The following is a 230,686-nucleotide window of genomic DNA, read 5'->3' on the forward strand; positions in this document are numbered from 1 at the left end:
GTATTCATCTTTGATTTCTTGTTTGCTCATGCGTAAATTTTTAAAATACTGATACCTTACTATAAGAACATCTAAAAAGCCAATAAGCAAAAATGCGATGATTACAACAGCAGCTAGAATAATAGCCTTATCTCTAAGCCATAAAAGCTGAGGATATATCGTATAAAGCTCTACTCTTGGTAATTCTTGCATAAATTGTAATAAAAATACAAATGCTATACCAAAAACCACTCCAACTTTAAGAGTGATTTTTAAAGCTTCAATGATTTTTTTTAGCGAAAAAAGATTTTTAAGGCCATTTAAAGGATTAATTTTATTAAAATTTGGAGTAATGGGCTTGGTAGTAAATATAAAGCCAAATTGCATTAAATTTCCAAGCACACCTGCTATCATAATCACTAAAGTAATAGGTAAAACCATAATAAACATTTCTATCATGGTTTTTATAATAATTTTTTGCAAGATTTTTAAATCAAGTTCTATGCCTATAAAGCTTTGATAAAACCTATAAAGACCACTAATTCTTTCTCCCATAAAAGGAAGAGTAAAAAGCACCACAACAACTGCTACAATCAATACAGCAACAGCCGATGCATCTTGACTTTTTGGGACATTACCCTCTTTACGCGCATCTTCTATTTTCTTGGATGTGGGTTCTTCTGTTTTTTCTTGATCATCAGCAGCCATAATAAACCTTTAAAAAGCACAATTATAGCTAAAACATCTGTAAAATTACAGATGTTTTAATTCAAATTCTAAAACCTCTTCTTCTTAGCATCCTCTAAGATATCATTGGCTATTTTATTTACATTTTCAGATATTGCAGCACTATCTTTAGCTATTTTAAGATTTTCTTGAGTTACATGATCAATTTGAGCTACAGCATCATTAATTTGAGTAATACCTGTAGTTTGTTCTTTAATACTTTCACCCATTTCATTAATAGATTGAACTAAGATATTAGTATTAGCTTCTATTTCACCTAAAGACTTTTGAGTTCTTTCAGCTAGGTTTCTAACTTCATCAGCAACAACAGCAAAGCCTCTACCATGCTCTCCAGCTCTTGCAGCTTCAATAGCAGCATTTAATGCAAGTAGATTAATTTGATCAGCTATATCTCCTATTATAGAAGTAACATTTTTAATCTCTTCACTTTGAGCTATTACTTCACTTGTTTTATGAGATACATTTTGCATAGAAGAAGTAATCTCTTCTAAAGCAGCAGCTGTTTCTTCCAAAGAAGAAGCTTGGCTTGATGAAGAATCTGTTAATTCTCTAACAGCACTTTGTAATTTACCACTTTGTGTTGCAAGTAAATTAGCAAATTCAGAAGATTGTCTTAGCATAGCTACTATTTCTTGACCTAATACATTAGTAGTTATTTCAACCCCACCTTTAGCATTAGCAACTTCTGTTGTAAAGTCTAATGCTTTATAGCTATCAAATACACGGTTAATTTCATTCATATTAGAACCAACTTTTTCTTCTAATACACTAAGCATATCATTTAATACATTTTTTAATTCTATTAATTGAGGATTAGCAGGAATAGCTGTTATTCTTGCTGTTAAATTACCAGCTTCTATTTCTTTAGCTGTTTCAACTGATTGTTCTACTGCTTTAGCATCTTGTTCTAAAGCATTTTTAGTTTTAGTGATGTTTTCATTGATAGCTTTTGCCATAGCACCTAGTTCATCATTTGTATTAACATTAATCATAGCTGAGTCTTTGGTTTTATGATTGATAAAATCAAAGAATGAGTTAAGGCCTGTTTGGATAACTTGTAAAGGTGATAATAATCTTGATGAAATAAAATAAACAATAAAACATGATAAAATCAAAATCACAATAGATGTTATAATTTGATCAAATACATCTTCAATAACTAATCTATCTAAATCATCTTGCTTTTGAATTGCACACGCTACATAGCTAACATGCGCATTTGAATTATTAATATTTGCACAAACTCCAAATCTTTTTTCTCCACTATCTACCCCAGTATATTCAAAAGTCTTATAATCACCTACTATTTTATGATGATTTTTAATCTCGTCGATGTTTGGGTATGATTTTAATATTAAAGACTTATCGTTAGATGCAAAAGGTATTGAACTAGTATTGTCAAAAACAAATACACTTCCTGGTAATTTTTCAAATGTTTTTTGTAATGATGTTAAAAGTAAATCAATACCCAAAACAGCTACAAGTTTTCCATTTTTTTCAATAGGTACAGAATAAGTAAAACTAGGAAATTTCGTTACTGAATCTTCATATACATCACTTACAAAAACACCTTTATTTTTTAATGCCCCCTTGTACCAATCTCGTGTGGTTGCATTATATTGAGGATCATCATAATGACTTATACCACCACCTCTTTTTCTAAAAGGTATTCCTTTTTTATCTGATTCTGCATCACTAACAAGCATGGTTCCATCAGGAAAACCAAGATATACTGCTAAAGTATTTGAACCATCTTTAAATACTTTCAAATCCTTAGCAAAATATTCCCCTAATTTATCAAAATTTTCTGTCTGGTATTTTGGTAATGAATCTATATATTTTTTTATAGATAGTAGAATTTCAACATAACTTTCAATATAAGTTTCCACTTGAGCAGTAGTTACTAACAAATAATCTTTATTTGCATTTTTACTATTTATAATAAGATTTTCTCTACTTGAATAAAAAGCCATTGCCGCTACTATAAACAAAGCTAAAGCAACTATAATCCCTGTAGTATAAGAAAGCTTATTCTTTACACTAATAAAACTATTTTTAAAAAACATTTATTTTCCTTAAATTTTATTATTATTATATTAATAATTCTATCAAAAAATTATAATAATAATTTTAAAAATTCATAAAAATAAAATATTTTTTTAAAAAATGTAAAATAAAGTGATAGATGTAGAAGTTTTCGAAAAAATAGCAGTGAAGTAAGATTTCACTGCTATAAAATTATAGTTTACCTTCGTTTTTACTTAGATAATCAGCAACACCTTTAGGGTCAGCTTTCATACCTTCATCGCCCTTGTTCCAACCAGCTGGGCAAACTTCACCATGTTCATTGGTAAACAACATAGTATCAACCATTCTAATCATCTCATCAATATTTCTTCCAAGTGGTAAATCATTGATTACTGCATGGCGGATTGTTCCATCAGCATCAAGTAAGAAAGAACCTCTTAAAGCAACTGCCTCTCCAAATAAAACATCAAAATTTCTAGCAATTTGTTTAGTTAAATCAGCTACTAAAGGAAATTTAACTTGGCCTATACCACCTTGATTTACTGGCATATTTTTCCATGCAAAGTGAGAAAATTCATTATCGCATGATACGCCGATTACTTCAATGCCTCTGTCTTTAAAATCTTGATATCTTTTATCAAAAGCAATGATTTCAGATGGGCAAACAAAAGTAAAGTCTTTTGGATAGAAAAATACTACAGCACCTTTTGGTCCTATATTTTTATAAAGATTAAAATCTTCAACTATTTGGTTATTTCCTAATACAGCTGGTGCTGTAAAATCAATAGCTTTTTTAGTAACTATCATTTTTTATCTCCTAATTAATAAATTTTATTTGTAACAAAATAATATCATTTGTAAATTTAAAAATTTATTAATTGTGTAAAATTATCCATAATTTAATTTTATTATCAAAATTAATAGATTTTAAGAATAAAATTAAGACAATTTTGATAATCTTGTGTTCAACATTAATATTTAAGGAGTAAAAAATGGCAGTTAAAATTACTGATATTTGTATAGCATGTGGTTCTTGTATAGATGAATGTCCAGTAGGCGCAATCGTAGATGATGCAAACAATCCTGAGGGCGAAGACAGATATTATGTTTATGCAGATAAATGTGTTGAGTGTGTAGGACACAATGATCAACCAGCCTGTGCAAGCGCTTGCCCAACTGATGGCTGTATTGTGTGGAGTGATGTAGTAGGTGGTCAACCAAGCCGCGACAACATCGGTAGTGATTTAAGAGACGGCTCAACTCCAGTATTTGCTTAATAAATTTTTTATGTAAGTATCTTGACTTCAAGTTACTTACAAACCCTTCAACAATTCTAAATTTTTATATAAATTTAAAGCATTATTTGGTATAATTAGCTCTTTTATAAATATAAAACTTAATTCAATTAAGGGGACGATTTTGGAAAAAACACTTTCTATTATTAAACCTGATGCAGTAAAAAAAGGTGTTATTGGTCAAATTTTAACACGCTTTGAAAGCAATGGTCTAAGAATAGCAGCAACAAAAAAAATACAGCTTTCAGAAAAAGAAGCGCAAGAATTTTATGCTGTACACAAAGACAGACCTTTTTTTAAAGATTTAGTTGAATTTATGATCAGCGGTCCGGTTGTGGTTTCTGTTTTAGAAGGCAAAAATGCAGTATTAAAAAACAGAGAATTAATGGGTGCTACAAATCCAAAAGAAGCAGCTGCTGGTACTATAAGAGCTGATTTTGCAGATAGTATTGATGCAAATGCGGTTCATGGAAGTGATAGCTTAGAAAATGCAAAAATTGAAATAGAATTTTTCTTTTCAAAAACTGAAATTTTATAATGAAAATTGCCTTTGCAAAACTTAGCTCTGTGGCTTATCCTTTTAAACTAGATCTTGATAATATAGTTTTTGAAGGAACTATCACAAAGCTTAATCCAAAATTAGCAAAAATAAAAGCTAATTTTAAAGGATTTGCTTATAGAAATTGCGATCGATGCGGCGATGAAATGGAGCTTGAAATCGATCAAAATATAGAGCTTTTTGCAAGCGATGGAATTTTTAAAGATGAAAATAACACTTTAAGTGATACTATGGAGTTTTTTGACTCTCATATAGATTTAATAGAACTTGCCACAAGTGAGTTACAATCTTATTTAAGTGATTATTTTTATTGTAATAAATGTTTAAATTAATAAAGGAGTAAAAAATGGCAGTACCTAAGAGAAGAGTAAGTAAAACTCGCGCAGCAAAACGCAGAACTCATTATAAAGTTACCTTACCTATGCCTATAAAAGACAAAGATGGTAGCTATAAAATGCCTCACCGCGTAAATCCGGTAACTAAGGAATATTAATAACGATGACAAGCATTGCTATTGATGCAATGGGTGGTGATTTTGGGGAAAAACCTATTATAGAAGGTGTGATTCAAGCTCTAAAAGAGCGTGAATTTAAAGCTATATTGGTAGGGGATCCTCAAAAGCTTAAAACCTTAATACCTCAAGAATTAAACTCATACATAGAATACGAAGAAGCTTTTGATGTATTTGCTATGGATGAAAATTCTACAGATGCACTAAAAAGAAAAGATAGTACTATTTACAAAGCCATAGATTTAGTAAGAAATCAAAAAGCAAAAGCCATTGTTTCTGCTGGACATAGTGGAGCTACTATGAGTTTAGCTACATTAAGGCTTGGAAGGTTAGCAAATATTGCTAGACCTGCAATTGCTACTTTAATGCCAAATATCCATTCAAGAACACTTGTGCTAGATGTTGGAGCAAATGTTGATTGTAAAAGTGAGCATTTATTTCAATTTGCTATTATGGGTGAAGCCTATGCTAAAGAGATTTTAAAAATTGCTAAACCTAGAGTTGCTTTACTATCAAATGGCGAAGAAGAATGTAAAGGAAATGAGCTTACTAAAGAAACTCATCAACTCTTAAAACAACTTCCAAATTTTGTCGGAAATGCCGAAGGTAGAGATATCTTTAATGGTACTATAGATGTATTAGTATGCGATGGATTTAATGGGAATATTTTACTTAAAACAGGTGAAGGTGTAGCAAGTGTTATTACAAAGCTTCTAAAACAAGAAATTCAAAAATCTTTTTTAGCAAAACTAGGCTATCTTTTAGCAAAACCAGCCTTTAATGAACTAAAAACTCATATTGATTATGAAGAATATGGTGGAGCTCCACTTTTGGGCGTAAAAGAATGTGTCATTATCAGTCATGGTAAAAGTGGTCCAAAAGCTATAAAAAATGCTATTTTTCAAGCATTAAATTTCACACAATCAAATATAAATCAAACTATAGAAAAAGAACTTTCTAATTATGAAATCAACTAAAGCTTCCTTAAAAAGTATAGCTTCTTATGTTCCTACAAAAACTCTGAGTAATTTTGACTTAGAAAGAATGGTTCAAACTAGCAATGAGTGGATATTAAGAAGAACTGGTATAGAACAAAGACATATAGCAAATGATGATGAAAACACAAGCGATCTTGGCACTAAAGCAGCTATTAAGGCTATACAAAGAGCTAATTTAAGTCCTCAAGATATAGATGCGATCATCGTAGCTACTTTAAGCCCTGATTATTTTACCATGCCATCAACTGCATGTAAAATCGCTCATAATTTAGGCTTAAAAAATATCACCGCTTTTGATATTTCTGCCGCATGCTCAGGATTTATTTATCTTTTAGAACTTGCAAAATCTATGGTTGAAAGTGGTGCTAAAAAAAATGTATTAATCATAGGGGCTGAAAAAATTAGCTCTATTATGGATTATACCGATAGAAGCATTTGTGTATTATTTGGTGATGGGGCTGGGGCTGGAGTTGTATCATTAGATGATAATTTTCCTATTATAGATACCCATACTGCAAGTGATGGAGAATTTGGAGATTTATTAATGACTCAAAGAGCTCAAAAAAGCAGTGTTTGTTCTCCACTTTCCATGCAAATGAAAGGGAATGAAGTATTTAAAATCGCAGTAAATACTCTAAGTAATGATGTTATTGACATTCTTGCTAAAAACAACATCAAAAGTGAAGAAATTGATCTTTTTATACCTCATCAAGCTAATTTAAGAATTATTAAGGCCGTACAAGAAAAATTAAATTTCAAAGATGAACAATGTGTAGTTACTGTTCAAAAATATGGCAATACCTCAGCCGCTTCAATCCCTATGGCAATGAATGATGCTTATGAACAAGGTCGTTTAAAACAAGGTTCATTGGTACTACTTGATGCTTTTGGTGGTGGTTTTACTTGGGGCTCAGCACTACTTCGTTTTGGTGGAGAAAATAACAAATAGGTTTTTTACTTATTTGTTATTTAAAAGTTCTAATTTGATCCAATACAGACTTTCTAGTTTGATTATCTGAAGAATCTACGCGAATATAAAATTCAACTCTATTGTTTATCTCATCTTCTTTGTTTGCACTCAAAGGATAATTTTCACCAAAACTAACCACTATAAGCTGAGCTGGATTAATCCCTCTAGCAATCAAATAATCAGCCACAACTTGAGCTCTTTTACTTGCTAAATCAAAATTTCTTTTAGGATCTTTATCACTTGCATCAGTATAACCTCTAAGCTCTATTTGAGCTTGTTTTGGCATTCTTTTTAACACTTCACTAATACGCTTTAAAAAATCTTGCACATCAGCTGAATTTATTTCTACACTAGCTCTTGCAAATTCAACTCTTGCAGGTAAATTTAAAACGATATTATTTTCTCTTTGATCTAATGCCGCTTTTAGTTTTTCTATATTTTCTTGTTGAGTGATACTCAATTTTTTAAGTTTTTCAAGCTCTTCAACATTTGCATTAGATGGTGCACTGTATTTATTATGCACTTCACTTTCTTTTTCCAAAGGATTTGAAGCGGTAAATTCAAAAATTTTAACAAATTCAGTTTTTAAAGCCTCGGTTTTAGCAGGATTACTTTCAGAAATCGCCCAAAGAGCGATAAAAAGAGCCAAAAGCAAACTTAAAAAGTCTGCATAAGGCACGGCCCATTTTTCACCCGCTGGACATTCTGGACATTTGTGTTTTTTTCCCATTTTTAACTCTTACTTATCAAATTGAGAAATTCTAGGCTCACCTTGTCCAAGATAGTTAAACAATTTAGCCTCTAAATCTCTAGGGTTAGCTCCCTCTGCAATACTCACTATAGCATGCGAGATAACTATCCTTTCTTTAATGAGCTCATGAGCATTTGCTTTGATTTTATGCCCCCAAGGACCAAATAAAGCATAAGCACCAAAAATCCCCGTTACTGTTGCAGTAAATGCCCCTGCAATACCTGCTGCCATAGCTTGAGGATCATCTAAAAGTTGCAAAGCAAGCATAAGTCCCATAACTGCACCAACAAGTCCCATAGTAGGACAAGTTTCACCAAAACGGATCCAGTATTCCGCACATTCCTTATAATACTCTTCCATTTCTTCTATTTGGATTTCCATGCTTTCTTTAATCTCTTCTACACTCTTACCATCAACCATCATCATCATGGTTTCTTTTAAAAACTCATTATCAATTTCATTAGTTTTTGACTCTAAAGCCAAAAGCCCATCTCTTCTTGCTATAACAGAGTATTCTACAAGTTCAGCTATCCTCTGGCTTAAATTTACCCCTGCACCTTTAAAGGCTAGTTTTAATTCTTTATAAGCTGCTTTGACAAATTTTTTATGAGTTGCTGTCATCGCACAAAAAGCCGCAGTTGGAACCACGATCAAAAACGAACTTAAGTGCAAAACATGCAAAGGATTACCACCCTCTAAAATATCTCCCACAGAAATACTAACAACAGCTAATACCATCCCAAGTATGGTTGAAAGATCCATTAATTATTCTCCTTATTTTAATGTGCCCCAATTTTTGGCAATACTTGATGAAGTTTTTAATTTAACTTTTAATTTTACAATATTTTCCATAATATCACTAGCATTTTTTGCAAATTCATCACAAAATTCATCTTTTACTTCAAAAATAAGCTCATCATGGATTTGCAAAATCAAGCGTTTGTTCTCATCTAAATCTTTTGCAATTTCTATCATTGCAAGTTTTATTATATCAGCAGCTGAACCTTGAAGTATAGAGTTAATGCTTTCTCTTTCATACATTGCAATTTGCATAGGCTTTGCATTTTCAAAGTCAAAATAACGCTTACGGCCTAGTAAAGTCTTTATAAAACCATTTTGCTTAGCTTCATTTTTTACTTTTTCAAAATAAGTTTTTATACTAGTAAAATTCTTAAAATATTTTTCAATATATTCTTTAGCCAACTTTGCTTCGATCTTTAAATTTTGACTTAAAGTTTTATAACCCATGCCATAAATAAGTCCAAAATTAATACTTTTTGCAATGCTTCTGGTATGATAATTACTTTCGCCAAAAATCATTATCGCGGTTTTTGCATGAATATCCTCATCGTTTGAAAACGCTTCTAATAATTTCTCATCTTCACTAAAATGCGCTAGCATTCTAAGCTCAATTTGTGAATAATCAAGCGAGATAAAGCTAAATCCTTCTTTTGCCACAAAGCAGGTTTTATAATCTTTAGCATATTGACCATGCGCAGGGATGTTTTGCAAATTTGGATCTTTTGATGAAAGGCGCCCAGTTGCAGTACCAGTTTGTAAAAAGCTTGAATAAATTCTTGAGTTTTCATCTTTTTTAGCTAATTTTAACAAAGGTTCACAATAAGTCCCAACTAATTTTGCAAGCTCTCTATAGGCTAAAATTTCTTTTATAATAAGATGTTCATCTATGAGATTGTTTAAAACTTTTTCATCAGTAGAATAACCTGTTTTGCTTTTTTTACCACTTGGTAGTTTGAGTTTTTCAAATAAAATATCCCCTACTTGTTTAGGAGAGTTAATATTAAATTTTTCACCCGCTAAATCATATATTTTTTCACTTAGTATTTTTATATCTTGATTAAAATTTTGCATTAAACTTTCAAGCTTTTGAATATCAAGTTTAATGCCATTATTTTCCATCATAATAAGCACTTTGATAAATTCAAACTCACTTTTTTGTGCAAGTTCAAGTAAAGACTTTTCTAAATTTTTTAAAAAATACAGATAAAATCTTAAAGTGATATAGGCATCTTCAGCAGCATATTTACAAGCTTTTTCTACATCAACCCCTGCAAAGCTTTCTCCTTTTTTTACTAAATCTTCAAAATGCAAAGTCTCATAATCAAATATTCTTTTTGCTAAAACATCCATATTTACACGCAAACTTGGCTCTTTAAGCCATGCAAGTATCATGGTATCAGCATAGTTTTTTGGTGGAAGTAAATTAAAATTATTTTTTATAATCTCAAAATCATATTTAAGATTATGACCTATAACCGTGCTTTGATAGATTTTTTCTATGCCCTTTTTAGCCGCTTGCATAGAAATTTGCTTACAAACTCCTAAATAATCATGTGCAAGTGGTACATAAAAGGCTTCACTTTCATGAGAACAAAAACTAAATCCTACTATCTTAGCTTCTTTAGTATCTAAGCCTGTAGTTTCAGTATCAAAAGCAACAATGCTTTGATCATCAATTTTTTCTAAAATGTCAAATAATTCTTTCTCATCTAAAATTAATCTTGCATTAAATCCTAAATTTTTATCTTTATTAGTAGGATTAGTGCGTAGTTTTTTTAATAAAGCATTTAATTCATAATGTTCTAAAACATCCATAATCTTAAGCAAAGGTTCATCTTTTGGATACTCACAATTTAAAAGCATATTTTTCACATCTAAATTTTCATACAAAGAAGCAAGTTTTTTGCTCAAAAAAGCATTTTCTTTGCCTTCAAGCAATAAATTACGACTTCTTTCATTACGCACCAGTGTTAAATTTTCATAAATTCCCTCAATGCTCTCAAACTCATCAAGTAAATTTTTAGCGCCCTTAGCGCCAATTCCTTTTACCCCTGGGATATTATCTGAGCTATCTCCACATAGAGCTAAAAAATCTCTTATTTGGCTAGGTTTTACCCCATATTTTTCTAAACACCCTGCTTCATTATAATCATTTTTTGAAATAGGACTATAAATACTAACTTTATCATCTTTTATAAGTTGATATAAATCTTTATCTTGGGTAATAATTCTTATAAAAATATCCTTATTTTCACACTCTTTAACCAAAGATGCGATAATATCATCAGCCTCATATCCTTCACAAGAAAAACTTGAAAAACCCATTTTTTCTATCATTTGAATGCAAATTGGAATTTGAGCTAATAAATCAGGTGGAGGTGGAGTGCGGTTAATTTTATAATTTGGATCAATTTCACTTCTAAAAGTTTTTCCCTTACTATCAAGAGCAAAAATAATCATATCGCTAGGATGTTCATTTTTCAAACTATAAATAAAATTAGCAAAACCACTAATCATATTACTAGGTTCGCCTTTTGAATTTTTCAAACCCTTTAAAGCATAAAAAAGTCTAAAGAAAAAACCAAAAGTATCAATTATGGTTAAAGTTTTCATTTTTTTCCTATATTAAAAAATAATAATAATTATCGCCCAAAATTATTTAAAAGTCGGTAAAAAGTATTAAATTTCCATTTTAAGCATTTTAGATAAAATTATCATTTTGAAATTTCAAATAAAGGTTTAATCTTGCAAACAAAATCAATCGCGGATGAAAATTTTCAAACTCCACAAGGAAAAAAAGCCTTCAAAAAGGCTGTGTTTTCGTGTTGGCTAGGAACTGCTATGGAATATGCAGATTTTGCACTTTATGGCCTAGCTGCAGCTACTGTTTTTTCAGAAGTTTTCTTTCCTGAGCAAACTCCTGTTATAGCATTATTGCTTAGTTTTGTTACTTATGGTATAGGTTTTATTGCTAGACCTATTGGAGCTTTATTTTTTGGATATTTAGGAGATAAATACGGAAGAAAAAATGTATTGATGAGCACCATTGCATTAATGGGTATTTCAACTACTTTAATTGGTTTTATACCAAGTTATGCAGTAATTGGAATTTGGGCTCCTATATGTTTGGTTATTTTGCGTTTTATGCAAGGCTTTGGCGCAGGTGCTGAGCTTTCAGGCGGGACTGTCATGCTTGGAGAATATGCTCCTAGTAAGCATAGAGGTTTAATCTCTTCTATCATCGCTCTTGGATCAAATAGTGGAACCTTGCTTGCAGCTTTTGTATGGCTTTTAGTTACAAGCATGGATGATGCTAGTTTCAAAGAATGGGGATGGAGAATTCCTTTTATAGGAAGTATTTTTATAGCACTTTTTGCTGTTTATATACGTTTAAATGTAAAAGAAACTCCTGTTTTTGAAAAACAAAAAGAATTAATGCTAAAAATTCGTCATGAAAATGAAGTGCATATGAAAAAAGATGAAAGAACTTTTTGGCAAAAAAGTCGCGCATTTTGGACTATGGTAGGTATAAGAATAGGAGAAAATGGGCCATCTTATCTTGCACAAGGCTTTATAGTAGGCTATGTAACTAAAATTCTACTTCTTGATAAATCAGTAGCCACAACTGCTGTTGTTATCGCTTCTTTGGTGGGATTTTTAGTTATACCTTTAGCAGGATATTTAAGTGATAAATTTGGAAGACGTATTACTTATAGAACCTTTTGCTTACTTTTAATGCTTTATGCCTTCCCTGCTTTTATGCTACTTGATAGTAAAAATGAAATTATTGTAATTTTAACTATCATCGTAGGCATGTCTTTGGCATCTTTAGGGATTTTTGGCGTGCAAGCTGCGTGGGGTGTGGAGCTTTTTGGAGCAAAAAATCGCTATACCAAAATGGCACTAGCAAAAGAATTTGGCTCTATACTTTCAGGGGGAACTGCTCCTATGATAGCTTCAGCTTTGCTTGCTTATTATGGCACTTGGTGGCCAATAGCCTTGTATTTTGTTGTCACTGCAGGAATTGGTTTTATTACAACTTTCTTTGCACCAGAAACTAGAGGCAGGGATTTAAATTTAATAGAAGATGCGATATGATACGCCTTATTTTAGATACTGATATAGGCAATGGAATAGCAGGGGCTAATACGGATGATGGTTTAGCCCTTGGACTTATTTTAGCATCCAAAGAAATCAAACTTGAAATGATTAGCACTTTAAGTGGTAATGTACAAGCTTTAACCGCTTATAGCGTTGCTAAAGATTTATTAAGTAAGCTTAATCTGGATATACCTTTGTATTTAGGCGCTCATGAAGCTTTATATGAAGATAGTAAATTTTGGCGACAAAGACTAGATGATAGTGCTAAAAAATTTAATCTTAGCCATCTTTGGGATGAGATTGAGCCTATTAAAATTTTAGAAAATATCACTCCAAATGCTTGTATAAAAATGGGTGAGCTTATTATGCAAAACCCAGGTGAAATTTCAATTTGCGCTATAGGGCCTTTAACAAATATAGCCATAGCGATGAAGCTTTTTAAAGACTTTGATAAAAATGTGAAAGAAATTTTTATCATGGGTGGAAGTTTTGACATGCCTTATCACATCAAAGATACAAATTTTGGCTTTGATCCTGAAGCTGCTAGTATAGTTTTAAACTCAAGAGCCAAAATCACACTTGTTCCTTATAATGCAACAATGCAAACTATGCTCACACATGAGGATTTAAATGCTTTAGAAAATCAAAATCCTCTTTGTGATTTTTTAGTACAGACTTTAAGAGTTTGGATTAATTATGCAAGCAAAACAAGAGGCACAAATGGTACATGGATACATGATGCATTAACTATTGCTTATATGCTTGATCCCAATTTAGCAAGTTTTGATGAGTATTTAGTAGATGTTATTTGCGATAGTACTTTTGCTAGAGGAAGCACGATAAGATGTTTTAAAGATGCAAAAATGCCTATGAAAAATCATGAATTAAAAAATACTATAAAAGTTTTAAAAGATATTGATAATGCTAGACTTTTAAATCTTTTAAAATCAAGACTTTTAAATGGAATTTGCCATGAAAATTACAAAAATATAACGGCTTAATTTACCCAAGGCTATAAAAATACTTGCTTTTAAAAAAGAATACTTAGCAAATCCAAGCCCTAGCGCAAAAAGATCTCCTACTATGGGTAAAAAAGTAAAAAAAGCATACAAAGAGCCAAATTTTTTAAAATTTGCATTGATTTTTTCTAATTTACATAAAGAGTTTTTAAAATATTTTTCTAGAATTTGACTCTCTCCAAAATAAGCTAACGCATAAGTACTTAAACTACCCAAAGTATTTCCCAAACTTGCGACAAATAAAACCATATAAACATTAAAATCTAATTTCACAAAAGCAAATACAAAAGCCTCACTTGCCATAGGCAAAAGCGTGCTAGAGAGAAAACATACTATAAAAAGTCCTATATAGCTTATGTCATTATATAAAAAATCAAACATTATAAATTTTCTTAGTATTTATTTTCTAAACTGCCATTTTAAAGAATTTTTAATAATAATTATCTTAGAATGTAAAGTCATTTGGCAATTTTTTAAAAGGAAAAACTATGGAAAGGAAAAAATTTTCTAAACTAATTTTAGAATACTCATTTAACAAAGCTTCTTTTTCTTGGCGTTAAGCCTACTACTACATTTTCAATCATTTTTATTTTACTTTTTTAGTTTTAGTTAATCATTTTTGATTTTATATTATTAATCATTTTAAGGAAATACTATGAAAAAATATTATGGAAAATTTGGTGGGCAATTTGTGCCAAATGAAGTAAAAATAGCACTAGATGAAGTAGAAAAAGCTTTTTTAAAACTCAAAAAAGATAAAGATTTTAACGCAGAATTAAAAGAACTCTTAGCTAATTATATAGGAAGACCCACACCCTTATACCATGCTAAAAATTTAAGCAAGCTTTATAATCATGAAATTTATTTAAAAAGAGAAGACTTAACTCACACAGGAGCTCATAAGATCAATAATGCCATAGCTCAAGCCTTAATGGCAAAGAAAATGAATAAGAAAAAAATTATCGCAGAAACTGGAGCAGGACAACACGGGCTTGCAACAGCTACCGCAGCAGCCCTTTTAGGACTTGAATGTGAGATATTTATGGGAGCTATTGATGTAAAAAGACAAGCCTTAAATGTCTATAAAATGGAGCTTTTAGGGGCAAAAGTTCATGCAGTAGAAAGTGGAAGTAAAACTTTAAGCGATGCAGTAGATGAGGCTTTAAAGTTTTGGGTTAAAAATACCAAAGAAGTATTTTATGTAGTAGGAAGTGCAGTGGGGCCTTATCCTTATCCACAAATTGTTACGCATTTTCAAAGCATTATAGGTAAAGAATGCAAAATACAACTTAGAAAATTAAACAAAAAAGTAGATTACATCATAGCAGCAGCTGGAGGTGGTAGCAATGCTGCTGGAATTTTTCATGCATTTTTAAAAGATGAAAAAGTTAAGCTCATAGGTGTTGAAGCAGCAGGTTTAGGAAAAGATACACCTTATCATGCAGCCACACTTACTAAAGGTAAAGAGGGTATTATCCATGGTATGAAAACTAAGGTTTTACAAGATAATAAAGGAAACATTGCTCATACTTTTAGTATCTCTGCTGGGCTTGATTACCCCGGCATAGGTCCTTTGCACGCATATTTACAAGAAAGCAAAAGAGCAAGTTATCATGCTATTAGCGATGATGAGTGTATTAATGCTTTAAAATTATTATGTAAAGAAGAAGGTATTATACCCGCTATTGAAAGCTCACATGCATTAGCTTATTTAGAAAAACTTTGTCCGACTTTAAAGAAAAAAAGTGTGATAGTTGTAAATCTTTCAGGAAGGGGTGATAAAGATATGCAAAGTATTTATGAATACAAAAGAGGTGAAATTTATGGTTAGCTTATAAATTCCAATAACTCCTTATTTTTTAAGATAATTTTTAACATTTTTTTAATAAAATTTTATCAAATATAAATAGAAAAGGAGTTAATATGGAATTTAGCATATTAGTTTTACTGGCAATTTCTATATTGTTAATTTTAATTAAACCAGAAAAGGAAAAAATGATTTTTGGCATTTTTCTTTGCGGCGCATTGCTTAATTACTTCATGTATTTAATCGCAAGTTTTGACTCTATAATCCCTAGTGGTAATTGGTAGGGAGCTAAAATGAATACTTATTTAAATAAAAACGATCAATATTTTTACCTTTTCATGAGTACTGCTGTTTTACTTATCTTAGCAATACCTGTTGGATTTGCTAATATGTATTTAGGATATTATCACAATGAATCACCTTGCACACTTTGTTGGTTTGAGCGCATTGGTATGATAATTATTGGTGTTCTTGGTATGCTAATTTTAAGATATGGGCCTCAAATAAAATATATTGTTTGTGTGTTTTTATTTGCAGGTTATGGAATTTATATGGGAATACGCCATACTGCAAGTTGGTGGCAAAGAGATATTGGAATAGGTCTTGGCGATAAACTAGTTGGGGCTCATACTTATACTTGGGCTGTTGTTGTTTATTGGTGCGTTGTAGTTGTGATGGGACTTGCTTTACTTTTTATAAGAAAAAATAGTTCTATGATGCAAGATTTAGTAAATGAAAAAATATCCGTAAAACCACTTAATGGCTATTCTAAATTGGTTATTATACTTTCTTTTATAGTAGTTTGTTCAAATGCCTTTCAAGCTTTAATTATCAATGGAATTCCTCCATATACTGGTAAATCAAATCCTGACCGTATGACTTTTGATATGAGCATTATGAGTAAAACTTGGACTACAGAAGTTTGGACAAGAATTACTAAATTTAATCTTCTTGGAAAAAATGTACCTGAAAATGTATATATAAAAGATATAATCGAACCAAAAGATTTAATTATAGAAAAAGATCCTTCAAAGGGTGCATTTGAATTAAGCAAAAGCTTACAAAACTTAGAAACAATAGAAATCAATATTCCTGAACTTGCAAAATACAAAAACATTAACGCATTAGCATATGACAAAACTAATGATGAATTTGCATTGGTAAGTAATGAAATGGCAGTTTCATATACTAAAGATTTTAAAAGCTCAAATGGCCATGTGCTATTTGATAAAACTAATGGTAATGATATGAAATATATAGTTGATGCAACATTTATAGGCGATAAATTTGTAATTGGAGCTTTCAATAAAACTTTTAGTGGAACCCAAAAAACAGAAAAAGAAATCGACCCTATGCTTGAATGGCAAACTTTTAAAGAAACAAGCGGCGGAATCTCTCCTGCGTTTTATACGAAAAAAAATGAGTGGTTTGAACCATCAAGAAAGTATATTTTAACGATTAGAGCGAAGCAAAATTATGTTCACTCTTATGCAAATGATGGAGAATTTTTATATTTAATTACTATTCCAAATAAATTTAGCAAAAAACTTATTCTATCTTATGCTAGCACTAAAGATTATTTATTAAGTGGAGAGAAAATAATCAGCGTAGATGAAAATTTAAAATTAAAAGATGGTAGGGATGTTAACGATTATTACATAGTTGGCGCAGAAATTGACAATGGCAAAATGCTTGCTTTAAGTTTACGCTATAGCACCTTACTTATAATTGATTATAAAAATGCAAAAATAACAGATGCATACGCTATAAGCGGACTTGATAATCCAAAATCTTTAGCCATAAAAAATGATATTATTTATATCTTAGATCGCACAAATGACAAAAAAGATGTAATAAAAACCTATAAAAATCCTTTATAATTTTTCCTGCCTTTTGGCAGGAATTTAATATTTTTTAATCTTCCTTATTTTTTAACTCTAAATTTAAATAATACCCAGTATAAGAACCACTTTTTTTATGATTTTTAACAAGCTCTTCAACGCTACCTTTAGCTATAACCTTACCACCTTTAACTCCACCTTCTGGCCCCATATCTATGATATAATCAGCATTTTTTATAACATCAAGATTATGCTCTATCACAAACACGCTATTTCCAAGATCAACTAAATGTTGCAAAACCAAAATAAGTTTATTAACATCTTCAAAATGAAGTCCCGTTGTAGGCTCATCTAAAATATAAAGAGTTTTTCCCGTATCGCTTCTGCTTAATTCTTTAGCTAGCTTAATACGCTGAGCCTCCCCACCACTTAAAGTAGTTGCATTTTGTCCTAAAGTAAGATAATCAAGCCCAACTTTTACTAAAGTATCAAGCTTTTGCTTGATTTTTGGCACCAAAGTAAAAAACTCACTTGCTTCTATGATACTCATATTTAAAACATCAGCTATGCTTTTACCTTTATATTTAATCTCTAGTGTTGCATCATTATATCTTTTACCATTACAAACATCACAAGTTACCATCACATCAGGTAAAAAATGCATTTCGATTTTAATCTCGCCATCGCCACTACACTTTTCACATCTTCCACCTTTAACATTAAAAGAAAAACGCCCTGCTTTATAGCCTCGCATTTTAGCTTCTTTGGTAGCTGCAAAAAGATTACGAATTTCATCCATAGCGCCTGTATAAGTAGCAGGATTTGAACGCGGAGTTCTTCCTATAGGACTTTGATCAAGATAAATCACCTTATCAAGTTTTTCTAAACCTTCTATTTTAACCCCACTTAGTTTTTTAACTTTTTTAGCACGATTAAGTTCTTCTTTTGCAAACGGAAGTAAAGTTTGTAAAATTAATGAGCTTTTACCACTTCCTGAAACGCCTGTAATTGCTACAAGATTGTGTAGTGGAAAATCTACACTCAAATTTTGAATATTATTAATACTCACATCTTTTAAGCTGATAAAATCTTTTTGTTCTCTGTTTTTTTGATGAGCAATTTGCTTTTTGCCACTCATATAAAGGGCGGTTTGGCTTTTGCTTTTTAATAATTCTTTATAAGTTCCACTAAATACGACCTCTCCACCAAATTTACCAGCATTTGGGCCAATATCTACAATAAAATCTGCTTCTTCTATAGTCATTTTATCATGCTCAACTACGATTAAAGTATTACCCTTTTGCTGAAGATTTCTTAAAGTTTTAATGAGTTTTGCTGTATCTCGCTCATGCAAACCAATACTAGGCTCATCTAAAACATACATCACCCCGCTTAAACCACTACCAATTTGAGAAGCTATACGAATTCTTTGAGCTTCTCCTCCACTAATGGTTCTTGCATCACGCCCTAAGGATAAATACCCAAGTCCTACATCATAAAGAAAAAATAATCTTTCATTAATTTCTTTAAAAATAGGCTTAGCTATCAATCTTTCTTGTTCACTTAAATACGCAAAATTAGTTTCTTTTGAAAAAAATGCAGTGGTATTTTCTATGCTCATATCTAAAATTTCACCCAAATTTTTTTCTGCAACTTTTACAGCTAAACTCTCAGCTCTTAAACGATGACCATTGCAATCTTTGCAAGTTTTTTCACTCATATACTCGCTTAAATCTTTTTCATCTTTTAGCATTTCATAGGCATATTTAACCGCACCTTCAAATTTACGACTTAAACGATGTCTTTTCCATAAAAAGTTAATTTCCTTAGCATTACCATAAAGCACCAAACGCTTTTCTTCTTCGCTTAGCTCATTATATGGAATTTTTATCCTGATATCATTTTGCTCGCAAAATGCCATTAAAAATTTATAATAATAACTTTTATTAAACCCATATAAAAGTTTTATAGCTCCTGCTTCTAAGCTTAATTCTTCATTGATAAGCTTTTTCATATCCAGTGTATATCTTATACCAAGACCATCACAACTTGGACAAGCGCCTTTTGGAGAATTAAAAGAAAAACTCAAAGGCTCAAGCAAAGGAAAAGAAATTTTACAATCAAAACAAGCATTATGCTCACTATAATGAAAATGCTTAGGTATGTTTAATTCTTCATTATTTAAAACTTCAATTTCTACCTCGCCAAAACTCTCACTCAATCCTTTTTCTATATCACTTGCAAGTCTTGCTAGCATATCATCTTGAATTTGAAGTCTATCTATTACAAGTTTTATTGTATGTTTTTTAGTTTTAGCAAGCTCAATATCCTCATCAAGACGCGTTAAAACCCCATCAATTTGTGCTCTAACATAACCTTTTGCGACTAAATTTTCCAAAAGATCTGCAAAAGTTCCTTTTTTTTCTTTGATCAAAGGCGCGTAAATGACAATTTTTGCTCCTTTTGGAAGCTTTAAGATTTCACCTACGATATCTGCTGCACTCATAGATGAGATTTTTTGTCCGCATTTGTGGCAATGTTGCGTGCCAATTCTTGCATATAATAATCTTAAATAATCATAAATTTCAGTAATGGTTCCAACGGTTGATCGAGGATTTTTTGAAGTTGTTTTTTGATCAATGGCAATGGCAGGGGTTAAACCTTCTATTTTATCGACATTTGGCTTACCCACTTTATCTAAAAACTGCCTTGCATAAGCACTTAAACTTTCAATATAACGGCGTTGTCCTTCTGCATAAAGCGTGCCAAAGGCTAAAGTAGATTTACCACTTCCACTAAGTCCTGTAAAAACTATGAGTTTATTTTTAGGAATTTCTAGATTAATATTTTTAAGATTATTTTCCTTAGCACCAATTATAATTATTTTGTCTTTATTCATATTATGATTACCTTGATTTTAAAACTAATATTCTATCACAAGTATTTAAAATAATCACATTCAAATATTTTTAAAAATTATTTTATTTTAGCAAATATAAATTTAACTTGTGTTACATTTTGTAATATATATCCCTATTAAATCATTTAAACAATCATAAAATAAAAAACTACGATACACTAAAAGTCACTAAAATTAAAGGAAGAAAATGAGTGTAACAAACAAAATACTTTGGTTTTTTGTCGCTATTGTTGCTGCTGTATGTTTTAGTATATTAGCGCTCCAAAATGGCGAAAGTATTTCAGCAATTTACCTTGTTATTGCTGCTTTATGTATTTATATCATAGGATATAGATTTTATGGTAGATATATTGCATATAAAGTCTTAGAACTAGATAAAAATAGAGCAACTCCTGCTACCGTTAAAAATGATGGATGTGACTTTGTCCCTACTAACAAAATTGTACTTTTTGGGCATCATTTTGCAGCTATTGCAGGAGCTGGTCCTTTAGTAGGTCCTATACTGGCTGCTCAAATGGGTTATTTACCTTCCATGCTTTGGATTTTAATCGGCGGAGTACTAGCTGGAGCAGTGCATGACTTTGTTGTTTTGTTTATCTCTACACGCCGTAATGGAAAATCTTTAGGTGAAATGATAAAAGATGAACTTGGTAAGCTTACTGGTGGATTTGCTATGCTTGCTATCTTTGGAATCATGTTAATCATTATAGCAATTTTGGCAATGGTTGTTGTTAAAGCCTTGGCTGAGTCACCTTGGGGATTGTTTACCATAGCCATGACAATACCTATTGCTATTTTTATGGGTATTTATATGAGATTTTTAAGACCTGGTAAAGTAGGTGAAGCTTCTATAATAGGTTTTATACTTCTTATACTTGCTATACATTATGGTAGTGAAATAGCTGCTAATCCTTATTGGGCTAATATTTTCACACTAAGCGCTCCAACTCTAGCCCTTATAATGATGGCTTATGGTTTTATAGCAGCGATTTTACCAGTTTGGTTTTTACTTGCTCCAAGAGATTATTTATCAACTTTTTTGAAAATCGGTGTTATTGTAATTATGGCTTTGGCTATTATCTTTGTAGCACCTGATTTACAAATGCCAAAAATCAATTCTCAATATTTAGATGGAAGTGGTCCTGTGTTTGCTGGAGCTATTTTTCCATTTTTATTTATCACTATAGCATGTGGAGCTATTAGTGGTTTTCATGCTTTAATTTCAAGTGGTACAACTCCTAAAATGCTTGAAAATGAAACCCATGCTTTAGCTGTTGGATATGGCTCCATGCTTATGGAAAGTGCTGTGGCTATCATGGCTTTAATTTGTGCTTGTATTTTACATCCTGGTCTTTATTTTGCTATTAACTCTCCTGCAGCTGTTATAGGGACTGATGTTGTCAATGCCGCTGCTACTATTTCTAGCTGGGGCTTTAAAATAACACCTGAAGAAATTACAACTCTTACTACCAATATAGGAGAACAAAGTATACTTTCAAGAACTGGTGGAGCACCAACATTCGCCGTAGGTGTAGCTTTAATTTTACACGAGCTTTTTGGTGGAGTAAATTTAATGGGCTTTTGGTATCACTTTGCTATTTTATTTGAGGCTTTATTTATTTTAACTGCAGTTGATGCAGGAACGAGAGCTTGCAGATTTATGGCTCAAGATATATTAGGCAATATATATAAACCTTTAGGAAATATCAATAACACTTTTGCAGGTATTTTTGCCACTGCATTGAGTGTTGCAGGTTGGGGATATTTTCTTTATCAAGGAGCCATTGATCCAAAAGGTGGAATTTACTCACTTTGGCCACTTTTTGGAGTGAGCAACCAAATGCTTGCTGGCATGGCTTTACTTTTAGCTAGTGCGATTTTATTTAAAATGGGCAAGGCAAAATATACTTGGGTAACGCTGGTCCCAGCTACTTTTGTTCTAGTTGCAACTCTTTATGGAGGATTTCAAAAAATACTTCCATATAAAGAAGGCGATAAAGTACATAATGCCGTAAGCCATGTAGCTGCTGTACAAGTTAATGCTCAAAAAATAAAAGATTTAAATTTAAAATTAGAGCAAACAACTGATCAAATACAAATTGAACAAATTAAAAAAGATTTAAAACTAGCCTCACAAGCTAAAACATCTAATCTTGTCAATGCAATACTTTGTGTGTTTTTCATGATTACCACTTTGCTTGTTATACTTTCTTGCTTTGGAATTTTTATCAAAAAATTAAACATTCCTTTAAAAGAAAGCCCTTATATAGCATTAAAAAAGGAAAAAGCATGATAAAAAAACTTAAATTATGGTATGAAAAATCCGAAAGGTTTTTTCATCCTTTGGTTGGAGTTGCAAGTTATGATAAATACCTTGAACATATGAGAGAAAAACATCCTAAAACACCTTGCAAAAGTAGAAAAGAATTTTTTAAAGATTTTCTTGAAAAAAAATACAATAGTGGCTTAGGAAAATGCTGATAAACATTAAAGAGTAAAGTTTTTACTATACAAAAAATGATTTTTGGTGAAAATCACCAAAAATCAAGCATGTTTTTTAGCAAAATTTTTCATAAATTCACTTAGTTTTTGAACTTTTTCAATGCTGATAGAATTATAAATACTAGCGCGAATTCCGCCTAAAATTTTATGTCCTTTAAGGCCTATCATACCATTTTCTTCAGCCTCTTTTACAAAAACTGGCTCTAAGTTTTTATCATGAGCTATATTAAAACTAACATTCATTAGCGATCTATTTTCTTTTTTAGCATGCCCTTTGTAAAAGCCATTACTTTCATCGATCACATCGTATAAAATTTTAGCCTTTTGTATATTTTGCTCATTGATTTTATCTAAGCCACCTTGATTTAAAAGCCATTTCATTTCAAGATTAAACATATAAATAGCAAAGGTCGCAGGGGTGTTAAATAAAGAATCATTTTCAGCATAAATGCTGTATTTTAACATACTAGGTATGTTTTTATTTTTGCTACGCTCTATCATATCTTTACGCACAAATGCGCAAGCAAGTCCTGAAATTCCAGCGTTTTTTTGCACTCCACCAAAAAGCATAGCAATATTAGAAAAATCTATCTTTTTAGAAAAAAAATCACTTGAAGCATCGATGATTAAAGGACTTTTAGTTTTTGGATAGCATTTATATTGGGTTCCATAAATGGTATTATTAGAGCATATATATGCATAATCAGCATTATCGCTAAATTCAAATTGTGGGATATGATCAAACTCACTTTCTTGGCTACTTGCTACTATTTTTGTATTTACTCCTAAAATTTCAGCTTCTTTAATAGCCTTTTTAGTCCAAACTCCCGTATTAGCAAATTCACAAACTCCACCCATATATAAATTCATAGGTATCATAGCAAATTGCAAACTAGCCCCACCTTGCATTAAAAGCACTTCATAATCATCATTTACCCCATAAAGTTCTTTTGCCATTTTGATAGCTTCAAAATGCACTTCTTCAAAAACCTTTCCACGATGAGAAACTTCCATAATAGAAAAGCCCTTGCCATGATAGTCATACAAATGCTCCTGTGCTTCTTTTAAAACCTCATCAGGCAAATTTGAAGGACCTGCACTAAAATTCATTACTCTCATTTTGTCTCCTTTTTATAGTATTTGGGCTTCTTTACTCTCATTTATTGAGCAAAGTTTTATAATATCTCCTTTTTTTAGTTTTTCAAGAGAAATATTTTTGCCATCTTTTTGTAAATTTATCAAATTTTTACTTTTATCAAAGAAATTTTTATGCTGAGCTAAAAGCTCTTCAAAATTATTAAGTTTGTTTTCATAATTTAATAATTTTAAATTTAAAACGCTCTTTAGTTGACTTTGTAAAAAATCAAGCTTTTGTTTTCTAAGAAAAAAAGCATTTTCTAAAGATTTCGCTTTGGCTAAATTTTGCAAATGATCTATTTTATTTTGATAAAACTTAAGATGATTAAGCATTTGGCTTTTAAAACGCATAGTAAGTTCATCAAGTCCTTGTTCTAAGCTGAGTTTATTTGGAAAAATCATATCAATAGCCGCACTTGGAGTTGGCGCTCTTAAATCTGCTACAAAATCACTAATAACATAATCAATCTCATGTCCAATAGCAGAAACAACAGGCGTTTTTAAAGAAAAAATACATCTTGCAAGCTCTTCATCATTAAAACAAAATAAATCCTCCCTACTTCCACCACCTCTTGCTAAAATAATCGCATCTAAATCATACTCATTGGCTTTTTTTAAAGCATTTATCAAAGAATTTGGAGCGCTTTGTCCTTGAGTGAGAGCATTAAAAATAGTTATTTTGCAAAGATTGTATTCTTTTTGTGAAATTAACTTTAACATATCTTGCAAAGCAGCTGAAGTAAAAGAGGTGATTATGCCTATTTTTTTGGGAAATTTAACAATGCTTTTTTTAGCATTTATATCAAACAAACCTTCTTTTTCAAGCTTTTCTTTTAAGGCTAAAAATTTAGCTTCTAAATCCCCAAGGCTTGTTTTTTGCATGCTTTTTGCTATAAATTGATATCTACCGCTTGCTTCATACAAGCTTACATAACCTCTTAAATCAAGCATATCGCCAACCTTAGGCTGGGTTTGGACAAATTGATTAAAGCCTTTAAACATTACGCAAGCTATACTTGATTTTTCATCCTTTAAATCAAAATACCAATGCCCTGAACCATGTATAGTTATCTTAGAAATTTCTCCACTAAGCTCTATATCATCAAGATGAAATTCTAATAAACTTTTAGCTTTTAAATTAAGTTCTGAAACTTTCATTTTTTTCTTGCAATAAACATAGAACAAACACCAAAGCTAAAGCTTTTATACTCTAGCATTTCAAAATGCTCACGGAGTTCTTTAATAAATTCTTCTTTACTTAAAAAATCATCAATGGAATTTGGCAAATATTCATAAGCACTATAATTTTTGCTAATAAATCCACCCACTTTTGGCAAAATATTTTTCAAGTAAAAATCCCTACAAGCAGCTATAAAACCACCCTGCTCTCTTTTGGTAAATTCAAGCACAAGTAAAATCCCATCCTTTTTTAACACCCTTGCAAATTCTTTTATAGCTTCTTTTCTATCTACAACATTGCGTATGCCATAACTTATACTTATGATGTCTGCACTTTCATTTTCAAGTGGAAGCTCTTGTGCTTTTGCTTGTACAAAAGTCGCTTCAGGAATTTTTTTCTTAGCTACTTCAAGCATACCCGCACTTGGATCAATCCCTTTTATACTGATGATATTTTTATTTGCTCTTAGGGCTTGATTTTGCCATTCTATAATCATATCGCCCGTACCACAAGCCACATCGATAATATCAAGTTCATTGTTAGAAAATTTAAAAACATCTAAACAAGCTTTTTTTCTCCAACTCACATCAGTTCCAAAGCTTAAAATTCTATTAGCTTTATCATAAGTTGGAGCTATATCATCAAACATTTTAACTATTTTTTCTTGTTTTTGCATTTTTCACCTACTTATTTTTTTGATGATATTATCAATTTTTATTATGATTTCTTCTTTTTCTTTTATCATCAAATTTTGATTTTTTAGCATTTTTTTAAATTTTTTCATTTTAGGATAAATTTTTGAAAAATATTTAATTAAAAAATTTATTTTATCAAAATCTACATGATTATTTGAAGAATTTATTTGCCCTTTTAACAAATAGCATTCTTTCTTAAGTGCGTTTATAAAAATTTTTTCTAAATTTGAATTCGTATTTTTTCTAAAAAAACTCTCATCTTCATTTAAAATATACTCTAAATTTATAAAAAAATTTTCAAAATTTTTATCATTAAAAAAAGAAATTACATCATCAATTATAAATTTTTTTGACATTAAAATTTCAAATTTGTGTTTTAAATTTTTTAAATTTGCATATAATTTTTCTTGGATATTTTCTTCAAAAACACTAGTAAAAATTTCAAAAAATAAAAATATTTTTGTAAATTTTTTATAAGTTTTTTTCAAATTTTTACTGGTCTTCTCTTCTAAAAAAGCATTTTTGCAAAATGTAAATTTTGTACTTAAACTAAAAAGTATAATTTTTAAAACAATATAACTTTGCATTTGCGAAGAAAAATTTATTTTGCTTTTATGCTCTTTTTTTATAAGTTTTATATAATCTTTATAAGTTAAAAATTCAAAAGATTTTTTATCAAAAAAGACATTTGATTTTTTGCTAATAATCGTATTCACAGCAGTATACTCAAGACGCAAGAAAATGCGTCTTATTTATTTTTACAAAATTTGCAACCATTCACATAAGCAAACACGCCAAGATAGTCAATAATATTACCAATCTTTTTCTCAAGATCTTCTTGATATTTGTTAATCCCACTATCTTCATAGCGCACATCTTCTATGTGATTGCATTTACTACAAATTACATGAATATGTGGATATTCATAAATGTCATAACAAGTTTTTTGATTTGGAGTATTAATTTCTACTACCAAACCTTGTTCTTTTAAGGTATTTAAATTTTTATATACCGTAGCTAAAGAGATAGAAGGATATTCTTCTTTAATACTTTCATACAAAGATTCTATATTAGGATGCTCGTGGCGTTTTAAAATTTTTAAAATACAAAGTCTTTGTGGAGTAGCTTTTAAATCACAGTTTTTAAGCATTTGAATAAGTTCCATAGTCTATTCTCCAAATATTTTTGCTTATAGTATAACTCTTTTTTTATAAAAAAATGATTATATTAGAAGATATTTTTTATCTTTTAATAAATTTTAATTTTTTGGCATAACGAATCAATATCAAGCTCTAAAAATTTTTCCACTTCACTTGTTTTGCCATGGGCTATAAATTGATCTTCAAATTCAAAACTTACAACTTTTATATGATAAAGATTTTCTTTTTGTAAAAAATTTGTAATCAAACTTCCTACTCCGCCTATTTTGGCACTATCTGAAAAGACAAACCAGGTTTTAGTATTTTTAGCAATTTCTCTTAAAAGTTCTTCATCCAAAGGTTTTGCAAAAATCAAATCTATTAAGCTCGCATAATCTAATCCAAGTTTATCTAAAGCTAGTTTTGCCTTGGCTACACCTTGACCAAAACCTAAAAATACTTTATCGCTTTGTGCTTTAGATAAAATTTGAGCTTTAGCAAGTTTTATCTCACATGGATTAAATTCATCATCTAATAAAAAATTTCCCCTAGGATAGCGAAAAGCAAAAACTCCTTGATGAAAATAAGCATATTCCATAATATTTTTCATCATAGCTTCATCTCGTGGAGCTGCTAGGGTAATGTTTGGAATAACACTTAAAAAACTTATATCAAAAACACCTTGATGAGTTTCTCCATCTTCACCCACAATTCCTGCTCTATCCATGGCAATAACCACATTTAAATTCATAATAGCACAATCATGAATCACTTGATCATAAGCTCTTTGCATAAAGGTGCTATAAATTGCTATAAAAGGTTTAAACCCTTCTTTTGCCATAGCAGCCATAGAGGTAACTGCATGTTGTTCAGCAATTGCAACATCCCAAAAACGCTCAGGATACTTTTCTATCAATTTATCAAGCCCTGTTCCACTTGGCATAGCAGCAGTTACACCTACTATATTTTCATATTTTTGAGCCAAATTTAACAAAGTGTTTGAAAAAATTTCAGTAGCACTTTTTTTGCTTACACCTTGTTTTAAGCTTTCTCCACTATTAACATCAAAAGCACCAACCCCATGCCATTTTGCATTTTTTCCCTCAGCTAAAGCATAACCTTTGCCTTTGATAGTTTGAGCATGTACTACACAAGGCTTTTTCATGGCTTTTGCTTGATTTAGTGCGTTAATAACTTCATTTAAATTATGCCCATCAATAGGCCCAATATACTCAAGCCCTAATTCTTCAAATAAAAGTCCAGGTGTAATAAGTCTTAAGCCCTCTTCAAAACGCTTTGCCATATAAGAAGCACCCTGAGGAAAATACTCTAAAAGATTTTCTATGCGTTTTTTAAATTTTTGATAAAACTGCGTTGCCATTGCTTGAGAAAGGTATTTTGAAATAGCCCCAATTGGCTTTGAAATACTCATCTCGTTATCATTTAAAATGATCACACAAGGGTATTCTCTATCGCCAAGCTCATTTAAAGCCTCATATGCCATACCAGCACTTAAAGCTCCATCGCCTATTAATACAACAGGCAAACGGTCTTCATTTTTTAATCTTATAGCCTTGCAAGCTCCAACTGCTAAAGATATAGAAGTGCTTGAATGTCCTGCTATAAAATAATCTCCCTCATCAGGTTTTGTATAACCACTTAAGCCATTAAATTGCCTTAGTGTGTGAAAACTATTTATTTTGCCACTTAAAAGCTTATGTGGATAAGATTGGTGTGAAACATCAAAAATAAAAGGATCTTTTTGTACATCAAAAACATAATGCATGGCTATGCTAAGTTCCACAACACCTAAATTTGAACTTAAATGTCCACCATTTTTACTCACTATATCTATAATAACTTCACGCAAATTATTAGCTAAATTTTCTAACTCTTTAATTTGCATATTTTTAATATTTAAGCTGTTTAAATCTATCATTCATTAGCCATATTTTTGATTTTTTGCAAACGATTATTAAGGTTTGATTCTATATTACCAGCATCGCTTAATATTAAAATACTCCCCTTATTAATCGCATCATCAAGGCTAAATTTGATATTACTTTGTTCTTGTTCTAAATGTGATTTTACATATTCAAAATCTTCAGGGCTTAGTTTTAATTCTATTTTAGTAGCATTTTTAAGCTCGTTCATAAGTTCTTTTGCCAAATTTAATGCCATAAGTGAGGAATTTTCCTCAAGTTCTTTTGCAATCACTTCTTTTGCGATAATTACAGCTGTATCAGCTAATTCTTTTTCATTTTTAGATAAAAACTCATTTAGATTTTGCACTGTATTTTCAAGTTTTTCTACACTTTTTAAGTATTTTTCTTTTAAAGTCTCTAATTCATTTTCAAAATTTTTTTGAGCTTGCTCATAACCTTCTTTGGTGAATTTTTCTTTTGCATGCTCTAATTCTGTATTTAAGCGATTGTTAAATTCAGCTTCTTGACTTTCTATTTGCATTTGTAGCTTAATGATATTTCCTGACATTTCATCAGTTTTTTTAAGCAAATCTTCTACAAAATCAGGTTGAATTTGTGGTTGTGGGGCTTGCGGGGTAGTTTCTACTGTTTGATTTTCCACTGCTTGCTGAGTAGCATTTTGAGCCAGGGGAGTTTGACTTATGGTTTGAGTTTCTTCTTGTTTTTGCTCTTCATTGGAAGACATTTCACTCATAACTTTAAAATGATATCCCTCAACCACATGAGCAGAAATATTTTCAGGTGAAATTACATTAGTTAATTTAGCCATAATCTTACTCTATCATCTCATCAGCCTCACCCACTTGGATAAGACCTTGTTCTGCAAGTTTTTGCACCACCTCAACAACTTTTCTTTGTGCTTCTTCCACATCTTTTACACGCACAGCGCCCAAAAAGCCCATTTCTTCTACAAAAGCTTCAGCAGCACGCGTGGACATATTTGCCATAAATTTTTGTTTTAAATCCTCGCTTGCACCCTTTAAACCTATCATCAAATCGCGCTTATCAGCAGCTTTTAAAACCTCTCTAATCGCATTAGTACTAAGCTGGGAAATATCATCAAAAGTAAACATTAAATCTTTAATGGTAGTTGCAAGTTTTTCATCACTTTGCTCAATATAAGAAAGTGTTGTTTTAGATGCTTTTTGACCCAAGCGATTAAGCACTTCAGCAACCGCTCTTGGACCACCCACTTCAACTTTATAAGAAGTAAGGCTTTCAAGTTTACTTTCAAGCACAGCAGATACTCTTTTGATAATTGATGGTGAAATATCCCCAAGATTTGCCATTCTTATTACAACCTCAGCCCTTAACTCATCGCTAAAATACTCCAAAGTTTCAGCAGCTTGAGTAGTATCCATATGAGCTAAAATCAAAGCTATGGTTTGAGGGTGTTCTTTAATGATAAAGTCTGCAAGTTGTTGAGGCTTAATTTGAGAAAGATAAGCAAAATTTTGATTATTTTCCATACTTTTGGTAAGTTTTTCCAAAATTTTATTGGCAATTTCAGGACCAAAAGTTCTAAATAGAATTTCTTTTGCATATTCCAAACCACCACTTTTTAAATATTGGTTTGATTGTAATAAAGTATAAAATTCCTCAAGTACTGCAGTAGCAACTGGCTTGTCAACATTTTTTGCCAAAGCAATATAGCGAGAAATTTCAGTGATGACATTAATATCCATATGAGAAAATAAAACTGTTGTTACATCTTCTCCAAGTTGGATTAAAAAAATTGCGACCTTTTCTGGCATAGAAAGGTCATCATAGACCATTTTTTGTTCTTCACTAAGCTTTATCATTAGATATCCTTCTCACCAAATTCAGCTTCATTTTCAACAAGTTTTTGCAACAATAATGCCACTTCTTCACCTTTTTCATTAGCCACTGCTCTTAATTTTTCGAGCAAGACATCATATTGAAGCGCATCTTCATCAAAATTATCCCCAAAGCCAAGTTGTTCTTCAACTTTTCTACGCGCTGCATTGAATTTTTCAATAGCATCTTCAGCCTCATCAATGATTTGCCCGTCTTTACCTTCCATCTCTTCTTCAAGCTTGATATCTGCAAGCATTTTTTGTGAAAATGGAACGATAACTTTTTTGTAAAAGATAAAAAGTAAAATCGCGGCAAAGACATACTTAACAGGCGGGATAAATGGCTCAACAAATCTTGAATAGAAAGTTTGGACCTTATTTTCAACCTTAGCTGTTCTATGAAATTCCAAATTATTTACTTCAACCGCATCACCTCTAGCAAGATTAAAACCTATAGCACCTTTAGTAAGATTTTCAATAGCTTGAATTTCTTTATCACTCAAAGGAATATATTCGTTTGTGATATTTCCTTGATCATCAGTAATTACTTTGTATTTTCCATCTACTACAACGGCTGCAGAAATTCTTTTAATCGTTGCAAATTGCTTAGTGGTGTTGGTGATTTTTTTAGAAATTTCATTATTAGTTGTAGTTTGGTTTTTAGTATAAACCTCGCGTGCACCTTTATCATCTAAACCCTCTACAGGACCGATGTTTGAAACAGCACCTGGTACACCTTGAATTTCTTTATCTTTATAGCCTTCTTTGTGTTCTTCTAAAGTTTGCTCACTACGCACGACTGTGTTTGGATCATATACTTCACTTTGTGATTCTTCTTTAGAAAAATCATAATCAATACTAACCTTTGCCACTACTCTATCATAACCACCCGCAAATGGAGCAATAGAAGCAACAATTTTTTGCTCTAATTCATATTCTTGATCTCTTTTATATTTAATTTGAGCAGCGATCAAATCACTCTCAAAAGCACCCTCATCATCTAAAGGAATACCTTTTTGATCCATGATTTTTACATTTTCAGGGGTAAGTTTTGTCACTGAAGAAGCAATTAAGTTTTTAATCCCCATAATTTGCTTTTTATTAAGCTTTAAACCTTCTTTTATCGTCAAAGCTACTGAAGCAGTTGGTGGGACTTGTTGTTGGGTAAAAAGTGTATCTTTAGCAAAAGCAATATGCACTGTGGCACTATGGATAGGCTCTAAACTTTCAATCGTTCTAGCAAGTTCACCTTCTAATGCTCTTTGGTATTTTACCTTTTGCTCAGCTTCTGTTGCACCAAATTCTTGTTTATCAAAAAGCTCAAAGCCTACTTTATTATCCTTTGGTAATAACCCTGCAGAAGCAATAGCCAAACGCTGTTTATATACTTGATCATTAGGCACTAAAATAGTTCCTTCATTACGCAAAATATAAGGAACCCCACTTTTTTCAAGCTGCGTTACTATCATCGCTGAATCACTAGTATTAGCATTTTCAAACAATACTGAATATCCAGCCTCACTAGCTACTGTAGAACCGCTTCTAAAAAGGGTTAAAAATACTAAAAATCCAACTACAACAACAATAGAAGCAGCAATGATAATACGCTGTCTTAAACTTAAATTTTGATAAAGCTGACCTACTTGGTGCAGTATAGTTTTATAATCCATTTATTTCCTACAAACTAAAAATTTTTAGAAAACTCTTCAAAAAACCTTGAATTTTCATACTCTGTACCTATACTTATACGCACAGCATTTAAACCATAACTTTGTAAATTTCTTATTATTATACCGTTTTTAAGCAGTTTTTCAGATAAATCTGTGCTATTTTTTTCATCAAAAAAATAGGTAATAAAATTTGTATAGCTTGGAATATATCGAATTTTATAATTTTTAGCAAAATCTTCATAAAGTTTCATTTGTGAAAAATTATTTTCCAAAGTTTTTTGCACAAACTCATCATCATCTAACGCAGCAACAGCAGCTTTTAAACTCAAATTAGTCACATTAAAAGGTGCTCTTAATTTATAAAATGCATTGATAATTTCCTTGCAAGCTATACCATAACCCACTCTCATACCACCCAAACCATAAAGCTTAGAAAAGGTTCCTAGATATACTGCATTTTGAAATTTATGGATTAATTCCTTAGGATTAATATGTTTTTTGCTATCTTTAAATGAAGCAAATTCATTATAAGCTCCATCAATGGCCACCAAACAATCCTCATCAATTTTTTCTAAAAACTCAAAAACTGCACTTGCGTCCAAACACTCACCTAAAGGATTATTAGGTAAACATAAAAAGATTACTTTGATTTCATTTTTATGCTTTTGATATAACTCATACAACTCATTTAAATCATGGGTTAAGCTTGGGGTTTTATAAACCTTAACTCCTAGTTGTTTTGCATAAATTTCATACATAGCAAAGCTAACCCCACATTGTAAATAAGCCTTAGAATGATCAAGTTTTGCATGTACTATATATTCTATAATTTGATCACTCCCACTACCTATGATGAGATTTTCTTTTAAAATATCATATTTTTGTGCTAAAGCTTGTTTTAATTCACTCATAGTATCATCAGGATATAAATGAGCTAAATGTGCATTATTTATGATGGCTTCTTTAGCCTTTTTACTTGTGCCATAAGGATTTTCATTACTTGCTAGTTTAATAACTTCTTTTAAACCATATTCTTTAGCAACCAAATCCATATCCTTGCCACTTTCATAAGTTTTAATAGCCTCTAAAAAAGGATTAAATTTCATTGCTTTCTCCTGATAAATATGATCCAAGCCATTTTATATGCTCAGCTTTTTTTAATACTCTTTGGACATTTTCATCATCAATATGTCCTTCAAAATCTATATAAAAACTATGCACAAATTCTCTTGTTTTTATAGGGCGTGATTCAAGTTTTGTTAAATTTATCCCCTCTTTTTTAAACTCATATAATAAATCACTAAGCCCACCTGGTTTGTGCGCAGCAAGTGCCAAGATGGAAGTTTTACAATGAGGCATTTGAGGTATTTTTATATCACTTAAAATCAAAAACCTAGTACGATTTGCCAAATTATCCTCAATCGTTTCAAACAATATAGGCACATTATAAAGTTTTGCTGCAATCTTAGAGCAAATTGCAGCTGAAGTAACATCTTGTGAAGCTAAGTAAGCTGCATGAGCTGTGGATTTACTTGCTACAAATTCTATTTCACTTAAATCATGACTTTCTAAAAAATTTCTACATTGGTTATAACCTTGCGGATGAGAATAAATGCGTTTAATATCTTTTAAATTCTCACTCATACTTACAAAAGAATGATGAATATCCATATAAATTTCAGCAAAAATCTTTACATCTTCGTATTTTCCAAGACAATCAAGCGTCACACCCACTGCACCTGCTGTATTATTTTCTATAGGGACTACTCCATATTTTGCTTCTTTATGAGCTAGTTCTTTAAAAACATCTTCTATATTTGCAAGTGGAGTATAACGACTCATAGCGCCAAAACGCGTTCTTGCTACTTGATGAGTATAGCTTCCCTCAGGACCTAAATAAGCTATGCTTTGAGGCATTTCTAAATTTCTTGATACAGCAAAAATTTCTTGATAAATTGCTTCGATTGCATTTTGATCTAATAAACCATGATTATAATTTTTAAGTCTATTTATAATAGCCCTTTCACGCTCAGGTCTATAAATACTCCCACCTAAATTTTGCTTAATAACTCCTATATCTTTAACATGAAGCATTCTTTCATTAAGCAAAGCCAAAATTTTATCATCGATAGTATCGATTTTGTTGCGTAATTTTTCTATCTCTTTCATTTAAACCTCGATATGTAGTAATTCTTAATACTATCATACACAAAATTAAGTTTAGTTGTATCAAGGCCTTGAGTGTTAGAAATTTTACCACTTAAAACCAAAGCTGTTTGCATACCAAGCTCATAAGCACCAAGTAAATCACCTTTATAATCATCACTTATTATTAAAACCTTTTCAAAACATGCATTACAATCTTGTAGTTTTAATAAATTTAAAGCACTTTCATAAAAAGCTTTGCTAGGTTTTCCTATGACTTTATAATCAAACCCACATGCATTTTTAAGCATAGCCATGATACTTCCAACACCTGGATAAAGCTTTGAGTTTTTTTTATAAATACTACCCTCATGCATTGCTATAGCTTGCACACCATTTTTAACATATTCTATCATTTTAGCAAAATCTTGAAATTTAAAATCATCATAACTTGCTATTAAAAATGCTTTTGGATTATCAAAATCAAGTTCATAACCTAGCTCTTGAAGACTTTGTAAAAATTCTTTTGCACCAAAAGCTGCTATTTTACAAGGCTTTAAATGATCTTTTAAAACACAAAAAGGATCAATATAAACCTTTTCATTAATCTCAAAACCCAAATTTTGTAAATAATTTAAAAAATCTAATTTTTTAGTATTATTAGTGATGATTACATAAGGAATTTTTTCTTTATTTAAAGATTTAATGAGTTTTAAAGCTCCATCTATAGGACTTTTATCATAATCTGAAATCAAAGTCCCTTGCACATCCAAAAAAAGCATTTTAATCCTTTAAAAAATCAAGCTCTAAAGCAATTTGATCTTCATAACTTTCTCTTTTTCTAATCATTCTTACTTCATTATTTTCACAGGCTAATTCACACACTTTATTGCGAGAATTATAATTGCTACTCATGCTAAAGCCATATGCACCTGCGCTTTTAATTATAATCAAATCCCCTGCTTTTGTCTTAGCTAATTTTCTATCTTTTGCTAAAAAATCACCACTTTCACAAATTCCACCAACAATATCACAAAGGCTTTCTTCTTTGTTTTCACTTAAAAGTGTGATTTCATGATAAGCATTATATAAACTTGGACGCAATAAATCATTCATTGCCCCATCAACAATCACAAAACGCTTTTTATCATTGAATTTTTCATACAAAACTTTAGTTACAAACTCTCCTGCATTTGCCACCAAAAATCTACCTGGTTCCATACCTATACATACATCAAGTCCTTGCAAGCTTGCTAAAATTCCTTGAGCATAATCATACAAATTTGGCTCTTGCTCATCTTTATAACAAACTCCTAAACCCCCACCTATATCAAAGAACTTAATATTAATTTTCAAAGCTAAAAGCTCTTTTACTAATTTTGCAACAATTACAGAAGCTTCATGAATACTACTTATATCAAGAATTTGTGAGCCTATGTGAAAATGCACGCTAACTGGATCTAAAAATTGTGAATTTTTAGCATAAATATACATTTTTTTAGCACTTTCTATATCTACACCAAATTTATTTTCATGAAGCCCTGTAGATATGTAAGGATGGGTTTTTGCATCTACATTTGGATTTACTCTTATGCTTATACGAGCTATCTTTTGACTTTCTTTAGCAATTTGTTCCAAAAGAAGCATTTCTTCATAACTTTCTAAATTTACATAAAGTATATTTTGCTCTAGAGCATATTTTAACTCATCAGCACTTTTACCTACCCCACTAAAAATAATTTTATAATTTTTAGCACCTGCTTTTAAAGCTCTATAAATCTCACCCGCACTAACACAATCAAATCCACTATCTAAAGAAACTAAAAGTTTTAAAACACTTAAATTTGAATTTGCTTTAACTGCATAAAAAATTTGTGATTTTCTTGCTTTAAAAGCTTCTTTTAGTAGTAAAAAACGCTCTTTGATTTTATCAAAATCATAAACATAAAAAGGAGTGTTATATTGCTTTGCTAATTTTAAATAATCCATAAAAAACCTCTTTTTATTTGTTTTTATAATAAAACCAACTTCCCATGCAAATCAAAATAAAAATTGGTAACATTATGCCAAATTCAGGAAGTAAAATTTCATTTTCACTTAATCTTGTTAACAAAAATAATAAACCCCAAGCACTAAGAACTGATATGAAAAATACAAAGGCTAAAAAGGCTAAATTAAAAAATCTTGCTGTGATTGGAAAATAATAATAAATTATAAGCATTAAAAAAGGCGCAAAAAATGGAATAAAAACTAATGAATATAAACTTGTTCTAAGAGTATTTGTTGATATATCTTGCTTTGCAAATATCAAAATACTCTCTAAAGCATCACTTATAGAATAAGAAGGATCACTTTCTACTAAAGAAATTCTCTCTAAAATTTTTGGTGAGAAATTTTCCAAACCTTTTATACTTTTAAAATCTTCTATTTTTAAACCCTCTTGAGAGACTATTAGCTTATCTGGGACTTTTATGGTTTTGACATCAATAAGCTCCCATGATTGTCCGTTAAATTGCGCTTTTTTTGCTTGTGTGAGTTGTTTGATATCTAAATTTTTTACATCAAAAATTTTTACATTATACAAAGAATTTGTACTAGTTTTTTCTATATACACAAATTTATTATCATATTTTATTAAAACATTTCCACCTTCTCTTGAGACAAGACCTGTTTTTATTATATTGCTTTTGTATTCATTTGCATAAGCAAAAGGGGTAAAATTTAAACCAATATATACAAAACAAAAAAACAAAGCCCATAAAAAAGGATAAAAAATCACTTGATTTTTACTTAAACCCAAAGCATATAAGCTAACAAATTCATTTGAACGTATCATATTAAAAACACATAAAATCAAGGCAAAAACTATAGCTAGTGGCAATATATAAGAAACTGCTGAGCATGTTAAAAAAAGTATATAAAGTAATTCTAAATTTGCACTTTTTGGAATTTTATTAAAATTTACCAAAAAATCAATTGCAACAAAAAAAAATGTTAAAGAAAAAAATAAAATAAAAAATGATTTTAAATACAATGATGAAATATAACGAAAAAATACATTCATTTTAATTTCTTATAGAATATTTTGAAGCAACTTGCTCTATGTTTGATTTTAAAAGTTCAAATAAAGCTTTTTTTGCTTGCTCTAAAACCTTATTTAAACTTTCTTGCTCTTCTTGTTTAAATTTGCCCAAAACATGAGAAATCACATCTTGATCTTTTCCTACTCCTATACGCACTCTCTCATAAGCATTACCACAAAGATTATCTATGCTTTTAAGTCCATTATGCCCACCACTTGATCCGCCTATTTTAAATTTCAAAGCACCCAAATTTAAATCTATATCATCATGGATTACAATAATTCTATCGCATTTATAAAAATCACTTACAGCTTTTACGCTTTCTCCAGATAAATTCATATAAGTGGAAGGTTTTAAAAAAAAAGCAAGAGAACTTTTAAAAAGTTCTCCTTTAAATTTAGTATTTGAAAGTTTAGCAACTTCTAAATCTTTTAAAAGCAAGTCAATTAGCATAAACCCTACATTATGACGAGTTTGAGCGTATTGTTCTCCTATATTACCAAGTCCTACGACTAAGGTCATTTTATCTTGCTTTTTCTACACCAACTACAGCTACTCTATCAGCATCAACCATAGTTACACCTTCAGGCACAACCACATCACGAACCAATAAAGCATCACCAACATCAAGTTTTGTTACATCAAGTTCAAAATAATTTGGTAAATTTTCAGCTGCACATTTTACTTTTAATCTTCTTTTAGATTGTATTAAAACACCTTTGTTTTTAAGACCCATAGCAGTTCCTACTATCTTAACAGGAACCATGTATTTAGAAATAACACCTTTTTGAGCCACTTTTAAATCAACATGTTTTAACTCAGCTGTTACAGGATCTTTTTGATAATCAACCACTACAACATTTAATACTTTACCTCCAACTTTTACATCAAAAGCTAAAGTGGTTTTTTTACGAACTTCTTTGATAAATTCATTTATTTTAAAAGCAGCATTGATGTTTTCTAATCCTTTTCCATAGATGTTTGCGATTAGATAACCATCTCTTTTTAAAGCCTTAGCAGCTTTTCTACCGATACTCTCTCTAACGATACCTTCTAACATCTTTTTCCTTTCTAAAAAAATAAACACAAATTATAGCTAAATAAGTTTATAAAGATTTTAAAATATCCTCATAAGCTATGCAAAATTGCTCTAAACCATCATCTAATAAAAACTTACAAGCATTTTTTAACTCATCATTTGAAATATTTGCTTGTAATTTTTTTTCTATACACTCATCTTTTAAAGGTTCTTTAAATACTAAATTTTTTCCTTTAAAAGCATTTATGGCATCAAGGGGTGCTGTGTTAATGGCTTTATCATATAATAATTCTTTTATATAATAATCTTTTTCTAAATCATCACCCTTAACACCCGTACTTGCAAATAAAGCTCTGATATTATCTTCATTTTGAGAAATGATATATTTGTATGATTTAGTCGCTGTAAGAATTCCTATAAAATTTTTATCCACCACTTTTCCATTTAACAATCTATCAAAACGGCTCACAAAAATGCTAATTACAGCTTGTGGTTCTTTTTTGTTTGCGATATTGTTTTTTCTAAATTCTTTTAATCCCAAATTTAAAGCTTCAAAACATTTTTTAGTTTGTTCAAAATCAAAAATCAAAGTAGCATTTACACTAATTCCACTTTTCATAAGCTCATACATTACCTCATATGAAGCATTTGTAGCTGGAATTTTCATCATTACATTTTCTTTTGAAATTTGTGTGTATAATCTTTTTGCTTCAGCCAAAGATAAACTAGTATTATCTTTTAATCTTGGATCAATTTCTATGCTGATAAAACCATCATTATTTTCATAAAAATTTAAAGATAATTTATCTGCAGCTTTTTGTATATCCTCAATAGCTAAATACTCATATAAAGATTTTTTATCTTTGATATTAATTTTTTTGATTTTTTCTTTATAAATGCTTGAGTTTAAAATAGCATTTTTGAAAATTGCAGGATTTGAAGTAGCTCCATTTATAGTTTTTGCATAAAGTAAATCCAAAAATTCATGATCTAAAAATTCATTTTCTATAAAATCACACCATAGAGAAAATTTTTTCATTGTATTACCTTTATTATCTCTTTTAAATCTTTTTTATCTATGCAAATATCTGCATGAGATCTTAAAATTTCTTTGGCACAAAAAGCTATTTTTAATCCACATTCTTTAAACATAGAAATATCATTAGCTCCATCACCCACACACATGATTTCTTCTGTTTTTAAATTTAAAAATTTCTTAAGTCTTTGTAATATAATACCTTTTGAATTGTTAAACATAATTTCTCCGCCAACCTTTCCCGTTAAAACACCATTTTTACTATGTAAAAAGTTAGCAAAACCAAAATCAAAATGAAGTTTATTTTGTATTAAATCAATTCCTTCATGAAATCCACCGCTAAAAATAATAATTTTTATGTTTTTATTTTTTAAATACTCGCACAATTCTTTAGCGCCATTCATCAAAGGTAAATTTTCACAGCATTTCTTTACCTGATCAACAGGCATACCCTTAAGCAAGGATACTCTAGCACTTAGACTTTCAAAAAAATCAAGCTTACCATTCATTGCTTTATCAGTGATGCTTTTAACAGCATCACCGACATTATACTCTTGTGCTAAAATATCAATGGTTTCACCATCCATTAGCGTAGAATCAAAATCAAAAGCACAAAGTTTTATCATTAAAACTCGCGCTTTAATAAAGCATCAGCTTTTAGTATAGTAAGAATATTTTCTTCTCTTTTACCTATACCAAAAATCATACCTTTTTCTTTTAGTAAAGTTTCAGGTGGCGGATCAATTCTGCTTCTGTGAATTTTAATAGCTTCTGTAAGTCTATCTATCACAAAACCTGCATTACCTGCAGGAGTTTGATTTCCATTTGCAACACCTTTTAAAACTATATATCTAGTTTGAGGTGTCATTTTAGAACTGCCTTGATTAAATCTTTTTGCAAGATCAATTAAAGGCATAACATTACCCCTCATATTAAACACACCTAAAACATAATCAGGTACACTTGGAACTCTAGTGTATTCTATAGGCTTAATTATTTCTTGTATGTTTAAAATTGGAATAGCATATTCCTCATCTCCTACAACAAAACCTACAAGCTGAATAATATCCTCTTCTTTATCAATATCAGGTTCAGAAATTTGTGCTTGTTGTTTTTGTAAAACCTGGTTTAATTTATCACTCATCTTCTCATCCTAGTTTTAAATTTTTTCTAACTACATTTTCTAAGTACTCTGGAGAGTAAGGCTTAGTGATGTATTCAGTCATTCCTACTTCCACACCTCTTAAGCGGTCTGATTTACTAGTTCTTGAAGTTACTGCAACAAGCGGAAGGTTTTTATATTTAGAATACTTTCTAATCTCACCTGCTAAAGTATAACCATCCATTCTTGGCATTTCAATATCAATCAACACTGCATCAATATCATGCTCGCCTGATTTAATGGTATTTAAAGCTTCAACACCATTGGTTGCTTCTATAATGCTCACTCCCAGCGGTTCTAATGATTTTTGCATGATATTTCTATCCATCTTAGAATCATCCACTATAAGCACAGTGTAATCACTTGGTTTTTCTTTTACAACCTTTTTAGATTGTGCTTCAATCTGAGCTTTAATATCTACTTTAATCTCTTTAGCTATATCCATCATAGCAGCCACATCGATAATCAATGTAACCCTACCATCACCACGGATAGTTGCACCAGCAATTCCTTGAATATTTTGCAAATATTCACCCATTGATTTAATAACAATTTCTTCTTGCCCTATTAAAGTATCTACTATGATACCAAGTTTGCTTTCTGCTACACCTATAACAACTACATAAGTTTGATCACTATTTTCAAGTACTTGTTTAACTCCAAATACATCAGAAAGTCTTACTAAAGATAAAACTTCATCTCTTAAACGAAGCACATTTTTACCTTCAATAGTGTAAATATCATCAATTGGCACCCTAACTGTTTCAAGAACACTTGCAAGTGGTATAGCATAGAATTCTTCTTGAGTTCCAACTAGTAATGATTGGATAATAGCTAGTGTTAATGGAATTTTGAGCTTCATTACAGTGCCTTTTCCAAGCTCACTATCAATTTCTATCACACCATTTAATTTTTCAATATTAGTTTTAACAACATCCATTCCAACGCCACGTCCTGAAACGTTAGTAATTTTTGCAGCAGTTGAAAAACCTGGTTTGAAAATAAGAGCAAATGCTTCTTTATCTGTCATTTGATCAGCTTCACGCTCTGTAATCAAATTCTTTTCTATAGCTTTTGATTTTAATGCATCTGCATCAAGCCCTTTACCATCATCTGCAATTTCAACAACAATGTGATTTCCTTCATTGTATGCTTTAAGATTTACAGTTCCTTTTTCTGGCTTACCATTTGCTAAACGAGTAGCAGGATCTTCTATACCATGATCACATGAATTTCTAATCATATGCATGATAGGATCGCCGATTTCTTCTACGATTGATTTATCAAGTTCTGTTTCTTCACCTGAAATTTCAAGTTCCATTTGCTTACCAAGCTCACGACCCAAATCACGAACAACTCTTGGGAATTTGTTGAAAACTTTTGCAATTGGTTGCATTCTTGTTTTCATAACTGCTAATTGAATATCTGTTGTCACTATGCTAAGTTGAGATACAACTTGATTTAATTCTTCTAAGAATTTTTCTCCATCATATCTTTCTTCAACATCATCGTAAATTTTTAACAAGCGGTTTTTACCAAGAACAAGCTCACCAATTAAGTTCATTAAATGATCAAGTCTTTTTACTTCAACCCTAATGGTTTGATCCATATTTGCACCACTGCTTCCTCCACTTGCTGCTGGAACTTTTTTCTCAGCTGGAGCATTTTGTGTTTGTGCAGCTGGTTTGCTTGGAGTTGGATTGGCTTGTTGTGTTTTTTTCTTTTCAGCGCGTCTTGCTTGATCTTCGGCTTTTCTTACTTTTAAAAGTCTTTCGATTTCTGCTTCAACTTCATCATCACTTAATTTATTAACATCAACTTCAGGTTGCTCTTCAGCTTTTGGTTCTTCTTTTACCTCTTCTTTAGGTGCTTCTACCTTAGTTTCTGTTTTAACACCATCTAAACTTTCACCTTCTGAAATCGCAGTTAATCTTGCACAAATTGGAGCTATATCAAGTCCTATTGCTGTATCATTTCCATTATCTCTAATAGAATTTAATAAAGTTTTCATCATATCAATAGACTCTAAAACCACATCCATTACTTCAGGGGTGATTTTTAACTCATTGTGTCTTGCTTTATTTAAAACATCTTCCATATGATGAGTAAGTTTAGTTAAAACATCAAAATTTAAAAAGCTTGATGATCCTTTAACTGTGTGCGCAACACGGAAAATTCTATTTAATAATTCTAAATCTTCAGGATTTGCTTCTAGTTCAACTAAGTCATGGTCGATTTGCTCAACTAGTTCAAAGGCTTCAACTAAAAAATCCTCAAGTATTTCTTGAATATCTTCCATTTTTACTCCTCACCTTTTTCATGTTTTTTAATAACACGAGAAATTTCAGCAAAGAAATCACTTGCGTTAAATTTAACCAAATATCCCTCTCCACCTGCCTCTTTAACGCCTTTATCACTCATAAATTCATTCGATAAAGAAGAGTTAAATACTATAGGAATATTTTTAAATCTCTCATCTTCTCTTACTTTGGCTGCAAAGTGGAAACCATCCATTTGAGGCATTTCAACATCACTTACGATAATTTTAAGATGCTTGCTTAAATCTTCACCATAAGTACCATACAATTCTTGTAATTTTTGTAAGCCTTCAACCCCATCTTTTGCTTCTACAACTTTTAAGCCAATTTTATTAAGTAAATCTTTAACAAGTTTTCTTGCAGTAGAACTATCATCAAGTGCTAAAGCCATACCATCGATTTTTTGAATCTTATCATCTTCTATATCTGTTTGTGGAGTATAAATTCCAAGTTCTTGAACTATACTTTCTAAATCTAATATAAGTAAAACCTCATCACCTTCAATTCTAGTTACACCGGTAATTTTACTTTTATCTAAACTACCCGCACTAGCTGCAAAAGTAGCTGGTTCAATATTTTTCCAATTAATTCTACGAATTCTTTTAGCCTCATGAACGATAAAGCCTATTAACACATTACTAAATTCAGTAATGATAACTCTAGGTTTTATATTTGTCATTTCTGGTTCTTGAATTTGCATCCATTTAGCCAAATTAATCACAGGAATTACCACGCCACGAAGATCAAAAATACCTTCAACATACTCAGGCACCCCTGGAATTTCAGTCAAAAAAGGAATTTTTATGATTTCTCTAACTTTAGAAACATTTACACCATAAATTCCCTCATAGACTTTATCTTGGCCTTGCTTAAAGATGCGAAAATCAACAAGTTCCATTTCATTTGAACCTGTTTTCACGACATTCTCATCAAACATTATGCCCCCTTAAGTTCTATTTTGTGAAATCTGATTTCTGGCTCATATTTTACTATAAAAAAACTTTTCTTGTATGCAAAAGTAGCTAAATTTATATATTTTGTATTTTCAAATTCAAAAAAAACATCTTGATGATAATGCCCTTCTATAATAAACCTACTTTCATAGTTTTTAATGCGATTTTTAACGATCATATCAAAATTATGAATTTTTCTAACAAGCTGTTTTTTGTTTTGATTTTGTAAAATTTTATTAGTGATTTTTTGCCCACTAATTTCATTGATGAAATTTAAAAAACAAAGCAAGTAATGATTTCTCAAACTTTTCAAGCAAAATTGTAAAAATGGTTTTAAAAAAATATCTCCATGGGCTAATTTTACTAAGGTTTTATCTTGAAATTCACAAAGTAAAGGTTGTTGTTTTATACTAAAAACTTTCACTTTTTTAAAAAATTTAGCTAAATTAAAATCATGATTTCCTTCTAAATATATTATTTCTATTTTTTTAGCTAATTCTTCTAAAAGTTCTATATAAGGCATTGCAAATTTATGTGTGGCTTTTATCTCATAAATTAAAAGATCAAAAATATCGCCCATTAAAAAAAGTTGCGTGGTTTGAATTTCATCATTTTTTAAAGCTTGTAAAAATTCCCAAAAACCACACCTGTTTTCATTTTCATGGGCATCTGCTATAAAAATAGCATTTTCTTTTATAATAATTTCTTGCAAAAATTAAAATTCCAAAGCTTTATATTCTATAGAAATGATTTCAAACTCACTCTCACCCTTTGGCAAACGCACTTTAAAATCATCTCCTTCTTTTTTTCCAAGCATAGCTCTAGCAATAGGCGAATTTATAGAAATATAACCTTTTTCTAAATTTCCCTCATTTACTCCAACTATAGTATAAGTGCTTTGTTTTTCACTTTCTAAATCCTCTACTACAACACAAGAACCAAATTTCACACTATCGTGCTCATATGAAGCTGGATCGATGATTTGCGCTCTTGATATTAAATCTCCAAGTTCAGCTATTTTACCTTCTATAAAAGCTTGTTTTTCTCTAGCTGCGTGATATTCTGCATTTTCTTTTAAATCTCCATGGCTTCTTGCTATATCAATTTCTTCTACAACCTTTGGGCGCTCAACTTTTTTTAAATGTTCTAATTCTTTTTCTAATTTTTCATAGCCATATTTGCTCATAGGTTCTTTTTGCATTTTATTCCTTTAAATTTCATATAATATTTTTGCAAGATTTTTAGCACTTGCAAATTTTAAATAAGATTTTAAAAAATCAACCTTATCAAAAAACGCCTTATAATCATATTTAATATAAGCTTGATATAAATTTTTTACATTTACTTCATTTTGTAAAAATTCAGGATTAAGCTCATTTTTACCTGCAAAATCTAAAAAAATATTTGCAAGGCCTATATGTTTTAATTTCACAAAAAGCTTTGCTATAAAAATATCTATAGCCTTAGCCTTATAAGCAAGCACAAAAGGAGTTCCAACTAAGGCTGCTTCAAGTGTAGCTGTGCCACTACAAATAAAAGCAAAATCAGCATTTTTAAGCACTTTTGGAGTATTGCTTTGAATTTCAAAACCACTAATATCACCATAAAGATCTAATTTTTTTAGATTAAACTCAGGTACACAAAGTATCTTTTTACCATTAAATTTAGCGCTTAAATCTTTAAAAATAGGCATCAAACGCTTTATCTCGCTTTTTCTTGAACCTGGTAAGAAAGCGATGATTTTTTCATCATCTTTTTTTGAAAGTATATTTTTTATATCATCTTCATTTTTAAATTCTTTTATCTCATCTAAGAGCGGATGTCCTACATAAGTGCTTTTACTAAAAAATTTATCATCAAAAGGTAAAATAGAAGCTAGCACATCAAAATAACTTTCTATGATGGGAATGCGTCCTTTTTTCCAAGCCCAAACTTGAGGTAATATATAATAAATTCTTTTTATTTTAGAATTTGCTTTTTTTAAAGCTTTTGCAAAAGGTATATTAAAAGCTGGGGAATCTATACACAAAATAGCATTTATATTTTTTTCAAAACTTAAATTTACAAGCTCTTTTATAGCTTTTTTTGCTTTAAAAATAAGTGGTAAAATTTCTATAAAACCCATAGCGCTAAATTCATGTGAGCTATAAAGTGGTTTAGAATTTAAACTAAATTCTTCGCACAAACTCTCATCATAAATTCCAACTAAATCAAATTCTTTATATTCATCTTTATAAGCTTTTAAAACTTCTTTTAAATGCAAATTTGCTGATGGCTCTAGAGCACAAACTAAAAAGGTTTTCATCAACCTACCTTATATCAATTTTAAAATACATTTTAGCAAATTTTAACTTAGAGTTTAAACCCGTAAAGCGGGTTTAGTTTAATAAAGTGGAGTTGCTTCAACGATAGCAGGAGCAAAGAAAAATAACTCTTTTAATTCTATAGGCACAGAAGGATTTACGGTACAATCATCTAAGCCAAAGCGATTTTCTATAGGTATATATGCATCATAAAAAGTACTCATACATTTTACCCCGCCTCGTGTCAAAGACCTAATTTGTACAGCACCATTTGTTGTAGGCATAACAGAAAAAACTGTTTGCATTTGCCCATCTTGTAAATCTTGCTTACAAGATTTTGTCCCAAAAGTTTTTTCATCCAAAACAGCCAAACACACATCAGCACCTCTAGGATTTATAAACTGCACATAACCAAAAGGACGTTGCACTGCATATCTATCTTTTTTCTTTAACTCATCACTAAGTATTATTTCTTTTAAAAACCAATTTTGCTCTTCCAATTTATCAGAACTATATCTAAAAGGACTTAGTGAAATTCCTGTTTCTAAAGACCTTATAGCAAACATAGGAGTGAAGTCTTCCAAATCATCAAAGAAGGTATCAGCTCTTAAAAAACTTAAAATAGTAAAAAATAAAATACAAATTTTTCTCATCATCTTCTCCTAAGGTCTTCTAAAATTCACAGGAAAATGATCCGAAGCTAAAAAAGTCCTAAGTCCTGCTACAGCTAAGATTGCAAGAATTCTAGGCGGATCATATAAAGATGTGGTACTTGAATTTCCTGTAATTGCATAATCAATTGTATTGCCACTTGTTTGCGTAAAAGACGGAGGTGAAACTACGTTAATACGCGATCTTAAATCTGGATCAAGTAGGCCTATAAGAGAACCGGGGGTTCTATTAAAATCTCCCATAATCATCCAATTAATATGTGGCATATTTCTAAAATGCATATCTACAGCACTCACGATAGCCCCTCCATCATTACCACCTCTTGATAAAGCATGGATGCTAAAAAATGCATCATTTCCTATGCGAATTCCTATAATAGGTCTTGAAGCCACAGTTGGAGGCGGCAAAACATAAACTTCATCTGCTCTCATTCTACTCACAATAGCCATATTTACGCGATTTGCCCCAACATCAACTCTTGAGTAGTATATATAAACTGAATTTGGACGACTTGATGAGCCCAAATTCCATTCATACTCATGAATAGGAATGCCAACTCCCACAGGTTGAACTTGTCTTGGTGTCATTATAGCGGTACTTGGTAAAACACCTGCTTCTTGAACAGCCAAAATATCCATAGGATTAGCACCAGTTACAAGTTGTCTTATACTAATATTCCACTTACTTTCAGTAGAAGCTGATGCACCTTGTAAATTCCAAGTACCACTATTATAATTTTCTAAAACACCAAATAATAAATTGAAACTTAAAATTAAAAATATTATTTTTTTCATCATTGCTCTCCTGTATAAGCATAAGGTGATATTGTTTGAAAAGCTGGTGCGCTAACACTCCATTGTCTATCTAAATTTTTTTCTCTTGGTTTTAAACATGAAGTTAAAAAGATACTGTAATAATTAAAATTAAATTCTTCCATCACATTTGAAACCGTTGTTTGTATACATTGTTGAGTGGCATAATTTTGAATTTGATAAGTACCATTACTCATAGGAAAAAATCTCCAAAATTGCGCATGATTACTTTGATCGCAAGGATAATGAACTATACCATTTCCATAAGCTGTTAAACAAGTTAAAGTTTTTGCATTTTTAATCATCACAGTATTATTTGGAAATTCAATCAACTGCCAGACCCTCGCATCACCAAAAGCCTTACTATTAAATAAACTATAACCCCATATCCAATTACCTGGATTTAAGGCCCAAACTGTTAATGCGGCTCCATTTGGATTCATAATAGTCACAAAATCACTTACAAATCCTATGTTTTCATATAAAGCATTTTGAGCAAGCTCGTTATTTGAAGTAAGTCTTGGAAGCGGTCCTTTGATAGAATTATCCCCTTTAAAAGTATTTGTAGTAATTATTGGTGGTACAAGTGGTATAGCAGGAAAATGCTTACCTTCTACTAAAGCTGGTATTTTTTGCTTAGCAGGTGGAGTTGGATTTTTACCTATTTTCAAAGGATCATTATCATTCATCTTACCTAAAGAGCGTCCTAAAGGATTAATTTGTTCTTTAGAAGAACATCCAATAAACAATATCATCAATGCACTTAACATCATTATAAATTTAATTTTTTGCATTTTTCCTCCTTGGTTTTTAATATAAGTATATTATCATAATTTAAAGTAAATTTTGATAGAAAATATCATTTAATTTTTACTTTTATCAAATATTTAAAAAATGAATTGATATAATTTATTAATTTTAATTCTAAAAGGAAAAATCATGGATATTATTCAAAGATTTATAAATTACACTAAAATCAACACTACAACAAGCAGAGAAAATGGAGCTAAAGGTATCATGCCATCCAGTCCAAATCAAATGGAGCTTGCAAAGCTACTTGAAAAAGAGCTACAAGAACTAGGCTTAAAAGATATAAGAAGAAGAGACAATACTATTACTACAGCTCTTTTACCAGCAAACACCCAAAATGCTCCTAAAATAGCTTTTTTTGCACATTTAGATACAAGTATGGAGCAAATAAATGATACCAAAGCTCAAATTACACATTATAAAGGTGGAGATATTTGTCTAAACAAAGATTTAAATTTATATCTAAAAGAAGATGAATTTAAAGAACTTAAAAATTATATAAATGATGATATCATCCATACAGATGGCACGAGTTTATTAGGAGCTGATGATAAAGCTGCTATTGCTGCTATAATGGATATGTTAGAGTTTTTTGTAAAAAATCCTGATATTAAACATGGAGATATTTATGCTTGTTTTTTACCAGATGAAGAACAAGGCCTAAGAGGTGCCAAAGCTTTTGATATAAAAGAAATAAATTCAGATTTTGGATATTGTTTAGATTGTTGTGAAATAGGCGAGTTTATATATGAAAATTGGAACGCAGGTGATTGCGAAGTCGAATTTATAGGCAAATCAGCTCATCCTATGAGTGCTAAAGGAAAACTGATAAATTCTTTAATACTAGCTCATAAATTTATATCTATGCTACCAAATGGAGAAGCTCCAGAATATACAGAAAATAAAGAAGGATATTTTTGGGTAAAAGATTTAAAAGGTAATAGTGCTAAAACTATATTAAAAATAGATGTTAGAGAATTTGATGATGAAAAATACACTCAAAGAATGCAATTTTTACAAAATTTATGCGATAGTTTTAAAACTCTTTATGGAGAAGAAAGAATCAATATAAAATTAAGCAATAGATATAAAAATGTATTTAATTCTTTAAAAAGCACGGATTCTTTACCTATAAAACTTGCATTACAAGCTTATGAAAATTTAAATATAAAAACTAAAATCATCCCTATGCGTGGTGGATATGATGGAGCAGTATTATCTGAAAAAGGATTACCTTGTCCAAATATTTTTACAGGAGCACATAATTTTCACTCTATTTATGAATATTTACCAGTAAATTCCTTAAAAGCTGCTAGTAAAGTTATACAAGAAATTATCATACTAGCTGCTAAAGAAGTTTAAGCTTTTAAGCTTAAACTTATAATAACACAAAAGCAATCACTACCACTGAAATCACGCATCCTAAAGCTGTTCTTTTGACAATCTCTAAAGGACTAACCCCAGCAATAGCTGAAACGATAATACAAGCTCCCAAAATAGGAGAAAGATATCTTCCAAGCACAGCAGACATTGCTACAGCTGTACCAAGTTTAACTTGATCAAACCCAAGATCTTGAGCATGGATTGTTACTGCTTTATTAAACGCCATAGCAGCAGCATCTCCGCTTCCTGTGATCATAGCCATTAAAAATGGTATAAAAGTCCCACCAAAACGCACATAATGTTGCTCATTTTTAAGCCATTCTATGATTATATCTATTACCCCACATGCTTTAAGACCAGCCACAAAAACACTCGCTGCTATAATAATACCAATGATTTCAGCATAAGATTTTCCCATACCATTGAAAAATTCTTTTGAAATTGTATCAGGCTTACTCCAAGTTACAACTATAGCTATAATAGCTCCTAAAAGCATAGCTTCAGCCACGCCTATTTTAGAAGTCCAAGACAAAAATTCATACGCATGCAAAGGACTTGCACCTATTATCAAAATCGCTAAAGGCACCAAAGGCATTAAAGCGTATAAAATATTGACTTTTTCTATACTTTCTTCTTTTACATTTTGATTTGCTACTTCAAATACTTTACCTTTTTGATAATCTTTAAAAATCAAAGCCATAATCATCAAAGAAATCATAACTATCACTCCTGCTGTTAGAGCATTTGGAGTTTGTACCAAGATTATTTCTTGTATATTTTTACCAGAAATTTCAGAGATTAAAGCTGTATGTGAAACCCCAGGACTTAAAATACCGCCTATAGTTCCACAAAGAACAGTAGCTGCTGCCATAGCAGGTTTTATACCCGAAGCCATTAAAAGTGGTATCAAAGTAGCTCCTACTGCAGCCGAACACCCAGCAGCTGAAGGTATAGCAATAGCTATGAAAAAAGTTACCATAAAAGCAAGTGGAATTAAGAAAAATCCTACATTTTTCAAAGGTGCTGTTAAAAGTTTTACCAAATGCTTATCACATTTTGTAACTTTCATCACAAAAGCAAAACCCATACTTGCACAAATTGCTTTAATCAAAGCAGGTTGAACCATAGCGTGAGTAAAAGCACTCAAAGCCTCTGTAGGTTTTAAAGAGAGCAAACACAAGATAAACCCCACCCCAATCAAAGCTGTTTTAGTTTCTACTTTTTTAATCAGCAAATACACCACAGCAATAACACCTAAAATAGCAATTAAAAGATATAAAGTTTGCATTTATTTCCTTTAAATTTTATATTCACAATTGGTTTTTAAATATTCGATCTCAAAAGGATATTGTATTTTTAAAATATCATGATGACCTACGATTTTTAAAACATCTCCTTGCACTTTTAAGGCAGAACCTTCAGGGATGGCATATACTATATCTTTAGGATTAGTGATTAAAAATTCCTCCAAACGCTCTTCTCTGCTTTCTCCATTATGCCCAGCGATTTTACCACTTATAAAATGTGGATTGATTTGATGTTTAAACACGCCTAAACTATCAAAACTTTTTGGCATAATTATAGGCATATCATTGGTAGTCATTATGCTTTTTCCTGCTATATTAGATCCTGCACTCCAACCTATATAACAAGCTCCATTTATAATACGCTCTTTTAACACTTCTAATAAATCATACTCATAAAGCTTAGATAACAACATAAAGCTATTTCCACCACCCACTAAAAAAACCTTAGCATTTAAAATAGCTTCTTTTTTATCACTAAAATGGTGTAAAGATTTAATATTATCTTTTTTTAAACCATCTTTTACCTTAGCTTCATAAGCATCATAGCTTCTTCTAACACCTGCATAAGGTATAAAAAGTATGTCCTCATCAATCGCTGTATTTTCTTTTAAAAATGTATCTATAAATTCGATAGTATGGCTTAAATACGGGCTATCTTTATAGCCAGAAGCACTAAAAAGTAGAAGTTTTGACATATAATACCTTTTATAAAATTTTATAAAAGGTATTATACAAAAATTGTTTTTTAATATAAAAATTATTTTATATTATTTGTTGTAGCCATATTTTTTAAAAATTTTATAAGCATCGTCAGTTTGTAAGAATTTTATAAAATCTTGTGTTTGTTTATCTGAATCATTTTTAGCAACCACATTGATAGTTCTATATACTACTAAATCTTTTTCTATACTTACTACATCACCAAAATCAGGATTTGCTTTAACCCAATCACTCCAAGTAATCCAAGCATCAGCTTTTTGATCTAAAAATAATTTTCTAGCACCACCGCTATTTGGAGTAAAAGCTACTATATTGTTTCTAAATTTTTTTATTGTATCGATATTTTTAGTTCTACCTATCATATCTTCCCAAACACCAGTACCAGAAGTATTACTTTTTCCAGCACCTTCAGGCACAACCACTTTTACATTTTTATTAGCAAGATCTTTTAAACCTTTGATTTTTAAAGGATTGCCTTTTTGAGTTAGTATAACAGCTTCTCTAAAATATAATGGTTGAATTTTTTTAGGATCAAAACTATCAAAATCAGTAGCTATTGCTAAAGCTGATTGATCAGAAGCGCCAAATAAAATATCAGCATCTTTTTTAGCTTTTTCAAACCAAGTAGCTTGAGGACCAAAATTTACATTTACCTTAACACCGGTTTTATCTTCATATGCTTTAGCAGCTTCTTTTAATGCAAAATGTGGACCACCAGGACCATACATATTAATATCAGCAAAAGACATGCTAGCAAAAACAGCACAAACACCAAATAAACTTAAAATTTTTTTCATTTTTCTTCCTTAAAATAAATTAAAAAAGTAATGATAAAAAATATTTGCAAATAAATAATTAAAAATATAGATATAATTTTACAAAAAATTAGGAAAAATATGAAAAGAATTCTACTAACTAATGATGATGGATACGAAAGCAAGGGTTTGATAAAACTAGCCAAAATACTCAAAAAACACTTTAAAGCTGAAATTACTATAGTTGCTCCAGCAAATGAAAAATCAGCTTGCTCACATTCTATAACCTTAACCAAACCCTTAAGATTTCAAAAAGTAAAAAAAAGATTTTACAAACTCGAAGATGGCACACCTGCAGATTGTGTGTATTTAGCCTTACATGCTTTGTATAAAAATCACCTGCCAGATCTTATCATCAGTGGTATAAACAAAGGTGCAAATGTAGGAGAAGACATCACTTATTCAGGAACTTGCGCAGGTGCTATGGAAGCAGTATTGCATGGAATTCCTGCTATTGCTTTATCGCAATTTTATCAAGATGATCAAAAAGAATTAAATTTCAAACTCGCTCTTAATATAACCAAAAAAATAGTAAAAAAAGTTTTCAAAAAAGGTTTTCCTTTAGACAAAAAAGAATTTTTAAATATCAATTTTCCATCTTCAAAAACTAATTTCAAAGGTATAAAAATTTGCAAAGCGGGTAAAAGAATTTATAGCTATGAAGCTCACTCCAATATCAACCCAAGAGGTATTGAGTATTATTGGTTAGCTGCTGCTAATCTTGATCATGAAGATGAAAAAAAATCAGACATTGCACTTTTAAAACAAGGCTATGCCACAATAACCCCTATAATGCTTGATCTAACAGCTTATAAACAAATGAAAAATCTCAAAAAATGGATGAAAAATGGATAGATACACGCGTATAAAATGGCTTGTTAATGAAGAAAATTTTATTAAATTTCAAAATACCAAAGTTTTAGTTTGCGGACTTGGTGGAGTTGGTGGAATTTGTGTTGATGCGCTTTTTAGAAGTGGATTTAGCAATTTAACTTTAATCGATGCAGATAAATTTGAAACAACCAATCAAAACCGCCAACTACATAGTGAAAATATAGGCAAAGAAAAGGCTAAGGTTTTTGAACGCATTTATAATGCTAAAGGTATAGTGAGTAAAATTAATGATGAGTTTTTAAAAAATTTTGATTTGAACGAATTTGATTTAATCATTGATGCAATTGATGATATACCTGCCAAAGTTGCTTTAGCCAACTTAGTTGATTTAAAAAAGCAAATTTTTATCTCATCAACTGGTGGAGCTAGGAAACTTGATCCAACACGCATTAAAACCACAAGCATCTTTAAAACTCATGGTGATGCCCTAGCTAAAAAATTCCGCTATGAACTTAGAAAGTCAGGCTTTAAAGGGGATTTTGATGTAGTATTTTCAGATGAAGAAGCTCATTGTAAAGATCTTGGTTCTTTTATGGGCGTGACAGCCTCTTTTGGACTCGCTCTAGCATCTTTAGCCTTAAGAAAAGTACTCAATAAAAAAAATTAAGTTCTTATGCTATATAATTAGTATTAATATAAATATAAGGAAACAAAATGAAAAAAATATTTTTGCTTTTTGGTCTTTTTTGCTCTTTTGCTTTGGCAAATGAAAATTTAAAAGATCTTTTTAAAGATTATAATGAAAGTGGAGTTTTTATAGCTTATGATGGTAAAAATTATTATAGCAATGACTTTAAAAAAGCAAACAAACGCATTTTACCTGCCTCTACTTTTAAAATTTTCAATGCCTTAATCGCACTTAATGAAGGTGTTGTGAAAGATACTAATGAAATTTTTTATCATTACAAAGGTGAAAAAGTATTTTTACCATCTTGGAAAAATAATGCAAACTTAGCTTTAGCTATGCAAAGATCACAACTACCTGCTTATAAAGAACTAGCTAGAAAAATAGGCTTAGAAAAAATGCAAAAAAACTTAAATAAACTTAATTATGGCAACCAAAAAATAAGTAAAATAGATGAGTTTTGGATAGATGATTCTTTACAAATTAGTCTTAAAGAACAAGCTACTTTACTTTTTAAGCTTGCCAATTTAACACTAGATTACCCTAAACATATACAAGAAGAAGTGATTAATATCATCAAGTTAAAAGAAAATGATCATTATGAACTTTTTGCAAAAACAGGTTGGGGTCTTAGACAATATGGACAAATCGTAGGTTTTATAAAAAGTAAAAAAAGTGACAAAATTTACGCTTTTGCTTTAAATATGAATATAAGTGATTTTAACAAGCTTTATCTAAGAGAAGAAATAGTACAACTGTATCTAGATCAATTATAAAAAGGATTTTATATGGTGGCTTTAAGCACTCATCTTTTTTTGGCTATTTCTTTGGTGTTACTTTCACTTGATAAAGCTAAAATATCGTATTTATTTTTACTCTTTTCACTTTTACTAGGATATATGTTTAACATTATAAACGCAACCTTTATAATGATTAATGTATTAGTTTTTATCATAGCTATATTGTATCAGTATAAAAAATTTTTCATACTTGAAGTAGCTTTGTTTATCTATGCTTTGGCTTTATTTCTTCATTTTATCCCGGGCGTAAACAACATCAAAGTCTTAGATCAAGTCTATGCAAGCACAAATAGTGCACCTTTTAATCTTTACTTTAGCATCGACAAACCACTAGGTGTTTTTATACTTTTTTTACTTTTTCCAATTTTATTTAAAAACACAAACTACACCAAAGCTTCAGTACTAAAATGGGGTTTGTTATTTTTATCTCCCATTCTTTTACTATGTGTGCCTTGGTATTTAGACGTAATCAAGCTAGAAATCAGCTTACCATCATGGATTTTGTATTTTTTATTTTCAAACCTTTTATTGGTGGCTTTAGTGGAAGAAGCTTTTTTTAGAGGTTATCTCCAACAAAGACTTACGCAGTTTATCCACCCCAACCTTGCCTTACTAATCGCAAGCATAGCTTTTGGACTAGTGCATTACAAAAGCGGTGTTTTGATGATTGTATTTGCTAGTATAGCGGGTTTGATTTATGGCTTAGCTTATAAGTATTCAAAAAGCTTATGGAGTAGTGTATTGTTTCACTATGGTTTAAATTTAATCCATTTGGTGTTTTTTACCTATCCTTTTTACCTAAAACACTAATGGTTGTGTTTTTCAAGCAAAAAAAACATAGGGTGATAAGTCAAGGTGTTTTGAAATTCTTTTTCGTAGTTTTTCAAAAATGCCTTGCTTATGAAAAAATTTTTATCTAAAGAATTAACCCCGCTTAATTTTAAATGCCTAAAAAGCTCTAAAGTATGATCAAATTTTAATTCTTTTAATTCTTCTTTTGCTTTGATGATTTTAAATTTTTTAGAAAGTTTTTGTTTAATTTGCTCCAAGCTTAAATATTTAAGTGATAAATTTGTACTTTGTTTTATTTGAGTGAAATTTTTTTCTCCAAAAGTAGAAAAAAGAAAATAAGCATTTTTTTCTAAAATAAAAGAAATATTTTCTATCAATAAATCTAAATCAAGCCATTGCACGCAAGCATTTGAAGTTATAAGATCAAATTTTTTATTAAAAAAATGATGATTTTTAAGCTCATTCATATCAAAAACGCCAAATTCATCATATTTGCAAGGGTTTTCAAAAGGATAAATATCGTTTAAAAAATAATGCTTAAATTTTATATTTTTTTGCAAAATTTGGCTAAAAATTCCAACTCCACAACCAAATTCAAAAACTCTATCAAAATATTTTAAATCACCATCGCTAAGCATTTTGCAAAGCTTTATAGCCATATCTTTTTGCACCAATGCATTAGCGCTATAAGTATTTTTAGCCTTTAAAAAATTCAAAACTCATTCCAAGTGCTAAAATCAAAAAATATAAAATGTCCTTTATCTAAGATAAAAGCTTTATCTTTAAAAAATTTAAAACTTGCATTAAAAGGAAAGATTTTATCATTTTTACCAAGTAAAGCCTTATCCCAAATAAAATTTTCATTTAAATTTTTAGTACAAAATTCATACAAACTCAAAAGCTCATTTTTCAAATAAGACTCATCATTAAATTTAAAATTTTTACTCAAATTTAAATCATCTTCAAACATATTTTTTTTAAAATTTTCTAAATCAAATTTTTTCATCGTAAGTCTAAAAATAGCTTCTTTGATCCCAAATTCATCATTTATAGGTAAATTTGTGCCATTTATAGCGATTTTTTTATCAAATTTTATATCTTTTAAAATTTTACTTGCTACACAAACTCCCATAGACCAAGCTATTAAAGTGATATTTTTAAATTTGGTTAAATCTATATCAAAATTAAAATCACTATAATCATAAACCATTAAAACATTTTCATCACTTTTTAAATGCGAAAAATGGCTAAAATGCGAGCAAAATCCTGAAAAAAATAAGATCAAATTTGATGAGTTTTCATTTTTATGTAAAAAATATGTTTTCAAAATAACTCCAAAATTTTTTCTAAATCATCTTTTTTTAATCCACTATGCAAAGAAAAACGAATTCTAGCAGTATTTTTAGGTATAGTAGGTTCTTTTATAGCGGGAGCAAAAATGCCATTTTCTAAAAGCTTATTAAAAGCTTTATCAGCTAAATCATTTTGTTTTAAAATCAAAGATATTATATAAGCATCGCCTAAAATTTCACATTTTTTACTTAAAACATTTTTAAAATCTAAAGCTAAATTTTTTAAATAAATTCTTTTTTCATTAAATTTATGCAAATTTTTAAACACATACAAAGTCCAAGCCACATTTATAGGCGCAATAGCAGTTGAGTAAATAAAAGCTCTAGCTTTATTTATGAAAAATTCTTTTTCATCACTTATTATACAAGCACCCATAGAAGATATAGCCTTACCAAAAGTAAAAACTAAAAAATCAATATCTTTATGCAAATTTAAAGATTTGACATATCCTAAGCCATCATCTCCAAAACAACCAATACTATGTGCTTCATCTATATAAATTTTTATATTTTTGTATTCTTTTTTTAAATTTATAAATTCTTTTATAGGTGCAAAATCTCCATCCATACTAAATAAAGCTTCACTTATGATTATAATATTTTCATAATCTTTATAATATTTTTGCACTAAATCTTGCAAATGCTTTATATCATTGTGTTTAAAGCGAAAAAATTTAGCCTTGCTAAGTCTTAAACCATCAATAATGCTTGCATGAACTTGTTTATCAGCTAAAAACAAAGTATTTCTCAAAAGCCCTAAAGCTTGCAAACAACTAGTATTTAAGCTATATCCGCTATTAAAATGCAAAACTTTTTTATCAAATTTATTTTCTAAAAAACTTTCAAATTCTTCAAAAATTTCATAATTACCACTTAAACTTCTTGAACTAGAACTACAAAATTCAAATTCTTTTAAATTTGCTAAAAATTCTTGTTTTAAATTTTTATCATTTGCTAAATTTAAATAATCATTCCCCGCTAAATTAAGCAATTTTTTATCATCAAATATCACAAATTTATCAATATGTTTTAATTTTCTTAAAAATCTATAATTATTTTCATCTTTTAATTTTTGTAATATTGTCTGCATCTTTTGCCTTGAAATTTTAGTATTATTGTGCCAAAATATTTTTAAAAAGAGTTTTTATGAATTTAAAAGAACTAGACTTAAAACACATTTGGCATCCTTGCACGCAAATGAGCGATCATGAGTTTTTACCATTAATTCCTATAAAAAAAGCTAAAGGTGTGTATTTATACGATTTTGATGATAAAGCTTATATTGATTGTATCAGTTCTTGGTGGGTAAACATCTTTGGCCATTGCAATGATTATATAAATGAAAAATTAAAAGAACAACTTAACAATTTAGAGCATGTTTTACTTGCTGGTTTTTCACACGAACCTATAATAAAATTATCACAAAGGCTTTGCGAACTTTTGCCTTTTGATAAATGCTTTTATGCAGATAATGGTAGCTCGGCCATAGAAGTAGCTTTAAAAATGAGCTTTCAATATCACTTAAATTGCGGCAATAAAAAAGATAAATTCTTATCACTTAGCAATTCTTATCATGGAGAAACTTTAGGAGCATTAAGCATAGGTGATGTAAGCTTATATAAAAAAACTTACGAACCTTTACTTTTAAAAAATATCATTACACCTGTGCCAACTAGCAAAGATTATCAAAACGAACTTGAAATTTTAGAAAATATTTTAAAAAATCATCATCATGAAATTTGTGCTTTTATACTTGAGCCTTTAATTCAATGTGCTGGAAATATGCATATATATGAGCTTGGATATTTAAATGAAGCTATAAAATTAGCTAAAGATTATAATGTGCAAGTGATATTTGATGAAATAGCTACAGGCTTTGGGCGCACAGGGGAGATGTTTGCGCTAGATTATTGCTCACAAAGTATTGATTATATATGTCTTTCTAAAGCTATCACGGGTGGGTATTTACCCCTTTCAGTAGTGCTTACTAAAAATGAAATTTATGAGAAATTTTATGATAGCTATGAAAACCAAAAAGCCTTTTTGCACTCTCACTCTTACACGGGCAATACCCTAGCTTGCACAGCGGCTAATGCGACTTTGGATATTTTTGAAAATGAAAATATCATCGCAAAAAATAAAATCAAAAGTGCTTTTACAAAAACACAATGGGATAATTTAAAAGAATTTGAATTTTTAGGAAATTTTAGAAATTTAGGTATGGTAAGTGCATTTGATATACAAAAAAGCAAATACAAAAGAGCAGGACTTGAAGTCTTTCAAAGAGCCTTAGAAAAAGGCTTGCTTTTAAGACCACTTGGAAATACGATTTATTTTATGCCACCATATGTTATAAATGAAGATGAGATTACTTATGTAGTGCAGTCTTTAAGAGAGATTTTTAAGGATTTTTGAAAGTTTTTCACACACTTTATCATCAAATTCTATGATAGGAATTTTTGCATATTTGCTTATAAAATCCTTGCTAAAATTATCTTGGCTTTTTAAGATTAAGGAGAGAATTTTAATATCTTTTTGTTTTAGCGCTTCTATGCTTAAAAGCGTGTGATTGATACTTCCTAGATAATCTTTTGCGACTAAAATAGTAGGGTGTTTAAACGCACTCATATAATCAATCATAGTTTTTTCATCATCAATTGGAGAAAAAAGCCCACCAGCTAACTCGATGATGAGTTTATCACTTTGTGGAATTTGTATATCAAAGGCTTTATAGTTTAAATTTTCTAAAATTCTTGCTTTATGCGGTGAAGCAGGAGTTTGCAAAAACACACCTTCTTTAAAAATCTTAGTTTTTGGGCTAAATTGAGCTATTGCCTCACTATCTTTTGGCACACCTGCTTGAATAAGCTTAAAATAATTAAAGCCTAATTCCTTACAAAGTCTAGCACTTAGATAAGTTTTGCCAACATCTGTGTCTATACCACTAATGTATATTTTCATTTTAAACCTATGAAAGTATTTTTAAACCCACTGTGCAAGCTATGATAAGAGTTATTAGAAAAAGTTTTAAAAAGCTTTTGCTTTCTTTATAAAAAAGCACTCCGATGATAACCCCACCTGCAGTTCCAGCTCCTGTCCATATAGAATAAGCCACACTCATAGCAATACTTTGCATACTAAGGCTTAAAAATCCAAATGAAAAAGCAAAACACACTATCAAAGCCAAAAGATAAAGTTTGTTTTTAGTGCTTACAAGTTGCTTCATGATAATCACACCAAAAATTTCAAAAGCAGTCGCTAAAAATAAAAAGAACCATTCCATTATTTAGCTTCCTTGCTAATGATTTTAAGGCCTATGATACTTAAAAGTAAAATAGCTATTAAAGCAAGTTTTGTAATGGAAATTGGCTCATTGAAAACAAACATCTCATTAAGCACCACTCCAACTGTACCAATACCTACAAAAACACTATAAGCAATACTCACCTCAAGTCTTTCACAAGCTTTTAAAAAACATGTAAAAGATATACAAACCCCTATGGCTGTTAAAGCATAATGCCAAATTTCACTAGAATACTTTAAACCACTTACCCAAAAGCACTCAACCAAACCACCCAAAATCACCATAAACCAACCAAAATTAGAGCTTATTTTTGTTCGTTCTATCATAATCTACCTTTTTTCAAAACTGCAAATTATAACTAAAATTACAAAACATAAGCTCTTTGGAGTTAAATTTTTTTACTTTCAACCTCTTTGAGTATAGATTGAGAGATGTTTCCAACTGCTTTGGTAGCTTCATTTGTGAAATTTGCAATTTCTACATTTTCTTTTGTCACACTTTCTAAATTGACAATTGCATCATTAATCTGTGTAATACTTTGAGTTTGTTCTTGCATTGAACTAGATACATCATTCACACTTTGCACCAAAATATTTACATTAGCTTCAATCTCTCCTAAACTTTTTTCAGTTTTTTCAGCTAAATGACGTACCTCATCAGCTACTACCGCAAAACCTCGTCCATGCTCACCCGCACGCGCAGCTTCAATAGCAGCATTTAAAGCAAGCAAATTAGTTTGATCTGCTATATCTTTAATCACATTAACAATTTCTTTGATATTATCTGCTTGTGTTGCAACCTCTTTGGTTTTATCGCCTACATTTTGCATAGAAATGTTGATCTGATCTACCGCGTGAATGGATTTTTCAAGCGACTGTGACTGAGAGTGTGTCCCATCTACTAGTTTTTGCATTGATTCTTCTAATTTTACACTTTGTAAAGTTAGTTCTTTTGCAAACGTAGAAGATGAAACAAGCATTTTTTTAATCTCTTCGCCCAGTACATTAGTAGTAACCTCTACATTACCTTTTGCGTTTTGAACATGTGTAGAAAAATCTAACGCCTTATAGCTATCAAGCACTCGATCAAGCTCATTGATATTTGATCCTATTTTCTCTTCTAAAACATCAAGCATATCATTTAAAATATTTTTTAACTCTACAAGTTGAGGATTGATAGGATTTTTATCAATTCTTGCAGATAAATTGCCACGTTCTATTTCTTTTACTTTTTGCACACTTTCAGCAACTGCCTCTTGATCTTTATGCAAGTTGTTTTGAGTGTTTACAATGCTTTGACTGATTTCACGCGCTATAACTGAAAATTCATCATTACCCTTGAGACTAATTTCCATCAAATCCATTTTCTTTTTATAATTTAGACTATCAAAAAAGCTTTTTAATGTATTTTGTATAATGATGATTTTTTTTAGAAAATGATCTATCATACCACCCAAAATAGCAATAATAACGATCACAAATATCACTCCAAAAATAATCTGCGTAACAAGCAATTTATCAAAAACATCATCATAGTCTTTTAAAGAATTCGCAGAACACAACATCATTTCATTGGCTGTATTTAAACACACCGCAACGCGTTGATCACCTTTTAAGGTGTATTTTATTAAATCAGTTGGTGTGTTAGGTGCTGCTTTAACTTCTTTTACAAAAGATTTAATCGCATCTGCCATTTCTGTTTCTTTATTTAAATCAATATACCCCAAAGAATGAGCGATCAAATTTCCATTATTATTGATTAAAAAAACACTATTGCTTGGAGTTATTTTTAACCCCTCAAAAGCTTTACGCATATCATCAAGAAAAACCTCTCCTGCCAACACTCCTACAAATTTTCCATCTATTTCAAGAGGTGCAGTGATCGAAACGACCATCTTTTTTGTAACTACATCTAAAAAAGGATCAGAGATGTTTATCATTTTGGTATCTTTTGTAAGTTTATACCACGCTCTTGTTCTAGCATCAAAACCATCTTTTTCTTGATTTAAAATAAAATATTTACCTTTAGAGTTCATATCTACATCAATCAAGCTTCCATCTTTTTCATAACCTACATAAATAGCCGTAAAAGAATACAAGGTAAAAACATGCTCTAAAAACTTGGCAAGACCTTCCTCTCCAACATCTTTACTAGCAACAATAGCTTTTGCTATTTTATCTATGTTTTCTTTTCTTGAATTAAAATAAAGTTCGATGAAACTTTTACCATTTTTCACACTTTCTTGTTTTCCGTGAGTAATGCTTTGTAAAATATCTCTTTTAGAAGAATGATAATTTATCCCTACAAAAATCCCAAAGCCTATACACAAAATCAAAGCTGTAAGCATAGAAATTCTTCTTGCGATAATCGTTTTAAACATTAAAAAACCTCCATAAATGTAATAATTGATAAACATTGTAATGTAATTATTAAAAATTTCTTGATTTATATTAATAAAATAGAAAAAATATAAATATTTTGTTTTAAATTTTCACATTTTATTATATAAATTAATTTATATTTAATATAATAGACAGTTTTAATATAAGGAGATAATATGATTTTTTTTACATATGACAAAAAAGTACTATTAATGCTAATTAGCTTGGTATTTTTTTCATGTGTTAATATTTATGCAAAAGATTTTAAACCTATTATAGTAATTCATGGTGGAACTAGTGGCCTAGGACTCACAAAAGAAGAATTTAACAAAAGAGAAAAGGTAATGAAAGAATCTTTAAAAGCAGGTCAAAGCATACTTGAAAAAGGTGGAAACTCTGTTGATGCAGTTATAGCTGCTATTAAAGTAATGGAAGATAGCCCTGAATTTAATGCTGGAAAAGGTGCAGTTTTTACTGCTGATGGATTTAATGAGCTTGATGCATCTTTAATGAATGGAAAAAATTTAAAAGCCGGTGCTATCGCAATGGCTAGAACCATTAAAAATCCTATCGAGGCAGCAAAACTTGTCATGGAAAAAACACCCCATACTTTAATAGCCGGAGAAGGAGCTGATAAGTTAGCCAAAAAGCACGGTTTAGAAATAGTAGGACAAAAATACTTCTTTACAGAGCACAGATACAAACAACTCCAAGAAGCAAAAAAAAGCAAAGAAGTGTTGCTTGATAGCGACAAAGCTAAAGCACACCTTGGCATAAACACTGAACCGTATTTAGGTACAGTTGGCGCGATAGCTTTAGATAAAAACGGTAACCTAGCAGCAGGCACAAGCACAGGTGGAACTACAAATAAAATGACAGGACGCATTGGAGATTCCCCTATTATAGGAGCTGGCAACTATGCAAATAACGATTCGGTTGCGATTTCTTGCACAGGAACAGGCGATATTTATATAAGAGTAGCTGCAGCCCATGAAGTTGCGGCTTTATACAAATACAAAAAACTTTCCATACAAGAAGCAGTTGAGGAAACCATCAAGCAAATAGCAAAACTTGGTGGAACAGGTGGGATCATCTCCATAGATAAAAATGGAAAAGTCGGCTATGCTTGGACTAAAGATAAACTTGGAATGTACCACGGAGAAGCAAAAATCGGTGAAGAACCAAAAGTTTTTTGGCCTTTAAAAAATTAAACTAACGCAATTTAATCTTTTTGGTGCCTCTAATTTTAAAAATTTTTGAGGCACTACTTTCAAAAAAAAACTCATCTACTTTTACATCTGCATTGCTGATAGCCCATTGATAATTAAAGCTTTTTCCATGTTCGTTTGCAGAAGTAGAATAAAGCCAGTCAAAATTTTTTAAAAAATTTGCATGGCTACAATCTTTCACAACACGTATTGCTTTAGAATTAGGATACAAAAAAGTAGTTTTTTTAGATTTTCTTACAGTATTTTTAAAGTGATTTGGCACTCTAGTGAGTTTTGTTAACTCACTCAATTTAGCCGTAGTAACCAAACAAGCTTGGTCTAGAGGTCTTTTTTTTAAAGCATTAAGGGCTTTTAAATCTTTGCTTAAAAACCCTGCAGTTGTATCAGTTTGAGCTAGATAAATCATGCCTTTAAGTATTCTTGTAAGCTCTTTACTTCAAGGCAAGTTTTATTTTGTATAGCTTTAATTGCTTTTGCGCCTGCATACGCTGCTCTTAAATTTGTAAAATATGGAGTTTTAAAGCGTAAAATATTTGCTCTGATTTTTTTAGTATCGCCTTTAAAACTATGCTCATCACTTGTATTAATAGCAAGTTGAATTTGAGAATTTTTTAACTTATCCTCTACATTTGGGCGTCCTTCTGAGATTTTATGTACAAACTCACACCCCAAACCTGCTTCTTGTAAAATCTTAAAAGTTCCACTTGTAGCTATGATTTTAAATCCTAGTTTAATATACTCACTAGCTAAATCTACTGCATATTTTTTATCTTGCTCTCTTAATGATAAAAACACATTTCCACTTTCTGGTAAGAAATTTGATGATGCAAGCTGACTTTTTGCATATGAGTTTTCAAAATCTTTGCTAATACCCATAACTTCACCAGTTGAACGCATCTCAGGCCCAAGCTCAAGATCACTTCCGCTAAGTTTTGCAAAAGGAAATACCACTGATTTTACGCTAATGTGTTTTGGTTTTTTAGCTCTTAAAATTCCATTTTTTTCTTCTACTACTTTGAAAATATCATAAAATTTCAAACTTTCTCTTAAATTTCCTTGCCACATCACACGCGTTGCAACCTTTGCTAAAGGAATTCCTGTAGCTTTACTTACAAAAGGCACGGTTCTACTTGCTCTTGGATTTACCTCTATCATATAAAGCTTATTATCATGTATAGCAAATTGTATATTTAAAAGTCCTACTACGCCTAAATTTAAAGCAATATCTTTTGTTTTTTGCTCAATCATTTCAAGCATAGTTTCATCTATATTTATAGCAGGTAAAGAACAAGCACTATCACCTGAATGAATTCCTGCTTCTTCAATATGCTCCATAATACCTGCTACATATACATCTTTTCCATCACTTATTGCATCCACATCAAGCTCGGTTGCATTATCTAAAAATTGATCAATTAATACAGGAGATTTATCACTTACATCTACTGCTTCTTGCATATAAAGCCTAAGCTCACTCTCATCATGCACTACACGCATTGCTCGACCACCCAAAACATAGCTTGGCCTAACAAGCACAGGATAACCTATCTCATTTGCTTTTATAATAGCCTCTTCTACACTTATGGCTGTGCCATTTTTTGGTTGATTTATACCTAGATCTTCAATAAATTTAGCAAATTTCTTTCTATCTTCAGCTAAATCAATAACTCTTGCACTTGTTCCTATGATTTTTGCCCCAAAAGCACTAAGGCGTTTTGCAAATTTAAGCGGAGTTTGACCACCAAAATGAACTATCACTCCATCTGGTTTTTCTCTATCAATAACCGCTCTTAAATGCTCAAAATCAATTGGCTCAAAATACAAAATATCACTCGTATCATAATCTGTTGAAACCGTTTCTGGGTTACAATTATACATTATAGTTTTTACGCCCATATCTTTTAGAGCAAAAGAAGCATGCACACAAGCATAATCAAACTCAATGCCTTGTCCTATACGGTTTGGTCCACCACCTATAATCATCACTTTTTTATCTTTTTTATCTTTACTTTCTTTTACTTGCGTAGCTTCATTTGTATTAATACTTGAGTATAAATACGGAGTTAGTGCCTCAAATTCGCCTGCACAAGTATCTACTTCACTATATTGAGCGATGATTTTGTGTTTAATTCTTGCATAATAAATATCATTTTGGCTTAGCTCAAGATTATCTTTTTGATTAATCAAGCTAGCGATTTTTTTGTCCGAAAAACCTAAGGTTTTAGCTTTTCTTAATAGTTGTTTATTGCTTAAAATATCCATATCTATTTGATTTTCAAATTCCACTATTTCTTTGATTTGATTTAAAAACCAAGGATCTATTTTACAAAGCTCAAAAAGTTCTTGCGTGCTAAAACCTTCTCTAAAAGCTTGTGCTATATAAAGCAAGCGTTTTTCATTAGCTTGGCGGATTTTTGTTAAAAGCTCATTTTTATCACACTCTATAATATCAAACCCACTTAAATTTCTCTCAAGTGAGCAAAGTGCTTTTTGAATACTTTCTTTAAAGGTTCTTCCTATAGCCATAACCTCGCCCACACTCTTCATAGATGTACCAAGCTCAGTACTTGCATTTGGGAATTTTTCAAAAGTAAAACGAGGAATTTTAGTAACTATATAATCAATTACTGGTTCAAATGAAGCTGGAGTTCCTGTGATATCATTTTTAATTTCGTCTAAACTAAAACCAACTGCTAAAAGTGTAGCTATTTTTGCTATAGGATAGCCTGTTGCCTTGCTTGCAAGAGCTGAAGATCTTGAAACTCTAGGATTCATTTCAATAACTATCATTCTACCATTAGTTGGATTTATAGCAAATTGCACATTTGATCCACCTGTATCTACTCCAATTTCTCTTAAAATAGCAAAAGATGCATTACGCATAGCTTGATATTCTTTATCAGTCAAAGTTAAAGCTGGAGCTATAGTGATAGAATCGCCCGTATGAACCCCCATAGGATCAACATTTTCAATAGAACAAACTATAATGCAATTATCATTTTTATCTCTGATAACTTCCATCTCATATTCTTTCCAACCAAGCAAACTTTCTTCTATTAAAATTTCATGGATTGGACTTAGCGCTAAAGCAGTATTTGCAAGCTCTGCAAATTCATCCATATTATAAACTACACCACTTCCTGCACCACCTAAAGTAAAAGAAGCTCTTATCATCAAAGGAAAACCAATTTCTTCAACTGCTTTTAAGGCTTCTTCATAATTATACGCATACATAGATTTTGGCAAGTCCATGCCAATTTTTTTCATGCTTTCTTTAAAAACTTGTCTATCTTCGCCTTTTTTGATAGCTTGCGGATTTGCTCCTAAAAATTTCACATCGCCAAGCTCACCGCTTTCATAAACTTCCATAGCAACATTAAGCGCTACTTGACCACCCATAGTAGGCAAAATCGCATCAATTTTTTCTTTTTTTATAATGCTTAAAATACTTTCTTTAGTAATTGGTTCTATATAAGTTGCATCAGCAAATTCAGGATCTGTCATAATCGTAGCTGGATTGGAATTGATTAAAACTACTCTATACCCTAACTCTTTTAAGGTTTTTGCTGCTTGAGTCCCTGAGTAATCAAACTCACAAGCTTGACCTATAACGATAGGCCCACTGCCTATTAATAATATATTTTCTATATCTGTTCTTTTTGGCATATATTTTCCTAAGCTGAATTTTTAGCTAAATTATAACAAATATAAGTTTTTTAGAAGTTGAAATTATACAAATAAGTAAAAATTAGTTTTCTACCATATAAAAATAACTTGGTACTTTCATTTTTACATATGGCTTAACATAAGCATTTTGATAAGCACCTTCTTCTTCTATTTTAAAAATTTCTCCCACTGGAATTCCTGAAAAGAAAATCTCATCCAAGCCACTTGTATAAACCTTATCACCCATTTTAAGCTCAATCCATTTAGGGATATACTTAACTAAAATATAATCATTTCTTCCATGAGCTATACCTGGTGCTTGATTTTTACCTATATAAACAGAAAAAATGCATTCTTCATCACCTTGCAAAAGACCCAAAGCTCTACCATTTTTTTCTATGACTATGCCTGCTGTATAACCATTATAAATCAAACCTTTGATTTTTCCTTTATAATCAACATCAAGCCAAACCTTGTGATAATCGCTAATTTGAGCATAAGAAGTTGCCTTAACTAAACTCACATTAGGATAATAAAAACTTGAGTTTTTATCGCTTAAAATATTATTTAATTCATTAGCAAAGTTTCTCATGTAGATATTATTTTTTTCAAGCTCAGCATTTCTTTCTCTTAAAGTTCTAATTTCTTCAGCTTGATTAAAATGTTCGTTGAATTTGTTTTTTAAAAGATCAATACTTTGAGAAAATTGATTAACAATAGCAATATTTAAATCTAAAACATTTCGTTTTATTATATCTCCATAATAAAACGAAATAAATACTAAAAAAGATAATATTAAAACGCTAAGAATTTTACTCTTCATTCGTTAGCTGGTGTAATAATGAAATTTCTTCTAAAGCTTTACCTGTACCTTTTGCAACAGCCAAAAGTGGCTCATCAGCTACATATACTGGAAGTTTTACAATTTCAGATAAATATTTATCAAGCCCGCGTATTAAAGCTCCACCACCTGTTAAAACAACACCATTTTCAACGATATCTGCAGCAAGATCAGGTGGCATCATCTCAAGAACTATTTTTAAAGCATCAGCTATTTCTTTTAAATGCTCACGCATAGCTTCTCTTACATCTTCACTTGTTAGTTCTATTCTATTTAACAAGCCTGTTACTTGATCACGCCCCTTAACCACCATAGAAAGTTCTTTTGGAAGTTGGACTGCTGATCCTATAGCGATTTTAATTTCCTCGCCAGTTCTTTCACCTATAACAAGATTGTATTTTTCTTTCACATAATTTACTATACTTGTATCAAGTTTATCACCTGCTGTACGGATTGATTTTGAAATCACAAGCCCACCTAGTGAAGTAACTCCAATTTCAGTAGTTCCCCCACCTATATCAACTACTAAGCTTCCTTGAGGTTCTCTAATTGGTAAATTTGCACCAATTGCTGCTGCCATTGGCTCTTCTATCAAAAATACTTCCCTTGCGCCTGCGCTTAATGCACTTTCTCTAACTGCTTTTCTTTCAACTTGGGTTAAGCCATAAGGGACTGAAATTATTATTCTAGGTCTTAAAAATGATTTTCTTCTATGGGTTTTTTCTATAAAATAACGTATCATTTTTTCAGTCATATCAAAATCAGCTATAACTCCATCTTTCATAGGGCGTATTGCTTCGATATTTCCTGGGGTTTTACCAACCATTTCCTTAGCTTCTTTTCCAACTGCTAAAATTTTAACTCTACCATATCTTTCACGCTCAACAGCAACAACAGAAGGCTCATCAATAACTATACCTTTGTCTTTAACTAAAACTAAAGTATTAGCAGTTCCTAGGTCAATCCCCATATCACTTGAAAAAAATCCAATTATTTGATCTAAAATCATTCTTTTCCCTTAACTTTTTTATTTTTGATAAACAAAGGTTTTGCACCCTCTTTAATAACTTCTTTTGTTATAACTATACTATAACCGTTATATTCAGGTAAATCAAACATTAAATCCACCATCATTTCTTCTATTATACTTCTTAAGCCTCTTGCTCCAGTTTTTCTCTCTAGCGATAATTTTGCTATTTCCCTTAAGGCATCATCTTCAAATTTTAATTCTACATTATCTATAGCAAATAATTTTTGATATTGCTTAATAATGGCATTTTTTGGTTCTGTTAAAATACGCACCATACTTTCTTCATCAAGCTCTTCTAAAGAAGCTAAAACATGTAATCTTCCTATAAGCTCAGGAATAAGTCCAAAATGAACTAAATCATCAGGCTCTAACTTTTGCAACAAAGCCTCTTTTTCACTTTTTTTATCATCACTAAAAAAGCCCATGACATTATCACCTAGCTTTCTTTTGATGATATCGCTTATTCCATCAAAAGCACCACCGCAAACAAATAAAATATTAGTAGTATCTATTTGTATAAAGTCTTGATTTGGATGCTTTCTACCACCTTTTGGTGGGATATTTACTAAAGATCCTTCGATAATTTTAAGTAAAGCTTGCTGAACTCCCTCACCACTTACATCTCTTGTGATGGAGCGATTTTCGCCCATTCTTGCGATTTTATCTATCTCATCTATAAAAATTATACCTTTTTGCGCTCTTTGTACATCTCCATCTGCAGCTTGCAAAAGACGGGTTAAAATATTTTCAACATCTTCACCTACATATCCAGCTTCTGTTAAAGAAGTTGCATCACAAATTGCAATTGGCACATCTAAAAATCTCGCTAAAGTTTGAGCAAGTAAAGTCTTACCACTTCCTGTTGGGCCAACTAATAAAATATTTGATTTTGCTAATTCTGTATCATCATCTTCTAAATTTGATCTAAAAAGTCTTTTGTAATGATTATAAACGCCCACGCTAAATATTTTTTTAGCTCTATCTTGACCTATTACATATTTATCTAAATACGCTTTTAATTCTTTTGGAGTGATATCTTTAAAATTTTCATGATCAATTTCTTGATGTTTTAATTCTTTTTCTTCACCAAAAAATATATTACACGCACTTTCTGCACAATATTCACATATAAAGGCATTGTTGTAATCATTTACCAAAATTCTTCTATCGCTTGTTTCTATTTCATTACAAAAACTACATCTTTTAACCATGATTTTTTTCCTTATAAATAGGAATTCCTCTTTTTGTTTCTAATATAAAATTACACATTTTTTTGACATTTTCACTAGAAGTACTTTCTAATAAATTTAAAGCATTATCTTTTAAATTTCCTTGTTTAAATAAAATTTTAAAAGTCTTGCTTAAAATGTCTATTTCTTCTTTATCAAACCGTCTTCTAAGCCCAACTAAATTTAAACTTCTAATACTAGCGCGGTTTCCCTCAGCTAAACAAAATGGCACTATATCTTGGGATAAAGCCGAAGCTCCAGCTATCATACAGCCCTCACCCACTTTAACAAATTGATGAATAGGCGTAAGCCCGCCAACAACGGTATAATCACCAAGTTCTACATGTCCTGCTAAAGTAGCATTATTTGCTAATATTATATTATTTCCTAAAATACAATCATGAGCAATATGAGAATAAGCCATTATAAAAGCATTATCGCCTATTCTAGTATAGCCATCACCCTTTGCTGTGCCTGAATTTATAGTTACAAATTCTCTTATAGTTGCATTTTTTCCTATTATTACACCTGAGTTTATTTCATCTTTATATGATATATCTTGAGGTATATCTCCAACTATAGCATAAGAAAAAATTTTAGAATCATCGCCTATTTTAACATTTGGTAAGATTCTTGCGCCTTGTTTTATTACAACATTATTTCCAATTTTTGCATTAGCTCCTACAAAAGAATAAGCTTCTATGATTACTTCATCACCTATTATAGCCCCATCTTCTACTACAGCACTTGGATGAATTTTACTCATTATTTATCCACTATCATAGCTTTAAGTTCAGCTTCTGCAACTAATTGTCCATCAACAAAAGCTTTACCTTCAAATATCCACAAATTCCCACGATTTTTTACAACACTCATTTCATAATCAAGCCTATCACCAGGACGCACTGGATTTCTAAATTTAGCATTATCAATCCCTGTAAAATATACCACTTTAGAGCTTGGATCAACTTTATCATCCATACTTTCAAAAGCTAAAACTCCACCAGTTTGAGCCATACCTTCTAAAATTAAAACACCTGGATAAATTGGATGATCAGGAAAATGCCCCATAAAAACATGATCACTAATACTTATATTTTTATAGCCTTTAACTATTTGTTTTGTCTTTAATTCTACGATTTTATCTACAAGTAAAAATGGATACCTATGTGGTAAAATTTTTTGAATTTGCATCACATCAATCATAAATTTAGCCTTAAAATATATTCAAAATTCAGATTTTACAAAAAAAATATTAATAAATTAATTAAGTTTTATAACTTCACAATCTTTTCTTTGCTATCAAAATAAATTTCACTTTTTGCCATAAATTCATAAGCACCTTTAATAATATTTTCTACAATAATCACCGGTGAAAGATCATAAGCGCCAAAATGCTTTTGCCTTATTTTGATTTCTTGCTCTATTTTCAAAGGATTTTGCAAAAAATCTTCAAAATTTTTAAATCGCATTTTACATAAGCTATTAAAATACTCAAAACTCCATAAATTTATCTCATCTTTCACGCTTTCATAATGAGATAAATTCTCTTCATTTATACTAAATTTAGTATAAGCATTTTTAAAATGAGAATAAAATAAAATATAAGCTTTTATGGGCTTTTTATCTTGTTTTATTAAAGCACTTAACAAACGATAGTTTAAAAATTTTTCTCTTTGAATTTTAAATTTAACTTCTTTTTTTTCTAAATTTTTAACTCTTTCATAAAATGTGATTTTTTCTTCTATGCTTGCTGGGAGTATTTGTTTATTAATAGGACTCATCAACTCATCTATAAAGGCTTTTTGACCTTTTTGTTTAGAAAGTGCATAAATACATCCACAATAATTTTGATGATAAAGCATACTTTCTTTTGCCAAAGCAAATTGTCTTTGCGTGCCGCCATTTTTTCTAAAATCAGGAGCTAAAAATTCTATATCAAATTTATCGCATTCTTTTTGTAAGGCATTTTTTAATTGTTCTAGATCTTTTTTAGGAGAAGTTAAAAGCGTGGTTGTTAATTTTTTTTCGCCTATTTTTTTAGCAAATTCCACACTTTTTTGCATTCTAAAATCAAAACAAATTTGACATCTTGCGCCTTTTTCAGGCTCATTTTCATATCCACGCACCGAATTTAGCCATTTTTCATATTCGTATTCACCCTTATAAAGCTTAATACCTAATTTATCACAACTTCGCTTAACATCTAAAAATCTAAGCTCATGCTCGCTATAAGGATGAATATTTGGATCATAAAAATATCCAATAATTTTTTCATCAGGGTAAGCTTTGGCTAATTCTTGTATAAAATAATGACTATCAACACTACAACAAATATGAACTAACATAATTCTTGCAACACCTTAAAAGCATGATCTTTTGTTTTTACATTTTTATAAATTTTTTCTATTTTGCCATTTTCATCTATTACAAAAGTAGATCTTATCAAACCCTCATATTCTTTACCATAATTTTTCTTTAAACCCCATGCTCCATAAAGCTTGCAAATTTCTTTATTTTCATCACTTAATAAAATATGCTTTAAATTATGTTTTTGTATAAAATTTACATGAGATTTAACACTATCTGGACTAATTCCTATAATGACTGCATTCTTATTTAAAAAATCATCATAAAATTTAGTAAAATCACAAGCTTCTAAAGTACAACCTGGAGTATTATCCTTTGGATAAAAATATAAAATAATTTTTTTTCCAAAAAAATCTTTTAATGAAATTTTAACATCATCTTGATTTAAAAGTTCAAAAATAGGAGCTTCATCGCCAATTTGCAATTCTTTCATTTATTACCTTTCATTCTTAATTTTTCTACACTTTCACCACCAAAAGCAATATTATATGGCTCAATATCTTCTAACATGATCACTATATTTTGCTTTGGTTTATTATATTTTGTATACAAAAGCTCTGTAATATCTGCTACTAGCTCTTCTTTTTGTGCTTTGCTAAATTCTGGTTTAGCGAGTTTGATATTAATAATAGGCATTGTTTTTCCTTGCTTTAAATAAAGAATTTTACTATATTCTAGCAATTATTAGTATATTTTTGATAAAATTAGTTTTATTTTCGATAAAGGCTTAGTTATGATTAGGGCAAAAAAAATTTGGATGGATGGAAAAATCATTGATTTTGATGATGCAAAAATCCATGTTTTAACACATTCATTACATTATGCAAATGCGGTTTTTGAAGGAACGAGAGCTTATAAAACACAAAATGGTTTAGCAATTTTTAGATTAAAAGAACATACCAAAAGACTTTTAGAGTCTGCAAAAATCACTTTAATCAACTCGCCTTTTTCTCAAGAAGAACTTGAAAACGCACAAGTTGAGCTTTTAAGGGCAAATGATTTTCAAAATAACACTTATTTGCGCCCATTGATCTTTTTAGGTGATGGAACTATGGGAGTTTATCATGCTAAAGCTCCTGTTAGAGTAGCTATTGCTGCTTGGGAATGGGGTGCTTATTTGGGCGAAGAAGGCTTGGAAAAAGGTATTAAGGTTAAAATTTCTTCTTTTGCTAGAAACAGCGTAAAATCTAGCCTAGGTAAAGCCAAAGCAAGTGCAAATTACTTGAATTCTCAAATGGCTAAATATGAAGCTATAGAAGCAGGATATGAAGAAGCTTTAATGCTAGATGAGGAAGGTTTTGTAGCAGAAGGAACAGGTGAGTGCTTTTTTATGGTTAAAGATGGGAAATTAATCACTCCACCAAATGATTTTTCATTAAAAAGTATCACTCAAGATACTGTTTTAAAAATTGCACATGATTTGGGTATAAGCGTAGTGCGCCAAAGAATTTCAAGAGATGAAGTTTATGTGGCCGATGAAGCATTTTTCACAGGAACTGCAGCAGAAATAACCCCAATAAATAATATTGATGCAAGAATTATAGGAAATGGAAAAAGAGGTGAGCTAACGACAAAGCTTCAAAATGCGTATTTTGATATAGTTTATGGACGCAATGAAAAATACGCTTCTATGCTAACTTATATTTAACAAAGGAACTAAATGCCAGCTGATTTGAATGATTATTTTAATAAAAAAAACAATCAAAACAACAATAAGCAAAATTTAAATTTCAAAGCTCCAGAATTTAATTTCAAAGGTTTTGGAAAATTTTCTCCATTAATTTATAGTGCAATTGCAATTATTTTAGTTTTTGCACTTTTTAAACCTTTTGCAATAGTTAATTCAGGGGAAATGGGGATCAAGTCTACCACGGGTAAATACAGCCCTACTCCGCTTGAACCAGGACTTCATTTTTTTATGCCAATTTTACAAAAAATCACCATTGTAGATACTAGAGTAAGACAAATTAATTATGCTTCCATTGAAGGTGTAAATGAAAATTTACAAATAGGCTCAGGTGTGGTTAATAAAAACAGTATCTCTGTGCTTGATTCAAGAGGTTTGCCTGTATCTATTGATGTAACCGTTCAATATAGACTAAATCCTTTACAAGTGCCACAAACCATTGCTACTTGGGGGCTTAATTGGGAAAATAAAATCATTGATCCAGTGGTAAGAGATGTAGTAAGAAATGTAGTAGGTCAATACACAGCAGAAGAGCTTCCAACAAATCGTAATACTATAGCAGTGCAAATTGATCAAGGCATTAGAAAAACCATAGAAAGCCAACCAAATGAACCAGCAGAATTGCAAGCAGTTCAACTTAGAGAGATCATTTTACCTATAAAAGTAAAAGAGCAAATTGAAAGAGTTCAGATTGCTAAACAAGAGGCTGAAAGAACCAAATACGAAGTAGAAAGAGCTAATCAAGAAGCACTTAAAAAAGCAGCTTTAGCTGAAGGGGAAGCAAATGCAACTATAATAAGCGCAAAAGGTAGGGCAAGTGCAGTTAAAATAGAAGCTGATGCACAAGCGTATTCAAATAGAGAGATAGCAAAAAGTTTAAATAATCCTTTGCTTGATTTAAAACAAATCGAAACTCAAAAGCAGTTTAACGAAGCACTTAAGGTTAACAAAGATGCCAAAATTTTCTTAACACCTGGTGGAGCTGTGCCAAATATTTGGGTTGATAGCAAAGATAGTAAAAGAACAAGCTCGGTAGCAAATTAAAAACTAAAGAAGTGATAATGAATGCCCAACACATTCGAGAGCAAATGATTTTTTATACTACTCATTTGCACTTAGTAGATTTTTTATTAATGGCCTTGGTTGTATTTTTTTTCGTTATCACTTTATTTTTAGCTTTAATCATCAGAAACAAGCCTGCTTTTGCTTTTATGGTTATTTTTTTAGGAATTTTATGCTCAGCAGGCATTGCTTATTTAGGATATTTTTTAATTGATACTAAGGTTAGATCAAGAATAACCAGCTTAGATAATGCTCAATTTTTTGTATATGATAACTCACTCAGTGTTGATTATAGTCTGACAAATACTTCTAAAAAAAGTTTTAGATACTGCAAACTAAAAGTAGAAGTCTTTAAGAAAAGTGATGATAATAGTACTTTTAAAAATTTAATACATACCATAAAACCTCTAAGAAGTAAATCAACCATGATAGAAAAAACAATAAATCCACAACAAACTATTAATTTAAAAACCAAATTTTCCGATTTTAAAGAAGGTCAAAATTTTGACATTGAAATTAGTTCAAAGTGTTTTTAATGGGATATTTTACAATTTTTCATATTTTAATCATTGTTATTATGTTAGCTTCTACAGGTTTAACTTGGGTTTTGCTTTACTTAAAAGTTCAAAATAAAAAATATATGATTATTTTTTGCGCAGTGAGTTTCATACTGGCATTAATTTTAACTATTTCATTACTATTAACTATAGATCAATACACCAAAAAAGCAAGTTTGAGTAATTTTTCAACCTACAGACGCTTAGCAACAGAAAGTATTATTGTGAAAGGTAGAGTAACTAATGATACTAATTTTAAAATTTCTGAATGCTTTTTAGAGCTTAGGATAATTGATGATAATAAAAAACATGAGGTAAGCGGTGAAATCTTTAATCAACAAAATTTTGATAGTATAAAAAGAGCAAATCAAGAACAAAGAGATGTATCTTATAATATAAACATTGTTAAGTATCTTCCAGGCAATACATACAAAGACTTTTCATTTGAAGTGGCATTGCCACCCCAATTTCAAAGCTATAAAGTATTTAAACAGCTAAAATGTCGATAAGGATTATTGAATAAAATAATCCCCATCAAAACTGATCAATGAATACTTTCTTTCATTACCTATACTTGAAACCAACTCATTGATATCTAAGAAAGTTAAACTATCTGCACCTGTATACTCTCTAACTTCTTCAACATTTTTATTAGCAGAGATTAACTCTTCAAATGTTGGAGTGTCAATACCATAAATATCAGGAAATTTAATTTCTGGACATGCTATAGCCAAATGGATTTTTCTTGCGCCTGCTTGTTTTAAAAGTGCAATAATTTTTTTAGAAGTTGTTCCTCTTACCACACTATCATCAATCACCACTATATCTTTACCCTCTAAGACTTTTTTCATAGGATTGAGTTTTAATTTTACTTTCAAATTTCTCATTTCTTGAGTTGGTTCTATAAAGGTTCTGCCTACATAGTGATTTCTAACTATTGCCATTTCAAGTGGGATTTTTAAATATTGCGCAAAACCTATAGCAGCACTTACGCCACTATCTGGAACTGGCACTACAAAATCCACTTTTTCTTTAAATTTTTTAGCCAAGGCTTCACCCATTTTTTTACGCACTTCATATACGCTTTTACCCTCTATAATACTATCAGGTCTAGCAAAATAAATATACTCAAATGCACAAATTCTTGGATCTGTCTTATCAAATACTTGAATGCTTTCAAACTCATCACTACCTTGAGTAAAAATTAACATCTCGCCTGGTTTTACATCGCGGATAAATTCAGCTTCTATCAAATCAAAAGCACAAGTTTCACTCGCTACAATATATCCACCATCTTTTAATTTTCCTAAAGATAAAGGTCTAACCCCATAAGGATCTCTCACGACAAAAAGTTGATTTTTGCTAGCAAGCATAAAGCAATACGCTCCCTTGCTTTGAGTCAAGCTTTCTATAAATCTATCTTTCAAAGTTTCTTTTTTGCTTTTTGCTATTAAATGCACCACATTTTCTGTATCCATATTAGAATGAAAAATAGCCCCGTTGTTAATCAGTTCTTTTCTAACTTCTTCTTTATTAATCAAATTTCCATTATGTACTAAAGAAATATCACCCAAAGAACAAGTAGCTGCAACAGGTTGAGCATCATGCAAAGAAGAATTTCCAGCCGTAGAATAACGATTATGCCCAATAGCAATGCTACCTTTGAGCTCTGCTAAAATTTGCGTATTAAAAATTTGCCCAACCTCGCCTTTAGCTTTATGTGTTTGAATATTTAAACCATCACTTACACTAATCCCGCTTGCCTCTTGCCCACGATGTTGCATCGCAAATAAAGCATAGTAAGCCACCGTACTTGCATTTTTTGAATTAATTACTCCAACTACTGCACACATTTAAATTCCTAAACAATCATCTATATCATACAAGCCATTTTCTTGAGAAACTAACCATTTTGCACATTTTATTGCACCTTTTGCGAAAGTAGCTCGTGATGTTGCGGTATGATTTAATTCTATAAATTCGCCTTCATTATAAAAACCAACCCTATGCGAGCCAACTATATCGCCACCTCTTAAACTCATTACTGCTATCTCATCTTTACTTCTTTGTCCGATGATTCCATCTCTCCCGCTCACTCTGACCTTTTCTAAGTCTAAATTTCTAGCCTTTGCAACACTTTGTGCTAAAGTCATAGCAGTACCACTAGGAGCGTCTTTTTTCTTATTATGATGCATTTCTAGTATTTCTATATCAAAATCCCTTAAGGCTTCGCTTGCCAAATAAGAAAGTTTTTTTAAAATTGCAACACCTAAAGACATGTTGGTAGCATAAAGAATAGGCATAGTAATACTTGCACTTTGCATTAACTCATTTTGCTTAGTATCCAAACCTGTAGTACCTATTACCAAAGGCTTGGGATTACTTCTTGCATATAAAAGCAAATCCTCACAACCTTTTGGGGTAGAAAAGTCAATTATCACATCACATTTTGCGAAAAAATCCTCATAACTGGAGCCTTGATCAAACAAGGCACTTGACTTTGCAAACTCATCGCCTTCTAAACAAAGCCTTATTTGTGTACCCATACGCCCACTACTTCCATGAATTCCGATATTTATCATTTAAAATCTACCTTTTTAGAATTTGGAAAATTGTAGCGTTTATTTATTTAAAAGCAAATAACACTTTTGATTAATCATCCCATTTTTGACCTAGAAAATTTCCATTCCTATCAAAAAACATTTCCATATTATTACTAAGTTTGATTTCATATCCAAAATCTTCCCAATCTACATCAACGATAAACGCACCTGGAAAAGAACTTTGAATTTTATCCATGATAGGTTTAGATAGACCATAATAATTTTGCGCATAAGGATTATGTTGAGGCATATGAAGCATATTTTGTTGATATGAATTAGTATTTTGTTGTGTAATATTTGCACTAGCCATTAGCGCTAAAGTTGTACTTAGAATTAGTATTTTTTTCATTTTAGATTCTCCTTGATTTTTTATAGGAGAATCTTAATTAATTTTTGTGAAATTTATGTGAAGATTAATGCAAATTTTCAATATATGCTAAAGCACTAAGCGCTGCGACTGCTCCATCGCCTGCTGCACATATTACTTGTTTTGGAGCATCTTTTCTTAAATCACCTGCTGCAAATAATCCTGCTATATTAGTTTGCATTTTAAGATCAACACTCACTTGACCACCTTCTTCCATAGCACATAAAAACTCACCATTTTCTTGTTTTAAGATTTCATTTCTTACATTTAATCCAACAAAGGTAAAGATTCCAGGCACATCAAGCTCTCTTTTAGAGCCATCATTAAATGCTATTTTTACCTTATTAACACCCATATTATCACCACAAACCTCATCAACCACCGCATTTGTGATTAATTCTATTTTATCGTTATTTCTTACTTTTTCTACCGTTGAAGGTGCTGCTCTAAACTCATCTCTTCTGTGAATTAAATATACTTTTGAGCAAATATTAGCTAGATACAATGCCTCTTCTAAGGCTGTATCTCCCCCACCTAAAACAGCTACTTCTTTATTTTTATAAAAAAATCCATCGCAAGTTGCACAAGTACTTACACCTTTACCAAAAAATTCATCCTCGCCTTTAAAACCAGCACGACGCGGAGTAGAACCTGTACAAACAATAACAGCCTTTGCTTGTTCGACTTTACCATTTTCTAATTTGATATTAAAACTACCATCAGTATTTTTGCTAATTTGTTCTACACCTATCATTTCATGTTTTAAACCAAAACGCATACATTGTTCATTCCATGGAGCCATAAAAGAAATTCCATCTAAAACTTGTGCAACTCCAGGATAATTTTCAATTTCTGAACTTGAAGTTATTTGTCCACCTGGTGTACCTTTTTCAAACATTACAACATTTTTTAATCCACCTCTAGTAGCATATAATCCTGCACTTAAACCAGCAGGGCCACCGCCTATAATAGCTAAATCTAACATCATTATTTTCCTTGTGATTTATTTTAGAGATATTATACAAATTTTTCTTTAATTATAAATAATAAAAATTATTAAATAGTAAAAAATATGAAGAAAAGCCACTAAAAGTGGCTTGAGATTATAAAAGTGAGTTTAGTTTATCTGCTAAAACTTGTTTTGATTGAGCACCAACTAATTGATCAACTACTTCACCATCTTTAAAGAAAAAGATAGTTGGAATAGATCTTACGCCAAATTGCGCAGCTAAATCACCTTGCTCTTCTGTATTTACTTTGCAAATTTTAGCCTTACCATCAAAATCATTTGCAAGCTCATCAATTACCGGCGCAAGCATTCTACAAGGTCCACACCATGGAGCCCAAAAATCTACTAAAGCTACACCTTCTTTTGCTTGTGCAAAATTTTCTGCAGTTAAATCAATATATTTTCCCATTTTTTCTCCTTTAATTTTTTAAGATTTTATTAGATTAAAATAAACATTCTCTTAATAACTAATGTTTTCTAAAAGTTTTATATCATCTTTATACACACAAAGTAAATCTAATTGAAAATTTTCATTACTTTTGTGTTTCATAAAGTAATACTCTATGGTTTTAATAATTTTGTTATATTTTTTACCATCTAGCCTATAGGCTACTTCATAATTTCCTTGTGTGCTTTTAACTTCAATAAAATGTAAAATTTTATCTTTTTTAGCAATAATATCAATTTCACCAAATTTAGAATGAAAATTTCTTTCTAAAATTTCAAAATCTTTATTTTTTAGATATTCACATGCTATATCTTCACCTTTTATGCCAAAAAGATACTGCGATAAAGCCATTTAATCTTCTATTCTCATCATAAAAACATCATCTTTAACAAATTCTTGCTCTTTAAGTTTTTGAGTTAAAATTTGTATATTTTTTTCATAAGTTTGATGAGTGATAAAAAATAAAGTACTACAATCTTGCTTTTCTTTTTTTGGCTTTTGTAAAAAAGTATCGATTGAAATTTGATGTTCGCTCATTAATTGTGTAATTTTTGATAAAACCCCTATTTTATCCAATACTTTTAATCTTAGATAATATCTTGTATAAATTTCATCCTTATTTAAAAGCTTGTAAGAAGTATCGTTTAAATATCCAAAAATAGCACTATTTTTTTCTTTTCTTGCTATATCGATTAAATCTGCTACAACAGCACTTGCAGTTGCCTTGCCACCTGCTCCTGGACCATAATATAAACTTTCGCCCAAAATATCCCCATCTATACTAACAGCATTCATCACCCCATCAACTTTTGCTAACATTTTATCTTTATTTAACATGACAGGATGAACTCTTAGTTCTATTTTTTCATCTTTTATTTTAGCAATACCTAAATGTTTTATAGCGTACTCAAATTCCTTTGCAAAATAAATATCCTCATCACTTATCTTACTAATACCCTCAATCAAGATATCTTCAGGTTTTACTCTTAATCCATAAGCAATATTTGCTAAAATTAAAAGCTTATGCGCAGCATCAAACCCTTCTATATCAAAAGTAGGATCAGCTTCAGCATATCCTAAATCTTGTGCTTTTTTTAACACTTCTTGAAATTTGGCATTATCTTCTGCCATCTTGCTTAAAATATAATTACTTGTGCCATTTAAAATGCCTTTAATGGAAACGATATTATTAGCACTCAAACCCTCTTTTAAAATTTTAATTATAGGAATTCCACCCGCTACACTTGCCTCATAACCAAAAGCTGTATCTTGTGCTAATTTTTCAAGCTCATAACGATGATAAGCAAGTAAAGCTTTATTAGCAGTTACTACTGATTTTTTTCTTTTTAAAATTTTTGAAATTATCTCAAAAGGTAAATCAATACCACCCATTAACTCTACAAATACATCAATATCTTCACGCTCTAAAACCTCATCAATATCATTAACCACAGGAATCAATGCATTTGGTTTTGGATTTCTTGCTAAAGCAATTACTGGAATAATTTCTTCATCACATCTTGCTTTGATTAAGTCTTGATTTTTTAACAAAGTTTCTACAACAGCACTTCCTACCGTGCCATAACCTAAAATTGCTATTTTCATTTTATTCTCTTAAATATTTTTTGATATTTCTTGCTGCTTGACGAATGCGATTTTCATTTTCTATTAAAGCTATTCTAACATACTCATTACCCGCTTCACCAAAGCCAACTCCAGGACTTACTGCTACATTTGCTTTTTGTAAAAGCTGCTTAGAAAATTCCATACTACCAAGATGAGCCTTACTTTGAGGGAGTTTTGCCCAAACAAACATACTTGCATTAGGTTTTTTTAGCTCCCATCCTGCTTGATAAAATGATTCTAATAAAACTTCCAATCTTTTTGCATAAGTTGCCTTAATCTCTTCAACACAGGTTTGATCTCCATCTAAAGCTACAGTAGCAGCAACTTGTATAGGCGTGTACATACCATAATCAAACCAAGATTTAATCTTTTTCAAAGCCGCAATTAAGCGTTTATTACCCACCACAAAACCTACGCGCCAACCTGCCATGTTGTAAGATTTTGAAAGTGTATAAGTTTCTACTGCAACATCTTTAGCACCTTCAACTTCAAAAATCGAAGGAGTTTTATAAGAACCAAAAGTTAAATCCGCATAGGCAATATCAGAAATAATATAAAATCTTTCTTTTTTTGCCATAGCAACCAATCTCTCATAAAAACTTTTTTCCACTGTAACTGTTGTAGGATTATGTGGAAAATTTACTACTACATATTTTGGACGCGGAATGCTCTCATGTAATGTTTTTTGTAAATTTTCAAAAAAAGTATTTTCATTTAATTCATAATTTTCATTAAAATCAAAATTCATAGTTGCTACATTACCACCTGCTATGATAAAAGCTTGAGTATGTATAGGATAAGCAGGTGTAGGTACAATAGCTACATCCCCTGGGTTAATAACAGCTCTTGCTAAATTTACAAAACCTTCTTTAGAACCCATTGTTGCAACTACTTCACTTTCAGGATCTAAATCAACATCATATTTTCTTTTGTACCAACTACAAATTGCAAGTCTTAGTTTATAAATTCCACTCGAAGCAGAATACCCTGAAGTTTTATCTTTATTTGCACTTTCACAAAGCTTGTCTATAATATGTTGAGGAGTTTTGCCATCAGGATTTCCCATAGAAAAATCAATAATATCTTCTCCTGCTCTTCTTGCTGCCATTTTAATCGCATTAACTTCAGCAAAAACATAATTTGGAAGTCTTTCTATGGTATTAAAATGAATTTCTTCAAACATTGTCCGTCCTTTTTAGCGTCTTAAGTAAATTTTTAAACCCCTTTTTATATTATCAAGGCTAAACATATCCCCTATGATAGCATATTTTGCGCCCAATGGTATATTTACATTTACTTCATTTTGCTTATGTGTATTTTCTACACCTTGTATAAAATTCAAGTTTTTATCTAAAAATTGAATTTTACAAAACCAAGAATCAAGATGATGCGCACTAAGTTCTATACTTTTTGCACCTTGCAAATCAATAATATATTCTCTTAAAGGTTTGTTTAATTGAGTGATAGTATTTAATGGAATTTGAGTATTGACTTTAGGTTTTGCTTTTGAAAAATCTAGCTCATATTCATAATTTAACTCTGAAATTTTGTAAATATCTTTAATAAAAACAGAACTACCCAGCAAAGCCTTATAAAAAACTCCTGGATCAAGCATGTACTGAGAATCTACAGCTAACTTATATGTGATATAGTTTTCTCTTAAAGTTAATTCAGTTGGTATAAAATAAATATAACCTAGTTCATTTAAAGTATCATTAATTGTTTTAAAAAACAAAACAGAATCAGCTTGAGCTTTAAAACTAAAAGTTAAAGTTTTTGGTTCATTTAATATAAAATTTGCCAAAGAATTAGTTTTTAAAATTTGAGAAATAGTATAAATATCTACATTTCCACGCTCGTCTTTATAATCATTTCTCGCAAACAAAAGTTCCAATTGTGCATCTTTAGAATTATCATTAACAATATGCTTAGCAACTTCTAAAGCACTTAGCGCAAAAGCATTAAGAGTGAAAAAAATGGAAAATATTAAAATTCTTACCATAATTTTCCTCTATTTTCTTTTATAAACTCAGCTTTTGTAATTTCTTTGATTTTGCCATCTTTAATCATTAAAAACTTAGACACACCATTTTTAAACTCTAAAGTATTATTATTCTCATCATTCAAACTAAAAGCAGCATGACCTGTGGTAATTAACATATCTTTATCTAAAGATAAAACATAATCATTTTTAATAGTCAAAGAACTTTTTCTAAAAGTTTTTAAATCCACCATACCAAGCCAAAGTTCTGCACTTGGTTTTATAATACTTTCTTTAAGCAAAATCATATTTTCTTCAGGTATATTTAAACTAGTATTATCCTCTAATGTTTCTTCTATGGTATTATTGCTCTCATCTATTGGTTCTAAAATAGCACTTGTGTTTGTTTCATTGTTTTCTGTGGTTTCATCAGCAAAAAAATTAAGAACTGGAGTTTCATTCTCATCAACTTTTTCTTCCAAGATAATTTGCTCTTGATTTAGCACATTAGTAGTATTTTCATCTAGTGTGGAACTTTGGAAAAATCTTGAAACACCCCAAGCTAAAGCTACTATCAAAAGCACTACTACTATAATCACAATATACCATACACTTGAGCTTTCTTTGGTATATGAGTTCATTCTAGGAGCAATATGCACATGATTTTTTTTCTCAATACCATTTTCTTCTAAATAGGCATGATATTCTTCTAAAAAGCTAGAAAAATCAAGATCATATTCTCTTTGTAAAATTTTGATAAAACCATTTATGTTAAAACGAGATAAAGACTTAAAATCTTTTTTAATGATATATTCAAGACAAGCTATTTCTATTTGCGTTCTTTTTTGAACTTCTAATAAATTTAAATCTTCTAATTTTTTCCAACTATCCATTTTTCATCCTATCGCAAAGTATTGCAAATGCTGCACTAACATTTAAACTATCAAAATCATTGTGCATTTTTATACCTACACATTCATCGCATTTTTTAAGCACCTTTGGCGCTATACCAAAGCCTTCACTTCCCATGATCAAAACTTTTTTATCTTTAACTTTGATAGTATGTATATCACTACCTCCGCTTGCACTAGCATAGATATAAAAACCTTTTTGTTTTAACTCATTTATCATGCTTAAAATATCATCATTTAAAACTATTTTCATATCTAAAGCCGCGCCACTACTTGCACGAATAACTCCATCCATAGCCACACTTTTAGCTACCAAAATAATCCCATCAACACCCAAAACATAAGCACTACGCACGATAGCACCTATATTTCCAACATCGCTAATATTATATAAAATAACTATAAAATCTTTTTCTTTTAAACTCTCAAAAGAGCTAAATTCAAACTCATCAATTTCCATTAAAAAACCTTGATGATTTCCACCTCTTGCCAAGCTTTGTGCGGTCTTAAAATCAAGTTTTTTAATTTTTTTTGATGCCTTTGCGATTTTTGAAAAATCAGCTTTTTCGCATTCTTTTGCTAAATAAATTTCTTTAATTTTTTCTTTGTGCTTTTCTAAGATATAAAAAAACACTTGCTTACCATAAACTATCATTTTTAAATAATAACCAAATTCAACTTAAAAGCAGTTTTTGATAGTTTTCTTTTGGAGATTTTGCATTGATTTTTGAAAGAAGCTTTGCCTTTGTTTTTAAAGGCAAATCAAGTTCATGAATATCTTGCTCACACAAGGTATTTTGATGAAATTGTTTTTCTTTAGCATTTACCACCACACACCATTCACCACGCAAGTCCATTGTTTTTAATTTTTCTAAAGTTTCTAAGGCATTTGCTCTAAATTTGGCTTCAAATTTCTTTGTTGCTTCTTTTATGATAAAAATTTCTCTTAAAGGATCAATTTTACTAATTTCTTCTACTAAATTAAGTATTCTAGTAGGTGCTTCATAGACTATACTAGGATAAGGATTAAGCATTAAATTTTCAATATCTTTTTGTCTTTGAGGATTTTTATTAGCTAAAAAACCCATAAAAATAAATTCTTTTTTACAAAATGCACTTGAAACTAATGCAAGCAAAGCAGCATTTGATCCTGCCAAGACTTCATAATTAATATTATTTTTAATAGCATATTCAATTAAAAATTGCCCCGGATCGCTAATACCTGGCATACCCGCATCACTCAAATATGCAACATCTTGTTTAAAAAAATCATCATCTATTTTTGCTAAAAAATCTTTTTCATTATGGGTATGTAAGGCTAGATATTTATCAGGTTTTATTTCTAAATTAAATTTTTCATTAAGGAGATGAACTAAGGATTTGCAAACTCTCGTATCTTCGCATAAAAAGAGTTTGCATTTTTGTAAAATTTCTAAAGAATGAAAAGAAATATCGTTTAAATTTCCTATGGGCGTAGGAATAAAATATAACATTATTGCATTGCGTATTTTTTCTTAAATTTCTCTACACGACCCGCAGCATCTACGATTTTTTCACTACCCGTAAAAAATGGATGGCAGCTTGAGCAAATATCAACTTTAATTTCTGGTTTATTTGACTTAGTAGTAAAAGAATTTCCACAAGCACAACTAACTTTGCATTCTACATATTCTGGGTGAATTTCTTTTTTCATTGTTTATCCTTTTTCAAAACATTAAGGCGTAATTATATAAATTTTTATATAAAAAATAGCTAAATTTAAGCGTGTTTTTAAATTATGAATTTTGAAGCAACCCCTATTAAAGTTGTTTGCGCTTTAAGTATAAAATCAGCCTGTAATTTTGCTTTTTTTACATTCTCCCCTCTTTCTTTTTGCGAAAATCCACCTTCAGCGCCTATTAAAAACACATGCTCACTAGGTTCAAATCTCATCAAATCTTCACCTTCAAAGTCTATTAAAACAATATTTTTATAAACTTGCTGAAATTTTTTAAAATCACCAAAGCTTTCAAGCTCCATTAAAGAGGCACGACCGCATTGCTGGGATGATTCTATAAGAATCTTTTCCATTCTTTTAAAATCTAATTTAAAATTCTTTTGTGAATAATCCATATACACAAAAGAAAGCTTTGCTACTCCAAGCTCATTTAAAAAAGGTAAGGTTTTTTCTATAATCTTTGGATCAATCACTGCTAAAGCTAAATGTAAATGCGTTTTTAATTCTTGTTTTTCTTCTTTTTTATCAAGTAAATTTAATGCACATGAGCGTCTAGAAAACTCTATGCATTCGTAAGTATAAGCAAAAAAATCTTTTAAATTTTTTAATATGATTTTATCGCCTACTTTAATTCTTCTAGCTTTTAAATGCAAGAAAGCTTCATTTTCTAGCTCTAAATTTAAAGCACCACTTTGTGGGTGATATAAAAATCGCATTAAAAATAAAACCTTTGAAGCAAATAAGGCACAAAAAGTAAAAATATACCCGAACACAAAATAAAAAAGCTTAAAAATCTAAATTTAGCATAACGTTTGAACAATCTTGCTTTTTTAAATAAAACAAATTGATAAATAGCCAAAGCAAAGATAAAAATCCAACAAAACCACATAGAAAGCATGTATAAATTTAGCTCAAAATGCTTTAAAGCCCAAAGCAAACTTCCTGTAAAAAGTGTAATTGCTAAAAATAAATAATAAATTGGCAAAAATAGGCGAATTCTTTTTGTAAAAATAAACTCTTGCGAAAAACTACTTTGAGTTAAATACAAATAAAACAACATTAAAAAGCCATTTGCGTATAAACTATATACATGCAATGCTAAAAAAAACTCATAACTTTGATCCATCACTGTCCTTGTGTGTTATTTTCATCTTTGATATCATCATCTACAGGTATAGGAAGCGTATCATCATCTATAATAACATTAGAATCACTTTGCTCAATTTGAACTTGCTCAGTCTGCACCTCTTTTTTTACGTTTGTATCTTCTTGACTTGAGCAAGCAATAAAAAACAACAATGGCACAATCAATAAAACCTTTTTCATCATACCTCCTTTTGATTGACAAAAACAAAATTTGAATCTTGAAGTTTTTTAAAAAAATCTTTATCTTTCCATTCATCGCTTATAGCTTGTGAAAATTCAATATCTGTTAGATTTATCTTTGGCAAAAACTCACTATAAGCATCTTCTCTAAAACCTTGTGCATAGCCTGTTCTTGTTTCATGCACAATAATACTTTTTAAGCTAACACCTTGCTCGCCATTGACCATCTTAGTCTTTAAAAGCAAAGTATCTATCAGTACAAAAAATATGCGTACAAAATTTTCTGCACTTACATTCACAGGTAAACTTACCCATCTTTGTGAGTGTTTTTTCATATCTTCTAAATAAACTTTATCATCATCTTTAAAAAGCGTAATAGCATGGTCAAAACTATCAATAATTTGTTTTATCTCATCTTTTAACAAACCAAAATCATATACCATTCCCGCATTGTCAAGGTATTTACTCTCAAGTAAAATTTCTACCTTATAAGAGTGTCCATGTATGCTTGTTTTACATCGCTTGGAGCTACAAAATCTAACAATATGAGCATTTTCAAATTCAAACATTTTTCTAATAATCATACGCCTTCTTTATCTCCCCAAATTCTAATATGCAATCTATCGGAGTAATTATATCCATTTTTTATACAAAATTCAGCAACGCTTAAGGCATTTTTAGAAATTTCTTCTTCACTTGACCCCATAGGCATGCAAAATACCTCATTTTCACAAATTTGTAAAATTTCATTAATTTCGCCTAAGGCTTTACTTTCTTGTAAAAAATCCTTATCTAAAACAAATTTATAAAAACTATCTTTAGCATAATATTTAAAAGCTTTCAATGCTTTTTCATTAATCCTTTTTTCTTTTTTTACACCACTATTGCTAAGCTTTACACCCAAAGCAAAATAACATTTTTTATACAAAGGATATTTTTCAAAATCAATTTCAATGCTTGCATTGGTTTCAAAATGCACTTTAAAGTCATTTTCTAAAAGCAAATTTATAAAACACAAAAAATCTTTATTTTGATAATTTAATAAAGGCTCACCACCGGTAATGACAACTATAACTTTGCGTGAATTTGCTAACTTTAAAACCTCATCAAAAAGCTTTGCTGAAGTATAGGCTTTATAACAAGTTTTAAATTCTTTGGTAAAAACAGCTCTTATAGTATCACAGCCCAAAAGTATTTTAGAATCTTTTTCTTTTTTTACTCCAAAGCCTATACAGTTAAAATTACACCCAGCAAACCTTACAAATACAGCTAAATTTCCACTATATTTTCCCTCACCCTGCAAGCTTAAAAAAGTTTCAACAACTTCCATTATCCACCTGTTTGATAAAAGGCTCTTGTAGAACTTTGATTAGCCTCATTTTCAGCCCATCTATTTTTTTCTGATTTATTTTTTATCACGGTTTTTAAAACCTCACAAGCACCTGCTATGTCTTTATTGCGTATAGCTTTTTTAATGCTTAAAGCCTCATCATAATACAAACAAGGTATTAAAAGCCCTTCAGCTGAAAGTCTTATACGGTTGCAACTATCACAAAAATCATGGCTATGTGGATCAATAATGCCAAACTCATACCCATCTTCAAGCTCATAAATAGTCGCAGGTGCATTTGGACTTTTTTGTCCTTGTTTAAAAGAATATTTTTGAGTAATAATATTTAAAATTTCTGCTGATTTTAAGCCTTTTAAATCTCCATAAGCATGATAATTTTCCATAAATTCTATAAAACGAATTTGGCTTTTGCGCACTTTGGCAAATTCTAAAAGATCAATAAATTCACTATCATTAATCCCTTTAAGAGCTACGGTATTGAATTTAACATTAAAGCCCAAATTTAAAGCCTCATCAATCCCATTTAACACATCTTTAAGTATGTTTTTTTGGGCTAATTTAAAAGCTACATCTTCTTTTAAGGTGTCTAAAGAGATATTAATTCTTTTTAAACCTGCTTGTCTTAAATCCTTTGCTTGTTGTTTTAATAAAGAAGCATTAGTGGTAAGTGCTAAGTCTATATCCTGCTTATATTCACTAATCATTGCGATAAATTTATACAAATCTTTTCTTACTAAAGGCTCTCCACCTGTAATTCGAATTTTTTTAACCCCCTCATCAATACAAACTTTAACGAACATGAAAAGTTCTTCAAATGATAAAAGATTTTCCTTGGCACTCCATTCAAATGGAGTTTTTGGCATACAATAAAGGCAACGAAAATTACATCTTTGTGTTACTGAAATTCTTAAATAATCTATCACTCTTCCATAACTATCTACTAACATCAAAGGCCTTTATAATAATTTATTAAATTTCAAAATAAGCTCAACTCTACCCATACCTATACGCAAATCTTTGGCAATTTGCTCTATGGATTTTTTTTGATTAAAAAGCTCTATTACCTTTTGCTCTTCATTGTCATAGCTTGGGCTTAATTTTGTAATACTTTGGGTTTTTTGTTCTAAATTTAATAAACGATTTTTTTGCTCACTTTGAAATTCTTCAATCACCTCTTCTACTTCTTTTAAAGCACTTAAAATAGGAATGATATTTTGATTGATTTTTTGTTCTAATATCTGCAAAAGCTCTTCTTTTAGCTCTTCTTTAATGGCTTCAGTGTCTATTTCTTCTTTTTCTTGCTCTTGTTCATCTAAACTTTCTTTTTTTAAATAATGATATTGTTTATTTAAATCTTCTATCATCTTACCAAGCTCATTAATCTTAGCAATACTTTCTTTTTCTTTTATCATCATATAAGCAAACATAGCAAAAATTAATAAAGCTATCACAAGCCACAATAATAAATCACTACCCATTTTCTTGCTCCTTTAAAATCTTAATCATCGCTCTTTGCATATTTGCTACAAAATGATCATACACAAGCTCATCTTCTGCTTTTATTTGTGTGATTTTTGCCTCATCTTCATTTAAGGCTTTAAAAAAAATACTAATTTTGTGACCATTTAACTCAAATCTTGCATAATATTCCTCATCTTGAGTCAAGCACTTATCTTTAAACTGAATGTGTGCAAAATTTACACCCACCACAAAGGCTTTATATTTTAAATCTGTAAATAATTTTGTTTTATTGATATCATTTTTTATCAAATACAATTCTTGTTTTATATCCATAAGCAAATCAAAAATAATTTGCTCACCTTCGCTAAATTCCACTCTTGAAGCAAGCTTTTTCCATTTACTTAAATTGACATAATTATTACTTGAAAGATATTCTTGCAAAAACTCTTCATATCTTTCTTTGCTCTCTTCAAACTCAAGCTCTAATGAACTTTTAAAAAAATTTATCTCCATAAAAGATCAACCCAAATAAATATAAAAAACACTATACTTAAATAACCATTTAGAGTAAAAAATGCTTTGTCGATTTTTGCAAAATTCTTTCTAACAATGCGGTGCTCAAAAAATAAAATAATCGCACTAATTATCACGCCTAAAAAGGCAATATTTCCCGTTGGAGCCACCCAAACAAATAAAAGCCAAAAAAGTACTGCTAAAACATGACAAAACGCTGAGATAAATAAGGTTGCATCAAGCCCAAATTTAGCAGGTATAGAGTGCAAGCCTGTTTTTTTATCATATTCCATATCTTGCAAAGCATAAAGCAAATCAAACCCAGCCGTCCAAAAAGTAACACCCAAACACAAAATCACACTATAAATTTCAATACTTCCCAAAACCACAATACTCCCAGCAATAGGAGCAAGTCCTAGGCAAAACCCCAATACTAAATGCGCTAAGGATGAAAATCTTTTAAAAGCTGAATAAATAGCTAAAATAAACAATACCGGCAAAGAAAGAGCAAAGGCTAGCTTATTAATAAAATAACTTGCCAAAACAAAAACAATAGCATTTAAAATAATAAAAAGTAAAATACTAGTTTTACCTATACGCCCATCGATATTAGGTCTATTCGCACATCTTGGATTATTTTTGTCAATATCCTCATCCATCAAACGATTGATCGCCATTGCAAAATTTCTTGCACTCACTGCACAAATAACACCCAAAAATAAAGCCTTAAAACCAAACCAAGTGCTATCATTTAAAATAACAGAAGCTACAATCATTGAAGTAAATAAAAAAGGTAGGGCAAAAATAGAATGCTTAAAAACTATCAAATCTAAAATATCTTTTAATTTTTCTTTTAATATAGGCATTTTTTCTCTTTATAATATATTTTTGTTATGATTTTACTAAAATAATTTTAAATTTAGGATATTTTTACGATGTTTTTTGAATTTGCACTCATTGGAACTACTGCAAGTGGCAAAACAGAACTTGCTAATAAACTAGCTTATGAATTTAATGCAAGTATTTTAAGTCTTGATAGTCTTTGTGTGTATAAACAAATCAACATCGCCTCAGCAAAAACAGAGCAAAAAACCCTAGATGAGCTTGATTATTTTGGTATAAATTTGTTAAATGTCAATGAGCATTTTAACATTGCTTTGTTTTTTGAAGAATACAAAAAAGCAAAAGCCTTTGCTCAAAAAAACAATCAAATGCTTATCATCACAGGTGGAACTAGTTTTTATCTAAAAGCCTTAATGGATGGTTTGAGTGAAAATTTTAAAGAAAGCCAAAGCACACTAAGTAATGATGAAATTTATCATTTAATGATAAAAATTGACCCACAAGCAAAAATAGAAAAAAACGATACTTATCGTTTGAAAAAATGGCTTGGAATTTATGAGCAAACTAATAAAATTCCAAGTGAAGTTTTAAAAGAAACTAAACAAGAAGCTTTGATTAAAAAACTTGATATTTTTGAAATTTCTTGGCAAAAAGATCTTTTAGAAAAACGCATTATCAAACGCACTAAAAATATGCTAAATGAGGGTTTAATAGAGGAAGCTAAAATGTTGTTTGATAATTATGATCATCATTTAAAAGCATTAAATTCCATAGGTTTAAAAGAATGCAAAGATTTTTTAGATAAAAAAATAAATTTAAATAAGCTTGAAGAACTCATCATCATCCACACAAGACAACTTGCTAAAAGACAAAGAACTTTTAATAAAAAATTCAATAAAGAAAATTTAGATTTTCAAAGCGCTTATGAGAATTTAAAAGCTTATATTTTAAAAAAATATCAAGGTTGAGTATTTAAAACATTTAATTTATCTTTACATAAATCTTGCCAATTACTCGTTGCGTTAATATCTATACAATTTTGTAAACTTTGTTTTTGATTTTGCACATCTTTTAAATCTTCATAAATATTACTTTGCACATAAAAAGCCCTTGCACGCTCATCATCTTTTAAAGGATTAGCAAGTAAATCTTTAAACAAAGTTAAGGCTTTTTGAGCTTGATTGCTTTGTTTTAAAGCTTTGATATAGATAAATTCTAAATCGGGACTAAAAAGATTTACTCCCTTTAAGTTTTGATAATCAATAGCCTTTGGAGCATAGTTTAAAATACTTGTTAGAAAATTATTTTTTTCACAATAGCGCAAAAACTCATAATATAATTCCACCATACGATAATTCATAGGAAATTGCTCTAGTTTTTGTAAAGTTCTTATCATAGCATTATAATCTTGCAATCTAAGCTCAGCAAAAAATTTAATATAATTTGCTTCAAATTTTTCATTATCACTAATAATAGTTCTTGTATTTAAAATATCATTAATTGTTTTTATAACAAAGCTATAGCGTTTATCTTTAAGAGCTAAATCAGCACTTTGAAGCTTATAAAAAATAATATCATCATTTTCATTTTCCACTATGTATTTTTTAGCTTCTTCTATGCGCGTTGTGCGTTTAAAACACTCAAGCATTTGCTTTTTATTTTGTATTTTACTTCCTATATTATAGGCTTTAAAATCATCATATATTTTAATAGCAGTCAAACACTCATCGTTTTTTAATCTTTGCTCTAAAACCAAAATAGCAGCTTGTTCTAAAAGATTTTTTACTTCTTTATTGGAGTATTTTTCAATATCTTTTTGATAGCCTATAACCTTTTCATAATTTTTTTCTTGAAAATATAATTTGACATTATCAAACAATGCCTTACTAGAAATTTCTCCAGCATATTTTTTCATAATTTCTTCATATTTTTGATGCAAAAAGCTTGCATTAGCATCTTTTAAATATAAAAAGTTTTTATCTTGTGCTTCTTTAATTAAACTCATATATTCGCCCAAAGGAAAATCTTCTGCATAAAGATCTAAATATTTTTGAGCTTTGATATGCTCATTTGCATTTAATAAAGACAAAGCAAGATCTTTTAATACTCTTTCATATTCTTTATCTACCTTGGTTAAATGCGTAAAAATATACTCATAAATTTTAGAACTTAAATCATAAACCCTATTATTAGCAAAAGTTTTAGCTAATAATAAAGAATTTTCCAAATCGCTCATGAAAAATTCGGGATTTGATTCTAAAATTTTATTTGCTAATTCTTTGGCTTCTTTTATATTTTTTGCCTCTAGATGATTTTTTGATAAAAACAAAGCAGCTCTACTGGCTAAATCTGCATTTGGAGTAGAATAATACACATCTTGATAGATATTATTCGCAGTATTTTTTTTACCTAAATGATATAAATAATCTGCATAATCAAGTAAAGCCATTATAGTGTATTTATCGCCTTTATGCTCATTATTTAAAGTATCTACAATATATTCAACATTAGATCTTTGCGATAAGCCCATATAAACTCTCATCATAATATACATCACTTCTGTATAATCTTTATCGTTAATATAAGTTCTTACCCATCTTTTAGCATCATCTAACATTTGCTCTAAAATTAGTTGATCTTTATCAAGTTCATAAGTGTATAGTTTATTTTGAGCTCTTAATTTATAAAGCTCAAATTCATTCATAAACACACTACCCTGATAACGCTTAATGGCACTAGTTGCATCCCTTAAAACCTGATCATATTTTTTTGCTTCATATTCTTGTTTTATACTAAAATAAGCATTAAAATCTGCACTTTTTGAAGTTTCCATAGGATTAGAATTTAAATCTAATGCTCCAATATAAGGCATTAATGCATCATCAAAATAAATATCAAAATCAAGCCCGTCGCTAGGTTTATAATGCCTTAAATCTTTAGTAAAAATAAATACAAAATGCTTAGAAGCATCGCTACTTTGACTTTGAATTTCTTTAATATTAAAAATATCTTGAGAATAATTAAACATCTTAGCTAAAATTTTGGGATAGATTTTGATTGTCAAAAAAGTTTGGTGTTTTTCAAAATAAATCGTAAAATCATCAAATTCTTTATTTTGAAACTGCATATTGCTAACACCTAAAACATTACATTCAAAATAGGTTTTTTCAAATTCAAAAACACTTTTGCAAGTAAAATCCTTATCATCTTTTAAATGCAAAAGCGTAAAAGGGCGTTTATGTTCTTCCCCTTTATTAACAATAATTTCAAAAGAAAATGTATAAGTTATACTTAATAAAAATAAAAATAAAACCCTTATCATAAGCGTGATTATAGCAATATTATTTTACAAAAGCAAAAACACGCAAGAAACACTTCCAATCAAACACAAGCATAAAATAATCTTTTGTTTTACATCTAAGTTTGCACTTTCTATAATTTGAGCTTTTTTGAAAAAAATGTAAATTAAAATTTTCAAATAAGCATAAAGCATAATCATAGAGCTTAAAGCTACAGCAAATACAAGCGCATAATAGCCTGAATTTAAAATAGAAGCTAAAATTAAAATTTTACCCCAAAAAATCCCAAAAGGTGGAATACCTGCTATACATAAAATGAATATAGCTAGCATTATAGACAATACTGGTCTTTGATCAAACAAACCTGAAAAACTCTCAAATGAGCTTTTTTGAAATAAACTCAATATTAAAAAAATTCCATAATTTGCAAAGGCAAAAGATATCCAATACACAAACAAAGCAAAAATTGAAAGCAAATAAGAAGTCCCGTCTCCTTGAGAACTCACACTCATACTAGAAACAATAACTGCTAATATAAAAGAAGAATGGGTAATAGAACTATATGCTAGCATTTTTTTCACATCTTTTTGGATTAAAGCTACTATACTTACAGCAAGCATAGAAAAAATCGCTAGTAACGCTACTATGTATTCAAATTTTACCCCACCGCCCAAAGCAGAAAAAATTCTTAAAACTACTATTATCATAGCTATTTTTGGTACTATAGATATAAATGCAATAAAATTTGTATGTACCCCATAATACACATCTTTTAACCAAAAATGAAAAGGCGCAATAGAAAGTTTTACTCCAACAATAACCAAAAACATTACTCCCGCACAAAGCAAGATAGGATCTGAAATATATTCAGAATGTAATAGATTATCCAAATCCAAAGACTTTGTTTTTAAATACACAAAAGCACAAGCAAAGACAAAAAACCCAGCGCCCACCGCAGCTAAAGTAAAATACTTTATACTAGAGCTAATAGCATTATGAGTTCCTCTTAATGCTATTAATGTATAAAGAGCCAAAGAAGAGCCTTCTAAGGCTAGGAAAATTACAATTAAATTAGTACTTGAAACCATTAATATCAAAGAAGCAATCATAAATAAAAACAAGAAAAAAAACTCTGCCTTTTGCTCATCTTTATCCATCAATAAATAAAGCATTGAAAAAACTAAAATAACTATTTGAGCAAAAATTGCATAATTATCACTTACAAATAAATCAAAAAAGGCATGAGAATTATCCAAAACAAAGCCATTATAAATCAATAAAAAGCACAAAGTGCTAAATAAGGCTATAATACTTGCTCCTATATAAAAATTTCTAGAAAGCTTTTTAAATGCATCCAATAAAAGCAAAACAATAGCCCAAAAAAGCAATGATAACACAGGAAATAATAATACAAAATTGAATTTTTCTAAACTAAAACCACTCATTAAAAACCTCTTATATCATCTATGATTTTCTGATTTTCTATTGCAATATTTCTTGTTTGCATAACCTCAAGAATGCTATTTACATTCAAAGCAATTTCATCAAGCATAGCACTTGGAGCTATCCCTAAATAAATTACCAAGGCACTTAAAATACTCAAAACAAAAATTTCACCTTTTTTTAATACTAATTTCTCTATTTTTTCTTCACTAGTGGCAAAAAACATATTTCTATAAATATTTAACATATAAATAGCCCCTAAAATAATCACACCACCTGCAAATAGCGCATACCACAAATTCACACTTGCAATGCCTTGTAAAATCAAAAACTCACCTACAAAAGAAATGGTCAAAGGTAGTGAAATAGATGAAAATAACAACACCGCAAAGAAAAAGCTAAATAATGGAGCTGTTTTGGCTAAATTTTTGTAAAAGTCTAAATCAAAAGTATGATATCTTTTATAAAGCATATAAGCAGCTAAAAATAAACCACCTGTTACTATACCATGAGCAAACATATAAAATACAGAACCACTTACCCCATTATAAGTAAAAGTCACAATACCCAAAATCACCACACCTAAATGCGAAATTGAGCTATAAGCGATTAATTCTTTTAAATCCTTAGCTTTAAAAGCAATTAAAGCTGCGTATAAAATTCCAACTATACATAAAACAGCAAGTAAAGAATAATAATGATTTAAAGTATCAGGTGTTAAAGGCAAGATAAATCTTAAAAATCCAAAAGGAGCCATTTTAAAACTAACAAGCATTACAGATACTAAAGTTGGGCTTTTTGCATAAACTTTTGGTGCCCAAGTGTGGAAAGGAAACAAAGGACTTTTAATCGCAAAAGCGATAAAAAATCCTATAAAGATTAAATTTTGCACGCTTTCAGGTATGAAAAAGTCGCTCTTATACCAAGCAAGTAAATCAAAACTCCAATACCCAAAACTTTGATAATACAAAAATCCTACATAAATAATCGCTAAAAGCATGAGCATAGAGCCGCAAAATGCATAAATGAAAAATTTAATCCCTGCTTTATAATTATCTGAATATCTGCCTATTAAATAAATAAGCGGTACAAGAGAAAACTCCCAAAATACATAAAACAATAAAGCATCTAATGAAGCAAAAAGCCCTATAATACAAAATTGCAATAAAAATATACTTACAACAACACTTTTATCTTGAATGTCCAAACATATAAAAGATAAAAAAATCATAATAGAACAAAGCAACATCAAATAAAGCGCTATAGCATCTACGCCGATATGAAAATTAACTATTAAAGAATTTAAACTAAACTCATAAGCTATACCACCATGATAATTAAACAATAAAAAAATATTAAAAACTAAAATCAAAAAGCTAACTAAAATAGCAAAAGACTTACTATCTTCTTTTTGCAAAAACAAAGCTACAAAAGCTGCAAAAAATGGAAATAACATTAATAAACTAAGCATTCTACACCGCCAACGCTAAACAAAATAAACATACAAAAGCCAACACTGTAATTCTTAAAACCAAAGAATAATCTTTACCTACACTAAGAGATCTTGCAAAAGTTTTAAGAAAAAACGCAACACTATCTACCAAAGTATCTAAAATTTCTTTATCGCCTTTTCTTAAAAATTCACAAAATAAAGCATATTTACTAACAATAAATTGATGATAAAATCTTGGTATATAATATTCATTAAACAAAAGCTTATAAATACTTGTTTTAGAAAGTGATGGTTTAAACCAATTTTTCCAATAAGCTATGATAGCCAAAAGCACCCCAAGCACTGCAGCAGCACTTGCAAGTATCATAACTAAAGAATTTTGCCCATCAATAAAAGCTAAATTTTTACCTACAAACTCCATAAAACTATGCTCAAAAAATCCTGCTACAATCGCAAGTAAAGCCAAAGGACTCATCGCAAATAAAGCTATTTTACTAGCTTCATGAGGATGTTCTTCATGTCTTTTTGGAGTAAAAAATACAAGCATTAAAAGTCTAAAACTATAAAAAGCTGTCATAAAAGCTGCAATTAAAAGTGCTAAAAATATTCCATGATGATGGCTAATAAAAGAAAAACCTAAAATTAAATCTTTAGAGAAAAATCCCGCAAAAGGATAAATTCCTGCCAAAGCCAAAGAACCAATTACCATCAAAATAGCACTAAAGCGCATGCTTTTGTAAAGTCCACCCATCTTGCTAATGTCTAACTTATCATTCATAGCATGCATAACATTACCTGCACCTAAAAACAATAAAGATTTAAAAAATGCATGAGTTGCTAGATGAAATAAAGCTATAGCATAAGCTCCAAGTCCGGCTGCTACAAACATATATCCAAGTTGAGAAAGGGTTGAATAGGCAATAATTCTTTTTAAATCCTTAGCCACTAAAGCCATAGATGCAGCAAAAAGTGCCACAAAAGCCCCAAGTATAGCGATAAAATATCCCACTTCACTCACTTGCAAATAAAGCCCTCCAGCGCGAATCACCAAATAAACTCCAGCAGTAACCATAGTTGCTGCATGAATTAGCGCTGAAACTGGTGTAGGTCCTGCCATAGCATCAGCAAGCCAAGTATGGAAAGGAAATTGTGCGGATTTTCCCATAGCACCCACAAAAAGCAAAAGCGCTATTAAAATCAAAATCACATCATTTTCATGCCCTAAAGACAAAAGGGTAAAAAATTCATCATATTTTAAAGAATTGAACTCTATATAAATTAAGAAAATTCCTAAAAGCAAAGCTAAATCCGCAATGCGGTTCATGATAAATGCTTCATTAGCAGCAAAGGTATATTTTTCATTATGATACCAAAAACCTATCAAAAGCCATGAGCAAAGTCCAACGCCCTCCCAACCTATGAAAAGTCCTAAGAAATTATCACTCATAATCAAAAACATCATAGAAAAAACAAAAAGTCCTAAATAGCTAAAATAACGATTAAACCCCTCATCATGCTCCATATAAAATATACTATATAAATGCACAAAAGTAGCAACTATACTTACTACATTCATCATAATTAAAGTAATAGAATCTATTTTAAAACCAAAACTAACATCTACTAAAGATATCCAAGTGCCAAGTTCAAAATTAAAATGCATTCCATTGCTTAACAAAACAATTGAAGCAAGTGCTGAAAAAGCTATAAGTAAAGAAGCTATATAACCTAAAATAATTTTCTTAGCACTAAAAGCAAAAATACCTAAAACAATAGCTGAAACTAAAGGAGAAAAAAGCGCAATTAAAGCTAAATTTTGCATTTTAACTCTCCTTTTTCAGCTAAAGAGCTAAGCTCTAGCGCTCCTGTTTTTCTATACCATAAAACACATAGTGCTATCCCAACAGCTACTTCACAAGCTGCAACACCCATTACAAATAAGGCAAAAATTTGTCCTTCTATGTCTTTGTGAGAAGCTCCTGCCGTAACTAAAGCTAAATTAGCAGCGTTTAATAAAATTTCACTTGAGATAAAAAGCATAATTAAATTTTGGCGTTTTATAATACCTATTAGACCAATGATAAACATCAAAATAGCTACAATATAGTATTTTTCTAACATCATTGCTCATCCTTTTTTATATTTTTTTGAGTAAGTGCTATAGCGCAAATTAAAGCGATTAAAAGTAAAATTGCCATAAATTCAAAAGCAAGCATGTATTTTGTAAATAAAGTAAAACCTATTTGCTGAGTTGAATCAAGACCATAAGCTTCACCAGTTTCATTTAAACCAAAGTTATAACCCATAATAATACTAATCAACAAAATCGCACTAAAAATCACAGCAAAAATAAATACTCTTTTACCTTTTAGATTTTCCTTTACTTTTATCGAAGCATCAAAAAACATCATAGCAAAACTATAAAGCCCTAAAATAGCTCCACTATAAACGATGATTTGAATTGCCCCAATAAATTCAGCATTAAGCAAAAAATAAAATCCACTTAAAAATATCATGCCAGCTGCTAAAGAGCTAATTGCATAAAGCACGCTTGTGCTTAAAACGCTTATTAAGAAAAAACCTAGCACCAAAATACTTAAAATACCAAAGGCTATATTTTCAAACATTTTCTTCCTTTAAAGCTTCTTGCTGTCTTTGCAAATCAACCTCGTAATAATTTGGAGTTTTTTTAACTAAATCATCAGCATCTTTTCTTAAACTACCACTTCCTTCAAATACTACTTGATTTTTAAGCTCATCAATTGGGGTTAAAAAGTCTTGTTTTTGTCCAAAATAAGATCTTTGCTCTGCTGCATTTTCATACTCTTTACCATGCACAATAGCAAGTTCAGGACAAACATCAGCGCAAAAGCCACAATATATACAACGCCCTAAATTAATACTATAATTTTCAACCTTTTTACGCCCATCTTCACCCAAAGATGTTTCCATTCTTATGCAATTACTAATGCAAATTTTCTCACACAATCCACAGCCAATACAACATTCATTCTCACTTTCAATAAAACGCATTAAACGATGGACTGCGCGGTAGCGATTATCTAGTGAAACTTTTTCCATAGGGTATTTAATCGTTGCGCTATTATTTTTTTTAAGCATTTCTCTTAAAACCACATATAAACCTACAAAAAGTTCTGTGTTTAACGAGCGTTTGATTATTTGTATAAATTTTTCATAAGCACTTTGAGGATTTTTACGCTCAAAATCTACTTTAAAATAACCTTTTTTCATGATCTTTCCTATATCACAAGCACTAAAGCACTAATTAATAAATTTAAAACAGCCAAAGGTATTAAGATCAAATAACACATTCTCATTACTTGATCAGGGCGAAGTTGCGGGAAAGCGCCCCTAGCCCAAAAATACCAAAAAAACACAAAAGAAACTTTCAAAAGCATCATAATCGCCCCAGGTATGATCCAAAAATCATTAAAACCACCCAAAAACAAAAGCGATATCATGATAGCTCCAGTTATCATGGCTGTGTATTCGCCTATAAAAAACATACCCCATCTAAGCCCGCTATATTCAGTTCCATAACCTGATACAAGCTCAGTTTCATTTTCACTTAGACAAAGTGGGGTTCTATTAGTTTCTATAAAAATTGCTATGACAAACAACACAAAAGCTAAAGGTTGTTTAAAAATAAGCCAAGAAAGTATGCCATCACTTTGATAATTATTAATATCTATCAAAGACAATGATCCAACAAGCATTACAACACAAACCAAAGAAAGTCCAGCCACACTTTCATAAGAAATGATAGAAACAAGCCCTCTTGCACCGCCTAGCAAAGACCATTTATTATGACTTGCTAAACCACCTAAAAAAATAGCATAAAAGCTCGCCCCACCCATACCTACAACAAAAAGCAAAGCCACATTAATATCAGCGATAATAGGACGAATCACTCTACCAAATAAAGTAAACTCAGGAAAAATAGGAATAGCTGCAATTGCCATAAATGCACAAATTGCTGCGATTAAAGGTGCGATTAAAAATACCACTTTTTGAGCATGAGTTGGCACTATATCTTCTTTAGTAAAAAGCTTTATCATATCAGCAACTACTTGAAGCAAGCCAAAAGGCCCTACCATATCAGGCCCTAAACGGCGATGGAATAAAGCTAAAACCTTTCTTTCAAGATAAGTAGCAACTCCTGCTAAAGTAGCAAAAACCGCCACAACAAAAACACATTTAATGATAGTTTCTATGACAAAAAACCCTACATCGCTCATATTTTTGCTCCTGCTTTTTCAAGATCGATTTTGATATATCTTAAACCTTTGAATAAATCTTGAGTATTAAGCTTGCTATCATAATCCCCCAAATACGCACCATTTTCTAAATTCTCATCTGTTTTAACACTAAGTGCGATTTGAGCATGTTTTGCTTTTAAAATAACACTATCATCATCTTTTAAATCAAATTTTTGCATTAAATCAGGCGATAAAAACAAAACTCCAACTTCATTAAAAGCTTTATTGCTAAGCTTTGAAAATTGATGGATAGGGTTTGCAAAATAAAGATTTAAATTTCCATTATTTTCATCAATTTTTTGAGAGCTAAATTCTTTTTTTTCTAATTTTAAATTGGAAAAATCAAGCTCATAGCCTCTATGGTTTGCCCCGCCATTATCATAATAATTTTCCAACTCATCAAATTCAATCGCCATAAAGCCTTTATTTTGCGGTAAAAATTTAGTGTAGTTGATGGTAAATTCCTCATCAAAACCCAAAGCATTTGCCAAATCATTTAAAAAATAACCCTTAAATTCTAAAGCTGCATTTGTAGGAACTAATCTTTTATCATAATTTACAAAGCTTCCTTCTTGTTGATTTAGCGCCGAACTTGCAAGATCAAAATGCCCATCATAAGAAAAAGTAAAATCGCCTTTTTCATTATAACCTAGCATTTTTCCTGCTTGAAAATCTTGTTTTAAATCACAAATTAAACTCACACCCAAAGTATTGGTACAAGTTGGTATTAAAAATACTTTAAATTCAGTGTATTTTTGCACCAAAGCGCAAAGTTTTGCTAAATTTATACTTTTTTCATCATAGTAAAAATCACTTCCTATGATTAAAGTAAATTTTTGCCTTTTAGCAAGTAGATTTTCTAAGATGTCCTCATCTATGCCAAGATTTTTTGCATAGTTTGATCTTTGCACTTCTATGCTTTTTTTGATCTTTTTAGGCACAAGTTTTTTAACTTCTTCTATAATAGTTTCGCCATTTTCATTTTGCTTTTCTATCTTTTCAATAACTTCTTCATTAATAGTTTCTTCTATTTCTTTAGTGCCTTGATGATACGCATTTTCTAATGTATTTTTAAAATCTTGTGGAAACTCTTTAGCAAATTTTTGCAAGATAAACAATAAAATATTTTCATTATCTTTAATATCATGATTAATCTGCAAGAAATTTTTAGAATATTTATCCACACCTTTATCTTTTATAGGATGAAAATATAGTCCCGCACCTTTATTCATCACTAAAGCGTTATTAACTTTATATCCTAGCGTTGGCGCATCATAGCGTAAAAATGAACCTACGATGATTAAAAAATCACTTTGAATAATATCATCTGCATTTGCATTATACATTGCATTTGCGTTTTGATAAAAAATATTTATAAAATCTTGGAATTTTTTAGCTTCTTCATTGATAAGATTAATTTCAAATTTATCACTAATATTTTGTAAAATCAAAGCTTCTTCATTGGTGATAAAGCTATTAAATTTGATGTTTTTAATTTCTTGATCTTGTATCATATTTACTAGTTTTTCAAAAGCTTTTTCATCTTTACCTTGAACTTCATTTTGGGTATTAAAACCATATCTTGCAGCTTTATTTAGCGTAGCAAAAGCAAAATCATTACTCACTCTATAAATTTTTTCTTTTTGATTATTAATACTAGTTTGTTTAATATCATAATACATCAACTCACAATCACTAGAATGTGGATTACTAGCTGGAATTTTCTTTAATTCCCAAGCATTAGATGTATATTGAAAAGCCGAACCCACCAAAGCTCCCGTTGGACATACACTTGTACATTCTCCACAAAAAGAACAATCAAGCATATCGCCACTACTTGGCGCAATTAAACTCTTTTGAAATTTAGTCCAAATCGCTAACGCGTCTTTACTCATACTTTCTTTAAAGCTTGCATCAGGTGCATTTGCCCCTCTTGGAGTAGTTTTTAAAGCACTTTCACCTATCTTATCTTTACAAACTGTAATACATCTTTCACACACTATACATAAAGCTGGATCATAATTAATCTCGCCCCATTTTTTATGCTCTTTATGGGTATCTTTAATCCAATAATTTTGCACATTTACTCTTGCTTTGTGTGTAAAGTTTTGAAGCTCACATTCGCCAGATTTATCACATACCCCACATTGTAAAGGGTGGTTGATACAATATGCTTGCATGATAGCATTACGCTCATCCCATAAATTTGGCAAATCACTCTCTACTACCATACCTTCTTTAACTTTAGTATTACAAGAATAAACCTTTTTACCATCAGCTTCTACCATACACATACGACATGCAAGTGTTGGAGAACAACCATTTAAATAACAAATTGCGGGAATGAAAATATCATTTTTTCTTGCGACATTTAAGATATACTCACCCTCATTTGCCTCACATTCTATACCATTAATGATAACTTTCATTTTATAACCTTAACTTGAGCTTTTGAAAAAGCAAAACCAGCGCTTTCATAATCAAACAAAGCCACCGTGCCTTTTAAATCATGATTGATTTTTACTATAGTTGTAAATTCTTGAGTGTTTATTTTTAAATTAATTTTATCCTCATCCTTAACCTTGGCAATCAAAGCAAAAGATGAAGAACAATGCAAATTTTTATCCCTTAAAGGTGCTTGCATGATGATAGTTCCATCAAAATTATCAAGTTCTAAAAGTTCACTAAAAGAATTTTGTATTAACAAATTTTCTTCATTTTCATTAGAGCAAATCAGCAAAAGATTAAATTTATGACAAAGTTTTTCTAAAAAATACTTAATATTTTCAAAGTCTTTATGTTGGTATAAATTTTCATCAAAAATAATACACTTTGCTTCTTTTAAAAATTCCAAAATCTCTAAAGCCTCTTCTTCACCAAAGCAAGATTCAGCACTTAAATAACCCTCATCAAGCTCGTTAAATTCAGTATCCAAACTCATCTTACAAAGTAATGCAAGCACGAAAGGCACACTTGCAATCTCACATTTATAAAAGCTTGCTTTTAAATTTTTATCTTCTAAACAGGAAATATTGTAATTTTTACTTTTGTTAAGCTTAGCACAAAGTGAAGGATTTTTTAAAGAAAGCAAATCCACAAAACACAAAGCATTTAAGCCTTCTTGATATTTTGCTAATTTCATTGTCCTACCTTTTTAAAAACTATAGTCCAATCTACTTGATTAAATTTTAAAGAATTTAAAAGTTCACAATTTTGCTCTTTTATGAAAGCAAAACTTTTTTCTACATTAGAAAAATCTCCTATTTCAAACAAAACCACTAAAACTTCACCCATATAAGCATTTTGAATGATTTGTTCTAAATCCTTAAACAAATCTTGACTTTTTCTTAAATCCACGCGTCTCATCGGTCTATCTCACCTAAAACTATATTAATACTCCCTAAAATCGCCACCGCATCAGCCAAATATGATCCTACAAGCATTTCTTCTAAAAACGCACAGTGAAAAAAACTTGGGGTTCTAGCTCTTAATCTATATGGCCTACCGCTACCATCTGAGTGAATAAAAAACCCAAGTTCGCCTTTTGGACTTTCAGTTGGCACATACACCTCTCCTTTTGGTGGTTTTAAGCCTTGGGTTACTAGGACAAAATGTTGCATAAGCGAATAATTTTGTGTCATGATTTGCTCTTTTGAAGCACTTACATACTCAGGATGATTGCATAAAATTTCAGGCGGAGTATCTTGATAGAGCTTAGCACATTGAACTAAAATTTTTAAACTTTCTCTAAATTCTTGCATATAAACTTTATATCTTGCATAAGAATCACCCATTTTAGCCACAGGCACGCCAAAATCTACCTCATCATAAAGCAAATAAGGCTCTTCTTTTCTAACATCATAAGCAATCCCACTTCCTCTTAGCATAACCCCGCTACAACCCCAACTTAGCGCTTGTTCTTTACTTACCACTCCTACATTTTCAGTTCTTGCGCGCCAAATTCTATTATCATCAAGCAAGGCTTCATAATCTTTTATATCATTTGGAAATTTATTGCAAAATGCTAAAAGTTCATCTAAAAAACCTTCAGGTAAATCAAGCATTACCCCGCCTATTCTCATAGATGAATGTGTAAGTCTTGTCCCACAATATTTTTCTATTAGATCAAGCACATATTCACGCTCTCTAAAGCAGTATAAAAATACTGTCATCGCACCAATATCAAGAGCATGTGTAGCAAGCCATAGCAAATGCGAAGCAATGCGGTTTAACTCAAGCAAAATCATCCTTATCACACTTGCCCTGCGTGGAATTTCTAAACCACAAAGTTTTTCTACAGCAGCTACATAGGCATAATTATTTGCACTAGCTGCGATATAATCCATTCTATCAGTAGTTGGAATAAACTCTTGATAGATCATATTTTCAGCCATTTTTTCCATACCACGATGCATATAGCCTATACAAGGAGCAGCCTTGGTGATTTCTTCTCCATCAAGCTCTAAAATAAGGCGTAAATTTCCATGAGCGCTAGGGTGTTGGGGACCAAGATTTACTATCATAGTACCATCTTCACGCTCAAAGCTTATATTTTCATAATAAGGTTTTAATTTAGTAGAAATTTGCATTTTATCTTCTCTTATCTAAAATTTTTACTTGCGTTCTTTTGGCTTTTTTCACAAAAGGCACGCCACCTTCTTCTTGATATTCTTGTAGATATTTATCTTCTCTTGGGACTTCGCCTTTACCAACCTCATGATAAATTCTGCTAAAGTTTAGCGTGTCTTTTTCATCTACAAAACCTGGATCTCTATTTTCCTCACCTACAACCTCGCGATATTCTTTTCCAAAAATTTTATCTATCTCATACCATTTAGCAAATTCATCACCATGCAAAGGATAGCTTTTTAAAAAAGGATGTCCATACCAATCATCAGGCATTAAAAGTCTTTTTAAATTCGGATGATTGATAATGAAAATTCCAAACATATCATATATTTCTCTCTCACACCAATTAGCACCCTTAAAAACACTCATAACACTTTGAAGTCTTTCTTTTAAACCAACAAAAGTCTTTATTCTCACTCTTAAATTTTTCTCCATATTTAAAAGCTGATAATATACTTCAAAACCTTGTTTTTGAGCAACAAAATCAATCGCACTTGCATCAGTAAAACAACTATAACCTAAATTTTTAAGCTTACTAAGAATAGCAACATTATCATCTTTATTTATTTCAATCACCCAAAAATCAAGCTCTATAAAAGAATTTTTTAACTCAAATTCTTGGCTTAAAATTTGATGATCACTCTCAAAAGCACTACTCTCTGTGCTTAGTTTTTTAGTTGCAGGTGCATGGTAAAATCTATCTTCATAATAATTTTTTAGCTGAGCATTTTTCTTATCGCTATATTTTCTCATCATATAAGCCTTTTTGGAGCTATTTTTCTGCTTGCTTTTTCTTTACGAATTCTTTTTTGCAAAATCATCAAAGCAAATTGAAAAGTTTCAGGGCGTGGGGCACAGCCTGGTACATAAATATCAACAGGAATGATTCTATCTACCCCTTGAACAGTAGAATAAGTATTAAACATACCACCGGTATTTGCGCAAGAACCCATAGAAATAACCCATTTAGGATCAGGCATTTGATCATAAAGTCTTCTTGTAAATTCAGCATGTTTTTTGCTTAAAGTACCCGCTATAATCATTACTTCAGATTGTCTTGGACTTGCTCTAAAAATCGTTCCAAATCTATCAAAATCATATCTTGCACCACCTGCTGCCATCATTTCAATAGCACAACAGGCAAGCCCATAAGATAGTGCCCATAAAGAATTACTCCTACCCCATTGCACTAACTTATCAACCGTAGTTAAAACAACTGGTGCATTGTTCATTTTTTGATACTCTGCCATGCGAATGCTCCTTTTTTATAAGCGTATAAAAAACCTATTGCAAGTAATAAAATAAAAACAAATACTTCCACTAAGGCAAATAAAGATAAGCCATAATTTGAAAGCTCTGCGGTTAAATCTTTAAAAATCACCGCCCAAGGAAATAAAAACACCACTTCAATATCAAGTAAAATAAAAATCAAAGCAAAAACAAAGAATTGAGAATTGATTTTGTTGGGCTGTTTAGAAGCCATAGGCCCACACTCATAAATTCCAAGTCCGAGTTTTTTTCTATTGTGTGAAGCTAGTTTTGAGCCTATTTTAGAAGAAATATACACTAAAGTAAAAAATATAACACTTGCGATAACAAGCATAGCAAAGATGCCAAAGTATTGATGCTCTATAGTTGCGTGCGTCATAATAAACCTTTTATTCAAGCATAATTAAAATTTATTTTACTTTAACTTAGCTATATAAAAACTTATTATCAAAAAAATAAATTTTTGAGTATTTCAAAAAGAAACAATTTTTATCTTTAATTATAAAAACACTTTTTTATGGCATATATCTTGTAAGATTTTTTCTTGGTGAGAAATAAATATATAGGTAATATCGTGTGTTTTTTGAAATGAGTGTAAGTAATTTAAAATTTTATAAGCAGTCACTACATCAAGCGCTGCTGTGATTTCATCTAAAATAAGCAATTTTGGCCTTAAAAGCAAAGCTCTAATCAAACCTAGTCTTTGACTTTGACCACCGCTTAGCTTAGAGGGTTTTAAATTTAAAATATCTTTTTCAAGTTCAAAAACATCAAAAAGTTTAAAAAGCTCTTCAAAATCGGGCTTAAGTTTAAAATTTTCATACACATCAAGCAAAAGTCTTTTAGTGCTTTTATAAGGATTTAGGGCTAGTTTTTGATCTTGAAAAACATATTGTATTTTTTGGCGTAAATTTCTTTGAGTATTAAAATCTAAATTCAATATATTTTCATTTTCAAACAAAACTTCTCCAGTATTTGCACACTCAAGCATACAAAGAATTTTTGCTAAAGTGCTTTTGCCGCTACCACTTTCCCCGCAAAGCAATAAATTCTCATTTTGATTTAAAGAAAAGCTCACATCTTTAAAAACAAAAATTTCTTCTTCTTTTAAATACCAGTGTTTTTTAATTTTATAAGATTTGCTTAAATTTTTAACTTCTAAAAACATTTTCATTCTCAAAATAATTTAACAATTCTTTAGCAAAAACACCTTTTGGATTACTTAAAAACTCTTTCATGGGCATTTGATAAATCAAAGTTTTATCTTCTATGATAGCCACCTCATCGCAAAGCTCTTTGGCTAAATTTATATCATGGGTAATGAAAATGAGATTTTTAAATTGCACTTTTAGCTCTTTTAAAATAGCGATGATTTTTTCTTCATTAGCCCTATCAAGTGAACTTGTAATCTCATCACACAATAAATACTCAGCCCCACTTAGTAAAGCTAGGGCTATTTGCACGCGTCTTGCCATACCACCACTTAGCTGATATATAAAAGAATGCCACAAAAGATCATGGTTTTTAAGTCCTAAACACTCAAAATAATAAAATGCCTTTTCTTTAATCTCTTTTGTGCTTAAATTAGTATGGGTTTTTAAAACTATATTAAAATAACTTCCTATATCAACAAGAGGATAAAAGCTCCCATAAACATCTTGAAAAAGTAAATTTACCTTAGCTCTTAAGGCATTTAGTTCTTTTTCTTTTAAAGCTAAGATATCTTTTTGATCTATCCGAAATTTTTGTGCATTAAGTTTATAATGCTTATCAAAAAGCTTAATCATGCTTTTTAAAAGTAAGCTTTTTCCTGACCCACTTTTACCCATGATAGCCAAAGTTTTACCATCTTCTAAATTAAGATTTATATCCTTTAATAAGTTTTTATCTTTAAAGCTAAGATTTAAATTTGAAATTTCTATCATGCTTTAATCTCTTCTTGTAAATCATTACCCAAAGCAAGCAAAGGCAAAATAAGCAAAAGTATAAAAGCTATTGGGAAAAGTATCATCCACCAACAGCCCAAAAACACGGCTTTATTTGCTTCATTTAGTATATTACCCAAACTTGGCGTAAAAAGATCCACCCCTAAGCCAAAAAAACTCAAAGTAGCTTCACTTGTAATAGCATGAGCAATATTTAAAACAAAAAGCACAAAAAGCAAATTCCAACAAGCTGGCAAAAGCTCACTAAATAATGCTTTGAATTTATTTGCTCCTAAAACTATAGCATTTTGGTAAAATTCCATTTTTTGAAATTTATTAAGCTGAGTATCAAGCACTTTTGCCACAAAAGCAAAATGCCCCAAAGCGATGATAAAAATCATACTCCACAAAGAACCTTGCAAAAAACTTTGAAAAAACATAATCACAAGTAAAGAAGGTAGTGCTAGAAGCATATCAAGCACCCTAGCAAAAAATGCATATGCAAAAAATCTTGTTAAAAACACATAAACACAAGCAAAAAGCACACTAAAAAATGCTGCCATCACCCCTACAAACAAAGAAATACGCAAGGCATATAAAATTCTACTAAAAATATCTCTACCAAGCAAATCTGTGCCAAAAAAATACACTAAATTTGGTGCCATTTTTGCCTTACTTAAATCCACCAAAGTTGGATCTTGCGTACTTAAAAATGGAGCAAATATAGCCAAAAATATGCTTAAAATTATCAAGCTTATGCAAATTTTACGCATTAGCAAACCTTGGATTTATCATTTTGCAAAGTATTTCTACAAATAAATTTATCAAAACTACTCCAATTATACTCAAGCAAAGCACAGCCAAAACCACAGGATAGTCTTTAAATAATATGCTTTTAATCACCAAATTCCCTATGCCCTCATATGAAAACACACTCTCTACTATATAAGTTCCCATTAAAAAACTCACAAAAGAAGCACCAAAATACGCAAATATGGAACCAAAAGCATCTTTTAACACAAAATGCATATAAATTCTTGTTTTACTAAGCCCTCTTGCAAAGGCAGCTTGTATGAAGCTTTGATTTAAACTATCAATCAAGCTTGTCCTTATAAAACGCACAAAAATGGCCAAATGCGAAAGCACTAAAGCACATACTGGTAAAAACAAATGCCACAAACGATTTAACACATCATCTTCAAAACCAATATCAGCAATAGCCGAACTTGGGAAAAGCTTAAAAAATACAGCAAAAACCAAAATAAGCATTAACGATAAAGAAAAAGCAGGTAAAGCAAAAAAACTCATCGTTGAAAAAGTAATAAATTTATCTAAAATGCTATCTTTATACATCACACACAAAAGAGCTAAAAAAGTAGAAAGTAAAAAAAGCACTATAAAGGAAAAAATTCCAAGTATTAAAGTATAGGGGAGTTTTTCTTTTAAAATTTCGCTGACTTTTTCACCGCTTATTAATGAGTAGGAAAATTCGCCTTTTAAGGCATTAAAAAGCCAATTTTCATACTGCTTTAACAAAGGCTTGTCTAAATTTAAATTACGCTCGATTTCTTCTTTTACCTTAAGGCTAACTCCTTGAGGCACGCTAGCAAATACCACGCTTCCTTTAGCATGATATATCATCACAAAGCACAAAAAACTCGCAAAAATCATCAAAAAAAACGCCCATAAAAGGCGTTTAAAAATGAGTTTTAGCACTAATTTTTACTCCACTCATAAGCATTCCATGTAAAGCCTACTCCATGATGTCCTAAAATATGAGCTTTTATGCCTTGTATATTTTTAGCATACACTAAAGGATAATCAATATAAGCTATAAACAAAAACGCAGGATCATCTTGCAATGCATCGATAAATTCTTTATAGTGTTTTTTTCTTTCATTTACATCAAGAGAATTTCTAGCCTTTGTTAAAGCCTCATCAACTTTGGCATTTTTATAATGCCCAAAATTCCAACCACTTGAATTTAAAGCACTATCTTGAGAGCTTGCAAACACTCTAAAGGTATGAAAATCAGGGTCATAAGGACTGCCCCAACCCACTAAAAAACTATCTTCTTTGGTATAATCAAAACTCCCACTTGGCTTAGCTATAGCCTTTGCTTTAATGCCAAGTTTTAAAAATTCACTTTGCAAGATATTTACCAAAGCTACTCTTAAAGGATCTTCACTCATAGCATACATATCAAAGCTAAATTCTTTACCATCTTTTTCTAAAATGCCATTTTTATTTTTTACAAAACCAGCCTTTGCTAAAAGCTCATTTGCTTTTTTTACATCATATGTATAGCTTGCAAATTCTTTGGGATTTGCCCATGATTTTTCTAAAGGATGACTTGCTACTTTTCCAAAAGAGTGCAAGAGTGAGTTTATGATAGCTTGCTTGTCTATGGCGTGATTTAGCGCTAAACGCACATTTTTATCTTTTAAAAATTCATTATCAAGGTTAAACATCAAAGCACGATAATCAGCCGATGGTTCTATGAGTATTTTAAAATTTTTATCATCTTTAAAATTTGAAGCTAAAGAAAAATCCACCAAAGCCACATCAATAGAACCATTTTTAAGCTCAATGGCACTAATACTTGGATCTTTAATGTGCTTTAGTATGAGCTTTGGAGTTTTTACCTTGGCTAAGTGGTAGTTTTCATTTGCTTCTAAAAGCATGTATTGACCTTGTTTCCATTGCTTGAGTTTATATGAGCCTGTACCTATGGGGTTTTGGTTAAATTTAGTAGTGTTTAAATTTTCATTTTCTAACAAGTGCTTTGGTAAAATTCCCACACTCAAAGCGTCTAAAAATGCAGGAAAAGGCTTTGAAAGTGTGATAGACAAATGATAATCATCGATGATTTTTACTTCCTTAACTGCGTCAAAATTTACCTTTGAAGGCGAATTTAATTTCTCATCTTTTAAAGCATTTATACTAAATTCTACATCTTTAGCACTAAATTTAGTTCCATCATGCCATAATACATCATCTCTTAAAGTAAATTCATAAACAAGCCCATCCTTGCTAACTTTCCAAGAACTAGCAAGATCAGGCGCTAAGCTCATATTTTCATCAAAGCGTGTAAGTCCTGAAAACACAAGAGCAATTGCTACATCATGATCTTCACTAAAAAGCGGATTTATACGCTCTGGCTCATTTTCCACTGCTATAACGATCGTATCTTTTGGCGTAATAGCAAAAAGATTTAAAGCACAAAAAAGCATGATAAAAAATCTAAGCATAAAAGGCCTTTCTTATAAAATAAAGTGAAATTATAACGCTTTTTAATCATAAGCTTTGGTAAAAATTTCATTTTTATCATCAAATAAAAGTTGCAAATACCTCTCATACTGCTTTAGTATATCTACGATAATTTCTTGCTCGTTTAAATACTCTATATTATAACCATTACGCGAATCAGCAAAGAAAGTTTGTGGCTCAAAAATAAATTCTTTAGAATAAGTTGGCATAAATTTATCATCAATTATGCTTTGACTTGCTTGTTTTTTTACTACTTGCACTCCATAGATAAAATCTTTTGCAAATTCTTTTTTTATAATCAAACTTATGCTTGATTTTTCTTGAACAATTTGTGTTTTTAAGCCGTAGTTTTTTAGGCTTTGGCTGAGTGATTCCATAGCATTTTTAACTTTAGCATTTAAGAAATTTTGTATATCTTGTTCTTTGCTTTGTTTTAAAATTCTAGCTAGTCTTTCTTGCCAAAATTCCCCTGAAAAATACACGCTACTTTGACTAAGTTTAGTTAAAGAGTAATTTACATCTACGATTAAACCTTTAAGCAGTGAAAAACACATCAAACAAAGTAAAAAGGCAAAAGGCAAAGCCACTATCATAGTGATACTTAAAATAGCCCCTAAACCACCTGAATACAGCAAAGAAGTAGCCAAAAGTGCAAGCACAAAACCCCAAAGGATATTTTGCCATTTGAATGGCTCATGAGCCCCGCCACTACTTAAAGAATTTAACACAAATATCCCACTATCTGCTGAAGTGATAAAAAACAAAGCTAAAACCAAAAGTGCAAGCAAAGAACTAAAATAAGAAAAAGAAAAATTTTGTAAAAAATAAAAAAGCAAACTTTCAGGTGCTGAAGTAAAAGGACTTAAAATATCATTAAAATTTAAAGCACTATTACCAAAAATGCTAAACCAAAGTATATTAAAACTAGTAGGCACTACAAGCACGCCAAAGATAAATTCCCTTATCGTTCTACCGCGAGAAATTTTAGCGATGAAAAAGCCCACAAAAGGCGACCAACTAAGCCACCAAGCCCAATAATAAATAGTCCAATTATTAAACCACTCTATATGCTCTTTTTCATAATAATAAGTCTTAAAACTCAAAGAAATTAAATTTTGTAAATAATTGCCAATATTAGAGCTAAATTGTGAAAGAATTTGAATGGTGCTAGTTGAAAAAAGCACAAAAAGCATTAAACACACTGCAAAAACCAAATTTGCCTCACTTAAAATTTTTAAGCCCTTTGTCAAACCACTAATCGATGAAAGCGTAGCTAAAGAAATGATGATAATTATAATCACACTTTGTTCTAAAAAGCTTTGTTCGTTTAAAATGCCTAAATTTAAAAAGCCAGCATTAAGCTGAGAAGCACTATAACCAAGCGTAGTGCTAATACCAAAAACCGTGACAATCAAAGCTAGCATATCGACTAAATTTCCCCAAAAACCATAAATTTTGTCTTTAAGCAAAGGGTAAAAAGCGCTACGCAAGCTAAGAGGCATTTTATATCTAAAACCAAAATACGCCATAGCCAAAGCACACACCCCATAAATAGCCCATGGGTGAATTCCCCAGTGAAAGATAGTATGTAGCATAGCCTCCTCATCGCTTGTTTGCAAGGCTTTTTTATGTATAAGAGGCTCAGCCACACCAAAATACATAAGCCCCACACCCATACCCGTAGCAAAAAGCATAGCAAGCCAAGAAGTAAATTTAAAATGAGGTTTTTCATCATCATCGCCGAGCTTGATATCGCCAAATTTTGAAAGAGCAAGTGCTAGCATAAAACACACAAAAAAACTCACGCTTAATATATAAAACCATGAAAAATTTGCAAAAATTCCACTTTTTATATGATTGATAAAATCATTTGTAAGTTTAGGCAAGAAAATACAACTAAGGCTTAAAACAACTATAATACTAATACTTGGTAAAAATACTGCCTTTTTAAAACTTGTTTTTAACATGATTTTCCTTTTTATAGTTTTAAAATTTAAGTTAATACCTTTTTTACTATGTCAAAAAATATCTTAAATATAACTAAAATCAATAAAATAGCAAAGGTTGATAAAAATATAATTTAATTAATGTTTTAAAAACCAAGAAGTTAATTTTTGATTTGAAGGTGATTTTAGAATTTACACTAAGTGCAAATTCTAAATAAATCAATAAAGTATAATATGAACCTTTTGAGATCCATGAACTCCAAAAACAGTGATAAGTTCAATATCTGCAGTTCTTGATGGCCCTGCTATAAACAAAATATTGCTAGGTAAAATTTCATTTTCTTCTTTTACTAAATTCAATGCTTGGCTAATGCTTTTTACAATATTTTCTTTTTTTAATAAGACAATACAAAGCATAGGAGCCAAAGAAAGCATTCTTGGTTGAGTTTTATCAGACAAAACTAAAGCAACGCCATGTGAGCTTACTCCAACTCTTGCTTGGATGATAGAAAAATCACTATGAAAAACTTCTTTTCGTATTTTTTCAATCTCTTGATTAAAACAAGTCTTTTTTTCGGCTTCAATTTTATTTATATCTAAATTTAAATTATCAGGATAAATAAGACTTTTATAGCCATAACTTTTAACAATTTGATTGATTTTTTCTTCTAATTCTTCTAACGAGCTTTCTTCTACTATGTATTTATTTGCACTCATTTTTTCTTTTAACTCACTATACATATCATCACTTGTTTTGATATGCTCTATAGGATCCATAGTCGGGATTTTTTCAAAAGATAAATGTGTATTTTTAATCTTATCCAAAATAGTTTTTTTGCTTTGTGAAGAAATTTCATTTATTCTACTCACACTTTACTCCTTGCATATTTTCAAGTTCTTTATAAAGATCAAGTTTTATTTGTGGAAATTCCTTATAAGCACTCCATTTTTTAACTACTGGTAAAGAATTTTTTCCTTTTTGCAAAAGCCAATTAAAATTATGTAAATTTGCTAAAGTATTTTTCCAAATAATAGGAGTTGTAGCTACTTTTTCAAAAATCTTAAATGCCATAGCTTCAGCAGTATTTGGAGTGATATTATCAAAACTTCCTTGACCTACTTTTGCTGCTCTTAATTTGCGTATTAAATCCGCAAGAGGAATTCTTACTGGACAAACTTCAGAACATCTTCCACAAAGCGAGCAAAAAGTAAGAATATCACCATTTTCTTGCATACCAAAAAGATTAGGACTTATGACTTCTCCAATCGGCCCTGGATATACACTTTGATAAGTATGGCCGCCTATTTTATCATACACAGGACAAAAATTCATACAAGCCCCACATCTTATACAACGCAAAGCTTCATAATAATCTTCATCATTTAGCATTTTGCTTCTATTATGATCAAAAAGAATAATATGCACTTCTTTTGGGCCATCTAAATCTCCATTTTTTCTAGGTCCTGTAATGATATTGTTATAAGTTGGTATAAATTGACCCGTAGCTGATGGAGTAAGTAAAGACACCATAGTGGCAGCATCTTCAAAGCTTTCCATAACTTTTTCTATACCACAAAGTGCTACATGTATATCACTTGCTGTGGTGCACATCCTACCATTTCCCTCATTTTCTATAAGCCAAAAAGCGCCTTCTTTAGACATAGCAAAATTTACTCCGCTAAGCCCCATTTTAAGTCCTTCAAATTCATCTCTTAAATGCTTTCTTGCAATAGAATTTAGCTTTTCTGGCTCACTTTCTAAATTAGAGCCTAATTTTTCTTGAAAAATTTTACCAATTTCATAGCGGTTCTTATGTACCGCTGGAACTACAATATGCACGGGAGTTTCATCATTTAACTGCAATATAAGTTCGCCTAAATCTGTTTCTATGGCTTTTAAGCCTTTGGATTCTAGGTAGTGGTTTAAACCTATTTCCTCACTAGCCATAGATTTACCTTTTAGAATTTTACCGATGTTTTTTTCTACCATTAATTCATATATAATCTCACAGGCATCCTCATCAGAACTCGCCCAATGGACATTTATGCCATTTTTAGTGGCATTTTGTTCAAATTCTAAAAGCCTATCGTGTAAAGTTGATAAAGCATTGTTTTTAGCTTGCTTAGCTTTAGATCTTAGTCCTTGCCAATCATTAAATTTCTCATCTATAACTTTTAAACGATTTTTTTGCAAAGTATGCATGGCAGATCTTAAATTCTCTCGCATTTGCTTATCATGAATTTTCACATCCACAATTTGTTCATGTGTCATTTTCATATCGCAACTCCTTCAAGACGCTTGTTTAAAAAATCATACAAATGAATTCCCTTTATATCAAGCCCCATTTTACTCATCGTGCCTGCAATATTCATCAAACACCCACCATCAGAACTTAATACATATTTTACGCCTGTATTTTGGATATCTTTGATTTTTTCTTGTGCCATAGAGTTTGAAATTTGAGGCTCTTTCACAGAAAAAGTTCCTCCAAAACCACAGCATTCTTCTTCAAATTCTAGAGGAATTAATTCCACATTTTTGAGTTTTTTTAGCAGATTTTTGCTCGCTTGTATGCTTTTTTGAATTCTTAATGCATGGCAGTTAGAGTGCCAAGTCACTTTTATAGGTTCGCCTTTGTCTTCATAATCAACCTTTAAAACCTCATCTAAATACTGGCTAAGATCAATCACTCTAGAGCTAAATTCCTTTACCAAGTTAAAATGCTCATCATCTTTGAAAAGCTCTAAATAATCATGACTCATCATCCCCGCACAAGAACCGCTTGGCACTACTATAGGATAATCTTGAGTAAAAAGTTTTATATTATGCAAAGCTATATTTTTACTTTCTTTAAAATACCCTGAATTAAATGAGGGTTGAGAGCAGCAAGTTTGCTGCTTTTTAAATATAACCTCAACTCCCTCTCTTCTTAAAAGTCTAACCGCATTTAAAACACTTTCTTGCATTATCGCACTACCCAAACAAGTAGCAAATAAATACACTTTTTTCATCATCAATCCTTATTTTAAAAGCACTGCTTCAGGGATGATCCCGTGGAAGAAAAATGCTATAACAAAAGTCCAAATTCCTATTAGAATTATAAAACCTATTGAGTATTTTAAAGTAAATCTAAACAATTCAGATTCTTTTCCTACAAGTCCAACTGCTGCACAAGCTACCGCTATACTTTGAGGAGATATCATTTTACCCACAACTCCACCAACAGAATTTGCTGCTAAAAATAAAGTTTCTGAAATTCCTAACTTTTGAGCACTAACTTGCTGTAATGTCCCAAAAAGCAAATTTGAACTAGTATCAGAACCTGTTAAAAACACACCTATCCATCCTATGATGGGAGAAAAAAATGCATAAGCATCGCCTGTATTTGAAAAAGCAAGTCCTAAAGTAGTACTCATACCGCTATTTTTAGCTATAAAGGCAAAAGCAACTACTAAGCCTATAGTTAAGCATGGAGTGGCCATTTCTTTTAAAGTTTCCCAAAAACACTCGGTAGCTTCGTTGATTTTTATTTTCAACACAACAATGCTCATTAAAGCAGCCACTAAAATAGCAGTTCCTGCTTGTGCTACTAAATCTATAGTATGTGATGGAATCATTGTTTTTGTGATTTGTGGATTAACTATATCAGGACTTATGATAGCTCCTAAGGCTTCATTAAATTTCAAAGTAAATTGCATAAAATTTAATATTCCATCTTTAGCAAATAAAGCCTTAAACCAAGGTTGAGTCCATATAATAATGCAAATAATCAAAAGTATAAAAGGAATCCAAGCTAAAAATACTTTTTTAAATTCTAGCTTTTGTGAGTTTTCAAAGTCTTTTACATCATCTAATCTAAAAATATTTTTTGGCTTCCAAAATTTTAAAAATATCGTAGTAACAGACAAAGAAACAACCGCTGAAATAATATCTGGAAGTTCTGCGCCTAAATGATTTGAACTCCAAAATTGTGTAGCAGTAAAAGAAACGGCTGCGACAAAAATAGCAGGAAAGGTTTCTTTAACCCCTTTTAAACCATCCATTAAAAATACTATAAAAAATGGTATAGTCAAGCTAAGAGGCACAAGCATTCTACCCACCATAGCTGAAACACCGTGCTGTTCTATACCTGCTAGATTACTCATCGCTATGATAGGAATTCCAACTGCTCCAAAAGCTACCGGAGCGGTATTGGCTATAAGGCAAAGTCCTGCAGCGTATAATGGTCTAAGCCCAAGTCCTACAAGTAATGCAGCGGTGATAGCCACTGGCCCTCCAAAACCTATAGCACCTTCTAAAAAAGAACCAAAACAAAATCCAATCAAAATCACTTGAATTCTATGATCTGGAGTGATACTCATAACACTTTGTTTTATCACTTCAAACGAGCCTGATTTGATAGAAAGTTTATATAAAAATATGGCCGCGATGATGATCCAAGCTATAGGCCAAATACCATTTGCAAAACCTTGTATAAAGCTAGCACCTAATAAAGAAAACGGCATATCATAAGCAAACAATGCCACAACACTTGATAAAATAAGAGTTAAAAAGCCTGCTTGATAACCTTTGAGTTTGAAAACTACAAGAGAAAGCAAAAAGCACAAAATAGGCAAAAAAGCCACCAAAGCACTTAAAAGTATGTTGTCAAATGGATTATATATTTGTTGCCACATATTTTTCCTTTTGATAAAAATTTCCAATATCTAGCTTAACAAATATTTTTATTTTTGTGTATTTTTGTTAGAAAAAATTAACTATATGGGTATAAGAGTAACATTTCGTATAAAAATTCTCTTTTAATAAAAACAAAAATTTACACTTTACAAATAAAATATAAAGTATTGTTTATATTTGAAACAAAATATAAATATAATAAAAATATTTATATCAAAAGTATTTTTAAATCAAATTTTTCATCACACTTTAAAGCTAAAAGCATGATTTTGCTTTCAACTTGGCACTATGGAGTTTTTGCGTGCGGTTTTTTGGAGTGAAAAAAGAATTAAAATCAACAAGATAGTATATGCAAATGTTATATATACAAATATAGGATTTGTAAAATTTTGTTCATCATTAAATATCTTTCCGATAAAAGGATTTAAGATAGATATACTAATCCCCAATACTATAATCACGATAATGTAGCTAACAACTACAAACATTAATCTTAGCGCTAATGATTTTAAATACACCAACCATAAATAAAAAATGATAAATACAAAAAATATACCTATATTTGAAAGGACTGCAAGACTGTCTTGACTCTTTGGTATATAAATATTTAAATAAATCAAAACAATCAATAAACCTAAAAAATATGCAACTAAATTTAATACACAAAATATTATTTCTTTAATACAAATTTCATTCTTAATTACCTCATAAATCTTTTTGATATTTTTCAAAATATCCCAGAAAATCATCAAAAATCCAATTGCAATTAATCCATAATAAAATATTAGAATACACGAAGGATATTCTTGAACAAACGATGATTGGATAATGGAATTTTTTATATCTTTGAAAGCATTTGTCAAACTACTATTGTTATCTAATAGATTATCAGAATATTGATATGATTTAAGATTGTCTTCATATCCTCCCATAAAAAGAAATACACTATACAAAGCAACTAATAATACAATATTATTAAAAACTTTTAAGAAATCGGTATGATGATCACTTAATTTTCTATAAAAACCCAAAAGCAAAGAATCTATAAAATATTTTAAATGCAATGAACTTTTTCGTGCTGTTGTCTTTGTTTCTCTATTATTCCAATTTTCTTTCAATTCTATCTCTTTACAATAAAGCTCGTATTTATGAAAATTTGAAGCTTCTAAAAGATTATTATCTTTTATCAAGGCATTTTTAACAACTCTAAAAGAATCTCTAAAGTCATTTGCAATTTTATCTAAAGATTTTTTTTCTTGTTTATTTGTATCTTTATTAAAATTTTCATATTCTTGTTTGATTTGTTTTTTTAGATCATCAAATGTAAAATTTAAAGTTATATTTAAAGCATTAAAATTATCTTTCAAAATTATTTGAGAAAAATTTGGAGCTTTATCAAAAGTTACTCCGTAAAAACAAGCTATTTTTTCAAATTCACACTCGTGAAAATCAGCATAGCTATAAAATTTAGAATTGTTAAAATAGGCATTATCTTCAAAACGAGCGTTTGAAAAATTTAATTTTGCTTTATTATCCTTATCTTGTTCATATCCAAATTCACTGTCCACAAAATAAGATCTATTTTCAAATTTGTTTTTCCACAAATTTATATTTTCTATAGTGCAATTTTTTATAAAAAGATATCCTTCAAATGTGTTTTCTTGTAGATTTAAAGATATGATTTTTGTATTATTTTGCTTATCATGGCATTTTATAAAAACCAAATGGCTTAAAAATCTATTATTGTATATGCATACTCTTCTTTTAAATTTACATTGATTAAAAAATAATATTTTTTCAAAAGTAATATTTTCTAATTTTATTAATGCTTTTTCAAAAGTACAATTATAAAAATATAAATTGGCTTTTACAATACAATCATTCTGTGATTGTTTATTATTTAAACCAACACTACATTTACTAAAAATGATATTACATTGCACATTGTTCTTATTATATAATGAAGATATATCTAATGTTTCTTCGCAAACCATATACCATTCCTCATCATCAGAAAACAACTCATTTTTTTGTCTAAGGATTTCCTTTTTTAGTTTTATTACTCCTGTATCACTTGGTGTGTATATATTATCCTTTTTTATTTTTAGAATCTTAGATAAATCTTCTTTAATTTTATCTTCTTTAATTTTATCTTCTTTAATTTTATCTTCTTTAATTTTATCTTCATCAACTTCATTCTTACCATTCTGATGTGTTTTTTTACAACATTTCTCTAAAGTATGAAGTATTTTTTCAAGTGTTTCTTCTATCATTTTATCTTCCTATATTTCAACTTGGCACTATGGAGTTTTTTCTAATCGTTTTTACAAAAGAATATACAACAAAGCCAAAAACAATTGTATAAATTCCACCAAGCACACTCAGTGGATCTAATATAACTCTTTTATCTGTAAAAATCCCCATAGCAGGAATAAGAATTTTCGGTGAAGTTACCATGATAAAGAAAGTTATCACATAAGATATAGTTATAAAAAATTTTCTTATATATTGTTCACACAAAGCAAAACCAACTAAAATCAAATATAAAAAAAGTATTACACAATTTACAAATATTATAAACAAATGATTATTTTCTATGAAAGGTTTTATATGAAAATTATAAAAGTCTAATGAAAAATACAAATGTTCTAAAACAGGCTTATAACCAAGATAACAATTAAAACCTATAATTATCGCTAAATTTAACACACCAAAAATTCCTATCACTAAAATAAGTAAATTGAAACTCTGCAGAATATCAGTATGATGATCACAAAGTTTACGATAAAAGAAAAGTTGATATTTATCTATCCATTCTTTGAAAAATATCTTATATTTTTTAGAATTTAATTCTATCTCTTTACAATAAAGCTCGTATTTATGAAAATTTGAAGCTTCTAAAAGATTATTATCTTTTATTAATACATTTTTAAAAACCCTAAAAGAATCTCTAAAATCATTTGCAAATTTATCTAAAGATTTTTGATATTGTTCTTTTTTGTCTTCATTAAATTTTTCATATTCTTGCTTGATTTTTTTTTGTAAATCATCAAAAGCGAAATTTAAATTTGCATTTACAGCGTTTAAATTTCCCTTGAAAATCGCTTGAGAAAAATTTGGAGTTTTGTCAAAAGTTACTCCGTAAAAACTAGCTATTTTATTAAATTCACATGCGTGAAAATCAGCATAACTATAAAAAATAGAGTTGTCAAAATAAATATCATTTTGGAAATTTGCATTTGATAAATTTATCTTAGACTCTTTAGACTCTTTATCTCCAAAGCAGATATATTTAAAATAACATTTGTTTTTAAACTCGTTTTCATATAAATTGATATTTTCTATAACGGAATCTTGCACAGAAAGAATCCCATTAAAATTATTTCCAAATAATTCCAAATTTGAAATCTTCGTATTGAGAATAAATTCAATGTTACTTAAAAAAGTATTATTTTGCATATTTATGGTGTTTATAGTGCAATTTTTAAATAAAAAAGTGAAATTTTGATTTGTCTTTGTAGAATATATATAAACATGTTTTTTAAATAAAACATGTTCAAAAATAAAGTCATTTTTGATATTGACCTGAAAAATAGTGAAATGTTCATCAAAATGACAACCCAAAAAATGTATTGATTTGTCATAATATCGATTATCTGAATGGGCTTTATTGTTAATCGAAAGTTGATTTTTTATCAATCCATTTATAAACATAAAATTAAATTTTTTTAATAACTCAGGATTTAAAATTATGCCGGATTCAAAATTACTAACCATGAATCTTTTCGCATAAAAATCATAAGTAATATGAGTTTTATGCAATTTTAACTCTCTAGAAATAAAATTTTGAGATTGTATTATATCTAAATAGATATTTTTACATATAGTAATAGGGTGTTTAAATATATTTCTATGATTATAATATTCAAAAGACATATAAAAATCTACCCTAAATCTTTCATTTTGTCTTTGAGTTATTATATTTTCCAATTGGCATAGTAATTCATCTATAAAGAAAATTAAAGGCTTAAAACTAATCATGCTACGATCCTAAATTAATTCTGGTTATTCTCTATAATTTTTATTTCTTCTTCGTTTAGGTTGTAAAGTTTATAAACGATAGAGTTTATTTTATCTTCTTGGATTTTGGTGTTTGCTTTTTTGTCTTGTTCTTTAACTTTTAAAATCTCATCAACTAAGCTTATAAGCTCGTTTGCTAGTTTTTCATTTTTAGAATTTATTTTTGGTATGCAAAATTTTTCTATATAAGCTGGCTTAATCCTATAAAATCCACCTCTCATCACAACGCTAGTTTTTTGCAAAAACCACCAAGTTAATGATGAATTTAAAATAGCTATTAAATACTTATAATCTAAAGTTTTATATTTTTCATTTCTAACATAACCATAAATAGTAGTAGTGAAATAAAATTTTCCGAGATTATCAAAAGCAAAATGAGTATTATTACAAATATCTGGACAAAGTAATTTTTCTTTATCAAATAATGTTTGATTTTTTGGATAAATATATCTCCACCATAAATCATCATTAGACAATCTTCCATTTTCTCTTGCTCTTAAAACATTTTCACACTCTTTTAAATAACTCCAAGCTTTTGGAAATTTAGCTTTTAATTCTTTTTCATCATAAAGAGACATTTTTGCATTAATATTTGCATCATCTTGTTTATAATAAGGAAATAAAACCATTGAATTTGAAACAAGTTTTTCATATCTATGAAAATTATCACCCATTAAAAGTGGTTTTAAAATTTCTTTTTCTATCTCCACTTCCTTATTAAGCTCTTTAGAATATCCTTTAACTAGATTTTCATTTTCTTTGCAATCTTTTAAAAAATAAACACTATCTTTGCTTGTTTGCAAGCCTACAAAAACCCTAAATAAATCCTTTACCAATATATGTTGATTGATTTTTAAGAAAATTTCTTGATTTAAATTTTCTTCAAAACTCCAAAATGATGAAGATAGTTTTTTATTGTCTATAATTTTAAAATCTTCTTCTTGTAAATTAAAAATAAAATTTGACATTTCTTCTTTTGAGTTGATATTTTTATCCGTTTGAATAAATTTCAAATGCGAAGAATTATTTTCAAACCATTGTAAAGCGGTATATGTTGAAGCATCAAAAACCTGAAATTCCCCAAAAGATATAATCTTGCCAATCTTATCTTTTGCAAATTCTCTTAAATTTAACCCAAAATCAGCATTAATCCATTTATGAGGCATTATAAAAGCGATTGTTCCTTTATTTTTTATAAGCTTAAAACATTGCTCTACAAACAAAATATATATATCATAATTTTTACTTGCCACTTTAAAATGTTTTTTATAATACTGCGATAAATTTTTATCTAACCCTTGTATTCTTATATAAGGTGGGTTACCAATGATGAGATCAAACCCTTGAAAATTCCCGCCCTCATCAAGCACTTCGCTAAATTCAAAACGCCATTCAAAAGGATTTGCGCTTTCTAAGTCAAATATACTCTCATAAAGCTTTTTAAGCTTTTTAAATTCTTTCTTAGCTGCACTTTCATCAAAGTCAAATTCAAACATATTTTTAGAGAAAAATGCTCTAAAATTCTCATCTTTTTCATCTTGTGCTAAAAAATCGCCGTATTTTTTAGAGTATTCATTAGCGCCGTTGGTAAGTTGCTTGATCTCTTTGGCAAATTTGTCTTTTAAGCAGAAATTTTTAAAAGACTCTTTGAGGTTTTTGATCTCTTTTGCGATGAGAGTTTTATCGGTGTAAAAGCCTTCTTTGTAGTCTTTGACTATGCGTTTGTATTTATCCATGCGTTCTTTGATGTTGGGGTAGTGAGAAAGGCTTTTGTGAATTTCAAAATAACTTATAAGCGAATTTCCGCATTTTATGTTGATATCGATGTTTGGTAGGGTTTTAAGATCATGATAGTTTATATCATCAAAGCTTTCATAAAAGCTATGTTTTAAAAGCTCTATCCAAAGCCTTAGTTTAGTGATCTCACATGAGTTTGGGTTGATATCTACTCCAAAAAGGTTGTTTTCTATGATGTCTTTTTTACGCTCGAAAAGTTCTTTTTGACAAAGATGGGTTTTGTCTTTGTCAAAATCAGGGCGCTTATACTCTAAAAACTGGCCTTTGTGATTTTGCACTAAAATTTCATCATTTTGCACGCTTAGGTAAAAGTCCTCTTCAAACAAACCAAGCTCATAATGCACCATAAGCATGGCATTTAAAGCTGAAACTAAAAAATGCCCACTTCCCACCGCAGGATCGCAAATGCGTATGGAATTTAGCAAGGCTAGTTTTTGTTCTTGAGAGATTTTATCTTGGCGTAGCTGGATTCTTAGCTCACTTAGCTTGGTGGCATTTAGCTTAAAAGTATGGTTAAACTTATCAAGCACGACTTTTTCTATGCTTGCTTTACACATATATGAAGTGATAAAGCTTGGAGTATAAAAACTACCTTCTTTGTAGCCATTTAGCTTTTCAAAGACATTTCCCAAAACGCTTGAGTTGATGAGTTCTTTTTGTTTGATGAGTTCTTCGCTTTGTTCATCTGCTCCAAAATCAAAGCTGTCTAAAAACTCAAACAAATACTCAAGCAAGCCTACTTTGCCCTTTTTGCTTTTGCCTTTGTCATCTTTTAGCTGTGTGTGCGGGTGGTACTCTAGCAAAGCGTCATTTTCTAAAGTAGCGATTTCTAATGTGGTTTTTTCGATGGCTTGTTTTTCAAAAAGCGATGAATTTAAATAAGGCAAATAGCTAAATTTACTCTGCGCTCTTGTGTGCTTTTCTTTAGCTAAGATATCAAAGAAAAGATGTGAAAGGGTAGTAAAATTTGGAATTTTTTCGTAGTTTAGAAATTTAAGGGTTTTATCATCGTTAAATCTAACCAAATTAGACTCTATAAGCTTTAAAAATAAAATGCGATTTAACCAAAGTATGATGAATTTTAACACCTCTTCAAAATCATGCTTTGGGAGTTTGCTCGCTATGAGATGATAAAGCGTGCCTTGGGTTTGTTTGCTTTGCTCACTTTGTGTGATGATGAATTTAGAAAGCTGTTTGCTCTCGCTTAAACCTAAGATGTATAAAAGCTCTTTATAAAATGCGTTGTTTAGTGAGTTTGCGTCATTTGGACTAAATTCATTTAGCAAAAAGTCTCTATGAAAGGTTTTAAAAATGCTTGCTAGGTTTTTGAAATTTGACTTTTGCTTGTCTTTTAAAAATGCCAAGTCGATGAAAAAGCCTTTTAAGCTTTCTTTGGAATTTTCTATGAGTTTGGCTGCTTCTTTGTAAAATTCTTCCGTGTTGCCCTTAAAGAGTGAATTTTGGCTAGTAAATTCTTTATAAAGTTTTTTAAATTCAGAATTTTTGTAAAAAAGCTCTTCAAATTCACTAGCTTTAAAAATATAAAATTTATAAAAATCAGTGATGATGATAAATTTAAGCGAAAAAGAATGCTCTCTATTTCTAAAATAATACAAAATAGCCTCGTGCAAGGCTTTGGAATTTGGCTTAGTATCGCTTATAAATTCTTTTGAATTTGGCTTTTTAGCTTCGATAAGAACTTCTAAGTCCTTGCTTAACTCATCTTTGATGATGGCTAAGTCTATCTCGCTTTTGCCTTTTTGTTTTGACTTTACAATGCTTTTAAAATTTAATTTTGTTAAAAACACGCTCAAAGCATTAGCTACTAAATAATCTTCATTTTGCTCATGAAATTCACAAAGAATTTGCATGTACTCGCTTAATATTTTTGAAAATTTTTCAAAATCATCTTTTAGAATTTGCTTTTTGCGGTAGTAGGGGTTGAAAAAATCTTTTTCATTTAACAAAGTAAAGTGCATTTTTAACCTTTATAAAGAATATTTTGTATTTTACTAAAATTTACTTTAAAGGATTAAGAAAGAAATAGTTGAATAATTATAATTTATACTATTTCAACACTAAAATCATGCATATCTTAAATATAGCCACAACCAATCCACCCAATAAGCCATTAAAACAATTCAATAGTCAACCACCCAAAAAACCAAAAGCTAAATCATTTAAAACTCATAAAATAAAAAGCTATAATCAATTAAGAGTCATAACACAAAGAAACACAATCTAAAAATTAAAACAAATTTAACAAACCGATAAAGAACAAAAAAAATCCACAAACCAAAAACATAAGCAATAAAAAATAAAAAACCAAATTTATCAAATTTGTTATAAACATTTCAAATTTAAAACAACTAAATCCTCAAACCAAACCACCCAATAAGCCATTAAAACAATTCAATAGCCAACAACACAAATCTAAAGCATAAAAAATAATACATAAAACTAAAAAAAATTAAAAATAAAATAGAATAACCAATAAATAACTAAAAAACGCATAAAACTAAATTTTATAAAATAATAAAAAATAACAATAAATACTCTATCTAACCAGCACAAATTAATTAAAAATTTTCACAATAAAAACATAAACAACTAAAAACTAGAAATTTAAAAACCATAAAAAAATAAAATAACAAACCTAAGAACCATAAAAAAATTTAAAAATAAAAAGCACTATAAATTAAACTATAAATTAAACTATAAATTAAACTATAAATTAAACTATAAATTAAACTATAAATTAAACTATAAATTAAACTATAAATTAAACTATAAATTAAACTATAAATTAAACTATAAATTAAACTATAAATTAAACTATAAATTAAACTATAAATTAAACTATAAATTAAACTATAAATTATGAATAATTAAGAACTACAAGAAAGAAACACAAGAAATATAATCTAAAATAATAAAAATATAAAAATAATGTCACAAACAAAAATATCCAAAATAAAATAACCCAACTAAAACCCAAACTAAGCAAATAACTAAATTTTATAAAAACTAAAATAATAACTAACAATAAAAACAAACGTAAGATTATGTATAAAGTAAGAATAATAAGAGAATTAACAAGTCCGCAATGAGCTACTTTCCCCCTGCCAGTAAGGCGTAGTATCATCACCCACGATGTGCTTAGCTTCTTGGTTCGGGATGGGACAAGGCGTCTCCACATCTGTATAATCACGGACATTGTTATTTAAATATTCTTTTAAAAATTAAATTATAAAAATAATAAATTTAGATTATAAAATATCTTTATTTTATTTTTTATTTTATGTTTAAATATTTAATTAAACTAAATCACTTTATTATCTTTTTTAAGAATACTTAAAAAACAATGTTAAGAGCAAGTTCTAATATAAACTTTACTTGTAAGATTTTATAAGCTAATATAGTTTTCATATAAAAACACTCAAAGCTTTATTAAAAACCTTAACAAGGAAGTGATGCTTATAAAAAGATAAGCCAAACGCTCTATTAGTACTGGTCAGCTAAAGGACTTTCATCCATTACACACCCAGCCTATCAAACTAGTAGTCTTCTAGAGAGCTTAGAGAAGATTCATCTTAGAGTTGGCTTCACGCTTAGATGCTTTCAGCGTTTATCCGTTCCAAACTTAGCTACGCTGCGATGCTCTTGGCAGAACAACAGCTACACCAGTGGTTTGTTCAACCCGGTCCTCTCGTACTAGGGTCAAATCTCTTCAATCTTCTTACGCCCACGGCAGATAGGGACCGAACTGTCTCACGACGTTCTGAACCCAGCTCGCGTACCGCTTTAAATGGCGAACAGCCATACCCTTGGGACCTGCTCCAGCCCCAGGATGCGATGAGCCGACATCGAGGTGCCAAACCTCCCCGTCGATGTGAGCTCTTGGGGGAGATCAGCCTGTTATCCCCGGGGTACCTTTTATCCTTTGAGCGATGGCCCTTCCACACAGAACCACCGGATCACTAAGACCGACTTTCGTCTCTGCTTGACTTGTATGTCTTGCAGTTAAGCTGGCTTATACCTTTATACTCTACGAACGATTTCCAACCGTTCTGAGCCAACCTTTGTAAGCCTCCGTTATTATTTGGGAGGCGACCGCCCCAGTCAAACTACCCACCAGACATTGTCCCACTTGAGGATAACTCAAGCTGGTTAGCTACCCAAATAAGAAAGAGTGGTATCTCAACAATGGCTCATAATAAACTGGCGTCTATTACTCAAAGCCTCCCACCTATCCTGCACATTCTTATCCAAATAGCAGTGTCAAGCTGTAGTAAAGGTCCACGGGGTCTTTCCGTCTTGCCGCGGGTAGGAGGAATTTTCACCTCCACTACAATTTCACTGGATCCCTCTTTGAGACAGCTCCCATCTCGTTACGCCATTCATGCAGGTCGGTATTTAACCGACAAGGAATTTCGCTACCTTAGGACCGTTATAGTTACGGCCGCCGTTTACTCGGGCTTCGATCAAGAGCTTCGCTAATGCTAACCCCATCAATTAACCTTCGAGCACCGGGCAGGCGTCACACCCTATACATCCTCTTACGAGTTAGCAGAGTGCTGTGTTTTTGGTAAACAGTCGGGAGGGACTCTTTGTTGTAAGTTTCTTTGCTTTCGAAGTAAATTCTAATACAAAGCGAACCACACCTTATACCGAAGATACGGTGCTATTTTGCAGAGTTCCTTAAAGAGAGTTCTTCCACGCGCCTTAGAATACTCATCCCACCCACCTGTGTCGGTTTACGGTACGGGCAACATTAGCTAAACTTAGAAACTTTTCTTGGCTCGACGGCATCAGCAATTCTCCTATCCATCCGAAGACTTCAAAGAGCCTTTAAGATCTCGGAGTATTCTTATACGGATTTGCCTGTATAAGCTCCTACATCCTTAGACTAGCACTTCCATCCGCTAGCTTGCTTAGCCCTAAGCGTCCTTCCATCGCACACTAATGTTGGTATTGGAATATTAACCAATTTGCCATCGTCTACCCCTTTCGGACTCGACTTAGGACCCGACTAACCCTACGATGACGAGCATCGCGTAGGAAACCTTGGGTTTACGGCGTTAATGATTCTCACATTAATTATCGCTACTCATGCCTGCATGCTCACTTCTATTCGCTCCAGCACTCCTTACCGGTATACCTTCGACGCAAATAGAACGCTCTCCTACCACTTAGTAAAACTAAGTCTATAGCTTCGGTGCTTACTTTAGCCCCGTTATATTTTCCGCGCAAAATCACTAGACCAGTGAGCTATTACGCTTTCTTTAAAGGATGGCTGCTTCTAAGCCAACCTCCTGGTTGTTTAAGTAACTTCACATCGTTTTCCACTTAAGTAAGACTTGGGACCTTAGCTGATAGTCTGGGTTGTTTCCCTCTTGACGACGGATTTTATCACTCGCCGCCTGACTGCTGTGATTACATATAAGGTATTCGGAGTTTGATAGGGTTTGGTACATTGGTGTATGCCCTAGCCCATTCAGTGCTCTACCCCTTATACTACGACACAACGCTATACCTAAATATATTTCGGAGAGAACCAGCTATCACGAAGTTTGATTGGCCTTTCACCCCTATCCACAAGTCATCCCGGGGCTTTTCAACGCCTATGGGTTCAGTCCTCCACTAGTTCTTACACTAGCTTCAACTTGCTCATGGATAGATCACTTCGTTTCGGGTCTGCAGCATCTGACTTAAGCGCCCTATTCAGACTCGCTTTCGCTACGGCTTCGCGTGTGCTTAACCTTGCCAGACACCACAACTCGCAGGCTCATTATGCAAAAGGCAGTCCATCACACTGTATTGCTACATAGTGCTCTGAATGATTGTAAGCAAATGGTTTCAGGTTCTATTTCACTCTGATCACCTCAGTTCTTTTCACCTTTCCCTCACGGTACTTGTGCACTATCGATCTGGTATTAGTATTTAGGGTTGGATCGTGGTCGACCCAGCTTCAGACAAAATTCCACGTGTTTCGCCCTACTCAGGATACTGCTAGCTAAAGTTTGGTTTTCGTATACGGGACTATCACCCTCTATGGCTACACTTTCCAGAGTGTTCTACTAACCTTACTTATTGCACATTGCAGTCCTACAACCCCAGTGCAAGCACTGGGTTTGCCCTCTTACGCTTTCGCTCGCCGCTACTGACGTAATCTCTATTGATTTCTTTTCCTGAGGGTACTAAGATGTTTCAATTCCCCTCGTTCGCTCCATTATGGTAGTATATATCTCTATATACTGGGTTGCCCCATTCGGAAATCTACGGATCAAAGCTTCTTGACAGCTCCCCGTAGCTTATCGCAGTCTAGTACGTCCTTCATCGCCTTTACCAGTCAAGGCATCCACCATTCGCTCTTAGTAGCTTACCTTTTTTACCTTTTATTCTAAAACGCATCACTTCCTTGTTAAAGTTTTTACAATAAAACCTTACTATCTCAAGACGGAAAGCATTTAAACACTTAATAACTAAATATAGCTAATAAGCTGTGAGTTTAAAACTTATCTTTAATCTTTAAAGACTAAAGCAAAGATAATAATAATTTTATTCTTTAACAAGTTCTGTAAAATTGTTTTTATTAAAACTTGCTTGTGACTCTTAACAATGATAATTCAAATAACTTTAAATAACTAATCTAATATATAAAATATTTTATTATTTATTTAATTTAGGTCTTAAAACCTAAAGTAAGTATAATTAATAATTAAAATATTTTTATTTATAAATATATTTAATATACTTACTTTAAGTTTTAAAACTTATATATTTATATTGCAAACAAATCTTTTTTATGGTGGGCCTAACAAGACTTGAACTTGTGACCTCACCCTTATCAGGGGTGCACTCTAACCAGCTGAGCTATAGGCCCTTAATAATGGTGGAGAATAGCGGGATCGAACCGCTGACCTCCTGCGTGCAAAGCAGGCGCTCTCCCAGCTGAGCTAATTCCCCAAAATTAGCTTTTTCATCAATCTTTGAAATCTAAACAAGGATGATTGAGTTTATTGAAGTAATAGTTGTGAGACTTATTACTTTGTACTCTAGAAAGGAGGTGATCCAACCGCAGGTTCTCCTACGGTTACCTTGTTACGACTTCACCCCAGTCGCTGATTCCACTGTGGACGGTAACTAGTTTAGTATTCCGGCTTCGAGTGAAATCAACTCCCATGGTGTGACGGGCGGTGAGTACAAGACCCGGGAACGTATTCACCGTAGCATGGCTGATCTACGATTACTAGCGATTCCGGCTTCATGCTCTCGAGTTGCAGAGAACAATCCGAACTGGGACATATTTTATAGATTTGCTCCACCTCGCGGTATTGCGTCTCATTGTATATGCCATTGTAGCACGTGTGTCGCCCTGGGCATAAGGGCCATGATGACTTGACGTCGTCCACACCTTCCTCCTCCTTACGAAGGCAGTCTATTTAGAGTGCTCACCCGAAGTGTTAGCAACTAAATACGTGGGTTGCGCTCGTTGCGGGACTTAACCCAACATCTCACGACACGAGCTGACGACAGCCGTGCAGCACCTGTCTCTAAGTTCTAGCAAGCTAGCACCCTCATATCTCTATAAGGTTCTTAGGATATCAAGCCCAGGTAAGGTTCTTCGCGTATCTTCGAATTAAACCACATGCTCCACCGCTTGTGCGGGTCCCCGTCTATTCCTTTGAGTTTTAATCTTGCGACCGTACTCCCCAGGCGGTATGCTTAATGCGTTAGCTGCATTACTGAGATGACTAGCACCCCAACAACTAGCATACATCGTTTAGGGCGTGGACTACCAGGGTATCTAATCCTGTTTGCTCCCCACGCTTTCGCGCCTTAGCGTCAGTTAAGTTCCAGCAGATCGCCTTCGCAATGGGTATTCTTGGTGATATCTACGGATTTTACCCCTACACCACCAATTCCATCTGCCTCTCCCCCACTCTAGATTACCAGTTTCCCAAGCAGTTCAACGGTTAAGCCGTTGGATTTCACAAGAGACTTGATAATCCGCCTACGCGCCCTTTACGCCCAGTGATTCCGAGTAACGCTTGCACCCTCCGTATTACCGCGGCTGCTGGCACGGAGTTAGCCGGTGCTTATTCCTTAGGTACCGTCAGAATTCTTCCCTAAGAAAAGGAGTTTACGCTCCGAAAAGTGTCATCCTCCACGCGGCGTTGCTGCGTCAGGGTTTCCCCCATTGCGCAATATTCCCTACTGCTGCCTCCCGTAGGAGTCTGGACCGTGTCTCAGTTCCAGTGTGACTGATCATCCTCTCAGACCAGTTAAGCGTCATAGCCTTGGTGAGCCATTACCTCACCAACTAGCTGATACTATATAGTCTCATCCTACACCGAAAAACTTTCCCTACTCAACTTGTGTTAAGCAGGAGTATAGAGTATTAGCAGCCGTTTCCAACTGTTGTCCTCTTGTGTAGGGCAGATTAACTATACCTTACTCACCCGTGCGCCACTAATCCACAACTAGCAAGCTAGTCGCTTCATCGTTCGACTTGCATGTATTAGGCACGCCGCCAGCGTTCACTCTGAGCCAGGATCAAACTCTCCATAAAAAAATAATTGGATAAGTTTAATCTTTTTCTTCAAAGAAAAAGTATTTTTCAAAGATTAGTAATTAGTAATTAAAATATAAATATAATTAATAATCTTTAGTTTTATTAATATAGATTTACATTAAAGATATTATTAAAGTAAATCTCTGGCTCAATCGATCACTTATTTAGATTTCAAAGATTGACTAATAAGATTTGATTAACAATATTAATAATTTAAAGAACAAATACTAAAAAATTAAGACAAAAAGTCTTAGCTTTTTAAAATCCTTTTGTTTAAAAAGGAAATGAAATTATAGCAATAAAAGCTTAAAGTTTTATTAATATAGATTGGGTATTTTAAAGAAATTTGTTTTATGGTTTTGCTCAATATGCAAAAATCAGCAAGATTTTCTAACTGTATTTTAAGTTCTTGATATTGTTATAATTTATCGTAATATTGAAGTATAATTTTCCATATTGCATGTTTTTGTTAGTGGTTATTGTGTTCTTGAATTACTAAAAAACATTTTAGATTAAAAAATCAATAACATCATGATAATTTTCTTTATCTATAAATGCTTGAAGTTAAATTCAAATAATACTCCATTTTCTCAGGGTAAGCCAAAGAAAGTGTAAACACAATCACTGTACCGTTAAATTTACTTTCACAATTACCAAATTTAGTCTCAAACAAAAAGTCTTTTTCTAAAAACACAACTTCAATATCTGGATTATCATAACTATTTGATTTATCTATTTTAATGTAGTATCACCTCTTAATAATTGCGATATCTACTATCATTCATATTTTCATCGATATATACAACTATTATAATCTATCACATCTTTTTTAAATTAATAATACCCTTGACTTGCTAAAATTCCATCTTTTATACACAAAATACATATATCAAAATTTTGTATATTAATATTGCACCTTTGGCATACTTTTAATCTTCTGTATTTGGCGTAAATCTCTAAATTTTGAGCCAAAAAGGTATGAAAAAATCTTTTGTTCTTGTATCTTCTTTAAATTTATCCTTGCAAAAATTTTTGATAATTTTAACTTAATATATATTTACTATGGCATTTTACCATTTTATAATATTACAAATTTAACTTATTGTTATAAATACGATTAAGATGAATATGAAAATTTAAATACTTTTAATAATTTTAAATTAGTGGTGCGGATGAAAGGACTTGAACCTTCACGCATTGCTGCACCAGATCCTAAGTCTGGCGTGTCTGCCAATTTCACCACATCCGCAAAAGTGGTACGCTCAAGAGGATTCGAACCTCTGACCTACGGCTTAGAAGGCCGTTGCTCTATCCAGCTGAGCTATGAGCGCATAAAATAAAAGTAACAATAGGCTTATGGTGCGCCCGATAGGAATCGAACCCATAACCTACAGATCCGAAGTCTGTCGCTCTATCCAGTTGAGCTACGAGCGCTGATGGGGTGAGTGATGGGAATCGAACCCACGACCCTCAGGACCACAATCTGATGCTCTAACCGACTGAGCTACACTCACCATTTGCAACAAATGGTCGGGGTGAAAGGATTCGAACCTTCGGCCCCTTGGTCCCAAACCAAGTGCGCTAACCAGACTGCGCTACACCCCGATATATAAAAATAAAGCGTTATTCTACATAAAAAAATATTAAAAGTCAAGATAAAAAATATTTAGCATAAAAAATGCTAAATATTTTAAGAATTATTTGTTTGTTTTTTTTGTGAAATGATGTTTAAAATTTCAACTATTAAAGAAAAAGCCATAGCTGTATAAATATATGCTTTATCTATATGAATATCAAAACTTTCACATACTAAAACAAAGCCTATCATCACTAAAAATGCCAAAGCTAAGATTTTAATACTTGGATATTTTTCCACAAAATCTGCAATTGGTTTAGAAGCAAAAAGCATAACCAAAACTGCAACAATAACAGCAATAATCATAATCTCTATATCTTGAGCAATACCCACAGCAGTAATAACACTATCAAGAGAAAATACTATGTCTATCACAGCTATTTCAGCTACTACAACCCAAAGTTTATTGCTAATTTTTATATTGCTTTGACTTTCCTCTTGGTGCATTATACTTTCTTTAATTTCCTTAATAGACTTAACTATTAAAAATAACCCTCCAAGTAAAAGCACTAAATCCCTACCTGAAATTTCATTGCCTAATACACTAAATAAAGGCGTGACAAGTTTCATCACCCAAAACAAAGACAATAACAATAAAATTCTAGTAATCATCGCAAAAGCAAGACCTAAAATTCTACCCTTATCTCTGTGTTCTGGTGGTAATTTAGAAACTAAAATCGCTAGAAAAATGATATTATCAATCCCTAGCACAATCTCCAAAGCTGTAAGCGTAAGCAATACCACCCAAGCATCTACACTAAAAATCCATTCAAACATTTACTTTCCTTAAATAAAAGCGTAATTATAATGATGAAAAATTAATCGTTTTCAAAAATTTTTACAATGGTTTCAGGTAAAAGTGTATGTTCGAGCTGGTGGATTTTATCTTCAAACTCTTCAAAGCTTAGCTTAGCTTTTTCAAACGCCTTTTGTGCAATGATTTTACCACCATCAAGCTCTTCATTAACCCAATGCACGCTAATGCCTGCTACTTTCATATCACTTTCATAGCTTTCTTTGATAGCATGAGCACCTTTGAATAAAGGAAGTAAAGAAGGATGAAGATTAATAGCTTTTATATTTTGAGTGAAAACAGGACTTAAAATTCGCATAAATCCTGCTAGGATAGTTAAATCTACTTGACTTTCTTTTATAATTTTTACTAATTCTGCATCAAATTCTTCTCTTGAAGTAAATTTTTCATGTTCTATGATCTTGGTATCAAGACCATATTTTAAAGCTCTTTGTATACCATAAGCTTCTTTTTTATTACATACGCATAAAACCACTTCAAAGGTGTTTTTGCCAAAAGTTTTTTTATGTAATTTTTCTAAAATATTTTCCAAATTACTTCCATTACCACTAAATAAAACCGCTAATTTTATAAGCATTTTAACCCCTTTATTAATTTTAAAGCATCAAAACTAATTTTATTTTTCTTATAATTTTTAGCCACCAAAGCATGAGCTAATACTGCATTTTTTGCAGCTTCTAAAGCATTAAATTTAGCTCCAAGCAAAGCTGCTATCATGCCACTTAGCACATCCCCGCTTCCACCTTTTGCCAAAGCTTCATTGCCACAATTTACTACAAAAAGTTTTTCTTTTTGAGTGATGATGGGATTAGCCCCTTTTAATACCAAAACACATTGAAATTTAGAGCTAAATTTTCTTGCATAAAAAAAGCGATTATTTTGAATTTCTTCTACATTTACATCCTCATTAAAACAAAGTTTTAAAAGCATAGAAAACTCTTTAGGATGAGGGGTTAAAACAACATCTTCTCTATTAAGATAAGAAAGTAAATTTTCACTTTGAAAGCAATTTGCATCTAAGACTAAAGGAATGTTTTTTAATCTTTCATCTTTTAAAATACTTAAATCATCAAGTCCCATACCTATAGCAGCTGCATTTATTTTGCTTTCAATATTATCTTTTAGCATAATCAAAGGCGAAAAACTTTCTTTAGCTACTAAAGATACAAGCCCTGCTCCAAACTCTAAAGCACCAAGTCCAGCTAGAGTACCTGCACTTTTATTGGCAAAAATATAAACATGGCCAAAATCACCTTTATTTGAATTAGCTTTTTTTGCAATGAGCTTTAAATCTTTTTTTTCTAGTAAAAAACTTGAAGTATTTTGTATATAGGATTTTAAACCCAAATTCGCAATTTTAATTTTACCTACAAATTCTTTTGCAAAATCTTCTAGTAAAATTTCTTTAATCACTCCCATACAAAGAGTGTAATCAGTCTTAAAACATAGCTCTTGTCCAAGACCACTAGGAATATCACAAGCTATTTTTAAAGTTTTGCTTTTAGTAATTTTTTTAAAAATTCTTTGTAAATTTTCATCTAAAGGTTTATTTAAACCACTTCCAAAAACACAATCAACTATAATGTCAAAATCTTTAAATTTAGGTTCTTTTTTTAAGAAATTAAAACCTATATTTTTTAAAATTTGCTCTTGCTTGATAAACATTGTACTTTTTTTATATGGCATAACATAGGCAAAAGCTTTTTTTAAATGCCTTATAGCCACAAGCCCATCGGCTCCATTTCCACCAGTACCAAGTAAAAATAAAATTTTGGGATTTTTTAGCTTTTTACTTTTTTTCTTAATCAAATTTGCAAGCTCTATGCCTGCATTTTCCATCATTAAAAATTCATCCAAACCTTTTTCAATCAACTCTTTTTCATAAGAAATATTATCTTTAAATACTGCTTTCATCACTCATCTCACATTTTATAAGCTTTTGGGTTTTTGCACCTAGCTCTTTAAGCTTTATCACTCTTGAAGCGATATTCCCGCTTCCATGAGTCAGCTTCGTTTGCATATTATCTACATTTGTGTTTAATCTTTTGATGTTTTCTTTGATTTTTTCAAAATCATCTAAAACACCTGCAAATTTATCATGAAATTTGCCAAGCTCATCAAAAGCTTTTAGGATATTTTCATTACTTTGTATATTTTTCCATGAAATATTTATCGTATTTAGTGCCATAAAAAGAGTATTTGGAGTAGTTAAATAAACCTTTTTTTTATAAGCGTATTGATAAATTTCAAGATCTACATTTAAAATCAAATCTAAGATATTTTGATAAGGTATGAAAAGCAAAACAAATTCGTAAGTATTTTTATCATATTGAGCATAAGGCTTTTTAGCTAATTCATCAATTCTTGATTTTAGATTATAAGCTAAATCAAGGCAGGTATTTTGACTAATATCTTCAAAATTAAAATCACTTGGTAGAGAAAACTTTGCATCTATGATTATACTTTTTTGTTTATCTAAAAACACAACCGCATCAGGAATATAGGTTTTACCCTCATCTTGAAATCTCTCTTGCAATTTATACTGCACGCCCTCTACTAAGCCACTATTTTCTAAAACTGATTTTAGTTGCAATTCTGCAAAATTACCACGAATTTTTTTATCGCCCTTTAAAATTTTAGCTAGCTTATCTGCATTTTCTGTCATATTTTGACTAAATTTAAACATATTATCAATATGAGTTTTAAGACTAATTTCATTTGAATTTAGTCTTTCATTGTATTCTTTAACACTTTTTTTCACAGGCAAAAAAATTTCTTCTAAGATTTTTTTTGTATCTTCATTAAACATAAGTTTGTTTTGATTTAAAATGCTAGCATTTTGTTTTTGTAAATTTTGCTCTAATTCTTGTTTTAATTCTGCTAAGCTTTGCTTGTATTTTTCTTCTAGTTTTATTAAGGTTTGAGTGTATTCTTCTTTTAAATTTGCACGCTCTTTTAAATGTATATTTAAAAGCTCTTGTTGGGTTTGTTCTTTTTGAGCTAATTTTGCTTTTAAGGCCTCATTTTTAGATAAATATAATATTTTTTCATCTAAAAGTTTGGAATTTTTTTCCATGAGTGTAGTTTTTTCAAGTTCTAAATTAGCAAGTTGGTTTTGTAAGACTATATTGTTTTGGTTTAAAAATTCCATTTTTGCTTTTTCTTTTTGGCTTTTAAACACATACCATATAAAAGCTACAATTACAACAACTAAAAAGGCTATCAAGATATTTTCCATTTTTAAGCCTTTGTTTTTTCAATAAGAAAATAAATATTTTTCTCATTACCTTCTTTAAATTGTTTCATTTGTGGTAAAAACTCTTTTACTAAAGCCCTAAAATTTTTAAAACCAAAATTTTGAGGGATAAAATTTGCGTGTTTTCTATTCATATTGGTGCGAATTTGAGCATATTCAGCACGGCCTTTTTCTTCTATTAAGGCTTCTGTGATATTGATTAAATCTTTGATATATTCTTTAGTACTTAATATTTTTTCTTTAGATTCATCTTGATCTAAATAAAAAAATTCACTAAATGAATTCACATAAGATTTTACGGCTTGTTTTAAACCCATGCCTATAACTTGCTTTTTACCCTCTTTAAGCCTTTGGATTAAACTAGTATAATCACTATCACTTGAAACAATAACAAAAATATCAATATCTTTTTCATAAAAAAAACTCATAATCTCAGTGATTAAGTACATATCACTTGAGTTTTTATTAGCTATAAAATTAAATTGTTGCATAGCGATGATAGAATATTGTGCGATTTGTTCTTTCCAATTTTGTATATTTTTTTGTGTCCAATCCCCATAAATTCGTTTTATAACGATTTCTCCATAATCAGAAGCGATATCAAAAATAGATTTTGCATATTTTGAAGGAATATTTTCTGCATCAATAAAGATCGCCACACTTTTATTATACATTTTTTCTCCTATGTAGTTCTCATTCTAAAACTTAATGCTTTTAAAATATGAGTTTTTAAGATCAACTCACTTTGCTCTAAATCTGCAATGGTTCTTGCTACTTTTATGGTTTTATTCACCCCTCTTTGAGAAAGATTATATGAATTTATAGCCTTTTGTAAAATTTCGTTTGCAGTAGAATCTAAAATACAAAATTGTTTCAGCTGTTCATCATTTAATTTAGCATTAAATTCTTCTTGCTTTCTTTGTTTTTGAAATAAAAATCCTTTAAAAACCATTTCACTCATCTGTTCAGAGCTTAAACTTGTTTTATCTTCATGCGAAATCTCATCCATAGCTACATAAAGATCAATTCTGTCTAAAATAGGAGATGAAATTTTATTTTTATATTTTTTAATTTCTATCTCTTGGCAACGACATGCAAGACTTTTAGAAAATAAATTTCCACAAGGACAAGGATTTTGCGCACAAGCAAATAAAAATTTAGTCTCATAAATCACTTTGGTATTAACTCTTGAAATAAGAATTTTAAAATCTTCTAGCGGCTCTCTTAAACTTTCTATGATTTGTTTTGAAAAATGGGGAAACTCATCAAAAAACAAAACTCCTCCATTTGCAAGTGCTATTTCTCCTATCTTGGCATTTTTAGTTCCTCCACCAAAAATACTAGCTCTAGTACTTGTATGATGAGGACTTCTAAAAACCCTACTAGCACTAAAATCATCATCTAAAGAATTTAATGACTTATAAGCATTTTGAGCTAAAATTTCTTTCAAACTTTGTGGCGGCATAATGAAAGGAAGTCTTTTAGCGCACATACTTTTACCACTACCTGGACTACCTTCAAATAAAATATTATGCATACCCAAAGCTGCTATTATGCAAGCAAATTTAGCATTTTCTTGACCCTTAACTTCTTTAAAATCATAAGGATAAATAGAATTTTTTATATATTTTTGATTATTAATTTCTATGGCATTTTCAAACAAAGGATGGGCATTTTTTATATGATAATTCTCATAATTTTTTTCTTTAAAAAAATCCATAGCTTGAGCTAAATTTTCCAAAGCATAGATTGTTAAGTTAGGTATCATCGAAGCTTTTTGTGCTATAGCTTTTGGTACCACTACTTTGGCATTTTGTACTTTTGCGCTTAAAAAAAGTAAGATAGAAAATAAACTAGCAGTACTTTTAATATTTCCATCTAATCCAAGTTCTCCAAAAACAAAAAAGTCATCTAAATTTTCTTTTTGAAATAAAATCAAAATCGCAATAGCCAAATCAAAATGAGAGCCATTTTTAGGGATATCTGATGGGCTAAGATTAATAGTGATTTTTTGTGCTGGGAAATTGAAATTTTGACTTAATAAAGTTGCCTTAACTCTTTCTGTGCTTTCTTTGATAGTAGAGTTTGCAAGACCCACTATGCTAAAGCCTGGCAAGCCTCTTGTGAAAGTTGATTCTACATCGATAATATCAAGCTCTGTAGAAAAACTTGCACATTTTAGTTTTTTCATTTGTTCTTTTTGGATTTTTTCTTAAAGTCTTTATCAAATTTTTGGCGTTTTAAAAAAGAAAGTTTTTCTATAAACAAATGCCCATCAAGATGATCAACTTCATGTTGAATAGCCACTGCTAAAAAATCATGTGCTTGTAAGCTTTGTGGCTTACCAAACCTATCTTGATAATCAAGTTGTATATTTTTATAACGCATAACATCTTCATAAAAACCTGGTATGCTTAAACAACCCTCATTGCAAGAAATTTTTTCATCATCTAAAGGTGTTATAATAGGGTTAATAATTTCTAAAAGTGTTTGTTTATCTTTTTGTTCGCCCTCTTCATCACCAATATCTACAAGCAAAGCTCTAATTGGTACATCAACTTGAATAGCAGCCAAACCTACGCCTTTATTTTCTATCATCGTTTCATACATATCATCTAAAAGCACATGTAAATCTTTATCAAAATTTTCTACTTTTTCTGACTCTAAAAACAATCTTGGATTAGGATAGGTAATTATCTTTCTTATCATTTTTCTTTTTCCACTATTACAAAGGGTTCTAAATTTTTTCCTGAATCTTTTAAAGCTTCAATGCATTTTTCTATTAATTCTTCACCCTTGCTATCTTGGTTAACAGCACTTATAGCCACTTCAACATCTACATCTATTTCTTTATCTGCTAGGAAAAAATTTGAATTTTCTAAAGATTCTAAAATTTTATTGCATATTTCTTGTGCTTTTTCTAAATTTGTATGAGAAATCATCATGGCAAAAATATTGTTTCCACAATGAGCTACTATATCACTTGAGGAGACATTTTTACTAAAAATTCTACACACACCTTTTAAAAAAGCATTTTTTTCTTTTTGAGTATAAGTTTGCTCAAGAATTTCTTCTTTTACTCTAAAAAATATTAAGGAAGTGTGATAATTATATTTTGCATTACTTTCAATGCTTTTTTCCAAATTTTCTAAAAAGTATTTTTTGTTATAAACTCCAAATTTAGAGTCAAAATCACTTTGCTCTTCTATATGTTTATAAGTTTGTCTAACCTCATCAAAACTTTCTTTAATCTCATCTGAATATTTATCTAAAATATTAGAAAACCTTGAAAGATCTGCTTCAAGTGCATGAATTACATTAGAAACAGCCAAATTTCCTGTGCTAATAGCAAGCTCTGAATTACGTCTTCTTAGCATATCTTTAACTGTTTCAAGATGTCTATAAATCATAGCAATGTATTGCAATAATGCTGAAGTAGAACTAAAACTTTTTTTGATTTCTTGTTCTATATTTGCACGCTTAATACCATCATCATTTTGCTCAAATTCCATAATCTCACTAACTTTTTTCTTAAAAGCTCCTGGACGCTCTTCAAGCATTTTTTGAAAATAAACTCCATAATTAGTTGGTGTTGGAGGCACATTATCTTTTACAAGCTCAGTCAAAATAGACTTTGCAAATTTTTCAAATTCGCCTCCACTTATTTTTTGAATTTTTGGAGCTTCTTTGGCTGGAGTTGGATCACTATTTAAATTTAAATCAGCAAATAAATCATCATCTAACATTGCTATGTTTTTCCTTATTTAAAACTTTTTTCCAAAACCTTATCGATTAAGCCATATTCCTTAGCCTCTATAGCACTCATAAAAAAGTCTCTATCAGTATCTTTTTCGATTTTAGAAAGTTTTTGCTTTGTGTTTTTAGCCAAAATATCATTTAAAATCGCTTTTAATCTTAGAATTTCTTTTGCTTGAATTTCTATATCAGTTGCTTGTCCTCTTGCTCCACCTAGTGGTTGATGAATCATAATTCTTGAATTTGGTAAAGCAAATCTTTTCCCTGGAGCACCACAACTAAGTAAAAATGCACCCATTGATGCAGCTTGACCTATACAAATAGTACTTACATCGGCTTTAATATAATTCATCGTATCATAAATACTAAATCCACTGGTTACAACCCCACCTGGTGAGTTAATATAAAGATAAATATCTTTTTGAGGATCCTCAGCCTCTAAAAACAAAAGCTGAGCTACAATAGAAGCAGCAAGATCATCATTAATCTCGCCACTTAGCATGATAATTCTATCTTTTAAAAGTCTTGAATAAATATCATAACTTCTTTCGCCTCTGCTTGTTTTTTCAACCACATAAGGTATGTATGAGCTCATTATTTTTCACTTTCTTTTTCAGTTTTTTTCTTGTCATTTTTTTTGAAAATATCAGCAAAAAGTTTTTCTTCGATTAAAGACATTTTAATAGCAGGTAATGCACCTTGTTTTTTGTAATTATCTAGATGTTCTTGTGGATTAAAACCATATCTATAAGCTTCAAAATAAATCGCTTGGATTAATTCTTGATCACTTACTGTAACATTTCTAAGTTTTGCTAGCTCATCTATAATGAAAGTTAATTTTACGCTTTTTTGCGCATCTTCTTTAAAACTTTCTCTTTTTTCTTTATATTTAGCTTCATCTTTAAATTCTTTTAATTCTTCTTCGCTTAAATTTCTTAAAGAACTTCTAAATTGCATATCCGTTTCTTGTTCTACTATATTTTTTGGTAAAACAAAGTCAAATTTAGCTACCAAAGCTTCTGCAAATTGATTTTTAAGCTCATCGTTGATAAGTTTAAAGATTTTTTCATTTTTTAATTGCTCTTTTAATTTTGCTTCTAATTTTTCAACACTTGGCTCTTTTTCTTCAGGCAACAAGCTTTTTAAAAGCTCTTCATTTAATTCAGGTAGTTTAAGTTCTTGAATTTCATGTAATTTTACTTTAAATACCGCATCTTTACCTGCTAAGTGTGTTGCACCATATTCTTTTGGAAAAGTTACATTAATATCTTTTTCCTCACCTATTTTTAAACCAATCATACCTTCTTCAAATCCAGGTATAAATTGTTTTGAGCCAATTTCTAAAACATAATTTTGAGCTTTTCCACCATCAAAAGCTTTACCATCAACAAAGCCTTCAAAATCAAATTTTGCAAAATCACCTTCTTTTAAGGCTCTATCTTCTTTGATAGCTTCAGGAGTAGCAAATCTTTTTAATAATTCTTCTTTTTTTGCATCAATTTCTTTTTGAGTTACTTTTGGTGTATTATAAGTTGGAACTAGCTCTTCATATCCATCTAATTTTACTTCTGGTCTAAAAGATAATACCATTTGAGCCTCAATAGCACCATCTTTTCTATCAAATTTTTCAAAATATGGCTCACCTACTAAATCTTTTGCGTCTTTCTTAACTTCTTTTAAAGCACCATCTACAGCATTTCTTAAAAGATCTTGCTCCGCATCTCTTGTAAGCTCTTTTTCATATCTTTTAAGTATAGCAGCAACAGGAACTTTTCCTGCTCTAAAACCATCCATTTTCATAGTTTTAGACGCTTTTTTAGCTAATTTTTCAACTTCTGCTTTAATAGCTCCTTGAGCAATTTTCACAGTAGCATTTGCATTTGCAAAATCAATTAGTTTTGCTGTAACTTCCATAATATTTTCCCTTTTTAAATAAAATTTTTTGATAATATACCAAAATTTTCCTTATCACTTTATATAAAAATAAAAATATGTTAAAATTTTAATTTTTGATGGAGAAAAAATGCAAGAAAAATTTGAACAATCAGTAAAAAATATGTTAGAGATTATCGGGGAAAATCCACAAAGAGAAGGGCTTTTAAAAACTCCTACTAGAGTTTTTAAGGCTTTTGAATTTTTAAATAGTGGTTATAAACAAGATCCAAAACAAATACTAAATGATGCCTTATTTGAAAGTTCAAACAATGAAATGGTTTTAGTAAGAGATATAGAATTTTATAGTCTTTGTGAGCATCATCTTTTACCTTTTTTTGGGCGCGTGCATGTTGCGTATATACCAGATAAAAAAGTCGTAGGACTTAGTAAAATCCCACGTCTTGTAGAAGTTTTTGCAAGACGCTTACAAATTCAAGAACAACTCACAGAACAAATCGCAGAAGCATTAATGGAACATGTAGGTGCAAAAGGTGTTGGGGTGGTTATTGAAGCAAGACATATGTGTGTTGAAATGCGTGGGGTGCAAAAGGCAAATTCTACTACTAGCACTTCAGCACTAAGGGGTAGCTTTTTAAAAAGTGAAAAAACAAGAAAAGAATTTTTTACCTTAATTAACTCAGCAAAACAGGTTAGATTTTAATGGGTTTAGAAAAACTTCGTAGTAAAATTGCTTCACAAAATCTTACCAGTGTTTTTGGACAAATTACTAAAATTTCAAGCACTAGCATAGAAATAAATGGTTTAAAAACTAGCATAGGAGATATCATTAAAATAGTCTCTAGCGAGGATGAGAGTAAAGAGGCTATGGCTATGGTGGTTGAAGTTGATGAGAATTTAAGCTATTTAAGCCCTTTTGGTTTTGTGGAAGGTTTTAAAATAGGCGATCGTGCTTTTATTAACGATGCGGGTATGCAAATAGGTGTTAGTGATGAACTTTTAGGAAGAGTAGTTGATCCTTTTATGCGTCCAAAAGATGGTAAAGGGCCGATTGAGGCAAGTAAATTTATGCCTATTATGCGTGCTCCAATAGATGCTATGAAGCGAGGTTTGATAGAGGAAGTTTTTCCAGTAGGTGTTAAAACAATAGATGCACTTTTAACTTGCGGGGTAGGACAAAAGCTTGGGATTTTTGCAGGAAGTGGCGTGGGGAAATCAACTCTCATGGGCATGATAGTAAAAAATTCTAAAGCCCCTATAAAAGTTATAGCTTTAATAGGTGAACGCGGTAGGGAAATTCCTGAATTTATACAAAAGAATTTAGGTGGAAAGCTTGATGATACTGTTATCATAGTTGCAACAAGCGATGATAGTGCTTTGATGAGAAAATATGGTGCATTTTGCGCTATGAGTGTGGCTGAATACTTTAAAGAACAAGGCAAAGATGTGCTTTTTATCATGGATAGTGTTACACGTTTTGCTATGGCTCAAAGAGAAATAGGTCTAGCCCTTGGAGAACCTCCAACTACCAAAGGATATCCACCAAGTGTTTTAAGTTTATTACCCCAATTAATGGAGCGAACTGGAAAAGAAGAAGGCAAAGGAACCATAACTGCATTTTTTACCGTGCTTGTAGATGGTGATGATATGAGCGATCCAATAGCTGATCAAAGCAGATCTATACTTGATGGGCACATAGTTTTAAGCAGAGAACTTACTGATTTTGGAATTTATCCTCCTATAAATATACAAAATTCAGCCTCAAGGGTTATGGGTGATATTATTAGTGATGAACATAAGCTAGCTGCTAGAAAATTTAAGCGTTTAAATTCTTTGCTTAAAGAAAACGAAGTTTTGCTTAGAATCGGTGCTTATCAAAAAGGCACTGATAAAGAACTTGATCAGGCTATCGCTAAAAAAGACTTTATGCAACAATTTCTAAGTCAAAATCCTGAAGAAAGTTTTGAATTTGAAGACACGATTAATATGCTTAAGATGATTGATACACTATAATTGGAATGATTTTTGCTTTTTTTATGATAAAAAGTCATGAAAAAAGGATGAATCATGTCAAATATAGCTTTTTTAGATCATCAACAAAGCTTAGGTTTAAAATATACCGATATTTGTCAAAATATTTTTGAAAGAGAAATTTTTACACATATGTTTTTAGAGTGTATAAGCTATCTTTTATTAGAAAATAAAGCTAAATTAAAATACTTAAAAATTATTAATTCAAAAGAAGAATTTATCGTTGAATTTAAAATCAACAATCAAAAAAAATCATTTATTATTAATGATAAAAAAATACTAAATGCAGAATTTAGTGCAAAAAGAATAACTCAAGATGAGTATGAAAGAGAAATCGCTAGGGTTTATCAAATAGAAAGATATTTGAAAACACAAAATAATCTTCAAAATTTTTCTAGCGAAATTAGTACTACAATGAAAAATCTTTTTAAAGATATGGATGAGTTTAAAAACTATATCGATATACTTGAAGCAAAAGAAAACACTCACAATCATTACTTATCAAAAATTTATAATATAGCTTAATATTTACCAAACTTTGCCGATAATATCTTTGAGTCCAAATTAAAAGGAGCAAATTATGGGCGAAGTTACTAATAATCAAGCAAGTTTAATGCTTAATATTGCTACAACTATGATGAAAAAAACCATAGAAGCAAATGAAAGTGCAGTTTTAAAAGTACTAGAAGGTGCAAATGCAAACACTGCTGCGACTACTGCTCCTGCTAGTAGTTCAAGAGCATTAGATATTTACGCTTAATTTTTACTCTTCGATTTAAAAATATTGGCATAGCTTTTGCTTTGTTAAAAATAAGCAATATTTTTAAAGAGAAGAGTTATGTTTGTAAATTCTAATGTCAATCCGTATCAGAATTTTGCAAATTATCCTTTTGCAAAGACTGGACATGCGGAAGAAAAAAAAGAAAATACCAATATTAAAAGTGATTTACTTGATATAAAGGGTTCTAATTTAGACTATGAAGCAAGCTATGCAAGCGAGTTTGGTTTTAGAATCAATGAGCAAGGTTTTTTTGAAAAAGATCTTAATAAAACGGCTGCTTTGCCTCTTGATTATGATATTAATATAAAAAGCATAAGAGAAATTTCAAAGCAACTTATAAAGCTTGATGAAAATTTAAACTATAACAAAATAGACTTACCAAGACTTTTAAACACATATCATAATACACTTAAAACCATCAATCATGAATTTCAAAAAAGTGATAATAATTTTTTAAATAAAGCACAAATTTCAGAATTAAATCAAGGCTATAGTTATACTTATGAAGGAAAAATTTTAAAAGTTTACGAAAATGCCAAAAGTTTACAAAATGCAAAAGAAACAAATAAAAATCTAAATACCTTAATGCTTGATAACAAAATAGGAGACTTTGCATTCAATGCGAGCATTGAAAACACAGCTAGTAATCCTATCATAAGACCTTATCTAAATCAACAAGGCGAAGTTTCTAAAAGTGGATTATTGCTTAATTATATTTATCATGATTTAAAAGAACAAAATAATCAAAAGACTAGTTTCTTTTTATCTCCTATTGAGTTAGATATGTCTTCTAATGTAAATTTTCAAAAACTCATGAGAGGTCAAATGAGCATGCAAGATTATCTAAGTGAAAGCAATAAAGAAAAAATGAGTTTTGATTTATATTTATATATCAATGGAGTAGATAAAAACAATACTACAGAAGATAAACTTTCAGTTTTCTTTCAACAATACATCAACTACCAACACAGTATCAACATGCAAGAATTTGCTAATTCAAGTTCTATTTATAGTCTTTATAGCGAGCAAATTAGCAAAGATTTTGAAGCTTTAAAAAAAGAATTTAATCAAAATGATTCTAATATCGATCTTGAAAAAATTAATACCCAAAAAGAACTTTTAGATACTCAATTTTTAGAAAATCGCAAAAGACAAGCAAGCATTAATAAAATTTTACACTCATATTTAAATGCAATGGCTTAACTTGTGCTAAAATAATAAAAAATTTTACACAAGTTAAACCCATTTGGTTTAATGTTAAATTTAAAATTTTAGTGTATATTAACAAAAAAGATAAAAATTATCCTAATTAAAGGAGTGTAATTTTGAAAGTATATTTAGATAATAATGCAACAACTAAGTTAGCACCAGAAGCTTATGAGCTTATGAAACCTTTTTTTGAAGAAAATTATGGCAACCCAAATAGTCTTCACCAATGGGGTAGCGCAACTCACCCTGCTTTAAAAGAAGCTATGGATAAACTTTATGCAGGACTTGGGGCAAGTGATTTAGATGATATCATTATCACTTCCTGTGCTACAGAGAGTATCAACTGGGTATTAAAAGGTGTGTATTTTGATAGAATTTTAAATAGCGATAGAAATGAAGTAATTATTTCCAGTGTGGAACATCCTGCAGTAGCAGCTAGTGCTATGTTTTTAAAATCTTTAGGAGTAAAAGTCATAGAACTTGGTGTTGATCATGAGGGTGTTTCTAGTGTAAAAGATCTAAAAGAAGCTATTTCAGATAAAACTGCCCTAGTAAGTATTATGTGGGCAAATAATGAAACAGGAATGATCTTTCCTATAGAAGAAATGGCTCAAATTACTCATGAATACGGAGCATTATTTCACACTGATGCAACTCAAGCTGTTGGAAAAATCAAGGTTAATTTTGCAAAAGCTGGGGTTGATTTTGCTTCATTCTCTGCACATAAATTTCATGGTCCAAAAGGCGTAGGTGGGCTTTATATCAAAAAGGATATAGAATTAACCCCGCTTTTACACGGTGGTGAACATATGGGAGGCAGAAGAAGTGGAACCTTGAATGTGCCATATATTATAGCAATGGCAGAAGCTTTAAGAATAGCAAATACTATGCTTGATTTTGAAAACTCACACATTAGAAGATTAAGAGATAAATTAGAAGATTTAATTTTAGCTATGCCTGATACAAGTGTAGTTGGAGATAGATCAAGAAGGGTTCCTAATACCATCTTAGCAAGCATTAAAGGCGTAGAAGGTGAGGCTATGCTTTGGGATTTAAATAAAAATGGTATAGCAGCAAGTACTGGTTCAGCCTGTGCTAGCGAAGCACTTGAGAGCAATCCTATCATGGAAGCAATTGGTGCTGAAAATGATTTAGCTCATACTGCTTTAAGACTTTCTTTATCAAGGTTTAACACAGAAGATGAAATTGATTATGCAGCAGAGCAAATAAAAAAAGCAACGCAAAGACTTAGAGCAATCTCAAGTACTTATGCATACAAGCCTGATAATATTTAAAGGATAGAAAATGGCAAAGAATAATTTAATTGGTGGATCAATTTGGGATGAGTATTCCCAAAAAGTACAAGATAGAATGAATAATCCTCAACATATGGGTGAATTTACACAAGAAGATGCACAAAAAGCAAACGCAAAGCTTATTGTTGCAGATTTTGGAGCTGAAAGCTGTGGTGATGCGGTTAGGCTTTATTGGTTAGTAGATGAAAAAACTGATAAAATTATAGATGCTAAATTTAAAAGCTTTGGCTGTGGTACAGCAATAGCAAGTAGTGACACTATGGTTGATCTTTGTATAGGTAAAACTGTAGATGAAGCTGTAAAAATTACCAATTTAGATGTTGAATTTGCAATGAGAGATAACCCCGAAACTCCTGCAGTTCCACCTCAAAAAATGCACTGTTCAGTTATGGCTTATGATGTTATCAAACAAGCCGCAGCACATTATAAAGGTGTTGATCCTGAGGATTTTGAAGATCAAATTATAGTTTGTGAGTGCGCTAGAGTAAGCCTTGGAACCATCAAAGAAGTAATCAAACTAAATGATTTACATACAGTAGAAGAAATAACGCAATTTACCAAAGCAGGTGCTTTTTGTAAATCTTGTGTTAAGCCTGGAGGGCATGAGAAAAAAGATTATTATCTTGTAGATATTTTAGCTGAAACTAGGGCTGAAATGGAAAGAGAAAAACTAAAAGATCAAAGTAAAACAGATATTGCTTTTGATGATATGACTATGGTTAAGCAGCTAAAAGCAGTAGAAGCTGTTTTAGATAGCGATGTGCGTCCTATGCTACATGGTGATGGTGGAGATTTAGAAGTAATTGATATACAAAAAAGTGAAAATAAAAATATAGATATATACATACGCTATCTTGGAGCATGCAGTGGTTGTTCAAGTGGGAGTGGTGCAACCTTATATGCTATAGAAAATATCTTACAAGAAGAACTTAGTCCAAATATACGCGTTATACCTGTTTAAGCAGTTTTTCTGCTTAAACTTTAAATTCAAGCCTTTTTATGTTAAAATAACATATTAATAAAAAATTAAAAAGGTTATTTATGCAAAAACTTCAAACCTTTGTTAAAAGTGAAACTTTCCCTGGTGTTTTGCTAATATTTTTTACCGTACTTGCACTAATTTTACAGAATAGTTCTTTAACGGATCAATATACCAATTTTTTAAATATTCCTTTTGGCTTTCAAGCAGGAAGTTTAGAAATTTTCAAACCATTGCTTTTATGGATTAATGATGGCCTTATTGCAATCTTTTTCTTTGCCATAGGACTTGAATTAAAATATGAAGTAACAAGAGGACAACTCAATAGCATAAAAGCTATGTCATTACCTGTATTTGCTGCACTTGGTGGTATGGTAGTACCTGCTTTGATTTTTGCATTTTTTAACTATAAAGACCCTTTTGCTTTGCAAGGTTGGGCTATACCAACGGCTACTGATGTGGCTTTTGCGGTTGGCATTTTAATGCTTTTAGGCAAAAGAGTACCTACTTCTTTAAAATTATTTTTACTCTCTTTAGCAATTTTTGATGATTTGGGCGCGATTATTGTGATTGCTTTATTTTATACAAGCGAACTTTCAGTTTTTGCTATGATTGCTGCTTTAGTGTGTATTCTAGCGCTTTATTTGTTAAATCATTTCCATGTTACCAAAAAATCTTTTTATATCATCATAGCTATAGTATTTTGGATAAGTATGCTAAAAAGCGGGGTGCATGCAACTTTAGCAGGTGTGATTACTGCTTTATTTATACCACTTCAAACAAAAAGTGGTGAGTCTTTTTTAAAAGAAATAGAACATGACTTAGCGCCTTGGGTGAGTTATTTCATCTTGCCTATTTTTGCTTTTGCAAATGCGGGAGTTGATTTAAAAGACATGGATCCAAGCTTTATGTTTTCTTCAGTTAGCTTAGGTATTATCTTAGGATTATTTTTAGGAAAACAAATTGGAGTATTTTTATTTTCATATATTAGTATAAAACTGGGCCTAGCAAAACTTCCACAAAATGTTAATTTCAAACAACTTTATGGGGTTTGTATACTCACAGGTATAGGTTTTACTATGAGCTTTTTTATAGATGGCCTAGCTTATCAAAATAGTGATATTTTTGCATATTCAGACAAACTTGCAATTTTAATAGCTTCATTATTAAGCGCTATAGTTGGATATGCCTACTTAAAACTTATTTATAGTTTTAAAAAATGAAATTAAGAAATTTCCAAAACTTTTTATCACTTGAAATTTTAGGAGGATTGTTGCTTTTATTAGCAACAATCTTTGCCTTGCTACTTAAAAATAGTCCTTATGGACAACACTATATGGATTTTTTAAGTGTGGAAATGGGTGTAAAAGTGGGTGCTTGGGAACTTTTTAAGCCTTCTTTATTATGGATTAATGATGGTCTTATTGCAATCTTTTTCTTTGCCATAGGACTTGAATTAAAAAAAGAATTTGTTCAAGGAGAGTTTAAAACTCTTAGTAATATTACCCTACCCTTAATGGCTGCTATAGGCGGTATAGTTGTACCTGCTTTGATATTTTGTGCTATCAATTTTAATGATGCTTATGTTTTAAAAGGTTGGGCTATACCAACGGCAACTGATACTGCATTTGCCCTAGTTATACTTGCAATGCTAAAACAACGCATACCAAGTTCTTTGAAAATATTTTTAGTATCTTTAGCGATTTTTGATGATGTAGGAGCTATTTTAATCATTGCTATTTTTTACACAGGGGAACTTTCAACTTTAGCCTTTTTTGTTGCCTTTTGCTGCATTGTGGGTTTGTTTTTACTTAATCGCTTGAGCAATGAAAGAAAATCATTTTATTATATACTTGGAGCATTACTTTGGCTTAGTGTGCTAAAAAGTGGAGTACATGCAACTTTAGCAGGTATCATCACAGCTTTATTTATACCTGTATATACAAAAAACAATCACGCTTTATTAGAAGAAATCGAGCATGGTTTAAAATTTTGGATAGCTTTTATAATACTACCACTTTTTGCTTTTGCAAACGCAGGGGTTGACCTTTCAAAAATTGAAGCACATATGCTATTTAGTGGTGTGAGCGTAGGGATTTTCTTAGGCTTGTTTATTGGAAAACAACTAGGTGTATTTGGCTTTGCTTATATGGCAATTAAACTTAAACTTGCAAAGCTGCCAAAAGATGCTAATTTTAAACAACTCTACGGAGTTTGTATACTCACAGGTATAGGTTTTACTATGAGCTTTTTTATAGATGCTCTTGCTTATGAGGTAAGTGATATATTTAATTTTGTGGATAATTTTGCTATTTTGCTAGCTTCCCTAGCTTCAGGTGTATTTGGTTATTTTTACCTGCGTTTTATAAAATAATTAAGTTTTTTTTAAATTAAATAAGATATAATTTCATTTCTTAATTAATTTTAAAAGGCCCATTCGTCTAGCGGTTAGGACATCGCCCTTTCACGGCGGTAACACGAGTTCGAGTCTCGTATGGGTCACCACTTCTAACTTCTAATTACAAAAATATCAAAAATAATAATTTTCCATAACTAAACTTAATTTACAACCAATACATCAAATAAATATTCTAGAAGTAAAAAATATAAATAAATTTACCTACTAACAAGCTTGTAAGATTTTATAAAAAATATGGCGGAATTTTATTGAAAATATTATGGATAACAAAACTCATCTTTTAAGAGTTTATAAGATAGAATTTTAACTTTCTTTATTTTCTCCATCTTTAAAAGAAAATATAGGCAAACTTAAACCATAATATATCGCCAAAAGTCTTGCTATGGTTCCCACAATCAATGAAGCAAGAATTACCCACAACTCATCTACACCCAAAATATACAATATATAATACAAAGCCCCTGTTAATATAGCAACACCTGCATAAATTTCTTTTTGAAATACAAGAGGGATTCTAGCGCATAAAATATCTCTTAAAATTCCACCAAAAACTCCAGTAATCACAGCTGCACTCACAGCTATAATAAAACCATGTCCCATTTGTATTGCAATTTGTGCGCCTAAGACGCTAAAAACAACCAAACCTATAGCATCTAAAATCAAAAAAAGTTTTTCAAGTCTTATAACATATTTAGCAATTTTTGTTGTAATCATAGCTGCAACACAAATTAAAATCACATATTCAGGAGTTTTAATCCAAGTTAACGGATGATGATCAAGTAAAATATCTCTAATAGAACCTCCGCCAATTGCAGTTACTAAAGCTATAAATATCACTCCAAAAAGATCCATTTTATGCCTTCCTGCAGCAATAGCTCCTGTCATCGCATCAACAGTAATTCCGATAATATAAAGTATAGTTAAAAGCATAATGAGTTTAAAAAAACCCTTGTTAAAACAAGGGTTAATTTTTACTTACAATATCAATGATATTTTGAGCTACTTTTTTAGCAATAGGCTCAACAAATTCAGCAGGAGAGGTAAATCCTACGCAAGAGCAATTAATCTCACCTAAAACATATTTATCTTTACCATTCTCATCCGTATCTAAGATAAAATCAGCAGTCCAAATCAAAGGTATATCATAATTTCCAAGTTTTGAGCGAATTTCTGGTAAAGTAGCCAAAAACCAATCAACCAATCCTTGCCAATCTTTTGGCTCATCATATCTATATTTTGCACCCGAAAAAAGTGTCGCAGAGAATGCATCAGCACCTTCGGCTGGCTTTTTATGCACTACATAAATTGGAGTGTGATAAAGCATTAAAATTCTAATTTCACCTTCTTTAATACGAGGCAAGAAAGTCATATCTACAAGCATTCCATTATCGCCAACGATGTATTGCTCGCAAAAGTCCATAAACTCACCAAGTTCTCTTTCTTCTGTATGATTATCTTTAGCTTCTGTGCATTTGATTTTTGCATTTAATGGCACACTTGTAGCTCCTGCTGGTAGCTCATCCATCAATCTCACACGCCATATTCCCTCACCTGTTGAACCACGATTTTGTTTTAAAACTCTCTCGCCTTTTGCTAAAGTTTTTGGAAAACTTTCTTTAAAAGTTTTAATATCATAATATGCGTAAGTATCTTCAGGTACCAAAGCCGTTTTATTTAGCTTAGTTAACGCATCTTTAGCGCCATACCCTATCATAGCATCAGGATGAGGCATGCCTATAACACCATTTGCACAAAGTTTTCTTAGCATGTCAAAATATTCATTTTCTTCTTTTAAATTTCCAGGGTTAATTCTAGAAACATAAGCATCAGCGTTATTTTTTACATATTCATAAATTTCATCTTTTTTATCTACTTCAAAAAAGATTACCTCAGCATTCCAGCCTTGTTCTTTTAAGGCATTTACCATAGGCATAGTATCTTTTCTATGACCATCTTCACCTTTGTCACTACCACCTCTAACTTCAAAAAACACAATATTTTTTTTCATATTTCTCCCTTTTTAAAGATATTTTATCATCATATCTAAATAAGTATTAAATTTTTATTTGTTTTTTCCATAAACTCGTTGTAAATTTTGCAAATTTGAGCTTGCATTTAAAAGCAAAGCATCAGCCATACAAATTGCTACCATAGCATTTATCACAATACTACCTCTTATACCCACACAAGGATCATGTCTGCCTTTTAACTCGTGTATAATATTTTCTCCTTGGATATTTTGCGTTTGTTGGGGTAAAAATATAGAAGGAGTTGGCTTAAAATATGTTTTTATGTCAATAAAATCCCCATTAGAAATTCCGCCTAAGATCCCACCACTATGATTGCTTAAAAACACTCCATCTTTTAACTCATCATTATTTTGACTTCCATACATATAACTACTTTGAATACCACTTCCTATTTCTATAGCTTTAACCGCATTTACCCCCATAATCGCATGAGCAAGTTTAGAATCAAGCTTATCATACAAAGGCTCACCTAAACCTTTGATAGGATTTTTCACTCTAGTAAAAACTCTAGCACCTATGCTGTTTTTTGCCTTTTTAGCTTTTAAAATTTCATCTTTAAAACTTTGCTCTAAATTCTTATCTAAAGCATAAACTTCACTATTTTTAGCACAGTTAAAATCAAACTCATCATTACTAAGTTTGCTATCAATACTTCCTACTCCAAAAACTCCGCTCATTATCTCTATGTCAAATTCCTTTAAAAGCATTTGCGCCAAAGCTCCTGCTGCTACTCTTGCTATACTTTCTCTAGCACTAGCCCTTCCACCACCTCTATAATCTCTAATGCCATATTTGTGATAATAAGTAAAATCAGCATGTGCAGGACGAAATACATCTTTTTCATAATCTTTTGAGCGTGTATTTTCATTATATACCAAAACACTTATAGGGGTTCCTGTTGTATAACCCTCAAAAACCCCACTTAAAACTTGAACTTTATCTTCTTCTTTTCTAGGAGTGCTAAATTTATTTTGACCTGGTTTTCTTTTATCTAGCATTTCTTGCAAAAAATCAAAATCAAATTTCACCCCTGCTGGCATACCATCTATTACACAACCTATGGCTTGACCATGAGATTCGCCAAAACTTGTAAATTTAAATCTTATTCCAAAGCTATTCATAGTTTTCCTAATTTCTCAAGTGCGATTTTAGCACATTGTTGCTGGGCTTCTTTTTTGCTGCCTGCTATTGCTCTTGCAAATTCTTTTCCTTGAATTTTTATAGCAATTTCAAATTGTTTTTTATGATCAGGCCCAAAAGCATTAACTACTATATACTCAGGTGTTCCTGCCATATTTGCTTGTGTGATTTCTTGCAATTTTGTTTTATAATCTTTAAACAAACTTTGTGTGTCAATATGTGGATAAACTTCATTAAGTAAATTTAATGCTATATTTTTAGTTTTTTCAAAACCTATTTCTAAATACATAGCTCCCATTAGTGCTTCAAAAGCATCTGAAAGTATAGAAGGCTTATTGCGTCCATCGTTATTTTCTTCTGCAATAGACATAAATATACACTCTCCAAGATCAAGCTTTTGTGCTAAATTTGCAAAAGATTTTTCATTGACTAAAGCTGCTCTGAGTTTGGAAAGATTTCCTTCTGATTCTTTTTGAAATTTAAAAAACAAAAACTCTCCTACCACTAAATCCATCACTGCATCGCCTAAAAATTCTAATCTTTCGTTATTATAAGGCTTTTTGTAACTTTTATGCGTTAATGCCTCTATGAGTAATTGTTCATTTTTAAAGTGATAATTTAATCTTTCTTGAAGTTTTTTAAGCATTATTTAGCCTCTCTTCTTGAAGTTTTAAAGCTGCATTTCTTGCCAATTCATCACAACGCTCATTTAACTCATGACCATTGTGTGCTTTAACCCAAAAAGCAGTTATTTTATGATCTTTAGCCACTTCTAAATACTCTTTCCAAAGGTCAATATTTTTCTTACCTTTAAAATCTTTTTTTATCCAGCCCTCAAGCCATTCATTAATGCTTTGTACCATTAAATTTGAATCTGTATATAATTTTACCACACATGGTTCTTTTAAGGCTTTTAAAGCCTTTATGATAGCCATTAATTCCATACGATTGTTTGTTGTATCCTCACATGCCCCGCATTGTTCTTTTGTGTGATTTTTATAAGTTAAAATATAAGCCCAGCCACCAAAACCTGGGTTATTTAAACAAGAACCATCGGTGTAAATTTCAATATTTTTCAAGTTTTTACCTCATAATAAATCTTGCAAGTATTAAACTCATAACAAAATGGACAATGATAAAAAAACAAAGGATTTTGATTTTTACAATTATCGCAAATATAATTAAAAGTTAATTTGGCATTCAACTCATGGTCATTTAAAATTTTTAAAATTTTTAATTGCTTATTTTTAATCACAATAGCTGTATTAGTTAAATTTTTAGCATAAAAAAACTCATGATATTTTTCATCAGCTAAATTTATCGCTTCTTTGCATTCATCAAGCAAATCAATAATATTTTCAAATTTAGGCATTTGAGTAAGTTTTTCTTTATAATGTAAAAAACAAAGTCTTAAAATACACTCATTATCTTTTGAAAGGGCTAAAATTTCTTTTATTTTTTGTTCTTGTTCTTTGGAATTTGCTTGAATTTTCAAAGCTTTTATCAAAGCTTTTTCTATATAGATATTTTCCCCAAGTTCAAACAAACACTCTAAAACCTCTAAAACCCTATCATATTGTTTTAATTTTAAATAAACTATTTTTAAAAGTTTTAGGCTTTCTTTGTTGCGTGCTTTGATTTTTAATGCATTTAATAAAGCCTCTACACTACGCTCCAAAAATCCTGCTTTTAAATAAACTTGCGCTAAAGAAAAAAAGATAAATTCTTTTTGGCTAGCCTCATTTGATTTTTGCAAAGCTATAAGATAAATTCCTACAGCTTTTTCAAATTCTCCACTTTTAGTGAAAATTTGGGCTAAAAAATTTAAATTTTCTATGCTTAAATTCGCGTTTTTTAAGAGTTGTTGATGGGTTGAGTTGATTTCAAATTTTTTAACAAAACGATCAAGCTTGCTTTTTTGATCTTTACTTGCAAAAAACCGCCATATATAGTGCGAACTTGCAATGACAAAAACCAAAGCAGTCAAAACAATAAGACCAAATAAAGGATCGCGGTATTCTACAAAGAAAAAATCCATAATCTTGCAACTTAACTTTCAAATTTATAACAATTATAGCTAAATGCTTATATAATTTTCTTTAAGGTTTTAAAATGATAGAACAAACTAGTATAGAACAGCTTTTACAAAAAACAGACATTGTTGATATCATAGCTCATTATGTGGAAGTAAAAAAACAAGGCTCAAGCTATGTGTGCGTATGTCCTTTTCATGATGATAAAAATCCTAGTATGCATATAAATTCTATAAAGGGCTTTTACCATTGTTTTGCTTGCAAGGCTGGTGGAAATGTTTTTAAATTTGTAATGGATTATGAAAAATTAAACTTTGTTGAAGCGGTTGAAAAGGTTGCTTCATGGAGTAATTTTTCACTGACTTATACCTCGCAAAAACAAGAAAATAAAAAATCAATCACTCATATACTGCCTATTTTAAATGCTTTTTATAAGCAAAATCTAAGCAAAAACAAAGACGCTCTTGCTTATCTTTATAAAAGGGGTTTAAATGATGAAGATATTAGAACCTTTGAACTAGGCTTTGCACCAAGTTCTAATGAAACTTTAAGATTATTAAAAAATGAAAATATTAGCGAAGATGAAGCCTTAGAAGCTGGCGCTATAAAACAAAACGAGAATGGGATTTATGCAAGTTTTATCAACCGCATTACTTTTAGCATTTATGATCATAAAAATTTACTCATAGGCTTTGGTGGTAGAACGCTAGATGAAGCTAATATGGCAAAATATGTCAATTCTCCTCAAAGCAAATTATTTGATAAATCAAGAATTTTTTACGCACTTCATTTAGCAAAAGATGAAATTTATAAAAAAAAGGAAATGATAATTTGTGAGGGTTATATGGATGCTATAGCCTTTCATAAAGCTGGTTTTAAAAATGCTGTAGCGATTTTGGGAACAGCTTTAGGGGAAAATCACATACCTTTGATAAAAAGATTACAAGCTAGAGTAATTTTGTGTTTTGATAATGATAATGCAGGCCTTAATGCTGCTGTGCGTTCAGCACATTTACTAAGCTTAGCAAAAATTGATGGAAAAGCAGTTTTGATAGAAGGTGGGAAAGATCCTGCTGAACTTGTAGCAAGTCATCAAGAAAAACTTTTATTTTCTATATTAGAAAAAGGTATAGAACTAGGCGAATTTTATATAAGAAATTTAATCACTCATTTTGATTTAAACTCAGCATTAAATAAACAACAAGCCTTAGAAGAAGTGCAAAAATACACTTTTAACCTTGAACCTTTAATAGCAAATTCTTACACAAATTTAGTAGCAAATCTTTTAGGCGTAAATATACAAGATATCAAGCTTTCTAAAAATACAAGAAAAAATACAAACTTCATTAATCCTATAAAACAAAGCAAAATCAACAATATAAGCGAGTTAGAGCTTTTGAAATTTTTATATGAAAATAATGAAACCATAGAGCTTTTTAAGCTTTTAAGCACAAAAGAATATTTTTTACACCAAGATATTACTAAGGCTATTTTAGAGCAAAAGAACTTTGAAGATCCTAACATAAGAGAGCTTTATGAATTTGAAAATATCAAAAACTTAAGCAATTTAGAAGAATTTTTATATGCTATTTGCAAGATCAACCTTGCATATTTTAATAAATTAAAAAGTTTAAATTTAAAACAAGCTTTTAAAAAACAAATTTATAATTTACTCAATCAAAATTTAGAGAAAATCAAAAAAAGCTATCAAAATGATGAAGTTTTTTTAAACCATTTGCTAGAAGTTTTAAAAAGTGTGCATTTTTTAGATGATGAGGAGAGTTTGGAATTATTTTTAAATAGACTACAAAAAAACATCAAAGACAAAAAAGCAATTCATTATAATATTGAAGAAGAAGTTTTTTAAATAAAAACTTGTACAAAAATTAAAAAATATTCATTACAATATGCCAAAAATTTAGAAAGGAAAAAATGAAAGCGTTAGCACTTTTTAGTGGTGGGCTTGATTCTATGCTTGCTATAAAACTAATTACTTCTCAAGGTATAGAAGTTAAAGCTTTAAATATCAATATAGGCTTTGGTGGTACTAGCGATAAAAGCGAAATTATGGCAAAGCGTGCTGCTATAGCAGGAGCTAGTTTTGAAATGATAGATGTAAGAAATGCTTATTTACAAGAAGTTTTATTTAGTCCTCAATATGGATATGGAAAGCATTTTAATCCTTGTATTGATTGTCATGCTTTTATGTTTAAAACAGCTCTTTCGATGTTAAAAGATGAAAATGCAAGTTTTATCATCACAGGAGAAGTAGTTGGTCAACGCCCAATGAGCCAAAGAAATGATGCTATGGCAAAGGTTAAAAAACTAGCTCTTGATGAAGAGGATTTAATCTTGCGTCCAATGTGTGCTAAAAATTTACCTTTAACTAAACCAGAACGCGAGGGTTGGGTTGATAGAGAAAAGTTAGAAAACATAAGCGGAAGAAGCAGAAAAAGACAATTAGAACTTGCTGCAAAATTTGGCTTTGAAGATTTTGAAAGCCCAGGTGGTGGATGCTTGCTTACACTTGAGAGTTTTTCAAACAAAATCAAAGATTTCATTAAATTTGATAAAAATATGCAAGTAAATGATGCCCAGCTTTTAAAATACGGACGCCACTTAAGACTTCCAAATGGATCTAAAATGATAGTAGGTAGAAATGAATTAGAAAATCAATTTTTAAAAGAATTAAAAACTCAAAAATATGAAGAATTAAAACTTTTTGATTTAATCGGTGCTTATTCTTTGGTAGATGAAAGTATCAATCCGCAAGATCTTGAACTTGCTCTAAGCATAGCACTAACTTATGCTAAAACCCAAAATAATACAAAATATAAAATAGGCTTTAAAGATAAAATTTTCCAAAGTATGGCTTTTGAAGATAAAAATAAAATTCAAGAGTATTTTATAAATTAAACTACCCTTTAAAGGGTAGTTTTTTAGAATTTCTTTCTTCTAACCTCTGCTACAATATCAGCTGACATAGAATCAACTTCATTAGCTACAGAATTAGTCGCATGAGCAATTTGTGAGTTTTCTTTAGTTAAACCATCTATCACAGATACCGCTTGATTAATTTGCGAAATTCCTAAAGCCTGTTCTTTAATACTCTCACCCATTTCATTAATAGATTGAACTAAGATATTAGTATTAGCTTCTATTTCACCTAAAGACTTTTGAGTTCTTTCAGCTAAATTTCTAACTTCATCAGCAACAACAGCAAAGCCTCTACCATGCTCTCCAGCTCTTGCAGCTTCAATAGCAGCATTTAATGCAAGTAGGTTAATTTGATCAGCTATATCTCTAATAACATCTGTAACTTCTTTAATATCGCCACTTTGTTTTATAACCTCTTCAGTTCTTGCTGCTACGGCATTCATAGAAGCACTCATTTCTTCAACCGCAGCTGCACTTTCTTGCAAAGAATCAGCCTGTTTTTGAGCGCCATCATTAAGTTTTAAAACACTTTCTTTTAAAGCGTCGGCTTTAGTTTGAAGCATTTCACCTTGTTTTAATGAAGCTTGAAGCATTTTTTTAATCTCTTGACCTACAGAATTCAAAGCAAGTTCTATTTCGCCTTGCGCATTTTCAAGATTATCTGAAAAATCAAGATTTTTAAAGCTTGCAAAAACTCTTTGAATATCATTTAAATCTTTACCGATTTTTTCTTGCATATCATCTAGCATTTTATTTAATACTTCTTTTAATTCCACAAGTTTAGGATTTACAGGATTTGCCTGTATTCTTTGATCAAAATGGCCTTTTTCTATTTCATTAGAAACTTCTAGTATATCTTGAACAGTTGCATCATCTTTTTCCAAGCATGATCTAATATGTTGAACATTTTCATTGATCGCACCAGCCATTTTTCCTATCTCATCATTAAATCTAGGAACAACTACCTCCACATTTGGAATTTCATGATTTAAATATCTAAAAAATTTCATCATATGCTCTTGTAATCTAGCAACCCTTGAAGTTACAATATTTTTAATTACAAAACCTAAAACCAATATAATGAAAATAATCCCTACAGCCCCGCTAAACAATATTATATCTCTTAAATCTGTTATTGGTTTAAACAAAGTTTTAGCAGGAGCAACCGCTAGCATAGACCAATAAATTCCAGTATTTGGATAAACTTCAAATACCCTAATAGCTCCATGATATTTATCACCATTATCTGCTATATAATCAAGATTTTGCACAGTAACACCCTTAGTTAATTCTAAAACATTTTTTGCATTTGGATTAACATCTACGATATTTTTTGCAAGAAAGTCAACATTTGTATGAGTTGCCACAAATCCACCATTTGAAAGCAATATTCTTCTATCACCTTCATAAACTGATCTTGTATGGTGATTAAAGTCATCTGCTAGCAATTTTAAGTCAAATATCATACCAAGAACACCTAACACCTTACCTCTTTTATCCATCAGTGGCGCAGCTATATTCGAGCCAAATATTTTTTCTCCATTGATATTAAACCATCGAGGCTCTCCAAAATATAATTTATCACCTTTTAAAATATGAGAAATTCCTCTTAAGCGTGTGATATCTGAACTTGCTTCCAATACAGTCATGCCTCCAGGATTTTTCACATCCAAATCCCTCATTAAAACCATAAATTCATTTTTATTTGTAAAATATTTACTATCTAAACCCATATTTTTGTAAGTTGAGCCATCTTTTAAATAATAATAACCATAAGCAATGGTTGGATTTGCATCAACAGTTTCACCAAGAATATTTTCTATTCTTTTTTCAGATATTGGACCTTCTTCTAATAAGGTATTAAAAATCTTTTGTGTACCAGTAGCTGAAACAAAAAAAGATTTTATAGTAGATTCAGCAGTGTTTGTGTATCTAAACACTGATGTTATAAGGGTTTTATTAATTTGCCCAGTTAGAGTTTCGGTTGATTTTTGAATAATGAGCAAAGACAACCCGCCTAATATAATGACAACAGTCACCACAGTTATAGCAATAACTTTTGTACCAAGTTTTAATTGCTTCCACATTATAACACTCCTTGAATATAATGAAATACTTTTTATAATTATAAAAATTTATTATTAAAAAAAAATAAAAAATTTATTTAAAATATAGAATATATTAAATATTTATTTTTTTACTTAAATATCTATAAATTAATATATCAAAGATATTTTGTAAATAAATATGCATATTTTATATTTAAAATATATTAAAAATAGAAAAATCATTATATCCATTTTCACTAATAATATTAATAGTATATTTACCTTTTTTTAAATTTAAGGCTAAAGATTCTTCCTTGCCTTCAAAAATTAGTTCTTGATTTAAATACCAAAAAAGTTTTTCTTTTTTTGGGTTTGAAATTTTAACAAGCAATTTTTGTTTTGATTTTAAGTCTTTTGGCAAGATGATATTAAGGTTATTTAATGGATATATGATTTTTAATTTTTGATTAAAACTTGGTAAATTGTGTTTTTCTTTTGCAAAAAATGCTTGCGCATGAGAAGGTAAATTTAATATAATCTTTTTCTTTGCATGGATGAAATTTTCATCTAAAGAATTAATTTCTTTGTTTTTATACATAAAAACTTCTTTTAAAAATGGTGAAGTTCTTAAAACATTTGCGCTTTGTGGATAAAGTACCTCTTTAAAGTCAAATTTATAATCATATCTATATCCTGTTTGATTTTCAATTTTGATAGAAACTAAATCATTAGGTTTTTCAAATTCTAAATTCAACCCATCAAGTAAAGATAAAAGCTCAAAAAACAACTCTCCTGCTATACTCACACCATATAAATTTGCATTTGCCTCGCCATTAAAATTTCCAACCCATACTCCTAAAGTGTATTTTGGAGAAGTTCCTATAGCCCAAGCATCTTTTCTACCATAACTTGTGCCTGTTTTCCAAGAAATGATAGTATTAAAATCATATTGCCTTAAACCTGTTCTATCTAAATCCTTTAAGGTTTGTAAGGTTAAAAAGCTTGCTCCATCACTAATAAGTTTCTTATCTTTTTTAATAAATGCATTTTCTTCATATAAAAGCTCTTTAAAATTTCCATAATTTCCAAGTCCTAGATAGATTTTTACCATATCTTCTAAACTAAATTCTTTTGTGCCCAAAATCAAAGAAAGTCCGTATTTTTTAAAATTTTCATCTTCAAAATCTAAAATATCTTTGAGTTCATAAAAAAACTTCTCATACCCATATTCTGCAAGTAAGCTTACAAAAGGAACATTAAGTGATTTTTGCAAAGATTCTTTTGCGCTAATAAAACCATGGTATTTTTTACTTGCATTTTGTGGAGCAAAGTTAGAAAAAAATGTAGGTACATCAAGCATTAAAGATTCAGGCACTATAAGTCCCTCATCTATGGCAAAAGCAAAAAGCAAAGGTTTTAAGGTTGAGCCCACACTACGCTTTGCTATCACCCCATCAACTTGACCAAAACTTGCAAAATCATAAAAATCATTAGAGCCTACATAAGCTAAAACTTTATTTGTTTTGGTATCTACTAATAATATAGCTAGATTTTTTATGCCTTTTTGTTGTAGTTTATAAGAATATTCTTTAGCCTTTTCTTCAAATTTAATTTGAATTTTTTTATCTATACTAGAAACGATTTGTTCTTTATCTGCTAAAAGCTTACGCGCTAAATGTGGAGCTAAGTTTTTTCTTGCTTTAAAACTAGGAAGTTTTTCAGCCTTTGCAAGAGTTAAAATATCTTTAGAAAAATATCCCTTTTCAAAAAGCCTATCAAGCAAAGCATTGCGTTTTTTTAAAAGTCTATCTTTGTTTTTTTCAAGATTAATTAAACCTGGATTATTAGGAAGCACAGCAAGCAAGGCTGCTTCACTCCAAGTAAGATCTTTTAAATCTTTTTCAAAATAAAACAAACCCGCACTTGCAACACCCACTAAATTTCCTCCATAGGGAGCATTGTTTAAATAAAGCTTTAGAATTTCATCTTTTTCACAAGCACTTTCTAAAGCAAAAGCTTTGATGATTTCGTTAAATTTATTAAAATATGTGCGTTTATTTTGCTCTAAAAGTTTAATTGTTTGCATAGAAATTGTACTTGCACCACTTCTTTTGCTTGAAAAAAGATTATTTTTAAAAGCTCTTATAAGCGCTAAAAAATCTACTCCATAATGAGAATAAAAATTTTTATCTTCATACAAAATAACTGCACTTTTTAATTTTTGCGGTATAAACTCACTCTCTAAATGCCATTGTTCGTTAGAATCTAAAAATACACTAAGAATTTCTTTGTTTTTATCCAGTAAAACCTTGCTATAAGTGCCTTTAAACAAATCCTTGCTATCAAAACTAAAATAAACTAAGCCTATGTAAAAACATAGGCTTAAAAAGCATACTGCAAGGCTTATTTTGATTTTCACTGCACTACTTTGACTCTTTTACTCTCACTTAAAGCTTTATAAGCATTATCATACATTGCTTCAGCATAAGCTCCGCTCAAAGTATAAACACCCGGAGTAACAGCACTTAATTTCACAAAAAATTCTCTTGATTCATCAGAATATAAAGGAAAGAAATACATGATTTTATCATCTCTTATATCGACAAAATCATAATAAGAATTTTTTACAAAATCAGGAGTTTCATCATCTAAAAGATCATGTACTATCTCCCATCCACTTGGTAAAATTTGAGTTAAAGCTATATTAGAAGTGCCTGGATAATTTTTATTTGATATTTTTAATTTCATATAAAAAATTTGAGAACTTTTTATAGTGCTTTCATCTATTTCATTTCCATTTTCATCATAAAAACTTCTTTCTATATACATACGCTGCGCAAAAGGTTTAGCAATACCTTTTTTAATACCCTCTACTCCAAAATGCACAAAAGTATCTTCTTTGGCTTCTATCAAAGCGCTGCCTTGATTAAACTCAAATTTAGAAAAACTCGTATTGAGCTTTTTATCCTCACCATTAATTTTTACACTTGCATTGATAGTTTTAGAGCTTTCATCGCTAAAACTATTTGCCAAAGCATATAAAGCATAACCTGTGCTTTGAGTGCTAAGCCAAGCTTGGCTTTCTAAAGTTTTTTTAATATCATCTAATAATTCATCATTATCTTTGCCATAAATTATTTTATACGCATTTGCAATAATAGCTTCATCTCTTAGAAAAGATCCATAAGTATGAGTATAATTAGCTTTTTCATCAGGCTTTGTGCTTAAATTTTTAGCCATATTTAAAGCTACCTCATCAAAACCTGCTAATTTATAAGCTGCACTAAGTTGCCAAAGACTTACATTATTTAGGCTTTGCAAATAAGTACTATCTTCATAAATGGCATTCATTATGCTTAAATTGGGTTCTTTGGCTAGAGCTAAAAGATATAAAGAATTTATTCTAATTTCTTTATTTGTTTGAGCTTTTAAAACATAGCGTTTTTGATAATCAAGCCATGCTTTAAACATTCCCTCACTCACATAATAGCCTCTTTCTTTAGCTAAAATCATAAACATACCCGCATAATTACTTCCCCAAGCATCAGAATCTTTAAGTCCTTGCCAATAAGCAAAACCACCATTAGCAGTTTGAAAATTTGCGTATTTACTTAACAATGCATTGATATTGTTAATATTTTTTTGCTCATTTGCCCCTTGATCAAGTTTTTGTAAAAAAAGTTGCGGTAAAACTGCTGAAGTGCTTTGCTCTATACATCCATAAGGATAATTTTGCAAGTATTTTAATCTATGATTTATATTTAAAATAGGCTTAGAACTCACACTTAAAAACGCCACTGGGTTAATATAATCTTGTGTGATTTTAAATTCCATAGAAGTATTTGCAGGAATTTTAAAAGATTTTCCCTCATAAGTAATGGTATTTAGCGCTTTTATATCAATTTGCGTATTTTGAGTATAACTGTAGTCTTTTGCATTTAAACTTAGCTCTATTTCTTCTACTCCAAGCTTATTTGAATTTACTCTTGCATTAACATAAATATCTTTGCTTTTTTCATTACCAAAATCAATTAAAATTTCATCGTTTTCAAAATTTATGAGTGAATTTTTTGTTTTTAGTTTAAGTTTTGCATTTTTTACATCATCATCTACTTTAAATACTTGCACCAAAAGCTTAAACTCATCATCAAGTCTTAAAGCCCTTGGCAAAGTTTCAAGCATTACAGCAGGCGCGCTAACTTGGATATCTTTAAAAGTGCTACCAAAACCTGCTAAGTTGTTTGCCACTACCATAACCCTAACCGAACCTAAGTATGATGGCATATTAAATTTTAATTTTGCATAACCATTTTCATCACTTTGTGCTGGCTCTTGAAACAATACAACAGGCTTAAAGCGTCTTGCTTTTTCATCATTTTTGCTTTTATTTGCCCTACTTTCTAAGAAAACATCACCACCCGTAGTCAATACCTTAGAAGCATTAGAAATATTTTTAGCAATGATTTTATCATAGGTATCATATATACTCATGTTAAAGCGTGTTTTTTGGTAAAAATACCCCCAAATATCTGGGGTTTTAAAAGCATTCACATCAAGCAAGCCCTCATCTACAATAGCGACGGTATAAGTATAACTTTGCCTGTTTTTGCTTTGAATTTCTACTTCAAAATCTTGTTTTGGCATGATTTTATCTGGCACTTTTAAATCAAGTTCAATTTTACTTTGCTCATCTACTACATTCAAAGGCACCACACCAAAAAGTCTTAAGGCTCTATCGTTAGTGTATTGATTATAATCTTGAAGTAAAATCACACTCACATAAACATTTGGCATATATTCTTTAAGAATAGGAATTTCAACCTTTGTAATATCTTCATGCGTATCCATTACAAAGCGTTTTAAAACCTTTGCATTATCATTTAAAGTAACAATGGCTTTTGCACCCTTAACACTTTCAAACTCTACAAAAGCTGTTTCATTTGGTTTGTATTCTTTTTTATTGCTTTTGATCTTTAAAGAACTCACTATATCAGCATTACTTGGCGCACCAAAACTACTAACATAAAAAAACTCTCCTGTGCTTGTTTTACTTTGTACATCTTCAAGCTCTATAAACATTTCACCATGATATTCTTTTGGATCAAATTCTATTTTAACCGGTTTGTCCTTACTTAAAATACTTCCTTGAGTAATGATTTGTGTGTTTTTATCTTTTTTGAGTGATTTTAAAAAATCATCATAATTATCATAATCCCACCACCAAGAATAATCATTTGCATAAATAGTATATTTAATCTCCCTATTTGCCACCAAATTCTCATCTAAATCACTCACAATAGCTTCAAAATTGATAATAGAACCCGAGCTTAAATAGTGATTTTTTAAACGCTTAATACCCACAAAATATTCATGCAATATCACTTGTGAATTTACGAGTGCTTCAACCGATCTTGAACCTTTTTCAAAAACCCTAACCCTTATACTAGCTTCAAGATTATAGGGGGTATTTTTTAAAAAGTCATTTAAAGTAAATTCTTGTTTTGCAAAGCCATTTTCATCTAGCATACCTTTTAAATTATCTTGATATTTTTGTACTAAAACACTAGGATTTGAAAAAATATATTCTGGATATTTTGAATTTTTATATTCTTTTTTATTCACAAATAAATCAGCTTGATATTGTAAATTACTTGCTGGTGTTCCAAAAAGATATTTTGAGCTAATATTAAAATCTAATTTTTCATTTTCTTTTATACTTTTTGGAGCTTGCATGGATATTTTTATACGATTTGGCACTATATTTTGCACTAAAATTTCTTTATCAAAAACCACATTTGCAAATTCTACTCTAGCTAAATACACTCCACTTAAAGCTTGTTGATCAAGTGAAATTTTTTTATAAAAAGTTCCATTACTTAAAGGATCAAGCTTGATTTTATCCAAAAGCTTTTTATTGCGTGAATCAAAAAAACTTAAAAATATAGGATGATTAACGACTCCCTTATCATTTCTTGCAACCATAGTTAAATGGATATCATCACCTGGTCTATAAACCCCTCTTTCTGTGTAAATAAATACTTTATTTTGAGAAGTTAAATCAAAACCATCAACATCAAAACCATCATATAATAAAGGTGAACTTAAGCGTAAAATAGAAGCTTGTTTATCTTTTGAAGCAATGATAAATAAAGCTTTTGACTCATCAATATCATCAAAAACAGCCAAACCATTATCATCACTCATTTTAGAAGCTAAAATTTGATTGCTTTTGCTAATCACATCAACCTTAACCCCACCTAAAGTCTTTTGTGTGGTAAAATCTCTCACATCTACAAAAAGCTTTTTATTTAAATTTTGAGCAATTAAAGCTATATCTGAAAAAATTAAGTTCTTACTTACTTTTGCTTTTTGGTTAAAAAATCTATATTTTTTCCAACTCTCCATTCCCTCATCAAAAACATAATCAACATCTTCTTCTTTAAAATAAAGCTTGACTATAAACACACCACTTAGATCTTTTAAACCATCTAGCACTATCTCATTTTCTTGCCATTGATTTTTAATATTTTTTATATCAAAATCTTTTTTTAACACTACTTCACTAGTATAATCACTCTCTGAAAAAATATCACTATCATAATCGCTTAAATTTTTAGCACCTTGAAGATTTTTATATCTTAAATATTCACTTAAGTTATTTGAAAATACTTGATAAACCTCCAAATGAACTTTTTTAACATTCATACTCTTAAAAGCTATTTTTTTATTTGCTTTGCTAGATAAAAACACTCCTTGATTTGTAAAACTTATAGCAGGCTCATAGTCTTTTAAACTTACTTGAGTTTTGTAATTTTCTTTTGTACTAATTCCATCAGCGCTTTTAATCCCTTGAGTAAGTTGAATTTCATAGGTTTTATTTGGGGAAAAATTACCTGTAAGCTTGATTTTATTTCCAAAAGCTAATGCCTTAAAATCAACTTCTGGAGTAATAAAAATCAATTCTTTTAAATTCTGATCTTGTGAAATATTTTGAGAAAAAAGTAATTCTATGTTTTTATTAACTATATTTGCATTTTGAAAAACAAATTCACTCTTTGCAAGCAAAATATACTCTAAATCTATATTGTTTTCTAAGCCTAAAACATTTTTATCAAAAACTACTTTCACATTAGTATTAGTATTTTTGATACTCAGTGCTTTAGAATATATACTTGCTATATCACCTTGGATGATGATTTTATCTATTTGAATTTCTTTTTCTTGTGTAGTAATTTTAATGGCTTTTAATAATTCATCTTTATTAAGAGTATAAAAACTTTGAATATTTAAAAGCAATACACTCTCATCATTAGAAATATTTTGAAAATATCCTTTAATATCTAGTTTTTCAAAAGGAGTTTGAACTTTTAATTGCACTTTTTCATTGGCTAAAATATCATTTAAATCTATAAAAATATCATATGTTTGATTTGCTTTTAAAGCTGTAAAAATATTTAATCTTGTAGGCGCTTCAAGCTCATATTTTACTTTTGTCTTTTGATTATTAACAATAATTTCTCTTTCTTTTATGACGCCTATTTCTTGATTAATAATATTAGTATTAAACTCTATAAAAATACTTTGTGTGTTTTCATTAAAACCATAAGCTCTTATAACAGAACTTTTATCTTCATTTTTAGAGCAAGCAAACAATAAACTTGCAAGTAAAAATGCAAAAAAACAATGTAAAAACCCTTTCATAAACGCCTCATTTTGGTAAATTTTTTAAATTATATCTAAATTCACTCTTGCTTCACTCAAAAAATTATATAATTCTTGCATAAAAAATAAAGGAGAAAAAATGAAAAAGAAAATCGCTACATTATTAACAGTCTTAGGTCTTTCAAGTCTTGCTTATGCAGATGGAGTATATGGAGTAATAGTAGATGTAAACGATGGTGCAAAAACCATTTTGATTGACACTACTTATGGTCAAAAAATGAATATAAAAATTCTACCAAATACTGAAATTGATATGGATGATTGTGGTATTTTTGGTATGGATAAATACGGTACTTTTAGAGATTTAAAAGTAGGTACTTTTATAGAAGCTGAAGTTTTCCATGGCTATGCTCAAACAACGCCAAACCCACAAGCACCAGAGCAAGTTCAAAATATCACTGCTAAAGAAATCAAAATCGAATGCAAAAAAAGAGCTTATTAAGCAAAATAACTCCTAAAAAGGAGTTATTTTAGTGCGTTTATTTCTTATACTAATTTACCTTAGCACTTTTGCATTTGCTTATAAGGTTCAAGGCATCCTAAAAAACACTACCACACATACAATAAGTATTCAAACAAGCTTTGATAACAATCTAATTATCACGATTTTACCCCAAACACATATTGAAGTTTATAGTTGTGGAATTTTTGGAAGTAATAAAAAACAAGCTAATGTACAAGATTTAAAAAAAGGAAGTCTTGTTAAAATTAAAGGCAGTAAAAATGGAAATATTATCATCGCTGAAAAAATTATAGTTGAATGCGATGATAAAAGAAGAGCCTTTTAGGTTAATAACTCTTCTTTCGTTTGAGTGTTAATTTTTTCTATATAAAGACTTTGCGACGGGAAAGCAAAGCTTAGTTTATTTTTGTCTACAATTTTCATAATTTCAAGTAAAATGCTTTGTCTAGCTTCTCTAAAACCTGCTGCATCAACTGCTTTGGTATAGAAATACACCTCTATATCGATAGAACTAGCACCAAAACCACTTACTGCTACATAGGTATTATTTTTATAACCTTCTAAATCATTAACTGAAACTAAATTTTGTCTATATCTTGCTCTTGATCCGCCAAGTTTTAACGCACTATCATCTACTTGAGCTATTAATGGACTAGTAGCAAGTAAGTATCTAATATCTTCTACAACCTGCTCTAGTTGATGTGGTTTTGCATCATAAGTTACACCTACATATAATTTTACATGGCGTCCTATTTTTCTTTTACTCCAATTTTTGATATTGGTCCCCATGATGGTTGAGTTTGGTAAAAATACTAAAGAATTATCAAAAGTTCTAATGGTCGTTTTTCTAAGTCCAATTTCTACTATAGTTCCTTCTACCCCAGAAATTTCCACCCAATCACCTTGATTAAAACTATTATCAAAAAGCAAAAGCACAGAAGCAAAGAAATTTGCAATAATATCCTTAGCTGCCAATGCCACAGCCAAACCACCGATTCCTAAAGATGCGATTAATGCAGAAATATTAAAACCAAGATGAGCTAAAATAAATAAAGCAGCAATAACAATAATAATAAAATATAAAATTTTAATAACTAAATTTACAACTTCTCTTTTACCACTTTTTTCAGCAAGCTTCGAAACAATCACCATACCATAACTATCAAAAATACTAATAATAATCCATGCAGTTAAAATAGCATATACTATATATAATACATTTCCTATTCTTATATCCACTGGAACAGGATAATAAATAATAGTAAAACAAATTCCTAAAGCATAAACAAATAAAAACCAACCTATGGGATTTTGTAATTTTGAAAGAAAATGAGTTTTAAGATCTAAATTAGATGAGTTTTGTCTGAACAATTTCATCAAAATAAAAGATAAAATTTTTGCAAGATAAAATTTTAACGAGTAAAAAAATACTATCACTAAAATCGATATAACAATTTTTCCAAGATTTATATTTTCAAACGAAGCTTGCTCGTTAATAAAATTAATGGCATTTTGTAAACCTAATTCATTAAATAAAAAATTAGTTTCTAACAACTTTGCATTATTTCTTAGATAAAGTAAAATTTCATTATATGATTTTATAGTAGTTTTTAAATTGTCTTCCTTGGTGTCTAAGGCTTTTATTTGCTCTACATTAGAAATTTTTTCTTTTTCTAACGAAAAATTAAACCTAGAATCAGCTTTTAAAAGATCAATTGCATCATCAACAACTTTTTTTATTTTAGAGCTTTGCGCACCTTGTATAAAAATTTTTTCAAGCTCAAATACACAAAAATAAAAATGCTCTGAAGCAACTAATTTTAGTAAATCCATTTTGCTATCTGCATACTCATAATATCTTCTTTTAGTTTGAGCATGCTCGACTTTTCTCTCTAGAGCATATTTTGTATCCAAAAATGCCTTCACTTCCTTATCATCTATTTTTTGAGAAATCATTCTTAAAGGAATTTTTGTCAAAATATCTTGTTTTTGTTTTTCTATTTCTCTAATATTGTCTTGATATTCACTTGAATTTAAATCTGAACTACTATAGCTTTCTAAAACAAAATTTAATTCCACATAATTTTGAACCAAAGCGAAAATACTATTTTTATCTATATTTGTAGCATTATCTTCATTAGCATTTGAAAAATTTACAAAAAGGAAAAATAATAAAAATACAATAATTTTTTTCATGAACGCCTTTCCTGGATTAATACAAAATTTTCAAAATTAAAATCATACTCGTAAATTTCACCCGTTTCTATGATGTAATACCAAGCATGAAGTTCGATTTCTTTTTTATTTAAAGCTTCTTCTACACCTGGATAAGTTAATAAATTTTGTAAAGAATTTACCAAATTCATTTTTTCAGTCATCCAAGCACGCATAGCTAAATCACTACCCGCAATTTTTAAAACCTTGTTTTTTATAGGCTCAAGCAAAGTAAGCCATGTTTTTACATTGGGCATATTTTTTAAATCATTTTCATTTGCATACAAAGCTGCGCAGCCTCCGCAATTACTATGACCACATACTATGATATTTTTTATATGCAAAGAATTAAAAGCATATTCAATAGCTGAAGTAGTTGCTAAAAAATCATCCCCTACTCTATATGGCGGGACGATATTGCCTATATTTCTTACGACAAAAAGTTCCCCTGGGCCTGTATTAGTGATTAAATTGGGTATCACTCTTGAATCAGCACAGCCTATAAAAAGTGTATGAGGATTTTGCTTGTTTTTTAAACTTTCAAAAAGTTCTGCATGCTCTTTAAAATCTTCTTGCATAAATTTCAAGGCACCCTCAATCAAGTCTTTCAAAAAAAGTCCTTTTTTGCATTTTAATAAAGCATTATACTAAATTATTTTTACTTAAAATAAATCTATAAATTTATTTTTTGTTATATTTTGATACAATTTTAATCTTTTATTTATCTTTTTTTTTGTAAATTTTGGTTTTAAAAATTATTGGAGGATTTTAATGAGTCTTTATGATAGAGATTATTCTAACTCTAAAACTCAAGAATTTGAAGGTTATGCTAGAAGTGATTTAAGCATTTTTATAAAACAAACTTATCAGCTTTTTGCTGCTTCATTATTAGCTGCAACAGCGGGTGCTTACATAGGAATTTTTGCCTTAGCACATCTTTTTGCACAATCACAGGCAACTTTTTGGATTTTATTTATTGTTGAAATTGGTTTATTGTTTGCATTGCAATGGAAAAAAAGAGAAGCTCCTTTAAATCTTATATTGCTTTTTGGCTTTACTTTTTGTTCTGGGCTTACTTTAACACCACTTTTATATTCAGTTTTAGCACTTCCTGCTGGAGCTAGTATTATAGCTCAAGCTTTTGCCTTAACAACAGTTGCATTTGGGGCACTAAGCATATTTGCTATGAATACAAAAAAAGATTTTACTATGATGGGTAAAATGTTATTTGTAGCTTTAATTGTTATCGTAGTAGCTTCTTTGATTAATTTATTTTTCCAAAGCTCACTTTTAAATTTAGCTATATCAGGAATTGGAGCGATATTATTTTCATTTTACATCCTTTATGATACTCAAAACATCATTAGAGGAAATTATGAAACACCAATCGAAGGTGCGGTTGCACTTTATCTTGATTTTATTAACCTTTTCATCTCTCTTCTTAATATTTTAAGAAGCTTTAATAGCAGATAAAATTTGCGAGAATATTCTCGCAAATTTCTTTATACTCTTCAACTTTATATCAAGAATTATTAGTTAAAATACTTATTTTATTTTCAATAAGGAAAATTCATGACTACTCTTTTAATTATTTTGCAATTTGCAATTGTTGTGATTATTTGTATTGCAGTTTTATTACAAAAAAGTTCTAGTATAGGGCTTGGAGCTTATAGCGGAAGTAATGAAAGTTTGTTTGGAGCAAAGGGTCCTGCGGGGTTTTTAGCTAAATTTACTTTTGTAATGGGTGTTTTACTTATTGCTAATACAATTGCTCTTAGCTATATGTATAATAATGCTAATTCTAACTCACTTGCTGAAAAAGCAGAACAAATTTTACCAAAAGCACTTGAGACAAACACAACTAACATTCCAGTTGCACCAAGTGCCCCAATTAGTGAAAATAATACTAGCAAATAAAGGATAAACCATGCTAAATGAAATTTATACCAAACAAAAACAACAATCAGATAAAAGTTTAGATAGTTTAAAAAAAGATTTTACTACCATTAGAACTGGCAAGGTAAATATCAACATACTTGATCATGTGCATGTAGATTATTATGGAAGCCAAACTCCACTAAATCAAGTAGCAACCGTTTTAGCAACAGATGCTTCAACCATTAGCATTACTCCATGGGAAAAACCTATGCTAAAAACCATAGAAAGCGCTATAGCTGCAGCAAACATCGGAGTAAATCCAAACAATGATGGTGAAAGCGTAAAATTATTTTTTCCCCCTATGACAAGAGAACAAAGAGAAGAAAATGCAAAAAGCGCTAAGGCTATGGGAGAAAAAGCCAAAGTTGCTATTAGAAATATCAGAAAAGATGCAAATGATGCTGTTAAAAAATTAGAAAAAGATAAAGCAATTTCAGAAGATGAAGCAAAAAAAGCTTATGATGAAGTGCAAAAACAAACTGATAATTACACGACAAAAATAGATGAGTTAGTAAAAAACAAAGAAGCAGAACTTTTAAAGGTTTGATTATGAATTTAGAACAAATTTATAAAGATTGCGGGGCTTATTTACAAGGACATTTTTTACTTAGCTCAGGAAAGCACTCAGAGTTTTATCTTCAAAGTGCTAAGGTTTTAGAAGATCCAAAACTTGCAGGAAAATTATGTGATGAACTTGCAAAGATTATCGCTTCTTATGATATTAAATTTGATAGCATTTGCTCTCCTGCTTTGGGTGGAATTTTAGCTGGATATGAACTTGCTAGAGCTTGTAATAAACGCTTTATTTTCACTGAACGCGTAGAAGGGGTGATGAACCTTAGACGCGGTTTTGAAGTTAAAAAGGGTGAAAAATTTATCGTATGTGAAGATATCATCACAACAGGTGGTTCTGCGCTTGAGAGTGCAAAAATCATCGAAAGCTTAGGTGGAGAAGTAGTAGGCTTTGCAGCTTTGGCAAATCGTGGTTTTTGTGCAGTAAAAAATTTAAACAATCCAAGAAAAGAAAATGCAAAACTGCCTGAAAATTTACCACTTTTTGCTTTGGGAAATTTCGAATTTGAAATTTATGAAGCAAATACTTGTCCACTTTGTGAAAAAGGCACCAAAGCTATCAAACCTGGTAGTCGTGGAAACTAATGAAAACTAAAGCAAAAATAGCATCTCGCTTTTTAAGATTTAAAGCTTTTTTGATTGATTTATTTTTGCTTTATGTGCCTATTTTATATTTATTTTACTTCATGCTTGGTTCCAAAGAAGCCTTTTTAAATAATCAATTTATCATATTTTTATGTCCTTTAATTTTTGGAATTTTACAAGCCTTATTTTTAGTAAAAAAAGCTCAAAGTCCTGGGCTTAAAGCTTATGATTTATATTTAATTGATCTTAAAAATGGCCAAAAACTTAATTTTTTTAGAATACTCTTTCGTTATATGATTTTTATCGTAAGTTTTGGTTTGTTGATTGGGTTTTTGGTAAGTTTTTTAAGAAAAGATACTTTGGCTTTGCATGATATTTTAAGCCAAAGCGTTATTGTAACAAAGGTAGAAAAATGAATAGAAAAAGAATTTACAATCCAAAATCAAATGAAACTTTAAATGATAGAAAAGTATTTAATGGTAATCCTCATGGGATTTTAAATTTCACCAAGGCAAAATACACTTGGGCTTTGAAGCTTTGGGATTTAATGGAGGCAAATACTTGGTTTCCAAAAGAAGTTGATACTACTAAAGATGCGCTTGATTATCGTTGCAATCTAACCGTAGCAGAAAAAAGAATGTATGATCTTGTATGGTCTCAGCTAATTTCTATGGATAGTTTTCAAACAAATAATTTAGCTGATAATATCAATCCTTACATCACAGCACCTGAAATCAATGCTGTTTTAGCACGACAAGCTTATGAAGAGGCAAATCACTCAAAATCTTATGCAGTAATGGTTGAAGCAATCTGTGAAAATACTGATTTAATCTATGAAATGGAAAAACACGATGAAACTTTAAGAGAAAAAAATGATTTCATTTCAAGTATTTATGAAGAATTAGCAGGTGAAGTAGATGATAATAAACTCTTGCTTGCAATGGTGGCAAATCAAATCTTAGAAGGAGTGTATTTTTATAGTGGTTTTACAGCTATTTATGCACTAGCGCGTGCAGGAAAAATGCTAGGATCGGCACAAATGATACGCTTTATACAAAGAGATGAGATCACTCACTTATTATTATTTCAAAATATGATTAATTCTGTGCGCAAAGAAAGAGCTGATTTGTTTAATGATGCCAATGTAAGTAAAATCTATGATATGTTTAAAAAAGCAGGTGAACTTGAAATTAAATGGGGTAAATACATCACTCAAAATCAAATCATGGGCTTTACAGATGATATTATAGAAGAATACATTCATTATCTAGTTGACCAAAGACTAATAGCTATTAATCTTGATAAAATTTATAACGCTAAACATCCTATTAAATGGGTGGATGATTTTTCTAAATTTAATGATCAAAAGAGTAATTTCTTTGAAAGTAAAGTTACTAATTACTCCAAAGGAAGTTTAAGTTTTGATGACTTCTAAGTCTCAAAACTACTCATTTTTTATACTTTTTAAATAAAATATATTTTTTAGTTTAATATTTTACTTTTATTTATTCTGATATAGTAAAATCGGCGGTTTTTATTTTATTTCAAGGGGGAAATGATGGAGTTTTTAGAACTTTTGTTAATCTTTATCGCCATAGTCCTCATGATAGTTAAGCCAGAAAAAGAAAAATTAGCTTTTTCTATACTTGTAATTTCATGGGCTATTATGGTATTTGACTATTTAGGTCGTAAATCAGGCGCAATCTTAGGCCTAATGAATCTATAAGGTGGCAAATATGTGTGATATTAACAAAACTAAATTCTTTTACTTTTTAATGTGCTTAGCAGGTTTTTTGGTTATTTTATTGCCTGTTGGAATTGCAAATTTAATCTTTGGCTATATGCTAGGCGATAGCCCTTGTACTTCTTGCTGGGGTCAAAGAGAATCAATGATTTTCATCGGTGTAGCAGCTTTATTTGTTGTACGCTATGGTATGAAAGGTAAATTTTTAGCTTTCCTTTTAATCGCAACAGCTTTTGGTTTATGGCAATCATTTAATCATATAAGTGGCCATGCGCACCGTGATCTTGATCAAGGTTTTGGTTTGCCTATTTTTGGTTTACATACTTATTTTTGGGCTGAAGTGGTATTTTGGGCTGTAGTTTTACTGCTTGGTGTAATTTTTGCTTTTGCTCCAAAATTTGGCTCTTTTGAAAAAGAAATGGAAGGAACTAGCTTTAGAAAATTAAGCAAATTTAATTTAGCTGCTATGGTTATTGTTGCTTTTATCGTAGCTTCAAATGTATTTCAAGCTTTCGTAAGCACAGGGCCAATTCCATATAGCGGACAAGGCGATCCAGTTCGTTTTAGTTTAAATCCAAAATACATCATTTGGGATGATTCAGGTTGGAGCAAAAGCTGGAAAAGCCTTTCTTTCTTGGGAAAACGCGATGTTAAAGAACCTGATTTTGCTTTTGCACCTGCTAGTGAAAAACTAGGTATTCAATTTGATAATAATATTAGCAATGCTCCGTTTGCAAGTATTGATGAGAATCTAAAAATAACAAACGAAACAAAAATTGATTTTCCTAAAGCTATCAATACACTTGATTATATCAATGGAGAGTATGTTGCAAGTTCAAAATGGGAAGTATTTTTCCTAGATAATAATTTTAGCACTAAAGTTGATTTTGTTTTAGATCCATATTTTTCAGCTACAATCAACCCTATCGTAGGAATTATCCCTTATTTAGATAATAAATATATCTTAATGGGTTCTAATAAAACTTTCTTAAGATTTGCTCAAAACCCTAATGCAGATGAGGCTTTACAATATGCTGATTTTATGAAAGGGGCAAATAATTTCGAAGGTCAAGGTAAAGATCTTGGTCGCGGTAGAATTGACACAGTTAGAGCTAAATTCCATCACATCTTAAGCACAACTACTGATGGAAAATATATGTACACAGCAACTGTTCCAAACAATAAAGATGCAAAAACTTTTGTAATTTCTAAAATTTCTTTAGCAGATAGAGTTCTTTCAGCTGAATTTACTCCTAAAGCTGAGTTAAAAGAAGGAAAAACTTTAGGCGATCTTTATGTAACTTCCATGGCATTTAAAGATGGTAAAATTTACGCATTAAGTAAAAAGCACAATGTTATTGCTGTAATTGATCTAGATAAAGAAGAAGTTGTAAAAACCATCTCTTATCCAGAAAATATAACTAATGCAAGAAGCTTATTCTTTAAAGATGGCAAAATGCACATCTTATCTTATCAAGATGGATCAAACATTCTTTATACACTTGATTAATCTTAAGGCGTTTTTACGCCTTAAGGATTTTAAAGCTAGATAAATAAAATTTAAGATAAAATAACACTTTTTATCAAGGGGTGCTTATTGATTCATTTATTTGAACAAAAACAATGCCAAACTATGGCAGAAGAAATTCGTAAAAATACTTTCATCAATGAAGAATTATTTGAAGCTTTTTGTTCTACTCCAAGAGAAATTTTTTCACCTTTAAAAATGCATGCTTATAGACTTGATGCGCTTCCTTTAATGGGCAATCAATGGATAAGCTCGCCTTTAACCGTGGCTAAAATGACTATGGCGCTTGATTTTAAAGATGCTGATAGTGTTTTAGAAATAGGTTGTGGCAGCGGGTATCAAGCTGCGATTTTAAGTAAGCTTATTAGAAGAGTTTTTACCATAGAGCGCATTGAAAAACTTGCGATTAGCGCTATAGAAAAATTTAAAAAACTAAACTATGCTAATATTCATGTAAAATTTGATGATGGGCAATATGGTTGGAAAAATTATGCACCTTATGATAGAATTTTACTCTCAGCTTATATAGAACACATTCCAAATATTTTATTTGATCAGCTTGAAAATGATGGAATTTTAGTAGCTCCTTTACTCATAGGAAATCAACAATTCATCACTAAATTTACCAAAAAAGATGGCGAGATTAGCAAAGAAGTTTTAGATGAATGCCTTTTTGTGCCTATTAAAGATGGTAAAGAATAATCTTGCTAATTTTTAAGATAAATATTTAATTTTAGTATAATTATTTTTAAACATAAGCTTTTTATAGGGGATGTTTTTTTATAATTATGCTAAAAAAGGAATATTATGAGTTTTAAAAAAATACTTTTTGGTTTATTTACCACTAGCATGCTTTTTGCCTATGAGCAAATGCCTCAAAATGCCTCACATGGAAATTTCATAGACAAAGACAAATGGAAAAATTTAGATAAAAACTGGATTTATTGTGAAAGTGGTTTAAATCAAGATTTTATCAATATAAACAGTAAAAAGGCTACAAACAAAAATCATTCTTTAGAATTTAACTACTCAAATGATTCTTTTGGCTTAATAAATGATGGTTATACCATAAAAATGCATTTTGCAAGCAATGGAAGCCATATCATGCTAGATAATACAGCTTATAATTTATCTCATTTTCACTTCCATAGTCCATCAAAAATTTCTATTGATAAAAAATCTTATCCTTTAGAAATTCATTTTAGTCATGTAAGTCAAAAAGGCGATATAGTAGTAGTTGCATTATTTTTACAAGAAGGTGCGGAAAATCCTTTTATTAAAAAAATCATTCGTGCTTTTCCTAAAAAAGAAGGCGATAAACTTTATGTTCAAGGTTTAAGTGCTAATGAGTTATTACCAAACAATCTTCAATCTTTTTATATCTTTAAAAATAAACTCAACAAGCCTTGTAATCAAAAAATCACTTGGATAGTTTTAAAAGATATAAGCTATGCCTCTAAAGAGCAAATCCAAACCATACAAAATTTAATGGAAAAAAATGAGAATTTAAAAATACAAGAAATTAATAATTTAGAACAAAATGATTAAGTAAGCTAAACTTAATCATGTATAAAAGCTTGAATTTTTTCTAAATTAGCTCTAAAAAGTTTAAAATTTAACTCGCTTGAAATTTTTAAATCAGCAAAAAAAGGATTTTTCAAACTTGCTATGAGCAAATAATCATCTTTTTTTAAAACTCTTTGTGTAGAAAATTCTTTTTCTTTTACCTTTTCAAAAATATTTTCACAAGAATTAATATCTTTTTTTAAATTTTTACTATAAAGCAAAATACCACAAAAAAAATTTCCAAAATCATCTTTAAATTTAACATCACAAATGAAAAAATCACTAAATTTAAAAGTATTTTGCGAGTTATATTCTTTAATGATAAAATCAAAACCTATTTTTTTAAAATCATCTTCACTAAAGCCTTGCTTGTTAAAAAATGCATGATTTTGTTTTAAAAACTCCTCACACATTTTAAATACAAACTCATTGCGACCCCATAAGAGTTTTTTTCCTAAAATTCTAAAAAACAAAACCCCTGCCAAGCTTGCACCAAACAAAGCTATGATTAAATCTTTACTAAATTGAAATATCAAAAAAAATACGATTAAAGCTTCAACAAATGCTAAAATTTGCAAAGCCTTATATCTTTTGTTTAAGCCTACTCTTATGGCTTCAAAATCCATTAAGATTTAGCCTTTTCCATTCTTTTTCTTTGAGTAGGATCAAGATATCTTTTTCTAACTCTAATATTTTGTGGAGTAACTTCTACAAGCTCATCTTCTTCTATCCACTCTAATGCTCTTTCAAGGCTTAATTTTCTAGGTGGAACTAATTTTATAGCATCATCACTTCCACTTGCTCTAACATTGGTTAAATTTTTACCTTTTATAGGATTTACATCTAAATCATTTGGACGAGAGTGCTCACCTATAATCATACCTGTATAAACTTTAGTTTGAGGTTCTATAAATAAAACTCCTCTATCTTGAAGATTAAATAAAGAATACCCCAAAGCCACGCCATTTTCCATAGAAATTAACGCACCATTATTTCTTTTTTCAACTGCCCCGCTAAATGGACGAAATTCTAAAAAGCTATGATTCATAACTCCTTCGCCTTTAGTATCTGTTAAAAATTGACTTCTAAAGCCTATAAGTCCGCGTGCTGGAATTTCAAATTCTAATCTTGTTTGACCATCTCCAGTTGGTGTCATAGTTTTCATTTCTGCTTTTCTTTTGCCTAGTTTTTCAATAACCACACCAGTAAAATCATCAGGCACATCAATCACTAAGTGTTCAAATGGTTCGGTTTTTATCCCATCTTCTACCTTAACGATAACTTCTGGTCTTCCCATACAAAATTCAAAACCTTCTCTACGCATATTTTCAGCTAAGATAGTTATTTGAAGCTCGCCTCTTCCGCTAACTTTAAATTTACCCTCGCCTGTGCTTTCATATTTCATAGCAATATTTGTTTTCATCTCAGCTTCTAAGCGTTCTGCTATTTTATTTGAAGTCACATGCTTACCTTCAGTACCAGCTAAAGGACCATCATTTACTGAAAATACTATACTTAAAGTTGGCTCTTCTATATGTAAAGGATCAAGTGGCATAGGATTATTTGGATCAACAACGCTATCTCCTACATCTAAAGCTTCAAAACCTGCAATTGCTACTATATCGCCTGTCCCAGCTTCTTCTATATCCATTTTTTCCAAACCCATAAAACCAATAAGTTTTGAAATTCTTCCATTGATTTTAGAACCATCTGCCTTAGCAAGCATCACATTTTGATTTTTTTTCACTTTACCATTGAAAATTCTTGCAATTCCTATTTTACCAACGAAATTATCATAACCTAAGGTAAAAACTTGAAGTTGCAAAGGATTTTCATCGCTACCACTTGGAGCTGGAACGCGCTCTAATATGGTTTTAAATAAAGGCTCCATATTAGAACTATCATCTTCTAAATTTAATTTTGCATAGCCATTTTTAGCAGCCGCATAAACTACAGCAAAATCAAGTTGCTCATCGTTTGCTTCTAAAGCCACAAAAAGATCAAAAATTTCATTTATCACACGCTCTGGATCAGCAGCTGGTTTATCTATTTTATTAATCACAACTATAGGTTTAAGCCCCAAAGATAAAGCTTTTTTTACAACGAATTTAGTTTGTGGCATTACCCCTTCTTGAGCATCAACTAAAAGCAAAACCCCATCTACCATTTTTAAAACACGCTCAACCTCACCGCCAAAATCAGCGTGGCCTGGAGTGTCTATGATATTTATTTTAGTGCCTTTATAATTAATAGCAGTATTTTTAGAAAGTATAGTAATACCTCTTTCTTTTTCTATATCATTGCTATCCATAACGCGTTCTGCTATTTGCTCACGCTCGCTAAAAGTTCCTGATTGTTTTAAAAGCTCATCTACCATAGTTGTTTTACCATGATCAACGTGAGCTATAACGGCTATATTTCTGATATTATCCAAGTTTTTTCTCCAAAGTCTTAAATTTAAAATCTAATATTATATAAAAAAATTGCTTAAAAATTAAGATTGCAAAATTGGAACACTTGTTGCTTTTGTTTGGGTAAGAATTATTTTTAAGGAGAAAAATATGTCAAACTTAGGAACTCAAATCTTTAACGCTAACTTAGAAAAACAAGGAACTTCAGTTTTAAATAGTAAGCATTTTATGGAACTTTTAAATTATTTAGAAGTTGTAAATTCAAAAGAAGAAAAAGAACTAAACTATGCAAAACTTTCAAGTAAAGTAAGTGAAATTTTAGATGATGCTCATAATGAAAATGCAGTTTTAAATGCTAAAAATATAGAAGAATTATTAGTAATATTTAAAAACTTTAATCTTTCTCATGAAAATTTAAAATTTGATTGTGCAGCACAATTGCAAAATTTATTTCCAAATTTAGCAAAAAATAATTTTTTAGTAGGTTAATTAATGTCAAATATCCAAGCTAGCGATGCTTTAAACTTACTAAGCATCGCTCCACAAAATGAAAATCCTAGCAAAGAAAGTAATAATTCAAATGGCGATGGGGAAGAATTTTTAAATTCTTTATTGCAAGCTATAGACGAAAAAGATGGAAGTTTATCAAAAGACTTTAAAGCACCACAAAAAGAAAATAAAAATGAAAGCTTAAAAGAAACCATTAATGATAAAGCTCAACTAGACGAAAAGGACGCCTTAAAGCTTTTTGAGGGTGCAAATTTCATGCAAATTCTTTCTTTGCTAGAAGTTTTACAAAGTGACAGCAAGGATATAAAATTAAACAAACTTGTCCAAGACAATACTGCTATTTTAGCTCTTGAAAAAAACCTACACAAATTAAAAAATATAAAAAATATCAATGAACTTTTTAATATAGCAAAAGAGCTTGGATTAAATATAAAAAATATAAAATTTGAACAAATCAAAGATTTAAAAGAAGCTTTTCCAAATCTTGATAAAAAAGGGTTTTTTAAGGCACCAAATTTAAATAATAAAGATTTAATTGAACCACAAAAACAAAACAATACTAATGTTTTTCAAGATTTAATCAATCAAAAAATCACCAAACTTTTAAAAGAAGAGCCAAATTCAAGTAAAAATATAAAAAGCAAAGAAAACGAAGGTGTTTCTTTACTTTCTTCTGCTTTAAAAAATATAGAACTTCCAAAAAAAGATATAAAAGCAAAAGAAAATATTCAAAATGTAGATTTTAAAGAAAAATTTATAGAAAAAATTCAAGATAACAAAGAAATAAAAGACACAAAAAATATAAAAAATATTAGTAAAAATGATAAATTAAATGATATTGAACTCATCAATCTAACTCAAAATTTAAACTTAAAAAAAGAAATTAAAGATAAAGAAAAAATAGATTTTAAAGAAGTATTAAAAAATGAAAAATTAACCACTAGTGAAGATAGTTTTAGTAAAAAAATAAGCTCTGTTTTGGAAAATTCAAAAGACTTAAAAGTTGAGTTAACAAATACAAAAAATACTCAAAATTTACAAAATCAAAATCAAGATTTAAAAATTAGTTTAGAAAATTTATTAAATCCTCAAGAAAAACAATTAAAAACAGAAAAAAATACTCAAAACACAGATATTTTTAGTGACATTTTCAAAAACACCAAAGAACTTACAAAAGATGATAGTGATCATAATGAAGAAAATTTAAATTCTTACGTGAAAGAAATGAATAGAGTTTCTAATAATTTTGTGAAAAATCAAAATATTCCTATGAAAGAAACTTTCAATGATTTTGCCCAAGAATTTAAAGACAAACTAGAAAGTTATAAAGCACCTATTACAAGATTTAGTATCACTTTAAATCCTCATAATTTAGGAGAAGTGGAAGTAACACTAGTTCAAAGAGGATCTAATCTAAACATTAGCTTTAATTCTAATCAAAATACTTTAAATCTTTTCATGCAACATCAAGCTGAGTTTAAAAATGCTTTGGTAAATATGGGCTTTACTAACTTAGAAATGAATTTTAGTGATCAAGGAAGAAAAGAACAAAATCAACAACAAAAACACAAACAAAACAACAACAGCAAGGAAGATAAGGTGAATTTTGAAAGAGAAATTCAAGAAAAACCGAGTTTAGAAATGGTTTTAGCAAAATATTTTTAAGTGGAATATTTTTTGCTTTAAGCTTTAAAAATATATAAAAAAGGATTTTTATGTCAAATATAAATACACAAAACTTACAAGGTCCTTTAGCGGCATTAAATACCAAAGATATGCCAATGAACCCAAACAATAAAGCAGGTGAAAGTAGTGGTGATAGCGGTTTAGTCTACAACCCTGGTGCAGAGCTTGATAAAGATGCATTTTTAAAGCTACTTTTAATCGAGCTTCAACACCAAGATCCAACCGATCCTATGGATACAGAAAAAATGCTTACTCAAACAGCACAACTTTCAGCACTTGAAATGCAAGATAATACCAATAAAACCATGACCCAACTAGTTGACGCTATGACAAAACTACAAAATTCTATTGCAGCAAGTACTGGTATGAGCGCATTAGCTGCAGTGGGTAAACTCGCAACAGTTAAAGATGATTATCTTGTAGTAGCAGATGATGATATACAATTTCAAATTAATATGTATTTACCAAAAGAACCTCAAAAAGGCAAGAAAACTGATATTGATACTGAAGGTTTTGAACTTAAGAAAAATGGTGAAGATAAATTAGATATCACAGGTAAAGTAGATAAAGAAATTGCTAAACCTGGAGAAACTATTTATGTAAAATTAGTTGATGATAAGGGTCAAGAAGAGACGGTTAAAGCAGTTGTTAGCGAAGATCAAACCTTTAAAATAATAGGACATAAACCAAGTGTTGACATAAAAACAGCTAAAATCGATTCATCTTATAAATCAGATAGCGAACCTGTAACATTTACTATTTATAACGAAGCTGGTGATCCTGTAAGAACAATGAAAGTTAAAGATATGACTGCGGGTATGAAGCAAATTGTGTGGGATAGAACCGATGATAGTGGTAATCCTGTACCATCTGGCAAATACTATGTAAGAGCAAGTTACATAGGTGAAGATGGAAACACAGTCAACTCAACTTATGGTGCTTATCCTATAACTGGGGTTAGATTTGAAAATGGCGAAGCCTTAGTTGGTATGGGCGGAAGCTGGGTTAAATGGGAAGATTTGAAAGAAATCACAGGATAAAACTATGTTTACAGCATTTTATAATGGAGTTAATGGAGTTAAATCTCAAAGTTATGGTATAGACAATACTGCTCATAATATAAGCAATGTTAATACCGTAGGTTTTAAATACTCTGATGTAGCATTTAAAGATGTATTTTACAGCACTGTTACAACTCAATCATACAACAAAGGTCAAACTGGTTATGGTAGTGTAGCAGGAGCCACAAATGATGTTTTTGAGCAAGGCCCTTTAGTAGCTACCGATCATGAATTTGATGTGGCAATTGCTGGAAAAGGATTTTTTGGAGTTTCTAATGGCAATGGGGTTTATTATACTAGAAATGGTGCTTTTAGACCTGATGCAAATGGAAATTTAGTAGATGCAAATGGAAATTATGTCCTTGGAACTATGAATCCATCATTACAAGAAATTCAATTAAGCGATAGGGTTTCAAATATTTTTGGGCAACAACTTGGTCAAAAAGTTACCACAGCTATCACAGGAAAGCCTAATGAAAATTTCCAAATAGGTGGAGTAAATACTCAAGGACCTATTTCTGTGCCTAAAAATTTATACCTACCACCTCAGCCAACCCAAAATATAACTTGGAGTGGAAATTTAGACACAAGCACAAAAACAGAAGCTGTAAAAGTAGATGTAGATGCTTCTAAATTTAATTTTACAAAAAATGAAGATGGAACGGTTAACATCTCAGGAAGTGTAAAAGATGAACAAGTTTTTGGTTTAAAGCCAGGTGATACTATATACTTCACAATAAAAGATGAAAAAGGCGCTAGCGAAACACTTCAAGCAACTTTAGATGAAAATTTAGCTTTTAATATAGAAAATAAAAAAATAGATAAAATAGACCTAGAAAATGCAAAATTAGAATCTTCTCATTTGAGTGTAGAAAAAGAAGTGGCTGATAGCTCTGAACTTTCAGCAAAATTAATCAATCCTGATGGTTCTACTAGTTGGGTAAAAGTAAAATTAGATAGAGTTTTACCACAAAATGGCACAAATTTAGAATACAAAGCCGTTGCACAAGTGTATGATAATGATGGCAATAAAATAGGTGGAACTACCGAGGGTTTAATTACTTTTAATGAATCAGGGGCCTTAATAGGCAATACCCTAACTTCAGTAGATAACAATGGAACTAAAGTTAATATCAATCTTGGTTCATTTTATGACCCAAATAAGCCAAATTCAGGTTATGATGGACTTCATGCTTTGCAAAATAAAAAGCCTTCAGTTCACACACAAACAGATGGCAAAGGCGAAGGATTTTTAAATAATTATGCTATAAATACCGATGGAACTATCATAGCAACATTTACAAACGGAGAGCAAATTCCTATGGCCAAGCTTGCTTTGTTTAATTTTACCAATGAACAAGGTTTGGAAAAACTAGGGGAAAATCTCTATGGGCAAACTGGCAATAGTGGAAATCCTACCTTTTTACTTGATGCAAATGGAAATTTCAGCACAGCAACCTTTAAAGGCTCTTATTTAGAACAATCAAATGTGGATTTATCCGTAGCTTTTACAAATTTAATCACCTTACAAAAAGCTTATGATTCAAGTAGTAAAAGTATAACAACTGCTGATCAAATGATACAAAAAGCAATCAACATGAAACGCTAATTTTAGCCTTTCATGATGGTTCTTTTGAATTTTTTTCTAAAATATATTTTATTTCTTGCTCAAAAAACTCATAAACCCTAAGTTGCACCAAAGCTTCTTCTTCATTTTTATCTATCAAACGCTCAAGTCTATGAAAATTAATCTTTTTTGCATATCTTGGATTTTTCTTTAAAAGTGAAGCAATATTTTTAAGTAAAGCATCTAAACTAAGCTCATTTTTTAAAACCCTATCTACATATTCTTTAGAAGTTTGCACTAAAATTGCTTGCCTGCTTTTATCATCTGGATAAACTTCACTCGCAATATCAGCCAAAACTTGCCAAATTTCTGCTTTTATAGTTTTATTTGCCACAATAATAGCCGCAAAAGATTTTGCTCTAAATTCTAAAGACAAATGACTAGGAACAAAAAATTCTCTAAATTTAGATAAAAAGTTTGTAAATATACTCAACATACTTCACCTCAATGTTTTTTAAGATATTTTAAGATATTATTTCAACTGCCTTCTCTTAGACCTGTGCAATGCTATTTTTAAGCACCGCTTCAGGGTGGGAACACAGCAGAGCACTTAGACTTAGTGTGTGCCGCAGTCATCTGGGAGAGGGTTTAAAGTTTAAAATACTCTTTAATATCCTCACAAATTTTAAAGAAATTTACCCCATTTATAGTAGGATTTTCCTTAAAATTTTCAAACATTCCTTTAAAACCACTTTCTAATTCTTTTGATTTTACACCATAGCTAATAGACAAAGCTGCTTCTATAAATGCTGCAAGTTTGTCACAACATTTTAAAGCTTTTCCATCTATAGCGCCATATTCATCATCATTAAAAGAGTTTAAACTACCACTACATACTGATATATTTGCATTTTTATAAGTTCTATTTTCAAATTCATTTTTTATAAAAACATTTTCAAGATCAGATTTTTTTCTAATGCCTAAAATATAACTAAATTCATCTTTTAAAGAATGAGGTACAAAGGGAAGAATTTTTTCATTGATAAGTTTCATCTCATATTCATTGATAATCTCATTTAAACCATCTATGCCATATTTTACCGGCGAGATAATATCTCTTGTTAAGCTTTCTGGTAAATCATGAAACAAAGCACAATAAAAATTATTCTCAAGTCTTTTATCGCATGCATTTACTTCTAAAGAATAAAAATAAGATAAAATCGCCACCACAAGCATATGCCCTAAAACTGCAGTTTCTGGAATTCTAGGAGTTTGAGCCCAACGCTTTTGAAAACGGAGTCTTCCGCTTAAGTCTATGATTTTAGCTATTTTTTGATTTAGCGCTATCTTTCTTGCGCCAATTAACTCATAATAATCTTCTAATTCTTCTTCTACCTTGCTTTTAATCTCATCAATATCGCTTAAAAATGAGCTAGTTTGATAAACTATATTAAATTCCCATCTTGTAGCAAAATACGAAGCAGCTTTTAAAATAAGCCTTTCTTTTGCATAATCTTTGCCTTGTAAAAACGCTTCATAGCGTTTTAAAAACTCGCCATTTTCTATATCTTGTATCATTGGAGCAATTTTACTTAACACCCAAGCACTCATTTGATCATTTTTAGTTCTTAAAATTTCATGGTATACATCAGGGCGTATATCAGTTACTACAACCCTACTTAAAAACTCAAAAATTCCAGCTTCTATGATAAAGCGCATATTGACATCTTTTTCCATTTTAGCAATGAAATAAGCAATGATAAATTTATGTGCTTGCTTATCAAGCTCGACCAAATTTGTCATTCTTGGATAATCATTCCATCTTGATATGGAAGCAGCTTTAAAAATATGCTCTATTAATTCTACACTAATCATTATTTTCCTTTTTTACTGTGATTTTACTTTATTTTATAATCTTTAGCAAATTTTGTTTTTATTTTACGATCTAATGTTTTATTATTAAATAATCTTTTGCAATTAAGATGAATTTGAGACTAACAAGCTTGTATCAATAAAAATTACAAAACTAGCTTTAAACCATCAAAAAAGTTCTTTTGTTTTATAGAGTGTATACCCTTCATAATAATAGCTTGCATCAATCCCTCTTGCAAAAATATTAAAACTATGAATATCATCACTCAAAGCATTTTGAAGTAAAATTTTTATCTCTACATCTTTAATAGGGCTTCTTTGCATTGCCATTATATAATCTTCTTTATCTATCAAACTCCAATCAACCACCTTTTTCAACTCTTTTTTAAGTATTAAATCAAGCCAAATTCTCATGCTTCTGCCATTTCCTTCTCTAAAAGGATGAGCTACATTCATTTCTACATATTTTTCTACAATTTGTTCAAAGCAAGATTGCTCCATGAGTTCTATTTTTTTAATTGCCTCATGTAAATAAACAGCAGGAGCGAATCTAAAATTTCCTTTTGAAGTATTTACTTCTCTTATTTTTCCTGCAAAATCATAAATATCTTCAAATAATTTTTGATGAATTATCCTTAAGCTTTCAAAACTTCCTGCTTTTAATGTATCTAAAAAACCACTTTCAAATAAAGCTTTTGCCTTTAGCTTGCTTATTCTTTCTTCTTCTTTGGCTAATTCTAGTTGATTTTTTATACCAAGTTTATTTGTAAGTATCATTTTAAACCTTTAAAGTTTATATTTTATAAGATATTTAATATAAACTTTATTAAATTTATGATTTAAAACTCTTTTGCCTCGCTTAACTTAAGATAAATTTCATCATTTTTACCAAGTTCTTTATGGTGATAAATACTAAAAATATGTCCTTCCAAACTCACACTTAACTCATAAAAATCCCCATAAAACACGCATTCTAAAACACTGGCTTTTAAAGTGGTTTGTGAAGTTGAAATTTGTATATCATTAGGGCGTAAAATGCCGTTTTTGCTTTGCAAATATGCTTTGAAATTCTCATCTAAAATGGTATTTGGATCTATAAAAAATGCTTCTCCTAAAAAGCAAGCGCTATCTATATTTTTAGGTTTATAAAAAAGCTCTTTAGCACTTCCATAGTCTAAAATTTTCCCATCCTTAATCAAAGCGATATTATCTGATAAATAAAAAGCATCGTCTTTATCATGTGTGACAAAAATAGCACTAAGCTTATGCTCTTTTAAGATATTTTTGATTTCTTTGCGCATTTTAACGCTTAAAGTGTGGTTTAAATTTGAAAAAGGCTCATCAAAAAGTATGATTTTTGGTCTTGCAACTATAGTTCTTGCTAATGCTACCCTTTGGGCTTGTCCACCACTTAGTTCATTTGGATAGCGTTTTAAAAGTGTATTTAAATTTAAAATTTCCAAAACCTCATCAAGCCTTTGTTTTTGCTCATTTTTGCTTAAAAAACTTATACCAAAACATATATTTTCTTCTACATTCAAATGCGGAAACAAAGCATAATCTTGAAACAAAACTCCAACATCACGCTCTTGTGGGGCTAAATACACATTCTTAGAAGCAACTAGTTTATCCCCTATATAAATACTGCCATCATTGATTTCAAAAAAACCTGCTATACAACCAAGCAAAGAACTCTTGCCACAACCACTTTCTCCCAAAATACTGACAATCTCACCTTCTCTTAAACTCAAAGAAATTCCTTTTAAAACTTCTGTTTTTCCAAAAGATTTATAAAGATTGTCAATTTTTAAGATTTCCATTATTATCCTTTTTGGTTGTTTTTATTTTGCAAATAATGCATTAAAAATGTAGGGATAATCCCAAATAACACTATAATCAAAGATGGCAAAGAAACATTGTAAATTAATTCATTTTCACTATAAGCAAATACAAGCGATGAAAGCGTTTGAAAACCTGAAGGTGAAAGTATAGTTGAAATAGGCAATTCTTTTAAAATATCTACACAAATAATCACCACAGCCAAAGCTAAATAATGCTTCATCAAAGGAAAGTGAACTTGAGTGAAAATTTTAAATGGTTTTGATTTTAAAGTTAAATTAGCATAGTCGATATTTTTTGAAATTCTCTCATAGCCTGATTGAGTTGCAAAAATTCCAGAAGCTAAAAATCTCACAAAATACCCAAAAAACAACACTAAAAATCCACCACCTATGGCATACTCAAAGGACAAAAGATCAAAAATATAATTTAACACACCCAAAATCACTAAAATTCCCACAGCTACTACAGCTCCAGGTAAAGAATACCCCAAAGTCGTAAGCCAAAGGATGATTTTAGATGCTTTTGTGTCATTTAAACGCACCACAAAACACAAATAAAATGCCACTCCCACAATAGCAAAAGAACTCACCAAAGCCACACTAATGCTATAAAATGCAGGGGTTAAGACATTGTTTAAATTTTGCATAAAATCAAACCCAACCCAATAAACAAGCCACATAATAGGCACTACAAAGGCTAAAAATGCCACTAAAAAGCACCATAAAAAGGCTAAAAACGCCTTAGTGCCTTTTAGCTCATCTTTTGGAGTGGGTAAAAACACATTTTGATTAAAGCCTTTTTTACCTCTTTGAATTTTTTCTAAAAGCATCAAAAGTGCGATAAACACAAGCAAAGCCACGCTCAAAGCCACAGCACTAACTTCATCACCACCACTTCCCCATGTTCTAAAAATTCCTGCACTAAAAGTATCTACGCCAAAATATGCCACCAAGCCATAATCACTCAAAACCTCCATAGCCACCAACAGCAAAGCGCCCACTATACCCACACGGCAAAATGGCAAAATCACTTTAAAAAATGTTTTCAAATTAGAGGCCTTAAGTGTTTTAGCACTTAAAATGATATTTCCAAGTCCATAAGCAAAAGTATTTTTAGCAAAAAAATACACATAAGGATAAAGTGCAAAAGATAAAATCACAATCACACCATATGCATTCATGATATCTATACGCCTATCAACACCTAAAAAAGTAGGTATTAAGCCTTGAAATTCAAACAAATCAATCCAAACAAAACCCATTACATAGGAAGGTATAGCCAAGGGTAAAATCAAAAACCATTCAAAAAATTTCGAGCCAAAAAATTTATAAAAAGCTATCAAATAAGCACTAATTAATCCTATAATCAAACACAATACTAAAGTCCCAAACAATATAAAAGCACTACCAAAAATATACCTTGGTAAGACATTTTTACTCAAATGTTTTAGGGTGTTAATATCTATAAAAGGAAGATGTAAGATGATAGCAAGTATAGGCAGTATGATTAAGCTACAGAAAAAAAAGGTGGCAAAAGACCACCTTAGACTTAAGAATTTCAAATTTTATTTTTCCTTAATTATTTCCATTGAACTTCATCAAAAATCATCAAAGCTTCTTTAGCATTTCCCCAGTAAGCTTCAAAATTTGGTTTTTCTACTTTAAACTCACCCCATGATTGTAAAATTTTAGCAGGTTTTACTTCTTTATTAACAGGATACTCATAGTTTTGGTTTGTTAAAATTTCTTGTGCTTCTTTTGAAAGCATAAACTCAATAAATTTAACCGCAGCATCTTTATTTTTAGAAGTTTTTAAAACACCTATGCCACTTACATTGATATGTGTTCCTCTATCATCTTGGTTTGGAAAAATCACTTTTACCGAATTTGCAGCTTCAACATCTTTAGGATTTTTTGAATTTGCTAAATGTCCTAGATAATAACTATTTGATATAGCTACATCGCCTTCTTTTGCATAAATTGCACGAATTTGATCACGATCCCCACCTTTTGGAGTGCGTGCAAGATTATTTGCTATGCCTTGTGCCCATTCTTTTGCTTTTTCTTTGCCTAAAGTATCTATCATAGCGCTTAATAAAGAGATATTATAAACATTATTTGAACTTCTTACTAAAACTTTACCTTTAAATTTAGGATCTGCTAAATCTTCATAAGTTTTGATTTCTCCATCTTTGATTCTATCTTTAGAAGCGATGATGATTCTTGCTCTTGTTGTAAAAGCATACCATTCATTGTTTTTGCCTCTTAATTCTTTTGGAGAAAGTTTTTCTAGCTCAGGCGAGCTAACCGATACGAAAAGATTATTTGTACGAACTTGTTCCAAATTTCCCGCATCAGCAGTCATAAACAAATCTGCCTTTGAGTTTTTACCTTCAACTTCTAATCTTTTAGCAAGTTCATTAGCTTTAGCTTGCACTACATTAATACTAATCCCTGTTTTTTCTTGAAATAATTTAAAAATTCCTTTATCAGCATCATAATGTCTATGAGAATAAATCGTAAGCTCTTGAGCACTTAAACTCATAGCAGCTAATAAAGATAGTAAAACTACTTTTGCTTTCATTTTATAAATTTCCTTAATTTTAAATTTTGAAATTGATAAGGATTATTATATTAATAATTCACTTTATATTTACTTAAATTGATACACATAATCATTTTAAAGTAAAATAATACAAAATTAACATAAATCAAGATATTTTTTCTCTCATTTTTATATAATCATCAAAAATACATATTTTAAGGAGATAAAATGACTCAAGAGCAAATTCAAATCATCAAAGATTGCGTGCCAATTTTACAAAAAAATGGCGAAGTTTTAACTAAAGAATTTTATAAAATCATGTTTGAAGAATACCCTGAAGTAAAACCTATGTTTAATATGGAAAAACAAGCCTCAGGTGAGCAACCAAAAGCTTTGGCAATGGCTATTTTAATGGCGGCAAAAAATGTAGAAAATTTAGAAAATATGAGAAGTTTTGTTGATAAAGTAGCTATCACTCACACAAATTTAAATGTCAAAGAAGAACATTACCCTATAGTAGGTGCTTGTCTTTTAAAGGCTATTAAAGTAGTGCTAAATGCAGATGAAACTACATTAAAAGCTTGGGAAGAAGCTTACAAAGCTATCGCTAAATTTTACATAGATATTGAAAAAGAAATTTATGCAAAAAATAAATAAATAGGCTTTGATTTTCAAAGCCTAAAATTTTTCTACTGCATTTTTAGCTAGTTCTTTTATATCGCCTTTTAATTCACAAATTTCTCCATTTTGTGCGAGTAAAATCCTATCAGCCATATCAAAATACGCATCATCATGCGTTATAGCAAATATAGTAATACCTTTTTGTTTTAAAAGTGGCAACAATTTGGTATAAAAAAATTTTCTAAACATAGGATCTTGATCAGCTGCCCATTCATCTAAAATCAAAATATCTCTTTTTTCAAGTAAAGCAACAAGCATAGCAAGGCGCTTTTTCTGCCCAGCTGAAAGCTTTATAGTGCTAAAAGTATTTTCCACAAGCTCTACTTTTTCATTTAATTCTAAAATTTTAAGCCAATATGCTAAGTCTTCTTTACTAAATTTCTCATCTTCTAAAACATGCTCAAATAAATGAAAATCACTAAAAATCGCACTAATTAAACTTCTATACTCATAAATATTTTCCGAAGTTACTTTTTCATCATCTAAAAAAATATCTCCTTTAAAATCTGTAAAAAGTCCAGCTAAAATCATAGAAAAAGTAGATTTACCACTACCATTTTTACCTATTAAAAATACACATTCGCCTTTTTCAAGCTCAAAATTTACAGGCTTTAGGGCAAATTTTTCATTATACGCAAAAGACACATCTTTAAAATAAAGTTTTTGCCAAGTCTTACCACTTTGACCGATCTTAAACTCATGAGAATAATTTTCTAAATTTAAATTTGAAATTTTATCTAAAGCGATTTTTGCCATCATAAGCGTAGGAAAACTTCCTATCATAGCTCCAAGTGGTGCTCTTAAAAAAAGCACACTCAAAGCTATAGTCGTAGCACTTTGCAAACTAGCAAGCTCATAATTTAAAGCTATATAAAACTCCACTCCTACTAAAGCTAGCATAGCGCTATTGCTCCAATTGTTAGATAAAATATGCAAAATATTTCCCATAGTGGAGCTTTTTTTCTTTTTTAGAGCATTTTTTTCAAACTCATTTTCATAATAATGCTTTGCTCTTAAAGGATTTAAGGTTAATTCTTTATGCCCTTGTAAAATATTTTGATAGTTTTTTTGCAAAGCATCATCATTTTCTCTAGCATTTTTAAAATAAAAATACACCTTGCTCATCAAAAAATTATCCACCAAAAAAACACACACTATCCACGCTAGACACAAAAAGAAAATTTCCAAAGAAAGATAAGCTATATAAGCACTTACACAAACAATCAAAACACTTGATTGTATAAATTCAGGAAGTCTTAAAAGCCCAAAAGAAATACTACGCACATCATTGTTTAAAGAAGCTAAAATCTTTGCTTTAGTAGTGTTTAAAATACTCAAAACACTTGTATCTAAAATTTGCTTTACAACTCTTCTTTGCATTTTAAAAATAAAACTTTGTCCAAACGAGCTTAGAGCAATTTCTACAAAAGAAGAACTCGCAAAAAACACAAGCAATAAAAGCACAAAATACACAATGATGTTTGAATTTTCAAGATTAGTTTTTAATAAAAATTCATTAATAAAAACCAAAGTCAATACACCCAATATACTCGTAAAAATACTAAAAAGTAGAAAAAGAATGATTTTAAATTTATTTTCTTGAAATAAAATCCACAAAAAACTCACAATAATGCCTTTTTAACAATAAATTGTAAAATTATAGCTACTTATTTATAATATATTTTATCTTTATAAAACCTATTTATAGATACATACAAGCCTATATAACTCCTTATTATTATACTAATATTTTATTATTGTTTATAATTAAGCTCAAATTTATAAATATAGTATTAATATATACTGTTTGTTATTAAAATATTAGTAATAATCATTACAAATATACAATAAAACAATCAAATACATTAACTATTTTTGAAAGGACTTTTTCAATGAATAAAAGACTACCTAAAAACCACCTCATGGTGGGGGGGGGGGAATGATAATTTTCGTTTTAACTTAAACGTCTTAAACTCTTTAAAAAATTATAAAAACTTCAATCTTTTAAAACTTTATTTGTTTGCTATCTTTTCATTAAGTTCTTTAGAAGCTGCCACCCAGGCAGAGTATGATAAAACTTCTAATGCTTATATTATTGAAAAACATCATTATGAGAATAATGATGCTTATGATTATAATCTTAATAGCTATAAACTCTTAAATGGTAAAAATTTCTATGGTCAAATGGCTAGCAATAAAAATCTTTCAAATATCACTTTAATTTATGATAATCCTAAAGATAAAACTCATTCTAAAATGAATGATTTATATTTTAACAAGATATCCTTACTCCAAGTATCAAAGAAGATATTTTTGTAGTTAATGGCTTTCATAGTTCTAACTCAGCTAATACTACCCTAAATCAAATCAGTTATATACCTTTTTTAGTTTCTGCTTATACCTTTAATGCAAAAGCTAATAATAACACCTTAGTATTAAAATCAGGAGAATTATCTTCAGTATATTATTTAAAACCTACCGATAAAGAAGTAGCTAATCCTAAAGCTACTGGTTTAAATAATAAATATAATTTTTTAATCACTCCAGCTATAGCAAGAAAAGGTGAAGCAAGTAATAATACTTTAAATTATTTAAAAGATGCTTATGTAAACATGGGTGTTGAAAACACCTATACCCTACCTTTAAATGGAGCTCCCTATGTATTAGGTGCTTTTGGTGTGGACGCTAATGCTAACAATAATACTGTTATATTAAATAAAGGAGTAAAAATAGACTTTCATACCACCCCTTATATGCAAAGTGCTTTAGGAGATAATATCTTTGATGAGAGAATGACCCATGTAATTGGAGCAATTACTTATAATGGCAATGCTAAAAATAATAAGGTTGTTATAGATGGAGCTTCTTTATTAGTACATGGTCCAAGTGGAGCATATTCAACTTCAGCTGCTACTCACTTAGGAGGAGCCTTTGTAGATGTTAATAATAATCAAAGCTATGAAGTAAGCTCAAATAAAGTATTAATCAATGATTTAAAACTAGATTTAAGAGTAGATACTAAAAATACCCCATTAGCTTATAATGCTATCTTAGTAGGGGAAATCTTTGGGGGTAAAATCATACAAGGTAATGCCTATAAAAACACCATAGACATAAAAGACTTACAAACCTTATTAGCATTAAATACCAATGTAGAAGTAAAAGCACTCTTAGACTTTTATGCAGGTGTAACTAATAATGGTGTGGCTAATGATAATAGTATTAGTGTTAATCTTAAAAAGCCATTTGAGATTAATTCTAATTTTACAGGTAAAAACGAGTTTAATCTTTATGGAGGGGTAGCAACTAAAGGAGCTAATAGAAATAGTATACACATCAATGGGGATTTAACCCAAGGTATTACTGTTGAAAACCATCAAGATAAAATTCAAATCATAGCAGCACAAACCCTAAGCTCTAAAGCAAATAATAATAGTATTAATATTAAAAACTCAAACATAGCTATGCCTTTATACTTATATGGAGTGAGTAAAGCCAGTATAGATAATAAAGATTATTATGCAAGTAGTGCTTATGCTAATAGTATAGTTTTAGACAATGTAAAATCAGGTAGAAACCTCACTGCTATTATAGAAGCTGATGAAGTCGTAAAAAATACTATTAATTACAATATGGTGCAATCTTTATCTAATGCTTCTAATATAGATAAAGGTTCTAAAATCATTTTAAGAGCGAATGAAAATGCTAACAATAATACTTTAAATATTAAAGATTATTCAAGTGCAGCTAGCTCTAATGTTTATGTTATTAATGCTAAAAATGAAAGTGCTAATAATACTTTTATCTTTGATAATCTAGCTCTAGGTACAGCTTCTGATAAAAGAGAAGGTGAAATAGTAATTAGTGCTGGTATAGCCAAAAATACTCATGATAATTATACTCATATTAATAATTTAAATATAGATGAATATAAAAACAATTCTACTATCATCATAGCAGCTTCTGGTGTATATAGCAAAAATGATAAAAGCTATAATAATACCTTATATCTAAGTGGTGATACTAATATTTTTAATAATACTGATATAGAAGTATTAGCAGGTAGCTTTTTACAAACTAAAGAAGATAATAACTTTGTATCCAAAGCACTAATGCATAAAAATGGTACTAATAATCATTTAGTATTAAATACAAGCATAAAAGCAAATACTATCAATAACTTTGATCATTTTAGTTTTATCTTAAAAGATAGTGCTAAAGCTTATTTAAGTACTAAAGAAGTGATTAATCTTTCTAAAGATAGTTCTATTAATATATATACAAACAATAATGTAAAAAATAAAAGCATTATTTTAATGCAAAGTGAAAAAGGCTTTGTAGATGTAAATAATAAGCATTTAAATCAAGAAGATTTACAAAGCTTATTAAATTTCTTAGTAAAAAACAATAAAAGCTTACACAAAAATATCAAAGCAAAAGCACAAAAAGTTAAATACACTCTAAGTGTAAGTAATGATGCAAAAAGCATAGTAGTAAATTTAAATTAAAAATAATACTCAAAAAGGAGTCAACATGAAAAAGTTAGCAAATCATATAATACTTTCAGGTGTAACTGTATCTATGTTATTTTCTCCACTAATGGCCTTACCTAGTGGAGGTAAATTTACTCATGGCACAAGTGGGACTATAACCACTAATGGTAATAATATGAATATTAGTGGAAATGGAATAAACTCAGTTATCCAATGGGGTGGTGGATTTAATATAGCAAATGGAGAAAAGGTAAATTTTGGAGGTAAAGACAAAAACTACCTAAATATTGCCCACGGTACTAGTAAATCTACCATAGCTGGTATATTAAACGCAGGTGGTAATAATGTATTTTTAATCAATCCTAATGGAGTAATCATTACTAAAACAGGAACTATCAATGCTAATCGCTTTGTGGCTTCGACTTCATCGATGAGTGATGGGGATATGAAAGCATTTGCTAACTTAAAAAGCTTTGAAGATGGTTTAAGCTTTTCCCCTGTATTTAAACCAAACAAAGCAGGTAATGTGGTAAATATGGGTAATATTAATGCTAAAAACATTACTTTACAAGGTAATAAAGTAATGTTAAGTGCTGATACTAGTTGGGATGATAAAAATAATAAAATAAAATTCAATCAAATCACAGCAGATAATATAGATTTAAAAGGTAATGAAATTTATGTAGATATTTCTACTATAAATTCTAAAAATCTAACTACTGAAGCAAAAAATAAAGGAATTGCTTATTTAAGTGCTACTGGGTATTATTATAATCCTACAAGAAAATACAATGAATTTAAAAATATAAACAACAAAATCAAAAAAACATACAATCAATATATTAGCATAGGTTCTGATGTAGACTGGTGGCATTTTGCTAAAGGGTGGAATGAAAATAAGGATTTTAGAAACAATGTAGCGGGGAATACCTTTAAACTTACTAATGATATAGATTTTGGAGCTAATTGTAAAAATGGAGTATGTAGTGGACAAAACTATGCAAATTACTGGGTAGATTTAAATGGTGATGGTAAAAAAGATGCTAATGAGTATACTAATATGATAGTAGGTAGTGGTGAATTTTTTACCAAAACCTTTGATGGTCAAGGATTTACACTAAAAAATATCAATATAGATATTACTAATTGGGGATCTGTTGGTATATTTGGAAGCGCGAAGGATGCAATTTTTAAAAATATAAATGTAGATTATATGGGTGGTGGAATTAATGCAAAAGGTACTAGTTGGGTCGGTGGATTTATAGGAACCTCTTTTGCGCCTTCACATCCTTCATTTTCAAATATATCTTTAAGTAATATAGGAAGTATTAATGGTTATGATGATTATGAAGGTTATCCAACGTGGATAGGTGGATTTGCTGGTAGGGTTGATAATGCTACTTTTTCAAATATATCTTTAAATAAAATAGGAAGTATCAACAGCGGTGGTTCTGTTGGCCCTGTTGGTGGTTTTGCTGGCTCGGCTTATAATAATACTTTTTCAAATATATCCTTAAATGAAATAGGAAATATTAGTGGTAATAGTAATTTTAAACATGATTTTTCTTCCATTGGTGGATTTGTTGGTGAAAGCATGGGTAGTACTTTTTCAAATATATCCTTAAATGAAATAGGAAATATTAGTGGTAATAGTAATTTTAAACATGATTTTTCTTCCATTGGTGGATTTGTTGGTGAAAGCATGGGTAGTACTTTTTCAAATATATCTTTGAATAAAATAGGAAATATTAGTGGTAATAGTGAAACAAATACTATTTATGTTGGTGGATTTGTTGGTTATGCTAATGAAAAAAATAATTTTTCAGATATCATAATTAAAAAAATAGAAAATATCTCAAGCATTTCTAACGATTGTTCGCACTCTGGTGGATTTGCAGGAGGAGGGCTTATGGAAGGAAAATTTGAACGAATTTTCCTTGAAAACATTGCTAATATAAATAGCACATCAAAATCTAAAAGTGCTTATGCGGGAGGATTTATTGGAAACAATATATCTTATTATACAACATACTACAATAAACAATTTATTTTTGATGTAAATAATATTTCTTTAAAAGGGGTATCAAATATTACAAGTAAGGCCGAAAATGCTTATGCGGGAGGATTTGCAGGATTTTTTATTGAAAAAATGAAAAAGCCTAATTATGATGGTTCTGAAAATGGTTATAGTTATAAAATAAATTTAAAAAATATTTATATGTATTTTGATGAGGATGCAAAAATCACAGCTAATAATAATAATAATAAAAATAATTTTACAGGTAAATTTTATGGTGGCATGGAAGATATTAAAGAAATAGCATTTGATAATATCCACATTTATTATAAAAAAGATACTTTAACCAATGCAACAGCTGATGATAAATATCTAAATAAACAAGACTTTAATAAAAATGCTAATAATGTTAATAAAATTAATGCATACGCTTATTCTGATAGTAATAAGGAACAAGCGTATGAAAATTTTATAAATCATGTTAATACTATCTCTAAACCTATCTTTCCTATAATACCACCATCCAAACCATCACAAAATACAGATTATATCCCTAACGCAGAAGATATTATCAATAAAACAGCTGTTTTAGATGAAAATGATTTACTTAAAGAAATGATTAAGAACGAAATCATTGCTGATATCACCAATGGAAAATATAAATTACATATAAGTGATTTATTAAAAATGCTAGAAGATAAAACAAATTATTCTAATATGAGTGAAAATCAAAAGATTGAATTTATAGCCAAATACTTTCTAAGTGGTGATAAAACTAAAGCTTTAGAAGTAGTTCAAAGCTTAGATTTTCTTTTAGCTTATGAAAACAATGGTTTAAGCACTGCTTCAGAAGATAAATTTGAAGGAAATGGTTTTGGTGTTAAAAATGAAATATTAAGCCAAGTAAATAATACAACCGAAAATATCAAAGGCAAATTCGATCAACTAAAAGAGTTAGAACCTTTGGTGAATAGTTCTAATAAATATCTAAAAGATCTTATTACTAAGCAAAATGAGCTTGATAATGCCATCAAAGCTTACAATACTTATGTGGATTTAATCAATAAAGGTTTTGCAAGCGCAGATGATAGAGAATTTATTATTTTAAAAGACCAAATAAATACTCTAATGAAAGAGAGTCAAGTTTTAGCAGATTCAATCAATGAAAATCAGGGAAAACTAATTGATTGGCAAAATAATAACAATACAGAAAATTTCAAAGTAGTTGGTGCTTTTGCTAATGTAATATTAAACACTAATCCTAAGTTAGATCAAATCACAGGCAAGGGAGGAGATATAGATAACCCAAACAAACCAGAATTACCTGAAACTGATATGGAGTTTGAACAAACAGCTTCACTTAATCTAATAGGCGATAATGCCATAGAAGACAATGAAGGAAAAAAAGAAATAGAGGAAACCTCACTCGCACAAAAAAATAAAACTTGCATAGTAAGTGATAATTACAAAACTATGAATCCTTGTGTAGTGGGTATGTAAAGAACTACCGAGATTTTATCCTTAGTAGTTCTTTTAATAAACACACAAGCATAAAAGGAAAAACAACCATGAAAAAACTCTCTCTTTGTGCTATAGCACTTAGTTCTTTAATCTATGCTAATGAAGGAGGCATTAGCATAGCTAAAAATGATATAGAAAAGGTTATAGAACTATCTCCTGATAGAAACCTCCCTCAAAACAAAGCTATCAAAGAAAATCTAAAAACTAAAGATGATTATATAAAAACTCAAGAAGCTAAAAAAGACTTTGAAGCAAAAAAGAAAGCCTTAAAAGAAAAACTACAAGAAAATAAAGCTAGTGAGGAAACTAACAGTCAAACCAATACTAATTCTAACAATAACACCACTACCACTAAAAAGGTAATAACCAAATACAAATTCATCATCACTAATGAAAATACTAGCTTTAAAAAGCTAGGTATCAAAGAAGAAGATTTACAATTACTTATTAGTGAGTTTAGCACTAAAAAATTTAGCTTACAAGATTTACAAGATATATCTAATATCATAGCTTATTATTTTCAGGTAAATGGTTATCCTGCTGCAACAGCTTATGTGCCCCAACAAGAATTTGAAGATAGTGTGCAAATAAATATAGCCTTAGGAACATTAGGTAAGTATATAATAAAGAATAAAACAACTATAAAAGATTATTTTGTAGAAAGTAAACTTAATGAAAGAATTAAAGGTAAAATCATCTCTACTAAATTAATAGAAGATAGTGTATATAAAGTCAATGAAATGTATGGTGTACAAACCCTAGCAGGTTTACAAGCAGGAGAGAATGTAGGAGAAACTGATATAGTTATAGAAGTAGAACCTGATACTAAGGCAGATATATTATTATATGCTGATAATTATGGTATTGAAAGTGCAGGGGATATTAGAGCTGGTATTAGCATGGGTTTTAACTCATTATTTAACATGGGTGATTATTATAATTTTTACTTACAATCAAGCAATGAAAATCAAATCAACTATGGAGCTAGTTATACTTTCTTTTTAGGAAATTTAAAAATTACTCCAAGCATATCTCAAGGAACATATTCTTTAGGTGGAGAATATAAAGAAGTTGGTTTTAGTGGTACTTCTAGAAATTTTGGTATAGATTTTTCTTACCCTGTGTGGATAAACACTAATTCATCTTTATACTTTACTTCTAGTATTTATCATAAGATATTAAAAGATGAGCCTTTTTCAAATATATTTGAAAATTATAGTATTGATAAACATTCTAATGTAGGCAGTATGGGTTTAGAAGGTTTATTTAGAGGATTTGAAAACAACACCTTAAGTTATAGTGCTAAGGTAAGTGTAGGTAAGGTTAATGATGATGGTGCTACTATGTTTGGAAATACATCCAAAAGTGGAGGCAAAGGCTTTGGCTGGTTTAGAAAACTCAATGCTAGTGTGAATAATTATTATAGTATTAATGAATACATTACTCATACTTTAAATATAAACTATCAAAAGGTATTAGGGAATTTTGAATTAGATTCTTCTGAAAGCTCATCTTTAGGTGGAGCCTATGGAGTAAGAGCGTATGATAATGGTGAGGGTGATGGAGATAATACCATAGTAGCTAACTTTGGTTTAAGAATAAACATACCAAATACTAATTTTTACTTTACTCCTTTTTATGATATAGGCTATGCATGGTATGAAAAAGATGGTGGTAGATTAACAGATGAACATTTTTTAGACGCAGTAGGTTTACAAATACTTTATAATAAACCAAATGAATACTATATTAAACTAGATGGAGCAAGAGCAGTTCATCAGTATAAATACGATGATGATCACAGAATGAAATTATATTTAAGTGGTGGGATTTATTTTTAACCACTACTTAAAAAATACACCCTAGTAGCTAGGTCTTTAAAAGCTTTAGAGTGGATTAGGCTTTGGCAAGCTTTGGACTTTGAAGTACTTGTAAATTCACTTTGACCAAAAGCATTTAAAACCTCATCTAGTTGAGTTTTTATGCTTTGATTTTTAGGATCTTTCAAAGCTTGATTTTTTAAATCTGCTATATTTTGAGCCTTGCTTTTTTGAGTGCTATCTACCATAAGCGCTAAAAGCAAAACACTTTCTTTGTCTACAAAAAGTACTTTAAAACACTGCTCATCATTTCCTACGCTAAAATCCAACTCTTTGGTGGTATTTTGCAAATTTGATAAATCTTCATTTTTTATATTTGCTACATTACTCATTAAAGCTATGCTTGAAAGACTTTCATTTTTTAATACATAAGAATTTATATCATTAATAAAAGTTTTTAAATTTCCTAAAGCTTGAGCTGTGCTTGCTTCATCTTTACTAGTGCTAAATTTTGGCAGAGCAACCGCAGCTAAAACTCCAAGTATAATTACTACAAACACAAGCTCTATAATAGTAAAAGCTTTTTTCATAATACACCTTGTAAATTTTTGACCTTCGGGCTTATAAGATCATCTTCAATACTTACAAATTCTTTACGCTCATAAGCTTCACATGCTGCTCTTGCTATCATCAAAGCATTATCTGAACAATACTCAAGTGGGGCAAGTAAAAGCTCACACTGATAGCTTTGACACAAATGCTCTATTTGGCTTCTTAAACTTAAATTTGCACTAGCTCCACCTACTATACCAAAGCGTTTAAATTTATACTCTTTAAAAATTTTTTCTAGCTTATTCATAATATGTGCTATAGCTGTTTTTTGAAAGGCAAAGGCGATTTGATTTTTTCTTTCTTGAGTTAATTCTTCTTTTAAAATTTCTAAGCGCACTTGGTTTTTAAGACCTGAAAAACTATAAGCTAATTCTTTAGAATGAAGCAAGGGTATGCTAAATTCTAAATTACTTTCTTTTGCATTTTTAGCTAAATTTTCTATGATAGCCCCACCAGGATAGCCCAAATTCATCATCTTAGCTACTTTATCAAAGCTTTCTCCAAAGCTATCATCATTTGTTCTTGCTATTTCTGTAATTTGTCCTTGATTATCAATAAAAAGCACCATGGTATGCCCACCACTTACAAGCAACACGCCCATATCAAAACAAGCTTTTTTACCTAAAAACATAGAGTAGATATGTCCTTTTAAGTGATTTATCGCAATTAATGGTAAATTTAAACTAATAGCAAGTATCTTAGCCATAGCCACCCCACCTATCAAACTCACACTAAGCCCAGGCTCGTTTGTAACTGCTATGGCACATAAATCATTAAAATATTTTTCACATTGACTTAAAATATTTGGCAAAGCTTGGGTGTGTAACCTTGCAGCAAGCTCTGGCACAACCCCGCCATATTGGCTATGTTCTTGTTCTTGAGAGATTTTTTTATGAAATTTACATTCATATGTATTTTTATCAATAATTGCAATAGAACTATCATCACAAGAGCTCTCTATAGCAAGGATTAAGCTTTTCATTGAAATTCCACTAAAATCATACCTATAAATTTATCCTTTTGCTCTGCTTTTTCTATAGCAGATGTTGAAATTTTGGCATTTTTTATTATTTTTGAGTGTTTATTTTCCATCAAAACTTGCTCGTTTAAATTCGCATTTTTCAACTCATAAAATTCCACCCTATAAATTTGTCTTTTTTTATCGATAGAATATCTTTTTTGCATTTGATTTTTATGGATTAAAATTTCACTCTCATCACTACCCTTATCAAAGCCTATAACATTAACCCTTACTCCATTAATCGCAGGAATTTCAAAATTATTTTTTACTAAAATCTTACGAGCAAAAGGTGTTTCTATAAGCTTTCCATCAACTAGTAATTCCACACTCTCAACTGCATTAGAAAATTCAAAATACTCAGGATAAATTCTAGTTTGCAAACGATTTCCATAATTAATAGAATATGAATTTGCGTTTGAAATTACTGCTGTGATTTCATTACTTGCTTCATAATTTAAAGCTTGATTAACAGGGAAAGGCAAAAAATTTATAGCATTAGTAGGTTTGTCAAGATAAAGTAAAATTTTATCATTAAAAAGTCTTACCTCTAAAGGCTTTTCAATGGCTCTATAAACTCCATTTGGAGTTAGTTCAAAGCTTCTACTAAATTCTATATTTGCTTTTTTTAAATAATACTCCACCGCCAAAAGATGATAATATACTCTTAAATGGGTTGGTAAATTTTTACTTGCTTCATTAGCAAAGGCTGCTTTGTGATTTGACACCACAAAATAAGTTAAAGCCTTTAGCATATCTTTATCGTTACTTTCTTGGGTTTTGGTATTTTTTAAATGATATTGATGTTCTTCTTTAATTAATGCTTTATTGATATTTTCCACTGCTTCTTTGGCTATATTTTCTAAATCTGCATATTTAGTAGAATTTACTTCGCTTTGATCGATAATACTAGTATTACCCCAACGATTTGGGTTTTTATCCTTGCTTTCATATTGAGGTCTGTAAAATCCACTTCCATCGTGCAAATTTATAACCATATTTACCTCAGGTTCCAAAATAAGCTTTTTTATGCGCTCTATAGTGTGAAAATCAGGATCGTTTTCATCTATATGGGCAAATTTTCTATTTAAATCTCCAAAATTTCCCCTATTTCTAGCGATAATACTTTCAAAAGCTAAATTGGGCGCAACGATAATCTTACCTTTGGTGATATTATAATCACTCAAAAGCAAGCTAGCTGCATGAAATCCACCTGGCTCATCGCCTTGAATTCCTCCAAGAATTAAAACCGTATTATTATCATCTAAGCTTTTTCCATTTTCTTTCACACTAAATTCTAAAGCAAAAACCACATTTATAAAAATCAAAATACTTAAAAAATATCTCACTTCATTTCCTTATCTAAATAAAGCCTTACTCGCTTATCATACTCAAAAACATCTTCAATTTGGTTAATCTTTGGCACTCCAAAATGATCTAATGCTTTAAAAATCCCTTTTGAAATATCTAAAAACCCCATTTGATTTTTTAAAAATTTATAAACTAAATACTCATTTGCAGCATTTATTACAACCCCTAAATCAGGATTTTTCAAAAGTTCATCTTTTAGCATAAATATAGGATATTTTTTTAAACTAATTTTTTCAAATTTTAAACTTGGCATAGCTAATAAATCCAAATTTTCTATAAAACTTTGATCATGCTCATCTAAAATCGCTTGAGCTATAGATAAACGCATATTTGCATGAGAAAAATAAGCACTTATCCCACCGTCTTTAAATTCACACAAAGCATGCACTAAAGATTTTTTTTCTATCACAGCATCAATTTGTTTAATACCATAAAGATGATAAGCTTCGATGATTTCAAAAAGCTTATTGCACATACTAGCACTATCTATAGTGATCTTAGCACCCATGCTCCAGTTAGGATGCTTCAAAGCCTCTTTTACGCTGACATTTTTTAAATCTTTGATTTTATATTTATAAAAAGCACCACCACTTGCTGTTATGAAAAGTTTTTTAATATCTTTTCTTTTATCTATCAAGCACTTTAGTGCTGCGTGTTCGCTATCTATGGCTTTAATCTTAGAAGTATCAAAAAATTTCCCTGCTACTACTAGACTTTCTTTATTTGCTAGGGCTAAAGTTTTACCAAGTTTTTGTGCTATAAGACTTGAGTTTAATCCTGCAAAACCAACTATAGCATTTACTACAAATTTGCTTTTGCATTCACTAATCATTTTTTTTAAGCCATCTTGAGCGCAAAAAATATTTTTATGATCAACTAAATGCTTATCTTTCTCATCTTGAATACATACAAATTTAGGCTTAAAAAGAGCTATTTGCTCATTTAAAAGTTTTATATTTTTTCCACAAGATAAAGCTTCTATGCTTATGTTTTTTTCTTTAGCGATAAAAAGAGTATTAACCCCTATACTTCCTGTACTTCCAAGAACGATCATGCTAAAGTTGCCATTGCAAATGCTGCAATGATAACAGCATCAATTCTATCTAAAACTCCTCCGTGTCCAGGGATTAAATTACCGCTATCTTTAATACCTGCTTGTCTTTTAAAATAACTCTCAAGCAAATCCCCTATCACAGCAAAAATAGCTACAATTAAAGAAATATAAATGCTTTTTATTAAGCTAAATTCAAAAGAACCTATGATAGTTCCTAAAATTCCTGCACAAACTATACCGCCTACAACGCCTTCTAAAGTTTTATTCGGGCTTGTTGGAGAAAAAGCTCTCTCGCCAATTAATTTTCCTATAAAATACGCCCCACTATCACACGCAACGACAATCACTATAAGCCAAAACAATACAAACATACCTTCATAGCTTAACACCTGATAAAGCATTAAAATAGGCAAGGTAGGATATATATAAGGCATAAGCTCATTTAAATTTTCACTTTTTTTATAAACTAAATATCCTAAAATCAAAATCAAAGCCATAAGGCCTATAAAGAAAGGTTTATCTAAAAATGCCCCTATTGCAAAAATACATAAAGCCGCAAAAACACTTGCATGTTTGCTTTTAAACATAGCCTTTGCTTCATTAAATGCAAAAAATAACATTATGGCAAAAATAGCAAAATTAATCAAAAAATTATCCACCAAAGCAACAACAGCTATCACAGCTATCATCACAATAGCACTAAGAATTCTTGTCTTTGAAAACATTTTTATCCTTTCTATATGCTCAAATCAAGTAAATGAGAGCTTTTTTTAACTACTTCTTGTTCTTCATCTTCTTGTTCATCTTTTTCTTCTTGTTCTTGATGATGCTTAGAATGCCTCTTTTCTTCCTCTTGTCTTTCTTTTATTTCATCACTTACCTCATGGGCTTGATTAACTTTTTCAAGTTTTTCAACCGTCTTTTCTTTTGCTTGAAACTCACTCATATTTACCAAAGTTGCAAAAGAATCTTTTGCTAGTTCATTGCTTGCTTGTGCTGAATGTACTGGTGCATTTTGATTAGCATAATTAACACCACCTATGGGACTTATAGGCATATTCACTCCTTTAAAATGCTTATAGTCTTATAATTTGTATAATTTACAAAAGCCTTCTCTCTAACTTTAACAAAATTCTTGCTCGTATAATCGACCAAATAAGTTCCAGAACTTAGCTTGGAAAATTCCACACAAAGCTTTGCGGCAAATTCTAGCACTAATTGACTTATTTTTAATTTATTTGAAGTGATGATTACATGCGCACTAGGATAATCTTTCACATGCAACCAAATATCATCTTTTTTAGCTATTTTTAATAAATACTCATTAGCTTTTTCATTGCGTCCTACGCTGATTTTAAACTCATCAAAATAAAAGCTACTAACCCCTGCATTTAACTCTTCTTTTTTCGTTTTTTTACTTTTTTTAGGCATCAAAACTTCTAATTCTCGCAAAGAAGTGCTTTTAGTGATTAAATCTTTTAAATTGATTAAAAAATCAAGTTTTTCACTTAAAATTTCTCTTTCTATATTGATATTTTTAGCCTTTTGTTTTAATTTTTTTGCCATTTTATAAAATTCATTCGCACTATTTTTAGGGCTATCTTCGAGCTTAAAAGCAAGCTCATTTGCATTAAAATCTTGCAAAATAAATTCTCTTTGATAATCTTTTAAAAAATTTAAATTAGCAAATAAAACATCTGCTTTTTGGCTTAATTCCTGTGCTTTTTTTAATAAATCGCTTTCTTGCTCTAAATTTTCTATACTCTCTTTAAGGGTAAAAATTTTTTTATCTATATTTAAAAGTTTATTTTCTTTAATATCCTTTAAGCGATCTTGTTGCAATTTTTTAGCACTTTCTTTAAAGTACACATTAAAATCATCTATTTTTACAAATTCTTCTTTGATCTCATAAGCTTTTAAAGCTTGTAATTTTTCTCCTATTTTTACAATGCGGTAACTTTTATCTATATGACGCAAAGCTTCTATGATGATATCATCAGTATCTGTGATGATTACATTGGTATTTTTTCCTGTAAATTCAAAATAAATCTTAGCCCCATAAGCTTTGTAAGATTTTTCTGATAAAACTTCAAAAGATAAAATTCTATTATTTTCTAATACTTCTAAATTTAAAATCTTTGCATTAGAGAAGTATTTTTTTAACATAAAATCAAAAGGTGCATTATAGACTTTTGCTTGAAGTTTATCTTGGTAAATTCCACTTTTTCCACGCGTTAAATCTAGTATAAAAACTTGATGATCTAAGCTAAGTTCTAAGATATTATCATCAAGGCGTTTGAGATAATTTAGTCTTTGGAATTGTTTAAAATAATCTTTTATTTGTATTAAATCTGTATATTTCATAAATGTATTATAAAATATTTTGATGAATTTATGAGGTTTTTATGAGTGAAAAAATTCCTTATCCTTGTGTGATTTTATGCGGCGGGAAGTCTTCACGCATGGGAGAAGATAAAAGCTTATTACAAGTAGATGATAAAAACTTAACTCTTTATCAGTATGAAAAAATGTCAAAAATTTTCACTCAAGTTTTTATTAGCACCAAAAAAGATAAATTCCATCAAAAAAACTTAGCTCTTATTTTGGATGAGGATTTAAACAACTACTCCCCGCTCATTGCCTTAAATTCCATACTTAAACATTTTCAAAATACTTATGTATTTATCCTTAGCGTGGATACTCCAAATATAAGCCAAAAAAGTATCTATACGCTTTTTCATCAACTAAAGTCACAAGACATACTTCTTGCAAGTACAAAAGAACACAAACATTATTTATGTGGATTTTATCATAGTAGAAATTTTGAAAAAACTTTACAATTTTTACAAGAAAATAACCATAAATTAGCCCTTTTTTGCTCACAAATGAAGGCAGAATTTATCAACTTTGAAAACGAAGAAGAATTTGTCAACTTGAATTATTTTAACGAATATAAAAAATGGAAACATATGCTAAAAGCCTAAAAAAAGGCTTTTAGCTAGTTAAAGTAAGCAAAAAGCTATAATGCTACCCAAAATAAGCAAAGAGCCATTAAAACATAAAAAGGTTGGTATGCAAGTATCTTTGATATGATCACCTTGCTTATCTGCATTAAGCCCTACACTCACCCCCAAAGTCGTTTCACTAGCAGGCGATCCTGCATCACCTAAAGCTCCAGCAACACCGATGATAAAAATAATCGCTGCCGGAGAAAAACCAAGCTCAAGACAAATTGGACAAAATAAAGCAGCAATGATAGGAATAGTCCCAAACGAACTTCCTATGCCTATGGTGATTAAAAGTCCGATCGCCAACATAATAAAAATAGCCAAAAAGTGACTTTGCTCCATAAAAGGCACACTTGTTTTTACAAGCTCGGCTATACCCCCACTTTGCTTTAAAACCTCTCCATATCCTGAAGCAACAAGCATTACAAAAGCTATATAACCCATGATTTTAAGTCCATCATCAAAAACTAAATTAACTTTGTTATATTCTACCCCACCTAAAACTACCATCAAAACAAAACCCAAAAGTCCTGATAAAGGTAAATTGTGCGTTAAAATTTGCAAAATCAAAGTCAAACCAAGACCCACCAAAACACCCCATTCTTTTTTACTCATTTTTAAATTTTCAAAATCCATTTTGCTAATTTGTTCTTCTTGATACTCTCTTGGTTTAGCATAAAATACAAACACAGCCAAAAACAAACCAACCAACATACAAATAGCCGCAAAAGCCATAGTTTGAGAAACTTCTCCTAAACTAATTTGCACTCCATTTGAATTTAAATTATCCACAAGCAGAGTTTGAAAAATAAGCCCAAAACCCAAAGGCACTACCATATAAGGTGTGGTAAGCCCAAAAGTTAAAGCACAAGCTATAGCTCTACGGTCTATTTTTAATTGATTAAAAAGTTTTAACAAAGGTGGAATCAATAAAGGCACAAAAGCCACATGGATAGGGATTAAATTTTGCGAAAAACAAGCAATCAATGCCAAAGAAAGTATAAGTAAATATTTTTTATGTGAAATATAATGCGAAACTATTTTAATCAAATATGCTGTTAGATTGGTTTTTGATATAGCAGCAGCCACTGCTCCAAGTAAAATATAACTTAATGCAGTTTGTAAATTTCCTTGCATACCATCAATTAAAACTTTCATAGAATCCATCATGGCTTGTGGAAGTTGAGTAAAAAATTCCACTAAAGTCAAATGCTCTACATTCATAAATTTAGACCAAACACCCACAAAAAGCCCAGAAAGCAAAACACTGAGCAAAACATTAAACCTAAAAAAACACAAAAGCGTCATTAATACAACGCCTATAAATACTGGATTAGTTAAAAGCATTACATTCCTTAAATCAAAATAATTGCACATTTTAAATAATTTTCTTTAAAATACCATTTAAGTTTAAAAAATTTAAGCAAAAATTGCAAAATAAAAGCATAAAATGATAGTTTTTACTTTAAAAAAGGATACAAATGAGAAGTGATGCGATCAAAAAAGGACATTTAAAAGCACCAAATCGCTCTTTACTTAGAGCATGTGGCTTAAATGATGATGATTTTAACAAGCCTTTTATAGGCGTAGCAAATAGCTACATAGATATCATCCCAGGGCATTTTTTCTTAAACGAATATGCAAAAATCATTAAAGATGAAATTCGTAAAAATGGCTGTATTCCTTTTGAATTTAACACCATAGGTGTAGATGATGGTATAGCTATGGGGCATGATGGTATGCTTTATTCCCTGCCAAGTCGTGAAATCATTGCAAACTCTATTGAAACAGTGATGAATGCACACCAACTTGATGCGCTAATTTGTATCCCAAATTGTGATAAAATCACTCCAGGTATGCTTATGGGGGCTTTAAGAGTAAATGTACCAACCATTTTTGTAAGCGGTGGACCTATGAGAGCAGGCGTAAATAAACATGGAGAAAAAATCAGCCTAAGTTCTGTTTTTGAAGCAGTGGGAGCTTATGAGGCTAAAAAAATTAATGAAGATGATTTAAAAGATATAGAATGCAAAGCCTGTCCTAGCGGTGGATCTTGCTCGGGTATGTTTACTGCAAATTCTATGAATACTTTATGCGAGGCTATGGGTATTGCACTTGAAGGAAATGGAACTATTTTAGCACTTAGCAAAGAAAGAGAAGAGCTTTTAAGAAAAGCTGCGCGTAGAATTTGCGAGATTGCTCTTGATGAGCGTTTTAAAATTCGCAATATCATCACTAAAAAATCCATTAATAATGCCTTGGTTGTTGATATGGCTATGGGTGGAAGCTCAAATACTATCTTGCATATGCTTGCTATTGCTTATGAAGCAGGTGTAAATTTGGATATAAAAGAACTCAATCACATCAGTGCTAATGTAGCTCATATAGCTAAAATCGCTCCATCTTTAAATACAGTTTATATGGAAGATATACACAAAGCAGGTGGGGTAAGTGCAGTAATGGCTGAAATAGCTAAAAAACCAGGCCATATTTTAGAACTTGACACTCTAGATATTAGCGGAAAAACTTTAAAAGATCGCATTGAGAATGCTGATATTAAAGATGAAAACATTATAAGAAAAATAAATAATGCCTACTCAAATGTAGGTGGGCTTGCTATACTTTTTGGAAATTTAGCTGAGCAAGGCTGTGTGATAAAAACAGCAGGTATTATGGGCGAGCGTAAATTCAAAGGAAAAGCGGTTTGTTTTAACTCTCAAGAAGAAGCCATTAAAGGCATTATAAAAGGTAAAGTTAAAGAAGGTGATGTATGCGTGATACGCTATGAAGGACCAAAAGGCGGCCCTGGCATGCAAGAAATGCTTAGTCCAACTTCATTGCTCACAGGCATGGGACTTGGTGCTAAAGTTGCACTTATAACAGATGGTCGTTTTAGTGGAGCTACAAGAGGACTTAGTATAGGTCACATTTCCCCTGAAGCTGCAGAAGGTGGACTTATAGCACTTTTAGAAGATGGAGATGAGATAGAAATTGATGTGGATAATTACAGCATCAATGCAAATTTAGCCCAAGATGAAATTGCTAAACGCAAAGCAAATTTTAAAATGCCTTATAAGCAAATAAATTCAAGATGGCTTAAAATGTATCAAAAGCTTGTTAGTAATGCTAGCAAAGGCGGAGTTTTAGATTTAGAATAATTTTCTTAATTTCTTTAAGAAATTAAGAAATATCTTTTTAAATGTAAAACAAAATATGAAAAATTATGTTAAAGTGGCCGGGAGAAAGGGATTCGAACCCCTGGAGGTGTGACCCTCAACGGTTTTCAAGACCGCCGCTTTCGACCACTCAGCCATCTCCCGAAAGAATAAAAATATCAAGTGTTAACATCGCATTGGAGGCGACATCCGGATTCGAACCGGAGATCAAGGCTTTGCAGGCCCATGCCTTACCGCTTGGCTATGTCGCCTTGAGTTACCAAAAAGTGGTGCCCGAGGCCGGACTTGAACCGGCACGGAAGAAAAATTCCGAGGGATTTTAAGTCCCTTGTGTCTACCAATTCCACCACCCGGGCGGGTGATAAATGGAGCGGGAAACGAGATTCGAACTCGCGACCCCAACCTTGGCAAGGTTGTGCTCTACCCCTGAGCTATTCCCGCATTTTAAAATTGAAATTATACTTAACAAAACTTAATTTTTTATAAATTTATAATAATTAAAATTATCATATATGGACTATACTATACGGCATAATAAAAATTAAAAAATTATTTATTATAGATATACTATAATTTAACAAAAATTATTTTAAAAACAAGGATAGAAATATGTTTAATTTTCGAAGCTTATCAAGTAAACTTACTTTTATAGTTGGATTGCTTATAATTGCTATTTTGATTACAGTTAATATTATTAGCTATTACCAATCAAAAAATTCAACAAGTCAGTATCTTGAAGAAATTCAAGTGAAAACAATGTTTGATGTTAACAAAGCATATGAAATTTATGGGACAAGTAAAAGAACTGCTATTGATTCGATAGTAAAATTTATGGAGAAAAATCCGCATCCAGATATTAATGAGTTGTTTGATATTCTAGAAACCATTAGATACTCTGCTGGATATGATGTAACTTATATAGGTTTTGAAGAAGATGGAAAACTATACCAATCTAATAAAATCATAAGAAGTCCAGAGCAAACTGGTTTTGATGCAAGAACAAGACCATGGTATCAAGAAGCAAAAACAACAGGAACACTTGTAGTTTCTGATCCTTATAAAAGTATTGAAGATGGTTCTATAACAATTTCCTACACAGCACCAATATATGTAAATGGTAAACTTTTGGCTGTAGTTGGTGGAGATTACAACCTTCATACTTTTGCAAAAGATGTGCTTATATTAGGTCATTCTCAAAGTTCATATGCGGCAGTTTATGATAAAGAAGGTCAAATTATTTTTCACGAAAATAAAGATTTAATGCTTACTAAAAATGATCTAAGTATTAATATAGCTAATGCAGCCAAAGCCAACCCTGATTTAATCGATCCAAGCAAAGAAGATTCTTTATTTTATGCAAAAGATGGTAATAACAAAACCCAAGTAGTAACTTGTGTCCAAGCTTTAAATCCTAAATATATGGTTTGTTCGATTACCGATGAATCTGTATATTCTGATGCAGTTAATGAAGTTTTATTCCAACAAGTTATTATTGCATTTATAGCCATAATCATAGCATTAATATTGGTAAGATTTGCTATTATAAAAAATTTAAAACCTATTACGGTAATTACTGCCGGCCTTAACTCATTCTTTGATTTTATCAATCATAAAACCAAAGACTCAGCTATGATTAATGTTAATACAAATGATGAACTAGGTGCTATGGCAAAAGCTATCAATGAAAACATCACTAAAACTAAAAATGCTTTAGAACAAGATGCTAAAGCAGTAGAACAATCAGTTGAAACAGCTAAAGAAATAGAAGCTGGTAATTTAACAGCAAGAATAACAGCTATTCCTGCTAATCCTCAATTAATAGAATTAAAAAATGTATTAAATGATATGCTTAGTGTATTAGAAGAAAAAGTTGGTTCTAATATGAATGAAATTAACCGTGTATTTGATAGCTATAAAGCATTAGACTTTACAACAGAAGTTGCTAATGCTAAAGGTGGGGTTGAAATAACTACTAATGTATTAGGTCAAGAAATAGTAGCTATGCTAAGACAATCTTCTGAATTTGCTAATTTACTTGCAACACAAAGTGGTAAATTACAAAGTGCTGTTAGAGAATTAACAGATTCTTCATCAAGCCAAGCTTCTTCTTTGGAAGAAACAGCTGCTGCTTTAGAAGAGATTACTTCTTCTATGCAAAATGTATCTCATAAAACAAGTGAAGTAATAGCTCAAAGTGAAGAGATTAAAAATGTTACTTCTATAATAGGAGATATAGCTGATCAAATTAATCTACTTGCATTAAATGCTGCTATAGAAGCTGCAAGAGCTGGAGAGCATGGTAGAGGATTTGCTGTTGTTGCTGATGAAGTTAGAAATTTAGCTGAGAGAACTCAAAAGTCTTTAGGTGAGATAGAAGCTAATACTAATATCTTAGTTCAATCTATTAATGAAATGGGTGAAAGTATTAAAGAACAAACTACAGGTATTACTCAAATCAATGATGCTGTAGCTCAAATTGATCATGTAACACAAGAAAATCTTAAAATAGCTAATGATAGTGCTGCAATATCTGAAAATGTAAATAAAATAGCCAATGATATTTTAGAGGATGCTAAGAAGAAGAGGTTTTAAAAAATTAGCAAAAACATTAACTCTATTTAAGAGTTAATGTTAATAATATTGTATCTAGTGTTTAAATTTAATTAATATTTAGTTACATATAATATCCTTATAATAACAAAAATTTTTAGGAGAATAATTAATGAAAAGCATTAAACTAAAAGTTGCTATGATTGCAAATATCATGGCGGTTATATGTCTTTTAATTTTAGGCATTGTTACATTTATTTTTGTAAAACAATCTCTTTTTGATGAAATTGTTAATTCAGAAAAAAATCGTTTAATTTCTACTAATAATCTTGTCGAAAACTTCAGAGAAAGCACTTCTAATTCTTTATTAAAATTATCCGAGACTATCCTCAGAAATCCTTATTCAAATCTTAATTCTCAAGAAGCACTAGCGCAAAATGTTGGTGTGCAACTAAAAGCTTTTAGAGATGCAGGAAATTATTTAGCAGTATATATTGCTCAACCAGATGGTGAATTAGTTGTAAGTGATCCAGATAGTGATAGTAAAAATATTGACTATGGTTTTTATGGAAAAGCTGATGGTTATGATGCAAGAACAAGAGAATTTTATATAGAAGCGAGGAAAAAAAATGGCTTATTTATAACTGCCTCATATATTGATGCAACCACTGGCTTACCTTGCTTTACTTACGCTATGCCTTTAAATAAAGATGGTAAATTTGTAGGTATTTTAGCGATTGATGTTTTAGTTAAAGATTTAATAGAAAATTTAAAACAAATGCCAGGTGATTCTTTCGTTTATGATAAAAATCGTTACGCATTTGCATCTACTCATAAAAATTACACAGGAAATCATCCAAATATTTCTACAATCGCTGATGCATTTTCAAAAACTAAAAACAACGAACCTTTCTTCTATACTAGCGCTGAAGGAAATGAAAGACTTGCCTTGTGTAATAATTCAAATGACTACACTGTATGTAATGTTGCTTATGTTGATACAATAAACAATTCAAGTGAAAAAATTGCATACATTCAAGCTATTATAGTTATTTTCACAAGTATTTTAAGTGTTGTATTGTTGTATTTTATCGTTTCACGCTATCTTTCTCCACTAGAAAAAATCCAAACAGGCCTTAACTCATTCTTTGATTTTATCAACCATAAAACCAAAGACTCAGCTATGATTAATGTTAATACAAATGATGAATTTGGTGCTATGGCAAAAGCTATCAATGAAAACATCACTAAAACTAAAAATGCTTTAGAACAAGATGCTAAAGCAGTAGAACAATCAGTTGAAACAGCTAAAGAAATAGAAGCTGGTAATTTAACAGCAAGAATAACAGCTATTCCTGCTAATCCTCAATTAATAGAATTAAAAAATGTATTAAATGATATGCTTAGTGTATTAGAAGAAAAAGTTGGTTCTAATATGAATGAAATTAACCGTGTATTTGATAGCTATAAAGCATTAGACTTTACAACAGAAGTTGCTAATGCTAAAGGTGGGGTTGAAATAACTACTAATGTATTAGGTCAAGAAATAGTAGCTATGCTAAGACAATCTTCTGAATTTGCTAATTTACTTGCAACACAAAGTGGTAAATTACAAAGTGCTGTTAGAGAATTAACAGATTCTTCATCAAGCCAAGCTTCTTCTTTGGAAGAAACAGCTGCTGCTTTAGAAGAGATTACTTCTTCTATGCAAAATGTATCTCATAAAACAAGTGAAGTAATAGCTCAAAGTGAAGAGATTAAAAATGTTACTTCTATAATAGGAGATATAGCTGATCAAATTAATCTACTTGCATTAAATGCTGCTATAGAAGCTGCAAGAGCTGGAGAGCATGGTAGAGGATTTGCTGTTGTTGCTGATGAAGTTAGAAATTTAGCTGAGAGAACTCAAAAGTCTTTAGGTGAGATAGAAGCTAATACTAATATCTTAGTTCAATCTATTAATGAAATGGGTGAAAGTATTAAAGAACAAACTACAGGTATTACTCAAATCAATGATGCTGTAGCTCAAATTGATCATGTAACACAAGAAAATCTTAAAATAGCTAATGATAGTGCTGCAATATCTGAAAATGTAAATAAAATAGCCAATGATATCTTAGAGGATGCTAAGAAGAAGAGGTTTTAACAATCAACCAAACCCTTAACGGGTTTAGGTGGTTAATCGTCAAATTTTTGTCCTAGAATATTACCTTTAAAATCTGTATAAATTTCCATCATGTTATTTGTTCTAAATTTATATCCATTTATTCTTTTATCTACTTCAACAATAGCTGCATTTGGTTGCGCTGCTTGTACTTTAGTTATTACTTCTTTTGGGATAAATCCTGTCGGAATGCCTTTGTATTTACCATCAACTTCTTTCCAATCTCCATTAACAATAAAGTCAATTTCGGTTCCATCTACCAAATTTACCTCATAAGAATCCACATCTTGTTTGACATAACCTACATTTACACCTTTAAAATGAGTGTTTAAAAACTCTTGAGCCTTTTGAGGTAAAGCACTTGGACTAACAATCACATCTGCAAACATAGAACTTGCACAAACCAAGCTAGCCAACATTAGTTTCATTTTCATTTTTTCTCCTTTAAATAAAAGTTGAAAGAATGATATTATTTGCTTGTGAAATTTATGTGAATTTAATTTTTAAAACCAACTATTTTATTTTTATCAAATGAAGATTCTATTTCTTTTTCTATAGTGTGCAAAAAATCACTCATTTTAAAGATACCTTCTTTAGAAATAGCCGCTTTTAAAGCTGTATTTTTAACCACCATTACAATTTGAGCTCCACTTAATTCATGCGAAGCTAAATTTTTTAAATCAAAACTATCATCAAATTTAGCATTCTTAGGTAAAGCTTTTTGCCATATCATTAAGCGTTGTTCGTAATTTGGCTTTTTAAATTCGATTTTATATTCAAACCTTCTTGAAAAAGCCACATCTAAATTTTCTAAAAAATTGGTTGTAGCTATGATAACTCCACTAAAACGCTCAATTTGCTCTAAAAAGATATTTTGCATTTGATTATGCATTTTATCAGCACCACCACTACTTTCTACTCTTGTACTTAAAAATTGATCTGCTTCATTTAAAAGCAAAATAGGGCTTTGCTTACTTGTTTGACAAAGCTCTTTATAAGTATCAAAAATTTTTCTTACATTTTGCTCACTCTCGCCCACATATTTGCTTAAAATTTTAGAACAATCAAAACTCAAAATGGATTTTTTCATAGCTTTTGCCATGCTTAGCGCACTCATAGTCTTACCCGTTCCAGCAGGACCATAGAAAATTATCTTAGCCTCTATGTTTTTATTTGTTTTTATACCCCATTTATTTAATCTTTCTAAAACTTTTTTATCTTGTTGTTTTAAAATACTTTCTAATAAAACTTTAGTGCTCTCAGGCATAATAACATCATCTATATTGATATTTGGCTCAATCAGCTCAAATATATCCTGACTTTTTACTAAATTTTGCAATTTAATTTTTTTGTTTTTCTTTGGCTCTTTAAAGTTAATAATTCTTTGTAAAATATCATCACTTAAATAAAATATCTTAGTTACATCGCCTAAAGAATTTACAAATTCATCGTATTCTAAAAGATTAGAACTAAGCAGCTTAGAATCTTCTTCTAGCAAAACTTTATTTTCTTCTTTTTGCATATCATTTTCGCTGATTAAGTGCAATAAAAAATTACAATCTCTACTATAAGAATTTTCAGTATTTAGCAAATACTCTTCTTTTAACAAACTAATAAATATCAAACACTCTTTATCATTTAAAGCATATTCTTTAAAAATCTCTGCTAAAACATTGGAAATTTTACTCTTTTTTAAACGCTCTTTAATATATGCTTCAAAGGTGGTTATATCTTTTTTTATATTCTTACTTTGAGAACTTTTAGCAAAAAAGCGTAATCTTTGATAAAGATCGATTTTAAAAAATTCATCTTTTAAATACGCAATATGATCTTCATAAATTTGATCTTGCATATAATCTTGTATAGTTTTATTTTCTAAAACTTGTAAGAAAACTTCACTTAAACTTAATTCACATTGTAATAAATTTAAAAGCAAGCTTGAGTTTTTACTTGCTTTAAAATCAGAAAAAATTTGAATAATAAAACCTTTTTCTATAAGATTTTTAAGATCTTTTAAATGATCTAAATATTCATACTCATCATTTTTAAAAACTTCGCTAAGAAGATTATAAGCATTAATACTTGTATTTGCCTGCAAATAATTTTTACATAAATGCTTTAAGATTAAAATTTCATCTTCATTACATTGTAAGTTTTTATAAATATTGCTTTTAAAAGTATCATTAAGAAAAAGTTTTAAATCTTTCATATTTTCCTTTATATTGATTTTATACTAAATTTGATTTTAGATTTTTTATCACTAAAATTCATGTTTTTATCACAAACCTCATAAAAAATATCATAATTTTTGCCTATAATCTTTTGAGTAAAACCACAAGAGGTGATTTGCTTATTTTTTCCATAAAAAATAGGTCTTTTATAGACTAGATCTTGTAAAAAATCATCATAATATTCATTATTAAAAAATCTTTTATTAAAAAAAGTTTTTGCATAGCATATGCCATTAACGCAAATTTTATCGCTAATTTTTAATTCAAGTAAGGCTTTAGAAGCGCTATAAAGCTCTAAACTTGTAAAATTTTTTCCCTCATATAAAAAACCATAATCAGCAAATTTAAATTGAGAGGTTTTTAAAACAATATAAGCACTTTGTGCTTGTGTTTTGCTTTTTAAAGCACAAGAGCTTAAAAAAACGCACACAAAACACAAAAAAACTATTTGAAGTAAATTTTTCATTTAAGATTTTTAAAACTAAGATTAAGTTCTAAATTGAGTTCTTTTACTATTTTCATCACGCTTTGTAAATCATCAATTTGCTTACCAACTACGCGAATTTCATTACCTCTAATACTTGAAGTTACCTTTAGCTTGCTATCTTTTATGGCTTTGTTGATTTTTTTAGCACTATCAGTATCAATGGCATCATTAACTTTTAAATTCAATCTAAAATTTGCTCCACTTTCTCTATTTAACTCCTTAATGCCCGCTGGATTTATCCCTCTTTTAATAAGCTTTGAAATAACAATATCTTTTAACACTTCAAGCTTTGCTTCGCTAGAGCAAATAAGTTTATAAACACTTTCTTTTTCATTTAGTTCAATTTCGCTTTTAATGCCTTTTAAATCATATCTACTATCAAGCTCTTTTTTGGCTTGCTCTAGGGCATTTTTTAACTCTTGTTTGTCAATTTCCCCGCTAATATCAAAACTATGTTCACTTGCCATTTTCTATAAACTCCTTAAGATTATTAAATACAATTTGGATTAAATTTTGTATGGATTCTTCACTTGCCCATGCAACATGTGGAGTGATAATTAAATTTTCTTTATTTTTTATACTAAGCAAAGGATGATTTTTAATCATAGGTTCTATTTCAAGCACATCAAGCCCTACTTTGATATTTTTCTCATTCATAACTTGAGCTAAATCTGCTTCATTGATGATTCCACCGCGTCCCACATTAATCAAAATAGCCTCATCTTTTAAAAGCATTAATTCTTTCTTGCTTAATAAATTTTTTGTCTTATCATTTAAAGGCGCATGTATGCTAATTGCATCACAAGTTTTTAAAAGCTCTTCAAGGCTTACTTTTTCATATTCATCATTATTATTAGTCCCTGAAGTAGAATAATAACAAATTTTAGAACCAAACATTTGAGAAACCTTAGCTACTTCTTTACCTATAGCTCCAAGTCCTATAATACCATGTTTTTTACCGGTTAAAGTATGCAAAGTCTTGCTAAAATCACAAAACATTTTACTCTCACACCATTTGCCTTCTTTGCTCCATTTATCATAATATGGAATTTGATTTAAAAAAGCAAAAAGCAAAGCAAAGGTATGGCTTAAAACACTTTTTGTAGAATAACTAGCGGCATTTTTTACCACTATACCTTTAGAATTTGCATAAGCTACATCTATATTATTTACCCCAGTACCAAGTTGTAAAATAAGCTTTAGATTAGTGTTATCAATTACTTCTTTATCAATGATGATTTTATTTATCATCACAACTTGCGCATTAGCTATTCTTACAATAACCTCATCTTTAGAAGTTAAATCATAGCTTACAAACTCACCAAGACTTTCAAAAGCCGTTAAATCTGCTCCACCTAAGGTAGCAGCATCTAAACATACTATTTTCATTAATCTTTTACTATATGCCCTACAAATTTAGAATAATTATCAAGCACCAAACCGCCTTTTCTAAAACCTAAACCACAGCCCTCATAAGCAAAGAAAACTCCTGCTTGATAATAATCATTTTCATTTTTGTTAAATTCTGCAAATTCTTGATATACAAAACGATTGTTTTGGTAATCCCCATTTGTTTGAAAACTCACATCTCCATTAGATTCTATAATAGAAACATTAGCCCCTTCTCTACCAAAAACAGGCTTTTTAACGCATTTTTTGCCCACTAAAGGCTCATTGCTTGTTTCAAGCAATAAAGGATGATTTGGATAAAGCTCCCATAAAATTTTCATTATACCCTTACTTTGAAAAAGTAAAGTATAAGCAGGATTTAAAATGATTGCTTTTTGATTTTGCATAATTTGAGTCAAAAGCATAGCAAGCTCGCCTTCTTCTATGGCTATACTCTCCCAAGGAATGAGTTTGAAAAAATACTCAAAATTTACATCATTTTTAAAAACACCTTCAGGCGAAAACTCTACTTCATCTATAAAAGAAAACTCACTCTCAAAACCTGCTTCACTAGCAATGTGCGCTAAAAGTTTGGTTGTAATCATATCCTCATCGCTACCTGCAATTGAAGAAAATAATATCTTCCAACCCTCATAATATTTTTCAAATTCACTTACATCTTCTTCTAAAGTGATAAGTCTTTTAAAATTGTCTTTTAAAGCTTCGTATATATTGTTAAATTGTGAGCTTTCATCAAAATTATTTTGTTTTAAAATAGCCCATTGCAAAATAGCGCTTTCAAATAAAGAAGTTGGAGTATCAGCGTTAAATTCTATCAATTTTATAGGTTTACCGTCAAGTCCACCTGCTAAATCAAATCTTCCATATAAATGCCAATGCACATCATTTTCCCAGCTCATTTTAATAGCATCTATTAAATTAAAAGGAATTCCAAGCTCATCAAAGCGATTATTATCTATAACTTCTTGCGCAGCAGCTACAAACATATCATAAAGTTCATTTACTGCTTCATAATAAGCATTTGCTTCATTTTCACTAACACATACTAAATTAGAATCTAAATAATCACTTCCATCATTATCTGTATGCCATGAAAAACCAATTTGATCTAAATATGATTTTTCTAAAGGATTTACTTTTAAAAATTCCATTTTTTATCCTTAAGATCCAAAAGAGCTAGAAGAACTTGAAGTAGCCTTAGAACCGCCACCAAAAAAGCCTGACTTTTTAGCATTTGAGCTTGAAGCAGTATTTGTGCCTGCTTTGTTAAAACTATTCACACTTCTTTGATAAGCACTTTGATTTGAAAATGCCCCTCTTTGTTGATTTGTAAAATTTTGATTATTAAAAAGTTTTGATCCTATCCAGCTACCAAGTATAGCTCCAGCCGCACTAGCAAGCAATGTCTCACCCAAAGAAAGACCACCGCTACTCATAGAAGCATTGTTGTTATTTGGATTTGTTAAATTTGAAGTTCCATTGTCTATTTTAGCAGCTTCTTCTTGGATTAATTTATCCATTTCTTCTTTACTTAAAACTCTTTCTGTGCCATCAAGCTGTTTTAAAACCACTCTAGTTTCATCGCTTGGAAATTGATCTTTGATTTTATATTGATTTGGAGCGGTCTCTTCTATAATAACAAAAGCACCTTGAGTATTTGCTGCTTGACTTAATGCATTATTGTTAGAATCATTTGTATTATTACTGCATGCACTTAAAGCACCGCCACTTATAGCAGCAATACCACTTATCATGCCAAGCTTAAGTATAGTTTTAATATGTTTCATAATCTTTCCTAAATTTATAAGTTTAACTTAATAAGATTTTAACAAAAAAAGTATTAATAAAAATTAATTGCTTTAATTTATCATAATCATTAAATTACTACTTAAAATAAACACAGCAAAAGCAAAAAATACAAAAGAACTTAAATAATCAATAAGTTTTAAATTCTTTTGATAAATTTTTACCATAAAAGATTTTGAAAATAAAAAAGAAATTAAAGCAAAATAAATTATAGTTTCTAAAATCAAAACAAACACTAAAATTACCAACATCCATTGTATTTTTGTAAAATCAAAACTTGCAAAAACACTAGCAAAGTAAAAAATAGCTTTTGGATTCGATAAATTTGTTATAACGCCACTTAAAAATGCAGATATATGAGCTTTTTGAACTTTTATATTACCTATTTTTGCATTTTTATAAATCCCATAAGCTAAATACAAAAGATAACAAGCTCCAAAGCTTGATAAAATAATTTGCAAAAATGGAAATTGATAAAAAATTGCACTTAAACCAAGTATAGAAAGTATAATCCAAACACTCATAGCCAAACTCACACCCAAACTTGCCTTTAAAGCACTTTTCATACCCCCTCTTAAAGCATAAGAGCTTATTAAGAAAAAATCAGGCCCGGGTAAAATAAGTCCAAAAAAATGAATGAGTAAAATCCAAAGAAACATAAGAATTTAATCGAAGAAAAGCCGAAAATTCGGCTTTTTTGGTATTAGAGTCTTGACTCGTAGCGTCTAAGCATATAAAGTCTTTTAAGCATTTTTTTGCGAGCTGAAATTTTTTGTTTTTTACGAATTTCAGTCATAGGCTCAAAAAATCTTCTTGCACGAACTTCAGTAACAACTAGATTTCTATCTACTTGTTTTTTGAATTTTCTATACGCTTCATCAAAAGACTCGTTAGGATGTACCTTGATTCCTGGCACGACCCTCACCACCTTTCATTAAAAATTTTGAAACCTTTGATTATACCATAATTTTACTTGAAAATAAAATTTATTTTTGTAATAATTGCATAAATAAAAATTAAATATAAATTCTTAATTAAGACAAAGTTTGGTTTAATTTTTCTAGTACTACAATTAAAAAAATATTTTAAAGGAAATCCAAAATGAATGCCTGTATTACTAATTATACTAAGAAAAGATATATAGCTTATATCATTTCTATGGTTGTTTTCATTGCTTTACCTTTTATCAAAATCAATGGAAATCATTTCTTTTTATTAAGTTTTGATCATAAAAAACTTAATTTATTTTTTATAGCTTTTGACACCCAAGAGCTTTATTTAATGCCATTTCTTATTATGGGTATGTTTTTAACTATACTTTTTGTTACGACATTAGCTGGAAGAGTATGGTGTGCATGGAGTTGTCCTCAAACCATTGCTAGAGTTATTTATAGAGATTTATTGCAAACAAAAATCTTTAAAATACACAAAAGCACTGCAAACAAACAAAAACAAGTAGATGGATTTTTTATTAAAAAAGCTTTAAGCATTGTGATTTTTTATCTTTTTTCTCTATTAATGATGAGTGCTT

The 230,686-nt window shown here is 30.3% G+C and carries 212 protein-coding genes, 12 tRNA genes, 3 rRNA genes, 1 other RNA gene and 7 pseudogenes (2 of these 235 only partly in view); 67 read left to right on the forward strand and 168 right to left on the reverse strand.

Annotated elements, in window-relative coordinates:
• The 4 genes and pseudogenes from flhB to CLLT_RS06660 all read right to left on the reverse strand — a co-directional run.
• Positions 1-687, reverse strand: partial view of a flagellar biosynthesis protein FlhB gene (gene flhB, locus CLLT_RS06650; protein WP_074692903.1) — the 5' portion only. 390 nt of this gene lie to the left of the window's left edge; only the first 687 of its 1,077 coding nucleotides appear in the window; its start codon is at positions 685-687; its stop codon lies beyond the left edge, outside the window.
• Between the two features lie 68 nt (positions 688-755).
• On the reverse strand, positions 756-1,718 hold the full coding sequence (locus CLLT_RS08070) for a methyl-accepting chemotaxis protein (RefSeq protein WP_370510400.1): 963 nt from the start codon (positions 1,716-1,718) through the stop codon (positions 756-758).
• 456 nt (positions 1,719-2,174) lie between these two features.
• A pseudogene (locus CLLT_RS08075) lies at positions 2,175-2,792 on the reverse strand (cache domain-containing protein); the annotation flags it as partial.
• A 172-nt stretch (positions 2,793-2,964) separates the two neighbouring features.
• Positions 2,965-3,561 (reverse strand): peroxiredoxin, encoded by a 597-nt coding sequence (locus CLLT_RS06660; protein WP_012662030.1) that lies wholly within the window; start codon positions 3,559-3,561, stop codon positions 2,965-2,967.
• Positions 3,562-3,746: 185 nt separating this feature from the next.
• Between CLLT_RS06660 and CLLT_RS06665 the strand changes: the two genes are divergently transcribed.
• From CLLT_RS06665 to CLLT_RS06690, 6 genes are all read left to right on the forward strand, one after another.
• Positions 3,747-4,031 (forward strand): DUF362 domain-containing protein, encoded by a 285-nt coding sequence (locus CLLT_RS06665; RefSeq protein WP_012662031.1) that lies wholly within the window; start codon positions 3,747-3,749, stop codon positions 4,029-4,031.
• Between the two features lie 142 nt (positions 4,032-4,173).
• On the forward strand, positions 4,174-4,587 hold the full coding sequence (gene ndk / locus CLLT_RS06670; protein ID WP_012662032.1) for a nucleoside-diphosphate kinase: 414 nt from the start codon (positions 4,174-4,176) through the stop codon (positions 4,585-4,587).
• The gene (locus CLLT_RS06675; RefSeq protein ID WP_012662033.1) at positions 4,587-4,940 is read left to right on the forward strand and encodes a DUF177 domain-containing protein; all 354 of its coding nucleotides are present in this window, start codon (positions 4,587-4,589) and stop codon (positions 4,938-4,940) included. The genes ndk and CLLT_RS06675 overlap by 1 nt, the downstream gene beginning before the upstream one ends.
• A 14-nt stretch (positions 4,941-4,954) precedes the next feature.
• Positions 4,955-5,101, forward strand: coding sequence for a 50S ribosomal protein L32 (gene rpmF, locus CLLT_RS06680; protein ID WP_012662034.1), 147 nt, complete (start codon positions 4,955-4,957; stop codon positions 5,099-5,101).
• A gap of 5 nt (positions 5,102-5,106) precedes the next feature.
• On the forward strand, positions 5,107-6,096 hold the full coding sequence (plsX, locus tag CLLT_RS06685) for a phosphate acyltransferase PlsX (protein WP_012662035.1): 990 nt from the start codon (positions 5,107-5,109) through the stop codon (positions 6,094-6,096).
• A complete protein-coding gene (locus CLLT_RS06690; protein WP_012662036.1) occupies positions 6,083-7,066 on the forward strand; it encodes a beta-ketoacyl-ACP synthase III in 984 nt (327 codons plus the stop codon). Before plsX ends, CLLT_RS06690 begins: the two co-directional genes overlap by 14 nt.
• Positions 7,067-7,082: 16 nt before the next feature.
• Here CLLT_RS06690 and motB read toward each other — a convergent pair whose 3' ends face one another.
• Genes motB through polA form a run of 3 tightly spaced genes read right to left on the reverse strand, consistent with a single transcriptional unit; the run spans position 7,083 to position 11,252 of the window.
• Positions 7,083-7,817 (reverse strand): flagellar motor protein MotB, encoded by a 735-nt coding sequence (motB, locus tag CLLT_RS06695; protein WP_012662037.1) that lies wholly within the window; start codon positions 7,815-7,817, stop codon positions 7,083-7,085.
• Between the two features lie 9 nt (positions 7,818-7,826).
• Positions 7,827-8,600 carry a flagellar motor stator protein MotA gene (gene motA, locus CLLT_RS06700; protein ID WP_012662038.1) on the reverse strand — a complete coding sequence of 258 codons (774 nt, stop codon included), beginning with the start codon at positions 8,598-8,600 and terminating at the stop codon, positions 7,827-7,829.
• Positions 8,601-8,612: 12 nt separating this feature from the next.
• The gene (polA, locus tag CLLT_RS06705; RefSeq protein ID WP_074692446.1) at positions 8,613-11,252 is read right to left on the reverse strand and encodes a DNA polymerase I; all 2,640 of its coding nucleotides are present in this window, start codon (positions 11,250-11,252) and stop codon (positions 8,613-8,615) included.
• 129 nt (positions 11,253-11,381) lie between these two features.
• On the opposite strand from polA, the gene CLLT_RS06710 reads away from it, so the two are divergent.
• Both CLLT_RS06710 and CLLT_RS06715 read left to right on the forward strand, forming a co-directional pair.
• Positions 11,382-12,737, forward strand: a complete 1,356-nt coding sequence (locus CLLT_RS06710) for an MFS transporter (RefSeq protein WP_115614002.1) — start codon at positions 11,382-11,384, stop codon at positions 12,735-12,737.
• Entirely contained in the window at positions 12,737-13,741 is a 1,005-nt protein-coding gene (locus tag CLLT_RS06715) for a nucleoside hydrolase (protein WP_041570401.1), read from the forward strand. The genes CLLT_RS06710 and CLLT_RS06715 overlap by 1 nt, the downstream gene beginning before the upstream one ends.
• Here the strand turns inward: CLLT_RS06715 and CLLT_RS06720 are convergent.
• Entirely contained in the window at positions 13,697-14,140 is a 444-nt protein-coding gene (locus CLLT_RS06720; RefSeq protein WP_012662042.1) for a YqaA family protein, read from the reverse strand. The genes CLLT_RS06715 and CLLT_RS06720 overlap by 45 nt on opposite strands.
• Before the next feature lie 274 nt (positions 14,141-14,414).
• Here CLLT_RS06720 and trpB point away from each other — a divergent pair, with 274 nt between their 5' ends.
• From trpB to CLLT_RS06735, 3 genes are all read left to right on the forward strand, one after another.
• Positions 14,415-15,590 carry a tryptophan synthase subunit beta gene (trpB, locus tag CLLT_RS06725; RefSeq protein WP_012662043.1) on the forward strand — a complete coding sequence of 392 codons (1,176 nt, stop codon included), beginning with the start codon at positions 14,415-14,417 and terminating at the stop codon, positions 15,588-15,590.
• A 92-nt stretch (positions 15,591-15,682) separates the two neighbouring features.
• The gene (locus CLLT_RS06730) at positions 15,683-15,850 is read left to right on the forward strand and encodes a hypothetical protein (RefSeq protein WP_172461673.1); all 168 of its coding nucleotides are present in this window, start codon (positions 15,683-15,685) and stop codon (positions 15,848-15,850) included.
• A 9-nt stretch (positions 15,851-15,859) separates the two neighbouring features.
• Positions 15,860-17,446, forward strand: coding sequence for a disulfide bond formation protein B (locus CLLT_RS06735; protein ID WP_012662044.1), 1,587 nt, complete (start codon positions 15,860-15,862; stop codon positions 17,444-17,446).
• Positions 17,447-17,480: 34 nt separating this feature from the next.
• On the opposite strand, the gene uvrA is transcribed toward CLLT_RS06735, so the two are convergent.
• On the reverse strand, positions 17,481-20,306 hold the full coding sequence (gene uvrA, locus CLLT_RS06740; RefSeq protein ID WP_012662045.1) for an excinuclease ABC subunit UvrA: 2,826 nt from the start codon (positions 20,304-20,306) through the stop codon (positions 17,481-17,483).
• 208 nt (positions 20,307-20,514) lie between these two features.
• Between uvrA and CLLT_RS06745 the strand changes: the two genes are divergently transcribed.
• Positions 20,515-22,620 (forward strand): carbon starvation CstA family protein, encoded by a 2,106-nt coding sequence (locus CLLT_RS06745; RefSeq protein WP_012662046.1) that lies wholly within the window; start codon positions 20,515-20,517, stop codon positions 22,618-22,620.
• The gene (gene kcuS / locus CLLT_RS06750) at positions 22,617-22,808 is read left to right on the forward strand and encodes a KCU-star family selenoprotein (RefSeq protein ID WP_012662047.1); all 192 of its coding nucleotides are present in this window, start codon (positions 22,617-22,619) and stop codon (positions 22,806-22,808) included. Before CLLT_RS06745 ends, kcuS begins: the two co-directional genes overlap by 4 nt.
• 63 nt (positions 22,809-22,871) lie before the next feature.
• Here the strand turns inward: kcuS and serC are convergent, their stop codons facing one another.
• The 27 genes from serC to CLLT_RS06885 all read right to left on the reverse strand — a co-directional run bounded on the left by serC (position 22,872) and on the right by CLLT_RS06885 (position 48,769).
• Entirely contained in the window at positions 22,872-23,948 is a 1,077-nt protein-coding gene (serC, locus tag CLLT_RS06755; protein WP_012662048.1) for a phosphoserine transaminase, read from the reverse strand.
• A gap of 12 nt (positions 23,949-23,960) precedes the next feature.
• Positions 23,961-25,124, reverse strand: coding sequence for an exodeoxyribonuclease VII large subunit (xseA, locus tag CLLT_RS06760; protein ID WP_012662049.1), 1,164 nt, complete (start codon positions 25,122-25,124; stop codon positions 23,961-23,963).
• On the reverse strand, positions 25,121-25,822 hold the full coding sequence (gene ubiE, locus CLLT_RS06765; RefSeq protein WP_012662050.1) for a bifunctional demethylmenaquinone methyltransferase/2-methoxy-6-polyprenyl-1,4-benzoquinol methylase UbiE: 702 nt from the start codon (positions 25,820-25,822) through the stop codon (positions 25,121-25,123). The genes xseA and ubiE overlap by 4 nt, the downstream gene beginning before the upstream one ends.
• 3 nt (positions 25,823-25,825) lie before the next feature.
• Positions 25,826-26,578 (reverse strand): hypothetical protein, encoded by a 753-nt coding sequence (locus CLLT_RS06770; RefSeq protein WP_070255241.1) that lies wholly within the window; start codon positions 26,576-26,578, stop codon positions 25,826-25,828.
• An 11-nt stretch (positions 26,579-26,589) separates the two neighbouring features.
• Positions 26,590-27,006, reverse strand: a complete 417-nt coding sequence (gene perR / locus CLLT_RS06775; protein ID WP_012662052.1) for a peroxide-responsive transcriptional repressor PerR — start codon at positions 27,004-27,006, stop codon at positions 26,590-26,592.
• 83 nt (positions 27,007-27,089) lie between these two features.
• Positions 27,090-28,919, reverse strand: coding sequence for a 1-deoxy-D-xylulose-5-phosphate synthase (gene dxs / locus CLLT_RS06780; RefSeq protein ID WP_012662053.1), 1,830 nt, complete (start codon positions 28,917-28,919; stop codon positions 27,090-27,092).
• Positions 28,916-29,734 (reverse strand): flagellar assembly protein FliH, encoded by an 819-nt coding sequence (gene fliH, locus CLLT_RS06785; RefSeq protein ID WP_074692442.1) that lies wholly within the window; start codon positions 29,732-29,734, stop codon positions 28,916-28,918. Before fliH ends, dxs begins: the two co-directional genes overlap by 4 nt.
• Before the next feature lie 4 nt (positions 29,735-29,738).
• Positions 29,739-30,767 (reverse strand): flagellar motor switch protein FliG, encoded by a 1,029-nt coding sequence (gene fliG / locus CLLT_RS06790; RefSeq protein ID WP_012662055.1) that lies wholly within the window; start codon positions 30,765-30,767, stop codon positions 29,739-29,741.
• Positions 30,767-32,452: a flagellar basal-body MS-ring/collar protein FliF gene (fliF, locus tag CLLT_RS06795; RefSeq protein ID WP_074692441.1), complete on the reverse strand. Its 1,686-nt coding sequence runs from the start codon at positions 32,450-32,452 to the stop codon at positions 30,767-30,769. Before fliF ends, fliG begins: the two co-directional genes overlap by 1 nt.
• A gap of 14 nt (positions 32,453-32,466) precedes the next feature.
• Positions 32,467-33,558 (reverse strand): histidinol-phosphate transaminase, encoded by a 1,092-nt coding sequence (gene hisC, locus CLLT_RS06800; RefSeq protein WP_012662057.1) that lies wholly within the window; start codon positions 33,556-33,558, stop codon positions 32,467-32,469.
• Positions 33,548-34,621, reverse strand: coding sequence for a prephenate dehydratase (gene pheA / locus CLLT_RS06805; RefSeq protein WP_012662058.1), 1,074 nt, complete (start codon positions 34,619-34,621; stop codon positions 33,548-33,550). The genes hisC and pheA overlap by 11 nt, the downstream gene beginning before the upstream one ends.
• The gene (locus CLLT_RS06810) at positions 34,618-35,379 is read right to left on the reverse strand and encodes an HAD-IIA family hydrolase (RefSeq protein ID WP_074692409.1); all 762 of its coding nucleotides are present in this window, start codon (positions 35,377-35,379) and stop codon (positions 34,618-34,620) included. Before CLLT_RS06810 ends, pheA begins: the two co-directional genes overlap by 4 nt.
• A gap of 1 nt (position 35,380) precedes the next feature.
• Positions 35,381-36,586 (reverse strand): diaminopimelate decarboxylase, encoded by a 1,206-nt coding sequence (lysA, locus tag CLLT_RS06815; RefSeq protein ID WP_074692407.1) that lies wholly within the window; start codon positions 36,584-36,586, stop codon positions 35,381-35,383.
• Positions 36,587-36,599: 13 nt separating this feature from the next.
• The gene (locus tag CLLT_RS06820) at positions 36,600-37,661 is read right to left on the reverse strand and encodes an LptF/LptG family permease (protein WP_074692406.1); all 1,062 of its coding nucleotides are present in this window, start codon (positions 37,659-37,661) and stop codon (positions 36,600-36,602) included.
• A gap of 1 nt (position 37,662) precedes the next feature.
• Positions 37,663-38,202, reverse strand: coding sequence for an aminoacyl-tRNA hydrolase (pth, locus tag CLLT_RS06825; RefSeq protein ID WP_070255265.1), 540 nt, complete (start codon positions 38,200-38,202; stop codon positions 37,663-37,665).
• Between the two features lies 1 nt (position 38,203).
• Positions 38,204-38,740: a 50S ribosomal protein L25/general stress protein Ctc gene (locus tag CLLT_RS06830; protein ID WP_012662063.1), complete on the reverse strand. Its 537-nt coding sequence runs from the start codon at positions 38,738-38,740 to the stop codon at positions 38,204-38,206.
• Between the two features lie 46 nt (positions 38,741-38,786).
• On the reverse strand, positions 38,787-39,758 hold the full coding sequence (locus CLLT_RS06835) for a transaldolase (RefSeq protein WP_074692404.1): 972 nt from the start codon (positions 39,756-39,758) through the stop codon (positions 38,787-38,789).
• A complete protein-coding gene (serB, locus tag CLLT_RS06840; RefSeq protein ID WP_012662065.1) occupies positions 39,755-40,381 on the reverse strand; it encodes a phosphoserine phosphatase SerB in 627 nt (208 codons plus the stop codon). Before serB ends, CLLT_RS06835 begins: the two co-directional genes overlap by 4 nt.
• Positions 40,381-40,899 carry a chemotaxis protein CheW gene (locus tag CLLT_RS06845; protein ID WP_012662066.1) on the reverse strand — a complete coding sequence of 173 codons (519 nt, stop codon included), beginning with the start codon at positions 40,897-40,899 and terminating at the stop codon, positions 40,381-40,383. Before CLLT_RS06845 ends, serB begins: the two co-directional genes overlap by 1 nt.
• A 4-nt stretch (positions 40,900-40,903) precedes the next feature.
• Positions 40,904-43,216: a hybrid sensor histidine kinase/response regulator gene (locus CLLT_RS06850; RefSeq protein ID WP_074692402.1), complete on the reverse strand. Its 2,313-nt coding sequence runs from the start codon at positions 43,214-43,216 to the stop codon at positions 40,904-40,906.
• Between the two features lie 2 nt (positions 43,217-43,218).
• Complete coding sequence (locus CLLT_RS06855; protein ID WP_012662068.1) at positions 43,219-44,172, reverse strand: chemotaxis protein; 954 nt, start codon at positions 44,170-44,172, stop codon at positions 43,219-43,221.
• Complete coding sequence (locus CLLT_RS06860; RefSeq protein WP_012662069.1) at positions 44,172-44,900, reverse strand: UDP-2,3-diacylglucosamine diphosphatase; 729 nt, start codon at positions 44,898-44,900, stop codon at positions 44,172-44,174. Before CLLT_RS06860 ends, CLLT_RS06855 begins: the two co-directional genes overlap by 1 nt.
• A 3-nt stretch (positions 44,901-44,903) precedes the next feature.
• The gene (gene greA, locus CLLT_RS06865; protein WP_012662070.1) at positions 44,904-45,389 is read right to left on the reverse strand and encodes a transcription elongation factor GreA; all 486 of its coding nucleotides are present in this window, start codon (positions 45,387-45,389) and stop codon (positions 44,904-44,906) included.
• Positions 45,390-45,398: 9 nt separating this feature from the next.
• Complete coding sequence (gene lpxB / locus CLLT_RS06870) at positions 45,399-46,493, reverse strand: lipid-A-disaccharide synthase (protein ID WP_074692400.1); 1,095 nt, start codon at positions 46,491-46,493, stop codon at positions 45,399-45,401.
• A gap of 78 nt (positions 46,494-46,571) precedes the next feature.
• On the reverse strand, positions 46,572-47,144 hold the full coding sequence (locus tag CLLT_RS06875) for an RICIN domain-containing protein (RefSeq protein ID WP_012662072.1): 573 nt from the start codon (positions 47,142-47,144) through the stop codon (positions 46,572-46,574).
• Positions 47,145-47,153: 9 nt separating this feature from the next.
• A complete protein-coding gene (locus CLLT_RS06880; RefSeq protein WP_070255450.1) occupies positions 47,154-47,957 on the reverse strand; it encodes a cytolethal distending toxin subunit B family protein in 804 nt (267 codons plus the stop codon).
• Positions 47,957-48,769, reverse strand: coding sequence for an RICIN domain-containing protein (locus CLLT_RS06885; protein WP_074692399.1), 813 nt, complete (start codon positions 48,767-48,769; stop codon positions 47,957-47,959). Before CLLT_RS06885 ends, CLLT_RS06880 begins: the two co-directional genes overlap by 1 nt.
• A 145-nt stretch (positions 48,770-48,914) precedes the next feature.
• Here CLLT_RS06885 and pepT point away from each other — a divergent pair, with 145 nt between their 5' ends.
• Entirely contained in the window at positions 48,915-50,147 is a 1,233-nt protein-coding gene (pepT, locus tag CLLT_RS06890) for a peptidase T (protein WP_012662075.1), read from the forward strand.
• Positions 50,148-50,163: 16 nt separating this feature from the next.
• On the opposite strand, the gene dcuC is transcribed toward pepT, so the two are convergent.
• From dcuC to CLLT_RS06905, 3 genes are all read right to left on the reverse strand, one after another.
• Positions 50,164-51,456 carry a C4-dicarboxylate transporter DcuC gene (dcuC, locus tag CLLT_RS06895; protein WP_074692397.1) on the reverse strand — a complete coding sequence of 431 codons (1,293 nt, stop codon included), beginning with the start codon at positions 51,454-51,456 and terminating at the stop codon, positions 50,164-50,166.
• A 9-nt stretch (positions 51,457-51,465) separates the two neighbouring features.
• On the reverse strand, positions 51,466-52,170 hold the full coding sequence (pepE, locus tag CLLT_RS06900; RefSeq protein WP_074692395.1) for a dipeptidase PepE: 705 nt from the start codon (positions 52,168-52,170) through the stop codon (positions 51,466-51,468).
• A gap of 72 nt (positions 52,171-52,242) precedes the next feature.
• Positions 52,243-52,992, reverse strand: a complete 750-nt coding sequence (locus CLLT_RS06905; protein WP_070255283.1) for an extracellular solute-binding protein — start codon at positions 52,990-52,992, stop codon at positions 52,243-52,245.
• Between the two features lie 99 nt (positions 52,993-53,091).
• On the opposite strand from CLLT_RS06905, the gene surE reads away from it, so the two are divergent.
• The 4 genes from surE to CLLT_RS06925 are packed head-to-tail and all read left to right on the forward strand — an operon-like array spanning position 53,092 to position 56,139.
• The gene (gene surE, locus CLLT_RS06910; protein WP_070255286.1) at positions 53,092-53,865 is read left to right on the forward strand and encodes a 5'/3'-nucleotidase SurE; all 774 of its coding nucleotides are present in this window, start codon (positions 53,092-53,094) and stop codon (positions 53,863-53,865) included.
• Complete coding sequence (locus tag CLLT_RS06915) at positions 53,858-54,511, forward strand: ThiF family adenylyltransferase (RefSeq protein WP_070255289.1); 654 nt, start codon at positions 53,858-53,860, stop codon at positions 54,509-54,511. Before surE ends, CLLT_RS06915 begins: the two co-directional genes overlap by 8 nt.
• Before the next feature lie 47 nt (positions 54,512-54,558).
• Entirely contained in the window at positions 54,559-55,305 is a 747-nt protein-coding gene (locus CLLT_RS06920; protein WP_012662081.1) for a class D beta-lactamase OXA-493, read from the forward strand.
• Positions 55,306-55,317: 12 nt separating this feature from the next.
• Complete coding sequence (locus CLLT_RS06925; RefSeq protein WP_070255292.1) at positions 55,318-56,139, forward strand: CPBP family intramembrane glutamic endopeptidase; 822 nt, start codon at positions 55,318-55,320, stop codon at positions 56,137-56,139.
• Here the strand turns inward: CLLT_RS06925 and CLLT_RS06930 are convergent.
• From CLLT_RS06930 to CLLT_RS06940, 3 genes are read right to left on the reverse strand one after another with little or no spacing between them, the layout of a single operon-like run.
• Positions 56,136-56,837 (reverse strand): methyltransferase domain-containing protein, encoded by a 702-nt coding sequence (locus CLLT_RS06930; RefSeq protein WP_012662083.1) that lies wholly within the window; start codon positions 56,835-56,837, stop codon positions 56,136-56,138. The genes CLLT_RS06925 and CLLT_RS06930 overlap by 4 nt on opposite strands.
• A complete protein-coding gene (locus CLLT_RS06935) occupies positions 56,834-57,448 on the reverse strand; it encodes a pimeloyl-ACP methyl esterase BioG family protein (protein ID WP_074692394.1) in 615 nt (204 codons plus the stop codon). Before CLLT_RS06935 ends, CLLT_RS06930 begins: the two co-directional genes overlap by 4 nt.
• Complete coding sequence (locus CLLT_RS06940) at positions 57,445-58,563, reverse strand: aminotransferase class I/II-fold pyridoxal phosphate-dependent enzyme (protein WP_074692392.1); 1,119 nt, start codon at positions 58,561-58,563, stop codon at positions 57,445-57,447. The genes CLLT_RS06935 and CLLT_RS06940 overlap by 4 nt, the downstream gene beginning before the upstream one ends.
• Positions 58,564-58,619: 56 nt before the next feature.
• On the opposite strand from CLLT_RS06940, the gene CLLT_RS06945 reads away from it, so the two are divergent.
• A complete protein-coding gene (locus tag CLLT_RS06945) occupies positions 58,620-59,888 on the forward strand; it encodes an adenosylmethionine--8-amino-7-oxononanoate transaminase (protein WP_074692391.1) in 1,269 nt (422 codons plus the stop codon).
• Here the strand turns inward: CLLT_RS06945 and bioD are convergent.
• The 5 genes and pseudogenes from bioD to CLLT_RS08085 all read right to left on the reverse strand — a co-directional run.
• Positions 59,862-60,434 carry a dethiobiotin synthase gene (gene bioD / locus CLLT_RS06950; RefSeq protein ID WP_074692389.1) on the reverse strand — a complete coding sequence of 191 codons (573 nt, stop codon included), beginning with the start codon at positions 60,432-60,434 and terminating at the stop codon, positions 59,862-59,864. The genes CLLT_RS06945 and bioD overlap by 27 nt on opposite strands.
• A 7-nt stretch (positions 60,435-60,441) precedes the next feature.
• Positions 60,442-60,756, reverse strand: coding sequence for a DMT family transporter (locus CLLT_RS06955; RefSeq protein WP_012662089.1), 315 nt, complete (start codon positions 60,754-60,756; stop codon positions 60,442-60,444).
• Positions 60,756-61,103: a DMT family transporter gene (locus tag CLLT_RS06960; RefSeq protein WP_074692388.1), complete on the reverse strand. Its 348-nt coding sequence runs from the start codon at positions 61,101-61,103 to the stop codon at positions 60,756-60,758. Before CLLT_RS06960 ends, CLLT_RS06955 begins: the two co-directional genes overlap by 1 nt.
• 62 nt (positions 61,104-61,165) lie before the next feature.
• Positions 61,166-61,567, reverse strand: a pseudogene (locus tag CLLT_RS08080) (methyl-accepting chemotaxis protein); the annotation flags it as partial.
• An 816-nt stretch (positions 61,568-62,383) separates the two neighbouring features.
• A pseudogene (locus CLLT_RS08085) lies at positions 62,384-63,193 on the reverse strand (cache domain-containing protein); the annotation flags it as partial.
• Positions 63,194-63,334: 141 nt separating this feature from the next.
• On the opposite strand from CLLT_RS08085, the gene CLLT_RS06970 reads away from it, so the two are divergent.
• Positions 63,335-64,369, forward strand: a complete 1,035-nt coding sequence (locus CLLT_RS06970) for an isoaspartyl peptidase/L-asparaginase family protein (RefSeq protein ID WP_081352014.1) — start codon at positions 63,335-63,337, stop codon at positions 64,367-64,369.
• 1 nt (position 64,370) lies between these two features.
• Here CLLT_RS06970 and CLLT_RS06975 read toward each other — a convergent pair whose 3' ends face one another.
• From CLLT_RS06975 to CLLT_RS07020, 10 genes are all read right to left on the reverse strand, one after another.
• Positions 64,371-64,793 (reverse strand): Sua5 YciO YrdC YwlC family protein, encoded by a 423-nt coding sequence (locus tag CLLT_RS06975; RefSeq protein ID WP_074692384.1) that lies wholly within the window; start codon positions 64,791-64,793, stop codon positions 64,371-64,373.
• Positions 64,790-68,053: a carbamoyl-phosphate synthase large subunit gene (gene carB / locus CLLT_RS06980; RefSeq protein ID WP_074692383.1), complete on the reverse strand. Its 3,264-nt coding sequence runs from the start codon at positions 68,051-68,053 to the stop codon at positions 64,790-64,792. The genes CLLT_RS06975 and carB overlap by 4 nt, the downstream gene beginning before the upstream one ends.
• A gap of 82 nt (positions 68,054-68,135) precedes the next feature.
• Complete coding sequence (gene mreC, locus CLLT_RS06985) at positions 68,136-68,876, reverse strand: rod shape-determining protein MreC (RefSeq protein ID WP_074692380.1); 741 nt, start codon at positions 68,874-68,876, stop codon at positions 68,136-68,138.
• A complete protein-coding gene (locus CLLT_RS06990) occupies positions 68,866-69,903 on the reverse strand; it encodes a rod shape-determining protein (protein WP_012662095.1) in 1,038 nt (345 codons plus the stop codon). Before CLLT_RS06990 ends, mreC begins: the two co-directional genes overlap by 11 nt.
• Positions 69,900-71,135 carry an ATP-dependent Clp protease ATP-binding subunit ClpX gene (clpX, locus tag CLLT_RS06995; RefSeq protein WP_012662096.1) on the reverse strand — a complete coding sequence of 412 codons (1,236 nt, stop codon included), beginning with the start codon at positions 71,133-71,135 and terminating at the stop codon, positions 69,900-69,902. The genes CLLT_RS06990 and clpX overlap by 4 nt, the downstream gene beginning before the upstream one ends.
• Positions 71,128-71,919, reverse strand: coding sequence for an acyl-ACP--UDP-N-acetylglucosamine O-acyltransferase (gene lpxA / locus CLLT_RS07000; RefSeq protein ID WP_012662097.1), 792 nt, complete (start codon positions 71,917-71,919; stop codon positions 71,128-71,130). The genes clpX and lpxA overlap by 8 nt, the downstream gene beginning before the upstream one ends.
• On the reverse strand, positions 71,919-72,359 hold the full coding sequence (gene fabZ, locus CLLT_RS07005) for a 3-hydroxyacyl-ACP dehydratase FabZ (protein ID WP_012662098.1): 441 nt from the start codon (positions 72,357-72,359) through the stop codon (positions 71,919-71,921). The genes lpxA and fabZ overlap by 1 nt, the downstream gene beginning before the upstream one ends.
• 68 nt (positions 72,360-72,427) lie before the next feature.
• A complete protein-coding gene (locus tag CLLT_RS07010; RefSeq protein WP_074692378.1) occupies positions 72,428-73,501 on the reverse strand; it encodes an epoxyqueuosine reductase QueH in 1,074 nt (357 codons plus the stop codon).
• Positions 73,495-73,956, reverse strand: coding sequence for a thioredoxin-dependent thiol peroxidase (gene bcp, locus CLLT_RS07015; RefSeq protein WP_012662100.1), 462 nt, complete (start codon positions 73,954-73,956; stop codon positions 73,495-73,497). The genes CLLT_RS07010 and bcp overlap by 7 nt, the downstream gene beginning before the upstream one ends.
• Positions 73,953-74,159: a tautomerase family protein gene (locus CLLT_RS07020; RefSeq protein WP_012662101.1), complete on the reverse strand. Its 207-nt coding sequence runs from the start codon at positions 74,157-74,159 to the stop codon at positions 73,953-73,955. The genes bcp and CLLT_RS07020 overlap by 4 nt, the downstream gene beginning before the upstream one ends.
• Positions 74,160-74,256: 97 nt before the next feature.
• On the opposite strand from CLLT_RS07020, the gene ilvE reads away from it, so the two are divergent.
• Genes ilvE through CLLT_RS07040 form a run of 4 tightly spaced genes read left to right on the forward strand, consistent with a single transcriptional unit; the run spans position 74,257 to position 77,338 of the window.
• A complete protein-coding gene (gene ilvE / locus CLLT_RS07025) occupies positions 74,257-75,171 on the forward strand; it encodes a branched-chain-amino-acid transaminase (protein ID WP_012662102.1) in 915 nt (304 codons plus the stop codon).
• A 12-nt stretch (positions 75,172-75,183) separates the two neighbouring features.
• The gene (locus CLLT_RS07030) at positions 75,184-76,254 is read left to right on the forward strand and encodes a prohibitin family protein (RefSeq protein ID WP_012662103.1); all 1,071 of its coding nucleotides are present in this window, start codon (positions 75,184-75,186) and stop codon (positions 76,252-76,254) included.
• 17 nt (positions 76,255-76,271) lie between these two features.
• Positions 76,272-76,808, forward strand: a complete 537-nt coding sequence (locus tag CLLT_RS07035) for a DUF2393 family protein (protein WP_070255341.1) — start codon at positions 76,272-76,274, stop codon at positions 76,806-76,808.
• Positions 76,808-77,338 (forward strand): DUF2393 family protein, encoded by a 531-nt coding sequence (locus CLLT_RS07040; protein WP_074692377.1) that lies wholly within the window; start codon positions 76,808-76,810, stop codon positions 77,336-77,338. The genes CLLT_RS07035 and CLLT_RS07040 overlap by 1 nt, the downstream gene beginning before the upstream one ends.
• A gap of 3 nt (positions 77,339-77,341) precedes the next feature.
• Here the strand turns inward: CLLT_RS07040 and purF are convergent, their stop codons facing one another.
• The 22 genes from purF to mqnP all read right to left on the reverse strand — a co-directional run bounded on the left by purF (position 77,342) and on the right by mqnP (position 93,008).
• Positions 77,342-78,682: an amidophosphoribosyltransferase gene (gene purF, locus CLLT_RS07045; protein ID WP_074692375.1), complete on the reverse strand. Its 1,341-nt coding sequence runs from the start codon at positions 78,680-78,682 to the stop codon at positions 77,342-77,344.
• Positions 78,683-79,411: a 4-hydroxy-tetrahydrodipicolinate reductase gene (gene dapB, locus CLLT_RS07050; protein ID WP_074692374.1), complete on the reverse strand. Its 729-nt coding sequence runs from the start codon at positions 79,409-79,411 to the stop codon at positions 78,683-78,685.
• A 70-nt stretch (positions 79,412-79,481) separates the two neighbouring features.
• A complete protein-coding gene (locus CLLT_RS07055) occupies positions 79,482-79,781 on the reverse strand; it encodes a PepSY-like domain-containing protein (protein ID WP_074692371.1) in 300 nt (99 codons plus the stop codon).
• Positions 79,782-79,845: 64 nt separating this feature from the next.
• A complete protein-coding gene (trxB, locus tag CLLT_RS07060; RefSeq protein WP_041570404.1) occupies positions 79,846-80,784 on the reverse strand; it encodes a thioredoxin-disulfide reductase in 939 nt (312 codons plus the stop codon).
• Between the two features lie 118 nt (positions 80,785-80,902).
• Positions 80,903-81,217 (reverse strand): thioredoxin, encoded by a 315-nt coding sequence (gene trxA, locus CLLT_RS07065; RefSeq protein ID WP_012662110.1) that lies wholly within the window; start codon positions 81,215-81,217, stop codon positions 80,903-80,905.
• A gap of 51 nt (positions 81,218-81,268) precedes the next feature.
• The gene (locus tag CLLT_RS07070; RefSeq protein WP_012662111.1) at positions 81,269-81,607 is read right to left on the reverse strand and encodes a YraN family protein; all 339 of its coding nucleotides are present in this window, start codon (positions 81,605-81,607) and stop codon (positions 81,269-81,271) included.
• On the reverse strand, positions 81,608-82,861 hold the full coding sequence (locus CLLT_RS07075) for a homoserine dehydrogenase (protein ID WP_012662112.1): 1,254 nt from the start codon (positions 82,859-82,861) through the stop codon (positions 81,608-81,610).
• A 1-nt stretch (position 82,862) separates the two neighbouring features.
• Complete coding sequence (locus CLLT_RS07080; RefSeq protein ID WP_012662113.1) at positions 82,863-84,065, reverse strand: LL-diaminopimelate aminotransferase; 1,203 nt, start codon at positions 84,063-84,065, stop codon at positions 82,863-82,865.
• A gap of 12 nt (positions 84,066-84,077) precedes the next feature.
• Positions 84,078-84,884, reverse strand: a complete 807-nt coding sequence (locus CLLT_RS07085; protein WP_074692368.1) for a hypothetical protein — start codon at positions 84,882-84,884, stop codon at positions 84,078-84,080.
• A complete protein-coding gene (locus CLLT_RS07090; RefSeq protein ID WP_012662115.1) occupies positions 84,878-85,756 on the reverse strand; it encodes a hypothetical protein in 879 nt (292 codons plus the stop codon). The genes CLLT_RS07085 and CLLT_RS07090 overlap by 7 nt, the downstream gene beginning before the upstream one ends.
• The gene (rlmB, locus tag CLLT_RS07095) at positions 85,749-86,429 is read right to left on the reverse strand and encodes a 23S rRNA (guanosine(2251)-2'-O)-methyltransferase RlmB (RefSeq protein ID WP_074692365.1); all 681 of its coding nucleotides are present in this window, start codon (positions 86,427-86,429) and stop codon (positions 85,749-85,751) included. Before rlmB ends, CLLT_RS07090 begins: the two co-directional genes overlap by 8 nt.
• A 19-nt stretch (positions 86,430-86,448) precedes the next feature.
• The gene (rsmI, locus tag CLLT_RS07100) at positions 86,449-87,267 is read right to left on the reverse strand and encodes a 16S rRNA (cytidine(1402)-2'-O)-methyltransferase (RefSeq protein ID WP_074692363.1); all 819 of its coding nucleotides are present in this window, start codon (positions 87,265-87,267) and stop codon (positions 86,449-86,451) included.
• Positions 87,267-87,467, reverse strand: a complete 201-nt coding sequence (gene rpmE, locus CLLT_RS07105) for a 50S ribosomal protein L31 (RefSeq protein WP_012662118.1) — start codon at positions 87,465-87,467, stop codon at positions 87,267-87,269. Before rpmE ends, rsmI begins: the two co-directional genes overlap by 1 nt.
• Positions 87,468-87,544: 77 nt before the next feature.
• The gene (locus tag CLLT_RS07110) at positions 87,545-88,207 is read right to left on the reverse strand and encodes a 16S rRNA (uracil(1498)-N(3))-methyltransferase (RefSeq protein WP_074692360.1); all 663 of its coding nucleotides are present in this window, start codon (positions 88,205-88,207) and stop codon (positions 87,545-87,547) included.
• Positions 88,207-88,617, reverse strand: a complete 411-nt coding sequence (locus CLLT_RS07115; RefSeq protein ID WP_074692357.1) for a hypothetical protein — start codon at positions 88,615-88,617, stop codon at positions 88,207-88,209. The genes CLLT_RS07110 and CLLT_RS07115 overlap by 1 nt, the downstream gene beginning before the upstream one ends.
• On the reverse strand, positions 88,617-88,817 hold the full coding sequence (locus CLLT_RS07120) for a hypothetical protein (protein ID WP_074692355.1): 201 nt from the start codon (positions 88,815-88,817) through the stop codon (positions 88,617-88,619). Before CLLT_RS07120 ends, CLLT_RS07115 begins: the two co-directional genes overlap by 1 nt.
• Positions 88,817-89,401 (reverse strand): 6-pyruvoyl trahydropterin synthase family protein, encoded by a 585-nt coding sequence (locus CLLT_RS07125; protein ID WP_074692352.1) that lies wholly within the window; start codon positions 89,399-89,401, stop codon positions 88,817-88,819. The genes CLLT_RS07120 and CLLT_RS07125 overlap by 1 nt, the downstream gene beginning before the upstream one ends.
• Positions 89,398-90,147, reverse strand: coding sequence for a 7-carboxy-7-deazaguanine synthase QueE (locus tag CLLT_RS07130; protein ID WP_074692349.1), 750 nt, complete (start codon positions 90,145-90,147; stop codon positions 89,398-89,400). Before CLLT_RS07130 ends, CLLT_RS07125 begins: the two co-directional genes overlap by 4 nt.
• Positions 90,147-91,115 (reverse strand): GTP 3',8-cyclase MoaA, encoded by a 969-nt coding sequence (gene moaA, locus CLLT_RS07135; RefSeq protein ID WP_074692346.1) that lies wholly within the window; start codon positions 91,113-91,115, stop codon positions 90,147-90,149. Before moaA ends, CLLT_RS07130 begins: the two co-directional genes overlap by 1 nt.
• Before the next feature lie 9 nt (positions 91,116-91,124).
• Positions 91,125-91,646, reverse strand: a complete 522-nt coding sequence (locus tag CLLT_RS07140) for a DUF6115 domain-containing protein (RefSeq protein WP_074692344.1) — start codon at positions 91,644-91,646, stop codon at positions 91,125-91,127.
• Positions 91,639-92,142 carry a hypothetical protein gene (locus CLLT_RS07145; protein ID WP_012662126.1) on the reverse strand — a complete coding sequence of 168 codons (504 nt, stop codon included), beginning with the start codon at positions 92,140-92,142 and terminating at the stop codon, positions 91,639-91,641. Before CLLT_RS07145 ends, CLLT_RS07140 begins: the two co-directional genes overlap by 8 nt.
• The gene (mqnP, locus tag CLLT_RS07150; RefSeq protein ID WP_012662127.1) at positions 92,133-93,008 is read right to left on the reverse strand and encodes a menaquinone biosynthesis prenyltransferase MqnP; all 876 of its coding nucleotides are present in this window, start codon (positions 93,006-93,008) and stop codon (positions 92,133-92,135) included. The genes CLLT_RS07145 and mqnP overlap by 10 nt, the downstream gene beginning before the upstream one ends.
• Positions 93,009-93,077: 69 nt before the next feature.
• On the opposite strand from mqnP, the gene miaA reads away from it, so the two are divergent.
• Positions 93,078-93,953, forward strand: a complete 876-nt coding sequence (gene miaA / locus CLLT_RS07155; protein WP_074692341.1) for a tRNA (adenosine(37)-N6)-dimethylallyltransferase MiaA — start codon at positions 93,078-93,080, stop codon at positions 93,951-93,953.
• Here miaA and CLLT_RS07160 read toward each other — a convergent pair.
• The 48 genes and pseudogenes from CLLT_RS07160 to tig all read right to left on the reverse strand — a co-directional run bounded on the left by CLLT_RS07160 (position 93,944) and on the right by tig (position 147,008).
• A complete protein-coding gene (locus tag CLLT_RS07160) occupies positions 93,944-96,307 on the reverse strand; it encodes a tetratricopeptide repeat protein (protein WP_081352004.1) in 2,364 nt (787 codons plus the stop codon). The two genes, miaA and CLLT_RS07160, sit on opposite strands and share 10 nt — an antisense overlap.
• Positions 96,308-96,331: 24 nt before the next feature.
• Positions 96,332-97,729, reverse strand: coding sequence for an NADH-quinone oxidoreductase subunit N (locus CLLT_RS07165; RefSeq protein WP_074692338.1), 1,398 nt, complete (start codon positions 97,727-97,729; stop codon positions 96,332-96,334).
• The gene (locus CLLT_RS07170) at positions 97,729-99,198 is read right to left on the reverse strand and encodes a complex I subunit 4 family protein (RefSeq protein ID WP_074692336.1); all 1,470 of its coding nucleotides are present in this window, start codon (positions 99,196-99,198) and stop codon (positions 97,729-97,731) included. Before CLLT_RS07170 ends, CLLT_RS07165 begins: the two co-directional genes overlap by 1 nt.
• A gap of 1 nt (position 99,199) precedes the next feature.
• On the reverse strand, positions 99,200-101,002 hold the full coding sequence (gene nuoL / locus CLLT_RS07175; protein ID WP_074692333.1) for an NADH-quinone oxidoreductase subunit L: 1,803 nt from the start codon (positions 101,000-101,002) through the stop codon (positions 99,200-99,202).
• Positions 100,990-101,301, reverse strand: a complete 312-nt coding sequence (gene nuoK, locus CLLT_RS07180; RefSeq protein WP_074692450.1) for an NADH-quinone oxidoreductase subunit NuoK — start codon at positions 101,299-101,301, stop codon at positions 100,990-100,992. Before nuoK ends, nuoL begins: the two co-directional genes overlap by 13 nt.
• Positions 101,301-101,807: an NADH-quinone oxidoreductase subunit J gene (locus CLLT_RS07185; protein WP_074692331.1), complete on the reverse strand. Its 507-nt coding sequence runs from the start codon at positions 101,805-101,807 to the stop codon at positions 101,301-101,303. Before CLLT_RS07185 ends, nuoK begins: the two co-directional genes overlap by 1 nt.
• Positions 101,800-102,432 carry an NADH-quinone oxidoreductase subunit NuoI gene (nuoI, locus tag CLLT_RS07190; protein ID WP_074692328.1) on the reverse strand — a complete coding sequence of 211 codons (633 nt, stop codon included), beginning with the start codon at positions 102,430-102,432 and terminating at the stop codon, positions 101,800-101,802. Before nuoI ends, CLLT_RS07185 begins: the two co-directional genes overlap by 8 nt.
• 8 nt (positions 102,433-102,440) lie before the next feature.
• On the reverse strand, positions 102,441-103,439 hold the full coding sequence (nuoH, locus tag CLLT_RS07195) for an NADH-quinone oxidoreductase subunit NuoH (protein ID WP_074692326.1): 999 nt from the start codon (positions 103,437-103,439) through the stop codon (positions 102,441-102,443).
• A complete protein-coding gene (locus CLLT_RS07200) occupies positions 103,436-105,889 on the reverse strand; it encodes an NADH-quinone oxidoreductase subunit G (protein WP_074692324.1) in 2,454 nt (817 codons plus the stop codon). Before CLLT_RS07200 ends, nuoH begins: the two co-directional genes overlap by 4 nt.
• On the reverse strand, positions 105,886-106,602 hold the full coding sequence (locus tag CLLT_RS07205) for a hypothetical protein (protein WP_070255409.1): 717 nt from the start codon (positions 106,600-106,602) through the stop codon (positions 105,886-105,888). Before CLLT_RS07205 ends, CLLT_RS07200 begins: the two co-directional genes overlap by 4 nt.
• The gene (locus CLLT_RS07210; RefSeq protein WP_039642382.1) at positions 106,599-106,826 is read right to left on the reverse strand and encodes an NADH-ubiquinone oxidoreductase subunit E family protein; all 228 of its coding nucleotides are present in this window, start codon (positions 106,824-106,826) and stop codon (positions 106,599-106,601) included. Before CLLT_RS07210 ends, CLLT_RS07205 begins: the two co-directional genes overlap by 4 nt.
• A complete protein-coding gene (gene nuoD / locus CLLT_RS07215) occupies positions 106,823-108,049 on the reverse strand; it encodes an NADH dehydrogenase (quinone) subunit D (RefSeq protein WP_074692321.1) in 1,227 nt (408 codons plus the stop codon). The genes CLLT_RS07210 and nuoD overlap by 4 nt, the downstream gene beginning before the upstream one ends.
• 1 nt (position 108,050) lies before the next feature.
• Complete coding sequence (locus tag CLLT_RS07220; RefSeq protein ID WP_070255416.1) at positions 108,051-108,842, reverse strand: NADH-quinone oxidoreductase subunit C; 792 nt, start codon at positions 108,840-108,842, stop codon at positions 108,051-108,053.
• Entirely contained in the window at positions 108,842-109,339 is a 498-nt protein-coding gene (locus CLLT_RS07225; RefSeq protein WP_012662142.1) for a NuoB/complex I 20 kDa subunit family protein, read from the reverse strand. The genes CLLT_RS07220 and CLLT_RS07225 overlap by 1 nt, the downstream gene beginning before the upstream one ends.
• Positions 109,318-109,737, reverse strand: a complete 420-nt coding sequence (locus CLLT_RS07230) for an NAD(P)H-quinone oxidoreductase subunit 3 (RefSeq protein WP_012662143.1) — start codon at positions 109,735-109,737, stop codon at positions 109,318-109,320. The genes CLLT_RS07225 and CLLT_RS07230 overlap by 22 nt, the downstream gene beginning before the upstream one ends.
• A 120-nt stretch (positions 109,738-109,857) precedes the next feature.
• Complete coding sequence (locus tag CLLT_RS07235) at positions 109,858-110,526, reverse strand: ATP-binding cassette domain-containing protein (protein ID WP_012662144.1); 669 nt, start codon at positions 110,524-110,526, stop codon at positions 109,858-109,860.
• The gene (locus CLLT_RS07240; RefSeq protein ID WP_012662145.1) at positions 110,510-111,283 is read right to left on the reverse strand and encodes an ATP-binding cassette domain-containing protein; all 774 of its coding nucleotides are present in this window, start codon (positions 111,281-111,283) and stop codon (positions 110,510-110,512) included. The genes CLLT_RS07235 and CLLT_RS07240 overlap by 17 nt, the downstream gene beginning before the upstream one ends.
• Complete coding sequence (locus CLLT_RS07245) at positions 111,280-112,056, reverse strand: ABC transporter permease (RefSeq protein ID WP_012662146.1); 777 nt, start codon at positions 112,054-112,056, stop codon at positions 111,280-111,282. The genes CLLT_RS07240 and CLLT_RS07245 overlap by 4 nt, the downstream gene beginning before the upstream one ends.
• A complete protein-coding gene (locus CLLT_RS07250; protein WP_041570407.1) occupies positions 112,049-112,987 on the reverse strand; it encodes an ABC transporter permease in 939 nt (312 codons plus the stop codon). Before CLLT_RS07250 ends, CLLT_RS07245 begins: the two co-directional genes overlap by 8 nt.
• An 11-nt stretch (positions 112,988-112,998) precedes the next feature.
• Entirely contained in the window at positions 112,999-114,534 is a 1,536-nt protein-coding gene (locus CLLT_RS07255) for an ABC transporter substrate-binding protein (protein ID WP_074692319.1), read from the reverse strand.
• A 42-nt stretch (positions 114,535-114,576) separates the two neighbouring features.
• Entirely contained in the window at positions 114,577-116,520 is a 1,944-nt protein-coding gene (locus tag CLLT_RS07260) for a BCCT family transporter (RefSeq protein ID WP_074692316.1), read from the reverse strand.
• 198 nt (positions 116,521-116,718) lie between these two features.
• The gene (locus CLLT_RS07265) at positions 116,719-117,369 is read right to left on the reverse strand and encodes a LutC/YkgG family protein (RefSeq protein ID WP_012662150.1); all 651 of its coding nucleotides are present in this window, start codon (positions 117,367-117,369) and stop codon (positions 116,719-116,721) included.
• Positions 117,362-118,777, reverse strand: coding sequence for a LutB/LldF family L-lactate oxidation iron-sulfur protein (locus tag CLLT_RS07270; protein WP_012662151.1), 1,416 nt, complete (start codon positions 118,775-118,777; stop codon positions 117,362-117,364). Before CLLT_RS07270 ends, CLLT_RS07265 begins: the two co-directional genes overlap by 8 nt.
• Positions 118,774-119,514: a (Fe-S)-binding protein gene (locus CLLT_RS07275; protein WP_115614003.1), complete on the reverse strand. Its 741-nt coding sequence runs from the start codon at positions 119,512-119,514 to the stop codon at positions 118,774-118,776. Before CLLT_RS07275 ends, CLLT_RS07270 begins: the two co-directional genes overlap by 4 nt.
• A gap of 6 nt (positions 119,515-119,520) precedes the next feature.
• Positions 119,521-121,176: an L-lactate permease gene (locus tag CLLT_RS07280; protein ID WP_012662153.1), complete on the reverse strand. Its 1,656-nt coding sequence runs from the start codon at positions 121,174-121,176 to the stop codon at positions 119,521-119,523.
• A gap of 276 nt (positions 121,177-121,452) precedes the next feature.
• Positions 121,453-123,447 carry a pentapeptide repeat-containing protein gene (locus tag CLLT_RS07285; RefSeq protein WP_438264882.1) on the reverse strand — a complete coding sequence of 665 codons (1,995 nt, stop codon included), beginning with the start codon at positions 123,445-123,447 and terminating at the stop codon, positions 121,453-121,455.
• Positions 123,448-123,466: 19 nt separating this feature from the next.
• Positions 123,467-124,393 (reverse strand): annotated as a pseudogene (locus tag CLLT_RS08090) (pentapeptide repeat-containing protein); the annotation flags it as partial.
• Between the two features lie 839 nt (positions 124,394-125,232).
• Complete coding sequence (locus CLLT_RS07295) at positions 125,233-129,033, reverse strand: type IIG restriction enzyme/methyltransferase (protein ID WP_074693094.1); 3,801 nt, start codon at positions 129,031-129,033, stop codon at positions 125,233-125,235.
• 1,119 nt (positions 129,034-130,152) lie between these two features.
• Positions 130,153-130,269 (reverse strand): 5S ribosomal RNA (rrf, locus tag CLLT_RS07300).
• A 268-nt stretch (positions 130,270-130,537) separates the two neighbouring features.
• Positions 130,538-133,442: ribosomal RNA gene (locus CLLT_RS07305) — 23S ribosomal RNA — on the reverse strand.
• 421 nt (positions 133,443-133,863) lie between these two features.
• Positions 133,864-133,940, reverse strand: a tRNA-Ile gene (locus CLLT_RS07310).
• A gap of 7 nt (positions 133,941-133,947) precedes the next feature.
• Positions 133,948-134,023 (reverse strand) — tRNA-Ala (locus CLLT_RS07315).
• A 93-nt stretch (positions 134,024-134,116) separates the two neighbouring features.
• Positions 134,117-135,629, reverse strand: a 16S ribosomal RNA gene (locus CLLT_RS07320).
• Together the 16S, 23S and 5S rRNA genes with 2 tRNA genes alongside form the textbook arrangement of a ribosomal RNA operon.
• 1,167 nt (positions 135,630-136,796) lie before the next feature.
• Positions 136,797-136,881, reverse strand: a tRNA-Leu gene (locus CLLT_RS07325).
• Between the two features lie 5 nt (positions 136,882-136,886).
• Positions 136,887-136,963: transfer RNA gene (locus CLLT_RS07330), tRNA-Arg, on the reverse strand.
• 26 nt (positions 136,964-136,989) lie between these two features.
• A tRNA-Arg gene (locus CLLT_RS07335) sits at positions 136,990-137,066 on the reverse strand.
• Positions 137,067-137,069: 3 nt separating this feature from the next.
• Positions 137,070-137,146, reverse strand: a tRNA-His gene (locus CLLT_RS07340).
• A 13-nt stretch (positions 137,147-137,159) separates the two neighbouring features.
• Positions 137,160-137,237 (reverse strand) — tRNA-Pro (locus CLLT_RS07345).
• Between the two features lie 85 nt (positions 137,238-137,322).
• Positions 137,323-138,045: a TerC family protein gene (locus tag CLLT_RS07350; RefSeq protein WP_074692914.1), complete on the reverse strand. Its 723-nt coding sequence runs from the start codon at positions 138,043-138,045 to the stop codon at positions 137,323-137,325.
• 41 nt (positions 138,046-138,086) lie between these two features.
• Positions 138,087-138,659, reverse strand: a complete 573-nt coding sequence (gene purN, locus CLLT_RS07355) for a phosphoribosylglycinamide formyltransferase (protein ID WP_012662160.1) — start codon at positions 138,657-138,659, stop codon at positions 138,087-138,089.
• A complete protein-coding gene (locus tag CLLT_RS07360; RefSeq protein WP_070257293.1) occupies positions 138,650-139,996 on the reverse strand; it encodes a bifunctional ADP-dependent NAD(P)H-hydrate dehydratase/NAD(P)H-hydrate epimerase in 1,347 nt (448 codons plus the stop codon). The genes purN and CLLT_RS07360 overlap by 10 nt, the downstream gene beginning before the upstream one ends.
• Positions 139,980-141,320: a DNA recombination protein RmuC gene (locus CLLT_RS07365; RefSeq protein WP_074692916.1), complete on the reverse strand. Its 1,341-nt coding sequence runs from the start codon at positions 141,318-141,320 to the stop codon at positions 139,980-139,982. Before CLLT_RS07365 ends, CLLT_RS07360 begins: the two co-directional genes overlap by 17 nt.
• Before the next feature lie 2 nt (positions 141,321-141,322).
• The gene (locus CLLT_RS07370) at positions 141,323-142,012 is read right to left on the reverse strand and encodes an NYN domain-containing protein (RefSeq protein ID WP_012662163.1); all 690 of its coding nucleotides are present in this window, start codon (positions 142,010-142,012) and stop codon (positions 141,323-141,325) included.
• A gap of 8 nt (positions 142,013-142,020) precedes the next feature.
• A complete protein-coding gene (locus CLLT_RS07375) occupies positions 142,021-143,529 on the reverse strand; it encodes a YifB family Mg chelatase-like AAA ATPase (RefSeq protein ID WP_074692917.1) in 1,509 nt (502 codons plus the stop codon).
• Positions 143,526-144,047 carry a peptide deformylase gene (gene def / locus CLLT_RS07380; protein WP_012662165.1) on the reverse strand — a complete coding sequence of 174 codons (522 nt, stop codon included), beginning with the start codon at positions 144,045-144,047 and terminating at the stop codon, positions 143,526-143,528. The genes CLLT_RS07375 and def overlap by 4 nt, the downstream gene beginning before the upstream one ends.
• A complete protein-coding gene (locus tag CLLT_RS07385; RefSeq protein ID WP_070257301.1) occupies positions 144,044-145,084 on the reverse strand; it encodes a GGDEF domain-containing protein in 1,041 nt (346 codons plus the stop codon). Before CLLT_RS07385 ends, def begins: the two co-directional genes overlap by 4 nt.
• Before the next feature lie 14 nt (positions 145,085-145,098).
• Positions 145,099-145,689 (reverse strand): ATP-dependent Clp endopeptidase proteolytic subunit ClpP, encoded by a 591-nt coding sequence (gene clpP, locus CLLT_RS07390; protein ID WP_012662167.1) that lies wholly within the window; start codon positions 145,687-145,689, stop codon positions 145,099-145,101.
• Positions 145,689-147,008, reverse strand: coding sequence for a trigger factor (tig, locus tag CLLT_RS07395; protein ID WP_012662168.1), 1,320 nt, complete (start codon positions 147,006-147,008; stop codon positions 145,689-145,691). Before tig ends, clpP begins: the two co-directional genes overlap by 1 nt.
• Before the next feature lie 109 nt (positions 147,009-147,117).
• Here tig and folE point away from each other — a divergent pair, with 109 nt between their 5' ends.
• The 10 genes from folE (at position 147,118) to CLLT_RS07445 (ending at position 155,808) form a co-directional block, all read left to right on the forward strand.
• On the forward strand, positions 147,118-147,690 hold the full coding sequence (gene folE, locus CLLT_RS07400) for a GTP cyclohydrolase I FolE (RefSeq protein ID WP_012662169.1): 573 nt from the start codon (positions 147,118-147,120) through the stop codon (positions 147,688-147,690).
• The gene (gene fliI, locus CLLT_RS07405) at positions 147,690-149,000 is read left to right on the forward strand and encodes a flagellar protein export ATPase FliI (RefSeq protein WP_012662170.1); all 1,311 of its coding nucleotides are present in this window, start codon (positions 147,690-147,692) and stop codon (positions 148,998-149,000) included. Before folE ends, fliI begins: the two co-directional genes overlap by 1 nt.
• Before the next feature lie 54 nt (positions 149,001-149,054).
• Positions 149,055-149,543, forward strand: coding sequence for a hypothetical protein (locus CLLT_RS07410; RefSeq protein ID WP_012662171.1), 489 nt, complete (start codon positions 149,055-149,057; stop codon positions 149,541-149,543).
• A 55-nt stretch (positions 149,544-149,598) separates the two neighbouring features.
• Positions 149,599-149,778 carry a hypothetical protein gene (locus CLLT_RS07415; RefSeq protein ID WP_012662172.1) on the forward strand — a complete coding sequence of 60 codons (180 nt, stop codon included), beginning with the start codon at positions 149,599-149,601 and terminating at the stop codon, positions 149,776-149,778.
• Positions 149,779-149,856: 78 nt separating this feature from the next.
• Positions 149,857-151,002 carry a Cj0814-related protein gene (locus tag CLLT_RS07420; RefSeq protein WP_074692919.1) on the forward strand — a complete coding sequence of 382 codons (1,146 nt, stop codon included), beginning with the start codon at positions 149,857-149,859 and terminating at the stop codon, positions 151,000-151,002.
• A 122-nt stretch (positions 151,003-151,124) separates the two neighbouring features.
• Positions 151,125-152,303, forward strand: coding sequence for a NifS family cysteine desulfurase (locus CLLT_RS07425; protein ID WP_012662174.1), 1,179 nt, complete (start codon positions 151,125-151,127; stop codon positions 152,301-152,303).
• Between the two features lie 10 nt (positions 152,304-152,313).
• A complete protein-coding gene (locus tag CLLT_RS07430; RefSeq protein ID WP_012662175.1) occupies positions 152,314-153,285 on the forward strand; it encodes an iron-sulfur cluster assembly scaffold protein NifU in 972 nt (323 codons plus the stop codon).
• Positions 153,286-153,365: 80 nt separating this feature from the next.
• A complete protein-coding gene (nhaA, locus tag CLLT_RS07435; protein WP_012662176.1) occupies positions 153,366-154,526 on the forward strand; it encodes a Na+/H+ antiporter NhaA in 1,161 nt (386 codons plus the stop codon).
• Positions 154,523-155,677, forward strand: a complete 1,155-nt coding sequence (gene nhaA, locus CLLT_RS07440) for a Na+/H+ antiporter NhaA (protein ID WP_070257311.1) — start codon at positions 154,523-154,525, stop codon at positions 155,675-155,677. The genes nhaA (CLLT_RS07435) and nhaA (CLLT_RS07440) overlap by 4 nt, the downstream gene beginning before the upstream one ends.
• A gap of 56 nt (positions 155,678-155,733) precedes the next feature.
• Positions 155,734-155,808, forward strand: a tRNA-Glu gene (locus tag CLLT_RS07445).
• A gap of 217 nt (positions 155,809-156,025) precedes the next feature.
• Here the strand turns inward: CLLT_RS07445 and CLLT_RS07450 are convergent.
• From CLLT_RS07450 to CLLT_RS07475, 6 genes are read right to left on the reverse strand one after another with little or no spacing between them, the layout of a single operon-like run.
• A complete protein-coding gene (locus tag CLLT_RS07450; RefSeq protein WP_074692920.1) occupies positions 156,026-156,652 on the reverse strand; it encodes a trimeric intracellular cation channel family protein in 627 nt (208 codons plus the stop codon).
• A 34-nt stretch (positions 156,653-156,686) separates the two neighbouring features.
• Positions 156,687-157,730, reverse strand: a complete 1,044-nt coding sequence (locus CLLT_RS07455) for a Cj0069 family protein (protein ID WP_070257313.1) — start codon at positions 157,728-157,730, stop codon at positions 156,687-156,689.
• A 54-nt stretch (positions 157,731-157,784) separates the two neighbouring features.
• A complete protein-coding gene (gene aroC, locus CLLT_RS07460; RefSeq protein WP_074692922.1) occupies positions 157,785-158,873 on the reverse strand; it encodes a chorismate synthase in 1,089 nt (362 codons plus the stop codon).
• Positions 158,870-159,538 carry a ribonuclease III gene (gene rnc / locus CLLT_RS07465; protein WP_012662181.1) on the reverse strand — a complete coding sequence of 223 codons (669 nt, stop codon included), beginning with the start codon at positions 159,536-159,538 and terminating at the stop codon, positions 158,870-158,872. The genes aroC and rnc overlap by 4 nt, the downstream gene beginning before the upstream one ends.
• Entirely contained in the window at positions 159,531-159,971 is a 441-nt protein-coding gene (gene rnhA, locus CLLT_RS07470; RefSeq protein ID WP_070257317.1) for a ribonuclease HI, read from the reverse strand. The genes rnc and rnhA overlap by 8 nt, the downstream gene beginning before the upstream one ends.
• Positions 159,968-160,930 (reverse strand): hypothetical protein, encoded by a 963-nt coding sequence (locus CLLT_RS07475; RefSeq protein WP_070257319.1) that lies wholly within the window; start codon positions 160,928-160,930, stop codon positions 159,968-159,970. The genes rnhA and CLLT_RS07475 overlap by 4 nt, the downstream gene beginning before the upstream one ends.
• Positions 160,931-161,004: 74 nt before the next feature.
• Between CLLT_RS07475 and dnaG the strand changes: the two genes are divergently transcribed.
• Both dnaG and CLLT_RS07485 read left to right on the forward strand, forming a co-directional pair.
• Positions 161,005-162,792, forward strand: coding sequence for a DNA primase (gene dnaG / locus CLLT_RS07480; protein WP_070257321.1), 1,788 nt, complete (start codon positions 161,005-161,007; stop codon positions 162,790-162,792).
• A 65-nt stretch (positions 162,793-162,857) separates the two neighbouring features.
• Entirely contained in the window at positions 162,858-163,841 is a 984-nt protein-coding gene (locus CLLT_RS07485; RefSeq protein ID WP_074692923.1) for an argininosuccinate synthase, read from the forward strand.
• A gap of 23 nt (positions 163,842-163,864) precedes the next feature.
• Here CLLT_RS07485 and CLLT_RS07490 read toward each other — a convergent pair whose 3' ends face one another.
• From CLLT_RS07490 to CLLT_RS07500, 3 genes are all read right to left on the reverse strand, one after another.
• A complete protein-coding gene (locus tag CLLT_RS07490) occupies positions 163,865-165,949 on the reverse strand; it encodes a methyl-accepting chemotaxis protein (protein ID WP_012662186.1) in 2,085 nt (694 codons plus the stop codon).
• A gap of 175 nt (positions 165,950-166,124) precedes the next feature.
• Positions 166,125-168,329, reverse strand: a complete 2,205-nt coding sequence (gene pbpC / locus CLLT_RS07495) for a penicillin-binding protein 1C (RefSeq protein WP_074692925.1) — start codon at positions 168,327-168,329, stop codon at positions 166,125-166,127.
• Entirely contained in the window at positions 168,326-173,611 is a 5,286-nt protein-coding gene (locus tag CLLT_RS07500; protein WP_074692926.1) for an alpha-2-macroglobulin family protein, read from the reverse strand. Before CLLT_RS07500 ends, pbpC begins: the two co-directional genes overlap by 4 nt.
• Positions 173,612-173,711: 100 nt before the next feature.
• Here CLLT_RS07500 and CLLT_RS07505 point away from each other — a divergent pair, with 100 nt between their 5' ends.
• Together CLLT_RS07505 and CLLT_RS07510 are read left to right on the forward strand one after the other, a co-directional pair.
• Positions 173,712-174,074, forward strand: a complete 363-nt coding sequence (locus CLLT_RS07505; protein ID WP_070257327.1) for a hypothetical protein — start codon at positions 173,712-173,714, stop codon at positions 174,072-174,074.
• Between the two features lie 31 nt (positions 174,075-174,105).
• Positions 174,106-174,420, forward strand: a complete 315-nt coding sequence (locus CLLT_RS07510) for a hypothetical protein (RefSeq protein WP_070257328.1) — start codon at positions 174,106-174,108, stop codon at positions 174,418-174,420.
• Here the strand turns inward: CLLT_RS07510 and CLLT_RS07515 are convergent.
• Both CLLT_RS07515 and CLLT_RS07520 read right to left on the reverse strand, forming a co-directional pair.
• Positions 174,417-176,291 (reverse strand): mechanosensitive ion channel family protein, encoded by a 1,875-nt coding sequence (locus CLLT_RS07515; protein WP_074692928.1) that lies wholly within the window; start codon positions 176,289-176,291, stop codon positions 174,417-174,419. The genes CLLT_RS07510 and CLLT_RS07515 overlap by 4 nt on opposite strands.
• Positions 176,288-176,920 carry a carbonic anhydrase gene (locus CLLT_RS07520; RefSeq protein WP_012662192.1) on the reverse strand — a complete coding sequence of 211 codons (633 nt, stop codon included), beginning with the start codon at positions 176,918-176,920 and terminating at the stop codon, positions 176,288-176,290. Before CLLT_RS07520 ends, CLLT_RS07515 begins: the two co-directional genes overlap by 4 nt.
• Positions 176,921-177,080: 160 nt before the next feature.
• Between CLLT_RS07520 and CLLT_RS07525 the strand changes: the two genes are divergently transcribed.
• The 10 genes from CLLT_RS07525 to CLLT_RS07570 all read left to right on the forward strand — a co-directional run bounded on the left by CLLT_RS07525 (position 177,081) and on the right by CLLT_RS07570 (position 184,225).
• Positions 177,081-177,782, forward strand: coding sequence for a Bax inhibitor-1/YccA family protein (locus CLLT_RS07525; protein ID WP_074692930.1), 702 nt, complete (start codon positions 177,081-177,083; stop codon positions 177,780-177,782).
• A gap of 99 nt (positions 177,783-177,881) precedes the next feature.
• Complete coding sequence (secG, locus tag CLLT_RS07530) at positions 177,882-178,226, forward strand: preprotein translocase subunit SecG (RefSeq protein WP_074692931.1); 345 nt, start codon at positions 177,882-177,884, stop codon at positions 178,224-178,226.
• Between the two features lie 10 nt (positions 178,227-178,236).
• On the forward strand, positions 178,237-178,794 hold the full coding sequence (gene frr, locus CLLT_RS07535) for a ribosome recycling factor (RefSeq protein ID WP_070257331.1): 558 nt from the start codon (positions 178,237-178,239) through the stop codon (positions 178,792-178,794).
• 2 nt (positions 178,795-178,796) lie between these two features.
• Positions 178,797-179,405, forward strand: coding sequence for an orotate phosphoribosyltransferase (gene pyrE, locus CLLT_RS07540; RefSeq protein ID WP_070257332.1), 609 nt, complete (start codon positions 178,797-178,799; stop codon positions 179,403-179,405).
• Complete coding sequence (locus CLLT_RS07545) at positions 179,405-179,821, forward strand: RDD family protein (RefSeq protein ID WP_074692933.1); 417 nt, start codon at positions 179,405-179,407, stop codon at positions 179,819-179,821. Before pyrE ends, CLLT_RS07545 begins: the two co-directional genes overlap by 1 nt.
• Complete coding sequence (locus tag CLLT_RS07550; protein WP_070257333.1) at positions 179,818-180,840, forward strand: ribonucleotide-diphosphate reductase subunit beta; 1,023 nt, start codon at positions 179,818-179,820, stop codon at positions 180,838-180,840. Before CLLT_RS07545 ends, CLLT_RS07550 begins: the two co-directional genes overlap by 4 nt.
• Positions 180,841-180,963: 123 nt before the next feature.
• Positions 180,964-181,131, forward strand: coding sequence for a disulfide bond formation protein Dba (dba, locus tag CLLT_RS07555; RefSeq protein WP_039619427.1), 168 nt, complete (start codon positions 180,964-180,966; stop codon positions 181,129-181,131).
• Between the two features lie 10 nt (positions 181,132-181,141).
• Positions 181,142-182,659: a disulfide bond formation protein DsbI gene (dsbI, locus tag CLLT_RS07560; RefSeq protein WP_074692935.1), complete on the forward strand. Its 1,518-nt coding sequence runs from the start codon at positions 181,142-181,144 to the stop codon at positions 182,657-182,659.
• 90 nt (positions 182,660-182,749) lie between these two features.
• The gene (locus tag CLLT_RS07565; RefSeq protein WP_070257372.1) at positions 182,750-183,379 is read left to right on the forward strand and encodes a protein-L-isoaspartate(D-aspartate) O-methyltransferase; all 630 of its coding nucleotides are present in this window, start codon (positions 182,750-182,752) and stop codon (positions 183,377-183,379) included.
• A gap of 105 nt (positions 183,380-183,484) precedes the next feature.
• The gene (locus CLLT_RS07570; protein ID WP_074692936.1) at positions 183,485-184,225 is read left to right on the forward strand and encodes a carbonic anhydrase family protein; all 741 of its coding nucleotides are present in this window, start codon (positions 183,485-183,487) and stop codon (positions 184,223-184,225) included.
• Positions 184,226-184,236: 11 nt separating this feature from the next.
• On the opposite strand, the gene CLLT_RS07575 is transcribed toward CLLT_RS07570, so the two are convergent.
• Both CLLT_RS07575 and typA read right to left on the reverse strand, forming a co-directional pair.
• Entirely contained in the window at positions 184,237-184,869 is a 633-nt protein-coding gene (locus CLLT_RS07575) for a hypothetical protein (RefSeq protein ID WP_070257338.1), read from the reverse strand.
• A complete protein-coding gene (gene typA, locus CLLT_RS07580) occupies positions 184,869-186,677 on the reverse strand; it encodes a translational GTPase TypA (protein ID WP_012662203.1) in 1,809 nt (602 codons plus the stop codon). Before typA ends, CLLT_RS07575 begins: the two co-directional genes overlap by 1 nt.
• 127 nt (positions 186,678-186,804) lie before the next feature.
• Here typA and CLLT_RS07585 point away from each other — a divergent pair, with 127 nt between their 5' ends.
• From CLLT_RS07585 to CLLT_RS07600, 4 genes are read left to right on the forward strand one after another with little or no spacing between them, the layout of a single operon-like run.
• A complete protein-coding gene (locus tag CLLT_RS07585) occupies positions 186,805-187,143 on the forward strand; it encodes a hypothetical protein (RefSeq protein WP_070257340.1) in 339 nt (112 codons plus the stop codon).
• Between the two features lie 3 nt (positions 187,144-187,146).
• Positions 187,147-188,829: a flagellar hook-length control protein FliK gene (gene fliK, locus CLLT_RS07590; protein WP_074692938.1), complete on the forward strand. Its 1,683-nt coding sequence runs from the start codon at positions 187,147-187,149 to the stop codon at positions 188,827-188,829.
• Between the two features lie 50 nt (positions 188,830-188,879).
• Positions 188,880-189,890, forward strand: a complete 1,011-nt coding sequence (locus CLLT_RS08095) for a flagellar hook capping FlgD N-terminal domain-containing protein (RefSeq protein WP_070257343.1) — start codon at positions 188,880-188,882, stop codon at positions 189,888-189,890.
• Positions 189,891-189,894: 4 nt separating this feature from the next.
• Positions 189,895-191,520 carry a flagellar hook protein FlgE gene (locus CLLT_RS07600; protein ID WP_074692940.1) on the forward strand — a complete coding sequence of 542 codons (1,626 nt, stop codon included), beginning with the start codon at positions 189,895-189,897 and terminating at the stop codon, positions 191,518-191,520.
• Positions 191,521-191,530: 10 nt separating this feature from the next.
• Here the strand turns inward: CLLT_RS07600 and CLLT_RS07605 are convergent, their stop codons facing one another.
• The gene (locus CLLT_RS07605) at positions 191,531-191,974 is read right to left on the reverse strand and encodes a hypothetical protein (protein WP_012662208.1); all 444 of its coding nucleotides are present in this window, start codon (positions 191,972-191,974) and stop codon (positions 191,531-191,533) included.
• Between the two features lie 52 nt (positions 191,975-192,026).
• Between CLLT_RS07605 and ffs the strand changes: the two genes are divergently transcribed.
• An RNA gene (ffs, locus tag CLLT_RS07610) (signal recognition particle sRNA small type) lies at positions 192,027-192,124 on the forward strand.
• A gap of 2 nt (positions 192,125-192,126) precedes the next feature.
• On the opposite strand, the gene CLLT_RS07615 is transcribed toward ffs, so the two are convergent.
• The 5 genes from CLLT_RS07615 to CLLT_RS07635 form a co-directional block, all read right to left on the reverse strand.
• Positions 192,127-193,353, reverse strand: coding sequence for an HD domain-containing protein (locus tag CLLT_RS07615; RefSeq protein ID WP_012662209.1), 1,227 nt, complete (start codon positions 193,351-193,353; stop codon positions 192,127-192,129).
• 165 nt (positions 193,354-193,518) lie between these two features.
• Positions 193,519-194,127, reverse strand: coding sequence for a protein adenylyltransferase Fic (gene fic, locus CLLT_RS07620; protein WP_012662210.1), 609 nt, complete (start codon positions 194,125-194,127; stop codon positions 193,519-193,521).
• 62 nt (positions 194,128-194,189) lie between these two features.
• A complete protein-coding gene (locus CLLT_RS07625) occupies positions 194,190-195,170 on the reverse strand; it encodes an ABC transporter ATP-binding protein (RefSeq protein WP_074692942.1) in 981 nt (326 codons plus the stop codon).
• 2 nt (positions 195,171-195,172) lie between these two features.
• Positions 195,173-196,753 (reverse strand): ABC transporter permease, encoded by a 1,581-nt coding sequence (locus tag CLLT_RS07630; RefSeq protein WP_074692943.1) that lies wholly within the window; start codon positions 196,751-196,753, stop codon positions 195,173-195,175.
• 17 nt (positions 196,754-196,770) lie between these two features.
• Entirely contained in the window at positions 196,771-197,775 is a 1,005-nt protein-coding gene (locus CLLT_RS07635; RefSeq protein WP_074692945.1) for an extracellular solute-binding protein, read from the reverse strand.
• A gap of 189 nt (positions 197,776-197,964) precedes the next feature.
• Here CLLT_RS07635 and cgb point away from each other — a divergent pair, with 189 nt between their 5' ends.
• A complete protein-coding gene (gene cgb / locus CLLT_RS07640; RefSeq protein WP_012662214.1) occupies positions 197,965-198,393 on the forward strand; it encodes a single-domain globin Cgb in 429 nt (142 codons plus the stop codon).
• Between the two features lie 21 nt (positions 198,394-198,414).
• Here cgb and CLLT_RS07645 read toward each other — a convergent pair whose 3' ends face one another.
• On the reverse strand, positions 198,415-200,043 hold the full coding sequence (locus CLLT_RS07645) for a multidrug ABC transporter permease/ATP-binding protein (RefSeq protein WP_012662215.1): 1,629 nt from the start codon (positions 200,041-200,043) through the stop codon (positions 198,415-198,417).
• A 390-nt stretch (positions 200,044-200,433) separates the two neighbouring features.
• On the opposite strand from CLLT_RS07645, the gene CLLT_RS07650 reads away from it, so the two are divergent.
• The 5 genes and pseudogenes from CLLT_RS07650 to CLLT_RS07665 all read left to right on the forward strand — a co-directional run bounded on the left by CLLT_RS07650 (position 200,434) and on the right by CLLT_RS07665 (position 208,289).
• Complete coding sequence (locus CLLT_RS07650) at positions 200,434-200,736, forward strand: hypothetical protein (RefSeq protein ID WP_041570304.1); 303 nt, start codon at positions 200,434-200,436, stop codon at positions 200,734-200,736.
• Between the two features lie 56 nt (positions 200,737-200,792).
• Positions 200,793-201,005 (forward strand): annotated as a pseudogene (locus tag CLLT_RS08015) (hypothetical protein); the annotation flags it as partial.
• A 24-nt stretch (positions 201,006-201,029) separates the two neighbouring features.
• Positions 201,030-202,925, forward strand: coding sequence for a hypothetical protein (locus CLLT_RS07655; protein WP_041570305.1), 1,896 nt, complete (start codon positions 201,030-201,032; stop codon positions 202,923-202,925).
• 25 nt (positions 202,926-202,950) lie between these two features.
• Positions 202,951-206,427 (forward strand): two-partner secretion domain-containing protein, encoded by a 3,477-nt coding sequence (locus CLLT_RS07660; RefSeq protein ID WP_115614004.1) that lies wholly within the window; start codon positions 202,951-202,953, stop codon positions 206,425-206,427.
• Positions 206,428-206,495: 68 nt separating this feature from the next.
• Positions 206,496-208,289 carry a ShlB/FhaC/HecB family hemolysin secretion/activation protein gene (locus tag CLLT_RS07665; RefSeq protein WP_081352052.1) on the forward strand — a complete coding sequence of 598 codons (1,794 nt, stop codon included), beginning with the start codon at positions 206,496-206,498 and terminating at the stop codon, positions 208,287-208,289.
• On the opposite strand, the gene CLLT_RS07670 is transcribed toward CLLT_RS07665, so the two are convergent.
• The 7 genes from CLLT_RS07670 to CLLT_RS07700 are packed head-to-tail and all read right to left on the reverse strand — an operon-like array spanning position 208,286 to position 214,687.
• Positions 208,286-208,858: a type II secretion system protein gene (locus CLLT_RS07670; protein ID WP_074693069.1), complete on the reverse strand. Its 573-nt coding sequence runs from the start codon at positions 208,856-208,858 to the stop codon at positions 208,286-208,288. The two genes, CLLT_RS07665 and CLLT_RS07670, sit on opposite strands and share 4 nt — an antisense overlap.
• The gene (tsaD, locus tag CLLT_RS07675) at positions 208,855-209,862 is read right to left on the reverse strand and encodes a tRNA (adenosine(37)-N6)-threonylcarbamoyltransferase complex transferase subunit TsaD (RefSeq protein ID WP_070257360.1); all 1,008 of its coding nucleotides are present in this window, start codon (positions 209,860-209,862) and stop codon (positions 208,855-208,857) included. The genes CLLT_RS07670 and tsaD overlap by 4 nt, the downstream gene beginning before the upstream one ends.
• The gene (pgp1, locus tag CLLT_RS07680; RefSeq protein ID WP_074693070.1) at positions 209,859-211,247 is read right to left on the reverse strand and encodes a peptidoglycan D,L-carboxypeptidase Pgp1; all 1,389 of its coding nucleotides are present in this window, start codon (positions 211,245-211,247) and stop codon (positions 209,859-209,861) included. The genes tsaD and pgp1 overlap by 4 nt, the downstream gene beginning before the upstream one ends.
• Positions 211,244-212,323, reverse strand: coding sequence for a 1-deoxy-D-xylulose-5-phosphate reductoisomerase (gene dxr / locus CLLT_RS07685; protein WP_012662221.1), 1,080 nt, complete (start codon positions 212,321-212,323; stop codon positions 211,244-211,246). The genes pgp1 and dxr overlap by 4 nt, the downstream gene beginning before the upstream one ends.
• A complete protein-coding gene (locus CLLT_RS07690; protein ID WP_070257364.1) occupies positions 212,320-213,048 on the reverse strand; it encodes a phosphatidate cytidylyltransferase in 729 nt (242 codons plus the stop codon). Before CLLT_RS07690 ends, dxr begins: the two co-directional genes overlap by 4 nt.
• A gap of 11 nt (positions 213,049-213,059) precedes the next feature.
• Positions 213,060-213,380 (reverse strand): hypothetical protein, encoded by a 321-nt coding sequence (locus CLLT_RS07695; RefSeq protein WP_012662223.1) that lies wholly within the window; start codon positions 213,378-213,380, stop codon positions 213,060-213,062.
• Between the two features lie 2 nt (positions 213,381-213,382).
• Positions 213,383-214,687: an NFACT RNA binding domain-containing protein gene (locus tag CLLT_RS07700; RefSeq protein WP_012662224.1), complete on the reverse strand. Its 1,305-nt coding sequence runs from the start codon at positions 214,685-214,687 to the stop codon at positions 213,383-213,385.
• Positions 214,688-214,728: 41 nt separating this feature from the next.
• On the opposite strand from CLLT_RS07700, the gene CLLT_RS07705 reads away from it, so the two are divergent.
• Entirely contained in the window at positions 214,729-215,307 is a 579-nt protein-coding gene (locus CLLT_RS07705) for a molybdenum cofactor guanylyltransferase (protein WP_012662225.1), read from the forward strand.
• An 18-nt stretch (positions 215,308-215,325) separates the two neighbouring features.
• Here the strand turns inward: CLLT_RS07705 and CLLT_RS07710 are convergent, their stop codons facing one another.
• Complete coding sequence (locus tag CLLT_RS07710) at positions 215,326-216,678, reverse strand: Na+/H+ antiporter NhaC family protein (protein WP_074693072.1); 1,353 nt, start codon at positions 216,676-216,678, stop codon at positions 215,326-215,328.
• A 134-nt stretch (positions 216,679-216,812) separates the two neighbouring features.
• Between CLLT_RS07710 and ilvD the strand changes: the two genes are divergently transcribed.
• A complete protein-coding gene (ilvD, locus tag CLLT_RS07715; protein ID WP_074693074.1) occupies positions 216,813-218,489 on the forward strand; it encodes a dihydroxy-acid dehydratase in 1,677 nt (558 codons plus the stop codon).
• A 74-nt stretch (positions 218,490-218,563) separates the two neighbouring features.
• Here ilvD and CLLT_RS07720 read toward each other — a convergent pair.
• The 4 genes from CLLT_RS07720 to CLLT_RS07735 form a co-directional block, all read right to left on the reverse strand.
• Positions 218,564-218,651: transfer RNA gene (locus CLLT_RS07720), tRNA-Ser, on the reverse strand.
• 33 nt (positions 218,652-218,684) lie between these two features.
• Positions 218,685-218,758 (reverse strand) — tRNA-Cys (locus CLLT_RS07725).
• A 16-nt stretch (positions 218,759-218,774) separates the two neighbouring features.
• Positions 218,775-218,863 (reverse strand) — tRNA-Leu (locus CLLT_RS07730).
• A 10-nt stretch (positions 218,864-218,873) separates the two neighbouring features.
• A tRNA-Gly gene (locus CLLT_RS07735) sits at positions 218,874-218,948 on the reverse strand.
• Positions 218,949-219,116: 168 nt separating this feature from the next.
• On the opposite strand from CLLT_RS07735, the pseudogene CLLT_RS08115 reads away from it, so the two are divergent.
• The 4 genes and pseudogenes from CLLT_RS08115 to CLLT_RS07745 form a co-directional block, all read left to right on the forward strand.
• Positions 219,117-219,941 (forward strand): annotated as a pseudogene (locus CLLT_RS08115) (PDC sensor domain-containing protein); the annotation flags it as partial.
• 717 nt (positions 219,942-220,658) lie between these two features.
• Complete coding sequence (locus CLLT_RS08105) at positions 220,659-221,099, forward strand: methyl-accepting chemotaxis protein (RefSeq protein WP_370510401.1); 441 nt, start codon at positions 220,659-220,661, stop codon at positions 221,097-221,099.
• Positions 221,100-221,271: 172 nt separating this feature from the next.
• Positions 221,272-221,805: pseudogene (locus tag CLLT_RS08110) on the forward strand (PDC sensor domain-containing protein); the annotation flags it as partial.
• Between the two features lie 30 nt (positions 221,806-221,835).
• Complete coding sequence (locus CLLT_RS07745) at positions 221,836-223,203, forward strand: methyl-accepting chemotaxis protein (RefSeq protein ID WP_407325847.1); 1,368 nt, start codon at positions 221,836-221,838, stop codon at positions 223,201-223,203.
• Positions 223,204-223,235: 32 nt separating this feature from the next.
• On the opposite strand, the gene CLLT_RS07750 is transcribed toward CLLT_RS07745, so the two are convergent.
• The 9 genes from CLLT_RS07750 to rpsU form a co-directional block, all read right to left on the reverse strand.
• On the reverse strand, positions 223,236-223,655 hold the full coding sequence (locus tag CLLT_RS07750; protein WP_070255852.1) for a PepSY-like domain-containing protein: 420 nt from the start codon (positions 223,653-223,655) through the stop codon (positions 223,236-223,238).
• Positions 223,656-223,717: 62 nt separating this feature from the next.
• Entirely contained in the window at positions 223,718-225,430 is a 1,713-nt protein-coding gene (locus CLLT_RS07755) for an ATP-binding protein (protein ID WP_074692297.1), read from the reverse strand.
• Between the two features lie 8 nt (positions 225,431-225,438).
• Complete coding sequence (locus CLLT_RS07760) at positions 225,439-225,918, reverse strand: hypothetical protein (protein ID WP_070255845.1); 480 nt, start codon at positions 225,916-225,918, stop codon at positions 225,439-225,441.
• Positions 225,915-226,406, reverse strand: coding sequence for a YajQ family cyclic di-GMP-binding protein (locus CLLT_RS07765; RefSeq protein ID WP_012662233.1), 492 nt, complete (start codon positions 226,404-226,406; stop codon positions 225,915-225,917). The genes CLLT_RS07760 and CLLT_RS07765 overlap by 4 nt, the downstream gene beginning before the upstream one ends.
• Positions 226,396-227,328: a D-2-hydroxyacid dehydrogenase gene (locus tag CLLT_RS07770; protein WP_012662234.1), complete on the reverse strand. Its 933-nt coding sequence runs from the start codon at positions 227,326-227,328 to the stop codon at positions 226,396-226,398. Before CLLT_RS07770 ends, CLLT_RS07765 begins: the two co-directional genes overlap by 11 nt.
• Positions 227,328-228,500: a glutathionylspermidine synthase family protein gene (locus CLLT_RS07775; RefSeq protein ID WP_012662235.1), complete on the reverse strand. Its 1,173-nt coding sequence runs from the start codon at positions 228,498-228,500 to the stop codon at positions 227,328-227,330. The genes CLLT_RS07770 and CLLT_RS07775 overlap by 1 nt, the downstream gene beginning before the upstream one ends.
• Positions 228,501-228,509: 9 nt before the next feature.
• Positions 228,510-229,136: a UPF0323 family lipoprotein gene (locus CLLT_RS07780; protein ID WP_012662236.1), complete on the reverse strand. Its 627-nt coding sequence runs from the start codon at positions 229,134-229,136 to the stop codon at positions 228,510-228,512.
• A gap of 72 nt (positions 229,137-229,208) precedes the next feature.
• Complete coding sequence (locus CLLT_RS07785) at positions 229,209-229,814, reverse strand: LysE family transporter (RefSeq protein ID WP_070255843.1); 606 nt, start codon at positions 229,812-229,814, stop codon at positions 229,209-229,211.
• Positions 229,815-229,858: 44 nt separating this feature from the next.
• Positions 229,859-230,071, reverse strand: a complete 213-nt coding sequence (gene rpsU, locus CLLT_RS07790; protein WP_002780697.1) for a 30S ribosomal protein S21 — start codon at positions 230,069-230,071, stop codon at positions 229,859-229,861.
• 185 nt (positions 230,072-230,256) lie between these two features.
• Between rpsU and ccoG the strand changes: the two genes are divergently transcribed.
• On the forward strand, positions 230,257-230,686 hold the beginning of the coding sequence (ccoG, locus tag CLLT_RS07795; protein ID WP_070255840.1) for a cytochrome c oxidase accessory protein CcoG. 947 nt of this gene lie beyond the right edge of the window; the window shows 430 of its 1,377 coding nt (coding positions 1-430); it begins with the start codon at positions 230,257-230,259; its stop codon lies beyond the right edge, outside the window.

This window comes from Campylobacter lari subsp. lari (assembly GCF_013372185.1).
GTDB lineage: Bacteria > Campylobacterota > Campylobacteria > Campylobacterales > Campylobacteraceae > Campylobacter_D > Campylobacter_D lari.

What these genes read in the sequence shown, in the direction of transcription:
- CLLT_RS08070 (WP_370510400.1), bottom strand. Translation starts at nt 1,718, where the DNA reads ATGATTAATGTTAATACAAATGATGAACTAGGTGCTATGGCAAAAGCT.
- CLLT_RS06660 (WP_012662030.1), bottom strand. Translation starts at nt 3,561, where the DNA reads ATGATAGTTACTAAAAAAGCTATTGATTTTACAGCACCAGCTGTATTA.
- CLLT_RS06665 (WP_012662031.1), top strand. Translation starts at nt 3,747, where the DNA reads ATGGCAGTTAAAATTACTGATATTTGTATAGCATGTGGTTCTTGTATA.
- CLLT_RS06675 (WP_012662033.1), top strand. Translation starts at nt 4,587, where the DNA reads ATGAAAATTGCCTTTGCAAAACTTAGCTCTGTGGCTTATCCTTTTAAA.
- rpmF (WP_012662034.1), top strand. Translation starts at nt 4,955, where the DNA reads ATGGCAGTACCTAAGAGAAGAGTAAGTAAAACTCGCGCAGCAAAACGC.
- plsX (WP_012662035.1), top strand. Translation starts at nt 5,107, where the DNA reads ATGACAAGCATTGCTATTGATGCAATGGGTGGTGATTTTGGGGAAAAA.
- CLLT_RS06690 (WP_012662036.1), top strand. Translation starts at nt 6,083, where the DNA reads ATGAAATCAACTAAAGCTTCCTTAAAAAGTATAGCTTCTTATGTTCCT.
- motB (WP_012662037.1), bottom strand. Translation starts at nt 7,817, where the DNA reads ATGGGAAAAAAACACAAATGTCCAGAATGTCCAGCGGGTGAAAAATGG.
- motA (WP_012662038.1), bottom strand. Translation starts at nt 8,600, where the DNA reads ATGGATCTTTCAACCATACTTGGGATGGTATTAGCTGTTGTTAGTATT.
- polA (WP_074692446.1), bottom strand. Translation starts at nt 11,252, where the DNA reads ATGAAAACTTTAACCATAATTGATACTTTTGGTTTTTTCTTTAGACTT.
- CLLT_RS06720 (WP_012662042.1), bottom strand. Translation starts at nt 14,140, where the DNA reads ATGTTTGATTTTTTATATAATGACATAAGCTATATAGGACTTTTTATA.
- trpB (WP_012662043.1), top strand. Translation starts at nt 14,415, where the DNA reads ATGAAAAAATATTATGGAAAATTTGGTGGGCAATTTGTGCCAAATGAA.
- CLLT_RS06730 (WP_172461673.1), top strand. Translation starts at nt 15,683, where the DNA reads ATGGAATTTAGCATATTAGTTTTACTGGCAATTTCTATATTGTTAATT.
- CLLT_RS06735 (WP_012662044.1), top strand. Translation starts at nt 15,860, where the DNA reads ATGAATACTTATTTAAATAAAAACGATCAATATTTTTACCTTTTCATG.
- uvrA (WP_012662045.1), bottom strand. Translation starts at nt 20,306, where the DNA reads ATGAATAAAGACAAAATAATTATAATTGGTGCTAAGGAAAATAATCTT.
- CLLT_RS06745 (WP_012662046.1), top strand. Translation starts at nt 20,515, where the DNA reads ATGAGTGTAACAAACAAAATACTTTGGTTTTTTGTCGCTATTGTTGCT.
- kcuS (WP_012662047.1), top strand. Translation starts at nt 22,617, where the DNA reads ATGATAAAAAAACTTAAATTATGGTATGAAAAATCCGAAAGGTTTTTT.
- serC (WP_012662048.1), bottom strand. Translation starts at nt 23,948, where the DNA reads ATGAGAGTAATGAATTTTAGTGCAGGTCCTTCAAATTTGCCTGATGAG.
- xseA (WP_012662049.1), bottom strand. Translation starts at nt 25,124, where the DNA reads ATGAAAGTTTCAGAACTTAATTTAAAAGCTAAAAGTTTATTAGAATTT.
- ubiE (WP_012662050.1), bottom strand. Translation starts at nt 25,822, where the DNA reads ATGCAAAAACAAGAAAAAATAGTTAAAATGTTTGATGATATAGCTCCA.
- perR (WP_012662052.1), bottom strand. Translation starts at nt 27,006, where the DNA reads ATGGAACTTATTCAAATGCTTAAAAACTGTGATTTAAAAGCTACTCCA.
- dxs (WP_012662053.1), bottom strand. Translation starts at nt 28,919, where the DNA reads ATGATAGATTTAAACAGCTTAAATATTAAAAATATGCAAATTAAAGAG.
- fliH (WP_074692442.1), bottom strand. Translation starts at nt 29,734, where the DNA reads ATGGCTAAATTAACTAATGTAATTTCACCTGAAAATATTTCTGCTCAT.
- fliG (WP_012662055.1), bottom strand. Translation starts at nt 30,767, where the DNA reads ATGATAAAGCTTAGTGAAGAACAAAAAATGGTCTATGATGACCTTTCT.
- fliF (WP_074692441.1), bottom strand. Translation starts at nt 32,452, where the DNA reads ATGGATTATAAAACTATACTGCACCAAGTAGGTCAGCTTTATCAAAAT.
- hisC (WP_012662057.1), bottom strand. Translation starts at nt 33,558, where the DNA reads ATGAAATTTAATCCTTTTTTAGAGGCTATTAAAACTTATGAAAGTGGC.
- pheA (WP_012662058.1), bottom strand. Translation starts at nt 34,621, where the DNA reads ATGAAAGAGATAGAAAAATTACGCAACAAAATCGATACTATCGATGAT.
- CLLT_RS06810 (WP_074692409.1), bottom strand. Translation starts at nt 35,379, where the DNA reads ATGCTTTTTTTGGATGTGCAAGGGACTTTGATTTCAGATTATGATAAA.
- lysA (WP_074692407.1), bottom strand. Translation starts at nt 36,586, where the DNA reads ATGGATTATTTAAAATTAGCAAAGCAATATAACACTCCTTTTTATGTT.
- CLLT_RS06820 (WP_074692406.1), bottom strand. Translation starts at nt 37,661, where the DNA reads ATGAATGTATTTTTTCGTTATATTTCATCATTGTATTTAAAATCATTT.
- pth (WP_070255265.1), bottom strand. Translation starts at nt 38,202, where the DNA reads ATGACCTTAGTCGTAGGACTTGGTAATATAGGAGAACAATACGCTCAA.
- CLLT_RS06830 (WP_012662063.1), bottom strand. Translation starts at nt 38,740, where the DNA reads ATGTTAGAAGGTATCGTTAGAGAGAGTATCGGTAGAAAAGCTGCTAAG.
- CLLT_RS06835 (WP_074692404.1), bottom strand. Translation starts at nt 39,758, where the DNA reads ATGAAAAAATTTTCTCTATGGTGTGATTTTATAGAAAATGAATTTTTA.
- serB (WP_012662065.1), bottom strand. Translation starts at nt 40,381, where the DNA reads ATGATAAAACTTTGTGCTTTTGATTTTGATTCTACGCTAATGGATGGT.
- CLLT_RS06845 (WP_012662066.1), bottom strand. Translation starts at nt 40,899, where the DNA reads ATGAGTGATAAATTAAACCAGGTTTTACAAAAACAACAAGCACAAATT.
- CLLT_RS06850 (WP_074692402.1), bottom strand. Translation starts at nt 43,216, where the DNA reads ATGGAAGATATTCAAGAAATACTTGAGGATTTTTTAGTTGAAGCCTTT.
- CLLT_RS06855 (WP_012662068.1), bottom strand. Translation starts at nt 44,172, where the DNA reads ATGTTTGATGAGAATGTCGTGAAAACAGGTTCAAATGAAATGGAACTT.
- greA (WP_012662070.1), bottom strand. Translation starts at nt 45,389, where the DNA reads ATGCAAAAAGAACCTATGAGCAAATATGGCTATGAAAAATTAGAAAAA.
- lpxB (WP_074692400.1), bottom strand. Translation starts at nt 46,493, where the DNA reads ATGAAAACCTTTTTAGTTTGTGCTCTAGAGCCATCAGCAAATTTGCAT.
- CLLT_RS06875 (WP_012662072.1), bottom strand. Translation starts at nt 47,144, where the DNA reads ATGAGAAAAATTTGTATTTTATTTTTTACTATTTTAAGTTTTTTAAGA.
- CLLT_RS06880 (WP_070255450.1), bottom strand. Translation starts at nt 47,957, where the DNA reads ATGAAAAAAATAATATTTTTAATTTTAAGTTTCAATTTATTATTTGGT.
- CLLT_RS06885 (WP_074692399.1), bottom strand. Translation starts at nt 48,769, where the DNA reads ATGCAAAAAATTAAATTTATAATGATGTTAAGTGCATTGATGATATTG.
- pepT (WP_012662075.1), top strand. Translation starts at nt 48,915, where the DNA reads ATGGATATTATTCAAAGATTTATAAATTACACTAAAATCAACACTACA.
- dcuC (WP_074692397.1), bottom strand. Translation starts at nt 51,456, where the DNA reads ATGCAAACTTTATATCTTTTAATTGCTATTTTAGGTGTTATTGCTGTG.
- pepE (WP_074692395.1), bottom strand. Translation starts at nt 52,170, where the DNA reads ATGTCAAAACTTCTACTTTTTAGTGCTTCTGGCTATAAAGATAGCCCG.
- CLLT_RS06905 (WP_070255283.1), bottom strand. Translation starts at nt 52,992, where the DNA reads ATGAAAAAAATTTTAAGTTTATTTGGTGTTTGTGCTGTTTTTGCTAGC.
- surE (WP_070255286.1), top strand. Translation starts at nt 53,092, where the DNA reads ATGAAAAGAATTCTACTAACTAATGATGATGGATACGAAAGCAAGGGT.
- CLLT_RS06915 (WP_070255289.1), top strand. Translation starts at nt 53,858, where the DNA reads ATGGATAGATACACGCGTATAAAATGGCTTGTTAATGAAGAAAATTTT.
- CLLT_RS06920 (WP_012662081.1), top strand. Translation starts at nt 54,559, where the DNA reads ATGAAAAAAATATTTTTGCTTTTTGGTCTTTTTTGCTCTTTTGCTTTG.
- CLLT_RS06925 (WP_070255292.1), top strand. Translation starts at nt 55,318, where the DNA reads ATGGTGGCTTTAAGCACTCATCTTTTTTTGGCTATTTCTTTGGTGTTA.
- CLLT_RS06940 (WP_074692392.1), bottom strand. Translation starts at nt 58,563, where the DNA reads ATGCAGACAATATTACAAAAATTAAAAGATGAAAATAATTATAGATTT.
- CLLT_RS06945 (WP_074692391.1), top strand. Translation starts at nt 58,620, where the DNA reads ATGAATTTAAAAGAACTAGACTTAAAACACATTTGGCATCCTTGCACG.
- bioD (WP_074692389.1), bottom strand. Translation starts at nt 60,434, where the DNA reads ATGAAAATATACATTAGTGGTATAGACACAGATGTTGGCAAAACTTAT.
- CLLT_RS06955 (WP_012662089.1), bottom strand. Translation starts at nt 60,756, where the DNA reads ATGGAATGGTTCTTTTTATTTTTAGCGACTGCTTTTGAAATTTTTGGT.
- CLLT_RS06960 (WP_074692388.1), bottom strand. Translation starts at nt 61,103, where the DNA reads ATGATAGAACGAACAAAAATAAGCTCTAATTTTGGTTGGTTTATGGTG.
- CLLT_RS06970 (WP_081352014.1), top strand. Translation starts at nt 63,335, where the DNA reads ATGATTTTTTTTACATATGACAAAAAAGTACTATTAATGCTAATTAGC.
- CLLT_RS06975 (WP_074692384.1), bottom strand. Translation starts at nt 64,793, where the DNA reads ATGATTTATCTAGCTCAAACTGATACAACTGCAGGGTTTTTAAGCAAA.
- carB (WP_074692383.1), bottom strand. Translation starts at nt 68,053, where the DNA reads ATGCCAAAAAGAACAGATATAGAAAATATATTATTAATAGGCAGTGGG.
- mreC (WP_074692380.1), bottom strand. Translation starts at nt 68,876, where the DNA reads ATGAAGAGTAAAATTCTTAGCGTTTTAATATTATCTTTTTTAGTATTT.
- CLLT_RS06990 (WP_012662095.1), bottom strand. Translation starts at nt 69,903, where the DNA reads ATGATTTTAGATCAAATAATTGGATTTTTTTCAAGTGATATGGGGATT.
- clpX (WP_012662096.1), bottom strand. Translation starts at nt 71,135, where the DNA reads ATGGTTAAAAGATGTAGTTTTTGTAATGAAATAGAAACAAGCGATAGA.
- lpxA (WP_012662097.1), bottom strand. Translation starts at nt 71,919, where the DNA reads ATGAGTAAAATTCATCCAAGTGCTGTAGTAGAAGATGGGGCTATAATA.
- fabZ (WP_012662098.1), bottom strand. Translation starts at nt 72,359, where the DNA reads ATGATTGATGTGATGCAAATTCAAAAAATTTTACCACATAGGTATCCA.
- CLLT_RS07010 (WP_074692378.1), bottom strand. Translation starts at nt 73,501, where the DNA reads ATGTTAGTTCATATTTGTTGTAGTGTTGATAGTCATTATTTTATACAA.
- bcp (WP_012662100.1), bottom strand. Translation starts at nt 73,956, where the DNA reads ATGAAAGAATTGCAAATTGGCGATGAAGCTCCTATTTTTGAACTTTTA.
- CLLT_RS07020 (WP_012662101.1), bottom strand. Translation starts at nt 74,159, where the DNA reads ATGCCTATTATTAATATCAAACTCGCTAAACCAGAATTTAGCAAAGCA.
- ilvE (WP_012662102.1), top strand. Translation starts at nt 74,257, where the DNA reads ATGATTAGGGCAAAAAAAATTTGGATGGATGGAAAAATCATTGATTTT.
- CLLT_RS07030 (WP_012662103.1), top strand. Translation starts at nt 75,184, where the DNA reads ATGCCAGCTGATTTGAATGATTATTTTAATAAAAAAAACAATCAAAAC.
- CLLT_RS07035 (WP_070255341.1), top strand. Translation starts at nt 76,272, where the DNA reads ATGAATGCCCAACACATTCGAGAGCAAATGATTTTTTATACTACTCAT.
- CLLT_RS07040 (WP_074692377.1), top strand. Translation starts at nt 76,808, where the DNA reads ATGGGATATTTTACAATTTTTCATATTTTAATCATTGTTATTATGTTA.
- purF (WP_074692375.1), bottom strand. Translation starts at nt 78,682, where the DNA reads ATGTGTGCAGTAGTTGGAGTAATTAATTCAAAAAATGCAAGTACGGTG.
- dapB (WP_074692374.1), bottom strand. Translation starts at nt 79,411, where the DNA reads ATGATAAATATCGGAATTCATGGAAGTAGTGGGCGTATGGGTACACAA.
- CLLT_RS07055 (WP_074692371.1), bottom strand. Translation starts at nt 79,781, where the DNA reads ATGAAAAAAATACTAATTCTAAGTACAACTTTAGCGCTAATGGCTAGT.
- trxB (WP_041570404.1), bottom strand. Translation starts at nt 80,784, where the DNA reads ATGTTAGATTTAGCTATTATAGGCGGTGGCCCTGCTGGTTTAAGTGCA.
- trxA (WP_012662110.1), bottom strand. Translation starts at nt 81,217, where the DNA reads ATGGGAAAATATATTGATTTAACTGCAGAAAATTTTGCACAAGCAAAA.
- CLLT_RS07070 (WP_012662111.1), bottom strand. Translation starts at nt 81,607, where the DNA reads ATGGCTTTATCGCAGTATCTTTTTGGCATAAAAGGTGAAGATATAGCA.
- CLLT_RS07075 (WP_012662112.1), bottom strand. Translation starts at nt 82,861, where the DNA reads ATGAAAATAGCAATTTTAGGTTATGGCACGGTAGGAAGTGCTGTTGTA.
- CLLT_RS07080 (WP_012662113.1), bottom strand. Translation starts at nt 84,065, where the DNA reads ATGTTTGAAGAAATTCATTTTAATACCATAGAAAGACTTCCAAATTAT.
- CLLT_RS07085 (WP_074692368.1), bottom strand. Translation starts at nt 84,884, where the DNA reads ATGGTAAGAATTTTAATATTTTCCATTTTTTTCACTCTTAATGCTTTT.
- CLLT_RS07090 (WP_012662115.1), bottom strand. Translation starts at nt 85,756, where the DNA reads ATGGATAGTTGGAAAAAATTAGAAGATTTAAATTTATTAGAAGTTCAA.
- rlmB (WP_074692365.1), bottom strand. Translation starts at nt 86,429, where the DNA reads ATGATAGTTTATGGTAAGCAAGTGTTTTTTTATATCTTAGAAAAGCAC.
- rsmI (WP_074692363.1), bottom strand. Translation starts at nt 87,267, where the DNA reads ATGTTATATTTTATTCCTACGCCCATAGGAAATTTAAACGATATTTCT.
- rpmE (WP_012662118.1), bottom strand. Translation starts at nt 87,467, where the DNA reads ATGAAAAAAGAAATTCACCCAGAATATGTAGAATGCAAAGTTAGTTGT.
- CLLT_RS07110 (WP_074692360.1), bottom strand. Translation starts at nt 88,207, where the DNA reads ATGCGATTTTTATATCACCCACAAAGTGGTGCTTTAAATTTAGAGCTA.
- CLLT_RS07115 (WP_074692357.1), bottom strand. Translation starts at nt 88,617, where the DNA reads ATGGATCAAAGTTATGAGTTTTTTTTAGCATTGCATGTATATAGTTTA.
- CLLT_RS07120 (WP_074692355.1), bottom strand. Translation starts at nt 88,817, where the DNA reads ATGAAAAAGGTTTTATTGATTGTGCCATTGTTGTTTTTTATTGCTTGC.
- CLLT_RS07125 (WP_074692352.1), bottom strand. Translation starts at nt 89,401, where the DNA reads ATGATTATTAGAAAAATGTTTGAATTTGAAAATGCTCATATTGTTAGA.
- CLLT_RS07130 (WP_074692349.1), bottom strand. Translation starts at nt 90,147, where the DNA reads ATGGAAGTTGTTGAAACTTTTTTAAGCTTGCAGGGTGAGGGAAAATAT.
- moaA (WP_074692346.1), bottom strand. Translation starts at nt 91,115, where the DNA reads ATGTTAGTAGATAGTTATGGAAGAGTGATAGATTATTTAAGAATTTCA.
- CLLT_RS07140 (WP_074692344.1), bottom strand. Translation starts at nt 91,646, where the DNA reads ATGGGTAGTGATTTATTATTGTGGCTTGTGATAGCTTTATTAATTTTT.
- CLLT_RS07145 (WP_012662126.1), bottom strand. Translation starts at nt 92,142, where the DNA reads ATGGAGATAAATTTTTTTAAAAGTTCATTAGAGCTTGAGTTTGAAGAG.
- mqnP (WP_012662127.1), bottom strand. Translation starts at nt 93,008, where the DNA reads ATGCCTATATTAAAAGAAAAATTAAAAGATATTTTAGATTTGATAGTT.
- miaA (WP_074692341.1), top strand. Translation starts at nt 93,078, where the DNA reads ATGTTTTTTGAATTTGCACTCATTGGAACTACTGCAAGTGGCAAAACA.
- CLLT_RS07160 (WP_081352004.1), bottom strand. Translation starts at nt 96,307, where the DNA reads ATGATAAGGGTTTTATTTTTATTTTTATTAAGTATAACTTATACATTT.
- CLLT_RS07165 (WP_074692338.1), bottom strand. Translation starts at nt 97,729, where the DNA reads ATGAGTGGTTTTAGTTTAGAAAAATTCAATTTTGTATTATTATTTCCT.
- CLLT_RS07170 (WP_074692336.1), bottom strand. Translation starts at nt 99,198, where the DNA reads ATGCTTAGTTTATTAATGTTATTTCCATTTTTTGCAGCTTTTGTAGCT.
- nuoL (WP_074692333.1), bottom strand. Translation starts at nt 101,002, where the DNA reads ATGCAAAATTTAGCTTTAATTGCGCTTTTTTCTCCTTTAGTTTCAGCT.
- nuoK (WP_074692450.1), bottom strand. Translation starts at nt 101,301, where the DNA reads ATGTTAGAAAAATACTATATTGTAGCTATTTTGATGTTTATCATTGGT.
- CLLT_RS07185 (WP_074692331.1), bottom strand. Translation starts at nt 101,807, where the DNA reads ATGTTTGAAAATATAGCCTTTGGTATTTTAAGTATTTTGGTGCTAGGT.
- nuoI (WP_074692328.1), bottom strand. Translation starts at nt 102,432, where the DNA reads ATGAAAAAAGGTTATTTTAAAGTAGATTTTGAGCGTAAAAATCCTCAA.
- nuoH (WP_074692326.1), bottom strand. Translation starts at nt 103,439, where the DNA reads ATGAGCGATGTAGGGTTTTTTGTCATAGAAACTATCATTAAATGTGTT.
- CLLT_RS07200 (WP_074692324.1), bottom strand. Translation starts at nt 105,889, where the DNA reads ATGAAAGTTATCATTAATGGTATAGAATGTGAGGCAAATGAGGGTGAG.
- CLLT_RS07205 (WP_070255409.1), bottom strand. Translation starts at nt 106,602, where the DNA reads ATGAAATTAGCAAAATATCAAGAAGGCTTAAATGCTTTGTGTTTTGTG.
- CLLT_RS07210 (WP_039642382.1), bottom strand. Translation starts at nt 106,826, where the DNA reads ATGAGACGCGTGGATTTAAGAAAAAGTCAAGATTTGTTTAAGGATTTA.
- nuoD (WP_074692321.1), bottom strand. Translation starts at nt 108,049, where the DNA reads ATGCAAATTTCTACTAAATTAAAACCTTATTATGAAAATATAAGCTTT.
- CLLT_RS07220 (WP_070255416.1), bottom strand. Translation starts at nt 108,842, where the DNA reads ATGAGAAAATATAGCGATAAGAAAAATGCTCAGCTAAAAAATTATTAT.
- CLLT_RS07225 (WP_012662142.1), bottom strand. Translation starts at nt 109,339, where the DNA reads ATGGCAGAGTATCAAAAAATGAACAATGCACCAGTTGTTTTAACTACG.
- CLLT_RS07230 (WP_012662143.1), bottom strand. Translation starts at nt 109,737, where the DNA reads ATGACGCACGCAACTATAGAGCATCAATACTTTGGCATCTTTGCTATG.
- CLLT_RS07235 (WP_012662144.1), bottom strand. Translation starts at nt 110,526, where the DNA reads ATGTTTTTAGAAGTTAAAAATTTAAGCAAATCTTATAAAATTAAAAAA.
- CLLT_RS07240 (WP_012662145.1), bottom strand. Translation starts at nt 111,283, where the DNA reads ATGATAGAAATTTCAAATTTAAATCTTAGCTTTAAAGATAAAAACTTA.
- CLLT_RS07245 (WP_012662146.1), bottom strand. Translation starts at nt 112,056, where the DNA reads ATGCGTAAAATTTGCATAAGCTTGATAATTTTAAGCATATTTTTGGCT.
- CLLT_RS07255 (WP_074692319.1), bottom strand. Translation starts at nt 114,534, where the DNA reads ATGCTTAGATTTTTTATCATGCTTTTTTGTGCTTTAAATCTTTTTGCT.
- CLLT_RS07260 (WP_074692316.1), bottom strand. Translation starts at nt 116,520, where the DNA reads ATGTTAAAAACAAGTTTTAAAAAGGCAGTATTTTTACCAAGTATTAGT.
- CLLT_RS07270 (WP_012662151.1), bottom strand. Translation starts at nt 118,777, where the DNA reads ATGAAAATGACACATGAACAAATTGTGGATGTGAAAATTCATGATAAG.
- CLLT_RS07275 (WP_115614003.1), bottom strand. Translation starts at nt 119,514, where the DNA reads ATGATGAAAAAAGTGTATTTATTTGCTACTTGTTTGGGTAGTGCGATA.
- CLLT_RS07280 (WP_012662153.1), bottom strand. Translation starts at nt 121,176, where the DNA reads ATGTGGCAACAAATATATAATCCATTTGACAACATACTTTTAAGTGCT.
- CLLT_RS07295 (WP_074693094.1), bottom strand. Translation starts at nt 129,033, where the DNA reads ATGCACTTTACTTTGTTAAATGAAAAAGATTTTTTCAACCCCTACTAC.
- CLLT_RS07350 (WP_074692914.1), bottom strand. Translation starts at nt 138,045, where the DNA reads ATGTTTGAATGGATTTTTAGTGTAGATGCTTGGGTGGTATTGCTTACG.
- purN (WP_012662160.1), bottom strand. Translation starts at nt 138,659, where the DNA reads ATGCTTATAAAATTAGCGGTTTTATTTAGTGGTAATGGAAGTAATTTG.
- CLLT_RS07360 (WP_070257293.1), bottom strand. Translation starts at nt 139,996, where the DNA reads ATGAAAGCAGTATTTAAAGATAATATTTCTTATGAAAAAGAGTTGATT.
- CLLT_RS07365 (WP_074692916.1), bottom strand. Translation starts at nt 141,320, where the DNA reads ATGGAAAATATCTTGATAGCCTTTTTAGTTGTTGTAATTGTAGCTTTT.
- CLLT_RS07370 (WP_012662163.1), bottom strand. Translation starts at nt 142,012, where the DNA reads ATGTATAATAAAAGTGTGGCGATCTTTATTGATGCAGAAAATATTCCT.
- CLLT_RS07375 (WP_074692917.1), bottom strand. Translation starts at nt 143,529, where the DNA reads ATGAAAAAACTAAAATGTGCAAGTTTTTCTACAGAGCTTGATATTATC.
- def (WP_012662165.1), bottom strand. Translation starts at nt 144,047, where the DNA reads ATGATAAGAAAGATAATTACCTATCCTAATCCAAGATTGTTTTTAGAG.
- CLLT_RS07385 (WP_070257301.1), bottom strand. Translation starts at nt 145,084, where the DNA reads ATGTTAGATGATGATTTATTTGCTGATTTAAATTTAAATAGTGATCCA.
- clpP (WP_012662167.1), bottom strand. Translation starts at nt 145,689, where the DNA reads ATGAGCTCATACATACCTTATGTGGTTGAAAAAACAAGCAGAGGCGAA.
- tig (WP_012662168.1), bottom strand. Translation starts at nt 147,008, where the DNA reads ATGGAAGTTACAGCAAAACTAATTGATTTTGCAAATGCAAATGCTACT.
- folE (WP_012662169.1), top strand. Translation starts at nt 147,118, where the DNA reads ATGCAAGAAAAATTTGAACAATCAGTAAAAAATATGTTAGAGATTATC.
- fliI (WP_012662170.1), top strand. Translation starts at nt 147,690, where the DNA reads ATGGGTTTAGAAAAACTTCGTAGTAAAATTGCTTCACAAAATCTTACC.
- CLLT_RS07410 (WP_012662171.1), top strand. Translation starts at nt 149,055, where the DNA reads ATGTCAAATATAGCTTTTTTAGATCATCAACAAAGCTTAGGTTTAAAA.
- CLLT_RS07415 (WP_012662172.1), top strand. Translation starts at nt 149,599, where the DNA reads ATGGGCGAAGTTACTAATAATCAAGCAAGTTTAATGCTTAATATTGCT.
- CLLT_RS07420 (WP_074692919.1), top strand. Translation starts at nt 149,857, where the DNA reads ATGTTTGTAAATTCTAATGTCAATCCGTATCAGAATTTTGCAAATTAT.
- CLLT_RS07430 (WP_012662175.1), top strand. Translation starts at nt 152,314, where the DNA reads ATGGCAAAGAATAATTTAATTGGTGGATCAATTTGGGATGAGTATTCC.
- nhaA (WP_012662176.1), top strand. Translation starts at nt 153,366, where the DNA reads ATGCAAAAACTTCAAACCTTTGTTAAAAGTGAAACTTTCCCTGGTGTT.
- nhaA (WP_070257311.1), top strand. Translation starts at nt 154,523, where the DNA reads ATGAAATTAAGAAATTTCCAAAACTTTTTATCACTTGAAATTTTAGGA.
- CLLT_RS07450 (WP_074692920.1), bottom strand. Translation starts at nt 156,652, where the DNA reads ATGCTTTTAACTATACTTTATATTATCGGAATTACTGTTGATGCGATG.
- CLLT_RS07455 (WP_070257313.1), bottom strand. Translation starts at nt 157,730, where the DNA reads ATGAAAAAAAATATTGTGTTTTTTGAAGTTAGAGGTGGTAGTGACAAA.
- aroC (WP_074692922.1), bottom strand. Translation starts at nt 158,873, where the DNA reads ATGAATAGCTTTGGAATAAGATTTAAATTTACAAGTTTTGGCGAATCT.
- rnc (WP_012662181.1), bottom strand. Translation starts at nt 159,538, where the DNA reads ATGCTTAAAAAACTTCAAGAAAGATTAAATTATCACTTTAAAAATGAA.
- CLLT_RS07475 (WP_070257319.1), bottom strand. Translation starts at nt 160,930, where the DNA reads ATGGATTTTTTCTTTGTAGAATACCGCGATCCTTTATTTGGTCTTATT.
- dnaG (WP_070257321.1), top strand. Translation starts at nt 161,005, where the DNA reads ATGATAGAACAAACTAGTATAGAACAGCTTTTACAAAAAACAGACATT.
- CLLT_RS07485 (WP_074692923.1), top strand. Translation starts at nt 162,858, where the DNA reads ATGAAAGCGTTAGCACTTTTTAGTGGTGGGCTTGATTCTATGCTTGCT.
- CLLT_RS07490 (WP_012662186.1), bottom strand. Translation starts at nt 165,949, where the DNA reads ATGTGGAAGCAATTAAAACTTGGTACAAAAGTTATTGCTATAACTGTG.
- CLLT_RS07500 (WP_074692926.1), bottom strand. Translation starts at nt 173,611, where the DNA reads ATGAAAGGGTTTTTACATTGTTTTTTTGCATTTTTACTTGCAAGTTTA.
- CLLT_RS07505 (WP_070257327.1), top strand. Translation starts at nt 173,712, where the DNA reads ATGAAAAAGAAAATCGCTACATTATTAACAGTCTTAGGTCTTTCAAGT.
- CLLT_RS07515 (WP_074692928.1), bottom strand. Translation starts at nt 176,291, where the DNA reads ATGAAAAAAATTATTGTATTTTTATTATTTTTCCTTTTTGTAAATTTT.
- CLLT_RS07525 (WP_074692930.1), top strand. Translation starts at nt 177,081, where the DNA reads ATGAGTCTTTATGATAGAGATTATTCTAACTCTAAAACTCAAGAATTT.
- secG (WP_074692931.1), top strand. Translation starts at nt 177,882, where the DNA reads ATGACTACTCTTTTAATTATTTTGCAATTTGCAATTGTTGTGATTATT.
- frr (WP_070257331.1), top strand. Translation starts at nt 178,237, where the DNA reads ATGCTAAATGAAATTTATACCAAACAAAAACAACAATCAGATAAAAGT.
- pyrE (WP_070257332.1), top strand. Translation starts at nt 178,797, where the DNA reads ATGAATTTAGAACAAATTTATAAAGATTGCGGGGCTTATTTACAAGGA.
- CLLT_RS07545 (WP_074692933.1), top strand. Translation starts at nt 179,405, where the DNA reads ATGAAAACTAAAGCAAAAATAGCATCTCGCTTTTTAAGATTTAAAGCT.
- CLLT_RS07550 (WP_070257333.1), top strand. Translation starts at nt 179,818, where the DNA reads ATGAATAGAAAAAGAATTTACAATCCAAAATCAAATGAAACTTTAAAT.
- dba (WP_039619427.1), top strand. Translation starts at nt 180,964, where the DNA reads ATGGAGTTTTTAGAACTTTTGTTAATCTTTATCGCCATAGTCCTCATG.
- dsbI (WP_074692935.1), top strand. Translation starts at nt 181,142, where the DNA reads ATGTGTGATATTAACAAAACTAAATTCTTTTACTTTTTAATGTGCTTA.
- CLLT_RS07570 (WP_074692936.1), top strand. Translation starts at nt 183,485, where the DNA reads ATGAGTTTTAAAAAAATACTTTTTGGTTTATTTACCACTAGCATGCTT.
- CLLT_RS07575 (WP_070257338.1), bottom strand. Translation starts at nt 184,869, where the DNA reads ATGGATTTTGAAGCCATAAGAGTAGGCTTAAACAAAAGATATAAGGCT.
- CLLT_RS07585 (WP_070257340.1), top strand. Translation starts at nt 186,805, where the DNA reads ATGTCAAACTTAGGAACTCAAATCTTTAACGCTAACTTAGAAAAACAA.
- fliK (WP_074692938.1), top strand. Translation starts at nt 187,147, where the DNA reads ATGTCAAATATCCAAGCTAGCGATGCTTTAAACTTACTAAGCATCGCT.
- CLLT_RS08095 (WP_070257343.1), top strand. Translation starts at nt 188,880, where the DNA reads ATGTCAAATATAAATACACAAAACTTACAAGGTCCTTTAGCGGCATTA.
- CLLT_RS07600 (WP_074692940.1), top strand. Translation starts at nt 189,895, where the DNA reads ATGTTTACAGCATTTTATAATGGAGTTAATGGAGTTAAATCTCAAAGT.
- CLLT_RS07605 (WP_012662208.1), bottom strand. Translation starts at nt 191,974, where the DNA reads ATGTTGAGTATATTTACAAACTTTTTATCTAAATTTAGAGAATTTTTT.
- CLLT_RS07615 (WP_012662209.1), bottom strand. Translation starts at nt 193,353, where the DNA reads ATGATTAGTGTAGAATTAATAGAGCATATTTTTAAAGCTGCTTCCATA.
- fic (WP_012662210.1), bottom strand. Translation starts at nt 194,127, where the DNA reads ATGATACTTACAAATAAACTTGGTATAAAAAATCAACTAGAATTAGCC.
- CLLT_RS07625 (WP_074692942.1), bottom strand. Translation starts at nt 195,170, where the DNA reads ATGGAAATCTTAAAAATTGACAATCTTTATAAATCTTTTGGAAAAACA.
- CLLT_RS07635 (WP_074692945.1), bottom strand. Translation starts at nt 197,775, where the DNA reads ATGAAAGCAAAAGTAGTTTTACTATCTTTATTAGCTGCTATGAGTTTA.
- cgb (WP_012662214.1), top strand. Translation starts at nt 197,965, where the DNA reads ATGACTCAAGAGCAAATTCAAATCATCAAAGATTGCGTGCCAATTTTA.
- CLLT_RS07655 (WP_041570305.1), top strand. Translation starts at nt 201,030, where the DNA reads ATGGGTGTTGAAAACACCTATACCCTACCTTTAAATGGAGCTCCCTAT.
- CLLT_RS07660 (WP_115614004.1), top strand. Translation starts at nt 202,951, where the DNA reads ATGAAAAAGTTAGCAAATCATATAATACTTTCAGGTGTAACTGTATCT.
- CLLT_RS07665 (WP_081352052.1), top strand. Translation starts at nt 206,496, where the DNA reads ATGAAAAAACTCTCTCTTTGTGCTATAGCACTTAGTTCTTTAATCTAT.
- CLLT_RS07670 (WP_074693069.1), bottom strand. Translation starts at nt 208,858, where the DNA reads ATGAAAAAAGCTTTTACTATTATAGAGCTTGTGTTTGTAGTAATTATA.
- tsaD (WP_070257360.1), bottom strand. Translation starts at nt 209,862, where the DNA reads ATGAAAAGCTTAATCCTTGCTATAGAGAGCTCTTGTGATGATAGTTCT.
- dxr (WP_012662221.1), bottom strand. Translation starts at nt 212,323, where the DNA reads ATGATCGTTCTTGGAAGTACAGGAAGTATAGGGGTTAATACTCTTTTT.
- CLLT_RS07690 (WP_070257364.1), bottom strand. Translation starts at nt 213,048, where the DNA reads ATGTTTTCAAAGACAAGAATTCTTAGTGCTATTGTGATGATAGCTGTG.
- CLLT_RS07695 (WP_012662223.1), bottom strand. Translation starts at nt 213,380, where the DNA reads ATGCCTATAAGTCCCATAGGTGGTGTTAATTATGCTAATCAAAATGCA.
- CLLT_RS07700 (WP_012662224.1), bottom strand. Translation starts at nt 214,687, where the DNA reads ATGAAATATACAGATTTAATACAAATAAAAGATTATTTTAAACAATTC.
- CLLT_RS07705 (WP_012662225.1), top strand. Translation starts at nt 214,729, where the DNA reads ATGAGTGAAAAAATTCCTTATCCTTGTGTGATTTTATGCGGCGGGAAG.
- CLLT_RS07710 (WP_074693072.1), bottom strand. Translation starts at nt 216,678, where the DNA reads ATGCTTTTAACTAATCCAGTATTTATAGGCGTTGTATTAATGACGCTT.
- ilvD (WP_074693074.1), top strand. Translation starts at nt 216,813, where the DNA reads ATGAGAAGTGATGCGATCAAAAAAGGACATTTAAAAGCACCAAATCGC.
- CLLT_RS08105 (WP_370510401.1), top strand. Translation starts at nt 220,659, where the DNA reads ATGCAAAATGTATCTCATAAAACAAGTGAAGTAATAGCTCAAAGTGAA.
- CLLT_RS07745 (WP_407325847.1), top strand. Translation starts at nt 221,836, where the DNA reads ATGCCAGGTGATTCTTTCGTTTATGATAAAAATCGTTACGCATTTGCA.
- CLLT_RS07750 (WP_070255852.1), bottom strand. Translation starts at nt 223,655, where the DNA reads ATGAAAATGAAACTAATGTTGGCTAGCTTGGTTTGTGCAAGTTCTATG.
- CLLT_RS07755 (WP_074692297.1), bottom strand. Translation starts at nt 225,430, where the DNA reads ATGAAAGATTTAAAACTTTTTCTTAATGATACTTTTAAAAGCAATATT.
- CLLT_RS07760 (WP_070255845.1), bottom strand. Translation starts at nt 225,918, where the DNA reads ATGAAAAATTTACTTCAAATAGTTTTTTTGTGTTTTGTGTGCGTTTTT.
- CLLT_RS07765 (WP_012662233.1), bottom strand. Translation starts at nt 226,406, where the DNA reads ATGGCAAGTGAACATAGTTTTGATATTAGCGGGGAAATTGACAAACAA.
- CLLT_RS07770 (WP_012662234.1), bottom strand. Translation starts at nt 227,328, where the DNA reads ATGAAAATAGTATGTTTAGATGCTGCTACCTTAGGTGGAGCAGATTTA.
- CLLT_RS07775 (WP_012662235.1), bottom strand. Translation starts at nt 228,500, where the DNA reads ATGGAATTTTTAAAAGTAAATCCTTTAGAAAAATCATATTTAGATCAA.
- CLLT_RS07780 (WP_012662236.1), bottom strand. Translation starts at nt 229,136, where the DNA reads ATGAAACATATTAAAACTATACTTAAGCTTGGCATGATAAGTGGTATT.
- CLLT_RS07785 (WP_070255843.1), bottom strand. Translation starts at nt 229,814, where the DNA reads ATGTTTCTTTGGATTTTACTCATTCATTTTTTTGGACTTATTTTACCC.